This window comes from Streptomyces sp. NBC_01428, from assembly GCF_036231965.1.
GTDB lineage: Bacteria > Actinomycetota > Actinomycetes > Streptomycetales > Streptomycetaceae > Streptomyces.
Window position 1 is genome coordinate 737,033 of record NZ_CP109499.1, and the last position, 227,711, is coordinate 964,743.

General features: G+C 71.3%; 206 protein-coding genes, 4 pseudogenes and 1 riboswitch (1 of these 211 cut by a window edge). Of the genes and pseudogenes, 102 read left to right on the top strand and 108 right to left on the bottom strand.

The features are described 5' to 3' along the window. Positions 1-377, bottom strand: the 5' portion of a protein-coding gene (locus tag OG406_RS03155) for a DUF2470 domain-containing protein (RefSeq protein WP_329183797.1). It extends 328 nt beyond the left edge of the window; only the first 377 of its 705 coding nucleotides appear in the window; it begins with the start codon at positions 375-377; its stop codon lies beyond the left edge, outside the window. A 169-nt stretch (positions 378-546) separates the two neighbouring features. After that, positions 547-1,065 carry a DUF6328 family protein gene (locus OG406_RS03160; protein ID WP_329183798.1) on the bottom strand — a complete coding sequence of 173 codons (519 nt, stop codon included), beginning with the start codon at positions 1,063-1,065 and terminating at the stop codon, positions 547-549. Between the two features lie 283 nt (positions 1,066-1,348). Between OG406_RS03160 and OG406_RS03165 the strand changes: the two genes are divergently transcribed. After that, entirely contained in the window at positions 1,349-2,656 is a 1,308-nt protein-coding gene (locus OG406_RS03165) for an ATP-grasp domain-containing protein (protein WP_267049627.1), read from the top strand. Between the two features lie 71 nt (positions 2,657-2,727). After that, a complete protein-coding gene (locus tag OG406_RS03170) occupies positions 2,728-4,815 on the top strand; it encodes a CocE/NonD family hydrolase (protein WP_267049626.1) in 2,088 nt (695 codons plus the stop codon). Between the two features lie 174 nt (positions 4,816-4,989). Here OG406_RS03170 and OG406_RS03175 read toward each other — a convergent pair whose 3' ends face one another. From OG406_RS03175 to OG406_RS03195, 5 genes are all read right to left on the bottom strand, one after another. Then, entirely contained in the window at positions 4,990-5,484 is a 495-nt protein-coding gene (locus tag OG406_RS03175) for a DUF3618 domain-containing protein (RefSeq protein WP_329183803.1), read from the bottom strand. Then, on the bottom strand, positions 5,481-5,852 hold the full coding sequence (locus tag OG406_RS03180) for a phage holin family protein (RefSeq protein ID WP_266852201.1): 372 nt from the start codon (positions 5,850-5,852) through the stop codon (positions 5,481-5,483). The genes OG406_RS03175 and OG406_RS03180 overlap by 4 nt, the downstream gene beginning before the upstream one ends. 215 nt (positions 5,853-6,067) lie before the next feature. Beyond that, complete coding sequence (locus OG406_RS03185) at positions 6,068-6,739, bottom strand: HAD family hydrolase (RefSeq protein ID WP_329183804.1); 672 nt, start codon at positions 6,737-6,739, stop codon at positions 6,068-6,070. A 48-nt stretch (positions 6,740-6,787) separates the two neighbouring features. Then, positions 6,788-7,753, bottom strand: a complete 966-nt coding sequence (locus OG406_RS03190) for an LLM class F420-dependent oxidoreductase (RefSeq protein ID WP_329183806.1) — start codon at positions 7,751-7,753, stop codon at positions 6,788-6,790. A gap of 124 nt (positions 7,754-7,877) precedes the next feature. Beyond that, complete coding sequence (locus OG406_RS03195; protein WP_266618993.1) at positions 7,878-8,222, bottom strand: hypothetical protein; 345 nt, start codon at positions 8,220-8,222, stop codon at positions 7,878-7,880. A gap of 392 nt (positions 8,223-8,614) precedes the next feature. On the opposite strand from OG406_RS03195, the gene OG406_RS03200 reads away from it, so the two are divergent. The 4 genes from OG406_RS03200 (at position 8,615) to OG406_RS03215 (ending at position 11,928) form a co-directional block, all read left to right on the top strand. Continuing rightward, positions 8,615-9,823: a PP2C family protein-serine/threonine phosphatase gene (locus tag OG406_RS03200; RefSeq protein ID WP_443067045.1), complete on the top strand. Its 1,209-nt coding sequence runs from the start codon at positions 8,615-8,617 to the stop codon at positions 9,821-9,823. Positions 9,824-10,074: 251 nt separating this feature from the next. Then, entirely contained in the window at positions 10,075-10,743 is a 669-nt protein-coding gene (locus OG406_RS03205) for a HemK2/MTQ2 family protein methyltransferase (protein ID WP_267049624.1), read from the top strand. Then, positions 10,727-10,936 carry a CDGSH iron-sulfur domain-containing protein gene (locus OG406_RS03210; protein ID WP_081224545.1) on the top strand — a complete coding sequence of 70 codons (210 nt, stop codon included), beginning with the start codon at positions 10,727-10,729 and terminating at the stop codon, positions 10,934-10,936. The genes OG406_RS03205 and OG406_RS03210 overlap by 17 nt, the downstream gene beginning before the upstream one ends. After that, on the top strand, positions 10,933-11,928 hold the full coding sequence (locus OG406_RS03215; RefSeq protein WP_329183810.1) for an iron-containing redox enzyme family protein: 996 nt from the start codon (positions 10,933-10,935) through the stop codon (positions 11,926-11,928). The genes OG406_RS03210 and OG406_RS03215 overlap by 4 nt, the downstream gene beginning before the upstream one ends. Positions 11,929-11,945: 17 nt before the next feature. Here OG406_RS03215 and OG406_RS03220 read toward each other — a convergent pair whose 3' ends face one another. From OG406_RS03220 to OG406_RS03240, 5 genes are all read right to left on the bottom strand, one after another. Continuing rightward, positions 11,946-13,673, bottom strand: a complete 1,728-nt coding sequence (locus tag OG406_RS03220) for a thiamine pyrophosphate-dependent enzyme (protein WP_329183812.1) — start codon at positions 13,671-13,673, stop codon at positions 11,946-11,948. Positions 13,674-13,721: 48 nt separating this feature from the next. Next, on the bottom strand, positions 13,722-15,305 hold the full coding sequence (locus tag OG406_RS03225; protein WP_404122113.1) for an FMN-binding glutamate synthase family protein: 1,584 nt from the start codon (positions 15,303-15,305) through the stop codon (positions 13,722-13,724). A gap of 72 nt (positions 15,306-15,377) precedes the next feature. Beyond that, complete coding sequence (locus tag OG406_RS03230; protein ID WP_443067046.1) at positions 15,378-15,719, bottom strand: ANTAR domain-containing protein; 342 nt, start codon at positions 15,717-15,719, stop codon at positions 15,378-15,380. A 109-nt stretch (positions 15,720-15,828) separates the two neighbouring features. Next, positions 15,829-16,221: a helix-turn-helix transcriptional regulator gene (locus tag OG406_RS03235; RefSeq protein WP_267049621.1), complete on the bottom strand. Its 393-nt coding sequence runs from the start codon at positions 16,219-16,221 to the stop codon at positions 15,829-15,831. A 182-nt stretch (positions 16,222-16,403) separates the two neighbouring features. Next, positions 16,404-17,294, bottom strand: coding sequence for an NAD(P)H-binding protein (locus OG406_RS03240; RefSeq protein ID WP_329183815.1), 891 nt, complete (start codon positions 17,292-17,294; stop codon positions 16,404-16,406). A 68-nt stretch (positions 17,295-17,362) separates the two neighbouring features. Here OG406_RS03240 and OG406_RS03245 point away from each other — a divergent pair, with 68 nt between their 5' ends. Continuing rightward, the gene (locus OG406_RS03245; protein WP_329183816.1) at positions 17,363-18,205 is read left to right on the top strand and encodes a LysR family transcriptional regulator; all 843 of its coding nucleotides are present in this window, start codon (positions 17,363-17,365) and stop codon (positions 18,203-18,205) included. 13 nt (positions 18,206-18,218) lie between these two features. Here OG406_RS03245 and OG406_RS03250 read toward each other — a convergent pair whose 3' ends face one another. Then, positions 18,219-19,037 carry a siderophore-interacting protein gene (locus OG406_RS03250; RefSeq protein ID WP_329183817.1) on the bottom strand — a complete coding sequence of 273 codons (819 nt, stop codon included), beginning with the start codon at positions 19,035-19,037 and terminating at the stop codon, positions 18,219-18,221. A gap of 343 nt (positions 19,038-19,380) precedes the next feature. On the opposite strand from OG406_RS03250, the gene OG406_RS03255 reads away from it, so the two are divergent. Next, a complete protein-coding gene (locus tag OG406_RS03255) occupies positions 19,381-19,917 on the top strand; it encodes a hypothetical protein (protein ID WP_329183819.1) in 537 nt (178 codons plus the stop codon). A 42-nt stretch (positions 19,918-19,959) separates the two neighbouring features. Here OG406_RS03255 and chvE read toward each other — a convergent pair whose 3' ends face one another. Beyond that, on the bottom strand, positions 19,960-21,048 hold the full coding sequence (gene chvE / locus OG406_RS03260) for a multiple monosaccharide ABC transporter substrate-binding protein (RefSeq protein WP_329183821.1): 1,089 nt from the start codon (positions 21,046-21,048) through the stop codon (positions 19,960-19,962). Between the two features lie 507 nt (positions 21,049-21,555). Here chvE and OG406_RS03265 point away from each other — a divergent pair. Further along, positions 21,556-22,539: an alpha/beta hydrolase family protein gene (locus OG406_RS03265; protein ID WP_329183822.1), complete on the top strand. Its 984-nt coding sequence runs from the start codon at positions 21,556-21,558 to the stop codon at positions 22,537-22,539. 139 nt (positions 22,540-22,678) lie between these two features. Here OG406_RS03265 and OG406_RS03270 read toward each other — a convergent pair whose 3' ends face one another. Both OG406_RS03270 and OG406_RS03275 read right to left on the bottom strand, forming a co-directional pair. Continuing rightward, the gene (locus OG406_RS03270; RefSeq protein ID WP_164375576.1) at positions 22,679-23,026 is read right to left on the bottom strand and encodes a hypothetical protein; all 348 of its coding nucleotides are present in this window, start codon (positions 23,024-23,026) and stop codon (positions 22,679-22,681) included. Positions 23,027-23,114: 88 nt separating this feature from the next. Next, positions 23,115-23,810 carry an SDR family NAD(P)-dependent oxidoreductase gene (locus tag OG406_RS03275; RefSeq protein ID WP_329183824.1) on the bottom strand — a complete coding sequence of 232 codons (696 nt, stop codon included), beginning with the start codon at positions 23,808-23,810 and terminating at the stop codon, positions 23,115-23,117. An 89-nt stretch (positions 23,811-23,899) separates the two neighbouring features. On the opposite strand from OG406_RS03275, the gene OG406_RS03280 reads away from it, so the two are divergent. Then, positions 23,900-24,805 carry a helix-turn-helix transcriptional regulator gene (locus OG406_RS03280; protein ID WP_329183826.1) on the top strand — a complete coding sequence of 302 codons (906 nt, stop codon included), beginning with the start codon at positions 23,900-23,902 and terminating at the stop codon, positions 24,803-24,805. Positions 24,806-24,875: 70 nt separating this feature from the next. On the opposite strand, the gene OG406_RS03285 is transcribed toward OG406_RS03280, so the two are convergent. Further along, positions 24,876-25,247: an ArsR/SmtB family transcription factor gene (locus OG406_RS03285; RefSeq protein ID WP_329183828.1), complete on the bottom strand. Its 372-nt coding sequence runs from the start codon at positions 25,245-25,247 to the stop codon at positions 24,876-24,878. Continuing rightward, a complete protein-coding gene (locus OG406_RS03290; protein WP_164375590.1) occupies positions 25,244-25,690 on the bottom strand; it encodes an SRPBCC domain-containing protein in 447 nt (148 codons plus the stop codon). Before OG406_RS03290 ends, OG406_RS03285 begins: the two co-directional genes overlap by 4 nt. 221 nt (positions 25,691-25,911) lie before the next feature. On the opposite strand from OG406_RS03290, the pseudogene OG406_RS03295 reads away from it, so the two are divergent. From OG406_RS03295 to OG406_RS03320, 6 genes and pseudogenes are all read left to right on the top strand, one after another. Further along, positions 25,912-26,811: pseudogene (locus OG406_RS03295) on the top strand (aminoglycoside phosphotransferase family protein). Between the two features lie 136 nt (positions 26,812-26,947). Beyond that, positions 26,948-29,128, top strand: coding sequence for an FUSC family protein (locus tag OG406_RS03300; RefSeq protein WP_329183830.1), 2,181 nt, complete (start codon positions 26,948-26,950; stop codon positions 29,126-29,128). Positions 29,129-29,132: 4 nt separating this feature from the next. Beyond that, complete coding sequence (locus OG406_RS03305) at positions 29,133-29,561, top strand: DUF6892 domain-containing protein (RefSeq protein WP_327407869.1); 429 nt, start codon at positions 29,133-29,135, stop codon at positions 29,559-29,561. Positions 29,562-29,749: 188 nt separating this feature from the next. After that, positions 29,750-30,409, top strand: a complete 660-nt coding sequence (locus OG406_RS03310; RefSeq protein ID WP_327407870.1) for a CatB-related O-acetyltransferase — start codon at positions 29,750-29,752, stop codon at positions 30,407-30,409. A 106-nt stretch (positions 30,410-30,515) separates the two neighbouring features. Next, positions 30,516-30,722, top strand: a complete 207-nt coding sequence (locus OG406_RS03315) for a hypothetical protein (RefSeq protein ID WP_266618959.1) — start codon at positions 30,516-30,518, stop codon at positions 30,720-30,722. A 458-nt stretch (positions 30,723-31,180) separates the two neighbouring features. Beyond that, on the top strand, positions 31,181-31,753 hold the full coding sequence (locus tag OG406_RS03320) for a dihydrofolate reductase family protein (RefSeq protein WP_329183835.1): 573 nt from the start codon (positions 31,181-31,183) through the stop codon (positions 31,751-31,753). A gap of 138 nt (positions 31,754-31,891) precedes the next feature. Here the strand turns inward: OG406_RS03320 and OG406_RS03325 are convergent, their stop codons facing one another. Beyond that, positions 31,892-32,917 carry a LysR family transcriptional regulator gene (locus OG406_RS03325; RefSeq protein WP_267049608.1) on the bottom strand — a complete coding sequence of 342 codons (1,026 nt, stop codon included), beginning with the start codon at positions 32,915-32,917 and terminating at the stop codon, positions 31,892-31,894. Positions 32,918-33,101: 184 nt separating this feature from the next. On the opposite strand from OG406_RS03325, the gene snpA reads away from it, so the two are divergent. Next, complete coding sequence (snpA, locus tag OG406_RS03330; protein WP_164375383.1) at positions 33,102-33,773, top strand: snapalysin; 672 nt, start codon at positions 33,102-33,104, stop codon at positions 33,771-33,773. 176 nt (positions 33,774-33,949) lie between these two features. Here snpA and OG406_RS03335 read toward each other — a convergent pair whose 3' ends face one another. The 3 genes from OG406_RS03335 to OG406_RS03345 are packed head-to-tail and all read right to left on the bottom strand — an operon-like array spanning position 33,950 to position 35,426. Continuing rightward, positions 33,950-34,504: a TIGR03086 family metal-binding protein gene (locus OG406_RS03335; protein WP_239155862.1), complete on the bottom strand. Its 555-nt coding sequence runs from the start codon at positions 34,502-34,504 to the stop codon at positions 33,950-33,952. After that, a complete protein-coding gene (locus OG406_RS03340; protein WP_329183840.1) occupies positions 34,501-35,067 on the bottom strand; it encodes an SRPBCC family protein in 567 nt (188 codons plus the stop codon). The genes OG406_RS03335 and OG406_RS03340 overlap by 4 nt, the downstream gene beginning before the upstream one ends. Next, complete coding sequence (locus tag OG406_RS03345; RefSeq protein WP_164375382.1) at positions 35,064-35,426, bottom strand: ArsR/SmtB family transcription factor; 363 nt, start codon at positions 35,424-35,426, stop codon at positions 35,064-35,066. Before OG406_RS03345 ends, OG406_RS03340 begins: the two co-directional genes overlap by 4 nt. Positions 35,427-35,703: 277 nt before the next feature. Between OG406_RS03345 and OG406_RS03350 the strand changes: the two genes are divergently transcribed. Then, positions 35,704-36,858, top strand: a complete 1,155-nt coding sequence (locus OG406_RS03350) for a DUF3103 family protein (protein ID WP_329183841.1) — start codon at positions 35,704-35,706, stop codon at positions 36,856-36,858. Positions 36,859-36,866: 8 nt separating this feature from the next. On the opposite strand, the gene OG406_RS03355 is transcribed toward OG406_RS03350, so the two are convergent. Then, entirely contained in the window at positions 36,867-37,376 is a 510-nt protein-coding gene (locus OG406_RS03355) for a molybdenum cofactor biosysynthesis protein (RefSeq protein WP_329183843.1), read from the bottom strand. Positions 37,377-37,518: 142 nt separating this feature from the next. Here OG406_RS03355 and OG406_RS03360 point away from each other — a divergent pair, with 142 nt between their 5' ends. Continuing rightward, positions 37,519-38,094, top strand: coding sequence for a hypothetical protein (locus OG406_RS03360; RefSeq protein ID WP_329183845.1), 576 nt, complete (start codon positions 37,519-37,521; stop codon positions 38,092-38,094). Between the two features lie 160 nt (positions 38,095-38,254). Next, the gene (locus tag OG406_RS03365; protein ID WP_266850306.1) at positions 38,255-38,701 is read left to right on the top strand and encodes an SRPBCC family protein; all 447 of its coding nucleotides are present in this window, start codon (positions 38,255-38,257) and stop codon (positions 38,699-38,701) included. Between the two features lie 124 nt (positions 38,702-38,825). Here OG406_RS03365 and OG406_RS03370 read toward each other — a convergent pair whose 3' ends face one another. After that, on the bottom strand, positions 38,826-39,458 hold the full coding sequence (locus tag OG406_RS03370) for a DUF5994 family protein (RefSeq protein ID WP_329183848.1): 633 nt from the start codon (positions 39,456-39,458) through the stop codon (positions 38,826-38,828). Positions 39,459-39,759: 301 nt separating this feature from the next. Here OG406_RS03370 and OG406_RS03375 point away from each other — a divergent pair, with 301 nt between their 5' ends. After that, on the top strand, positions 39,760-40,761 hold the full coding sequence (locus OG406_RS03375) for an acyl-CoA desaturase (RefSeq protein ID WP_329183849.1): 1,002 nt from the start codon (positions 39,760-39,762) through the stop codon (positions 40,759-40,761). A 42-nt stretch (positions 40,762-40,803) separates the two neighbouring features. Beyond that, positions 40,804-41,199, top strand: coding sequence for a DUF5994 family protein (locus OG406_RS03380; RefSeq protein WP_266850309.1), 396 nt, complete (start codon positions 40,804-40,806; stop codon positions 41,197-41,199). Positions 41,200-41,286: 87 nt separating this feature from the next. Here OG406_RS03380 and OG406_RS03385 read toward each other — a convergent pair whose 3' ends face one another. Both OG406_RS03385 and OG406_RS03390 read right to left on the bottom strand, forming a co-directional pair. Next, positions 41,287-41,817, bottom strand: coding sequence for a DUF5994 family protein (locus tag OG406_RS03385; RefSeq protein WP_329183851.1), 531 nt, complete (start codon positions 41,815-41,817; stop codon positions 41,287-41,289). Between the two features lie 156 nt (positions 41,818-41,973). Next, a complete protein-coding gene (locus OG406_RS03390; protein ID WP_164375374.1) occupies positions 41,974-42,225 on the bottom strand; it encodes a hypothetical protein in 252 nt (83 codons plus the stop codon). 448 nt (positions 42,226-42,673) lie between these two features. Between OG406_RS03390 and OG406_RS03395 the strand changes: the two genes are divergently transcribed. Next, entirely contained in the window at positions 42,674-44,563 is a 1,890-nt protein-coding gene (locus OG406_RS03395) for an ABC transporter ATP-binding protein (RefSeq protein WP_329183854.1), read from the top strand. 52 nt (positions 44,564-44,615) lie between these two features. Further along, the gene (locus OG406_RS03400) at positions 44,616-45,569 is read left to right on the top strand and encodes an NUDIX hydrolase (RefSeq protein ID WP_266850312.1); all 954 of its coding nucleotides are present in this window, start codon (positions 44,616-44,618) and stop codon (positions 45,567-45,569) included. A gap of 43 nt (positions 45,570-45,612) precedes the next feature. Here the strand turns inward: OG406_RS03400 and OG406_RS03405 are convergent, their stop codons facing one another. Continuing rightward, the gene (locus OG406_RS03405; RefSeq protein WP_266850313.1) at positions 45,613-46,863 is read right to left on the bottom strand and encodes an AI-2E family transporter; all 1,251 of its coding nucleotides are present in this window, start codon (positions 46,861-46,863) and stop codon (positions 45,613-45,615) included. A gap of 338 nt (positions 46,864-47,201) precedes the next feature. Then, a complete protein-coding gene (locus OG406_RS03410; protein WP_164375371.1) occupies positions 47,202-47,441 on the bottom strand; it encodes a hypothetical protein in 240 nt (79 codons plus the stop codon). 225 nt (positions 47,442-47,666) lie between these two features. Between OG406_RS03410 and OG406_RS03415 the strand changes: the two genes are divergently transcribed. Continuing rightward, positions 47,667-50,513 (top strand): SpoIIE family protein phosphatase, encoded by a 2,847-nt coding sequence (locus OG406_RS03415; RefSeq protein WP_329183857.1) that lies wholly within the window; start codon positions 47,667-47,669, stop codon positions 50,511-50,513. A gap of 47 nt (positions 50,514-50,560) precedes the next feature. On the opposite strand, the gene OG406_RS03420 is transcribed toward OG406_RS03415, so the two are convergent. Further along, complete coding sequence (locus OG406_RS03420; protein WP_266618923.1) at positions 50,561-51,109, bottom strand: ArsR/SmtB family transcription factor; 549 nt, start codon at positions 51,107-51,109, stop codon at positions 50,561-50,563. A gap of 58 nt (positions 51,110-51,167) precedes the next feature. Here OG406_RS03420 and OG406_RS03425 point away from each other — a divergent pair, with 58 nt between their 5' ends. Both OG406_RS03425 and OG406_RS03435 read left to right on the top strand, forming a co-directional pair. Further along, positions 51,168-52,073, top strand: a complete 906-nt coding sequence (locus tag OG406_RS03425) for a S41 family peptidase (protein WP_326841485.1) — start codon at positions 51,168-51,170, stop codon at positions 52,071-52,073. A 157-nt stretch (positions 52,074-52,230) separates the two neighbouring features. Then, positions 52,231-52,434 (top strand): annotated as a pseudogene (locus OG406_RS03435) (winged helix-turn-helix transcriptional regulator); the annotation flags it as partial. Between the two features lie 63 nt (positions 52,435-52,497). Here OG406_RS03435 and OG406_RS03440 read toward each other — a convergent pair. From OG406_RS03440 to OG406_RS03510, 15 genes are all read right to left on the bottom strand, one after another. Further along, entirely contained in the window at positions 52,498-53,505 is a 1,008-nt protein-coding gene (locus OG406_RS03440; protein ID WP_329190633.1) for a sugar kinase, read from the bottom strand. An 11-nt stretch (positions 53,506-53,516) separates the two neighbouring features. Continuing rightward, positions 53,517-54,428 carry an SMP-30/gluconolactonase/LRE family protein gene (locus OG406_RS03445; protein ID WP_329183861.1) on the bottom strand — a complete coding sequence of 304 codons (912 nt, stop codon included), beginning with the start codon at positions 54,426-54,428 and terminating at the stop codon, positions 53,517-53,519. Further along, on the bottom strand, positions 54,425-55,057 hold the full coding sequence (locus tag OG406_RS03450) for a bifunctional 4-hydroxy-2-oxoglutarate aldolase/2-dehydro-3-deoxy-phosphogluconate aldolase (RefSeq protein WP_329183863.1): 633 nt from the start codon (positions 55,055-55,057) through the stop codon (positions 54,425-54,427). Before OG406_RS03450 ends, OG406_RS03445 begins: the two co-directional genes overlap by 4 nt. 130 nt (positions 55,058-55,187) lie before the next feature. Beyond that, positions 55,188-56,006 (bottom strand): hypothetical protein, encoded by an 819-nt coding sequence (locus OG406_RS03455; RefSeq protein WP_329183865.1) that lies wholly within the window; start codon positions 56,004-56,006, stop codon positions 55,188-55,190. Next, complete coding sequence (gene dgoD, locus OG406_RS03460) at positions 56,003-57,148, bottom strand: galactonate dehydratase (RefSeq protein WP_329183866.1); 1,146 nt, start codon at positions 57,146-57,148, stop codon at positions 56,003-56,005. The genes OG406_RS03455 and dgoD overlap by 4 nt, the downstream gene beginning before the upstream one ends. Then, positions 57,145-57,882 (bottom strand): FadR/GntR family transcriptional regulator, encoded by a 738-nt coding sequence (locus tag OG406_RS03465; protein ID WP_329183868.1) that lies wholly within the window; start codon positions 57,880-57,882, stop codon positions 57,145-57,147. Before OG406_RS03465 ends, dgoD begins: the two co-directional genes overlap by 4 nt. A gap of 43 nt (positions 57,883-57,925) precedes the next feature. Continuing rightward, positions 57,926-58,699, bottom strand: coding sequence for an SDR family NAD(P)-dependent oxidoreductase (locus OG406_RS03470; RefSeq protein ID WP_329183870.1), 774 nt, complete (start codon positions 58,697-58,699; stop codon positions 57,926-57,928). Between the two features lie 71 nt (positions 58,700-58,770). Further along, positions 58,771-60,855: an alpha-galactosidase gene (locus tag OG406_RS03475; protein ID WP_329183873.1), complete on the bottom strand. Its 2,085-nt coding sequence runs from the start codon at positions 60,853-60,855 to the stop codon at positions 58,771-58,773. Continuing rightward, positions 60,852-61,715, bottom strand: a complete 864-nt coding sequence (locus OG406_RS03480; RefSeq protein ID WP_329183874.1) for a carbohydrate ABC transporter permease — start codon at positions 61,713-61,715, stop codon at positions 60,852-60,854. Before OG406_RS03480 ends, OG406_RS03475 begins: the two co-directional genes overlap by 4 nt. Then, on the bottom strand, positions 61,715-62,650 hold the full coding sequence (locus tag OG406_RS03485; RefSeq protein ID WP_329183876.1) for a carbohydrate ABC transporter permease: 936 nt from the start codon (positions 62,648-62,650) through the stop codon (positions 61,715-61,717). The genes OG406_RS03480 and OG406_RS03485 overlap by 1 nt, the downstream gene beginning before the upstream one ends. A 1-nt stretch (position 62,651) precedes the next feature. After that, the gene (locus OG406_RS03490) at positions 62,652-63,938 is read right to left on the bottom strand and encodes an ABC transporter substrate-binding protein (protein WP_329183877.1); all 1,287 of its coding nucleotides are present in this window, start codon (positions 63,936-63,938) and stop codon (positions 62,652-62,654) included. Between the two features lie 115 nt (positions 63,939-64,053). Next, on the bottom strand, positions 64,054-66,216 hold the full coding sequence (locus OG406_RS03495; RefSeq protein WP_329183878.1) for a glycoside hydrolase family 27 protein: 2,163 nt from the start codon (positions 66,214-66,216) through the stop codon (positions 64,054-64,056). A gap of 236 nt (positions 66,217-66,452) precedes the next feature. Continuing rightward, positions 66,453-67,280 (bottom strand): alpha/beta fold hydrolase, encoded by an 828-nt coding sequence (locus OG406_RS03500; RefSeq protein ID WP_266618918.1) that lies wholly within the window; start codon positions 67,278-67,280, stop codon positions 66,453-66,455. Positions 67,281-67,628: 348 nt separating this feature from the next. After that, positions 67,629-68,111: a hypothetical protein gene (locus tag OG406_RS03505; protein ID WP_267049595.1), complete on the bottom strand. Its 483-nt coding sequence runs from the start codon at positions 68,109-68,111 to the stop codon at positions 67,629-67,631. Then, a complete protein-coding gene (locus OG406_RS03510) occupies positions 68,108-68,950 on the bottom strand; it encodes an alpha/beta fold hydrolase (RefSeq protein WP_267049594.1) in 843 nt (280 codons plus the stop codon). The genes OG406_RS03505 and OG406_RS03510 overlap by 4 nt, the downstream gene beginning before the upstream one ends. Before the next feature lie 125 nt (positions 68,951-69,075). Between OG406_RS03510 and OG406_RS03515 the strand changes: the two genes are divergently transcribed. Both OG406_RS03515 and OG406_RS03520 read left to right on the top strand, forming a co-directional pair. Beyond that, the gene (locus OG406_RS03515; RefSeq protein WP_267049593.1) at positions 69,076-69,543 is read left to right on the top strand and encodes a nuclear transport factor 2 family protein; all 468 of its coding nucleotides are present in this window, start codon (positions 69,076-69,078) and stop codon (positions 69,541-69,543) included. A gap of 28 nt (positions 69,544-69,571) precedes the next feature. Further along, positions 69,572-69,988: a carboxymuconolactone decarboxylase family protein gene (locus OG406_RS03520; RefSeq protein ID WP_267049592.1), complete on the top strand. Its 417-nt coding sequence runs from the start codon at positions 69,572-69,574 to the stop codon at positions 69,986-69,988. A 53-nt stretch (positions 69,989-70,041) separates the two neighbouring features. On the opposite strand, the gene OG406_RS03525 is transcribed toward OG406_RS03520, so the two are convergent. Together OG406_RS03525 and OG406_RS03530 are read right to left on the bottom strand one after the other, a co-directional pair. Then, complete coding sequence (locus OG406_RS03525; protein WP_267049591.1) at positions 70,042-70,704, bottom strand: response regulator; 663 nt, start codon at positions 70,702-70,704, stop codon at positions 70,042-70,044. After that, complete coding sequence (locus OG406_RS03530; RefSeq protein WP_267050085.1) at positions 70,701-71,897, bottom strand: sensor histidine kinase; 1,197 nt, start codon at positions 71,895-71,897, stop codon at positions 70,701-70,703. The genes OG406_RS03525 and OG406_RS03530 overlap by 4 nt, the downstream gene beginning before the upstream one ends. A gap of 363 nt (positions 71,898-72,260) precedes the next feature. On the opposite strand from OG406_RS03530, the gene OG406_RS03535 reads away from it, so the two are divergent. After that, positions 72,261-72,815, top strand: a complete 555-nt coding sequence (locus tag OG406_RS03535) for a GlcG/HbpS family heme-binding protein (RefSeq protein ID WP_164375359.1) — start codon at positions 72,261-72,263, stop codon at positions 72,813-72,815. A gap of 264 nt (positions 72,816-73,079) precedes the next feature. After that, a complete protein-coding gene (locus tag OG406_RS03540; RefSeq protein WP_329183883.1) occupies positions 73,080-73,688 on the top strand; it encodes an ankyrin repeat domain-containing protein in 609 nt (202 codons plus the stop codon). A 103-nt stretch (positions 73,689-73,791) separates the two neighbouring features. On the opposite strand, the gene OG406_RS03545 is transcribed toward OG406_RS03540, so the two are convergent. Beyond that, complete coding sequence (locus tag OG406_RS03545; protein ID WP_266850322.1) at positions 73,792-74,679, bottom strand: GntR family transcriptional regulator; 888 nt, start codon at positions 74,677-74,679, stop codon at positions 73,792-73,794. Between the two features lie 317 nt (positions 74,680-74,996). Between OG406_RS03545 and OG406_RS03550 the strand changes: the two genes are divergently transcribed. The 6 genes from OG406_RS03550 to OG406_RS03575 all read left to right on the top strand — a co-directional run bounded on the left by OG406_RS03550 (position 74,997) and on the right by OG406_RS03575 (position 81,159). Next, complete coding sequence (locus tag OG406_RS03550) at positions 74,997-76,436, top strand: cellulose binding domain-containing protein (RefSeq protein WP_329183885.1); 1,440 nt, start codon at positions 74,997-74,999, stop codon at positions 76,434-76,436. A gap of 191 nt (positions 76,437-76,627) precedes the next feature. After that, positions 76,628-77,080: a hypothetical protein gene (locus OG406_RS03555; protein ID WP_143661097.1), complete on the top strand. Its 453-nt coding sequence runs from the start codon at positions 76,628-76,630 to the stop codon at positions 77,078-77,080. A gap of 127 nt (positions 77,081-77,207) precedes the next feature. After that, the gene (locus tag OG406_RS03560) at positions 77,208-77,723 is read left to right on the top strand and encodes a SigE family RNA polymerase sigma factor (protein WP_164375357.1); all 516 of its coding nucleotides are present in this window, start codon (positions 77,208-77,210) and stop codon (positions 77,721-77,723) included. Between the two features lie 8 nt (positions 77,724-77,731). Continuing rightward, entirely contained in the window at positions 77,732-78,250 is a 519-nt protein-coding gene (locus tag OG406_RS03565; protein WP_329183889.1) for a cellulase, read from the top strand. Positions 78,251-78,451: 201 nt separating this feature from the next. Further along, positions 78,452-79,723, top strand: coding sequence for a bifunctional glycosyltransferase family 2/GtrA family protein (locus OG406_RS03570; RefSeq protein WP_329183890.1), 1,272 nt, complete (start codon positions 78,452-78,454; stop codon positions 79,721-79,723). Beyond that, complete coding sequence (locus OG406_RS03575) at positions 79,720-81,159, top strand: hypothetical protein (protein ID WP_329183891.1); 1,440 nt, start codon at positions 79,720-79,722, stop codon at positions 81,157-81,159. The genes OG406_RS03570 and OG406_RS03575 overlap by 4 nt, the downstream gene beginning before the upstream one ends. 74 nt (positions 81,160-81,233) lie before the next feature. On the opposite strand, the gene OG406_RS03580 is transcribed toward OG406_RS03575, so the two are convergent. Continuing rightward, positions 81,234-81,563 (bottom strand): antibiotic biosynthesis monooxygenase family protein, encoded by a 330-nt coding sequence (locus OG406_RS03580; protein WP_081221469.1) that lies wholly within the window; start codon positions 81,561-81,563, stop codon positions 81,234-81,236. A gap of 51 nt (positions 81,564-81,614) precedes the next feature. Continuing rightward, positions 81,615-81,803 (bottom strand): hypothetical protein, encoded by a 189-nt coding sequence (locus tag OG406_RS03585; protein WP_164375353.1) that lies wholly within the window; start codon positions 81,801-81,803, stop codon positions 81,615-81,617. Between the two features lie 293 nt (positions 81,804-82,096). Here OG406_RS03585 and OG406_RS03590 point away from each other — a divergent pair, with 293 nt between their 5' ends. The 3 genes from OG406_RS03590 (at position 82,097) to OG406_RS03600 (ending at position 84,746) form a co-directional block, all read left to right on the top strand. Continuing rightward, positions 82,097-82,573, top strand: coding sequence for an Asp23/Gls24 family envelope stress response protein (locus tag OG406_RS03590; RefSeq protein WP_329183895.1), 477 nt, complete (start codon positions 82,097-82,099; stop codon positions 82,571-82,573). 135 nt (positions 82,574-82,708) lie between these two features. Continuing rightward, on the top strand, positions 82,709-83,032 hold the full coding sequence (locus tag OG406_RS03595) for a DUF3040 domain-containing protein (protein ID WP_267049583.1): 324 nt from the start codon (positions 82,709-82,711) through the stop codon (positions 83,030-83,032). 235 nt (positions 83,033-83,267) lie between these two features. Further along, positions 83,268-84,746 (top strand): glutamate--cysteine ligase, encoded by a 1,479-nt coding sequence (locus OG406_RS03600; RefSeq protein WP_266850330.1) that lies wholly within the window; start codon positions 83,268-83,270, stop codon positions 84,744-84,746. A gap of 118 nt (positions 84,747-84,864) precedes the next feature. Here the strand turns inward: OG406_RS03600 and gap are convergent, their stop codons facing one another. Next, positions 84,865-85,863, bottom strand: a complete 999-nt coding sequence (gene gap, locus OG406_RS03605) for a type I glyceraldehyde-3-phosphate dehydrogenase (RefSeq protein ID WP_164375349.1) — start codon at positions 85,861-85,863, stop codon at positions 84,865-84,867. A 114-nt stretch (positions 85,864-85,977) separates the two neighbouring features. Then, positions 85,978-86,934: a GlxA family transcriptional regulator gene (locus OG406_RS03610; protein ID WP_329183899.1), complete on the bottom strand. Its 957-nt coding sequence runs from the start codon at positions 86,932-86,934 to the stop codon at positions 85,978-85,980. A 223-nt stretch (positions 86,935-87,157) separates the two neighbouring features. On the opposite strand from OG406_RS03610, the gene OG406_RS03615 reads away from it, so the two are divergent. Beyond that, entirely contained in the window at positions 87,158-88,330 is a 1,173-nt protein-coding gene (locus OG406_RS03615) for an amidase domain-containing protein (RefSeq protein ID WP_327407893.1), read from the top strand. Positions 88,331-88,425: 95 nt separating this feature from the next. Here OG406_RS03615 and OG406_RS03620 read toward each other — a convergent pair whose 3' ends face one another. Continuing rightward, positions 88,426-88,791 (bottom strand): DoxX family protein, encoded by a 366-nt coding sequence (locus tag OG406_RS03620; protein WP_329190636.1) that lies wholly within the window; start codon positions 88,789-88,791, stop codon positions 88,426-88,428. Positions 88,792-88,899: 108 nt separating this feature from the next. On the opposite strand from OG406_RS03620, the gene OG406_RS03625 reads away from it, so the two are divergent. From OG406_RS03625 to OG406_RS03635, 3 genes are all read left to right on the top strand, one after another. Next, complete coding sequence (locus OG406_RS03625; protein ID WP_081221460.1) at positions 88,900-89,277, top strand: winged helix-turn-helix transcriptional regulator; 378 nt, start codon at positions 88,900-88,902, stop codon at positions 89,275-89,277. Positions 89,278-89,379: 102 nt separating this feature from the next. Next, the gene (locus OG406_RS03630) at positions 89,380-89,715 is read left to right on the top strand and encodes a DUF6191 domain-containing protein (RefSeq protein WP_329183903.1); all 336 of its coding nucleotides are present in this window, start codon (positions 89,380-89,382) and stop codon (positions 89,713-89,715) included. 142 nt (positions 89,716-89,857) lie between these two features. Next, positions 89,858-91,030, top strand: a complete 1,173-nt coding sequence (locus OG406_RS03635) for an epoxide hydrolase family protein (RefSeq protein WP_329183905.1) — start codon at positions 89,858-89,860, stop codon at positions 91,028-91,030. Positions 91,031-91,076: 46 nt separating this feature from the next. Here the strand turns inward: OG406_RS03635 and OG406_RS03640 are convergent, their stop codons facing one another. From OG406_RS03640 to OG406_RS03660, 5 genes are all read right to left on the bottom strand, one after another. After that, entirely contained in the window at positions 91,077-91,556 is a 480-nt protein-coding gene (locus tag OG406_RS03640) for a nuclear transport factor 2 family protein (RefSeq protein ID WP_329183906.1), read from the bottom strand. Positions 91,557-91,644: 88 nt separating this feature from the next. After that, complete coding sequence (locus OG406_RS03645; RefSeq protein WP_329183908.1) at positions 91,645-92,493, bottom strand: hypothetical protein; 849 nt, start codon at positions 92,491-92,493, stop codon at positions 91,645-91,647. A gap of 46 nt (positions 92,494-92,539) precedes the next feature. Continuing rightward, positions 92,540-93,352: a rod shape-determining protein gene (locus tag OG406_RS03650; protein ID WP_329183909.1), complete on the bottom strand. Its 813-nt coding sequence runs from the start codon at positions 93,350-93,352 to the stop codon at positions 92,540-92,542. Continuing rightward, the gene (locus OG406_RS03655; protein ID WP_443067047.1) at positions 93,349-93,720 is read right to left on the bottom strand and encodes a TraR/DksA family transcriptional regulator; all 372 of its coding nucleotides are present in this window, start codon (positions 93,718-93,720) and stop codon (positions 93,349-93,351) included. Before OG406_RS03655 ends, OG406_RS03650 begins: the two co-directional genes overlap by 4 nt. A gap of 100 nt (positions 93,721-93,820) precedes the next feature. After that, positions 93,821-94,150 (bottom strand): TraR/DksA family transcriptional regulator, encoded by a 330-nt coding sequence (locus tag OG406_RS03660; protein ID WP_326841497.1) that lies wholly within the window; start codon positions 94,148-94,150, stop codon positions 93,821-93,823. 374 nt (positions 94,151-94,524) lie between these two features. On the opposite strand from OG406_RS03660, the gene OG406_RS03665 reads away from it, so the two are divergent. The 5 genes from OG406_RS03665 (at position 94,525) to OG406_RS03685 (ending at position 103,688) form a co-directional block, all read left to right on the top strand. Further along, complete coding sequence (locus tag OG406_RS03665; RefSeq protein WP_267049576.1) at positions 94,525-95,478, top strand: HAMP domain-containing sensor histidine kinase; 954 nt, start codon at positions 94,525-94,527, stop codon at positions 95,476-95,478. Beyond that, positions 95,475-96,140, top strand: coding sequence for a response regulator transcription factor (locus tag OG406_RS03670; RefSeq protein ID WP_326841498.1), 666 nt, complete (start codon positions 95,475-95,477; stop codon positions 96,138-96,140). The genes OG406_RS03665 and OG406_RS03670 overlap by 4 nt, the downstream gene beginning before the upstream one ends. Positions 96,141-96,366: 226 nt before the next feature. Continuing rightward, complete coding sequence (secD, locus tag OG406_RS03675) at positions 96,367-98,685, top strand: protein translocase subunit SecD (RefSeq protein WP_329183915.1); 2,319 nt, start codon at positions 96,367-96,369, stop codon at positions 98,683-98,685. A gap of 110 nt (positions 98,686-98,795) precedes the next feature. Continuing rightward, positions 98,796-100,022, top strand: a complete 1,227-nt coding sequence (locus OG406_RS03680; protein WP_329183917.1) for a cytochrome P450 — start codon at positions 98,796-98,798, stop codon at positions 100,020-100,022. Positions 100,023-100,295: 273 nt separating this feature from the next. Further along, complete coding sequence (locus OG406_RS03685; RefSeq protein WP_329183918.1) at positions 100,296-103,688, top strand: AAA family ATPase; 3,393 nt, start codon at positions 100,296-100,298, stop codon at positions 103,686-103,688. Positions 103,689-103,888: 200 nt separating this feature from the next. Here OG406_RS03685 and OG406_RS03690 read toward each other — a convergent pair whose 3' ends face one another. From OG406_RS03690 to OG406_RS03705, 4 genes are all read right to left on the bottom strand, one after another. Then, positions 103,889-106,276 (bottom strand): excinuclease ABC subunit UvrA, encoded by a 2,388-nt coding sequence (locus tag OG406_RS03690; protein ID WP_266850341.1) that lies wholly within the window; start codon positions 106,274-106,276, stop codon positions 103,889-103,891. 256 nt (positions 106,277-106,532) lie between these two features. Then, on the bottom strand, positions 106,533-106,853 hold the full coding sequence (locus OG406_RS03695) for a DUF6510 family protein (protein ID WP_164375339.1): 321 nt from the start codon (positions 106,851-106,853) through the stop codon (positions 106,533-106,535). Between the two features lies 1 nt (position 106,854). After that, positions 106,855-107,610 (bottom strand): ferredoxin reductase, encoded by a 756-nt coding sequence (locus OG406_RS03700; protein WP_326841502.1) that lies wholly within the window; start codon positions 107,608-107,610, stop codon positions 106,855-106,857. After that, positions 107,580-108,179, bottom strand: coding sequence for a molybdopterin-dependent oxidoreductase (locus tag OG406_RS03705; RefSeq protein ID WP_164375337.1), 600 nt, complete (start codon positions 108,177-108,179; stop codon positions 107,580-107,582). Before OG406_RS03705 ends, OG406_RS03700 begins: the two co-directional genes overlap by 31 nt. A 155-nt stretch (positions 108,180-108,334) precedes the next feature. Between OG406_RS03705 and nhaA the strand changes: the two genes are divergently transcribed. Then, complete coding sequence (gene nhaA / locus OG406_RS03710; protein ID WP_329190638.1) at positions 108,335-110,236, top strand: Na+/H+ antiporter NhaA; 1,902 nt, start codon at positions 108,335-108,337, stop codon at positions 110,234-110,236. A gap of 16 nt (positions 110,237-110,252) precedes the next feature. On the opposite strand, the gene OG406_RS03715 is transcribed toward nhaA, so the two are convergent. Then, positions 110,253-111,164: a GlxA family transcriptional regulator gene (locus tag OG406_RS03715; protein ID WP_267049570.1), complete on the bottom strand. Its 912-nt coding sequence runs from the start codon at positions 111,162-111,164 to the stop codon at positions 110,253-110,255. A gap of 10 nt (positions 111,165-111,174) precedes the next feature. Next, the gene (locus OG406_RS03720; protein ID WP_266618883.1) at positions 111,175-111,774 is read right to left on the bottom strand and encodes a cysteine hydrolase family protein; all 600 of its coding nucleotides are present in this window, start codon (positions 111,772-111,774) and stop codon (positions 111,175-111,177) included. A gap of 306 nt (positions 111,775-112,080) precedes the next feature. On the opposite strand from OG406_RS03720, the gene OG406_RS03725 reads away from it, so the two are divergent. The 3 genes from OG406_RS03725 (at position 112,081) to OG406_RS03735 (ending at position 114,008) form a co-directional block, all read left to right on the top strand. Then, positions 112,081-112,506 carry a contact-dependent growth inhibition system immunity protein gene (locus tag OG406_RS03725; RefSeq protein WP_329183921.1) on the top strand — a complete coding sequence of 142 codons (426 nt, stop codon included), beginning with the start codon at positions 112,081-112,083 and terminating at the stop codon, positions 112,504-112,506. Between the two features lie 153 nt (positions 112,507-112,659). After that, complete coding sequence (locus OG406_RS03730) at positions 112,660-113,112, top strand: phospholipase (RefSeq protein ID WP_164375333.1); 453 nt, start codon at positions 112,660-112,662, stop codon at positions 113,110-113,112. A gap of 392 nt (positions 113,113-113,504) precedes the next feature. Then, complete coding sequence (locus OG406_RS03735; RefSeq protein ID WP_329183922.1) at positions 113,505-114,008, top strand: three-helix bundle dimerization domain-containing protein; 504 nt, start codon at positions 113,505-113,507, stop codon at positions 114,006-114,008. 6 nt (positions 114,009-114,014) lie between these two features. Here the strand turns inward: OG406_RS03735 and OG406_RS03740 are convergent, their stop codons facing one another. After that, positions 114,015-116,480, bottom strand: coding sequence for a SpoIIE family protein phosphatase (locus tag OG406_RS03740; RefSeq protein ID WP_329183924.1), 2,466 nt, complete (start codon positions 116,478-116,480; stop codon positions 114,015-114,017). A 331-nt stretch (positions 116,481-116,811) separates the two neighbouring features. On the opposite strand from OG406_RS03740, the gene OG406_RS03745 reads away from it, so the two are divergent. Next, on the top strand, positions 116,812-118,878 hold the full coding sequence (locus OG406_RS03745; RefSeq protein WP_327407908.1) for a SpoIIE family protein phosphatase: 2,067 nt from the start codon (positions 116,812-116,814) through the stop codon (positions 118,876-118,878). 61 nt (positions 118,879-118,939) lie between these two features. On the opposite strand, the gene OG406_RS03750 is transcribed toward OG406_RS03745, so the two are convergent. Further along, a complete protein-coding gene (locus OG406_RS03750; protein WP_329183926.1) occupies positions 118,940-119,821 on the bottom strand; it encodes a YhjD/YihY/BrkB family envelope integrity protein in 882 nt (293 codons plus the stop codon). 194 nt (positions 119,822-120,015) lie between these two features. After that, complete coding sequence (locus OG406_RS03755; protein WP_329183928.1) at positions 120,016-120,567, bottom strand: dihydrofolate reductase family protein; 552 nt, start codon at positions 120,565-120,567, stop codon at positions 120,016-120,018. Between the two features lie 192 nt (positions 120,568-120,759). Here OG406_RS03755 and OG406_RS03760 point away from each other — a divergent pair, with 192 nt between their 5' ends. Then, a complete protein-coding gene (locus OG406_RS03760; protein ID WP_329183930.1) occupies positions 120,760-121,911 on the top strand; it encodes a hypothetical protein in 1,152 nt (383 codons plus the stop codon). 105 nt (positions 121,912-122,016) lie between these two features. On the opposite strand, the gene OG406_RS03765 is transcribed toward OG406_RS03760, so the two are convergent. After that, positions 122,017-124,116 carry a SpoIIE family protein phosphatase gene (locus tag OG406_RS03765; RefSeq protein ID WP_329183933.1) on the bottom strand — a complete coding sequence of 700 codons (2,100 nt, stop codon included), beginning with the start codon at positions 124,114-124,116 and terminating at the stop codon, positions 122,017-122,019. A 247-nt stretch (positions 124,117-124,363) separates the two neighbouring features. Here OG406_RS03765 and OG406_RS03770 point away from each other — a divergent pair, with 247 nt between their 5' ends. Further along, a complete protein-coding gene (locus tag OG406_RS03770; protein WP_329183935.1) occupies positions 124,364-125,707 on the top strand; it encodes an acyltransferase family protein in 1,344 nt (447 codons plus the stop codon). A 135-nt stretch (positions 125,708-125,842) separates the two neighbouring features. On the opposite strand, the gene OG406_RS03775 is transcribed toward OG406_RS03770, so the two are convergent. The 4 genes from OG406_RS03775 to OG406_RS03790 form a co-directional block, all read right to left on the bottom strand. Continuing rightward, on the bottom strand, positions 125,843-127,042 hold the full coding sequence (locus OG406_RS03775) for a beta-1,3-glucanase family protein (protein WP_329183936.1): 1,200 nt from the start codon (positions 127,040-127,042) through the stop codon (positions 125,843-125,845). 415 nt (positions 127,043-127,457) lie between these two features. Then, the gene (locus OG406_RS03780) at positions 127,458-127,676 is read right to left on the bottom strand and encodes a hypothetical protein (protein WP_266618864.1); all 219 of its coding nucleotides are present in this window, start codon (positions 127,674-127,676) and stop codon (positions 127,458-127,460) included. 226 nt (positions 127,677-127,902) lie between these two features. Then, positions 127,903-128,766, bottom strand: coding sequence for a class I SAM-dependent methyltransferase (locus tag OG406_RS03785; protein WP_329183939.1), 864 nt, complete (start codon positions 128,764-128,766; stop codon positions 127,903-127,905). Further along, positions 128,763-129,911 carry a winged helix DNA-binding domain-containing protein gene (locus tag OG406_RS03790; protein ID WP_329183940.1) on the bottom strand — a complete coding sequence of 383 codons (1,149 nt, stop codon included), beginning with the start codon at positions 129,909-129,911 and terminating at the stop codon, positions 128,763-128,765. The genes OG406_RS03785 and OG406_RS03790 overlap by 4 nt, the downstream gene beginning before the upstream one ends. Before the next feature lie 139 nt (positions 129,912-130,050). Here OG406_RS03790 and OG406_RS03795 point away from each other — a divergent pair, with 139 nt between their 5' ends. Both OG406_RS03795 and OG406_RS03800 read left to right on the top strand, forming a co-directional pair. Further along, complete coding sequence (locus tag OG406_RS03795; RefSeq protein WP_329183941.1) at positions 130,051-130,581, top strand: GNAT family N-acetyltransferase; 531 nt, start codon at positions 130,051-130,053, stop codon at positions 130,579-130,581. 169 nt (positions 130,582-130,750) lie between these two features. Further along, entirely contained in the window at positions 130,751-132,490 is a 1,740-nt protein-coding gene (locus OG406_RS03800) for a RecQ family ATP-dependent DNA helicase (protein WP_164375322.1), read from the top strand. Positions 132,491-132,707: 217 nt separating this feature from the next. On the opposite strand, the gene OG406_RS03805 is transcribed toward OG406_RS03800, so the two are convergent. Next, positions 132,708-133,484, bottom strand: coding sequence for a hypothetical protein (locus OG406_RS03805; protein WP_329183942.1), 777 nt, complete (start codon positions 133,482-133,484; stop codon positions 132,708-132,710). Positions 133,485-133,662: 178 nt separating this feature from the next. Here OG406_RS03805 and OG406_RS03810 point away from each other — a divergent pair, with 178 nt between their 5' ends. Continuing rightward, positions 133,663-133,914 carry a DUF3253 domain-containing protein gene (locus OG406_RS03810; protein ID WP_329190640.1) on the top strand — a complete coding sequence of 84 codons (252 nt, stop codon included), beginning with the start codon at positions 133,663-133,665 and terminating at the stop codon, positions 133,912-133,914. A gap of 79 nt (positions 133,915-133,993) precedes the next feature. On the opposite strand, the gene OG406_RS03815 is transcribed toward OG406_RS03810, so the two are convergent. Continuing rightward, complete coding sequence (locus OG406_RS03815; RefSeq protein ID WP_266850357.1) at positions 133,994-134,302, bottom strand: hypothetical protein; 309 nt, start codon at positions 134,300-134,302, stop codon at positions 133,994-133,996. A 201-nt stretch (positions 134,303-134,503) separates the two neighbouring features. Here OG406_RS03815 and OG406_RS03820 point away from each other — a divergent pair, with 201 nt between their 5' ends. From OG406_RS03820 to OG406_RS03830, 3 genes are all read left to right on the top strand, one after another. Then, positions 134,504-134,674 carry a hydrophobic protein gene (locus OG406_RS03820; protein ID WP_164369086.1) on the top strand — a complete coding sequence of 57 codons (171 nt, stop codon included), beginning with the start codon at positions 134,504-134,506 and terminating at the stop codon, positions 134,672-134,674. 227 nt (positions 134,675-134,901) lie between these two features. After that, a complete protein-coding gene (locus OG406_RS03825; protein ID WP_164375319.1) occupies positions 134,902-135,255 on the top strand; it encodes a PRC-barrel domain-containing protein in 354 nt (117 codons plus the stop codon). A 169-nt stretch (positions 135,256-135,424) separates the two neighbouring features. Further along, a complete protein-coding gene (locus OG406_RS03830) occupies positions 135,425-135,904 on the top strand; it encodes an ANTAR domain-containing protein (protein WP_239155857.1) in 480 nt (159 codons plus the stop codon). 19 nt (positions 135,905-135,923) lie between these two features. On the opposite strand, the gene OG406_RS03835 is transcribed toward OG406_RS03830, so the two are convergent. Further along, complete coding sequence (locus OG406_RS03835; RefSeq protein ID WP_327407916.1) at positions 135,924-137,087, bottom strand: serine/threonine-protein kinase; 1,164 nt, start codon at positions 137,085-137,087, stop codon at positions 135,924-135,926. Between the two features lie 398 nt (positions 137,088-137,485). Here OG406_RS03835 and OG406_RS03840 point away from each other — a divergent pair, with 398 nt between their 5' ends. The 3 genes from OG406_RS03840 (at position 137,486) to OG406_RS03850 (ending at position 140,907) form a co-directional block, all read left to right on the top strand. After that, the gene (locus tag OG406_RS03840; protein ID WP_329183946.1) at positions 137,486-138,643 is read left to right on the top strand and encodes a S1 family peptidase; all 1,158 of its coding nucleotides are present in this window, start codon (positions 137,486-137,488) and stop codon (positions 138,641-138,643) included. Positions 138,644-138,869: 226 nt separating this feature from the next. Next, positions 138,870-139,700, top strand: a complete 831-nt coding sequence (locus tag OG406_RS03845; RefSeq protein WP_327407918.1) for an aldo/keto reductase — start codon at positions 138,870-138,872, stop codon at positions 139,698-139,700. A 100-nt stretch (positions 139,701-139,800) separates the two neighbouring features. After that, on the top strand, positions 139,801-140,907 hold the full coding sequence (locus tag OG406_RS03850; protein ID WP_329183948.1) for an NAD(P)/FAD-dependent oxidoreductase: 1,107 nt from the start codon (positions 139,801-139,803) through the stop codon (positions 140,905-140,907). 100 nt (positions 140,908-141,007) lie between these two features. Here OG406_RS03850 and OG406_RS03855 read toward each other — a convergent pair whose 3' ends face one another. From OG406_RS03855 to OG406_RS03865, 3 genes are all read right to left on the bottom strand, one after another. Next, positions 141,008-143,941 (bottom strand): hypothetical protein, encoded by a 2,934-nt coding sequence (locus tag OG406_RS03855; RefSeq protein ID WP_329183950.1) that lies wholly within the window; start codon positions 143,939-143,941, stop codon positions 141,008-141,010. A gap of 206 nt (positions 143,942-144,147) precedes the next feature. Beyond that, positions 144,148-145,056, bottom strand: coding sequence for a glycoside hydrolase family 16 protein (locus OG406_RS03860; RefSeq protein ID WP_326841514.1), 909 nt, complete (start codon positions 145,054-145,056; stop codon positions 144,148-144,150). A 276-nt stretch (positions 145,057-145,332) separates the two neighbouring features. Beyond that, positions 145,333-146,769, bottom strand: a complete 1,437-nt coding sequence (locus OG406_RS03865) for a lipase family protein (protein WP_329183951.1) — start codon at positions 146,767-146,769, stop codon at positions 145,333-145,335. 766 nt (positions 146,770-147,535) lie between these two features. Here OG406_RS03865 and OG406_RS03870 point away from each other — a divergent pair. After that, complete coding sequence (locus OG406_RS03870) at positions 147,536-148,762, top strand: chitinase (RefSeq protein ID WP_329183953.1); 1,227 nt, start codon at positions 147,536-147,538, stop codon at positions 148,760-148,762. A 234-nt stretch (positions 148,763-148,996) separates the two neighbouring features. On the opposite strand, the gene OG406_RS03875 is transcribed toward OG406_RS03870, so the two are convergent. Both OG406_RS03875 and OG406_RS03880 read right to left on the bottom strand, forming a co-directional pair. Then, entirely contained in the window at positions 148,997-149,344 is a 348-nt protein-coding gene (locus OG406_RS03875; RefSeq protein WP_329183954.1) for a DUF1330 domain-containing protein, read from the bottom strand. Positions 149,345-149,538: 194 nt separating this feature from the next. After that, positions 149,539-149,967: an SgcJ/EcaC family oxidoreductase gene (locus OG406_RS03880; protein WP_326841517.1), complete on the bottom strand. Its 429-nt coding sequence runs from the start codon at positions 149,965-149,967 to the stop codon at positions 149,539-149,541. 418 nt (positions 149,968-150,385) lie between these two features. Here OG406_RS03880 and OG406_RS03885 point away from each other — a divergent pair, with 418 nt between their 5' ends. Beyond that, positions 150,386-154,468 carry a discoidin domain-containing protein gene (locus tag OG406_RS03885; protein ID WP_329183955.1) on the top strand — a complete coding sequence of 1,361 codons (4,083 nt, stop codon included), beginning with the start codon at positions 150,386-150,388 and terminating at the stop codon, positions 154,466-154,468. A gap of 175 nt (positions 154,469-154,643) precedes the next feature. Beyond that, positions 154,644-155,465, top strand: coding sequence for a maleylpyruvate isomerase family mycothiol-dependent enzyme (locus OG406_RS03890; protein WP_266850367.1), 822 nt, complete (start codon positions 154,644-154,646; stop codon positions 155,463-155,465). Between the two features lie 25 nt (positions 155,466-155,490). Here the strand turns inward: OG406_RS03890 and OG406_RS03895 are convergent, their stop codons facing one another. The 3 genes from OG406_RS03895 to OG406_RS03905 form a co-directional block, all read right to left on the bottom strand. After that, positions 155,491-157,371, bottom strand: a complete 1,881-nt coding sequence (locus OG406_RS03895) for a glycoside hydrolase family 15 protein (protein ID WP_329183957.1) — start codon at positions 157,369-157,371, stop codon at positions 155,491-155,493. Between the two features lie 63 nt (positions 157,372-157,434). Next, complete coding sequence (locus tag OG406_RS03900; protein WP_329183958.1) at positions 157,435-157,974, bottom strand: hypothetical protein; 540 nt, start codon at positions 157,972-157,974, stop codon at positions 157,435-157,437. Between the two features lie 125 nt (positions 157,975-158,099). Further along, a complete protein-coding gene (locus OG406_RS03905; protein ID WP_329183960.1) occupies positions 158,100-159,251 on the bottom strand; it encodes a helix-turn-helix transcriptional regulator in 1,152 nt (383 codons plus the stop codon). A gap of 100 nt (positions 159,252-159,351) precedes the next feature. On the opposite strand from OG406_RS03905, the gene OG406_RS03910 reads away from it, so the two are divergent. Beyond that, on the top strand, positions 159,352-159,948 hold the full coding sequence (locus OG406_RS03910; RefSeq protein ID WP_329183962.1) for a DinB family protein: 597 nt from the start codon (positions 159,352-159,354) through the stop codon (positions 159,946-159,948). Positions 159,949-160,149: 201 nt separating this feature from the next. After that, complete coding sequence (locus tag OG406_RS03915; RefSeq protein WP_329183964.1) at positions 160,150-161,247, top strand: winged helix DNA-binding domain-containing protein; 1,098 nt, start codon at positions 160,150-160,152, stop codon at positions 161,245-161,247. 94 nt (positions 161,248-161,341) lie between these two features. Here OG406_RS03915 and OG406_RS03920 read toward each other — a convergent pair whose 3' ends face one another. The 4 genes from OG406_RS03920 to OG406_RS03935 form a co-directional block, all read right to left on the bottom strand. Further along, positions 161,342-162,340 carry an RNA polymerase subunit sigma-70 gene (locus OG406_RS03920; RefSeq protein ID WP_329183966.1) on the bottom strand — a complete coding sequence of 333 codons (999 nt, stop codon included), beginning with the start codon at positions 162,338-162,340 and terminating at the stop codon, positions 161,342-161,344. A 147-nt stretch (positions 162,341-162,487) separates the two neighbouring features. Continuing rightward, positions 162,488-163,453, bottom strand: coding sequence for a GNAT family N-acetyltransferase (locus OG406_RS03925; protein ID WP_329183968.1), 966 nt, complete (start codon positions 163,451-163,453; stop codon positions 162,488-162,490). 234 nt (positions 163,454-163,687) lie between these two features. Next, positions 163,688-164,251: a DinB family protein gene (locus OG406_RS03930; RefSeq protein WP_267049537.1), complete on the bottom strand. Its 564-nt coding sequence runs from the start codon at positions 164,249-164,251 to the stop codon at positions 163,688-163,690. A 131-nt stretch (positions 164,252-164,382) separates the two neighbouring features. After that, on the bottom strand, positions 164,383-165,312 hold the full coding sequence (locus OG406_RS03935) for a CDP-diacylglycerol diphosphatase (RefSeq protein ID WP_164375303.1): 930 nt from the start codon (positions 165,310-165,312) through the stop codon (positions 164,383-164,385). Positions 165,313-165,618: 306 nt separating this feature from the next. Between OG406_RS03935 and OG406_RS03940 the strand changes: the two genes are divergently transcribed. Both OG406_RS03940 and OG406_RS03945 read left to right on the top strand, forming a co-directional pair. Further along, a complete protein-coding gene (locus OG406_RS03940; RefSeq protein WP_267049536.1) occupies positions 165,619-166,086 on the top strand; it encodes an SAM-dependent methyltransferase in 468 nt (155 codons plus the stop codon). Positions 166,087-166,486: 400 nt separating this feature from the next. Then, entirely contained in the window at positions 166,487-168,931 is a 2,445-nt protein-coding gene (locus OG406_RS03945) for an alpha-L-rhamnosidase-related protein (protein WP_329183971.1), read from the top strand. A 129-nt stretch (positions 168,932-169,060) separates the two neighbouring features. Here the strand turns inward: OG406_RS03945 and OG406_RS03950 are convergent, their stop codons facing one another. Beyond that, positions 169,061-169,480, bottom strand: coding sequence for an ATP-binding protein (locus tag OG406_RS03950; RefSeq protein ID WP_081221313.1), 420 nt, complete (start codon positions 169,478-169,480; stop codon positions 169,061-169,063). Between the two features lie 335 nt (positions 169,481-169,815). On the opposite strand from OG406_RS03950, the gene OG406_RS03955 reads away from it, so the two are divergent. Then, positions 169,816-170,580: a hypothetical protein gene (locus OG406_RS03955; protein WP_267049534.1), complete on the top strand. Its 765-nt coding sequence runs from the start codon at positions 169,816-169,818 to the stop codon at positions 170,578-170,580. 147 nt (positions 170,581-170,727) lie between these two features. On the opposite strand, the gene OG406_RS03960 is transcribed toward OG406_RS03955, so the two are convergent. Next, positions 170,728-171,219 carry an FBP domain-containing protein gene (locus OG406_RS03960; protein WP_329183973.1) on the bottom strand — a complete coding sequence of 164 codons (492 nt, stop codon included), beginning with the start codon at positions 171,217-171,219 and terminating at the stop codon, positions 170,728-170,730. A gap of 71 nt (positions 171,220-171,290) precedes the next feature. On the opposite strand from OG406_RS03960, the gene OG406_RS03965 reads away from it, so the two are divergent. From OG406_RS03965 to OG406_RS04000, 8 genes are all read left to right on the top strand, one after another. Then, the gene (locus OG406_RS03965; RefSeq protein ID WP_329183974.1) at positions 171,291-171,860 is read left to right on the top strand and encodes a TetR/AcrR family transcriptional regulator; all 570 of its coding nucleotides are present in this window, start codon (positions 171,291-171,293) and stop codon (positions 171,858-171,860) included. Positions 171,861-171,960: 100 nt separating this feature from the next. Beyond that, the gene (locus OG406_RS03970; RefSeq protein ID WP_329183976.1) at positions 171,961-173,145 is read left to right on the top strand and encodes a GDSL-type esterase/lipase family protein; all 1,185 of its coding nucleotides are present in this window, start codon (positions 171,961-171,963) and stop codon (positions 173,143-173,145) included. Positions 173,146-173,306: 161 nt separating this feature from the next. Continuing rightward, a riboswitch (cobalamin riboswitch) is annotated at positions 173,307-173,525 on the top strand. A 162-nt stretch (positions 173,526-173,687) separates the two neighbouring features. Further along, positions 173,688-176,006, top strand: coding sequence for a 5-methyltetrahydropteroyltriglutamate--homocysteine S-methyltransferase (gene metE / locus OG406_RS03975; RefSeq protein ID WP_329183978.1), 2,319 nt, complete (start codon positions 173,688-173,690; stop codon positions 176,004-176,006). Positions 176,007-176,199: 193 nt separating this feature from the next. After that, positions 176,200-177,066 carry an oxidoreductase gene (locus OG406_RS03980; RefSeq protein WP_329183980.1) on the top strand — a complete coding sequence of 289 codons (867 nt, stop codon included), beginning with the start codon at positions 176,200-176,202 and terminating at the stop codon, positions 177,064-177,066. Between the two features lie 122 nt (positions 177,067-177,188). Next, positions 177,189-177,632: a hypothetical protein gene (locus OG406_RS03985; RefSeq protein WP_329183981.1), complete on the top strand. Its 444-nt coding sequence runs from the start codon at positions 177,189-177,191 to the stop codon at positions 177,630-177,632. Between the two features lie 189 nt (positions 177,633-177,821). Then, a complete protein-coding gene (locus tag OG406_RS03990) occupies positions 177,822-178,151 on the top strand; it encodes a hypothetical protein (RefSeq protein WP_266618810.1) in 330 nt (109 codons plus the stop codon). Between the two features lie 104 nt (positions 178,152-178,255). After that, positions 178,256-179,893: a serine/threonine-protein kinase gene (locus tag OG406_RS03995; protein ID WP_326841533.1), complete on the top strand. Its 1,638-nt coding sequence runs from the start codon at positions 178,256-178,258 to the stop codon at positions 179,891-179,893. After that, complete coding sequence (locus tag OG406_RS04000) at positions 179,890-180,573, top strand: hypothetical protein (RefSeq protein ID WP_329183984.1); 684 nt, start codon at positions 179,890-179,892, stop codon at positions 180,571-180,573. The genes OG406_RS03995 and OG406_RS04000 overlap by 4 nt, the downstream gene beginning before the upstream one ends. A gap of 21 nt (positions 180,574-180,594) precedes the next feature. Here the strand turns inward: OG406_RS04000 and OG406_RS04005 are convergent, their stop codons facing one another. Beyond that, positions 180,595-181,599 carry a LacI family DNA-binding transcriptional regulator gene (locus OG406_RS04005; RefSeq protein ID WP_329183986.1) on the bottom strand — a complete coding sequence of 335 codons (1,005 nt, stop codon included), beginning with the start codon at positions 181,597-181,599 and terminating at the stop codon, positions 180,595-180,597. A 100-nt stretch (positions 181,600-181,699) separates the two neighbouring features. Between OG406_RS04005 and OG406_RS04010 the strand changes: the two genes are divergently transcribed. Then, complete coding sequence (locus OG406_RS04010; protein WP_329183988.1) at positions 181,700-182,641, top strand: amidohydrolase; 942 nt, start codon at positions 181,700-181,702, stop codon at positions 182,639-182,641. Between the two features lie 37 nt (positions 182,642-182,678). Beyond that, entirely contained in the window at positions 182,679-183,179 is a 501-nt protein-coding gene (locus OG406_RS04015; RefSeq protein ID WP_329183990.1) for a cysteine dioxygenase, read from the top strand. A gap of 112 nt (positions 183,180-183,291) precedes the next feature. On the opposite strand, the gene OG406_RS04020 is transcribed toward OG406_RS04015, so the two are convergent. The 3 genes from OG406_RS04020 to OG406_RS04030 form a co-directional block, all read right to left on the bottom strand. Next, positions 183,292-183,786, bottom strand: a complete 495-nt coding sequence (locus OG406_RS04020; RefSeq protein WP_329183992.1) for a hypothetical protein — start codon at positions 183,784-183,786, stop codon at positions 183,292-183,294. A 343-nt stretch (positions 183,787-184,129) separates the two neighbouring features. Then, positions 184,130-184,387, bottom strand: coding sequence for a hypothetical protein (locus tag OG406_RS04025; RefSeq protein WP_266618799.1), 258 nt, complete (start codon positions 184,385-184,387; stop codon positions 184,130-184,132). Continuing rightward, on the bottom strand, positions 184,374-184,679 hold the full coding sequence (locus OG406_RS04030) for a DUF6400 family protein (protein WP_329183996.1): 306 nt from the start codon (positions 184,677-184,679) through the stop codon (positions 184,374-184,376). Before OG406_RS04030 ends, OG406_RS04025 begins: the two co-directional genes overlap by 14 nt. Before the next feature lie 200 nt (positions 184,680-184,879). Between OG406_RS04030 and OG406_RS04035 the strand changes: the two genes are divergently transcribed. From OG406_RS04035 to OG406_RS04050, 4 genes are all read left to right on the top strand, one after another. Next, positions 184,880-185,380 carry a lamin tail domain-containing protein gene (locus tag OG406_RS04035; RefSeq protein WP_329183998.1) on the top strand — a complete coding sequence of 167 codons (501 nt, stop codon included), beginning with the start codon at positions 184,880-184,882 and terminating at the stop codon, positions 185,378-185,380. A gap of 282 nt (positions 185,381-185,662) precedes the next feature. Continuing rightward, positions 185,663-187,414, top strand: coding sequence for a diacylglycerol kinase family protein (locus OG406_RS04040; RefSeq protein WP_329184000.1), 1,752 nt, complete (start codon positions 185,663-185,665; stop codon positions 187,412-187,414). Further along, the gene (locus OG406_RS04045) at positions 187,414-188,367 is read left to right on the top strand and encodes a YihY/virulence factor BrkB family protein (protein WP_266618794.1); all 954 of its coding nucleotides are present in this window, start codon (positions 187,414-187,416) and stop codon (positions 188,365-188,367) included. Before OG406_RS04040 ends, OG406_RS04045 begins: the two co-directional genes overlap by 1 nt. Further along, positions 188,367-189,152, top strand: coding sequence for a phosphatase PAP2 family protein (locus OG406_RS04050; RefSeq protein ID WP_329184003.1), 786 nt, complete (start codon positions 188,367-188,369; stop codon positions 189,150-189,152). The genes OG406_RS04045 and OG406_RS04050 overlap by 1 nt, the downstream gene beginning before the upstream one ends. A 118-nt stretch (positions 189,153-189,270) precedes the next feature. Here OG406_RS04050 and OG406_RS04055 read toward each other — a convergent pair whose 3' ends face one another. Then, positions 189,271-189,525, bottom strand: a complete 255-nt coding sequence (locus tag OG406_RS04055; protein WP_266850391.1) for a DUF6479 family protein — start codon at positions 189,523-189,525, stop codon at positions 189,271-189,273. A 505-nt stretch (positions 189,526-190,030) separates the two neighbouring features. On the opposite strand from OG406_RS04055, the gene OG406_RS04060 reads away from it, so the two are divergent. Beyond that, the gene (locus OG406_RS04060) at positions 190,031-190,441 is read left to right on the top strand and encodes a VOC family protein (RefSeq protein WP_266850392.1); all 411 of its coding nucleotides are present in this window, start codon (positions 190,031-190,033) and stop codon (positions 190,439-190,441) included. A 482-nt stretch (positions 190,442-190,923) separates the two neighbouring features. Here the strand turns inward: OG406_RS04060 and OG406_RS04065 are convergent, their stop codons facing one another. After that, on the bottom strand, positions 190,924-192,042 hold the full coding sequence (locus tag OG406_RS04065) for an inositol polyphosphate kinase family protein (RefSeq protein WP_329184006.1): 1,119 nt from the start codon (positions 192,040-192,042) through the stop codon (positions 190,924-190,926). Positions 192,043-192,287: 245 nt separating this feature from the next. Between OG406_RS04065 and OG406_RS04070 the strand changes: the two genes are divergently transcribed. Together OG406_RS04070 and OG406_RS04075 are read left to right on the top strand one after the other, a co-directional pair. Next, on the top strand, positions 192,288-192,449 hold the full coding sequence (locus tag OG406_RS04070) for an FHA domain-containing protein (protein WP_329184007.1): 162 nt from the start codon (positions 192,288-192,290) through the stop codon (positions 192,447-192,449). 136 nt (positions 192,450-192,585) lie between these two features. Continuing rightward, the gene (locus tag OG406_RS04075; RefSeq protein ID WP_329184009.1) at positions 192,586-193,107 is read left to right on the top strand and encodes a hypothetical protein; all 522 of its coding nucleotides are present in this window, start codon (positions 192,586-192,588) and stop codon (positions 193,105-193,107) included. 257 nt (positions 193,108-193,364) lie between these two features. On the opposite strand, the gene OG406_RS04080 is transcribed toward OG406_RS04075, so the two are convergent. The 3 genes from OG406_RS04080 to OG406_RS04090 all read right to left on the bottom strand — a co-directional run bounded on the left by OG406_RS04080 (position 193,365) and on the right by OG406_RS04090 (position 195,549). Beyond that, positions 193,365-193,907: a dihydrofolate reductase family protein gene (locus OG406_RS04080; RefSeq protein WP_267049517.1), complete on the bottom strand. Its 543-nt coding sequence runs from the start codon at positions 193,905-193,907 to the stop codon at positions 193,365-193,367. Positions 193,908-194,323: 416 nt separating this feature from the next. Further along, a complete protein-coding gene (locus OG406_RS04085) occupies positions 194,324-194,566 on the bottom strand; it encodes a hypothetical protein (RefSeq protein ID WP_329184011.1) in 243 nt (80 codons plus the stop codon). 149 nt (positions 194,567-194,715) lie between these two features. Beyond that, a complete protein-coding gene (locus OG406_RS04090; RefSeq protein WP_329184013.1) occupies positions 194,716-195,549 on the bottom strand; it encodes a hypothetical protein in 834 nt (277 codons plus the stop codon). A 252-nt stretch (positions 195,550-195,801) separates the two neighbouring features. Between OG406_RS04090 and OG406_RS04095 the strand changes: the two genes are divergently transcribed. The 8 genes from OG406_RS04095 to OG406_RS04130 all read left to right on the top strand — a co-directional run bounded on the left by OG406_RS04095 (position 195,802) and on the right by OG406_RS04130 (position 213,729). After that, positions 195,802-202,314 (top strand): non-ribosomal peptide synthetase, encoded by a 6,513-nt coding sequence (locus OG406_RS04095; protein ID WP_329184014.1) that lies wholly within the window; start codon positions 195,802-195,804, stop codon positions 202,312-202,314. Beyond that, entirely contained in the window at positions 202,311-208,493 is a 6,183-nt protein-coding gene (locus tag OG406_RS04100) for a non-ribosomal peptide synthetase (RefSeq protein WP_329184015.1), read from the top strand. Before OG406_RS04095 ends, OG406_RS04100 begins: the two co-directional genes overlap by 4 nt. Before the next feature lie 310 nt (positions 208,494-208,803). After that, on the top strand, positions 208,804-209,031 hold the full coding sequence (locus OG406_RS04105) for an MbtH family protein (protein ID WP_164373024.1): 228 nt from the start codon (positions 208,804-208,806) through the stop codon (positions 209,029-209,031). Next, the gene (locus OG406_RS04110; protein WP_329184018.1) at positions 209,028-210,500 is read left to right on the top strand and encodes an MFS transporter; all 1,473 of its coding nucleotides are present in this window, start codon (positions 209,028-209,030) and stop codon (positions 210,498-210,500) included. Before OG406_RS04105 ends, OG406_RS04110 begins: the two co-directional genes overlap by 4 nt. Further along, positions 210,442-211,476 carry a guanitoxin biosynthesis L-enduracididine beta-hydroxylase GntD gene (gene gntD, locus OG406_RS04115; RefSeq protein ID WP_267049511.1) on the top strand — a complete coding sequence of 345 codons (1,035 nt, stop codon included), beginning with the start codon at positions 210,442-210,444 and terminating at the stop codon, positions 211,474-211,476. Before OG406_RS04110 ends, gntD begins: the two co-directional genes overlap by 59 nt. 53 nt (positions 211,477-211,529) lie before the next feature. Next, positions 211,530-212,285: an SDR family NAD(P)-dependent oxidoreductase gene (locus OG406_RS04120; protein ID WP_267049510.1), complete on the top strand. Its 756-nt coding sequence runs from the start codon at positions 211,530-211,532 to the stop codon at positions 212,283-212,285. A gap of 109 nt (positions 212,286-212,394) precedes the next feature. Next, positions 212,395-212,922 carry a flavin reductase family protein gene (locus OG406_RS04125; protein WP_266850401.1) on the top strand — a complete coding sequence of 176 codons (528 nt, stop codon included), beginning with the start codon at positions 212,395-212,397 and terminating at the stop codon, positions 212,920-212,922. Continuing rightward, positions 212,923-213,729 (top strand): thioesterase II family protein, encoded by an 807-nt coding sequence (locus tag OG406_RS04130; protein ID WP_267049509.1) that lies wholly within the window; start codon positions 212,923-212,925, stop codon positions 213,727-213,729. A gap of 106 nt (positions 213,730-213,835) precedes the next feature. Here the strand turns inward: OG406_RS04130 and OG406_RS04135 are convergent, their stop codons facing one another. The 3 genes from OG406_RS04135 to OG406_RS04145 all read right to left on the bottom strand — a co-directional run bounded on the left by OG406_RS04135 (position 213,836) and on the right by OG406_RS04145 (position 215,513). After that, positions 213,836-214,225, bottom strand: a complete 390-nt coding sequence (locus tag OG406_RS04135) for a hypothetical protein (protein WP_267049508.1) — start codon at positions 214,223-214,225, stop codon at positions 213,836-213,838. A 136-nt stretch (positions 214,226-214,361) separates the two neighbouring features. After that, complete coding sequence (locus OG406_RS04140; RefSeq protein ID WP_329184020.1) at positions 214,362-214,916, bottom strand: hypothetical protein; 555 nt, start codon at positions 214,914-214,916, stop codon at positions 214,362-214,364. Between the two features lie 465 nt (positions 214,917-215,381). Continuing rightward, positions 215,382-215,513, bottom strand: a complete 132-nt coding sequence (locus tag OG406_RS04145) for a hypothetical protein (protein ID WP_329184021.1) — start codon at positions 215,511-215,513, stop codon at positions 215,382-215,384. A 50-nt stretch (positions 215,514-215,563) separates the two neighbouring features. On the opposite strand from OG406_RS04145, the gene OG406_RS04150 reads away from it, so the two are divergent. Further along, positions 215,564-216,355, top strand: a complete 792-nt coding sequence (locus tag OG406_RS04150; RefSeq protein ID WP_267049505.1) for a class I SAM-dependent methyltransferase — start codon at positions 215,564-215,566, stop codon at positions 216,353-216,355. 174 nt (positions 216,356-216,529) lie between these two features. Then, a pseudogene (locus OG406_RS39375) lies at positions 216,530-216,628 on the top strand (IS5/IS1182 family transposase); the annotation flags it as partial. A gap of 93 nt (positions 216,629-216,721) precedes the next feature. On the opposite strand, the gene OG406_RS04160 reads toward OG406_RS39375, so the two are convergent. Further along, positions 216,722-217,312, bottom strand: a complete 591-nt coding sequence (locus tag OG406_RS04160) for an SMI1/KNR4 family protein (RefSeq protein ID WP_329184025.1) — start codon at positions 217,310-217,312, stop codon at positions 216,722-216,724. A 1,046-nt stretch (positions 217,313-218,358) separates the two neighbouring features. On the opposite strand from OG406_RS04160, the gene OG406_RS04165 reads away from it, so the two are divergent. Then, positions 218,359-218,577, top strand: a complete 219-nt coding sequence (locus OG406_RS04165; protein ID WP_329184027.1) for a hypothetical protein — start codon at positions 218,359-218,361, stop codon at positions 218,575-218,577. A gap of 161 nt (positions 218,578-218,738) precedes the next feature. Here OG406_RS04165 and OG406_RS04170 read toward each other — a convergent pair whose 3' ends face one another. The 4 genes from OG406_RS04170 to OG406_RS04185 form a co-directional block, all read right to left on the bottom strand. Then, positions 218,739-220,217 carry a UDP-N-acetylmuramoyl-L-alanyl-D-glutamate--2,6-diaminopimelate ligase gene (locus tag OG406_RS04170; RefSeq protein ID WP_329184028.1) on the bottom strand — a complete coding sequence of 493 codons (1,479 nt, stop codon included), beginning with the start codon at positions 220,215-220,217 and terminating at the stop codon, positions 218,739-218,741. Positions 220,218-220,423: 206 nt separating this feature from the next. Continuing rightward, entirely contained in the window at positions 220,424-220,576 is a 153-nt protein-coding gene (locus OG406_RS04175; RefSeq protein ID WP_267049497.1) for a hypothetical protein, read from the bottom strand. A 616-nt stretch (positions 220,577-221,192) separates the two neighbouring features. Next, entirely contained in the window at positions 221,193-221,726 is a 534-nt protein-coding gene (locus OG406_RS04180) for a MarR family winged helix-turn-helix transcriptional regulator (RefSeq protein WP_329184031.1), read from the bottom strand. Positions 221,727-221,944: 218 nt separating this feature from the next. Next, complete coding sequence (locus OG406_RS04185; protein ID WP_329184033.1) at positions 221,945-222,283, bottom strand: helix-turn-helix domain-containing protein; 339 nt, start codon at positions 222,281-222,283, stop codon at positions 221,945-221,947. Positions 222,284-223,622: 1,339 nt separating this feature from the next. Here OG406_RS04185 and OG406_RS04190 point away from each other — a divergent pair. Then, complete coding sequence (locus tag OG406_RS04190) at positions 223,623-224,486, top strand: nitrilase-related carbon-nitrogen hydrolase (RefSeq protein ID WP_329184035.1); 864 nt, start codon at positions 223,623-223,625, stop codon at positions 224,484-224,486. Positions 224,487-225,052: 566 nt separating this feature from the next. On the opposite strand, the gene OG406_RS04195 is transcribed toward OG406_RS04190, so the two are convergent. The 3 genes and pseudogenes from OG406_RS04195 to OG406_RS04210 form a co-directional block, all read right to left on the bottom strand. Continuing rightward, a complete protein-coding gene (locus tag OG406_RS04195) occupies positions 225,053-225,394 on the bottom strand; it encodes an STAS domain-containing protein (RefSeq protein WP_329184037.1) in 342 nt (113 codons plus the stop codon). Then, the gene (locus OG406_RS04200; RefSeq protein WP_329190641.1) at positions 225,391-226,662 is read right to left on the bottom strand and encodes a PP2C family protein-serine/threonine phosphatase; all 1,272 of its coding nucleotides are present in this window, start codon (positions 226,660-226,662) and stop codon (positions 225,391-225,393) included. Before OG406_RS04200 ends, OG406_RS04195 begins: the two co-directional genes overlap by 4 nt. Positions 226,663-227,114: 452 nt before the next feature. Beyond that, positions 227,115-227,258: pseudogene (locus OG406_RS04210) on the bottom strand (AraC family transcriptional regulator); the annotation flags it as partial. Positions 227,259-227,711 lie beyond the last annotated feature (453 nt).

A 227,711-nucleotide genomic window follows, 5' to 3' on the forward strand; every position in this document is an offset into this window, starting at 1 on the left:
GTCACGTACGAGCGCCCCGAGCCGTCCTCCAGGACTCCCTGCCCGAACTCCATGCAGGTGCTCAGGGTGGAGTCGGGGTCGTACGGCTCGGCCAGCAGGCCGGTCAGGGTGACCCGGGCGCGGAGCCGGTCGCGTACGGGCGTGGGCGCGATGTCGGTGAGTTCCAGCCGGACCGGGACCCGTGCGCCTGCCGGGGCGCCGGCGCCCTCGAAGGGCGCGTGCAGGTGGAAGTGGCCCATGGCACCGGACCCGTCGAGCCGTCGGACCTCCGTGTGCCGCCCGTCGCACACCACCGTCATGGAGTGGGCCGCGGCCAGGATCGAACGGACGCGCTCGACGGCAGTCGGCGCGCTGGCGCGGGCAGGGGTACGACGCATCCGGACCTCCGGGATGAGCGAGTTACTTAGGTATGCCTAACCTAACCCATCGCGAGTACCGATCTGTCGCCGGGGGACGCAGCGATGCGCCGGCTCCAGGCCTCTCCGGTGAGACTCCGCCTGCGCCGCGGCGCAGGACGCCCGCGAGGCGTCCTGCACTGACGGTCCGTCAATCCTTCTGGCGGGCTTCCTTGTCCGCCGACTTGCTCATCCGCAGGGCCAGCGGGATGACGAGCCACCACAGGATGTAGAGCGCGGCGACGCCCGCGACGATCCAGGGGACGTAGCCGTCGTCGTGCGTGGCCGTGCGCAGCACCAGCAGGAGGGAGGACACCATCGTGAGCAGCAGCAAGGACAGGCCGAGGAGCGTCATGCGGGAGGCCCAGACCACTGCCTGCGGCTTGACGAGGCGGCCGGACACGATCCGGTGGAACGCCACGGGGCCGATCATGGCCCCTGTGGCGGTGGCTCCGAGGACGATCGTGACCATGTAGAGCGTCTGGTCCTGGTCCGAGAGCTGCCGGTAGGTCGGCTGGAACACCACGGTCAGCAGGAAGCCGAAGAGGATCTGCACTCCGGTCTGCGCCACGCGGATCTCCTGCAGCAGGTCTCCCCACTTGCGGTCGGCGCGCTCCTGAGCCGATTCGTCCCGCCCGTCGTCCGGTCTGTCGTCCCGCTTCTCGCTCATCGTTCCCCTCTTCTTGTTGCCCCGCCCGTGCGCGTCTTCCGGCGACCCTGCCCGCTCGGGTCATCCCCGGGCGGCCATGCGCACAGATCTTCGAGTACCCCGAGCGTGCCGCCGCTCACCAGGCCGCCGGGATGTCCGTCCCTACGGGCCACGCCCCGGGCCGCGTCCGGCTCAGCGGACGTGATCAGCGCCTCAGAACACCCCCACCCATGGATCCTCCGCATGGGCGAGATCTCCATGGGTACCCCGAGGCCTTCACGAACCGCCTGCTGAGAGGAACCACGTGCCGAAGAAGAACATATTCGTGATCGGTCTGGACGAGGCGAACCTGCCCACCCTGAACGAGGTGCCGAACGCGAGGGAGCTGACGTTCCATCCGCTGCTGACCATCGAGGAGTTGCAGGGCGGTGAGGTCTCGGTGGCCGAACTGCTGGCGAAGGCGGAGAAGCTGCTCGACGCGTTCGACGGGACGATCGACGCGATCGTCGGCTACTGGGACTTCCCCGTCAGCACCCTCGTGCCCATGCTCGCCGAGCGGTACGGCACGCGCAGCACCAGCCTGGAATCGGTGGTCAAGTGTGAGCACAAGTACTGGAGCAGGCTCGAACAGGAGAAGGTGACCGACCGGCACCCGCGCTTCGGCCGGGTCGACCTGAGCGCCGAGAAGCCGTCCCCTCCGGAGGGCATGAACTTCCCGATGTGGCTGAAGCCCGCGCTCTCCTACTCGTCGGAACTCGCCTTCGGCGTGGACGACATGACCGAGTTCGAGGAGGCGGTGGCGGACATCCGCGACGGCATATCGCGGGTCGGCCGCCCCTTCGAGTACGTACTCGATCGCCTCGCGCTTCCGCCGGAGATGGACGGGGTCGGTGGCGAGGTGTGTCTCGCCGAGGAGGAGATGTCGGGCATCCAGGTGGCGGTCGAGGGCTACGTCGACCACGGTGAGGTCACCGTCTACGGCGCGCTGGACTCGATCAACTACCCCGGCTCCTCCTGCTTCCTGCGCCATCAGTACCCCTCGACGCTCCCCGAGCCCGCGATCAAGGAACTGCACGACGTCACGCGGCGCGTGATGGAGCAGATCGGCATGGAGGCGGCGACCTTCAGCGTCGAGTACTTCTACGACCCGCACACCGGCCGGATCAGTCTCCTGGAGATCAACCCGCGTCACTCGCAGTCGCACGCCGAGCTCTTCCAGTACGTGGACGGCGTGCCCAACCACCACTGCATGGTCAGCCTGGCCCTCGGCCGCGACCCCCGGATGCCCCACCGGGCCGGCCACTACGCCATGGCCGCGAAGTGGTACCACCGCTGGTTCGCCGACGGCGTCGTGCACAACGTCCCCACCCCGGACGACCTGCGCCGCATCGAGCGGGAGATACCGGGTACGCGCATCGACATCGTGCCCTCGGAAGGCTCGCGCCTGTCGGACCTGCCGGGTCAGGACAGCTACAGCTACGAGCTGGCCCACATCTTCACGGGTGGCGACACCGAGGAGGAACTCCGGGAGAAGTACGACCGATGCGTGGCCGCTCTCGGGCTGACGTTCGACGAGACGGCACCGGGCGGCCGTGACGAGAAGAACGGCTGACCGTCGGCCGCGGTCACCGCGACCGGCCCGACGAGCCCCGGGCACGGCGAGGAAAGGAGCAACACCAGCACATGCGTTTTGTGACCCAGCTGCCGTATGCGACCAAGGAAGAGGAGCACGTCGCCATCCCCATGTCCGACGGTGTGGAGCTGTCGGCGCGGATCTGGCGCCCCACCTCCTCGGACAGCGAACCGGTGCCGGCGGTGCTCGAGTACATCCCGTACCGCAAGCGCGACCTCAGCGCCGTACGCGACTCGATCCACCACCCGTACATCGCGGGCCACGGCTACGCCTGCGTCCGCGTGGACATCCGCGGCACGGGCGAGTCCGAGGGGGTGCTGAGGGACGAGTACCTGGAGCAGGAGCAGCAGGACGCCGAGGAGGTGCTCGCCTGGCTGGCGGAACAGCCCTGGTGCGACGGCGGCACGGGCATGATGGGCATCTCGTGGGGCGCCTTCGCCGCGCTTCAGGTCGCGGCACGGCAGCCGCCGAGCCTGCGCGGCATCGTCATCGCGTCGTTCACCGACGACCGGCACGCGGACGACATGCACTACATGGGCGGTGCCCTGCTCTCGGACAACCTGGCCGAGGCCGGCACGATGTTCGCGTACGGCACCTGCCCGCCCGACCCGGCGATCGTCGGGGACCGCTGGCGCGCAATGTGGCACGAGCGGATGGAGCACACCCGTCCGTGGGTGCTCGAATGGCTGCGCCACCAGCGCCGTGACGACTACTGGCGGCACGCGTCGGTCTGCGAGGACTACGGGGCGGTCCGCTGCCCGGTCCTCGCCTCCAGCGGTTGGGCCGACGGGTACTCGAACGCGGTGACCCGTCTGCTGGGCAACCTGGACGTGCCGCGCAAGGGTCTGATCGGCCCCTGGTCCCACAAGTTCCCCCACCTGGGCGAGCCGGGACCGGCCATCGGCTACCTCCAGGAGGTCGTCCGCTGGTGGGACCACTGGCTCAAGGGCGTGGACAACGGCGTGATGGACGGCCCGATGCTGCGCACCTGGATGCAGGAGAGCGTGCCGCCGTCCACGTCGTACGAGGAACGGCCCGGCCGCTGGGTCGGCGAGCCCACCTGGCCGTCACCGCACATCCGGGAGGTCACGCACCCGCTCGCGCCCCATCGCATCGGCCGCCCCCTCGAAAGCTACGAGAACGGCGAGAGCCGCGCGACGGGCGAGTCCGGTGCGGTCGGCGAGCCGGGCGGAGGTGTCGAGCCCCCACCGGTGACCGTGCAGTCCCCGCTCTCGGTGGGCCAGTTCGCGGGCAAGTGGGCTTCCTACAACGCGCCGCCCGACCTGCCGTACGACCAGCGTGAGGAGGACGGCGGTTCACTCGTCTTCGACAGCGACCCGCTGACCGAACGGCTGGAGATCCTCGGATCCCCCACCGTCGAACTCGACCTCACGATCAGCGAACCCGTCGGCATGGTGGCGGCGCGACTGTCCGACGTGAGTCCCGACGGAAGCGCCACCCGTGTCTCCTACGGCATCCTGAACCTCACCCGGCTCGGCGGCACGGACACGCCCGAGCCCGTCGAGCCCGGGCGCCGCTACCGGGCGAAGGTCCAGCTCAACGGTGTCGGCCAGGCGTTTCCGCCCGGTCACCGGATCCGGCTGTCGCTGTCGACCTCGTACTGGCCCATGGCCTGGCCGCCGCCGAAGCCGGCCCTGCTCAGCGTGTACGCGCACGCCAGCACCCTGAGTCTGCCGGTGCGGCCGACGGACGAACCCGACGAGATGCCGGTCAGTCCGTTCGGCGAACCCGAGGGGGCGCCGCCGATCACGTCGACCCAGCTGTCACCGCGGGAGGAACGCTGGGAGGTCAAGCGCGATCTCGTCGGCTACAACGCCGAGTTGGAGATCGTGAAGGACCGCGGCCTGGTCCGTATCGATGACATCGGTCTCGACGTCGGTCTGCGTGCCGAGGAGCGGTACCGGTCCGTGGCCGAGGACTTCACCTCGGTCAGCGGCGAGTCCGCGTGGACCATGAGGTTCCGCCGGGACGAGTGGGACATCCGTGTGGAGACCCGCACCCGACTCACCTCGGACGCCGGCGAGTTCTTCGTCGACGCGACCCTCGACGGCTATGAGGGCGACAAGCGCGTGTTCTCCCGGACGTGGAACGAACAGGTGCCGAGGGATCTGCTCTAGCCCGACGGAGCGCCGAGTCCGGCGCCCGGGGCGGCCGTCGAGCCACCCCGGGCGCCGGACCGCGTACGTGCGCGCTCGGCCGTTGGCGTTGGACCCGCGTCCGAGATCTCCCACCGACGAAGAAGTCCCCCTGCCCACGCGGGCAGGGGGACTTCCATACGTCCGAAGGCGTGGTCACGCCTTCTTGCGGCGGATCACCAGCCAGGCGAGGGTCGCCGCACCGGCCACACTGATCAGCAGCTTGCGGTTGTCGCGGGCGACGCGTACGCCCTCGGCGGCCTGCTGGCGGACCGGCTCGGGGGCCTTCTCGTCCCAGACGCGGCCGGCCTTCGCGGCCGTGTCCCGGGCCGTGTCGCGAACCTGTACGGCGGCCTGTGCCGCCTTGTCCTTGACGGGGTCCGGGAGCTTGTCCTGCACCTTGTCCTGGACGGAGTGAGCGGCCAGGACCGCCTTGTCCTTCAGCTCGGCCGCCTTGGCCGCGGCCTGTTCGGCGACCTCCCCGCCCTTCTCCTTGGCCTGGGCGCCCTTCTCCTTGGCCCGGGCCTTCACGTCGGCCTTGTCGGCGAGCGCCTGGACGGTGTCCCCGAGTTCGGCGCGGGTCTGCTCGACCTGTTCGCGCAGTTCCTCGGGAGTGGCGGCGGTCTGCTCGCCGTCGTAGGGCTTGCTCATCGGTGGGCACTCCTCTTGATCTCGGCCACGTCGGCCTTCACGTTCTCGATCGCCTGTTCAGGCTTGGGCGGTGCCGCCCGGTGGACCTGCTTCTTGCCGCTGAGGGCCAGCACCGCGGCGACGACGCCCAGCACCGCCGTGACGATCAGCGCCGCGGCCCACACCGGCAGCGGAACGGCGAGGGCGGCGATCGCCGTGACCACCAGGGCCTCCAGCGTCAGGAAGCCGACCACTCCGGCGCCGCCGAACAGGCCACCGCTCTTGCCGTAGCGCCTGCCCTTCTCCTGCATCTCCGCCTGCGCCAGGCGCAGTTCGCCCCGCACCAGTTCGGTCAGCTGCTGCGAGGCCTGCTGCACCAGCTCACCCACCTGACGCGACCCGGACTCCCGTGTCTGCTCGTCGATTCCCTCGACCTGCGGCCGCGCACTCGACACGGCGATCGCCTCCTGCCCGTTTCCTCGGCCATGACCCGAACACCTCGTGGTGTTCCGGCACTCGGTCTGAAAGCGGGTACCCCGATCCGGGCATTTCAGGAGCCCGATCCCCCGTCATTCACGATCCGCCCCCATTCCCCGCCGCGCGGTCACTCCCGGTCGGCGAAGACGCTGGTGTCGAGGCGGTCGAGGAGGTCGGCCACGTCCCGGTAGACGGCACGGGCACCGGCCTCCTCCAGATCCGCCCGCGGGATTCCGCCGGACAGGACCGCGACAGGGATCGTGCCGTCCTCTGCGGCGGCTTTCATGTCCCAGACGGTGTCGCCGACGAACACGGCCCGGTCGCTCGGCACTCCGGCCAGTTCCCTGGCCTGGGCGACGGGGTCGGGCGCCGGTTTGCCCTCGTCGACGTCGTCCGCGCTGGCCGCCCCGAGGATGACGTCGTCGGCCCCGATCGCCCCCCGCAGCGCCGCGAGTTCCGCGCCGCTCGCCGAGGTCGCGAGGACGATCTCCCAGCCCCGTCCGGCCAGCGCGCGCAGCAGTTCGCGCGCCGAGTCGAGGGCGGGCAGCCGGTCGAAGTACGTGGCGTAGAGGGCGTGGTGGGCGGCGACGAACTGGTCGTCCTGCCCGGTGTCACGGTCCTTTCCGAGCAGGTGCTCGATCAGGTCGCCGCTGCCGAGTCCGACGGCCCGGTGGATCTCGCGCATCGGCACGCGGTGACCGCCCTGCCGGAACGCCTCCCACCACGTCACCACGTGGAGGTGGTTGGTGTCGACGAGCGTCCCGTCGACGTCGAAGATCGCGGCGCGTTTCGTGCTCATCGCAGGTGCCCTCGCCCTCTCACTGGTGTGCCGTTCCCGGTTCGTCGCTCACAGGTGCCGCAGGGCGGGGAGCAGTTTCCGCTCGGCCCATTCCAGGTACGGCTCCTGCTGGTCGCCGCCGATCTGGACGAGCGCGACCTCGGTGAACCCCGCCTCGACGTAGGGCCGTACCGCTTCCACGACCGCCTCGACGTCGTCGCCGCAGGGGATGGACTCGGCCACGTCCTCGGGCCGTACGAACTGGGTGGCGCCCGCGAACGCGGTGGGGCCGGGCAGTTCGGAGTTGACCGGCCAGCCGCTGCCGAACCAGCGGAACTGGTCGTGGGCGCGGGCGACGGCCGCGTCGCGGTCGGTGTCGTAACAGATGGGCAGCTGGCCGACCTTGGGCTTGCCCGCGCCGCCGTGGTTCTCGAATGCGGAGATCAGCTCGGGCTTCGGCTCGGTGGCGATCACCAAGTCCGCGAGGTGACCGGCCAGTTCGCAGGAGCGGTCTCCGGAGACGGCGACCCCGATCGGCGGGGGCGCGTCGGGCAGGTCCCAGAGTTTGGCGTTCTCGACGTCGAAGTGGGCGCCGTGGTGGTTGACGCTCCCGCCGGCGAAGAGCGCGCGGATGATCTCCACCGCCTCCTCCAGCATCTCCAGCCGGACATGGGCGGCGGGCCACCCTCCGCCCACCACATGCTCGTTGAGGTTCTCGCCGGAGCCGAGGCCGAGGCGGAAGCGCCCTTCGGAGAGGAGCTGCACGGTGGCGGCCTTCTGCGCGACGACCGCCGGGTGGTAGCGGGTCGTCGGGCACGTCACGTACGTCATCAGCGGAATGCGCTCGGTGGCCTGCGCCGCGGCGCCGAGAACGCTCCACGCGCACGAGGCGTGTCCCTGGGAGTCCAGCCAGGGGAAGTAGTGGTCGGAGATGACGGAGAAGTCGAAGCCGGCGCGCTCGGCGCCGACCACGTGGCCGACGAGCTCACGCGGCCCCGCCTGTTCCGTCATCATCGTGTACCCGATCTGCACCATGCCGCTCTCCTCCTCGTGGTGGGGCGTGTCTGAGGGCGGGTGCCGCATGCCTGTCGCGGGGCGGACCGGACGCCCGCCCCCGCCCCGTGTCGCCGTCGCGTGGACGGGTCCGCGCGCCGTCCCGCTAGCGCTTGGTCCCGAGCCGCAGGTCGACCTCCTTCTCCTGGTCCCCGGAGGCCGAGCCCTGCTCCTGCACGGCGAACGAGCCGCCCAGTGCTTCACAGAGCCGGTCGACGGCGACGTAACCGCCCTGGAGCGTGGCCGCCACGCTGCCCTCCAGAGGGGTGGGCCCGGTGGGGATGCGCTCCTCGGTCGGATCGAACTCGGCGGTCCACACGGCGTGCTGCTCGCCGGGCCGCTCCTGGAGTGCGTCCTCCGCGGGGCGGTCGGTGGGGAACGCCGTCCGCAGGACGCCGAAGACGGTGGCTGCGTCCTCCTTGGACGCTCCGGTGAGGGACACGGTGACCATGAGGGTCACTCTCCTTTCTGCTCGGGTACGGCTCTGCCGGGGCGGGTGAGGTGTGGCGCGTGGGCAGGCCCGCACGCCTGGTCCGCCGTCACCCGTTCGGCGGCGTCACGGCACGGCTCCAGGCCGGGGCCGCCTCTCCCAGCGTCGCCCGCCCAGGCACGGAATGCGCGTTCACGATGTTCTCGGCGTTCACGGCGTTCTCGCTTCCTCGGAAGGGCAGGGGACGGCTGGGCGCCCGGCGCGAGTACCCCGCAGGGGGACGAGCATGTCGTCGATCACCGGTCGGCCCCGGGCCGCCGGTCGACGAGAGCGCCGCTCACGCCGGACCCCGGGGCCCGGCGTGCCCGGCCCGCCAGGCACACCGGGTCACCTGGTGTTTGACTGCTGATGCCATGACGAGCGCGTCGAGGGGAGATCCGGTGTCGGCCCCGGACGACGACATACTGCTGCTGGAGGACGTCCTGTCCGAGCCGGGTGTCGGGGCCCGGGACTTCGCGGCCGTGGTCAACCGCTGCGCCGCCGCGCTGGGAGTGCACCAGATCGTGGTGTACCTCGCGGACCTCCAGCAGCGCCATTTGATGCCGCTGACGGAGATCTCGACGCCCCTCGACATCGACGCCTGCCTCGCGGGCTGGGCCTACCGCACCCTCTCCCTGCGCGTCGAGGAGTCCCCGACGGGCGAGGTCATGATCTGGCTGCCGCTCGTGGACGGCACGGAGCGGCTGGGCGTGATGTGCGTGCACTCCGACGCGGTGGACGCGGCGACCCTGCGCCGCAGCCGCTCGATCGCGGCCCTGCTGGCGATGATGGTGACCTCGAAGCGCGCCTACAAGGAGACCTTCGTCCAGCGCACGCGGACGGAGACCATGCAGCTGCCCGCCGAGATGCTGCGGGCCTATCTGCCGCCCCGGACCATCGGCAACGCGGACGTCGTCTCGACCGCCGTTCTGGAACCCGCCTACGAGGTGGGGGGCGACGCCTTCGACCACGCGCTGACCGCCACGACCCTGCACGCCGCCATGCTCGACTCGATGGGTCACGACCTCGCTTCGGGGCTGACGAGCGTGGTCACGCTGGCGGCGTGCCGCAACGCCCGCCGCACGGGCGCCGACCTGCCCGAGCTCGTCTCCTGCGTCGACGAGGCCCTCGCCCACTGGCTGCCGGATCAGTTCTGCACGGGCGTGCTCCTCCAGCTGGACCTGACGACCGGCGCACTCCGGTGGATCAACTGCGGGCATCCGCCGCCGCTGCTCATCCGGAACCAGCGCCTGGTGGACGGCGCGTTGGCCGTCGAGGCGGACCCGCCCATGGGTGCGCCCGCGACGTTGCTCGACGCCCCGCGCAGGGTGCACGAGATCTCCCTCGAACCGGGGGACCGGGTGCTGCTGTACACGGACGGGGTGACCGAGGCGCGTATGCAGGACGGTTCGCTCTTCGGCCTCGACCGGTTCGCCGACTCGGTCATCCGGGCGACGGCCGGAGGGGAACTGGCTCCCGAGACGCTGCGCCGCCTCATCCACCGGCTCCTCGACTCGGAGCACAGCAAGCTGCGGGACGACGCGACCATCCTGATGGTGGAGTGGAAGCCCGCCTCGGCCTAGACCGGCACAAAACCAGCCTTCCCGGCGATCCACCGATAAAATGATGAAGCCGACTTCACCCCTGGTGTCGGCGACTCCTGTGTGGCGTGCGATACCGGCGCCACACAGGACTTCCCCCAGAACCAGCCCCCCGCGCCCCACGCCGAGACGGACGGCCACGGAGATCGCGTGTAGGCCTCCCCGGGTGGGGCACTCGCACAAAGAGTCGCATTTATACCCTTTTGCATCATCATGCGATCCGGAGATGGCCCATGGGAACACCCGGACACAGCACGCTTCTGACACCGCCCGGCGTCTACGCCCCGCAGGACGACACGGAACTCCTTCTGCGCGCGCTCGCACGGGAGCGCGTCGACCCCTCCACCCAGGTGCTCGACCTGGGCACCGGCAGCGGCGCCCTCGCCCTGCGGGCCGCCGGACTCGGGGCCCGGGTGACCGCCGTCGACATCGCCTGGCGTGCCGTGCTCACGACGCGCCTCAACGCGCTCATCGCCCGCAGGCGGGTCACCGTCCGCCGGGGCGACCTCACCGCCGCGGTGCGCGGCCGGACGTACGACCTGGTGATCAGCAATCCGCCGTACGTGCCGTCACCCGACGGCCGGCTGCCCCGCCACTCCCCCGCGCGGGCCTGGGACGCCGGACCCGACGGCCGCGCGTTCGTGGACCGCGTCTGCGACGAGGCGCCCACGGCGCTGCGCACCGGAGGCGTGCTCCTGCTCGTCCATTCGGCCCTCTGCGGGACCCCTGCGACCCTGCGGAGGCTCGCCGACGCCGGGTTCGACGCCTCCGTCACCGACCGTGCCGTCATCCCGTTCGGGCCCGTGCTGAGCACCCGCCGGGGGTGGCTGCGCCACCAGGGGCTGCTGACCGGCGACGACAACCGGGAAGAGCTGGTGGTCATCCGTGCCCAGCACGCCTGAGCGGCCGCGCCGCGTCACCGTGGACCGGGAAGGACCAGTCCTCGTCGAGGGGCCGGTCGAGGTGGTCGACGAGGACGGCACGGTCCACACCTCGTGCCGCTTCCGCACGGCGATCTGCACCTGCCGCCGCAGCCGTATCCCTCCGTGGTGCGACACCAGTCACCGCCGCCGGCCGAAGCGGGAGACGCCGTGAAGGGCCCCTGGCTCCCGGCCGCACGCGGCGACCTGTCGGGGCCGCTCCTGTCGACCCTGCGCTACGGCACCCCGCTCCCGGCGCCCGACGGGCTGGAGGAGGCGGACCCCTACGGCGACGACCTGCAGCTCACCCTCTACACGCTGTACGAACTTCACTACCGCGGCTTCGCCGAGGTGCCCGACGAGCGGGAGTGGGACCCCGGACTGCTGGCCCTGCGCCGGTCGTTGGAACTCCGGTTCCTCCAGGCGCTGCGCAGCGCGGTGCCCGTCGACCACAGCGCCGACGGCGCGCTCGACGAGTTGCTGGAGGAACCGGTGGGCCACGACGACACGAGCGTCAGCCACCACCTCCAACGCGACGGCGAACTCTGGCAGTTCCAGGAGTACGCGGCCCTGCGCTCGCTCTACCACCTCAAGGAGGCCGACCCGCACGCATGGGTCATCCCCCGTCTGCAGGGCCGCGCGAAGGCCGCCATGGTGGCGGTGGAGTACGACGAGTTCGGCGCCGGCCGCGAAGAGGACGTCCACGCCCGGCTGTTCGCGGAGCTCATGGCGGACCTCGGTCTGCGCACAGAGTACGGGCACTACCTGGACGCCGCTCCGGCCGAGGCGCTCGCCACCGTGAACCTCATGTCCCTGCTGGGTCTGCACCGGGCCCTGCGGGGCGCCCTGGTCGGCCATTTCGCCGCCGTGGAGACGACCTCCTCCCCCGGATCGAGACGTCTGGCCACCGCCCTGCGCAGGATGGGGGCGGGCCACGCGGCCCAGCGCTTCTACGACGAACACGTCGAGGCCGACGCCGTGCACGAACAGGTCGTACGCCACGACGTCGTCGGCGGTCTCTTGGAGGACGAACCCGAACTCGAACCCGACGTCGCGTTCGGTGTGCGGGTCACCGGTCTCCTCGAAGACCGGCTCGCCGCGCACCTGCTGGCCTCCTGGCGGGACCGGCGCAGCGCGTTGCGCGTCCCGCTCGACGCCGCCGCGTGACGTCGGCCCCGAGGCGGTCAGTTCTCGCGGCTCGACAGGACTTCCTTGACCTTGGCGATGGCGAAGCCCCAGCCCTGCGACACGGTCGGCTTGCCGGGTACCGCCACCTCCTCCGGGTTGGTCAGCACGTCCAGCACGACCGGTCCGGGAGTGTCGAACGCGCGGCGCACGCTGTCGTGGAGGTCGGCCGGGTCGGTGACCCGGATGCCGGTCAGGCCGAGGGCCGTGGCGACGGCGGCGAAGTCGGGGTTGTCCAGTTCGGTGCCGAACTCGGGCAGTCCCGCCTGCTCCTGCTCCAGCTTGACCATGCCGAGCCGCCGGTTGTCGAACACGACCAGCTTCACCGGGAGCCGGTACGTCTTGATCGTCATGAGGTCGCCCAGCAGCATGCTGAGGCCTCCGTCGCCGCAGAAGGCGACGATCTGGCGGTCCGGTGCCCAGAGTTGGGCGCCGAGGGCCTGCGGCATGGCGTTGGCCATGGAGCCGAGGTTGTAGGAGCCGATCAGGCGCCGGGTGCCGGTCATGGTGACGAAGCGGGAGAGCCAGACGGTGGCCATTCCGGTGTCCGAGGTGAACACGGCGTCCTGGTCGGCGTACTGGTCGACCGCGGCGGCGAGTGCCTCGGGGCGGATCTCGTGGTCGCGGTTGTCCAGGGCAGCGCGCAGTTTTCCGGTCCAGCGGCGTTCGTGGTCGGGTTCGGCCAGCCTCTGCTGGCCCTCCTGCCACTGCGTGAACCGGTTCCGGGCGTCGTCGAGATGGGAACGGTCGGACGAGCCCTTCAGCAGGGGGAGCAGGCCGCGCAGTGTCGCGCCGACGTCACCGGCGAGGCCCACGTCCACGGGGACCCGCCGCCCGAGGTGGTCCTCCCGGGCGTCGATCTGTACGACCTTGCAGTCCTTCGGATACCAGTCGCGGTACGGGAAGTCGGTGCCCAGCATGAGGAGCGCGTCGCCGTGGTCGAGGGCGTGCGCGGCGGCGGGGTTGCCGATGAGGCCCGTCTGGCCGACCTGGTAGGCGTTGTCGCCCTCGAAGCCCTCCTTCGCCTTCAGGGTCAGCACCATCGGGGCGGAGAGCAGTTCGGCGGCGCCGAGCACCTCGGCGCGGGCGTCGCGGGCGCCGCGGCCGACGAGCAGGGTGACGCGGGAGGCGCTGTTCAGGAGGTCGGCTGCCTCGGCGAGCGCGGGGTCGTCGGGGCGGGTGACGGCGCGGTCCAGGGCGAAGCGGGTCGGCCGGTCCTCCGCGAGTTCCTGGTCGCCGAGGTCACCGGGGACGGTGAGGACGGCGACGCCGCCCTGGCTGAACGCGGCGCGCACGGCCGATTCGAGCATGCGGGGCATCTGGTCGGGCGAGGTGACGGTGGCGCGGTAGACGGCGACGTCGCGGAAGAGGAGGTCGTTGTCGACCTCCTGGAAGTACTCGCTGCCGATCTCGGCGAGCGGGACCTGACCGCAGATCGCGAGGACGGGGGTCCGGCTCTTGGCCGCGTCGTAGAGTCCGTTGAGGAGATGGACCGAGCCCGGTCCGACGGTTCCCATGCAGACGCCGAGCGTGCCCGAGAGCTGCGACTGGGCCCCCGCGGCGAAGGCCGCGGCCTCTTCGTGCCGGCAGCCGACCCAGTCCACCTCGTCCGTGGTGCGGATGGCGTCGGTCAGGGGGTTCAGGGCGTCCCCGACGACCCCGAAGACGTGCCGGACGCCCAGTTCCTTGAGTGCGTCGACGATCACACGGGCGACGGTACGTGTCACGGGAATGCCCTTCGGTCGGGTACGGCCCCCTGGGTGGCGGGGGAGGTTTCAGTGCGTGAAGCGGTCCGGGTGGGCCGCTTTCCAGTCGAGTGCCCAGCTGTCGGGGACCGATGCGAGGAGTTGTCCGGGTGTGAGCCATTCATGGAGTTCGGCGTAGGAGCGGACGGTGTGCGGATCGACCCGCTGCACCAGCATGTGGGGGCGCAGTCCGTGCGGCTCGTCGACACCCATCGCGGCCATGATCTGCAGGGCGCTCTTCACCGTCGCCTCCTGGTAGCGCTGGACGCGCCGGGACTTGTCCTCGACGTCGACGGCCCGTCCGCGGCGTTCGTCCTGGGTGGCGACGCCGACCGGGCATGTGTTGGTGTGGCAGCGCTGTGCCTGGATGCATCCGATCGCGAACATCATGGCGCGGGCGGCGTTGGTGTAGTCGGCGCCCTGGGCCAGGCGTTTCACGAGGTCGCTGCCGGTGGCGACCTTGCCGCTGGCGCCGACCTTGACGCGGTCGCGCAGTCCGACGCCGACGAGGGCGTTGTGGACGGTCATCAGACCTTCGCCGAGCGGCAGTCCGACGTTGTCCGCGAACTCCAGCGGCGCCGCGCCGGTGCCGCCCTCGGCACCGTCGACGATGATGAAGTCGGGGGTGACACCCTCCTCCAGCATGGCCTTGCAGACGGCGAGGAACTCCCGGCGCGAGCCGACGCACAGCTTGAATCCGACCGGCTTTCCGCCGGCGAGTTCCCGCATGCGGCCCAGGAAGCGCACCAGTTCACGCGGGGTGCTGTAGACGCGGTGGAAGGGCGGCGAGGTCACCGTCTGTCCCCGCGGCACTCCCCGGACCTCGGCGATCTCGGCGTTCACCTTGGCGCCGGGCAGGACACCGCCGATGCCCGGTTTGGCTCCCTGGCTGATCTTCAGTGACACACACTTGACCTGCTCGTGCGCGGCCTTCTCGGCGAACTTCCGCTCGTCGAAGCCTCCGTCGTCCGTGCGGCAGCCGAAGTAGCCCGTGCCGATCTCCCAGACGAGGTCTCCGCCGGGACGCAGGTGGTACGCGGACAGGCCGCCCTCACCGGTGTCGTGGGCGAAACCGCCGAGCCGGGCACCGGTGTTGAGAGCGAGGACCGCGTTGGCCGACAGGGAGCCGAAGCTCATCGCCGAGACGTTGAGGAGCGCCATGTCGTACGGCTGGGTGCAGTCGGGTCCGCCGATCCGGACGCGGGGCACGTCCTCGGGCACCGGGCAGGGGGCCATCGACGGGGTGAGGTACTCGCTGCCGGTCCGGTAGAGGTCGAGTTCGGTGCCGAACGGCTCCTCGGCCGCGGTCCCCTTGGCACGCTCGTAGACGATGCTGCGGGTGTCGCGGTCGAAGGGCCGGCCGTCGAAGTTCCGCTCGATAAAGTACTGCTGGAGTTCCGGGCGGAGCGCCTCCAGCGCGAAGCGGAGATGTCCGAGGACCGGATAGTTCCGCAGCACCGAGTGCCGCCGCTGGACGAGGTCGTGGACGGCCACCGCCGAGACGAGGAGCAGCGGGCCCGCCGCGCACGCGTACCAGGGCGAGACGAGGACGGCGGCGACGAGGGCGCCCGCTGTCAGCAGGGTGAGCAGGACGACGAGACGTATCTTCAGCACGACGTCCGTCTGTCCCCGAGCGCGCTCCCCAAAGCCCGTTCCGGGAACCGGCTGCTTTTCTTACCCTGCGTCTTACCTTTCGTCCCCCGGCATGGCCTCGAGCCGGAGCTGACGCTCGAGCTCGCCCCGGATCTCGGACGGCAGCTCGCCCGTGCGGGCCCAGTCGACGATCAGCTCGGCGACATGGCGCAGCTTGATGTTGGTGTTCTGCGAGATCGCCCGCACCGCGTCCCAGCCCTCGTCGGGGGTCAGTTGCCCGACGGCGAGGACGACGCCGATGGCCTGGTCGACGACGGCATGGGAGCGCACCGCCTGCTTGAGCTGGAGGTTCTCGCCCTCCAAGCGGGTCACCGCGGCCGCCGAGGTTTCGGCGGGCCGCGGGGTCTGCTCGGTCGTGTCCGTGTCGGACGTCAACGTCGCCTCCGAAGTCTTGGGAGTCCGGCGCCAGTTCACTTGGTTCTCTTGTCCACAAATCCCGGCACCGTGCACCCGACTTCGGGAGTCGGACGTGGTGCCGGCTGGTTCAGTCGCCGGCGGGGGGTGCCGGTGTCGTGATCGGTGCGCTGTCGCGGTGCGCGTGGGCTTCCTGCGCGTCCGCGGGGGTACCGCTGTGTCCGTTGTCGTCCTGGGCCATCAGCGCGAGCAGGTCGGCGACGGTCGGACCGGAGTCCGCCGGGTGACGGAGGGAGGTCCCCTCCTCGATCCGGTACTCGTTCGAGCGGCCGTGCCGGGTGTGCGTGAGATAGCCCCCCTCCTCCAGGTCCGCGATGATCTTTCCGACGGCCCGCTCCGTGAGCCGGCAGCGCGCGGCGATGTCACGGATGCGGGTGCCGCTGTCTTCGGCGATGGCGCCCAGCACGCGCGCGTGATTGGTCAGGAACGTCCATCCGGTGTGCGACTCGGGTACTTCACGCATCTCCATATGTTAGACACATGATTCCGGCATGGCAAAGGGTGAATTCCAGTTCCTGTGTCCGAGGCTCGACGCGGGCGGGCGAACGCGCCGGCCGAGCGCCCTGCCCTCCGAAGAACACGAACGCCCCCGCGGATCGCCGGGGCGACGCGGGGGCGTGAGTGTGCCGGACCGGTGGTCCGTGTTCAGGCGAGGACGGCCGGCTTGAGGACCTCCTCGCACCACTGCGTGAACGTGGTGGGGGTCGCGGTGTCCGGAGTGCGGGGGACGCCGGCGTCGAGTCCCTCGTCCTTGGCGCGCATCATGTCCACCATGCCGTGGACGAACGCGTCGCCTAGGCCGTGGCCGGAGAGGGTGCTGCCGAGTTCGTCGAGCGACTGGCGCTCGTAGCGCACCGGCCGCCCGAGCACCTCGGACATGATCCGGGCCATGTCGTTCGCCGACAGGTCCTCGGGGCCCAGGACCGGTACGCTGCCGACCCCGGTCCAGGAGCGGTCTAGGAGCAGTCCCGCGGCGACGGCGGCGATGTCCCGGGTGGCGGCCGACGGCGCCGTGCGGCCGGGATCGACGGTGTCGGTGAACACCCCCTTCTCCCTGATGGCGTCGACCTGGCGCAGCAGGTTGTCCATGAACGACGGGTTCGCCAGGGCCCGGTAGGCCACGCCGGTTCCGGCGACGAGGTCGTCCATGGCCAGGGATGCGGTGACGAGTCCGGCCCGGTCCGCTGCGGGGGTGCCTCGGCCGAGGGCCGAGACCCCGACGACGTGGCCGACTCCGTGGTCGGTGAAGGCCCGCGCGGCGGCTTCGGTGAATCCGGAGAAGGCGGCTTCGAGACTCTTGGCCCGCGGGTCGGGCGGGACGATCCAGAGGACGGCGTCCGCTCCGGTGAAGGCGTGGTCGACCACGGCCGGGTCACCGTGCGAGCCGACGACGACGTCGACCCGTTCGCGGACGGATGCGGAGAGCTTGCCGGGGTCGCGCACGACGACCCGCAGATCCTCCCCGTTCGCGTCGCGGAGGAGGGTGCCGAGGGCCTGACTGCCGATGTCGCCCGTGGGCGTCGTGATGACGATCATGGCTCCAGCCTGCGCGCGGGCCGGGCGGGCGTCCAATACCTCTCGACGGACATTGATACCGTTGAGGTATGGATCTCGACCTGCGCAAGCTCCGGTACTTCGCCGCGGTCGCCGAGCATCGGCACTTCGGGCGGGCCGCCGAGGAGCTCTACATCGCGCAGCCCGTACTCAGCCGGCAGATCCGCGCGCTGGAACAGGAGCTGGGCTGCGCCCTGTTCGTCCGGACGACCCGCAGCGTGCAGCTCACGCCGGCGGGCGAGCAGCTGCGCCAGGAGGCGCCGGGGCTGCTCGCGAGCGTGGACTCGGCGGTCCGGCGCGTCCACGAGATCGGCCGCGGGGTGGAGCGGCTCGTCGTCGCGTTCACCGCCGGACTGCACGTGTCCGAGGCCGTGCGGGCGTTCTCCGCCGGGCACCCCGACGTCGAGATCGAGTTGCTCCAGGTGAAGTGGTGGGAGCAGACCGCGCCGCTGCGCGACGGACGTGCCGACGTCGGGTATCTGCGCCGGCCGTTCGACGACCGGGGACTGCACGCCGTCCCCGTCGGCACCGAGCGGAAGGACGCCTGCCTGCCGGTGACCCATCCGCTGGCGCGTCGATCGTCGCTGCTCATGGCGGACCTGGAGGGCGAGTCGATCCTCGACGCGCGGGAGCGCCGTACGTCGTCGGTCGAGGAGAAGTTCGAGCTCGTCGCCGCCGGGCACGGCATCGCGCTGGTGCCCCGCAGTGTCGCGCGCTCCTATTCGCGGTCCGACCTCGCGCACCTCCCCGTGACGGACGCCGAGCCGGTCGACGTGTGCGTCGTGGTCGCCAAGGACCGGCGCGAGCGTCATGTCCGGGAGTTCGTGGCGATCGCGCGGCAGACGCTGGGCGAGGGGGCCTCGCCGCGGGCGGACGGGGCGCCCACCCCGTAGGACGCGCGGAGGCTCAGGCCGCCACGGATGCCGCGTGCCGCCAGAAGCCGGAGAAGGTGATGCGGTCCTTGGGCAGGCCCAGGCTGACGAGGTGCCTGCGTCCTTCCTGCGCCAGGGTCGACTCACCGACGACGAAGGCGTACCCGGCCGGGTCGGCGGCGGTGAGCCGCCGGAGTTCGCGGAGTGCGGCGGTACCGGCGACGGATCCGTCGCCGTCCGGCACGACCCAGGTGACGCTCATGCCGGGCGGAGCGTCCAGGGTGCGGCGGTCGGCGGCGGTGGGCACCTCCTGGATGAGCCGGCCGACGGTGTCACGGGGCAGTGAGCGCAGGATGCCGGCGGTGGCGGGCAGGCCGGTCTCGTCAGCGACGATCACGACCTCGGACGCGTTCGCCGGGCAGTCGAAGAGGATGCCCTGGTCGAGGACGGCGAGGGAGTCGCCGGCCCGGGCACGGCACGCCCAGATGGCCGCGCCGCCCTCGACCTCACCGTCCGGTCCGCGGTGCACGACGAAGTCGATGTCCATCTCCGCCGCTTCCCGACGGAAGTCGGCCACGGTGTAGTTGGCACAGTGCGGCCGCTCGGCCTCGGGGATGGCCAGGTACGGCTGGTACCAGCGCGTGCCGGTGAACTCCGGGAGCCGCAGGCCCCGTTGATGCGGGAGCTGGAGGAAGAGACGGAACCAGTGGTCGTAGCCCTGCCAGGGAAAGTCCCCGAGCTCCGGTCCGGCGACCGTCACGCGGTGCATGGACGGGGAGACCCGTTCGGTGCGCAGGACGTGGGCACGGAACATCCTGGGCTGCGGCGGCGCGAGCCGGTGGATCTTCGCCATGACGCGTGGGGCTCCTCATCTGACTGGGTCCGGATCGATCAAGAATACTAAGGGTAGGCTCACCTTACCTCCGCGATTCCGGCGGTCATGCCTCGGGCTGCCCGATGCATACGGTCGTGGACTGCCCGCCCAGGACGTGACCGTGGCGCACGACCCCCGCCGACCACCCGTGCGTTCTCCTGTCGACTGGCGCTCCCGGCCCAGGGGCGACACACACCGTGCGGCCTGACCTGACGGGACATCGTGGAGTTCGGGCCCCACCCGCACCGGATACCTCGACTCCGGTCGGCCCACCCGGACAGACCCTGCTGACACGGGGCGCCACGGCACCAACAATGGGTCCATGGCGTCTGAACTGTTGACCGCGGCCGTGGGCCTGCTGGGCGCGGCGTTCGGCGCCGCGGGCGCCGTGTGGGCCGGCTCGGTGACCGCCCGGTCGCAGCGTCGGCAGACTCAGGACCAGCTCGAAGCAGCCCAGCGTCGGTGGAACCTGGACAGCAAGCGCGAGATATACATGCAGCTCCTCAGATGCTGCTCGCTGTGGCAGTCGACCACCTGGGAGCTGTTCCACGCCCTCCGCACCGGCGCCGGTGCGGAGGAGCGGAGCGGGGTGTACCAGCAGAAGGTCCAGCGGTGGCAGGACTTCGCGGCAACGTCGACGACGACCAAGGTGTTCACGGCGGACATCGGTGTACAGCGGGCCGCCGACAGTGCGCGGGACGCCCTGCTCACCGCAGAACGGGTCTGTGACGACTGGCACTTCGGGCGAGGCGACGACGAACACGACCGCCGAGTGGACGCCTTCCGGGCAGCGAGCCGCGACTGCGAGACCGCGGTCACCGCCCTCGCCGCACAGATCGAGATCGCGCTGAGCCGGTGACCGGCTCCGCGTCACCCAGGTGCTTCCGACGCCGGCGCGCCGCTACTTGAGTTCCGCGGCCGTGTAGTAGCCGCTCGCGACGAGGACGCTTCTGTAGTTGGTGCTGTCGACGTTCGTCGGCTGGAGGAGGTAGGCCGGGACGACCTTCGCACCGTTGTCGTAGGTCGCCTTGTCGTTGATGTTCGGCTGCCTGCCGTTGAGCACCTCGTCGGCCATGGTCGCGGCGACCAGGGCGAGTTGACCCAGATCCTTGTAGACGGTCTGTGACTGCTCGCCCGCGATGATCGACTTCACCGAGGCCAGTTCCGCGTCCTGGCCGGTGATGATCGGCAGCGGCTTGGCGCCGGAACCGTAGCCGTCCGACTTGAGGGCGGTCAGCACACCGATGGAGATCCCGTCGTACGGCGACAGGATCGCGTCGACCGTGTCGCTCGCGTACGACTTGGCGAGGATCCCGGCCATGCGCTTGCGCGCGGTCGCGCCGTCCCAGCGCAGGGTGGTGACCTGGTCGAGGCCGGTCTGGCCGGACCGGACGACCAGTTGCCTGCTCTTCAGATACGGCTCGAGGAGTTCCATCGAACCGTTGAAGAAGTACTTGGTGTTGTTGTCGTCCTTCGAGCCGGCGAACAGCTCGACGGTGAACGGGCCTTTGCCGCGCTCGAGTCCGAGCTTGTCGATGATGTACCGGGCCTGGATCCGGCCGACCTGGTCGTTGTCGAAGGAGGCGTAGTAGTCGACGTCCGCGGTCCCGAGGATGAGGCGGTCGTAGGAGATCACCGGAATGCCCGCGGCGGCGGCCTGCTTGAGCACCTTGCCGAGGGATTTGTTGTCGATCGCCGCGATGATCAACGCGTCGACGCCCTGTGTGATCAGGTTCTGGATCTGTGAGACCTGCTGGTCGGGCTTGTCGTCGCCGTAGACCAGCGTCGTCTTGTAGCCCTTGTCCCGCAGGTCCTTGACGACGTTGTTGCCGTCCGTGATCCAGCGCTCGGACGCCTTGGTCGGCATGGCGACGCCCACCACGCCCCCCTTGTCGGAACTGACCTCACGAGACCCTCCGCAGGCGGACAGGGCGAGGGAGATCGAGGCGGCCCCGGCGATGGCGACGAAGGCGGTTCTTCGGTTGCGCATGGTCATCGTTCCTTGTTCTTCTCGTCATTGAGAAAGAGGTGACGGGCCGTCACGCTCCGGGCAGGGAAGCCCGGTCGGGCGACAGGGGCGCTCGCTTCGGGACGACACGTCGTTCCGACGCTCTCGATCCACACGCGCGCGCCCAACTTCCCGGCCCTGAAGGCCAGTTAGTGCACCGTTCGAGATTTCGTCATGCGTTCGAAACGGTGGCGCGACCCTAGGAGGACGAACAGGGAGTGTCAACGGAGAGAGCAGACAACGGGTGGGAAGTGTGAGGACAGCTGATTTCCCGGTGCGCCCCCGATGCCTCGCCGGCGCACCCCCGGCACCCCGCCAGGACGTCGGCCGGTGCGCGATTGACCAAGCGGGACATCGTTCCGTATATTAAACGGAACAGCGTCCCACTTGAGCCGCGACGAACCCGCGGTCGGACGCGTCCCACCATCGCCCCCGGCCACCGGCATCAGTGCGCGGCAGGCAGGAGCGGCCACGAAAGGACCACGGATCATGACTGAACCCACCGCCTCAGCCGGCACCGGCGACTCGCCCCGGCCCGTCCTCTCGGTCAGCCCGGTGGTGCTGCCCGCCCCCGGCCGCGCCGTGGACCTTCAGCTACGCGTCTCCGCACCGTTGACCGGCACCGGGCTGCCCGTCATCCTCCTGTCGCACGGCCAGGGCCCGTCGAACAACCTCTCCTCGCTGAACGGCTACGCGCCGCTCGCCGACCAGTGGGCGGCACAGGGCTTCGTGGTCATCCAGCCGACGCACCTGAGTTCCCGGTCGCTGCACCTCGACCCGGGTCTCCCCGGGGCACCGCTGCACTGGCGATCGCGGGCGGAGGACATGACACACGTCCTCGACCGGCTCGACGCGATCGAGGACGCCGTACCGATGCTCCGCGGCCGGATGGACCGGACCAAGGTCGCCGTGGCCGGGCACTCCATGGGCGGACACACGGCGAGCCTGCTGCTCGGCGCCCGCCTCACCGACCCGCACGACGGGACCGTGGTGAACCTCGCCGAGCCCCGCGTCAAGGCGGGCGTGCTGCTGGCCGCTCCCGGCCGCGGAGGTGACTCGCTCAGCACGTTCGCCGCCGAGAACTACTCGTTCTTCCTGACCACCGACTTCTCCACCATGCGGACGCCCGCACTCGTGGTCGCCGGCGACAAGGACAGTTCCGCCCACCTGACGGTCCGGGGCCCGGAATGGCACACGGACCCGTACGTCCTCTCCCCCGGACGCAAGTCCCTGCTCGTCTTGTTCGACGCGGAGCACGGCCTCGGCGGAATCTCCGGATACGACGTCGCCGAGACCACGGACGAGAACCCGGGGCGCGTCACCGCCGTCGCGCGTCTCACCGCGGCGTATCTCCGCAGCGAACTCAGCCCCGGGGACTCGGCATGGCAGTCGGCGGTCGACACCCTGGCGGCCGCGTCCGACCCGGTGGGACGGATCGAGTCCAAGGAGCCGCGGGGGAGCGCGGGCCAGTAGCCGAGGGGCGGGTGACCGAGGGAACGAGGGCGTGAGCACGGCGTCGATGGCACCGGATGACACCGGGGCGCTGGCACGGCGGGCGAGGGTCGCGCTCCAGAGCGGACCGGAACGACAGCCTCTGGCAGGACCGCTGATCTCAGCCCATGGCCACCAGGGTCAGGGCGGCCAGCACGGTGATCATGGCCACCGGCACCATCACGACACGGGTGCGCTCGATCCATCCGTACACGTGCGTCAGCGCGGGCGCCGCCCCGCTCGTCGGTACGGTCGCCGCCCGCTCGGTCCGGCCGTCGGTCACCGGCTCGACGGCCGGAGCGGCGGCGGGCTCGGCGCAGGAGGGCGCGGTGGAGGTGACGCGCTCGGTCCGCTCGGGGGCGCCCAGGGCACAGCACCACCGGCAGTCGCCCTCCGCACCGTTCAGCCAGTCCGCGCCCGCAGGCCGGACCGAGACCGTGACGGGTCTGTCCTGGTGCCACATCGTCATGACGGGTCCAACGAGACGCGCCACGGTCGGCCACGTCCCCGCCGGTCATCGTGACCCAGCTGACATCAGACGGTGAACGAGCGCCGGTTCACCAGTCGAGCGGGCCGGAGCGGTCGACGAACCGTCCCGTACCCGCACCGGGCCCCTCGGTCGCCAGCCGGACGATCGCGTCGGTGCCCTCCGTAACGGTCTGGGGGCCGCTGTGGGCGTTGAGGTCGGTGGCGGTGTAACCGGGGTCGGCGGCGTTGACCCGGATGTCCTTCAGTGCCTTGGCGTACTGCGTGGTCAGCATCGTGACCGCTGCCTTCGAGGCGGTGTAGAGGGGGAGGATCACCGACGACTCGACCCGCGACGGATCGTGGGTGGCGGCGAACGACCCCATTCCGCTGCTGACGTTGACGATGACGGGGTCCGGTGAGCGGCGCAGCAGCGGGAGGAAGGCCGCGGTCACCCGGACCACCCCGAAGACGTTGACGTCGAAGACACGGAGCGCGTCCGCCCCGGTCAGATCCGCGGGGTCGCTGTGCGGGCCGGACACGCCCGCGTTGTTGATCAGGACGTCGATCGCACCCTCGTTCGCGGCGACGTCGGCGGCCGCTTCGGCGACGGAGGCGTCGTCCGTGACGTCGATCCGGACGAACCGCGCCCCCAGCGCGGCTGCGGCCTCGGCGCCGCGTTCCGGGTCGCGGGCTCCCAAGATCACGGTGTGGCCGACGGCGACGAGGCGGCGGGCGGTCTCGTGGCCGAGACCCTTGTTGGCTCCTGTGATGAACGTGGTGGTCATGGATCGATGGTCGCCATCGCGCGGGACCTTCGCCAGGGACCCTTCGACCGTAGGAGTGCGAGTACCACCCCGGAGGGGGCTGGGGCAGGATGGAGGGCATGGTGACGAAGGACGAGGTGGGCCTCGGCACGACGATCCGTGCCTGGCGGGAACGGCTGGCCCCGTCGGCCCCGGCCTCGTCGACGGGTCGGCCGCGCCGTGCCGCCGGTCTGCGCCGCGAGGAGCTCGCCGAGCGGGCGGGTGTCTCGGTCGACTACGTGGTGCGGCTCGAACAGGGGCGGGCGACGGCCCCGTCGGCGCAGGTGGTGGCTTCGCTGGCACGCGCCCTGGAGCTCAGTCCCACCGAGCGGGACCACCTCCACCGCATGGCGGGGCTGGCCGCTCCGAACGACGCCCCGATCCCCGACGACATCCCCGCGGGGGTGCGCCGGGTACTGAACCGCCTCGGCGAGGTCGCGGTGGCCGTCTTCGCCGCGGACTGGCAGATGATCTGGTGGAACCGGGGCTGGGCCGCCCTGCTCGGCGATCCGGCGGACTCCCCCGCCGAACTGCGCAACTTCGCCCGTGAGCGTTTCCCCGTCGGCTCCGACCGCGTGAGCATCGCCTGGTGGCCGGTGTCCGTGGACAACCAGGACGCCTCGGACCTCACCATCGTGTCCGACCTGCGCCGCGCCACCGCCCGCTTCCCTCACGACGTACGTCTGGCGGAGCTCATCCGGGTCCTCGTGGCCGGGAATCCGACCTTCGCGCGCCTGTGGGCGAGCGGCACGGTGGCCGCGCACCGCGAGGAGCACAAGACCATCGAACATCCCGGAGTCGGACCGGTGGAGGTGGACTGCGACGTGCTGACCGACGGCGAGTCCGAACTCAAGATCGTCATCCTGACCGCCGCGCCGGGCAGCGCGGACGAGGCGCGCTTCAGGCGCGCTCTCGGCATGACGTCGGACGCCACGGCGGCGCCCGACGGACCGGTGTCGGCTCGTACGACGTCCTGACGTCACGGGGTCGGGGCGGGCGCCCGCCCAGATTCCGTGACGTCGGCGCCCCTCCCGATCCCCTCCCCGATCAGCCGCCCCGGGAGTCCGGCGGCCCCGTGTCCGGCGTCTCCGCGACGTGCTTGATGTTCGCCAGCCGTCGGTCCCAGTCCGCCGCGAGTGCCGCCATCCACCGGGACGCCGCGTCCAGCGCGGCGGGCCGGAGCGTGTACCGCACCTCGCGGCCCACCCGACTGCCGGACACCAGCCCCGCGGTGTCCAGCACGACGAGGTGCTTGACCACCGCCTGCCGGGAGACGGGGAGCCGTTCGGCAAGGGTCGTGGCCGTGCCCGTGCCCATCTCGGCCAGCAGGTCGAGGAGTTGGCGCCGTGTCGGGTCGGCCAGCGCACCGAGGACGCCGTCGACGGCTTCGCCGCCGCCCCCCGAACGCGCTTCGCTCACGTCGAGGGCTGTTCGGCGCGCTCCTTGAGCGCGTCGAGCTCCAGGGGCCAGCCCTGGGTGTGGTCCTTCAGGTTCTGGCCGCGGAGTTCCTCGGAGCCGGCCAGCGCCGCGAAGCCGCTCTCGACCACCCGCAGCCGGGTCCGGTCGCCCTCCTCGGTCAGCGTGAACTCGACGAGCGTGCTGTTGTCCTCGCGCAGTTCCTCTCCGGGGAACGCACTCGTCCAGCGGTACGCGAGGTAGGTCGGGGCATCCACCTTCTCCACCCGCACCGGGAAGTCGCCGTGCTCGGAGTTCTTGAGCACGAGCGAGTCGCCCTCCTCGGCCACGGTGCCCGGCAGGCTCGCCTTGTCGGCCACCCAGAACCCGGGCTGGGCCACCAGCGACCAGACCCGCTCCAGGGGGGCCTCGATCAGGGTCTCGCGTTCGATCCGGTCCTCGCTCATGAAGGGCTCCTTGGTCGTCACGATCAGATGCAACTCCAGGGTTGCACGACAACCCATCAGGTGCAACCCCGGGGTTGCACGATGGAAGGTCGGGGCATGCGTGATCGACTCGGTCGCCTCGACTCCTGCCCCTCTCAAATGCGTTGGACAGGCGGGACCGCCGCGCACTGTGATGGCTCCGACCGCCTGCCGTACGACGCGGGCCCACCACAGGAGCGCTCTTGCCCGCGAGGGAGACCCAGGACAGCCGCCCCCGGATCGACGCCGCCCTCGTCAGGCGGCTGATCGACACGCAGTTCCCGCAGTGGGCCGAACTGCCCCTGGAGCGCGTCGACCCGGCCGGTTCGGACCACGTCATCCACCGGCTCGGCGCGTCGATGGCCGTCCGGCTGCCCCGCCATGCCGGTGCCCTCGGTCAGGCCGGGAAGGAGTTCGCGTGGCTGCCACGGCTCGCCCCGCATCTCCCGCTCGCGATCCCCGTGCCGGTCGCGGTCGGGGAACCGGACCTCGGCTACCCGTGGGCCTGGGCGGTGTCCCGCTGACTGGACGGTGACGTGGCGACGGTGGCGGCCCTGGCCGACTCCACCGCGGCCGCCGCCGAACTGGCCGGCTTCCTCGTCGCCCTGCAAAGCTGCGCACCGGACGGCATGCCCGGCGAGGGCACCCGGCCCGACCTCACGGCCGGAGGGCTGGCCGACCGCGACCGCACGACCCGCGCCGCCATCGCCGAGGTCGCCGGCACCTTCGACAGCATGGCCCTGACCTCGCTGTGGGACGCCGCGCTGAGCGCCCCCGGATGGGACCGCCCACCGGTCTGGTTCCACGGCGACCTCCATACCGGCAACCTGCTGACCCTCGACGGCCGGCTCAGCGCGGTCATCGACTTCGGCGGACTCGGCATCGGCGACCCCGCCTGCGACATGACCGTGGCCTTCACCTCGATGTCCGCGGCGAGCCGGGGTGTCTTCCGCTCGGCGCTCGGGGTGGACGACGCGACGTGGACCCGGGGCCGTGGCTGGGCCCTGACGACCGCCCTGAACGCGTACACCTCCTATGCCGCCACCGACCCCCGTGTCGCCGCCCAGACCACGCGTCAGATCACCGAGGCTCTGATCGGCTGAGGGACAGGGCGGACGGGCGCGTCGGTGCGTCGCGTGGCCGGTGAACGGCCCGCGCCGCGCTGCCGCGGCCGGTCTCCCGGCCGACAATGGACCTACGGCGGGGACGGACCCGGGGAGGCGCCGGGAAGGAGCGTCGATGCCGCAGGGGTTCTTCTCCCCCGCCCGCGTTCGGGCCGCACGCCAGGCCGCGCGGGTCACGGCAGCCTCGCTCACCGGCTTCTACACCGCGCTCTACGCACTGGACCAGCCCGTCGTCGCGGTCTACGCCCTCTTCACACCGATCGCGCTCGGCGTCCTCTCCCCCGTCCCCGGCAGCGGCCGGCAGCGCGCGCGTACGGTCCTGCTGGTCCTGCCGGTCGCCGTGGCCCTGACCGCCGTCGGCACCACGCTGGCCGTGACCACGGCCTCGGCCGTGGCGGGGATGCTGTTGTTCGGATTCACCGTCTCCTTCGCCGCCGCCTACGGCCCGGCACCCGCGGGCGTGGTTCCGGGGCTGCTGCTCTTCTACGTGCTCGCGTGCTTCCCGCCCTACGCCCCTCAGACGCTGCCGGAGCGGCTCTACGGTCTGCTCGCCGGTGGCGTGCTGCTGATCGTGTGCGAACGGGTGCTCCTGCCCGCGCCGTCCTCGCCGTCCTACCGTGCGCGGATCGCCTCCGCCCTCGATCTCGCCGCCGAGGCGGCCCTCTCCGTCGCTCAGGGACACGGCGACGATCGCGAACGCGCGCGGCACCTGCGCGACGAAGGGCGGGCCCTGCGCTTCTCGCAGGTGCCACCGGCCTCCCGCCCGACCGGAGCGGGGCGGACCGCCCGAGGGCTGGCGCACGCCGGATCCGCCACGCGGCGGGTTCTGGACCAATTGGCCCGCATGTTCGAGAAACCCGCTCCGCAACCGGGCGACGACCCGCACTGCGCGACCCTGCTGCGTGAGGTCGCCGCGGCCTGTGCCGCGACGGCCGGCGCCCTGCGCGGCACCCGCGCCGTTCCGGGCCAGGAGATGCTCGAAGAGGAGGTCGCGGACTTCGTCGCCGTCCGTGGACGGCCCTCCGAGGACCGGGCCGAGGCGTCACCCCGGCTTCTGCGGCACCGGACCGACGTGCTGACCGTCGCCGCGTCCGCGCTGACCGTGCAGACCGCCGTCACCGTCGCGATCGGGGGCCGCCGCAGTTCACCCGGGATGCCGCACGACCAGTTCTGGTACGCGGGACCCTCCACGCCACGCCTCCTGACCTTACGGCTGACCGGCAACCTCACCCTGCGCTCGGTGCTTTTCCAGAACGCCGTCCGTACGGCCCTGGGGCTCGGAGCCGCCCGCCTCGTGGCCGGAACACTGGACCTCTCGCACGGCTTCTGGGTTCTGCTCGCCGTCCTGACCCTGGGCCGCACGACCGCGGGAGCGACCTGGTCCACGGTCCGGTCGGCGGCCATCGGCACACTGCTGGGCGCGCTGGCCGCCGGAGCCCTGCTGTTCGGGGCGGGGGGCGCGACCGTCGTGTACGCCGTCGTACTCGTACCGGCCACGTTCGTGGCCTTCGCCGTGGGGCCGATCGCCGGACCCGCCTGGGCGCAGGGCCTGTTCACCCTGGTGGTGTCCGCCGCGTTCAGCCAGCTCACGCCGGCCACCTGGCGGCTCGCGGAGGTACGGCTCCTCGACGTTCTGACGGGATGCACGATCGGGCTGCTCTGCGGCGTGCTGGCCTGGCCCGCCGGGGCCCGCGCGGAGCTCCGGCGCAGTGCCGCCGAACTGCTGCGCGCCGTCGCGCGTCTGGTCGCGCTCACCATCGCCGATCTGGTCGACGCGCCCGACGAGACACGCGCTCGGGGCGACACGACCGAGGAGGCGCTGCGACTGGCCCGGCACCGGCTCCGGATCGCCGAGGGCGCCTACGCGCAGTACCGGACGGAGGGCGGCAGAGGCCCCGGCGGTGGCGGTCCCGACTGGCTCGCGGCGCTCAACTGCGGCTCCCACGCGATGGCCGGGGCGCACTGGCTGCCCCGGCTGGACCACGGCCCCGCACCGCCCGACGCCGTCCGATGGGCACGGGAGTCGGTCGCCCGGCTGACCACGGCCCTGGAACGGGCCGCGACCTTCCCGCCGGGCGGCGTACACGTGCGCACGCCACCCCTGCCGAGCGAGGTGATCTCGAACGCCCCACCGCTCGTACGACCCTCGCTGGTCGACATCGACGGATGGCTGCGGAACCTCGCGGCGGATCTGGCGACCGTCGGCGGGGGCGACGCGGACGAGCCGTGGCCGCCCGTGCGGGACGACGGAAGGGACACACGCCGGACGCAGGGCCGGTCCCGTGACCTACGGTGATCGGATGGCCGACTTCCAGGACTTCAACTTCAAGCTGCTCGTCATCGAGAAGCTGATGTACACGGACGGGACGCTGACGCCCGGGTTCCGTCTCGCCGACCTCCTGCGTGCGCGCGGGCTGGGTGACGACCCCTGGACGTACGCCCACGAGCAGGGCCTGTCCCATCAGATGGTCCCCGAGGCCCGCGTCCACTTCGAGTCCTTGGAGATCGGTGACGAACTCCTCGCCACCGTGGACGAGTTGGTCGTCGACGGCGGGCTCCGGGTGTACCAGGAGTGCGCACCCGTCTGGGACGGCGAGGACGATCTCTTCGACGTGGTGTCGCCCGCCGACCTGGACCTGCTTCCCCGGCTCGCCCGCGTGGTCAGCACGGTTGCGCTCGCGGAGGAGCTGCGCGACGCGCTGGCAGGGCGGGGCGTCGTCATCACCTGAGGATCCGGCGACGGCATCGTCCTCGCCGGCGCGGCTCCCTCCGTTCGGGCGAGGCCCGTTGCGGACAGCCGCCGGCAAGAGACCGTCGGCAGCGGCCTGTTGGCGCACGCGCACTCGGCTGTCGTCGCCGGCCCAGTACCGTGATCACGGAGCAGACACCGACTCGTGCCCGGAAGGAACCACCCATCATGCCCGTCCCCGCCGACCCGACGGTTCTCCATCCGATGCCCGACCAGCCGCGTGTGGTACTGCTCAAACCGCTGGTGAAGTCGCCGCTGATCGAGGTCGGGGAGTACTCGTACTACGACGACCCGGACGACGCGACCGCGTTCGAGACACGCAACGTGCTCTACCACTACGGGCCGGAGAAGCTGATCATCGGCAGGTTCTGCGCGCTGGGCACGGGGGTGCGGTTCATCATGAACGGCGCCAACCACCGTATGGACGGGCCGTCGACCTTCCCCTTCCCCACCATGGGTGGTTCCTGGGCCGAACACTTCGACCTGCTCACCGGCCTGCCGAACCGGGGTGACACCGTCGTCGGCCACGACGTCTGGTTCGGGCACGGCACGACGGTCATGCCCGGCGTACGGATCGGCAACGGCGCGATCATCGCCTCCGGGGCCGTCGTCACCGCGGACGTGCCCGACTACGGCGTCGTCGGCGGGAACCCGGCCTGTCTCATCCGCACCCGCTACAGCGAGGAGGAGATCGACCGTCTCCTCGACGTGGCCTGGTGGGACTGGCCGGCGGAACACATCACCGAGCACGTGCGCACGATCATGTCGGGCACGATCACCGACCTGGAGGCCGCCGCGCCCACCTCCGGCGTGGGGCCGACCACTTGACGCGACGAGGGGACGGGACGGCGCCCCACGACCCGTACGACGGAGTGAGCCGACGTCACGGCGATGCACCCGACACCGCCCCGGCACCATCCCCGCGGAACCCGCGGTGAGCGACCCCACGACCGAGGGTGAGGGCGACGGCGGGTCCGGACACGAGGCGAAGGCGGCCCGAGGGCTGCCGGAGAAGGACCTGCGGGCGGCGGTCGACGGCCTCGCGGGCCGGCTGACCGAGGTCAGACCGGGCTGGTTCAACGCCACGGAGTCGCGTCGAGGCGCGGACGAGAACCCCCGGCGGGACGAACGTCGGCCGTGACCTGACCACCCGGGCCCGTTCGCCGACCGGAACCGCCCACTCCCCCACCTCCCGAACTGCACCGGACGACACGGTTACCGGCACCAGCACCTCACCTCCCCGAACCGCGCCCGACAGCCCGCCCACCGGCCTCCACCCAGCCGCCGCCCGGCCCGGCCCGGCACCCACAGCTTCCCGAGGCTCGGCACCGCTCGCAGCACCCCCTGGCCGCCACGCCCCGGCACACCCGGCACCGACACCTTTTCCCTCCTTGACAATATTTTTTGTCGGATGGATCCTGGAGCAGTGCTGGACGTCGCCGTGATCGAGGAACCTCAGGCGTCCGAATGCCGACGGTGTCGTACCGGTCCGTCGCCGGCGCGGCCCGTAAGACTCCTCATCGAGGGGCCGTCGACTCGATCGCGTCGAGACGGCGGCGAACAAGCGAAGACCGCACACCGGACACCTAAGGAACCAGCATGCGCACCCTGATCAGCTCCTCGTTCGTCTCGCTCGACGGCGTCATGGAGGCACCCGGCGGCGAAGCCGGATATCGCAACGCCGGCTGGACCTTCAAAGAGGTCGAGTTCGTCCCCGAGGCCTTCGAGATCAAGGGGCGGGAGCAGGAGGAGGCCGCCGCGATCCTGATGGGCCGGGCCAGCTACGAGGCGTTCAGCCCGGTGTGGCCGGACATGCCGGATTTCGCCCGCTACAAGGACATGCCGAAGTACGTGGTCTCCAGCGGTCTCACCGAGGACGCGCTGGTCTCCAACTGGGGTGAGACCACCATCCTGCGGGACCTCGACGAGGTCGCCGCCCTCAAGGAGACCGACGGCGGCCCGATCATCGTGCACGGCAGCGCCGCCCTGAACCACGGCCTCGCGGACGCCGGTCTCGTCGACCGCTACCACCTGCTCGTCTTCCCGCTGCTGCTCGGCGCGGGCAAGCGGCTGTTCCCGGCGACCGACAAGGACACCCAGAAGCTGAAGCTCGTCGAGCACGCCGTGTACTCCAACGGCCTGCAGATGAACGTCCTCGACGTCGTCCGCTGACGACGACCACCCGCAGGACCGCCCCGCCGCGCGGCGGCCTCCCCGAGGCACCTCGGCCGAGGCCGCCGACAGCCGCCCACGTCGACCAGGTCCTCCCACGTGATCAGTGCCGCCGACACACCTCACCGGCGGCAGCAGTCACCCGCCCTGCCCCGCATCCGCGACGAGCATCCGCCCCGGACCCTCTTGACCCGCTCCCCCGACGCCCGCGCCCAACGCTCGCGCCGTCTCCCGCGCCTCCTTGCGGATCAGCCAGTCCCGGTAGGCCGGCGCCTGGTAAGCCGCCTCCCAGTACGCCTCCTCCAACTCCTTGTAGCCGTTGTCGAGTTCGGCCTCGGTGCGTGCCGCCAGCAGGAGCCGTACGCCGATCGGGTCGCCCTGGAGCGGGCGGATGGCGACGTCGGAGCGAGGGCGAGCGGTGGGCTGACTGACCGTGACGACCTCGCCGGTGGCGGCCAGCGAGTAGGCGGTCAGGTAGTCGCCGTGCAGCATGTCGGGGTCGAGTCCCGCCCCGCGCAGCACGCGACACACTCCGTCCCACTCGCCGTCGACGGTCGAGTCCACCATCCACTGCTCGTCGGCGAGTTCGGCGAGGGGCACTTCGTGTCGCCGGGCCGCGGGGTGTTCGGGGGCGAGCGTCACGAACTGCGGCTCACGCTCGACGAGAACGCGCAGGCAGAGTTCGGGCGGGACGGAGAGGGGGCTGCCCTCCACCTCGTGAACGAAGGCGAGTTCGAGCCAGCCCCCGGCGACCATGTTCAGCAGGGAGTTCGCCGACACGTCCATCCGCAGGGTGGGTTCGGTTCGCGGGACCCGGGTGCGCAGTCGCCGGATCCAGCCGGGCAGGGCGCGGCTGGCCGTGGCGCCGATCCGCAGTCGGCGTTCGTCGGCGGCCCGGGCGACCGCGGCTCTCGTCTCCGTGACCATCGCCGTGAACTCCGCGACAAGGGGCCGCGCCCGGCTCAGTACGGCGTGGCCGAGCGGTGTAGGACGGCAGCCCGTGCCCGCGCGGACGAAGAGCTGCCCGCCGAGGGTCTGCTCGATGCGGCGCAACTGGGTGCTCAACGAAGGCTGTGCCACGCCGAGTTCGCGGGCAGCCTTGTGCAGGCTGCCCGCGTCGGCGATGGCGCACAGGGCACGTAAGTGCCGCACCTCCAGATCCATGCCGGAAGGGTAGGGCGGCACGGGGCGGCGCACCAGATGTTCAAATCGCGACGAACGCTCACGAGTCGACCCCGATAGCCCGGTGCTATCCCCTGTTGCCATCATCCGCCGGACCCTTCGCCTGCCCGACACTCCTGCTGAACCCATCGTTCACACCCCACACGAACGAGTAGGAGCACCCCCCATGCTTTCCTCGAAGACGTCCCGCAGACTCGTGGCCCTCGCCCTCGGTACCGGCCTGGTGTCCGCCGCGCTCGGCACCGCGGTCCCGGCGAGTGCCCAGCCGGCCCCGGTCGCCCCGGCCACCGCGAACGCCCGGTACGTCGGTGGAGCCGAAGGCGCCGCCGGCAACAAGGCGTTCTTCGACGCCGTGCTGAAGTCGGTCGCCAAGCGGCAGACGGCCAACCCGTCGCTCGCGTCGGTGACCGTCTACTACAACGCCTCGCAGGCGCCGAGCTTCCGCTCGCAGATATCGAGTGCCGCCTCGATCTGGAACAGTTCCGTGTCCAACGTCAAGCTCCAGTCGACCACGGGCGGCGCGGACTTCACCTACTACGAGGGCAACGACTCGCGTGGTTCGTACGCTTCGACGAACGGCCACGGCAGCGGCTACATCTTCCTGGACTACGCGCAGAACCGGCAGTACGACTCGATCCGTGTCACCGCCCACGAGACGGGACACGTCCTGGGCCTGCCGGACCACTACAGCGGCCCGTGCAGTGAGTTGATGTCGGGCGGCGGCCCCGGCACGTCCTGCACCAACCGCTACCCGAACACGACCGAGCGCTCCCGCGTGAACCAGCTGTGGGCCAACGGTCTGGCGAAGGCCCTCGCCAAGGTGAACAAGGCCGCCTGACCCCCCACCGGCCGCACAACGGCGTAGGCACCGTACGGGCCGTGGCATCACGCCACGGCCCGTACGGCACTTTCAGACGGAGGGGGAGACGGAGAGACGGGGACCGGGACGCTGACGGGGACGGGTCGTTCGTCCCGGACATCGTGCCGATCGACTCCGTGGTCCGGCCCTGCCGTTCAGGGGGTGCGGCCGATGAAGGCGAGCAGACGTGTCTGCACGTCGGCGCTCGCGGGGACCTCGACCCGCGGTCCGTACTGACCGCTCTTGCGGAGCACGTCGTCGAGGGGCAGCATCCCGTCGAGCAACCGCGCACACCTGACCGGATCGAGCGCCTCCTTCTGACCGGTGGCCCGCGCCAGGTCCCAGGTGTGCATGAAGACGTCGGCGGTGTAGAAGCGGTCGACCGCCTGGTCGAGAGGGACGTCGCCGATGTGCGGGTTCGACAGGACCTTGCCCGCCGTGGCCGGATCGTCGAGGAGCGCCTGCACTCCGTCGCAGTGGACGGTCCAGGCGGCGACCGGATCGTCGTCGACCGAGGGTCCGTGGGGAAGTTCGACGCCGGCGCCGGACTTCAGGAAGGCCGGGAACCATTCGACGAGGTGGCGCACCACGTCCCGGGCGACCCAGTCCTCACAGGGCGCCGGATTGTTCCATGCCTCCGGGTCGACCCCGCGCACGCGTTCCGTGAAGTCCCCCGCGACGGTGCGGTGTTCGTCGGCTGCGCTCGTCATGGATTCAGTCCCTTTCCGTCGGTCCGAAGCTCCCCGCCGGAGTCGGTCGTGTCGTCGGCCTCGCCGATTCCCGGGTCCGCGAGCAACTCGTCGAGCCGCTCGTAGCCCTGGCGGACGCCGTCCTGCATGCCGCTCTTGACGATCGCGTCGCGGGCCTCGACGGACTCCAGGACCGATGTCGCGGTGACCCGGGTGCGGCCACCGAGATCCTCGAAGACGGTCTTCTCCAGACTGACACTGTCCGGGTGACCGTCGTAGGCGAAGGTCTGCACGATGCGCTCGTCCGGGCGCACCTCGTGGAACACGCCCCGGAAGCCGTACTCGGTGCCGTCGTCCTCGCTGTGCACATAGCGGTACGCGCCGCCGCTGCGGGCGTCGTACTCGTCGATCCGCATCTTCAGCCGGCGCGGGCCGAGCCACTGGATGACGAGGTCGGGGTCCGTGTACGCCCTGAACACCCGGTCCGGCGAGGCGTCGAACTCCCGCGTGATGACGATGGTCGGCAGCGCCGGGTCGGCCTCGATCTGCGTCTCGAGCCGGCGGTTGGCCCCTGCGGTGCTCATGATGCTTCCTCCTTGGGCGTGTTGTCCTGCGCGGGCCGTTCCTCCATCTGCTCGAGTACGGCGTCGAGTCGGCGGAAGCGGTCCTCCGCCTCGCGGCGGTACCGCTCGATCCACTTCGTCATCAGGTCGAACACCTCACCTTCGAGGTGGCAGGGCCGCCGCTGGGCGTCCCTGGTGCGACTGACGAGACCGGCGTCCTCCAGAACCTTGATGTGCTTGGACACGGCCTGGACGGTCACGTCGTACGGCTCGGCCAGTTCGTTCACCGTGGCGTCGCCGCCGGCCAGCCTCGCGACGATGTCGCGTCGCGTCGGGTCGGCCAGCGCGGAGAACACCCGGGACAGCCGGTCGTCGACCACGTCCCACCTCCTCTATTCAACCCCTCGGTTGAATAAACCGTACGACCGCGTGCGCTCCCTTGTCAACCAATCGGTTGAATAGCGGCGAGCGCCGCCCCGCCGGCGCGCCCGGGAGTGCGCCCGACAGGAGGTGCCGCACTCTTGCCGGACAGGCATGTACACGCCATGCTTGGCGGCGGCGGTCTACCCGCATAGACCGGGTCCTCGCCGCACCGACAGCCGTACCCGCTCCGCTGCACGCGACCGTCCTTCCCCCACGTCCAGGAGGATCGCCCCAGTGAGACCCCGTCGACTCCGCACGCGCGGCGCCGTTGCCGCGCTCGCCGGAACGCTGCTCGCCCTGTCCGCCGGCCAGACAGCCGTCGCCGCCCGGGCGACCGCCGCGGGCCCCGCGCCCAGGACCGCCGCCACCGTCAGCGCCGCGCAGGACCAGGCGGCCCGCGCGATCGCCCGCTCCCTCACCGACTCCACCTGGCGGGCCCGCCTGCAGCGCGCCGCTCTCACGTCCGACGAGGTGCCCGTCACCGCCCTCGCCGCCCGGGAGGCCGGTCCGCTCAAGGCCACGCTCGCGGCTGCCGACCGTCGGATCACCGCCGCCAAGGGACTGGACGCGACGGCCGGTTCGCTGCTCAGGCTGCGCCTGGGCGCCGACGCCATGCGTGCCGCGCTGCGGTCCGGGACGACACCGTGGGTCGCCGCGGCCACCTCCGACGACGACACGCGAACGCTCGTCGCCTATGACAGCCGGGGACGGTCCCACACGCTCGACGCCCACGACACGCCTGCCCGCCCGGTGTACGTCGTCGACATCGACGGCTCCGCGGCGCTGGCCGCCGGCCTCGACGTCCTCAGCGACCGGCTCAACCGGTACGGACTGCGCTCCACGGCCCCGGACGCGCAGCCACGGGTCGGCCACGCGGCGGGCGCCCGGACGGCCGGAGGGGGCTTCTGGACCAGCCGGATCACGGCGGTGGAACTCTCGGACGACGAAGAGCCCTGGGCGAAGGGCGACGCCGAGATCTACACCCTCGTCACCGGCTTCGGACAGGACGGCGCGGTGCGGGTCGACCCCGTCGACATGCCGTACCTCGACGACGACGGGACCGTCTACCGGCCGAACCAGATCCTGGTCAACTGGTCGAACTACAAGTACGACCTGGCCGACGCGGTGATGATGGAGGAGGACGGCAGCACCAACTACCGCGACCTCGCGAAGGCCATCGCCACCGCCCTGCTCACCATCACGGACCAGGGCACCTACATCCCGCTCGTCAACGCCGTGCTGGACGCGATTCCGGACGACTGGTGGACGGACGACCCCGACTACGTCGACTCCTGGTACACCCTCGCCCGCAGCGACACCGGCACCCGCTACGGAGCGCGCGGCAACGGCTGGATGACCGTGGAGCCGTATTTCGTCCAGGAACTCTGAGACTCCGCTCACCCCTTGTCCGGCGCGGGCTCCACGACGGAGAACACGGCGGGCCCCACGGTGAGCGTCCCGTCGGACAGCGGGCGGCAGCGGACCCCGGCACGGCCGCGCAGTGCCCGCTGGGCACCGGGGCCGAACATCGTGTCCATCCACGCGCAGGGCCGCGCCTCGCCGCGTACGGCCAGGACGACGGGGCCCGTACCGCTGTCCAGGGACACGGTGGCGCCGATGTACGACTCGATGTCGACGCCTCTCAGCAGGACGTTGCGCCGGGTGGCTCGCAGGTCCGCCGTCGCGTCGAGGCGCTCGGGGAAGCGTTCGGCCGCCATGAGCGTGACCGAGGCGTTGCGGTGGGCCGGACGATTGAAGTAGCGGTCACCGACGATGCCCAGGTCCGCGCGTACCCGCGCCGTCGTCACCAGGTCCTCGTCCGGCAGCGCGGGCGCCCCGTCACGGGGACGGCCCTCGAACCGGTGGACGGCGGACACCAGCAATTGAAGGATCTCCACATGCTGCACCTGATCGAGCCTAGGCGACCGACCGTCCGCGGCTCGTCCCACCCCAAGGAGGCACAAGCCGGACATCGCGCTGACACGACGACGCCCGGCGTGGCAGGGTCGGCGGAGATCGAGGACAGCAGCGAGGAGAAGGGGGGCCTTTGTGGACAGCCGAACGTGGGACACGCTGGTCAGCTCGATGAAAGGCACCTACGGCACAGGAGTGGGCGAGGGCGCGGTGCCCAAGCCGGTCATCATGCCGCTGGTGCGCGGCGAACTGGTCGGGCTGATATGGCTCCGCCCGGTCGTGCCCGGAGCCGACGCGCTCACCGGGATCGCCGCGCTGTCGAACATCGCGGCGGCGGCCGGGGCGGACGAGGTCGTCCTCGCGTGGGAGTCCCGCGACGTCAGCACCGTGTGCGGGCTGCCCTGCGCCGGCCCTGTCCCGTGCCTGAACATGGTCCACGCCACCCCTGAGGGCCACGTGCTGCACCAGTTCCCCTACGACGAGAAACTGTCCGCCCCGGAGGGCGAGGGTGAGGCGACGACGGTGGGAATCGAGTGGAAGGCGCCCCCTGCACCCCAGGAGGGCGGCGACCTGGTGGCGCCCGTCCGGGCCGCCGTGGACTACGCCTTCACGCCGATGGACATGGACCACCCCAATCCCTTCGGTGTCACCGTCGTCCTGATGGAGGAGGACGGCTACACCGTGCGCCTGACCGAGTCGCTGGACCGCTGACCCGCCGGTGACCGCGACCGCCCGGGGACCGGCCCACGTGTCGGTCGCGTTGCGAAGGGGCTCTGGTTGACGCGACGGGGGCGCGCAGGGCCCATAGTCTGGAGGTGCGCGGCCCGCCCGCGTACCCAGCGGCGTTCGTGATCGCAGCGCAGGAGGAATCGTGTCCGGTCAGTTCGAGGCGACAACCGAGGTCAACCGTCCCGTCGAGGAGGTGTTCGCCTTTCTCGCCGCCGGCACGAACGACCCCAAGTTCAGCCCCCGGGTGCAGGAGATCACGAAGACGCCCGAGGGCCCGACGGCCGTGGGCACGATCTTCACCAGCGCGGTGAAGGACGCCGGCATGAAGTCGGCGCGCAGGTTCCGGATCACCGAGTTCGAGCCGCCCCACCTGATCCGCTGGACGGAGATCTCGAAGAACTCCGTGACGGCGGACGAGGGCGGCTACGACCTCGAGTCCACCGGCGCCGGCACGACCCGCGTCCGGATCTACAACGTGCTCAACGGCCACGGCATCGGCAAGCTTCTCGTCGGCTTCGCGCTCGGCGCGGCCCGCAAGGACGCTCCGGCGTTCGGGCAGCGCATCAAGGCGGCGGTGGAGGCTTCCTGAACCGCCGTCCTCAGCCGATCCCGTCGGTGTCGGCTGAGGATGCCGCAGGTTCGGCTCGGTCAGGGTCTTGACCGGACCGGTCGGTTGTGGCCGGTCAGCCGGCAGCAGAGGCACGGGGCTCTCGTCAGAGTCCGACGATCAGGCGACCGGGACGAGCGTCCACGCCTGCCGGTTCGGCACCGGTCGGCGCGTGGTCGACGAGGCCGGTCTGCGCGGGAACGGCCGACGGCCTTGCCGACGCTCCGCCGTCCTCGTCCCACGCTTCGGCCGGGCTCGGCATCCCCTCGGTCGTGGCCACACCCGGCCGGTCCCTGCACGCCTCGACGAGAGCACTGGCGGTCAACGGCGGACCGTCACGGTCGGACGCGGCTGCCATCAGCCAGGCCGCCGACTCCGCGTCGGTCTCGGGCGGGATGATCAGGAGATCCCAGCGGCCGGTGCCGTAGGAGAGCAGGAGCAACTTGTGGGCGTCGATCTCCGGCGTGAACCAACCGACCTTGACGACATGGCCGTTCACGGGAACCTTGTGCGGGATGACGGGCCAGTACTGCGGATTGACCGCGACCCGGGTGATGCGGCCCCACCGGGAGTCAAGTACCTGGGTCAGCTCGGGCAGTTCGGTCAGGAGATCCCGGGAACGGGGCCACCAGGCACCGTCCAGGAGTCCGCGGGCGCCGCCTTCGGTCTTGAGAGCGAGCCGCGCGGCCGGAGGCTCGACGGACTCGGCGGAGGGCAGGGTGGACAAGGTCGCCGACATGATGCGGGCCTGTCTCCGGGCCACTTGTCAGTTGCCCGGGATTCGTGTCTCGCCGAAGACGACCCTGCATGGAAGCCGGTGCACGAAGTGCCCTCGGTACAGTTGACAGTACTCCGCGCCCGTCACCGACCACGGTCGTGCGAGGGGCCGCGCCCCGATGTCCACCGCACGGGAGTACGGTGAAGGAGCGAGGACTCCTCACGTGTCGCTGTCCCGCCCGGATCCGTTTCCCACGATTCCCGTCACAGGGGCAGCCCCTGACCCCGGCCGCGCCAGCCGCACCGAGGCCGAGGAGTTCCCCATGGCGCTCACGTCCACCCCCTCACCCCGAGATGGACCGCCGGACGACGCATCACCGCCCGCGGTCTACGACGGCACCTCGCCCTTCCCGGTCGGTGATCCGGGTTCGCCCCGTCACGGCGGGGAGCGGCTCTACGTCACGGTGACCGCGGTGATCGTGGTGCTGCCGTTCGTCGCTCTCGGCCTGGCTGGATGGCTGCTGTGGGGACGGCTCATCCATCCCGCCGACGTCGTTCTCGCCGCCGTCCTCTACGTCGTCACCGGCCTCGGCGTCACCGTCGGCTTCCACCGCGGCCTCACCCACGGCGGTTACCGAGCCGTGCGTCCGGTGCGCGTCGCGCTCGCGGTCGCCGGGTCGATGAGCTTCCAGGGCGACGTCATCGGCTGGGTCGCGACCCACCGCCGGCATCACGCGTTCACGGACCGCCCCGGGGACCCGCACTCCCCGTACCGCTACGGCACCCATCTGCGCGGCCAGCTGCGCGGGTTGTTCCACGCGCACGTCGGCTGGCTGTTCCGCAACGAACGGACACCGGCCGAGCGATACGCCCCCGACCTGCTCGCCGACCGCGACATGCGCGCCGTCTCCCGGGCCTTCCCCGCTCTGTGCGCCCTCACCCTCGCCCTGCCGTTCGGTCTGGGCTGGGCGATCGGCGGCAGCTGGGTGTACGGCGTGACCGCCCTCCTGTGGGCGGGACTCGTCCGGATCACGCTGCTGCACCACGTCACCTGGAGCGTCAACTCGCTGTGCCATCTGATCGGTGAACGCCCGTTCCGGACGCGGCGCCACGACCGGGCCACCAACCTGTGGCCGCTGGCCCTGCTGTCGTTCGGCGAGAGCTGGCACAACATGCACCACGCGGATCCGACGAGCGCCCGCCACGGCGTGGACCGCGGTCAGATCGACCCGTCGGCTGCCGTCATCCGCCTTCTCGAACGGCTCGGCTGGGTGTCCGAGGTGCACTGGCCGACCACGGAGCGTGTCACCGCACGCCGCCTCTGAACACAACTGCCTTTCCGCGCAGGTCCGTCGGCTGGAGCCAGAATGACCACCGCAGTACAGCCCCCGCTTCCCGAGCGCCCGCCCCTCCGCCTGCGGCTCGCGCCGCACGGCGGGCTGCCCCGAGCCATCGACGGGGCATGGTGGCCGCACTCCGACGACCTGCTCACCGAACTCCCTCACCTGCTCGCCGGGTTGCCGAGCGCATGGGGACACATCAGCAGTGTCACGGTCAACGGCGGCGCATGGTCCGCGCTGCCCGGCCGCATCCTCGTCGTCAACCAGGTCGTACGACTGACCACGAACGCGACGACGTCCGACCCCCACACCATCGTCCTCGTCGCTCCCGGAGAGGGGCGCTGGGACCTGCTCGTCGTACCACCGAACGCGACCGAGGACGCGGCCGGACCTCTCATGTCGGCGGCGGGCGCCTTCCGCTGACCGGCCGACGGCGGTCCGTCCCACGAACGGCCGGGAGGCGGACCCACGACGGACCCGCCCACCCCGGCGGATCGGTGGCGGCGGGCGTCATCTCCCCGCCACCAGTGGCGCGGGCCGGTCCTCGTCGTATCCGTGCGACGGGGAAGGCCGGCCTTCCCCGTCCACGGCCATCAGGTCGGATGCGGTCGGCGCCGGCACGGAGACCGCGGTCGCGGCGGTCATCAGCCGGGCCGCCGCGACGGCGTCCGTCTCCGGAGGGATCACGAGGAGGTCCCAGCGGCCCGCCGTGTACGACAGCAGCAGGATCTTGTGCTGCTCGAACGGCGAGGTGAACCAATCGACCTTCACCACATGGCCGTTCACCACGATCCTGCGCGGGATGATCGGCCACTGGAGAGGGTTGACGGCGATGCGTGTGATGCGCCCCCAGAGGGGGTCGAGCACGTCGGCCAGGGCGGTGAGTTCGTGGGCCAGGTCACGCGACCGGGGCCACCAGGCCCCGTCCAGACCCGCGGGTCCGGCCGTCGGGCTCGGGGCGACGGGCTTCAGGGCGAGGCGTGTGGTCGGGGACCTGAAGGGCACGGCGCTCGGCGGGGGCTGGTCTGTGGTCGTGGACATCGTGCGGGACCCGTCCCCGGACCGCCGCTCGTGCGCGGACGCCCGGTGTCGTGACTCACCAGGAACGACACCGGCATCGGGGCCGGTGCGCGAAATGCTCCCGATGCCTCAACGCTACTCCCGGACAGGCCGGAACGGACCTTCGCCGGGGTCCGCTCATCTCCGGTCGGAGCGCCCGGCCGGGGAGCGGCTGGACTCCAGCCAGGAACGTGCCGGTTCCGCCGCGCGGTCGGTGTCCACCGTGAGGAGGAGGCGGGTACCGCCCTCGGCACTCGCGGGGTAGCTGCGCTGTTCGGTGGCGGCGAAGCAGTGCCGCAGCACTTCCGCCACTCGGCGGGCGACCTCCGGGGAGGCCGCGGTGATACGTACCTCGGCGTGTCCGTCCGAGGCGGCTTCCGTTGGCTGCATGGCGACCTCGTGGTTCGGGCGGGCGGCGCCCCGTGACGCGGGGCGGCGATCAGCTGCCGGATCCTCAACTGTACTCCGGCGTGACTTCTGTCGTCCGATGTCACTTCCGTAGTCCTGGGTCACGTCTGCAGCTCCCCGCCTCTTCGGTAGCGCCGTGGCGGCTTCCGCGGCGGGGCGGGCTTCCGCGCCCCGGCCACGCGCCGTCCCGTCCCGCCGTTGGCGCGCCCGCCGCGTCGCAGGTCCCACCCGTCACTCCAGCATCAGCCACGGCGATTCGGCCAGCCGCGGGTGCGGACCGGCCCCGGTATCCCGGCCCGCCCTGTCCGGCCTCCCCGTCCCGCACGGAATCCGATGCGGCCGAAACACGTGTGTTCGATATCGCGGCACGTGTCGTTGAGTCCCCTGAAAGCAGCCCTCACCGCATCAAATCGCCCGAGGAGACGTCCAGTTGACCTCTGCTTCCCGTTCCACCACAGCAGCCTCGCCACCGCCGCCACCGCAGCCCGCCGAGATCACCTACTCCGGGCACTACTCCGTCAATCCGCTCGGTGAGGTCGGTTTCCGGTCCCTCTGCTCGCAACTCCCCCGCGTCCTGCGACGGATCACCGCGATGGCCTGGGGAATCGACCGCCGCGCCGTACTCCTCATCCTCGCCTGCCAGTTGGCCACCGGTGCCAGCGCGGCCGTACTGCTGACGGCGACCGCGAAGGCCATGGTTCCCCTCCTCGGCACGGGTGCGGTCGCCGACCGGCTGGGGACGGCGCTCCCCGCGCTCGCGGTCGTCGCCGGCGCCAGTGCGGTGGCCCGGCTGGCCGTGGCGGTCGCCGCGTACGCGGAACGGCGCGTCACGCCCGGACTGACGACGGCCACCGACACCGCGCTCGTCGAGGCGGTCTGCCGGGTCGAAGCCGCGGCCTACGCGGTGGACGGCTTCTCCGACCGCCAGGAGGCCGCGGAGATGGGGGTGATCCGCACCACCGTGATGGTGACGGACGCCCAGCGCTTCCTGTCCGCCCTGATCAGAATGGTCACCGCGGGCGGGGTGCTGTCCGTGCTCGATCCCCGGATGCTTCCCCTGCTCCTGCTGGCCGTCGCCCCGGCTGGTATCGGCGCGGTCCTCACGGCCCGGGTCGACTACGAGACGCACTACGCGAACGTCGCCGACCGCAACGTACGCGGAATGACGCGCTGGTGGGCGACGACACCGAAGTACGGTGACGAGGTCCGGGCCAACGGCATGACCGACTACCTCGTCCACTGGTACCGGGCGCTCTCCGAGCGGGTCGACGGGCGCACGCTCGCCGCCGCGCCGCGCACCCTGCGAATCTCCTTGCTCTCCTCGCTCGCGGGCGGCACGTTCCTCGCCGCGGCCTGGGGCGTGCTCGCCTGGCTGGCGGTGACCGGGCGGATCGAACCGGCCGTCGCCGCCACAGCGGTCGTCGCCGTCCAGACGACGCTCGCCGCGCTGTCCCAGGTGGTCGTCAACGGTGCCGCCGTGTTCCACACCAGCCTCTACCTCGGCGACATGCAGGCCTTCTTCGACGACGCGGCGGCACGTGCGCCCCGGCGCGGCCGAGCGGTCGTCGGGGCGCCGGTGGAGGAGATCCGTCTGGACGAGGTCGGCTACACGTATCCGGGCAAGTCCGAACCGGCCGTCGACGGGGTCTCCCTGACCCTCCGGCGCGGTGACATCCTCGCCGTCGTGGGCGTCAACGGCTCCGGCAAGAGCACCCTGACCCGGCTGATCACCGGCATCTACCTGGCGGACAAGGGCCGCATCTCCTGGAACGGCACCGACCTGGCGGACGCCGACCCCGCCACCGTCTGGAACCACACCGGGCTCGTACCGCAGATCTTCGCCCAGTGGCCGTTGCGGGCACGCGAGAACGTGACCCTGGGGCAACCCCGGTCGTCCGACGACGAGCACGTGTGGGAGGCGGTCGAGGCGGTCGGCATGCGCGAGGCGATCGAGGATCTTCCCGCCGGACTCGACACGCTCCTCGCCCGGGAGATCTTCGGCGGCGCCGAACTCTCCGGCGGACAGTGGCAACGCCTCGCCTGCTCCCGGGCCCTGTACCGGCGGCCCGCGCTGCTCATCCTCGACGAACCCACCTCCCAGATGGACCCGCGGGGCGAGCACGGCATCTTCGAGAGGATCAAGACCATCGCTGCCGACCGCATCACCATCGTCGTCACGCACCGCCTGGAGAACACCCGGATCGCCGACCACGTCGTCGTCATGGAGAAGGGCCGCCTCACCGAACAGGGCACCTACGACGATCTCGTCCACGCCGGCGGCACCTTCGCCGATCTCCTGCGCCTCTCCCAGGAACGCTGACCGGCCCGGCCCGCACGCCCTCGTCCCCCACTCCCCGCCGAAAGGACCCCGTATGACCGGCCTGGACGCCATGCCGTCCCCGCACCCCCGGCCCGCCACCGAGCACCACGGCACCTCGGCCCTCCTCGTCGACGACTCCGGGCGGTACCTCCTGCACCTCCGTGACGCGCACAAGCCCATCTGGCGGCCCGGTCAATGGGGTCTGCTGGGCGGCGGCACGGAGCCCGGCGAGTCACCCGCCGAGGGGATCGCCCGCGAACTCCTCGAAGAGACCGGTCTCACCGTCCCGGATCTCGCCCCCTTCCTCGTCGTCGACACCTTCGACGTCGACGGCACACTGACCGACCGCTGTCTCGTCCATGTGGGCACGCTGAACAGGCCCGCCCACGAGATCCCCCTCCACGAGGGCATCCAGTTGCGCTGGACGAACATCGCCGAGACAGCGCACATGACGATGGATCCCGGCACGGCGGCCGTGCTCCGCGAACACGTGAGGGACCCGCGCCCCCGCCTCGACGCGGGCGGAGTGCCGCAGACCCTGCGGGTCCGGGAGGGGGGCGCGGTCCGCGCCCGCAGCATCGTCGGCGCCCACCTGGTCCTCGTACGGGACGGTGCGGTGCTGCTCGGCAGACGGCATCCGGACAGCGCGTACGCCCCCTCGACGTGGCACGTGCCGGCCGGGCACCGGGAGCCCGGCGAGTCGGCGCTCGCCTGCATGGTGCGGGAGACGGCGGAGGAGACCGGGATCGCCGTCGAGGCCGACGCGCTCTCCCTGGTCCACACCGTGGACATGTGCAACCCCGGGAGCCCCTTCCCGCGGGTGCAGCTGTTCTTCGCCGCCGCCCGCTGGAGCGGCGAACCGCAGGTCCTGGAACCCGACCGGTGCACCGCATGGCGGTGGTGGCCCCTGGACGCACTCCCGGACGACCTGGTCGCGTACACCCGTACGGCACTCACCGCCATCGCCGCCGGGAGCGTCTACTCGTCGCTCGGCTGGGCGGATTGACGATCAGGGCATGCCGGGCGCGGCCGCTCTGACGCCGCCGGTGTCAGAGCGGCGCGGGCGGGCCGTCCGGTGAGCGGCCCGCCGGCTCGGGCGGTCTGCGGAGTTCACTGATCACGGACCACGCGACCGACACCATCGGCACGGCCACGACGGCGCCGATGACACCGGCGAGGATGCTCCCGCCGATGACGGAGACCGCGACGACCACGGGGTGCAGGCGGACCGCCCAGCTCAGGACGAGCGGGTGGAGTACGTGCCCCTCCAGCTGGCCGATCACGACGATCAGGCAGAGCACCACGATCGCCACGACCGGCCCCTTGGTGGCCAGGGCGACGACGGTGGCCACGCCGAGCGCGACGGGAGAACCCACCAAGGGGATGAAGGCCGCGAAGAACTCCAGCAGGGTGAGCGGCAGCGCGAGGGGGACCCCCAGCGCGTACAGCGCGATCCCGACGAGCACGGCGTTGGTCGCGGCCACGATGATGATGCCGCGCGTGTATCCGGCGAAGGACCGCCAGGCCGCGCGGCCCGCCCGGTCCCAGGGGTCGCGGGCGCTCTGCGGGATCAGGTCCTTGAACCAGCGCCAGAACCTGTCACCGGAGCGGATGAAGAACAGTGAGCAGAACAGGGCGAGCACCAGCCCGGTGATGACCTCGACCGCACGGCCGACGCCGCTGAGCGCGCTGCTGATCAGCACCGACCGGTTCTCGGAGACGAGATGGGCGACCTTGTCCTGGAGGTTGGACAGGACCGCGTGACTCACATGGAAGGGAGAGCCCTCCAGCCACCGCTCGATACGTCCCAGTCCCCCCGCGAACTCGCTCCCCAGGCGCCCCGACTCTCCCGCCACGAGCCTGCCGACCAGTGCCAGCAGGCCGAGGACGAGCAGCACGCTGCCGCCGATGCTGAGCACCACGGCGGGGGTCCGGGGCATGTGACGGGCCAGCAGGTCGGCGAGAGGGCGCAGCACGGCCGTGATGACCAGCGCGAGGAAGAGTGCCACGGCGACGAGTTGCAGCCGGCCCAGGAGGGAGAAGACGGCGTAGGCGACCACACCGACGATCACCAACCGCCAGGCGTACGCCGCGGCCACCCGGAGTCCGTGGCCCACCGCCGTGCCGTCGCCGCCTCCGCCGCCGGAGCCCGCGGTCGCGCCGGCGCTGCGGGCCCGGGCCACGGAGCGCGCTCCGCGCGCGGAACGGTTCCCGAGGACGACGGAGCGCATCCGGCGTCCACCGCGGGCCGTGCCGGGCGCGTCCTGCTGCCGGTGCGAACGGCGCGGTCCGGCGTTCACCTGTGTGCCACCGCCCTCGCTTCGTGGGGACCGACGCCCCCGTGCTCCCGTGGGCGGATCGTCGCGAGGCCCGGGTGAGGCGGGGCCACCGCTGCCGGGCCGGGATCGGTGATCACGTGGGCGTCCAGGTCAGCGTGGGGGCGCCTGCGGGGGCCCGCAACCCGGGAGTCGTACGGTGACGGCTCCTCGGTGAGGGGCTGGAGCCAAGGGTCGGCGCCCCGGGAAGGTGGTCACCGGGACGCCGGCCTTTCCGTCCGGTGCGCCGGACGTGGCGGCTCGGGAGCCGAGCGCCGACGGCAGCGGCTGTCGGCGGCGGGTGACGCTGTCGACCGAACGGACTAGTCGATGCTCGCGAACGTGATGGTGACCGGGTTCTGCTCCAGGCCGGTGTTGCCGACGCTGAAGACGTGTCCGGGGATGCCCAGGCCGCTGAGGGTGTTGTCCGTGATGGTCTGGGTGGCGGTGGTGCCGTCGCCGTTGCCGTTTCCGGCGTCACCGTCGGCGGCGGCGGTTCCGGCCAGGCCGACCAGGGCGACGACGGCTACGGCGGGGAGGGCGAGTGCCGTGCGGATGCGCATGGGTGGGTCCCTTCGAAGGCGGTGATTCTGCGTTGCACCACCAAAAGCGATCATCATGGCGACACGCACGGATTGCGCCGTCCCGTGGCGCGGCGCCGGGCGTCCTCGCCCGGGTTCGAGGCGGTCGACTCCCCGAGGCGCCCTCATCGTGTGGCTGCCGCTCATCGACAGGCAGTCCGATGGACAGACAATGTCATTACCCGCATTGCGCCCTATATTGGGTCTGTGATCAGGCGGCTGGACGTACTCGACACCGCTGACGACGGCATCACGGAAACCGAGGTCTTCCGGCTCGCCCTTCAGCACTCCATGGCGGAGCTGGGGTGCGTCGGCGGGGCCGTCTATCTGCGGGGCCCGATGTCGGCCCTGCGTCTCGTCTCCTCCGCGGGGCTGCCGGCGTCGCTGACGCGGGCCTGGGAGATCGTCGACCAGAACGGACCCACCGCCACCGCGAGTGCCGTGCGGTCCTGCGAACCCGTATGGCGGGGCGCGGTCCCCGCGGACCTCGTGGAGTCGGCGGCGCCGCTGCTGTCACGGTCCGGCTGGTTCTCCGTTCCGCTGGTCGACGGGCCGCGCGCCATCGGCGCGATCACGTGTCTCAGCGGCGACAACCGGGAGCCGACGCCCGAGCAGTGGACGTTCCTCACCACGGTGGCGGACTGGACCATGGGCCGGCTCAAGGGGATGCCGGCGCCGGCCCGGCTCGGCACCGACCTCGACTTCACTGCCGTCGGCTCGTGGGAGTGGGACGTGCGCACGGGTGAGCTGCTGTGGGACGCGGCGGCCATGAGGGTCTATCACACCGATCCGGCGGACTTCGTGCCCCGCGTCGAGAGCTGGATGAAGGCGGTGCACCCCGACGACCTCCCGAGCACACTCGCGGCGGCCGACCGCAGTATCCGGACGCACACCCCGTTCGAGGCCGAGTACCGGGTCCAGGGCGGCGACGGGAGCTACACGTGGACCCGCGCGTCCGGTCACGTCGTCCTCGACGACCAGGGGCAGGTCGCCCGCATCGTCGGCAAGGGCTGGGCGAGCGACGCGTCGCGCTCCACCCGCCACACCCTGAGCCGCGCCCTGCAGTACATGAGCGACGCGTTCCTGTCCGTGGACGACGACTGGCGCATCACGTTCGCCAATCTGGAGGCCGAGCGTGTTCTCGGTGTTCCCGACGAGCAGCTCGTCGGACGGGACCTGTGGGGCCTGCCCGCGCTGCGCAGCATGCCGGACGTGGCGGAGCGGTGCAGGCGCGGGGCCGAGGAGTCCGTCGCTCTCGGCTTCGACGTCACGATGGCCGACACGGGTCTCTGCTACCACCTGCGGCTCGTCCCGGTTCCCGGCGGTGTCACCCTCTACCTCACCGACGTCACCGAATCGCGGCGCCGTGAGACCGAACAGGTGGAGGCCATCCGGAGCGCGGCGGAGCGGGCGAGCCGGACGGTGGAACTGACCAGTCAGCTCGCCGCGGCCACCACCTCGCACGACGTGGTGAGCGCGATCGCGCACCGTGTGCTGCCGCCGTTCGACGCCGGGGGCCTGCTGGTCCTCGTCCGAGAGGGCGACAAGCTCGTGCACATCGGGTCGGTCGCCTACCCGGACACGTTCCTCCGGCAGATGCACGGCACGCAGGGCATGGAGCTGTCCGCCGCCGATCCGGTCGGGCGGGCGGTCCTGACGGGCGAGCCCCTCTTCTACTCGTCCCGCGAGGAATGGGCGTCCGCGTTCCCCGAGGGTGCCGGCCGGCCCCCGACCACCAAGGAGGCATGGGCCTTCCTCCCGTTGACGGCTTCCGGCCATACCTTCGGGGTGTGCGTCATCGCCTTCGACACCCCGCGGCGCCTCAGCTCCGAGGAGCGCACGCTGCTGATCACCATCAGTGCCCTCGTGGCGCACGCCCTGGAGCGGGCACGGCTGTACGACGCCGAGCTCACCCGCTCGCAGGAACTCCAACGGGCCCTGCTGCCACCGAGACTGCCCGTGCTGCCGGAGGTGACGGCTGCGGCCCGGTACCTGCCGGCCGGGCAGACCGCCGATGTGGGCGGCGACTGGTACGACCTCATCCCGCTGTCGGCGGGGCAGGTGGCCCTCGTCATCGGCGATGTGATGGGGCACGGACTGCCCGAGGCGGCGACGATGGGCCGCGTGCGGACCGCGCTGCACACGCTGGCCGCCCTGGAGCTGCCGCCCGACGAGATCATGGGCCACCTCAACGACATCGTCGGCGGCCTCGGTGAACACTCCTACGCCACCTGCCTGTACGCGTTGTACGACTCCACCGACGGCTCGTGCACCGTAGTGCGGGCGGGACATCCACCCCCGCTCGTCGTCCTTCCGGACGGGAGCGCCCACTTCCCCGACGTGGCCTCCAACCCCCCGCTGGGCGCGGCGTTCCCGCCGTTCGAGACGACGGAACTGAAACTGTCGGCGGACAGTCTTCTGGTGCTCTACACCGACGGGCTCGTGGAGTCACGGCACCGCGAGATCGACCAAGGCATGACCCAGCTGGCCGAGTTGCTCCCCCGGGCCGCCCTGCGCACCGATCTGGAGGACGTGTGCGACGCCGTCACCGTGGGACTGCTGCCGGGCGGTCAGCCCACCGCGGACGACGCCGCGCTGCTCATCGCCCGGGTGCACGGCGTGGCGGACCGCCAGATGGCCTCCTGGGCGCTGCCCGAAGGGCCGGAGGCCGCGGGTGAGGCCCGCCGCCACGTCCGGGAGCAGCTCGCGCAGTGGGACCTGGACGACCTGGTCATGACCACGGAGCTGCTGGCCAGCGAACTCGTCGGCAACGTCATCCGGCACGCCAGGGGGCCCATCGGACTCCGGCTGCTGTGCAGCGGAACCCTCGTCTGCGAGGTGTCCGACGCGAGCCTGACCATGCCCCGCATCCGCCGTGCCTCCGACACCGACGAGGGCGGCCGGGGCCTTCAGCTCGTCAACGCCCTCTGCGAACGCTGGGGCAGCCGCTACACCACGGAGGGCAAGGCGATCTGGACGGAGCAGCCGCTTCCCGAGGGAGAGGGGCCGGGGCCCGACACGGAGCCCGGCGGGGGTACCGGCCGCCCTTCCTGACACCGGACAGCGGCACCGGCGCCCCTCCCCCTGGGGCACACATCGTCTCAGCCACCCGAGGTCGCGGTTCCGCCGGCCCCTTCGGCCTGCTGGTACAGCGTCACCAGCACGCCATGCACCGGCTGATCGTCCGTGTCCTCCTCGGCCTCGTCGACCAGTCGGGTGAGGGTCTCCGCCAACTGCCGGGCCCGCGTCGGACTGAGTCGGAGGTGGCGCAGCGTCAGTCCGACTTCCGCGGGCGAGCGTTCGACTTCCTGGGCGACACCGGCGAACATGGCCGCGGTGCCCGCCGGTTGGGGTTCCGTGACCAGCATCCGGCGCGCGGTGCGCTGGTAGTACTGCTCGGTTCCGCCGCGTACCTGGCGGGTCTCGGCGACGTGGACCAGTCCGGCTTCGCGCAGCACCTTGAGGTGATGGCTCACGTTGCCCTTCCTCGCGTCGAGCTGCACCGCCAGCTGGCTGGTGGTCGCGGGCCTGTGCCCGAGGGCGAAGAGCAGCCGCTGGCGCAACGGGTGGGCGAGCGCGGCGAACTGCTCGGGCGCGCTGATCTCCTGGACCTCTTCGGGAGGCCGTATGTGCGAGGGCTCGTCATGCATGGCGAAAAGTGTCTAACCGTCTTGACGCTTTCGCAAGCCCGGTGCTGTACTCGCCGCCATGACGACCCTCACGCACCTCAGCCCTGCCCCTGTCATCGACGAGACCGTCCGGCTCCTGACCGAGCACTACGTCTTCCCCGAGGTCGCCGCGGAGCTGGGGTCCCTGCTGCGGCGGCGGTTCGCCGAGGGCTCGTACGACGTCGACAGCGCCGAGGAGCTGGGCCGGCTCGTCACCGCGGACCTGCAGTCCGTCAACGGCGACCGCCATCTGAGTCTGAAGTACCACGCGGACCGGGTACCCGAAGAACAGGGGGCGGCCGCTCTGGCCGCGATGCGCCGCGACTTCGACAACTCGCTGGGGGGTGCGCCCCGGGTCGAGCTGCTCGACGCGGGGGTGGCCGTGGTGGAGCTGGCCCCCGCGCTGTTTCCGCTGGAGTGGGCGGCGGAGCCGCTGACCGCCGCGCTCAGTCTCGCCGCGAACGCCCGCGCCCTCGTCCTGGACCTGCGTGCCAACCTCGGCGGCGATCCGGACACGGTCGCCTTCGTCTGCAGCCATCTGCTGGACGAGCGCACCCACCTGAACACGATGTTCTGGCGCGCCGGCGAGCGCTTCGAACAGTCCTGGAGTCTGCCGCACGTCCCCGGCAGGCGGTTCGGTGGCACCGGGCCGGTGTACGTCCTGACCAGCGAGCGCACGTTCTCCGCCGCCGAGGAACTGGCGTACGACCTGCAGCAGCTCGGCCGCGCCGTGATCGTGGGTGAGCGCACGCGTGGAGGGGCGCATCCGCGGGAGGGCTGGACGGTGCACCCGCACCTGGAGGCGACCATCCCCGTCGGCCGCTCGGCGAACCCGGTCTCCGGTACCAACTGGGAGGGCACCGGGGTCGTGCCGGACGTCGCCTGCCCGGCCGCCGACGCCCTGGACCGCGCACACGCGCTGGCGTCGGCGCGGCTCTCGGGCTGACGCCGACCGGCGCATCGGGCGCACCAGCGGCCGGGCTCGTGCGTCAGGGTGCGATCACCAGCCGCTCGATGAGCCCGTCCCGGAGAGTGAACCGGAACCGCAGGTCCACCTGGCCGCCGGGGAAGTCGCCTTCGAGGTGGTGGGTCGCGGTGAGCGGCGCAGCATGATCCTTGTCGACGCCGTGAGCGGCGAGGAGGTGGAGCCGGTGGTCGTCGACGCCGGGTCCGGCCGTCGTCTCGACGACAGCGAGGCGTACGTGTTCACCGCGGGGCCCGCCGCGAGCGACGGCATGCGGGCCCGCTACGCCGACACCGTGCCCGCGCGCTCGGCGCTCGCCCCGGAGGGCGCGGACAACGGCTGACGTCCGGAGCGCTTCGGAGTGGCGTCTCCGTTCGGCGGGGTACGGCCCGACACCGAGGCGCGGTCAGGTCGTTCCGTCTCCTCCAGGGCCGGCGGGTGGGAGGCCCTGCGCCGCCAGGACCTCCCACTCCCCCGGTGTCATGGCGAGAAGCCGGCGGATCGTGGCGGCGTCCGGCAGCGGGCCCCGGTCCGCGGTCACCGTGAGCGCCGAGCCCGCCGTGATGTGGCCGAGGCGCAGCGCGCGCGGAACGTCCCCGTCGCGGAGCAGACCGGCCAGGAAGCCCGCGGCGAAGGCATCACCGGCGCCGACGGCCTCCACCACCTCGGTCCGCAGTGCGCGCACGGTCCACGAGCCGCCCTCGGAGAACGCGGTGGCCTCCCGCCCGCCGTCCTTGACGACGAGAAGACCCGGGCGAGGAAGGAGCTTGCGGACGTCGTCCGTGGCGAGGTCGGCGCCCCACAGATCCTGTGCCTCGTCGAGGCCGACGAACGTGATGTCGGCACGGTTCGCGAGGTCGTGCAGCACCTGCGCGGCGGTTCCCGGCGGCCAGAGGGCGGCTCGGTGGTTGACATCGAAACTGACGGTGGGCCGTCGGCCGTCCGGGGGCGGGGTGAGGGCCCTCGTCACCAGGCTCCGGCACGACGGGGACAACGCCGCCGTCACGCCGGTGAGATGGACGACGGCGGCCGACCGCACGGTGTCGCCGTCGAGGACGTCCGGGCCCATGGCCGAGGCGGCCGATCCGCCGCGGTAGTAGTGGACGCGGGTGCCGGAACCGGCCGGTTCCTTGACCATCAGGCCCGTGGGCCGTTCCGGATCCCGGCGTACGTCGCTCACGTCGACGCCGGCAGCACCGACCGCCGCGAGCACGCGCCGCCCCAACGCGTCGTCCCCCACGGCCGATCGCCAGGAGGCGGGGACATCGAGGTCCGCGAGGTACATGGCGACGTTCGACTCCGCTCCGGCCACCGAGAGGCGCAGGCTCTCGGCCGTCTCCAGGGACCCGTCCGGGGCGGGGGCCAGGGCGGCCATGGTCTCTCCGATGCACACCACAGGGCCCGCCGCGGGCATCCGGACCTGGTTCACGACGCCTCCCGGAGGGACGGAACGGGCTCCTGGACGACATACGCCGAGGCGATCCGGCCCGGCACGTCGACGCGGACGGTGAACAACGCGCCGTCGTCGGCGCCCGGATGCGCGAGGCCCACGCGTGCCGTGGTGATGTGCAGCAGGTCCCCCTGGAGGCAGACGCCGGCGGGCTGTCGCGCCGGCAGCCGGACGGTGCGGTCGAGGCGCCCGTCCGGCAGGTACCGGCGTACGGTTCCCGTGCCCCAGACGGCGATCCACACGGCGCCCTCGACATCGACCACCATCCCGTCGGGACTGCCGTCGTCGACGGTGACGAACACCTCGGAGGAACCGACGGCGGCCGTGACCGGATCGACGAAGTGGCGTCGGACGACTCCCCGCGCGCTGTCGGCCAGGTACATGACGTCACCGTCCGCCGTGAACGCGGGACCGTTGGGCACGGTGATGCCGTCCAGGACGCGGACCGCCGTGCCGTCGTGGTCGAGCCGGTAGAGGGATCCGGCGTCCGGGTCGGCGTCGTAGGACATGCTGCCCGCCCAGAACCGGCCGGACGGATCGGCCGTGGCGTCGTTCATGCGCAGGGGCCGGACGGCGTCCTCCTCGGGGCGGGCCAGCGGGCGCGGCGCCTCTCCCGGGGTGAGAAGGCAGAACCCGGTGCCGGCAGCCGCGACCCAGGTGTCGGACGTTCCGGCCACCGGGGCCACCGCGCCGAGCGGATGAGGGAGTCGGGCCAGTTCCCGGAGCGGATCGCCCGGATCACCGTCCGCGGCGAGGAGGCGGCCGGCCAGGATGTCCACCAGCACCACGCCGCGATCGGTCCAGCGGATGCCCTCGCCGAGTTCGAGTCGGTCCGGGCGCAGGCACCGCACGTCCGACGCCCCGGCGATGTCGCCCGGCGGGGTCACGACGTGGCTCCGCGCGTGAGACCGAGATAGGCGCGGGCGCGTTCGCGCAGTGTGTCCAGGCTTCCGCCGTCCGCGGCGTCACCCACCAGGGGCGAGCCGACGCCGACCGCGGTGGCCCCGGCGGCCAGGTAGGCGCGCGCGGCCTCCTCGTCGACACCACCCACCGGGACGAACACCGCGTCCGGGAAGGGGCCGCGCAGGGCCTTGAGATAGGCGGGCCCGCCGGCCTGGGCGGCGGGGAAGAGCTTCAGCGCGCAGGCGCCCAGGGTGTGCGCGGTGTGGATCTCCGTCGGGGTCATCACCCCGGCGAGCACCGGCAGACCCAGGTCACGGGCCGCGCTGACACCGTCGCCGAGAGCGGGGGTGACGGCGAAGTCCGCACCGGCCCGGTGCGCGGCGCGGGCGTCCTCGGCGGTGAGGACCGTACCGGCGCCGAGCGGACGGTCGGGTCCGAGTTCCTCCCGGGCCCGTTCGATGACGGACAGGGCCTCCTTGCCGCTCAGGGACACCTCGATCAGCTCGATCCCCTCGTCGGCGAGCGTCAGTACCGTGCGCAGGGCGGCCTCGGGGTCGCCGCCGCGCACGATCGCGACCAGCCGGTGGGTGGTCAGAGCGGCTCGAAGATCCATGGACAGGCTCCTTGTCGTGCGGTGTGCGGTGTGCGTTGTGCGGCATGCGTTGTGCGTTGTTCAGGTCGACTCAGATCGATTCACGGTGATTCAGATCGTTGCTGCTCGATTCCTGTCGCTTCGGCTCGGTTCACCTGCAACGGCAGTACGGGGCCACCGTCAGTCGCCAGCGCACCGCTCCCGACGCGGGTACCCGGGCCGCGTCACCCGGACCCGCGGAAGCGAGGTCGAAGACACGGCCGAGCATCGGCTCGACGCCGGTGCTGCGGTAGGGACGTCCGTCGGGAAAGCCCCCCAGGTTGCGCCACAGGGCCACCGACAGGGGCTGCCCGTCGGCTTCCAGGGCGAACGACAGGCGGTCCGGGCCGTCGTGGACGCAGGCGTGCGGCGCGTCCACGACCGCTCCGACCGCGGTGCCGTCGTCCGGGCCGAACCGGTCCAGCCGCAGACCTCGGGGAGCGGGCCACTTTCCTTCCACCCAGGGGGCGTCGGGCGGCCACTCCCCCGCGAGGAGCGGCGCGGCCTCCGGGAACAGACGCGTGGGCGCTCCCGCTGTCAGGTGCAGGCTCGCGCGGCCGGAGAGATCGAGCAGGGCGTGTGCGGCCCACACGAAAGGGAAGCCCGGTTCGGCCGTCAGCTCGTAGTCCACCTCGGCTCCGTCCTCCGTCGCCCGGAGGGTGCGGGCAAGGCGGAAGCGGTCACCGTGGACGACGTCCCGGTCCCCGACCCGCGCCCACGCCCTCGACCAGACGTCCCCGTGGTCCGGTGTGCCGCGCACGGTGGGAAGGCACTCCTCCAGTCCGCCCGCGTCGACGAAGGGCGCGCCGGGACGGACACCGTTCCGCTCGGGCGCCTCCCGCCGCCACAGCCACTCACGTCCCGACGCCCGCAGCGAGGTCCAACGGCCGCCGTGAGCAAGGTCGGTGACAATGTCGAGCGGCACGCTCACCACTCCGCGAAGGAGCCGTCGGGGTGCCGCCAGACCGGGTTGCGCCAGGTGTGGCCGGTCCGGTCGGCGGCGCGGACCGCGGCCTCGTCGACGGTGATACCGAGGCCGGGGAGGTCGCCGCGCACGGCGTGGCCCGCGACGAAACGGAACGGCTCCGGGTCGACCAGGTAGGACAGCAGGTCGGCGTCCTTGTTGTAGTGGATGCCGCGGCTCTGCTCCTGGATGAGGAAGTTCGGCGTGGCGAAGGCGACTTGCAGACTGGCCGCCAGCGCGATCGGGCCGAGCGGGCAGTGCGGGGCGAGCTGGGCGCCGTAGGTCTCCGCGAGGGAGGCGATGCGGTGCACCTCCGAGATGCCGCCCGCGTGGGACAGGTCGGGCTGGACGACGGCGACCCCCGCGGCGAGGACGGGCAGGAACTCGGCCCGCCCATAGAGGCGTTCACCGGTGGCGAGCGGGATCGGGGTGGACACGGCGAGCCCGCCCAGCAGATGCCCCTGCTCGGGGACGACGGGTTCCTCCACGAACAGCGGGTGCAGCGGCGCGAGTTCGGCGAGGACGCGGCGGGCGCTCGCGGCGGTGAAGCGGCCGTGGAAGTCGACGGCCACGTCGCGGTCGGGGCCGAGGCTGTCGCGGGCGGCGGCCACCCGGGCGACGACGGCCGCGGTCTCGGCGGGCGTGGTGATCGGTGAAGTCGCTCCGGCGGCGTTCATCTTCACCGCGGTGAAACCGGCCTCGACCTGGGCGGATATCTGCTCGGTCAGTTCGGCGGGTTCGTCGCCGCCGACCCAGGCGTAGACCCGGACGCGGTCACGGACCGGGCCGCCCAGCAGGGCGTGCACCGGTGCCCCGTACGTCTTGCCGGCGATGTCCCACAGGGCCTGGTCCAGGCCCGCGACGGCACTGGAGAGGACGGGCCCGCCGCGGTAGAAGCCGCCCTTGGTGAGCACCTGCCAGTGGTCCTGGATGCGCAGCGGGTCCTGTCCGACGAGGTACTCGGCCAGGACGTCGACGGCGGCGCGGACGGCCTCGGCGCGTCCCTCGACGACGGGTTCGCCCCAGCCGACCACGCCCTCGTCGGTCTCGACACGGCAGAACAGCCAGCGGGGCGGGACCAGGAACGTCTCGATGCGGGTGATCTTCACTGAGAGCGGGCGCCTTCCGTCGGGTCGGATTCGCCGACGCGGTCCAGATCGCGGCCGGCCTGGTCGAGCAGGGCTCTCATGGCGGCCTCGGCGGCCCGCGGGTCCTGGTCGCGCACGGCATCCAGGACGGCGCGGTGGGCCGGGACCGGGTCCTCGCCGTGCGGGGAGTTGTGCACGATGCGGTCGCGGTGGGCGAGGCCGGACTCGATCACCATCTCCATGCGTTCGAGGAGTTCGTTGTGCGTGGCGGCGAGCAGGGCGCGGTGAAACGCGAGGTCGGCCTCGACGGCGTGCGCGGCACCGGCCTCCTCCTCTCCCATCGCCGCCAGCGCGCCGTCCAGTGCGGCGAGGTCGGCGTCGGTGCGGCGCGAGGCGGCGAGGCGTACGGCGGCCGGTTCGATGATGGCGCGTACCTCGCCGAGGTCCCGCAGCAGCGCCTGGTCCGCGCCGCCCGGGCGGCCGCCCTCGAACTGCCAGCGCAGCACGTCGGCGTCGAGCAGGTTCCAGTCGGCGCGGGAGCGGACGAAGGTGCCGCGTTTCTGCCGGGCGTCGACCATCCCCTTGGCCGCGAGCACCTTGAGGGACTCGCGCAGGGCGGTGAGGCTCACGTCCAGCTCGCTCTGCAGCGCCACCAGGTCCAGCGTGGCCCCCTCGGGGATGCCGCCGCCCAGGATGCGGCGGGCGAGGGCTTCCACGGTCTGGCCGTGCACGCCGCGGCGGGCATAGGGCGTCATGTCGAGCAGCCTTTCTGATGAGGGGACGGTGTGCGGGGCCTGGTCATGCGGAGGCCTTGACGACGCTCCAGCCGCCGTCGACGACGAGGCTCGTGCCGGTGATGTAGGCGGACTCGTCGGCGCTGAGGAACGCGATGGCGGCGGCCACCTCCTCGGGGGTGCCGAAGCGGCGGGCGGCCGTCTCGGCGATGCTGCGCTCCCGGTCCTCGGGCGTGACCCGGTCCCAGGCGGCGGTCAGGATCGGTCCCGGCAGGACGGCGTTGACGCGGATGTCGGGCCCGTACTCGACGGCGAGCTGCCCGCACAGCGACAGGAGGGCTCCCTTGGACGCCGCGTAGGCGGGGTGGCCGGGGATTCCCTTGTGGGCGTGGACGGAGGAGGTCAGGACGACCGCGCCGCGTCGCCGGCGCAGGTCCGGCAGCAGGGTGCGGACACCGAGGAAGCCGCCGGTGAGGTTGACGTCGATCTGGCGTCGCCACGAGTCCAGGGAGAGGCTGTGGGCGGGTGTCACCTGGACGGTGTAGGCGTTGCTGACCAGGACGTCGACGGGTCCGAAGTCATGGGCGGCGGCCTCGATCCGCGTCCAGTCGTCCTCGGCGGCGACGTCGGCCCGTACGAACCGGGCGCGGCCGCCCGCCGCGGTGATGCGTGCGGCGACGGCCTCGCCGGTCTCCTCGGCGATGTCGGCCACCACGACGGCGGCCCCCTCCTCGGCGAGTCGCGTGGCGGTGGCGGCTCCGATGCCCGAGGCCGCTCCGGTGACCACCGCTGTGCGGCCGGTGAAGCGGGTTCCGGGCCGTCGTACGGGCTGGTCCATCGTGGGGTTCGGCTCCTTCGTCTGGGGGGTGCGGCCGGTCGGCCGTCCTGGTGGGTTGCTGCCTGTCCTGTTCACTGCCGTTCGAGCACCACCAGTTCGGCGTCGTGGTCGGCGCTCCACCGGAACGGCAGACCGTAGTGGAGCAGGTGTGCCCCGCTGTACGGGACGGCCGACGCGGCGTCGCGATAGTGCACGTCCGGCGCGAGGCCACGCAACCGCAGCCGGGCGGGCCGGCCGGGCACGAGCGGCGCTCCGTCGAGGCGGCCGGTGCTCAGTGCCGCGACGACGGTGACGCCGGTCCGCGGATCGTCGTACTGCACCCCGCAGGTCGGGTCGGCCGGGCTGCCGAGGAGCCGGACGTCCGCGCGGTGGATGATCTCCCGGACGTCCTTGTAGCGGGCGATCCACCGGGCGGCTTCGGCGCGCTGCTCCGGCGTCCAGGCGCGCAGGTCGGCGCCGATGCCGAGGACGCCGCACATCGCGGTGACGAAGCGGAAGGCGAGGCTGCGGGGCCGTGGGTCGAAGATGCCGGGTGCGTCGGTGACCCACGAGCTCATGACGTGCGGGGCGTGGGCGTGCAGGAAGCCGTACTGGACGGACAGCCGGTCCAGGGGCGCGGTGTTGTCGCTGGGCCAGACGACGTCGGTGCGGGCGATCGTCGCATGTTCGATCCGGCCGCCGCCGCCCGCGCATCCCTCGATCGTGACGTCGGGGTGGGCGGAGCGCAGGTGGTCCAGGACGCGCAGGTATCCGTCGACGTGCCGCGCGTCCAGGTCGAGGCGGTCGGGGCGTCCGGCGCCGGGCCGGCCGCGTTCGGTGGGCGGGCGGTTCATGTCCCACTTCAGGTAGCCGACCGCGTGCTCGGTGAGGAGCCGGTCGAGGGTGCCCGTCACGAAGTCCTGGACGTCGGTGCGGCCGAGATCGAGGAGGAGTTGGTTGCGGACCAGGCGGGCGGGGCGGCCGTCGATGCGGTAGATCCAGTCGGGGTGCCGGGCGTGGAGGTCGCTCGCCGGGCTGACCGCTTCGGGCTCGACCCACAGGCCGAAGTCCATGCCGAGGGCCCGCACGTCGTCGACGAACCGGCCGAAGCCGTCCGGGAAGGCCTCGGGGTCCGGGTGCCAGTCGCCCAGTCCGCCGGTGTCGTCGGCGCGACCGGTGAACCAGCCGTCGTCGACGACGAACAGTTCGGCGCCGAGCTCGGCGGCCGCCTCGGCCAGTTCGAGCTGTCCCGCGGCGTCGACATCGAAGCCGGTGGCCTCCCAGGAGTTGTAGAGCACCTTGCGGGGGCGATGCATCCGCTCGCCGGTGAGGTGGCGTTCGTAGCGGTGCCAGACGCGGGAGAGTCCGTCGAGTCCGTCCGGGCTGAACGCGCAGGCCAGACGGGGAGTCGTGAGGGTCTCTCCCGGGGCGAGGACGACCACGCCCTCGTGCGGGACCCGCCCGGCGCGGACCCGCACGCTGCCGCCCGGTTCGGCCTCGGCGGTGATGTGCCAGTTGCCGGGCCACTCCAGGGCGATGCCGTACGTCGCGTCCGCGTCGCCGTCCTGGACGGCGAGCCAGGGGGCGTAGGCGTGTCCGGGTGTGCCCTGGAGGCTGCCCATGGTGAACGTGCCGCGGGCCAGGTCGAGTCGGGTGAGCTGGAACTCCTGCGACCACTGGCCGGTGAGGTAGGTGAGGCGGGCCGTGGTGGCGACGGGCACGGTCACGGCTGCCGAGTCGAGGCGTTCCAGGCGCAGTTCCTCGTCGGCGGTGGAGGTCAGTTCGGTCCAGCGGAGGATGACGTCCGTCGCGGGGACGGTCGCGTAGCACAGGGTGGTGCGCAGTCCGAGCACGTCGTCCGCGAACACGAGCCGCAGGGTGCCGTCCTCCTGCTCCGCCGACGCGAAGTCCCACCACACGCCGCGTTCCGCGCCGGGGCGGGAGGCCACCAGCTCGGCGCCCGTGAACGGCCGCAGTCCGTGGGGCAGATACTCGGCGGGGGCGGCGTCGGCGGGGGTGATGAAGTGGGTGCGCCGGGACCAGTCCAGGGCGGAGGGACCGTGCTCCACGCCGGCCGGGCCCCAGGCGTCGAGTTCCGCCCACGGGCCGTCCGGGGACAGGCGGACGGTGTAACTGGTGTTCTCGGTGCGCAGCGTCCAGCGCCGGTGCGTCGTCACTTGACCGCTCCCAGGTTGAGGCCGGCCACGAAGTGCCGCTGGAACCGCAGGAAGACGGCGACGGTGGGCACGGCCGCGATGACGGAGCCGGCGGCGATCACGTTCCACATCGACACGTACTGTCCCTGAAGTCCGATGAGCGCGGCCGTGATCGGCATCTTGGTGTCGCTGCGCAGCACGGTGATGGCCCAGAGCAGGTCGTTGAAGATCCAGGTGAAAGACAGGGCGCTGAGGGCGGCCAGGGCGGGACGGGTGAGGGGCAGGATGATCCGCCGGAAGATCTGCCAGGGTCCGGCTCCGTCGATGACGGCCGCCTGCTGGATCTCGACGGGGATCGCGCGCATGAAGCCGTGCAGGACGAAGACGTAGAACCCGACCCCGAAGCCGATCTGGACGCCGACGAGCGCGGGCAACGTGTCGTAGACGCCCATCAGTTCGCTGAGTTTGGAGACGGGGATGAGCAGGATCTGCGGGGGCAGCAGGTTGCCGCCCAGCATCAGCAGCAGGACCGAGCGGCGGAAGGGCATCTCGAAGCGGCTCAGGCCGAACGCGGCCATGGCCGCCAGCGCCAGGGTCACCAGGACGCAGGGCACGGTGACGAGCAGGCTGTTGACGAGGGCGCGCTGCTGGCCGCCGTCGACCCAGGCCTGCCGGAAGTTGCCGAGGGTGAAGGAGCGCGGGACGCTGCCGAGCCCGTGGGCGGCGATGTCGTCGAAGGAGCGCAGGCTGGTGACCACGACGAGGGCGATGGGCAGCAGCCACAGCAGGGCGAGTGCTCCGGCGCCGAGGTGGAATCCGGCGGTGGCGGCACGTCGGCGCCTGCGTGCGACGAGCGAGGCGCGGGGGTGTGCGGTCGTCATCAGTCGGCCTCCCGGAAGGCGCGCACGAGGTAGGACGCGATGACGCCGAAGGCCAGCAGGAAGATGACGACGGCCAGGGCGGAGCCGTATCCGAGGCGCAGGGACTGGAAGGCGGTGGAGTACATGTAGGTGCTCAGCAGTTCGGAGGAGTGGTAGGGGCCGCCGCGGGTGAGCGACCAGACCACGTCGAAGGACCTGAGGGAGTCGATGACGATGACGGACAGGACGACGGCGTTGACGCCGCGGAGTTGCGGCAGGGTCACATGGCGGAAGCGTTGCAGGCGGCCGGCCCCGTCGACCTTGGCGGCCTCGTACAGGGCGGGGTCGATGCCCTTGAGTCCGGCGAGGTACAGCACCATCACGTAGCCGATCTGCCGCCAGAGGGCGGGCACGATGACGGCGTACAGGGCGGTGTCCTGGTCGGCGAGCCAGGCGTGCCGGAGGCTGCCGAGTCCGAGGGCGTCGAGCATCTGGTTGAGGACGCCGTCGGGCTGGTAGATCGCCTGCCAGACCAGGGCGGTCGCCACGAGGGAGAACACGACGGGGAGGAACAGGGCCGCGCGGTAGAACCCGACGCCGCGGCGCTCCTGTTGGAGGAGCAGGGCGGCGCCGAGGCCGAGCAGGGCGGAGAGGCCGCCGAAGAGCACCAGCCAGAGCACGGTGTCGAGGGCGGCGGTGCGGAAGACGCTGTCGTGGGCCATCTCGCGGAAGTTGCCGAGACCGACGAAGCGGGGCGGCGAGACCCCGTCCCAGTCGGTCAGGGCGAGGTAGAAGCCCTGGAGCGCCGGCCAGAACACCCAGACCGCCTCGGCGAGCAGCGGGACCAGGACGAACGCGAGCACCAGCGGCGGTGTCCGGCGGGGCCCCCTTTCGCGGGTACGGCGGAGTGTCGCGGAGGTGGGGGCCGCGCGGTCGGGGGCGGTCAGCACGGCCACCTCACGCCCTCCAGATCTTCTCGGCCTCGCGCTGCCAGTCGGTCAGGATGCCGTCGACGGACTTGGGCTTGGCCAGGAACTTGGTGAGTGCCGTGTCGGCGGTGGGCTGGAGGGCGTCGCTGGAGTCGCGGTTGAAGAACTGGGTGATCTCCGTCGCCGCCTCGATGTGTTGGCGCCCTTTGCGGACGAGGGGCGTTCCGGCGTCCTTGGCGTCCGGGTGGCACGGCAGCACGGTGCCGGAGGAGCCCTTGATGTAGATCTCCTGCGCCTCGACGCCGGCGAGGTAGCGCATCAGGTCGGTGACCTGGTCGTGGCGGCCGGTCCTGGCGCTGGCGAAGTAGCCGTCGGTGGGGGCCTCTTCGGCGAGGGGGATCTTGGGGTCGATGACCGGGAAGCGGAAGAAGTCGATGTCGTCGAGGGCGTCCTTGGGGGCGGCGTCGGCGAAGAACGTGCCGATCAGCATCATGCCGCTGCGGCCGTTGAGCAGGGAGGTGGTGGCGTCCTGGAAGGCGACGGCGGTGCCGTCCGGGTCGAAGTAGGGCAGGACCTCACGCCAGCGGTCGAAGACCTTGTGGACCTCGGGATCGTCGAACCGGTGCTGTCCGGCGAGCAGTTGACGGTGGTACTGGGCTCCGTTGATCCTGATGTTCAGGTAGTCGAACCAGGCGGAGGCGACCCAGGCGGTGTTGCCGCCCGCGCCCAGCCCGATCGGGTCGACACCCTTGGACTTGAGCTTGTCGCACAGGTCGAGGAACTCGTCCCAGGTGGTGGGCTCCTGGACGCCCCACTTGGCGAAGTTGGACTTCCGGTAGAACATGCCCCACCAGTAGTAGGTGGTCGGCACGAAGACCTTCTTGCCCTCGCTCCCGGTGCACAGGGAGTGCAGCGCCTTCGAGTAGCGCTTGAGGTCGGGAGACTCCCACACCTCGTCCAGGTCGAGGAGGAGGTGCTTCTTCGCGTAGGCGTCCGCCACCGAGCCGGGGTACCAGGTGTAGACGTCCGGCGGGTTGGCCGAGGTCAGGTACGTCGGCAGCTGGGTGCGGAAGGTCTCCGCCGCCACGGTGTTGAGGCTGAGACGCGCGGACCCCTTCTTGCCGTAGGCGGCGGCCAGGTCCTCCATGGCGGCCTTGGCCTGTGGTGCGGACAGGTTCGACTGGAGGGTGACCGCGCCCTTGGAGGAGGACTGGGCGGTGGAGGTCGCGGTGACACAGCCGCTGAGCAGCGCGGCCGTTCCCACGGAGCCGAGTCCGGCGAGGACACGCCGTCGGCTGGGCTGAAGGTTCGTCATGGAGGGCTCCCTGTGGATCCGCCGGGGCGGGACGTCCGGCCGGAGCCGGGCTGCCCCGCTCACGGCGGATCCAGGTTCGCGTGGCGCTCACGCCACGTCAAGATTAATTACTAATTTATTTGAACTGAGTCCGGTGGACGTACCCGTCGACTCCGCGGTACACCGCGTCGACCGTGCCGTCCGCTTCCGCGACCGCCCCGAGCGAGCCCTCGAACGCGGCACTGGGGAACTCCTGGCGCTTGGTCCATCCCTCCCAGGCACCGGCCGCGTACCGCTGTTGCCACAGGGTGTAGTCCGCGGCCCGCGCGTAGAGCACGACGGCGTCGCCGACGGCGACAAGTGTCGGACTGCCGCCGACCGTTCCGCCGATCGACGCCCACGGCGACCACTCCCCCGCCGCGTCCCGCGTGCGGGTCCACACGTCGTCCGAGCCGGTGCGCACCGCGACATGCGTGCGCCCCGCCGAATCGGTCACGGCCGCGGGCCTCCCCTGGACGACTCGCCCTTCGGGCCCGCCCAGCGAGGACCAGCCCGAGGACGGACCCCGCTGCACCACCGAGCCGTCGGCGCCGCGCGCGAAGAGCGTCCAGTGCGCGGGGTCGTCGAACGCGACGCTCGGCGCGTCGGACACCCGGCCTCCCAGGTTCTCCCAACTCCCCCACCGGCCGTGCGCGTAGACCCGGCGGTGGACGGCGGAGTCGCTCCCGCGGACGAAGACGTCGATCCGGCCGCCGGCCGAGGCGTACGCGGCGGGCTGTCCGAGGACGCCGCCTCGCGTAGGTGCGCCGAGATCGCGGGTACGGGCGCCGCCGTTGCCGTTGGCTGCGGACGTGTGCTGGATCAGTGTGCCGTCGGGGCCGCGCAGGAACGTGTCGAGCGTGTCGCCGGTGCGGGCGACGGCCGGGCTCGCCGAGGCGCGCACTCCCAGCCGGGTGCCGGGCAGGGCGTCCTCGCCGGTGAGTCCGAGGAACGCGGTGCCGTGCGCGGGGACCCGCACGGTGAACGAATCGGAGTGGGTGCCACGGTCGGCGCGGGCCCGCAGGTCACGGACCTTCACGGCGCCGCCGAGCGCCGCGTCGGCGAACCGGACGGTGCGGTCGGCCGGTCGGTCGGACCGGTTGAGCAGGACGACCGCGCGCCGGCCGTGGCCGGAGAGGACCTTGCTGTAGACGTCTCCGGTGCCGTCTCCGGCGATCCGCACGCCCTGGACGGCGAGCGGGTCCTGGTCGACGGCGATGATCTCGGGGTTGCGCAGGGTGTCGGTCATCGACGGGGTGAGCGTGCGCGGGTCGGATCCGATGACCAGGGGTGAGCCCATCTCCGCCCACATCACCAGCTGGGTCGTCGACTCCTCCTCGGTCAGTTCCAGGCTCCCGTCGGCCATGGGGCGCATCGGGATCAGGTAGTCGGGGTCGTTGTAGTGACCGGGCCCCTGCGCCTCGGGGTGCCATGCGTTGGCGTCCATGTTCCGCAGCACGTTGGGCCACTGGCCGGGGCTCGGCGAACCCCAGGCGATGTCCGTGCCGGTGCGCCAGGAGTCGGCGATGGTGGGCGCGTACGCGAAGGTGTTGTGCGCGTCCTGCTCGGGGGTGTGGGGCAGGCCCCAGTCGTCGGTGAGCGGGTTGCACAGGTTGAGCAGCATGCGGCGCCCGGACCTGGCGACGGCGTCGCTGAACTCCTTGAAGGCGGGCCCCGGGTCGAGTTTCTCGCCGATGCCGCACAGGAAGTCGGCCTTGATGGCGTCGACCTTCCATCCGGCGAACTGCCGTGCGTCCTCGGTGTAGTGGCCGCGGCTGCCGAGCCCACAGCTCTTGCCTCCGTCGTAGGTGCCGGCGTCGGTGTAGATGCCGGCCCGCAGGCCACGCTGGTGCAGGTAGGACACCAGGGCCGGGATGCCGGACGGAAAGCGGTCACGGTTGACGGCCAACCGGCCTTGCTCGTCACGGGGGTTGTCGGCCTGCCACCCTCCGTCGAGCCACACGATGTCGTAGCCGCTGTCCCGCAGCCCGGTGCGGACGAGCGTGTCGGCGACGGCGCGCACCTCCTTCTCGGTGGGCGCGCCGAGCCCGTAGTAGGTGTTCCAGCCCATGTACGGGGTGGGGGCGAGGCCGCTGTCGTACGGGGCCGGCGCCCCTTGGTCCACGGCCCCTGCGACGGCGGGGGCCGCACCGGCGGGGGGTGTCGCGGTGGCCGCGAGGGCCACCGCGATCGCCGCCGCCACGGCGGGACGGGTGAGCCGGTGATGTCGGAGTCTGTGCGCGGTCGGGTGTGAAGTCACGTGCCTCTCCCGGGCGTTGGGAAGCGGGAAGACGTGACGCGGACCGCGGGGGACCGGGCCCTCGGCGTCACGGCGACGACTGTGACGCGGGACCGAAAACCCTGTCAATAATTATTACTAATTTAATAGAAGCGCGACGGAAACCTGCCCGACACCTTGACAGTCCCCGCCGCTCCCTGGCATGACGGAGCGGCCCGCACCTCCGGTGCCGGGCCGCTCGTCGGGTCCTGCTCGGCTCAACTGCGCGCGAACTCCAGCAGGTCGGCGTTGAAGATCTCCGCGAACTTGGGCACCATCGCCAGTCCGTGCGGAGCCCCGGGGTAGACCTTGTAGACGCAGTCCTTGACGAGCTTGGAGGACTTGTCGCCCGCGGCCACGATGGGGACGATCTGGTCGTCGTCGCCGTGCACGATCAGCGTGGGGACGTCGACCTTCTTGAGGTCCTCGGTGGTGTCGGTCTCGGAGAACGCCTTGATGCAGTCGTAGGCGCCCTTGATGCCGACCGTCATGCTCCAGAGCCAGAACTCGTCACGGGTGCCCTGGGTGACCGTAGAGTCGTCGCGGTTGGCTCCGTAGAACGGGGCGCTGAGGTCCTTGTAGTACTGCGAACGGTCCGTCTCGACGCCCTTGCGGATCTCGTCGAAGACCTCGATGGGCAGGCCCTCGGGGTTCGCGTCCGTCTTGAGCATCAGCGGCGGGATCGCGCCGAGCAGGACCAGCTTGGCGACCCGTCCGGTGCCGTGCCGGCCGATGTAGCGGGTGACCTCGCCGCCGCCGGTGGAATGGCCGACCAGGATGACGTCGTGGAGGTCCTCGGCCTCGATGACCGCCGCGAGGTCGTCGGCGTACGTGTCGAGGTCGTTGCCCTCCCACGGCTGCCCGGAACGGCCGCCACCGCGCCGGTCGTGGGCGATGGCGCGGAAGCCGTTGTCCGCCATCAGCTTCATCTGGGGATCCCACGCGTCCCCGATCAGCGGCCAGCCGTGGGAGAACACGACCGGCTGGCCCGAACCCCAGTCCTTGTAGAAGATCTGCGTGCCGTCCTTGGCGGTGGCGAAGGGCATGTGAATTTTCCTCTCGAACTGGTCCGGAACTCCACGCGTCGCACGGTGTCCGTGCCCGAGCCGGCCTTTCTGGCGACGCCACGAAAAACCGCTTCGGACGTGCAGGGATGCGACGGAGAGGTCAGCGGCGAAGGGCGACCGGAATGAGCACGTCGTCGCCCTCACTCTAGTCGAGGCACCGCCCTTCAGCGCGTTGGGCGAACAGCCCCGGAATTGCCGTGAACGGCGGATTGCGGGCACCACAAATGGGGTCCACCGCGGGGCATCGCAGGGCACCTCTTTCCCTTCCTCCGCACGCTTCTCTTCCTCGATGTCCGGTTCTGGGACCGGATATCGGACCGGATGCCGCTACACCCCGGCCACTCCGTACATGCGCTCCAGGACACCCACCGTCACCACCGCGTACGCGAGGTGCGGGACCACGTCGGAGATCCAGTCCGTGGCCGACCAGGTCCGGGGATCCGTGACGCCGAGGACGGTCATCGGGCCGTTGGTGCCGATCAGCGCGCCGAGGGTCGCGACCGTGTACTCCGTGGTCAACGACGGGCGCCAGCCGGCGGCGCGGGCCACAGACAGTACGGCGCCCATGCCCAGTCCGGCGGCGAACCCGGTCATGGGCGCGAGGCCCGCGATCCGGTTCTTCAGCGTCTCGCCCTCGCCCGGAATCCGCACGTGCAGCCTCTCCGCGAGCTTGCTGAGGGTGACTTCGGGCGTGGAACTCGCGGGCCTCGCCCGCCATGCCATGTCGGCGTAACTGACGATGTTGAGCGCGGTGGTGCCGGCGGCGCCTGCCGCCGCTCCGTAGAGCAGCGGGCGTGTCAGACAGGTCATGTCCGTCCCTTCTCCTCGTCCCACCAGTCGCTGACGAGCTCCGCGTACAACTCCGGCCGCTCCTCCCAGCAGAAGTGGCCCGCGTCGACGAAGTCCAGCCGGCTGTGGGGCAGTCGGTCGTGCAGGAACTCGGCGTTCACCGACGGCACGACCGCGTCCCGGACACCGGCGATGATCCGCACCGGGGTCCTGATGCCGGGCAACAGGTCGGCCAGGACCGGGAGTTCCGCCGGGTAGGCCCGCGCGTAGCGCATCGACTCGACGAAGCGGTCGCCCGCGTAGGACGCGTGGTAGTCGTCGCGGATCCCGTCGGACGGCGTGAAGCCGTGGATGGTGGACAGTGCCGCGTCGACGATCCGTCGTGGATCGATCCGCCGGTACGGTTCCAGGTCCGGGGCCTCCACCCATTCCCTCAGCGGCCCCGTGAGCTGGAGGGGTACCACGGCTGCGCCGCTGCCCACGACCACGCTGCGGAACCTGTCCGGTCGCGCGGCGGCGGCGAAGAGCGTCGACGCGGTGCCGATGTCGGGGCCCACGAGGTGCGGCCGCTCCAGCCCGAAGGCGTCGGCCAGCCGGACCACGAACTCCCCCATCGCCCGCGGTGACCGCAGTTCGTCACGGGCCTCCGATCCACCGAACCCCGGTGGATCCACGGCGGTCAGGCGCGCGCTCCGGGAGAGCCGGGGCCACACCTGCTCGAACGCGTAGAGGCTCTCGGGCCAGGGGCTCAGCAGCAGGGCGTCCTGTCCGGCACCGCCGGTGTCCCCGCTCCGTGCGAAGCGCACGGAGAGGCCGTCGACGGTGGTGAATTCCGGACTGACCGATACGGGCGCGTTCATGGTGGACACGCTGTCCGGCCCCCGGATGAGCAAGCCATTCATCCACTCTAAAATGGTCGGGTGTCACCGGCCACACGAGGACCGGGCGACGCACCGCAGTCGAATCCCCCATCTCAGGAGCCGCTGTGACGGAACGCCCTCCTCTCCCGCCGTTCACCCGTGAATCCGCCCTGGAGAAAGTCCGGCTGGCCGAGGACGGCTGGAACAGCCGGGATCCGCACAAGGTGTCGCTCGTCTACTCCGAGAACTCGCGCTGGAGAAACCGCGACGAATGGGTCGACGGGCGGGACGAGATCGTCGAGTTCCTGACCCGTAAATGGTCGAGAGAGCTGGACTACCGCCTCATCAAGGAACTCTGGGCATTCGACGGGAACCGCATCGCCGTGCGTTTCGCCTACGAGTCCCACGACGCCGACGGAAACTGGTTCCGTTCGTACGGGAACGAGAACTGGGAGTTCGACGCGGACGGCCTGATGGCGGTGCGGCACGCCTCCATCAACGACGTACCCATCACGGAATCCGGCCGCAAGTACCACTGGCCGCTGGGCCGTCGGCCGGACGACCACCCCGGGCTCACCGAACTCGGGTTCTGAGGCCGGATCCCCACGGAGGTGGGCGCACGTGACAGCCGACGCAGACGACGAGGGGCGCTACGCGACGGCCCTCGACACCGCCGGGCGGCTGCTCGGCATTCCGCTGGCGGGGTTCCTGGAACCCGGCCCCGGTGAGCCGGCGAACGGCGCGGACTTCAAGCGTCTGGCCACCGTCCACACCTTCGGCGACGCGTGGCCACGCACCGAGGTGCTCGACACGCGGACCCGTGCCCTGGTGTCCGTGACGATCGCCGCGACCCTCGGCACGCTCGAACCGCTGCGGGGACAGCTCCGTATCGCGCTCAACAGCGGTGTGACGCCGGAGGAGATCGTCGAGGTGTTCATCCATGTCGAGGCGTACGCCGGGGCCGCCCGCGCCTTCGACAGCTACCAGATCGCCCTCCAGGTGTTCGCGGAGGCCGACCGCGCCCGCGAGGTCGGTTAGCCCGCCCCGGTCGGTGCGGGTGGGACGTCCGCGTCCACCCGGGACCTCGCGTGTCACGGCAGCAGACGCTGTTCCTTCGCGACCGACACCGCGCCGGCCCGGGTGTCGACGCCGAGCTTGTCGTAGATGCGGCCGAGGTGGGTCTTGACCGTCGCCTCGCTGATGAACAGGGCCTTCGCGATCTCGCGGTTGCCGAGGCCCTGGGCGAGCTGGGTCAGGATGTCCCGTTCGCGGTCGGTCAGCGTGGGCCGCGGGCTGCGCAGGTTGGCCATCACCCGGCTCGCGACCGGGGCCGACAGGGCCGTGCGCCCCTGGGCGGCGGCCTGGATCGCGGCGAACAGTTCCTCGGGGCGCTCGGCCTTCAGCAGGTAGCCGGTCGCCCCGGCCTCGATGGCCCGCGTGATGTCGGCGTCGGTGTCGTACGTCGTCAGCACCAGGACGTGCGGCGTGGCGCCGGGAGCCGCGGTGAGCCGGCGGGTGGTCTCCACGCCGTCGATGCCCTCGCCGAGCTGGAGGTCCATGAGGACCACGTCGGGGGCGAGCTTGGCGCTCAGGGCGAGCGCCTCCTCGCCCGTGCCCGCCTCGCCGACGACCTCGATGTCCGGCGCGCTGTCGAGCAGGGCGAGCAGTCCGGCGCGGACGACGGCGTGGTCGTCGCACAGCAGGATGCGGACGGAGGCCGGGGAGACGTCGGGCGCACCGGGGGCGGCTGTCATCGGGGGGACTCCAGGGGGATCGCTGCGGACAGGACCGTGCCCTCTGCGGGCGCGGACTCGACGGTGAGGGTGCCGCCGAGCTGGCTCGCCCGGGCGCGCATGGCGGGCATTCCGTGTCCGCGCACCCCCGGCGAAGCGGCGGGCGGCTCCCCGGGGGTGAAACCGCGTCCGTCGTCGGCGACATCGAGGACGACCTGGTCGTCCAGCAGGGTGAGCGTGAGCGTGGCCGTCCGAGCCCCGGAGTGCTCCCGTACGTTGGCCAGGGCGCCCTGGGCGATCCGCAGCAGGGCCGAGCGGACGCGCTCCGGCACGTGCGGGACGCGTCCGGCGTCGTCGACGTGGACCCGGACCGTGAGGCGTTCACCCGACTCACGCCGGGCGAGCGCGCGCAGGGCCTGGTCGAGGGCCGTGCCGCGGGCCAGGTCGGCGGGACCGAGGTCGTGCACGAAGCGGCGGGCCTCGTCGAGGTTGTGCTCGGTGACGGCCTCGGCGGTGCGGACATGGGCGCGCGCCTTGCCGGGGTCGGACTCCCAGACACGGTCGGCGGCCTGGAGCAGCATCTGCTGACTCGACAGTCCCTGGGCGAGCGTGTCGTGGATCTCCATGGACAGCCGCTGCCGTTCGGCGAGGGTGCCGGCGCGGCGCTCGGCGGCGGCCAGTTCCCGGCGGGTGCGGATCAGGTCGTCGATGAGGGCGCGCTGGCGTGCCGTCTGCCGTTCCATCTGGAGGAAGACGGCGGTGGCGATCGCGGCGACGGCGGGCGGGGCGAGCAGCAGGTTCGGGTCGAAGCCGCCGGCGAGGCGGAGCTGGGCGGCGACGACGAACACCGTCAGGACCACGACCAGCACGAGCGCCGCCCGGGTGGGCAGCATGCGCAGGCCCGTGTAGAAGAGCGGCACGGCGCACCAGGCGAAGCTGGGGGCGAGCAGGACGAGGACCATCCACACGGCGACGACGGCGGCCAGCCAGCCGAGGCCGGGGACGGCGGGCAGCCGGTCACGGGACCGGTCCCGGGCGGGCTCGCGGCCGGAGAGGCCCGCGTGTCCGCGGACGGCTCCCGCGGAGGGGACGGCGTACAGGACGGCCAGGACGACGGAGAGCGCGATGATCCACGGCGTGCGGGTCTCTCCGGGGTGGCGCAGCAGGAAACGCGCGAGGGCGCCGCCCAGCAGCAGGAAGAACGCCACGTGCATCACGACGGCGAGCAGGCGGGTGTCCGCCGCGTACCGGGGGTCCGTCCGCTCGTCGGCGCCGCCGCTCCGGACCGCGTCCGCGCCGTCCGCGCGGTCCGCGCCGGGGGCCGCGTCGGCCGTCCGGTCCGTTTCCGTGTCCATGCCGTCCACCTCCTTCGCCGCTTCCGCTCGCGCCTCTGGCCTGCCCGAACCCTTCCATGGTGACCCGTCCGGACGGGTCCGGGGTCATCCGATCGGTTGACCCCGGTGTCGGCCGGTCGGCAGCGGGCGGCGAGCCGGAACGCCGACGGTGACGGGCCTCCCCCGGCACCAGGCTGGAGAGCGGAAGAAGCGAACCGCCCTCCCAGACCTGGAGTCGACCTCATGAAGAAGCTCTCCCGCCGCGCCCGTATCGCCACCGGTGGTGCCGTGCTCGCCGCCGTCGCCGCCGGCACGTTCGGCACGGTGTCCGCGAACGCCTCGTCGTCCGCCTCCACCGGCGTCGCTCCCGTGGCGAGCGTGAAGGGCGGCAGCACGGTCACGTCCACCCACCTCTCGATCGACGCCGCCACGAAGGGCGCGCAGGCGGCACTCGACGCCGCCGAGAAGGAGAACCAGAAGGTGACGGTCGCCGTCGTCGACCGCAACGGCAACACGCTCGTCACCCTGCGGGGCGACGGCGCGGGCCCGCAGTCCTACGAGTCCGCGGAGCGCAAGGCGTACACGGCCGTCTCCTGGAACGCGCCCACCTCGGAGCTGGCCAAGCGCCTGGCGCAGACGCCGAACCTGAAGGACATCCCCGGGACGCTGTTCCTCGCCGGTGGCGCGCCCGTGGACGTGAAGGGTGCCCCGGTCGCGGCGATCGGTGTCGCCGGGGCCCCCTCCGGTGACCTCGACGAGAAGTTCGCGGCGGCGGGCGTGGCGGCGCTGGGTCGCTGACCCGGAAGCGGTCGCCCTTCTGGTGGGCCGGGGGCGGGGTTCCACCGGGTCGGTGAGACCCCGCTCGGGTGCCGGGGCGGGGTTCCCCCGGGTCCGGAGGGGCCCCGCCCCAAGACCGGCCCGGTGCGGACCCGGCGGAGCCCGGCGCGCACCCCTGAACGCATGATGATCTCGGCGGCCCACCACCTCACCGGGGTTCCGTCGCCGGGGGCCGCGACCCGCGCGTGGCCCGCCCGCGCGTGTACGACGAAGGAGCACAGCCACATGAACCCGCACGACCTCGCCCTGCTCGACGCCGCCCGTGAGGGCGACGCGGACTCCGTACGGTCCGCGCTCGCCGCGGGCGCCGACACCGAGGCACGCGACGCGCACCGCCGCACCCCGCTGCTCCTCGCCTCCCTCGGCGACCACGTGCCGGCGGCGGAGGTGCTGGTCGCCGCGGGTGCGGACGCGGACGCCCAGGACGACCGCGAGGACAGCGCCTGGCTGGCCACGGGGGTCACCGGCAGCGTCGCCATGATGCGGACGCTGCTCCCGGCACGCCCTGACCTCAAGGTGCGCAACCGCTTCGGGGGCATCGCGCTCATCCCCGCCTCGGAACGGGGGCATGTCGACTACGTCCGGGCGCTGCTCGACGAGACGGACATCGACGTCGACCACGTCAACCGCCTCGGCTGGACCGCCCTGTTGGAGGCCGTGATCCTGGGTGACGGTGGACGGGCGCACCAGGAGATCGTGGAACTGCTCCTCGCGGCGGGTGCCACGCCCGGGCTCCCGGACGCCGAGGGTGTGACCGCTCTGGAGCATGCGGAACGGCGCGGGTTCACGCTGATCGCGGGCCTGTTGAGGGCCGCGAACGCGGAACGGTCCTGACGTCCGCGGACAGTGGCACCGCCCGCGGGACACGACGGCGCGGGTGACGGGGGACGGAGCGGCGGGCGACACGCATGTGTGTCGCCCGCCGCTCCGTCCTCCGTCACCCGGTGGGCCGGCCGTCGCCCCGGTCGCCGACGCGTCCGAAGAGGTCGCCGGCCACCACCCCTCGAGTGGAGAACGTGACGGGTTCGCCCGGCAGGAAGTCTCCCGGCGGGATGCCGGGGTGGTGGCCGTCCCCCGGTGACGCGTGCCCGGAGCGCGGGCCGAGCGCGAGCCGGGACACGATGCGGTAGCGGTCGCCCCGGTAGATCGAGTGGACGTACTCCACGGGCCGGCCGGCGGAGTCCGAGGTGAGGCGCTCGAAGAGGAGGGCCGGGGAGAGTTCCGGCACGTCGAGCAGGCCGGCCTCGTCACGGCTCACCACGGTCGGTTCGATCGACTGGACCGCCTCGCTGACCTGGATTCCGTGCCGCTCGCCGAGATGCTCGTACAGGTCGCCGTTCTCCAGTTCGTCACTGGTCAGGTCGGGCACCAGGGCGGCGGGCACGTGCAGGTACTCGATGGCCATCGGCGAGCCGTCGACCAGTCGGAGGCGTGCCACGTAGCGGATTCCGGCCGCGGGCGAGATGCGCAGTCTGCGGCCGACCCGGGCGCCCGCGGGGAGCGTGCTGAACTCCAGGAGTCGGCTGGTCCACGTTCCCGCGGCCTGCGGCAGGCTGAAGGTCTCCCGGCCCGAGACCAGTTCCTGGGTGATCTTCTCGGCGGCCACGAACATGCCCCGGCCGTGCTCGCGTACGAGCAGCCCGGCGACGACGAGTTGGTCGACCGCGGCCCGCAACGTCGGTCGGGAGACGCCGAGTTCGGCGCAGAGCGCGCGCTCGGAGGGGATGGCGTCCCCGGGGCGGCGCTCCTCGATGAGTTCGAGGATCGTGTCGCGCACTCTCTCGCGTTTGAGTACCGCGCGGGAGGCGGCGGGATCGATCTCCATACGGTGCTCTCGTTCGTCGTCGGTACCGGCCAACTGGTATGGCCCCTGACCATAACTGGTCCGCCGACCAAGGGCGGCCTCCGTGATCGAGTCACCCGAACCTCTCCCTCCGCTCGGCGACAACCACACCCTCCTTCACCAAGTCCCCCTTCGTTCCAAGGGGGTTGACGCCTGCAATGGTCTATGCCACCTTCATGCGACGTCAACTGGTAAAGCCCACGGGCCAACTGGTCAAGCGCGTACCGCCGTTCTCCCCACCGTGTTCCTGCGCACCCCCACCCTCCCGCGCCGAACGGGAGCCCCCGAAAGGAACTCACATGAGAAACCGTCCGCCGACCGGCCGCCGCCGTCTGGCACTCGCCCTGTCCGCCCTCCTCGGCGGCAGTGCCCTGATCGCCCTCCCGACGACCGCCGGCGCCGCCGACGGCGGCGTGGCCGTCCAGTACCGCACCAGCGCGAGCGGAGCCACCGCCGACCAGAGCGAACCGTGGCTCAAAGTACGCAACACCAGCTCGACGTCGGTCCAGTTGAGCCAGGTGAAGATCCGCTACTACTTCAAGGCGGACTCGGCGAGCACCAGCTACCGATTCGCGTGTTCCTGGGCGGTCAAGGGCTGCGCGAACATCACGGGCACGTTCGGCACGCTGGCCAACCCCACCGCGACCGCGGACCGCTATCTGGAGATCGGCTTCACCTCCTCGGCGGGCACGCTGGCGTCCGGCGCGGACACCGGCGACATGCAGCTGCGCTTCTACCAGTCCAACTGGCAGACTCTCAACCAGGCGGACGACTACTCCTTCAGCGGGGCGCAGACCTCGTACGCGGACTGGAACAAGGTCACCGCACAGCTCGCGGGCGCCACCGTCTGGGGGACCGCTCCGGCCGGCAACGACCCGACGGATCCGACCGACCCCACCGACCCGACGGATCCCACCGACCCGCCCGGCGGCGGCCAGTCCCTGTTCGACGACTTCAGCTACACGTCGTACACCGACCCGGCCATCTCCGCCCACGGGTGGAACGTCCGCTCCAACTCCGGCGGCCCCGGGGTCCCCGGCGCCAACTGGGACCCCTCGAAGGTCACCTTCCCCACCGTGTCCGGCAACAAGGTGATGAACCTGGAGACGTCGACCGCGGGCACCGCGGAGTCGACCAAGCAGACCGAGGTCGTCTCCAAGAGCACCAAGTTCAAGAACGGCACCTACGCGGCGCGGGTGAAGTTCGCCGACGCCCCCCAGTCGGGCCCCGACGGCGACCACCTGGTGCAGACGTTCTTCACCATCAACGATCTCAAGGCCCCGATGGCCGACGACTACGCCGAGTACGACTTCGAGTACCTGCCCAACGGCGGCTGGGGCGAGTCGGGCAACATCCTGTACACGACGTCCTGGGAGACGTACAACCCGGACCCCTGGCAGGCGGTCAACCAGCACACCGAGTCGCGCCAGAGCTACGCCGGCTGGCACGACCTGGTGCTCACGATCGACAACAGCAGCATCAAGTACTACATCGACGGACAGCTCTTCGGCACCCATGACGCCCAGTACCTGCCGGAGCGGCCCATGTCGATCAACTTCAACCAGTGGCTGATCGACCTCGCCGGACAGACGTCGACGACGGCGCGGGCCTACAACGAGCAGGTCGACTACGTCCTGCACGTCAAGGACCAGGTGCTCACCCCGGCCCAGGTGTCCGCGAAGGTGGCCGCGTACCGTACGGCCGGCACCGCGTTCGTGGACGAGGTCCCGGCCTCCTGACCCGTCCGCTCCACCGCACCGCTGCCGCGCAACCCGAGGCCTCCGACCGCCAACGGGCCCGTCCTGGACACCGGGACGGGCCCGTTCGCTATCGATGCCCCCGACCCAACGCGAGACTCCGGCACGCGAGTTGGGAACGAGATCGCTCCGCACCCGGGTTGGGCGGGTCACCGGCTGAGCACAGTAGGGATGTGGAATGGACCAGCCTTCTCAGCACCACCATGGGTGCCCTCATCGCCCTTGCCGCGTCCGCGCTCGCGGAACGGCGCCGCTGGCTGCGGGAGAGTGAGCAGCGCACCCGGGACGACCGCCGCGCCTCCTACGTCGCCTTCCTGAACGCCACCGCGGAGGCCAGCGAGATCCTGGTCAACATCGCCCGGGGCCACGACAGCGACGAGACCGCGCTCGCCCGGGCCGCGACCGTCCTGCGCGACAGCGACGTCCTGCCCCGCCGACTGGAACTCTCCCTGGTGGCCGACGACCACGTCGTCCGGCAGGCCACCCACACCGTCGCCCTGCTGCGCACCTACCGGGACACCGTCGCCCAGGGGCTCCCTTTCGACTCGGAGGAACTGCAGAGCGCCCGCGTCGCCTTCAACGAACAACGCGACCGCCTCACCCAGCACATGCGCGGCACGCTCTGACCTGCGCGTCGTCACACCGCCGCCCCCGCACGCCGTGACCCAGATCACGCGCCCGAAGTGCATAGCGAAGCGCCCCCCGGCGTCTTTCTCCAGGTGTACGAAGGCGGCAAGTGCGGGGACGGTGCGGATGCGACAGCCACAGAGCGAGGGGACCGACGGGTTCGACGGATTCGTCGCGGCCCGTTGGTCGGCGCTGTTCCACCTCGCGCGCCTGCTCTGCGCGGGTGACCGGCACCGCGCCGAGGACCTGCTCCAGGAGGCACTGGTCAAGCTCTGGTTCGTCTGGCCGAAGGTCGCCGACGAGGCCCCCGAGGCGTACGTGCGCAAGATCCTGGCCCGAGCCGCCGCGCGCTCCGCGCGGCGCCGCTGGTGGGGCGAACGCCCCGTCGAGCAGTTGCCCGACCTGGCACAGACCGCGGACGAGTCCGCCGCCGTCGTGGAGCGCTCGCGACTGGAGGCGGCCCTCGCCCAACTGCCGCCCCGGCAGCGGGCCGCGGTCGTGCTGCGCTACTACCAGGACCTGCCCGAGAAGCAGGTCGCGGAGGTCCTCGGGTGCCCGCTGGGTACCGCCCGTTCCCACGCGTCACGCGGTGTGGCGCGCCTGCGTCAGATCCTGGCGGACGTCATCGAGCCGGTGGGGTGAAGGATTCCATGGACCACTTCGAGCGGGAGTTGGCGCGGATGATGCGCGACGCCCATGAACACACCCCCTTCGGGCCCGCGCAGCGGGACGGCCTCCGCTCCGGCGTCCGCGTCCGCCGCCGGATCCGCGCGGCGCAGAAGGCGGCCGGCTCGGTGCTGGCGGTCGCCGGAATCAGCGTCGGTCTGTTCCTGATGCCGCACGCCCGGGACCAGGAGCGGCCGCAGGCGCCGCTCCCGCGCCCCGCCACCACCCCGACGTCCCCGTCCGTGACGCCGACACCGACCCTCTCCCCCAGCGAGACGCCCACCGGTTCGGCCACCTCCACGGCGGAGGACGGTGCGGGGACCTCCGTCACACCCGACAGCCCCACCGCGCCCGAGAGTTCGACCTCGGTCGCCGCCGATCCGACCGGAGGGCCGACCACCAGTCCGCCGGCCACCACCCCGGTGCCGCCCAGCGGGACGCAGTCCACCGCGACCTCGAACGTCACCTCCTCGTACGTCGCCGGAACGCACGGCACCGAATAGCTCCCGCACACCACTCCCCCTCTCCCGTAGCCACCGCGCTCGGGCCCGGACCTCGCGATCGCCGCCGGGCCGCGAGCCGCTTCCGCCTGTCCGGCGACAGCGCACAGAACAGGACGAAACGTGACGAAGACACCGAGTCCCGCTCCCGTGGACCTCCCCACCCGGGCGATCATGCACCGCCCCCCACAGGAGGGCCCGCCCATGGACCGACACCGCGACGAACGGCCGCACGGCGAGCGGCGGCCCCCGGACCCCCGGACCGTCCGCCTCCCCCTGCCCGCGGACCACACGGAGCCCGTCCTCGACGTGGTCGTTCCCGTCTTCAACGAGGAGACCGACCTGGAGCCCGGCGTGCGGCGGCTCCACGCCCACCTGCGCGAGACCTTCCCGTACCCCTTCCGCATCACCGTCGCCGACAACGCGAGTACCGACGCCACACCGCTGATCGCCGCCCGGCTGGCCGCCGAACTGCCCGAGGCACGGTGGATCCGCCTGGAGGAGAAGGGACGCGGCCGAGCCCTGCGTACCGCGTGGTCGGCCTCGCGGGCGCCGGTGCTCGCGTACCTGGACGTGGATCTGTCCACCGAACTGAACGCGCTTCTCCCCCTGGTCGCCCCCCTGATCTCGGGTCACTCCGACATCGCCATCGGCACCCGTCTCGCCCGAGGCTCGCGCGTCGTCCGCGGCCCCCGGCGCGAGATCATCTCCCGCGGCTACAACGCCCTCCTGCGCTCCACCCTCGCGGTCGGCTTCTCCGACGCCCAGTGCGGGTTCAAGGCCGTGCGCCGCGACGTCGCCGAACGGCTGCTGCCCCTGGTCGAGGACTCCGCCTGGTTCTTCGACACCGAACTGCTGGTGATCGCCGAGCGCGCCGGGCTCCGTATCCACGAGGTGCCGGTCGACTGGGTGGACGACCCCGACAGCCGGGTCGACCTGGTCTCCACCGTCGTGGCCGACCTGCGGGGCATCGCCAGGATCGGCCACGCGCTGGCCCGCGGAACCCTGCCGACGGCCAGGTTGGGGCGGTCGGCAGGCGCCGTGCCCCCGGACTCCCTCACGGCGCAGTTGCTGCGGTTCGCCGGCATCGGCGTGGTCAGCACCGTCGGATACGTGCTCCTCTACGCGGCGCTGCGTCCGGTGACGGGGCCGCAGGCCGCCAACGCCTGGGCGTTGCTGGTGTGCGCCCTCGCCAACACCGCCGCGAACCGGCGGCTCACCTTCGGCGTGCGCGGCGGCGGTGGTGCGCTGCGCCACCAGGTGAAAGGGCTGGCCGTCTTCGGCCTGGGGCTCGCGCTGACCAGTGGCTCACTGGTGGCTCTGCACCGCTGGGCGCAGGCCCCGGGACGGGCCGCCGAGATCGCGGTTCTCGTCGGCGCCAACCTGGCCGCGACGCTGCTGCGGTTCGCGCTCCTGCGGACCTGGGTGTTCCCCGCGTCCGCCCCCGACAACGGCACATCGGGAGGCCCGCGATGAGCAACCACCCCGCTCAAGCCGGGACTTCACCGAACAAGGACGGCATCTCCCGCCCCGGCGGAGGACATCGCCCCCTCGCCGCCCCGCGACCGGACAGGTCAACTCCGTCGAGTGTCGGCACCTTTCACCCAGCACCGAACGCCGACGGACCGCACGAGGGCGACGCCCCGCTCCGGTTCCGCGTCCAGGAAGCCTGGGAGCGGCTGTGCCGGTCGGTACGGCCTCAAGTCCCGGTCCTCGCCCTGTACGGCGCGCTGAAGCTCACCGGCTTCTGCGTCTTCATGTTCCTGCTCGACTCGACCGGTGACTTCCGGCGGAAGCACCCCCGCTTCGGGGGCGGCGCCCACGCCTGGGACGTCCTCGCCACCTGGGACGGCTGGTGGTACCAGCAGATCGCCGCGCACGGCTACCACCCGGCGCTCGTCCCGGTCCCCGGCGCCACCGGCCTGATCACCCTGGAGGGCAACTCCGCCGCGTTCTTCCCGCTGTATCCCGCACTCATGCGCCTGGTCTCCTCCGTCACGGGACTCGGCCTGTTCGGCGCCGGGCTGACGGTCTCGATCGTCGCCTCGTTCGTCGCGGCGCTGGGCATCCACGCCGTGACGTCCCGCGTCAGCGGCACGCGCGCCGGGCTGGCCGCTGCGGGACTCTTCGCCGTGTGGCCGGGATCGGGCACGGAGTGGTCCGGCTACTCGGAATCCCTCTACATCGCCCTCGCCGCATGGGCCTGTCACGCCGTCATGCGCCGCAACTGGCTCACCGCGGGCCTCCTGACCTGCCTGGCCGGCCTCACGCGCCCGACGGCCACCGCACTCATCGCCGCACTGGCACTCGCCGTCCTGCTGGAACTGCGCCGCCACCACCGCGAAGTGCGCCGCTGGGGCTGCCCGCCTGCCCCGGACGGAAGACGACGCCGGAGTCCGGTCCTGCGGCCCCTCGCGGCCGTCGCGATCGCTCCGCTCGGTCTGGCGGGCCATCTCGGCTGGGTGGGTCACCGGATGGGCGACTACGGCGGCTACTTCGCGCTCCAGAAGGGCGCCTGGGCCCACACGTTCGACTACGGGCGGCAGACCTTCGACGTCTTCACGTCACTCCCGGTCGGCCACTTCGACTACCTCTTCGCGTACCCCTACGAGGACCTCGTCGGCGCCGCCACGGTTCTGCTCGCCCTACTCGCCCTGCCCCTGCTCCTGCGATTGCGCCCGCCGCCGGTCCTGATCGCCTACACCGTGCTGACGATGGCGCTCGTCCTGGGAAGCCAGCAGATCTTCGGCAACGTCTCCCGCTATCTGCTCCCCGCCTTCCCGCTGTTGATCCCCTGCGCCACCGCCATGCGCCGCCTCGGCACACCGGTGCTGTGCACGGTCCTCGGCGTCGCGGCACTCGCCTCCGGCTCCTACGCCGGATACGTGCTGTTCGAGCTGGGCGTGCCCTAGGAAGGTCAACCGCTGCGACACGCACGGCGGTTGACCTTCCCGCGGGAGGTCTCACCCCCGAGGGGGCGAAGCTGCTACGGCTTGGCCGGAGCGGCCTGCTGCACGACCTCGAAGGACCACAGCGTGGATCCGCTCGCCGCGGGCCGGGGACGCTCGCCGCCGGAAGCGGCCCCACCCTGGTGGGCGGCCTGCATCGGGCCCTCCATCCAGGCCTGGAAGGACTCCTCGTCACGCCAGCGGGTGTAGACGAGGTAGCTGTCGGTGCCTTCGAGGGGCCGCAGCAGCTCGAACCACTCGAACCCGTCGGAGCCCTCCACCGCGTGGGCCCGCGAGGCGAAGCGCTTCTCCAGCGTCTCCCGCTGCTCGGCGGGGACGGTCAGTACGTTGATCTTGACTACGCTCATGACCCCATCCTGCCGCACGGCGACAGGGCCGCCGCCGAAGGGCCCGCCCGCTCATCGGGTGCGCGGGGCGGGACCTCCCGGAACGCCGCGGCGGGCGGCGAGGTCGAGGCTGTTGCAGACGCGCCTGAGGTGCTTGGCGACGGCGCACGGCGCCCGGTCCGCGGCGCACTGACGGCAGGAGTTCAGGTGCCCCTCGTACGACATGCGCGCCTGATCGAGGGAGTCGTTGGGGGTCTGCATCCTGGGCTCCTGACGCGGGGGGACACGCCGGGCTCACACGGCGCACGAGGGGGGAGGGCGAAGGACGTCCCGCATAGTTGCCCGAGGCGCCCACCGGCATTTTGATCTTGTTACTTCAGGTAGGGCAAGCGGTGGCGGGATCGATCCGCCCGACGCGCCCTTGCAGACCGATCGGCGTTTCGCACCTTTTCCCTCCTATCGCACGAATTACTCCGTTTGTGTGACGATAGCCACTAGGGCGTGCCCGTTGTATGGCCGGGCACTTCGTACGTCTCCGCATGGAGGAGGTCTCGATGACGGACCTGAGCAGCAGCCCCGCGACCAGCAAGAACCAGACGGACAAGTCGACGCGGTCCGGCGCCGGGGGCAGGAGTGATCCGGCCGGCCGGGGGCGGACCACCATCGCCGACAGCGTCGTGGAGAAGATCGCCGCAGCAGCCGCACGGGATTCCGTGGGCGTGCACAGCCTGGGCAGCGGCATGGCACGAACGCTCGGATCCGTCCGCGACCGGGTCCCCGTCGGACGTCCCGGAGCGAGCCGTGGAGTGAGCGTCGAGGTGGGTGAGCGCCAGGCGGCGGTGGACCTCGACCTGGTCGTCGACTACGGGTATCCCATCGCGGACGTGGCCACCGGCGTACGTACCGACGTGATCTCGGCCGTGGAGCGGATGACCGGCCTGGAGGTCGTCGAGGTCAACCTCGCCGTCGGCGACGTCCATCTGCCCGACGAAGAGGACGACACACCGCAGTCGGAGAGCCGCGTGACGTGACCCGGCACCCCTCTGCCGATCGCCACGACGGGCGCGCCGAGGGTCCCTCCCCCGCTCACCGAGCATCCGGCCCAGTCCTTGCCGGGCACCCCGAGAGCCCCGCTTCACACGAAGATCCTCAGGAGGTGTGTCGCCGTGGACGAGAAGGACCACCGGGACACTGTCCGGCTGTCTCCGCTCGAACGCGCCACGCTCGCGGAGATCGAGGAAGGGCTGCGGCACGACCACGTCGAACCGGACCCGCCTCCCACCCCGGCCCGCCGGTCGTGGCTCCCGCTCTCGATCGTGCTGATGCTGCTCTGCTCCGTGTTTCTCGCCGTCGTCGGCTACCGCACGTCCCAGCCCGCCGTCCTCTGGTGCTTCGCGATCCTGTGGCCGCTCACCGTCATCCAGGCCGTCCGGCTGGTACGACGCTGGATGAAGGCCGGCGGTCGCGGCCGCATCACCTCCTGGTTCTGAACGGCCGGACGGCGGGGGCCGGTTGAGGCGCGCGTCACCCGGACCCGGTGTGGTCGGACCGGCGGGAATGTACGGCGCGGCCGCGGGGCCGGGTCCGCCGATGCCGATGTCCGGTCATGCGCCCCAGCGACAGGAATGACGACGGGGGCGCGCCCTCTCCTCGCATGGTCGGACCGGCTCCGCGGTGCGAGGGTGGAGGGGAGACGTGTCCGTGGGGTGAGACCCGGGAGGACCGATGGGGCGAGATGTTCCGGCGCTGGTCTTCACCCGCGAGGACCGACGCCAGTACCGGATCAAGATGCAGGAGTGCCTCGACGCCTTCGCGCAGATGCTGCGCGAGTCACGGTTCGACGCGGAGCGGCCCCAGGTGGGCCTGGAGATAGAGCTGAATCTGACCGACGCCGAGGGCGACCCGGCGATGCGGAACAGCGACGTGCTCGACGCGATCGCGGATCCCGCCTGGGACTCCGAGCTGGGCCGGTTCAACCTGGAGATCAACGTGCCGCCCCGGCGGCTGACCGCGGGCGGTCCCGACGCCTGGGAGGAGGAGATCCGCGCCGCGCTGAACCATGCCGACGAACGCGCCAGGACCGTGGGCGTCCACCTGATCATGGTCGGTATCCTCCCCACCCTGCGCGAGGAGGACGTGGGCCCGAAGGCCCTGTCGGAGAACGCCCGTTACCAGCTGATCAACGAGCAGGTCTTCGCGGCACGCGGCGAGGACCTGCTCATCGAGGTGGACGGCGTCGACCGGTTGCGGACCTACGCGGAGACCATCACGCCGGAAGCCGCCTGCACGAGCACGCAGTTCCATCTCCAGGTTTCGCCCGAGGAGTTCGCCGACTACTGGAACGCGGCGCAGGCGATCGCCGGGGTGCAGGTCGCGCTCGCCGCCAACTCGCCGTTCCTGTTCGGCAAGGAACTGGCGCACGAGACGCGCATCCCGCTCTTCGAGCAGGCGACGGACACCCGTCCGCAGGAGATCAAGGCCCAGGGCGTACGGCCCCGGGTCTGGTTCGGGGAGCGGTGGATCACCAGCGTCTTCGACCTCTTCGAGGAGAACCTCCGCTACTTCCCTGCCCTGCTGCCCCTGTGCGAGGACCAGGACCCCACGCGGATGCTGGACCGCGGCGACATTCCCGACCTCGGCGAACTCACCCTGCACAACGGCACGATCTACCGCTGGAACCGTCCGGTGTACGCCGTCGCCCAGGGCAGGCCGCACCTGCGCGTGGAGAACCGCGTACTCCCCGCGGGCCCGACCGTCGCCGACACCCTCGCCAACGGCGCCTTCTACTACGGCCTCACCCGCGCGCTCGTCGACGAGGACCGGCCGGTCTGGTCACGGATGTCCTTCTCCGCCGCCGAGGACAACCTGCACGCGGCGGCACGGCACGGCATCGACGCCCGCCTGTACTGGCCCGGAACCGGCGAGGTCCCGGTGCCCGAACTCGTCCTGCGCAGACTGCTGCCGCTGGCCCACCAGGGCCTGGAGCGCTCGGGCATGGACGCGGCCTGGCGGGAACCGTTGCTCGGCATCATCGAGCAGCGGTGCGTCACGGCGCGCAACGGCGCCGTCTGGCAGAAGGAGATGCTGCACCGCCTCGAGGCCTCGGGCCACCACGACCGCCACGAGGCCCTGCGGCTCATGACCCGGCAGTACATCGACTACATGCATCTCAACGCCCCGGTCCACACCTGGCCGGTGGACTGAGGAGACCGCGCGGGTCGACCGGGCCGTCGGTGCGCCCCGCGCCATCCCCGAGGGGCACCCCGGCGTCCGCCTGCTCCCCCGTTCCGCCGGGGCCTGCCGGGGTGTCGTTCGTCCTCGGTCAGCTCGCGGCGAGGAGCTGGAGCGTGTCGATCACGCGGTTGGAGAAGCCCCACTCGTTGTCGTACCAGGCGACGACCTTGATGTGGCGGCCGTCGACGCGGGTGAGGGCCGAGTCGAAGATCGACGAGGCCGGGTTGCCCGTGATGTCGGACGACACGAGAGCGTCCTCGGAGTACTCCAGGACGCCGGCGAGCGGGCCCTCCGCCGCCGTGCGGTAGGCGGCCAGGACCTCGTCGCGCGTCACGTCGCGGGCCACGGTCGTGTTCAGCTCGACGATCGAGCCCACCGGGACGGGGACGCGGATCGAGTCGCCGGACAGCTTGCCCTCGAGGTTCGGCAGCACCAGGCCGATCGCCTTGGCGGCGCCGGTCGTCGTCGGCACGATGTTGACGCCGGCGGCACGGGCGCGGCGGGGGTCGCGGTGCGGGCCGTCCTGGAGGTTCTGCTCCTGGGTGTAGGCGTGCACCGTCGTCATGAAGCCGTGCTCGATACCGGCGAGTTCGTCGAGGACGGCGGCCAGCGGGGCGAGCGCGTTGGTGGTGCACGACGCGTTCGAGACGATCGTGTGCGTGGCCGCGTCGTAGGCGTCGTTGTTCACACCGAACGCGAGCGTGACGTCGGCACCGTCGGACGGCGCGCTGACGAGGACCTTCCTGGCGCCGGCGTCGAGGTGCGCGCGGGCCGCCTCGGCGGAGGTGAAGCGGCCGGTCGCCTCCAGGACGACGTCGACGCCGAGTTCCGCCCAGGGCAACTGAGCCGGCTCCCGCTCGGCGAGCACCTTGATGCGGTGGCCGTCGACGACGAGGGTGTCCCCGTCGACGGTCACGGGGCGGCCGAGGCGGCCGGACGTCGAGTCGAAGGCGAGGAGCCGGGCGAGCGCGGCGGGCTCGGTGAGGTCGTTGACGGCGACGACCTCCAGCTTGGTGTCGCGTTCGAGCAGCGCGCGCAGCACGTTGCGTCCGATGCGGCCGAATCCGTTGATGGCGATGCGAGTCATGAGTGGTGTCCTTCCGGTCCCTGCGGGTTCCCTCCCAGCCTCGCTCGCGCGCCGCCGCCGTGACACCGGCGAGATCGCCACGGTCCGCAAGGATCGCGCCATCGGGTGGTGGGGCTATTCGCCCTGGGTGAAGGTGCGCCGATACTCGCTCGGGCTGGTGCCGAGAATGTGCTGGAAGTGGAGCCGCAGATTGGCGCCCGTGCCCAGGCCGACGCCCGCGGCGATCTGCTCGACGCTCCACTGCGAACGCTCCAACAGCTCACGCGCCATGTCGATCCGGGCCCGCATCACCCACTGCATCGGGGTGTAGCCGGTGTCGTCGGCGAACCGCCGCGAGAAGGTCCGCGGTGACACCGCCGCGTGCTCGGCGAGCCTGTCGAGGGAGAGGGATTCACCGAGCCGGTGGAGGGCCCACTCGCGGGTGGCGGCGAACCGTTCGCCCAGCGGCTCGGGCACACTGCGTGGCACGTACTGGGCCTGACCGCCGCTGCGGTAGGGAGCGGCGACCAGGCGCCGGGCCGCGTGGTTCGACGCGGCCACACCGAGGTCGCCGCGCAGGATGTGGAGACAGAGGTCGATGCCCGAGGCGGCGCCCGCCGAGGTGAGCACGCTGCCCTCGTCGATGAAGAGGACGTTCTCGTCGACGTGGACGAGGGGGTGCTTCGCCGCGAGAGCCCGGGTGTAGTGCCAGTGCGTCGTGGCGCGCTTGCCGTCGAGCAGCCCCGTGGCGGCGAGGGCGAAGGCGCCGGTCGAGATGGCGGCCAGCCGTGCCCCTCGCCGGTGGGCGGCGATCAGCGCGTCGACGACGGCCCGCGGCGGGTCCTCGCGGTCGGGGGACCGGTAGCCGGGGACGAAGACGATGTCGGCCCAGGCGAGCGCGTCGAGGCCGTGGGCGACGTGGTACGACAGTCCGTCGCCGCCCGTGACGAGCCCGGGTTCCGCGCCGCACACCCGTACCTCGTACGGCATGCTCGCGCGGGTCGTGAACACCTGCGCGGCAATTCCGACATCGAGCGGTTTGGCCCCTTCGAGCACGAGGACGGCGACGCGATGCAGACGGCTTTCTGACACGGTGAAAGGGTACGTGGCCTGCGCTCGCGGGCGGGTCGGCCGGGCCGCATGGGGAGCCGGTCTGAGGACGGGACGCGCCTGTGCGAGGGGCCGGGGCCCCAACGGCGCCGCGCCGTCCGCAGATTACAGCGATATCACTTCGACAACCCCCTTCACGGGAGCCACACATGCCGTGCGAGGATGCGGCCTCCGGTATCGAATACCGGCGTAGAGGGGAACACCATTGAAATCAAGGAAACTGAGCCGTAAGCGGCAACGCGCGACCATAGTCACGGCGGCGGCCGCATCGGTCGTCGCCGGAGCGGCGCTGCTGCCCAACTGGTCCGCCGGCGCGGCCAGTGTCGCCGCCGACCCCAAGGTGGACGCGTCCACGAAGGCCACCTTCCAGAAGCTGGCCGACGCGGTCTTCACCGACCGTACCGACGCCCTGGTCGACAACGGGACGAGCAAGCGGACCACGTCGCGGTTCTCCGGCGACGTGCGTCTGTCCTCCACCCAGACGCGCACCGAGAAGTCCGCGCTGTCGCAGCTCGAGGGCCGCAAGGACCGTCTGGCGAAGCTCGGCGAGAAGTACCGTGCGGGCAACACGACGGTCTCGCTGGACACCACGAAGGTGAAGGGCCGTCACGCCACCGTCACCGTCACCGAGACGACGACGCTGACGTACGACAAGGCCACGGGCACCGAGCCGAAGACCACCGGCTTCCAGGCCCACCACCAGCTGACGTTCAAGGCCGACCGCAAGGGCGACTGGCAGCTGACCGGTGTCCGGGACACCGACGACGGTGTCGCGGTCAACCAGGTCGCCACCACCCCGCTCGTCGCCGCCCCGAAGACCGCCGACGACGGGCCGCCCACGGCCGCCCGTTCGGCGATCACGAAGAACCCGGCAGCGAACCCGAAGAACCTCACGGCCTCCGGTTACGACTACAAGGCCATGGCGGCGTACGCGGCCAAGTACTGGAAGACGTACAACCCGGCGTACCCGGACTTCAACGGGGAGGGTGCCGGCGGTGACTGCACCAACTTCGTCAGCCAGTCCCTGAAGGCCGGTGGCTGGAAGCACGTTCCCGGTTACACGAACGACTTCCACAACTGGTTCGGTACCGCGGACATCCAGTCGGACTCGTTCATCGGTGTCAACGAGTTCTCGTGGTTCGCGCTGTCCTCGAAGCGTGTCACCAGCCTCGCCAACGTCTACCAGCTGGACATCGGCGACGTGCTGCAGATGGACTTCAACAAGGACGGGTCCAAGGACCACAGCATGATCGTCACGTACCGCAGCCCGCAGGGTGTGCCGTACCTGTCGTACCACTCCACCAACACCTACAACAGGTCGGTGGCGAGCATCATCGCGTCGTACCCGAACGCCGCGTACTACGCCTACCGCACCTGACGGTCGGCGGAACGGGGCGGGAGTCGGCCGAGTGCCGGGCTCCCGCCCTTTTGCGTGGCGCCCGACCGCATCAGCCCCGTGGGCGCGACCGGACGTCAGAGCCAGGTGGTGCCGAGCCAGGCGGACGCCGCCGCGGCGACCAGCAGGGCGATGTTGAGGCCGATCAACCGCGCCTCGCCGCGGGAGACGTGGACGGCGATGCCCCCGACCTGGATGAGGACGAGGCCCACCGCGGCGGCGACGGCGAGGACGGGTGCGATCCCGGTGAGGGGCGGCAGTATCAGCCCCGCCGCGCCGAGGATCTCCAGCGTGCCGATGACTCTGACCAGCGCCATGGGCACCCGGTCGACCCAGCCCATCATGGGCCTGAGCTGATCCTGGCTCCGGAGGACCTTCATGCCCCCGGCGTAGACGTAGAACAGCGCCAGCAGCCCCGCGACGATCCAGTACGCGACGTCCATGGTCATTCCCTCGCACAATAGTTACCCGGCGTAAGTTGCCCCATGATGAGTCACCGTCGAGGGGCTCACAAAAGGCACACGGGTGTGCGTCACGCACAGGGAGCTGTCATGTCGGAGTACGAGCACACATGCATGATCCGCGGGGACGGCGGGCGGACGATCCGCGCCGTGCTCGACCGCATCTGCGACAAGTGGACCCTGCTGATCGTGACGACACTCGACCAGGGCCGGCTGCGCTTCACCGACCTGCAGCGGCAGGTCCCGGGGATCTCGCAGCGGATGCTGACGCTGACCCTGCGGAATCTGGAACGCGACGGTCTGGTGTCGAGGACGGCGTACGCGGAGGTTCCGCCCCGGGTCGAGTACGCGCTGACCCCGAACGGCCGGAGCCTCATCCCGCCGGCGCTCGCGCTGGCCGGCTGGGCGATGGAGCACATCGCGGACATCGAGGCGAGCAGGGCCGCGTACGAGGAACGAACCGGCTGATGCGCCCCGACCGGGAGCGGCGGCCCGGCAGTTCAGCGGGCCGTGCTCACACGACCGGGGGTGGGCCGGACGCCGGACCGGTCCGGGGCGGATACTGGCGGCATGGGATTCGTCGTCTTCATGACGCTGCCGGGGCTGGTCATCCTGCTGACGGCGGTGGCCTTCGCCGACCAGCTCGTCCTGCGTCTGGGCCGGGCGGGACTGCTGCCCTGGCGGAACAGCGTCCGGCACGGGCAGATATCGGCGACCGGTTTCGAGCAACTGCACGCTACCTTCTCGCCGGGCAAGCAGAGCGAGTTGAAGGAACGGCAGTCGGCGCTCATCCTGCGCGACGACGAGGAGGACGGCGCGCCGCCGAACAGGACCATGGTGGATCTGGACGGTGGAACGGCGGTCGTCCGCATGCCCGCCGAGCGGGTCTCTCGGGGACGCCGGTAACCCGATCGAGCGGGCGGTCGCGCGGGCCCCGTCGAGGCGGGAGTGGTGGGACGCGCGGGACGCACCGGCCGGCAGTGCGACGCGAGGTCGCCCGAACGGCAGGTCGACGGTCCGCACCGGCGCGCTCCGTAGGATGCGGCTCATGTCTGACGTCGCGCCTCGTCCCGAGCCGTTCACTCCGCGGACGGCACCCGCCGCCCTCGACGACCTGCGGGCACGGCTGCGCGGAACGCGGTGGCCGGACCTGCCGGAGGACGCCGGTTGGGCGCTCGGCACCGATCTCGACTACCTCCGCGAGCTCGTCGCGTACTGGGCCGACGGCTTCGACTGGCCCGCCCAGGAGGCGGCCCTCGCCCGGCTCCCCCACTTCCGGGTCCCGCTGGGCGGCCTCGGGATCCATTTCGTGCACGCGCGGGCCGTCGCGCCGAGCGGTCCGGTGCTGCCGCTGGTGCTCAGCCACGGCTGGCCGGACTCGTTCTGGCGGTACACGAAGGTGATCCCCCTCCTCACCGACCCCGGTGCCCACGGTGCGGACCCGGCCGACGCGTTCGACGTGATCGTGCCCGACATGCCGGGCTACGGATACTCCGACCGCCCCACCGGCGCCCCCCTCGACTCGATCGCCGTGGCCGGTCTGTGGGCCGAGTTGATGTCCGTACTGGGCTACGACCGCTTCGGCGCGGCCGGTGGTGACATCGGCAGCCATGTGAGCCGGTACCTGGCACTCGACCACCCCGACCGGGTCGTGGCCGTCCACCGCATGGACGGGGGCCTGCCCGTGTTCGGCGGTGACCCCGCCGACCTCACGCCCGAGGAGCGTGCGTGGATGGAGGGCGCGGCGGCGTGGGGAGGGTCCGAGGGTGCGTACGCCGCCTTGCACCGCACGAAGCCGCAGACGGCGGCCGTCGGGCTCACCGACTCGCCGGCCGGGCTCGCCGCCTGGATCGTCGAGAAGCTGCGGGCGTGGAGCGACTGCGACGGTGACGTCGAGCGGTGCTTCACGAAGGACGAGATCCTGACGAACGTCACGCTCTACTGGCTGACGGAGACGATCGGTTCGTCGATGCGCATGTACCGCGCGAACGGCGCGATCCCGCCCGCCCAGCTCGCCCGGCGCGTCGAGGTGCCGTCCGGCTTCTCGATCTTCCCCGGCGACCTGGTCCGCGCACCCCGTGCCTGGCTGGAACGCACGACGAACCTCGCCCGCGCCACGGAACCATCGCGCGGCGGCCACTTCGCCCCCTTCGAGCAGCCGGAACTGTACGCGGAGGAACTCAGGGAGTTCTTCCGCCCGTACCGCCCCGCACGGGCCTGAACGGGGCCTGAACGGGCCCGAAGCGGCCTGCTGTCGACCACCACGGTCAGGATGGCTGAACCGGAGCGTCCAGACGCTCCGTGGGTCCGCCGAACGCCAGATGCAGCCGCCGGTTCGCGATGAGCCACCGGCCGTCGACCCGGCGGAACGTGTCCTCGTAGTGACCCACGTTCGCGGGCGCTCGGGGCGGCACCAGCGTGCCCTCGGTATGGCCGTCGACGCGGTAGGTGGCGAAGTAGGTCGTCGCGGCGGCGGTGTCGGGCGGGTCGACGGTGACCAGGATGTTCGTGCACATCCTCCGTGAGAGGCGGTCCACGGGTCGCGAGCCGAAGTAGGCGCGCAGGGACTCCCGGCCCACGATCCGGCGCCCGTCGTACGGCCACTCCCACACGCCGTCGGCGGTGAAGAGGTCGCACACCGTGCCGGGTTCACCGAGATCGAGCCGCTGCACGAGCTCCAGCACCAGCCGCTCACAGGCCCGCTCGGCGAGCAGCAGCTCCATCGGGTCAAGATCGTGAAGAGTCATGTCCCCTTCCTACCAACAGGGTTGAGCGCTCAGTGTCAGGCCCCTGCCGGACGCGGCGCCAGCGGTCCTCTGCGTGGCCCGTCGCGCCTCAGACGCGCCGGACCAAGCGGGGGTCCAGGTCGAAGGAGACGTCGTCGCCCTCGGTGATACGGCTCTGGAGGACGTCGGCGTGGGTGATGGCGAAGTCGCCGTTGGGCAGGGTGCCTCCGAAGTGATCGCCCATGACCGAGCGGGGGAGGAAGGGACGCAGGTCCTCGGGCACGTCACGGCCGTAGTCGACGGGGCTGCCCCAGTCCTGCGGTGCCTCGTCGGTGCCGAACAGGACCCAGTGGTCCACCGCCACGTCGGCTCCGGGGTCGGGTACGGCACCGGTGTGGCAGTCGAGCGCGGGCAGGGTGAGCAGGTCGGGGTCGATGGGCGGGTACCACATCAGCAGCGGCTTGGCCCGCGCCGCCTGCTTGTTGTCGAAGCAGCACACGGCGATGGCCTGTCCCGGGTAGCGCTCCTCGTAGAACCGCCACAGCTCCCCACCGAGAGCCGGTCTCCTGTGCTCGGGCACCCGGGCCAGGGCGGTGGGAAGGGCTGCGGGGTCGTGCGCCAACAGCACGGTGTACACGTCGTGTTCGAAGACCTGGACCGCGGGCACGGCGTCACCTCCCATCCAGTCCATGGCGTCCGGAAGGGGTCCCGCCCCGACGGGCTTCATGGCGTCCACCATGCTCTGGAGGAGGTCCGAAGCAGTCCCCACGGAGAGGAAGTTCCGCCGGCCCATGCGGTACGTCGGCAGGTGCAGCACCATCGCGTTGGGCCCGTCGGCCAGATTGGCCACGGTGTTCTGATAGCCCAGCACATGGATGAGCCCGTGCTCGGGGTGCCTTAGCCGGCCTCCGTACAACGTGGTGCCGGTGAAATCGGCTTCGCCTGTCGAGACGCACATCCGGACACCTTAGGAGGCACCCCGCGTCGCGTCCCGCGCGAGGTGCTCACCGGGGCCCGTGCGGCGGAGGTGGGTGTGGGGCCGCGGAGGGATGGGTGTGTGCGGCGTTCAGGAGGTGGGAGGCGCCGCGGACGGACGCGGTGTGGGGAGCGGGGGCCGGCGTGACGGGTGCGTGCAGCTGCTGGGTGAGGCGGTGGGTGATGTCGGGGCGCAGGGCTCCTCCGCCGGCGAGGAGGACGCCTCGCCGCAAGGCGTCGAGCGTCAGGGTGGTGCGGTCCTGCTCCAGCATCGTGGTGACCATGGCGACGACGGCGTCGGTGACGCGTGCGGGCGGTTCCGCCGGGTCGAGGTCGCCGAGCCCCAGGTCGGTGCGGTGGGCGTCGATGACGGTGTCCTCCGCGAGGAGGACGACCTCGGTGATGTGGGCGCCGATGTCCACGACGAGCAGCGCGGTGGTCACGTCGGCGCCGGCCGCCGCCGCCACGGCTCGCGCGGAGGGCACGGTGATCACGGTGGAGGGGCGCAGGGATTCCACCGCGATGCGGGCCTCGGTACGGAAGGCGACGCCTCCGAGGACGGGCGTGGTCAGGATGAGCAGCGGCCGGCCGATGCGCGGCAGCCGGTGGGTGAGCAGTCGGTCGAGCATGCGGGCGATGCCGGGGGTGTCGACGATGGCGCCCCGCCGGACCGGGTGCACGGGGCCGTCGCCCGAGAAGGTGACCGTGGGGACGTCGAGGATCATGCCCCGGGCGGACGTCCACGCGCGTGTGCGGGCGCTGCCGAGGTCGAGGGCGATGCCGTGGCACGTACGGCACCGGGGCCAGGCCCGGTGCCGTAGGGGACGAGGGGCCGTGGTCATCGACCGGCCTCCCTGACCTGCTGACAGCGACCGCAGTAGCGGGCCTGCGGCACGACGGCCAGCCGCTCCCGGCCGATGGCCGCGTGACACAGGTGGCAGGTGCCGTAGCCGCCCTCGTCCATGCGGGCGAGCGCCGCCTCGACGTCGGCGAGGACCATGCGCGCCGACGCGGCGAGCTGGACGCGGACCTCGATCTGCGAGGCGGACCGCCCGGCCGGCGGTCCCTCGGTGCGGCTCGGGGCGGCCGACCCCATCTGGTCGAGCTGCTCGCGCCGGAACAGGCGCTGTTCGTGCAGGTTCTCGCGCAGCGCGGCGAGTTCCCTCGCGGACAGGCCGGTGTCGCGGTCGTCGACGGTCTGACGGGTCACCACTTCATCCCCTCGGGCAGGGTGGAAACGGGATAGGGCGGGGGCGAGGGCGGGGAGGCCGGCGCGGGGCGGGAAGAGGTTCCGCCCACGGGCCGGGCTCTCAGCCGGTGCCGTGCAGGCAGGGGACGCAGAACCGTGTGTAGGGAAGGATCTCCAGGCGCTCCACGGGTACGGGCCGTGCGCACGCCACGCAGACGCCGTAGCTGCCGTCCTGGATACGGCTGGAGGCGTCCTCGATCTCGGTGAGGACCCGCTCGGCCACGTCCCGCTGCGCCGCCATCACCTGCTCCTCCGCGTCCGGCCCTGCCGCGTCCATGGCGCGCAACTGGGCGAGCCGGGCGTTGCGTTCGTGTTCGAGACGCTGACGCACCTCGTGCGTCGTCAGGGTCCGGGGACGTCGAGTCGTGTTCCGGGGCGTGTCGAGGGACATGGCGGTTCCTCCCTGGGGGACTGCGGGGCTGAAGGGCTGGGGACGGAGCCGGTGGGCTGCGGCCGATGCGGACGCGGGGATCGCGTCCCCGGCGGGCAGGTCCGTGGCCGCCGGTTTCTTGTTCTGTCCTCAACCCTGACGCTCCGCCCCGGGGATTCCCATCGGGCGCAGTACCCATTTGCGGTCGTCCGGCGGGGCCGGTGGAGGCAGCGGGCGCGGGCCGGAAATGGGCATTGGACCCCATCGACGGCCGCGGGCGCTCCGGGGCAGGCTGGACGCCGGGCCGGTCGCCGAGTCGGCCGCGATTCCCGGTCCGGGTGCGCGGTGACGGACAGTGGAGACAGAACCGTGCTCGTGAGAAAGGCGTCATTCCGTTGTCCCTGTTCTGGCGGCTCTTCGCGCTGAACGCGCTGGTGCTGGGAAGTGCCACCGCGCTGCTGCTGTGGGCCCCGGTCACGGTGTCCGTTCCGGTCGTGCTGACCGAGGCGGTCGTCCTCGTGGCCGGTCTGGCCGTGATGCTGGTCGCCAACGCGGCCCTGCTGCGGATCGGACTGGCTCCGGTGGCGCGGCTCAGGAAGCTGATGACGACCGTCGACCTCCTGCGCCCGGGACAGCGGCTGCCCGAGCGGGGCCGCGGTGAGATCTCCGAGCTGATCCGTACGTTCAACGCCATGCTGGACCGCCTCGAACAGGAGCGTGCCGCCAGCAGTTCCCGCGTGCTCCTCGCCCAGGAGGCGGAGCGGCGCCGTATCGCCCAGGAACTGCACGACGAGGTCGGCCAGACCATGACCGCGATCCTGCTGTCCCTGAAGCGCTCCTCGGACCAGGCGGACGAACCCCTGCGCGGTGAGCTGCGGCAGGCGCAGGAGATCACGCGGGAGAGCCTGGACGAGGTGCGCCGCCTGGTACGACGGCTCCGGCCGGACGTCCTGGAGGATCTGGGCCTGGTCAGCGCCCTGACCTCGCTCACCGGCGAGTTCGCCACCCACACCGGGTTGCGGGTGTCGCGCGCCTTCGCCTCCGGCCTGCCCGACCTGGACCAGCAGACGGAGCTGGTGCTGTACCGCGTGGCCCAGGAGGCGCTGACGAACGCCGCCCGGCACGCGGAGGCCGCGCGGGTCGAGGTGAGCCTCCGGCACACGGACGACGGCACGGTCGTGCTGGCCGTCACGGACGACGGCCACGGGGGTGTCCTCGCCGGCGAGGGCGCCGGAATCCGTGGGATGCGTGAGCGCGCGCTGCTGATCGGGGCCACGCTCGACATCACCTCGGCGGCCTCCGGAACGCAGGTCCGGCTGACCGTGCCCGACGCGAGGAAGCAGTCATGACAACGCCCGACGCATCCGTGATCCGGATCCTCCTCGCCGACGACCACGCGCTGGTGCGGCGCGGCGTGCGGCTCATCCTCGACCAGGAACCGGATCTGACGGTGGTCGCCGAGGCGGGGGACGGGGCCGAGGCGATCGCGCTGGCCCGCGCCAACGACGTCGACCTGGTCGTCCTGGACATCGCCATGCCCCGGATGACCGGCCTCCAGGCCGCCCGGGAACTCGTCGCGCTGAAGCCGGGACTGCGCGTGCTGATGCTGACCATGCACGACAACGAGCAGTACTTCTTCCAGGCTCTGAAGGCCGGTGCCAGTGGCTATGTGCTGAAGTCCGTGGCCGACCGCGATCTCGTGGACGCGTGCCGTGCGGCCCTGCGCGACGAGCCCTTCCTCTACCCGGGCGCGGTCACCGCTCTCGTCCGCACCTACCTGGACCGCCTCCGTGACGGCGAGGAACCCCCGGACCAGGTCCTGACGCCCCGCGAGGAGGAGGTCCTCAAGCTCGTGGCCGAGGGCCACTCCTCCAAGGAGATCGCCGAAATGCTCTTCATCAGCATCAAGACCGTCCACCGGCACCGGGCGAACATGCTGCACAAGCTCGGCCTGCGCGACCGCCTGGAGCTCACCCGCTACGCGATCCGCTCGGGCCTCATCGAGCCCTGATCCTCCCCGGCGACCGCGCCGAACCGACACCCCCCGACCGCCTCAGGGCTCCGGCCGCCCACTCCCCCGTCGGAGCTCTGAGGCCTTCCTCGGCCGAAGCGTCATGCCCCGGGACGCGCCTGGGCGCCGGCCGCGCCGCACTCCGTGCCGATCCGTCCGCCGCCCGAGGCCGCCGCGGGCCCCCGCGTCCGACCACCCACCCCGAGCCACCCACCGGAGGCCTGCCGTGCCCGGCGCCCCGCGCATCCGTGCGCTGATCTCTCTCGCCGTCGTCGCCCTCTCCCTCGCCGTGGCGCTGACCGTGCCCCTCCAGCTCGGTCTGGACCTGCGGGGCGGAACCCAGATCGTGCTGGAGACCCGGCCTCCCTCGCCGGCCGACGCGGAGGCGGACACAGGCGCCGGACCGGACGGTGGAGCCGTCGACCGGTCCAGCGCCACGGACCGCACCGTGGAGGTGCTGCGCGGGCGTGTCGACGCGCTCGGGGTCTCCGAAGCCACCGTCGTCCGCTCCGGCGGCGACCGGATCGTCGTCGAACTGCCCGGTGTGCAGGACCCCCGGCACGCGGCCGACCTGCTCGGCCGCACGGCTCAGCTCACCGTCCACCCCGTTCTCGGCATCGCCGCCGGCCCCGACGACACGCCCCTGCCCCTCCCCAAGCGGCCTCACCAGCAGGTTCTGCCGGACGAGTCCGGCGCGCTGCTGCGCCTGCGGGCTCCGGCCCTGACCGGTGCGGACATAGCCTCGGCGGACGCCCTCTTCGACGGAGAGACCGGAGCCGGGTGGCACGTCGCGGTCGGTTTCAGGGGGGCCGGTCGTGACGGATGGGCCCGGCTGACCGGCGAGGCGGCCTGTCACCCGGCGGGAGATCCCGCGCGCCGCGTGGCCATCGTGCTGGACGGCAAGGTCATCTCCTCCCCCCAGGTCGACCCTTCGGTCTCGTGCGGCTCCGGGATCGGCGGCGGGGCGACGCGCATCAACGGTTCGTTCGACGGCACCGAGGCCCGCGAGCTGGCGCTGCTCATCCAGGGGGGTGCCCTGCCGGTGCCGGTGGAGACCGTCGAGCAGCGGGTCGTCGGGCCGTCCCTCGGGGCCGAGGCGATCCGGGCGGGCGCGTGGGCCGCGGTCGTCGGAACGGCGCTGACCGCGCTGTTCATCTGCGTCGCCTACCGGCTCATGGGTGTTCTGGCGACGATCGCCCTCGCCTGCTACGGCCTGATCTCCTACGCGGCGCTGGCCGCCGTCGGCGCCACGCTCACCCTGCCGGGGCTCGCCGGGTTCGTGCTGGCCATCGGGATGGCGGTCGACGCCAACGTGCTGGTCTTCGAGCGCGCCCGCGAGGAGCACGCCGGCCGGGCCCGTGCCACGCCCCGCTCCTCGCTGAACGCCGGTTTCCGCGGTGCCTTCAGTGCGATAGCGGACTCCAACGTCACCACCCTCATCGCCGCGGGTCTGCTCTTCTTCCTCGCTTCGGGTCCCGTACGCGGCTTCGGGGTCACCTTGGGCATCGGCGTCCTGGCGTCGATGGTCAGCGCCCTGATCGTCACGCGCGCGCTCGCCGAGCACACGGTGGGGCGCCCCTGGGCCCGCCGGCGTCCACGGCTCACCGGCATCGCCCACACGGGCCACGTCCGCGACGGCCTGCGGCGCTGGAATCCCCGTCCGATGCGTACGCCGCGCCGCTGGCTGGCCGGCTCCGCGGTCGCCCTCGTACTGGCCGCGTCCGGGGTGGCGGCGCGGGGCCTGGACCTCGGTGTGGAGTTCACCGGTGGCCGCCTCGTCGAGTACGCCACGACGACTCCCGTCGCCCCCGACCGGCTGCGCGACGCGCTCGCCGAGGCCGGCTTTCCGCACGCTGTCGTCCAGGGCGCCGGGAACGACCGGGTCATCGTCAGGACGGGCCCGCTGACGAACGCGCAGGCGGCCTCCGTCAGCGCGGTGGTGAAGGATCTGGCGCCCCGGGCCGAGACGGTGCGCGACGAGTCGATCGGCCCGAGCCTCGGACGGGAGCTTCGACGCGGCGCGGTGATCGCTCTCGCTGTCGCCCTCGCCGCCCAACTCGTCTACCTTGCCGCCCGTTTCCGCTGGCTGCTGGGCACCTCGGCGGTCGCCGCGCTCGCCCACGACGTCGTGATCCTCCTCGGTGTCTTCGCCTGGTGGGGCAAGCCGGTCGACGGCGTGTTCCTCGCCGCGCTCCTGACCGTCATCGGCTACTCGGTGAACGACTCGGTGGTCGTCTTCGACCGCATCAGGGAGCTGCGCCGCCTCGACAGGACGGCGCCCTTCTCCCGCACGGCCGACCGGGCGCTTCTGCAAACGCTGCCGCGTACGGTCAACACCGGTCTGGGCGCGGCCTTCATCCTGACGGCGCTGGCGGTGTTCGGCGGCGGCACGCTCACCGACTTCGCCCTGGCTCTCCTCATCGGCCTGGCGGTGGGCACGTACTCCTCGATGTTCGTCGCCACTCCGCTGGCCGTCGAGTTCGGCGGCCGGCTCCCCGCGGCGGGCGACGCGCCCTCGCCCACCCGGCCGTCGGCCGAGCGATGAAGCGCGCGGCGGTCTCCTCAACACCGCTGATTCGAGGACACGTTGACTGTTCGACTCGTCGGGTGATCAGTACGCTCGGAGTGACCCCGGCGTCCAGTTCGAGGAGTTCCATGTCCACGGCACGACAGGCCCCCGACATCCTTTCGCCCGAGTTCGCCGCGAACCCGTATCCGGCCTACCGGGTGATGCGTGAGGAGGAGCCGCTGATCTGGCACGAGGCGATGCAGAGTTACATCGTCTCGCGGTACGCGGATGTCGAGCGGGTCTTCAAGGACAAGAAGGCCGAGTTCACGACCGACAACTACAACTGGCAGCTGGAGCCGGTGCACGGCCGGACGATCCTTCAGCTGAGCGGGCGGGAACACGCCGTGCGGCGGGCGCTGGTGGCGCCGGCGTTCCGGGGCAGCGATCTGCAGGAGAAGTTCCTGCCGGTCATCGAGCGCAACTCGCGCGAACTCATCGACGCCTTCCGACACTCCGGTTCCGCGGACCTCGTCAGCGACTACGCCACCCGTCTCCCGGTCGACGTGATCGCCGACATGCTGGGCCTGGACAAGGCCGACCACACCCGTTTCCACGGCTGGTACACGGCCGTCATCGCGTTCCTCGGCAACCTCGCGGGCGATCCCGAGGTGACGGCGGCGGGCGAGCGCACCAGGGTCGAGTTCGCCGAGTACATGATCCCGGTGATCCGCGCGCGGCGGGAGAGCCCGGGCGAGGATCTGCTGTCCGTGCTGTGCGCCGCCGAGGTGGACGGCGTGCGGATGAGCGACGAGGACATCAAGGCGTTCTGCAGTCTGCTGCTGGCGGCCGGGGGCGAGACCACCGACAAGGCGATCGCGAGCGTCTTCGCCAACCTCCTGCGCAATCCGGACCAGTTGGCGGCCGTCCGGGAGGACCGCACCCTGATCGCGGCGGCTTTCGCCGAGACGCTGCGCTACACCCCTCCGGTCCACATGATCATGCGGCAGTCCGCCACGGAGGTGGAGGTCTCCGGTGGTGTCATCCCGGCGGGTGCCACCGTGACGTGCCTGATCGGCTCCGCGAACCGTGACGGGGACCGCTATCGCGAGCCCGACCGCTTCGACATCTTCCGCGACGACCTGAGCACGACGTCCGCGTTCACCGCCGCCGCGGACCATCTCGCCTTCGCCCTCGGGCGGCACTTCTGCGTGGGGGCGCTCCTCGCCAAGGCGGAAGTCGAGACCGGTGTGAACCAGCTCCTCGACGCCCTGCCCGGCCTCCGCCTCGCCGACGGCTTCGACCCCGCGGAGCAGGGCGTCTTCACCCGCGGCCCGCGGTCGCTGCCGGTGGTCTTCGACGCGGCGGCCGGATAGCACGGGCGGCAGGGCTCCGTGCCGGCCCGACCGGAGCCCTGCCCACGCCGCATCCGCGCCGCGCCGGCGGTGACCGGCCGCGACACCCTCGCTCCGGTTCGCCCGGGCGGGGCGGGTGCGCGACAGAGGACCCCGTCCCGGTGGACGCGGGACACCAGGCCGACGAACGTCGACCGCGGCCACGCCGCACGGGGCCCTCCGCACGATCCGCCCCGGGCCGTCACCGGGGTACCTGCGCACCTCTCCTGCCAGGCCGTCTAGAGTGACGCGCTCATGGGTGAGCACTACACGAACCAGCCGCCAGGTCACCCCACCGAGGGGTCGGCCGGCACTCCCCCACTGCTGCGCCTGCACCTTTTCGGCGGTTTTCACGTCACACGTGACGGTGGGCCCGCGCTCGCCGAGCGCTGGCCGCGGCCCAGCGCGCAGGCCCTGGTGAAGCTCCTCGCCGTCGCGCCCGGACACAGCCTGCACCGCGAGCAGGCGACGGAGGTGTGCTGGCCCGACGCCGATCCCCAGCAGGCCCTGGGGAGCCTGCGGGTCGCCCTGCACGCCGCCCGCCGCGCCCTCGAACCCGAACTCGCCCCCCGCAGGGCCTCCTCCTACCTCGTCTCCGACGGCGCTCTCCTGCGCCTGGACGCGGGGACCGTGTGGATCGACACCGACCATGCCGAGCGGCTGGCCGAGGACGCGCTGCGCACGCCGACCGCCCCCGGACTGGCGGCCGCGCTGGACGCGTTCACCGGTGAGCTCCTGCCCGAGGACCGCTACGCGGACTGGGCCCAGGCGCTGCGTGAACGGCTCGCCGGGCTGCGCGACCGGCTGCGCCTCGCGCTCGCCCAGGCGCTCCTCGACGACGGCGCGCCCGAGGAGGCCGCGGCCACGGCGCGGCAGGTCCTCGACGAGCATCCCGCCGAGGAACGTGCCCACCAGCTCCTGATGCGGGCCAGTCTGCGGCAGGGACTGCGCCGTCAGGCGATACGCCAGTTCCACGCCTGCCGGCAGGCGCTGGACGGCGAACTCGGCATCCGCCCGGGCCCCGTGACCGAGCGGCTGCACCTCCAGGCGCTCGACACGGACAGCCCCGCCGGGCCGGCCACCGCGGCCGGGCAGGCCTTCCTGCCGCCCGCCGTCCTGCGTGGCCCCGTGCCCGCGCCGCTGCGCGGACGCGGCCGGGCGCTCGACGACCTGTTGCGGCCGAGCGGTCCGCCCGTGCGGCTGATCGGCGGGGAGGCGGGGCTCGGCAAGACGCGGCTCGCTCTCGAAGCGGCGCGGCAGGCCTTCGCCTCCGGGACGGCCGTGCTGTGGGGTGCGGGTCATGACGCCGAGGGTCACACCCCGTTCGGCGCGTTCGCCGAGGCGCTCGACGGATGGCTGGCGGAACGGCCGCCCGCCGAACGGGCACGGACCGGTACCGAGCATCCCGAACTGGCGTCACTGCTCCCCTCGCTGGGGCAGGTCGGCGCGGCCGCCGAGCGCAGCCCGGAGGAGGAGCGCGAGCGGCTGTTCCGTTCGACGGCCGCGATGCTCCACGATCTCGCCACGACCGCACCGGTGCTCGTCGTCCTCGACGACCTGCACGCCGCCGACGTGGGGTCCTGGCAGCTCCTGAGCCATCTGGCCCGGCGTGCGGCGGCCGCGCACGCCGACTGGCGCTTCCTCGTGACCTACCGTTCCGAGGAACTCGCGGAGTTCGACCCCCGGCTCACCGTCCTGGACACCCTCGTACGGCAGCACCTGGCCGAACGTGTCGGCCTGGAGCGGCTCACTCGGGCCGACTGCCTCGCCCTCGCCGCCGACACCCTCGGCCTGCCGCCCGGACACGAGCCGCCCGAGCGGGTATGGGAACTGTCCCTGGGTAACCCGTTGTTCGCCCTGGAACTCGCCTCGGCTCCCGACGACGCGGGCGGTCAAACACCGGACGGGGTACGACAGTTGGTCGCCGAGCGGCTGGCGCGGCTGGGTCCCGCGGCGCGCCGGGTGGTGGAGGCCGTCGCGGCGGCGGGCGGCGACGCGGCCCTCTCGGACGTCCTCGACGTCGCGGGCGGCGGTCTGCATCCGCCGCTGTCGCCCGCCGAGGCCACGGCGGGAGCGGACGCGGCCATCGCGGCCTCCGTGCTCGCCGAACGCGACGTGGTCACCGACGGCCAGGGCGCGCCCGGGCTCGCCTTCCGGCACCCGCTGATCCGGCTCACCTGCTACGAACGCCTGTCGGCCGCCCGGCGCCGGCTGCTGCACTCCGCGTACGCCGAGACCGTACTGCGGCGCAGGCCCGAGGCGGTGGACACGCTCGCCGTCCATCTGACGCTGGCCGACGACCCGCGTGCGACGGGGTTCCTGCGCCGGGCGGCGGAGCGCGCCGCCGCACTGTGCGCCAACGACGCGGCCGACCACTACTACGTGCAGCTGACGGAGCGCCTCGACTCCGCGGCGGCCGAGGCTGCCTGGATCAGGATCGACCGGGCCGCCGTGCTGCGCCGTATGGCCCGCTACGACGACGCGGCCCTGATCCTGCGGGAGGCCCTGGAGGACATGCGGCGGCGCGGGGACGGCGACGGCCGGGTGCTGGCGGCGGCGCGGCTGGCCGAGGTCCTCGCCAAGTCGCGTTCGGCCACGGAGGGGTTCGCCTTCCTCGACGCGTCACCGCCCGCTCCGGGTACCGCCGCCGACGCGGCGGCGGCCCATCATCTGGGCAGGTCCGTGCTGTGCTTCGTGACGGGGCGCTATCCGGACGCCGTCGAGGCGGCGCGCTCCGCGCACGAGGCCGCCCAGCGGGTGACGGGCCCGGAACGGCGGGGTCTGCTGGCCAGGGCGCTCACCGCGCAGGCCACGGCACTCGCGCTGGCGGGCCGGTTCAGTGACGCGCGGCCGGTGGCCGACGAGGCGCTGCCGCACGCGGAGGCGTACGGCGATCCTCAGGTGCTGGCGTCGGTCCTCTCCGTCCTGCGGGAGCACGCGCGCCGCTCCGGCAGGCTGCGGGAGGCCACCCGGACCGGCCACCGCGCGCTCGAACTCGCCGAGCGCTCGGGCGATCCGACCGCGGCGGCCTTCGAGCGCGCGAACCTCGCCGAACTGCATCTTCTGCTCGAAGAACCGGGGACGGCGGCCGCACTGGCCGAGGCCGCGGTGGACGACGACCGCCAGCAGGGGGCCGTCACCTGGTCGACGGCGTACGCGCTGGCCGCCCTCGCCCGCGTCCGGATGCGGCCGGGCGCCGGCCCTGACGCCGAGACCGCGCCGTCCGCGGAGGAGTTGCTCGCCCGGGCCGCGGACGCGGCGAACGGGCAGGGTGATCAGCAGGCCCTGCACGAGGTACGGCTGGCACGCGCCGAACTGCTGCTGCGCCGACGGCGCCCCGCAGCCGCCCTGGAGCTGCTGACCGAGCCCGACGCGGCCACGACGGGGGCCGCGCCCCTGACCGCCTGGGCACGGCTGGGTACGGGAGACGGCCGGGGAGCCGCCGAGCTGGCGGCCCGTGAGACGGCCCGGGCGTGCGAGGCGGGCGAGCGGCTGGCCGAGGCGGACGCCCGTATCGCCCATGCGGCCGCGCTCGCCGCCCTCGGCCACGTCACCGAGGCCCATCAGGCCTTCGACACCGCGGAGTCGCTGTCGGCGGCACTCCCCTATCCCGCCGGAAGAGAACTGGTGAACCACATTCGCCCGTGAAGTCCCCAATGGCCCACTTCTCAGGCCGCTGTCCAGGTGCTTGAATGCTCAGAAATCTCGGCAACCACCCGATTTCTTCACCTGCTTGCTGTCCCGGGACCCCGGACGGCGAGGGCCTCCTCTTCGTGCTCCGCAAAGTTACGGAGGAGACCTGCCCGGGCCCGGCAGTGAGCTGCCGGGCCCGGGCGCGCCCTTGCCGTTCAGCCGCCGACGTAGGCCGCGAGGTGTTCTCCGGTGAGGGTGGAGCGGGCGGCGACGAGGTCGGCCGGGGTGCCTTCGAACACGAGCCGGCCGCCGTCGTGACCGGCACCGGGGCCGAGGTCGATGATCCAGTCGGCGTGCGCCATCACGGCCTGGTGGTGTTCGACGACGATGACGGACTTGCCGGAGTCGACGAGCCGGTCGAGCAGCGCGAGCAACTGCTCGACGTCGGCGAGGTGCAGCCCCGTGGTCGGCTCGTCGAGCACGTACACGCCGCCCTTGTCGGCCATGTGCGTGGCCAGCTTGAGGCGTTGCCGTTCACCGCCGGAGAGCGTGGTGAGCGGCTGGCCGAGCGTGAGGTAGCCGAGCCCGACGTCGGAGAGCCGGGAGAGGACGCGCTGTGCCGCGGGGGTGGCCGCCTCGCCCGCGCCGAAGAACTCCCCGGCCTCGTCCACGGACATGGCGAGCACCTCGCTGATGTCGCGGCCGCCGAGGTGGTACTCCAGCACCGACGGCTGGTACCGCTTGCCCTCGCAGTCCTCGCAGGGGCTGGCCACCCCGGCCATCATCGCGAGGTCGGTGTAGATGACGCCCGCGCCGTTGCACGTCGGGCAGGCGCCCTCGGAGTTGGCGCTGAACAGGGCCGGCTTCACCCCGTTGGCCTTGGCGAACGCCTTGCGGATCGGGTCGAGCAGGCCGGTGTACGTGGCCGGGTTGCTCCGCCGTGAACCGCGGATCGGGCTCTGGTCGACGGACACGACGCCCTCGCCCGCCGGGATCGACCCGTGGACGAGCGAGCTCTTGCCGGAGCCCGCGACGCCCGTGACGACGACGAGCACGCCGAGCGGGACGTCCACGTCGACGTCACGCAGATTGTTCGCCGAGGCGCCGCGGATCTCCAGCGTGCCGGTCGCCTCCCGCGGGGTCTCCTTGACGGACGACCGGTCGTCGAAGTGGCGGCCGGTGACCGTGCCCCCGGTCCGCAGGCCCTCGACGGTGCCCTCGAAACAGACGGAGCCGCCCGCCGTACCGGCGCCGGGTCCGAGGTCGACGACGTGGTCGGCGATCGCGATGGTCTCGGGCTTGTGCTCGACGACGAGCACCGTGTTGCCCTTGTCGCGCAGGCGCAGCAGCAGTTCGTTCATGCGCTGGATGTCGTGCGGGTGCAGACCCGCGGTGGGCTCGTCGAAGACGTAGGTGACGTCGGTGAGGGACGAGCCGAGGTGGCGGATCATCTTGACGCGCTGCGCCTCGCCGCCGGAGAGCGTGCCCGCCGGCCGGTCGAGGGCGAGGTAGCCGAGGCCGATCTCCACGAACGAGTCGAGGGTCTGCTGGAGCGCGGTGAGCAGCGGCGCCACCGAGGGCTCCTTGAGAGCGCGGACCCAGTCGGCGAGGTCGCTGATCTGCATCGCGCAGGCGTCGGCGATGCTGATGCGCTTGATCTTCGACGCCCGGGCGCCCTCGCTGAGCCGGGTTCCGTCGCACTCGGGGCACGTGGTGAAGGCGACCGCGCGGTCGACGAAGGCCCGGATGTGCGGCTGCATCGCCTCCTTGTCCTTGGAGAGCATCGACTTCTGCACGCGGGGGATCAGCCCCTCGTACGTCATGTTGATGCCGGCGATCTTCATCCGGGTCGGTTCGTGGTGGAGGAAGTCCTGGAGTTCCTTCTTGGTGTACTTGCTGATCGGCTTGTCCGGGTCGACGAAGCCCGACTCCTTGTAGAGGCGCATGTTCCAGCCGTCCGAGCCGTACCCGGGAATGGTGATCGCGCCCTCGTTGAGGGACTTGGAGTCGTCGTAGAGCTGGGTGAGGTCGAGGTCGGAGACGGTGCCGCGGCCCTCGCAGCGCGGGCACATGCCGCCGGTGCGGTTGAAGGTGGCCTTGACGGTCTTCTTGTCTCCGCGTTCGACGGTGATGGCGCCGCTCGCGCGCACCGAGGGGACGTTGAAGGCGTACGCGCTCGGCGGGCCGATGTGCGGCTTGCCGAGCCTGCTGAAGAGGATGCGCAGCATCGCGTTGGCGTCGGTGGCGGTGCCGACGGTGGAGCGGGGGTCGGAGCCCATCCGCTGCTGGTCGACGATGATCGCGGTGGTGAGGCCTTCGAGGACGTCGACCTCGGGCCGGGCGAGCGTCGGCATGAAGCCCTGCACGAAGGAGCTGTAGGTCTCGTTGATGAGGCGCTGCGACTCCGCGGCGATGGTGTTGAACACCAGCGAGCTCTTGCCCGAGCCGGACACGCCGGTGAAGACGGTCAGCCGGCGCTTGGGGATCTCGATGCTGACATCTTTGAGATTGTTCTCCCGCGCGCCCAGCACGCGGATCAGATCGTGACTGTCGGCACCGTGCGGCGCAGACGGCTGCGGGTCCGTCCTCGTGGCCTTGCTCATCGTCTCTCCATCTCTCGGGCGGCCGCCTGCGCGGTCTCCGTCGGCATCGCCGGGCTCGATCCAACCAGCCCCGGCCGCGCTGCCGGGCACTGTCGCGTCGGTTCCGTCCGCGCGGGCGCGGGCGGGAACCTCCGTCCACCACCCTGACGAAGCCGGCGCGCGCGATGTGACGACGCCCGGGGAGCAAGGCTAGGTGAGGCCCGCTGCTGTGCGCTTCTCGAATCCTGACCGGCCGTGGTGGGGGACGGTGGACGCGTTACGCGTCGGGGAGAGCGTCGGGCAGTGCGATGCGCAGGCTGACGGTTCCGCGCAGGTCCAGCCAGGCGGTACCGGGGCCGCGGACGAGCCGGAGGACGACGTGGGCGCAGTCCGGGCAGCGGGCGATCAGTCCGGGCCCGCGGCCGTAGACCCGCAGCCGGGCGACGGGTCCCGCGCTGCCGCAGCCGGTGCAGGTGGCGACCGCCACGGTCAGGTCGACGGCGAACACTTCGGAGAGGGGACCGGCCAGTACGTTGCCGTCCTCGTGGGCGTCGTCGTCGTAGGCGTCGTACGGTGCGTCGATGGGGAGCGTGGTCATCTCAGCCTCCGCTGGGACCGAAGCGTTCGGTACGGACGAGTCCGGGGGCATGCCCGAGTCCGACCAGTTGGTCGGCCGCGTACTCGACGAAGCCGGTGGGCCCGCAGACGTAGACGGTCGGTTCGAAGTCGGAGGGCCACCCGGACGTCACGAGGTCCTCGGCGCGCAGCCGCCCGGGCGGGCGCCGCGAGGCCTCGGGGGCGGTGCGGGTGTAGACGTACGCCACGTCCAGGCCCGGGTCGGTGTGGCGCAGTTCGTCCTGGTAGAGCCGGTCCTGCGGGGTGCGCACGGAGTAGATGAGCCGGAACGGCGACCGGCCGCCGACGGCACGGCGTGCGCGGATCATCGCCATCAGCGGGACGAGTCCGGAGCCGCCGGCGACGAGGAGGACGGGCTCGGTCTGCTCCGGGCGCCACACGAACCAGCCGCCGACCGGCCCGCGCAGTTCCACCGCGTCACCGGCAGCGAACGCGTCGACGAGGTACGGCGACACCTCGCCGTCCTCGACGCGCTGGACGGTGAGCTCGACCTGCTCGGCACCCGGTGCGGAGGCGATCGAGTAGCTGCGCTGGGTGCTGTAGCCGTCGGCGGCCGTCAGCCGCACGTCCACATGCTGGCCGGCAAGATGTCCGGGCCAGCCGGGAACGTCCAGAAACAGGGTGCTCGCGGCCGGTGTCTCCTGCCGTCGCTCCGTCAGCGTGGCCGCCCGCCAGCGCAGCCGGTCGCCTAGTCGCCTTGGTACCGCTGTTCGCGCCATGGGTCTCCGTAGTCGTGGTAGCCGGCGCTCTCCCAGAACCCCGGTTCGTCGTCCAGGAGCAGGTGGATCCCGCGCACCCACTTCGCCGACTTCCACAGGTACAGGTGCGGCACCAGCAGCCGGGCGGGGCCGCCGTGCTCGGGCGGCACGTCCTCGCCGTCGTAGCCGTAGGCGATCCACGCCTGGCCGTCGAGCAGGTCCTCCAGGGGGAGGTTGGTGGTGTAACCGCCGTAGGCGTGGACCAGGGCGAACTCGGCGGCCGTCTCGACGTCCGCGAGCAGGAGGTCCAGCGAGACGCCCTGCCAGTGGGTGTCGAACTTGGACCATTTGGTGACGCAGTGCAGATCCACGGTCGGCCGCTCGGAGGCCAGGCCCATGAGGTCCGTCCAGGACCAGGTGTGCTCGGCGCCGGTCTCGGTGGTCACCGTGAACTGCCAGGTGTCGCGGCTGACCCGGGGCGTGGGTCCGGCGGACAGCACGGGGAAGTCGTAGGCCTCGTACTGTCCGGGCGGCAGCCGCCCGTCGGAGGTTCTCGGCCGTCCCCGGAAGCCGGGTGAGAAGGTGACCACGGTGCCACGCCCTTCCTGTCCGGATGCGCACGTGTCGATTCTCCCGCGCCCGGCCGACGTCCGCACGGTCGGCGGGTACGCGCACATGGGAGCACCGCTTGCCGGGTGGCGGCGTGTGGACCGATCCGGTCCGGGGTGAGAATCAGAAGGTGACCATGCCATCCGAGTCGTCGTCCCTGTCGGGCCAGAGTCTGTGCGGAACGGAGCCGCGCAGTCCGCTGCGCGCTTTTCTGCGGACGGAGACGGGCAGCGCGGCCGTGCTGCTCGCCGCCACCCTGGCGGCGTTGGTCTGGGCCAACATGGGCCCGGGCTCGTACGAGTCCTTGTGGGGCACCGAGCTGTCCGTGCGCATCGGGTCGGGCGGGGTGTCGCTGGATCTGCGCGAGTGGATCAACAGCGGGCTGATGACGCTGTTCTTCTTCGTCGTGGGTCTGGAGGCGCGCCGCGAGTTCGACCTGGGCGAGCTGCGGGAACGCCGCCGGGTCACGCTGCCCCTGCTGGCCGGGGTGAGCGGCATGATCGTGCCGGTGGCCATCTATCTGGCCGTCACGGCGGGCCACGGCTCCGACGCGCACGGCTGGGGTGCGGCCATGTCCACGGACACGGCCTTCGCGCTGGGCATGCTCGCCATCTTCGGGTCGCGGCTGCCGAACAATCTCCGGGTCTTCATGCTCACCGTCGCCGTGGTGGACGACTTCCTGGCCCTCGCCGTCATCGTCGTCGCGTACAGCGACGCGATCGAGCTGCCCGCGCTGTTGACGGCACTCGGCCTGTTCGTGCTCGTCCTGCTGGTGCGCCAGACCGTCGGCAGGCGGGTCCCCGCGCTGTACGGGGTCCTGGGCGTGGCGATCTGGGTGGCGCTGCTCAAGTCCGGGATCGACCCGGTGGTGACGGGTCTCGCGATGGGCCTGCTGACCTACGCGTACGCCGCGGACCGCGGCGACCTGGAGCATGCGAGCAGTCTGTTCCGGCGCTTCCGGGAGCAGCCCACGCCGGAGCTCGAACGGACCGTGCGCCGCGGGCTCGCCTCGACGCTGTCGCCGAACGAGCGGCTCCAGCAGATGTTCCATCCCTGGACGAGCTACGTCATCGTGCCGCTCTTCGCGCTCGCCAACGCGGGCATCACCCTCGGCGGCGGGCAGCTCGCCGACGCCTTCACCTCGCCCGTCACCCTCGGCATCCTCTTCGGCTACGTGGTCGGCAAGCCGGTCGGCATCATCGGCGCGACCTGGCTCACCACGAGGGCCAGCCGGGGACGGCTGCGACCGCCCGTGGGCTGGGGCGCCATCACGGCGGGCGGCACGCTGGCCGGGGTGGGCTTCACCGTGGCCCTGCTGATCGCGTCGCTGGCCTTCGAGGGCGACCGTCTGGAGCAGGCGAAGATCGGCATCCTGGCGGCCGTGGCCTGTTCGTTCCTGCTCACGTGGATCGTCACGCTGCTGATCGGCGCGCTGAACGCGCGTTCCCGTGCGCGGGCCCTGCTCGGCACCGGTGAGGCCATCGTCGACCTCAGCGAACCCGTCGACGTGGAGCGCGATCACGTGCGCGGCCGGCTCGACGCGCCGGTGACGCTCGTCGAGTACGGCGACTTCGAGTGCCCCTACTGCGGTCTCGCCGAGTCCGTGGTGCGCGAACTCCTCGCCGACTTCGGTGACGTCCGCTACGTGTGGCGGCATCTCCCGCTCACCGACGTGCACCCCAACGCGCAGCTCGCCGCGGAGGCCGCCGAGGCCGCGGCCCACCAGGACCGCTACTGGGAGATGCACGACCTCCTCATGGCCCACCAGGGCGACCTGCTCCCGAAGGATCTGCTGCGCTACGCCGCCGACGTCGGCCTGGACGCGGACCGCTTCCGCGACGACCTGCGGGCCCGCGCGGGTGCGCCCCGGGTCGCGATGGACGTCGAGTCGGCGGACCTCAGCGGCGTCTCGGGCACGCCCACGTTCTTCGTCAACGGCCGCCGCCACTACGGCGCCTACGACATCGCCTCGCTGACGGCGGCGGTCCGTGCGGCGCGCCAGCGGGCGTCGCTGACGGGGGCGGGCCGCAAGGACTGAGGGGGCCGACGACGTATCAGGCGGTACGGGCCCGCAGGCGTCGCAGCATGCGGGCGTCCTCGAAGCCGACCGCGTGGGCGGCGGCGTCGACGGTGAGGCCGTGGCTGATGAGGTGCTCGGCGCGTTCGAGGCGCAGGGCCTGCTGGTAGCGCAGCGGGGTGAGGCCGCCGGTCGCCCGGGTGAAGAGGCGGGTGAGGGTGCGTTCGCTCACCCCGACGGCGGCGGCCAGGTCGGGCAGGGGCAGTGCCTGGTCGAACCGGGTGTCGAGCAGGTCCTGGGCTCGGTGCACAGTGTCGTCCAGGTGGGACCGGTGGCGGAGCATCGTGCTGGCCTGCGGTTCGTTGCCGTTGCGCCGTGCGTAGACGACCATGTCCCGCGCCACCTGCGCGGCGACGGCGGGGCCGTGCCGGGTGGCGACCAGGTGCAGGGCGAGGTCGATCCCGCTGGCGATGCCGGCGGAGGTGACCACCCGGTCGTCGGCGGTGTAGAGCACATCACGGACGACGACCGCCCGGGGGTAGCGGCGGGCGAGTTCGTCCTGGACGTCGTGGTGCGTGGTGCAGCGGCGGCCGTCGAGGAGGCCGGCCCGGCCGAGCGCGTCGGCTCCGGCGCAGACGCTGGCTACGGTGCCGCCCCGGGCGTGGTGGTCGCGCAGGACACGGAGCGCCGGCTCGCCGATGGCGGGTGCGTCGGCGAGGTCGAGCGCGCGCCAGCCGGGGACCACGATCAGGTCCTCGGGGCCCAGCTCGGGCCAGTCGACCCGGGTCACCAGGGGCAGGCCCTGGGCCGTCGGGACCTGCGGCTGCTCGGCGACGTAGTGGAGTGTGTAGGGGTGCCCGAAGTCGGCGGCCGTGGAGAAGGCCTGCGCGGGTCCCGCGAGGTCCAGCAGATGGACTCCGGGCACCAGGAAGAAGACGATGTGGCTCACGATCCGGTCATCATGCCCGAGAGCCGGCCGCTGCTTCCAGTTCGTCGACGGTGGCGATGGTGGCGAACCGTCCGGCCAGGGCGTACTCGGTGCGCCGGACGATCTCCTCGGCGCTCAGGGTGCGCGGGTCGGCCAGCAGCTCGGCCACGGACTGTCCGGCGGGGGCGTCGCGGTGTGCGATGGGGTTGGTCGCCGTGGCGTCGGTGACGAAGGTGACCCGGTACCCGAGGTCGCTCGCGACGCGGGTGGTCGTCTCGACGCACTGCTCGGTGCGAATGCCGCAGACGACGAGTTCGCGGATACCGCGTTCGGTGAGGAGTTGCTGCAGGTTGGTGGTGGTGAAGGCGTTGTGCGAGGTCTTGTGGACGAGCGGTTCGCCCTCCTCGCGGTGGAGCTCCTCCAGCAGCCGGACGTGGCCGAGCGCGGGGTCGAACACGCCGCCGCTGCCCGGCTCCGAGTGCAGTACCCACACCACGGTGTCCCCGGCCTGCCGGGCGAGGCGGACGAGGCGGTCCACCTGGTGCGCGATCTTCGGGCGGGAGATGGTCTCCCACAGCGGGCCTGCGCGGAAGGATTCCTGGACGTCGATGACGACGAGTGCTCGGCTCATGGGTCCACTCTGACGGGCGCGGACACAGCGGCGACAGGCCTCATCGGGTCCACCCCCGGACCGATCCGGTCACGAGCCCCACAGACCGCCCTCGACTCCTGCGACCCCGACGAGGAGTCGAGCCGCGCACTCTCCGGCCCGCACGGCGTGCACGGCCGCACTGGAGCGGCAACGCGCCGGGGCGGGGTCGAACCCGACCCGCACCACACCGGCGCGGACAGCCCCGTGACCCCGCCGCCTTCACGACCGCCACCCTCCTGCGTCATGCCCTGATCGATGCCCCTTCGCGACCAGGAGAATGACCCCATGAACCCACTGCTCCACCTCGGCTGCACGCTCGACGAGGTAGATCCTCCTCGATGGCCCGCACCCGGCGCGGATGCCACCCGGCTCGTCCGGACCGTGCACGGGTTGCGGCACAGCAAGCTCGGCGATCTGCGCCCGGGCGACCTGCGCATGCTGGTGGCGCAGCAGGTGGCTCTGCACTGCACCCTCCCGCTGGCGGCGCTTCTGCTGCTCGAAGAGCCGCTGCTCGACGCGACGTTCTATCCGGGTGACCTCCTGCTCACGGCCGTGGGGGCGTCGGAGTCGGCCTGGGCCCTGGTTCCTGATCTGCGTACGCGGCTGAGCAGCGTGATCGCGGCCCTGCCGGACGCCGAGATCGCCGAGCTGCCGCGGGGCTCGGCCGAGGAACTCGCCCGGTTCAGCGGGAGGAGCGCCACACAACCCTGAGCGGGAAAAGGGCAGTTCAGGTTCCGGCGACTCGAAAACTACTTGAGTTCATTGATTGTTGAGCGCCGACGGCTAGGCAAGCGGGATCACTCCACCGATCATCTTGTCATGAACCTGCTGCCCAACCGGGCGGCACCTTCGTGGAGGTGTGGGATGCACCGTAGATTCGCCACCGGCCTTGCCGCCTCGACCATGGCGCTGGCCGCTGTCACCGCGACCGCCGGCACGGCCACCGCCGCTCCTGCCGACAAGCCCCAGATCCTGTCCAGCTGGACGCAGACGAGCGCGTCGAGCTACAACCTCTGGGCCGCGGCACGCTCGAATCAGGCCGCCTGGTCGGCGTACTCGTTCGACTGGTCCACCGACTACTGCTCCTCCTCGCCGGACAACCCCTTCGGTTTCCCCTTCTCCACCTCCTGCGCCCGTCACGACTTCGGCTACCGCAACTACAAGGCCGCCGGATCCTTCGACGCCAACAAGTCCCGTCTCGACAGCGCCCTCTACGAGGACCTCAAGCGGGTCTGCAACGCCTACAGCGGCGCGACGAAGACCGCCTGCACCAGCACCGCGTGGACCTACTACCAGGCGGTCAAGGCCCTCGGCTGACATCGAGGACCAAGTCCAGCCTGACGCAACGGTTGTGGCGTTCCGTCAGTTCCGTCAGACCTCATGGGTGCGCTCCCGCCCGAGGCGTGCCGCTGCCTGACGAGTACCACCCGGTCAGAAGCCTCCGGCCCGACCGCGACCACCCGCATCAGCCCCGCCGTCCTCGCGCCGGCCGATGCGGCGGTCGGGCCGCTGCTCCGACCTCCTCGCCCTCGCCCTCCCCTCCCTGTCCGCCCGGTACCGCCCGTCAGGCACATTCGCGCGGACGGGCCGAGAATGAGGGAGGCGGCTGATCGGCGAGTGAGAGCGCGGGCGGGTGAGCGATGACGGCGGACGACTCGGCACCCCTGCCCGACGAAGTACCTGCGGTTCCCGTCGCACCGACGTCACCCATGGCATCCACTGTTCCGGGGGTATCCGAGGCGTCCGCACCCTCCGCGGCCGGGCACAACGGGCCGCCGCCCCCGCCGACCGGGGTGACGGACGGTCCCGGCCCGTCGAGCGCGCAGGACGTGGCCGCCGACGGCCGTTCGGCGGCAGGCCATGAGGACGGGCGCGGGGACCGCTCGCAGGACGAGAGAGCCACGCTCGTCCAGCTGGCGACACGGCTGAAGGCCGCTCACCCCACGATCGAGGCGTCCGTCGTCGACGACACCGTCACCGCGGCCCACGACGCGTTCCGGGAGGCGAAGATCAGGACGTACGTTCCGATCCTGGTCGAGCGCCGGGCCCGGAACCTGCTCGCCGCCATCGAACGCGAGGGCGCCACCTCCCCGGAACCGCCGTCGCTGTCCGCACCCGCCGCCCCTCCCGGCACCGTGCCCGCCGCCGCGACCGCGTTCCGCGTCGTCAGCGACCAGGGGCCGGCCACCGGGGCCCCCGGCCTCGAGCTCTAGGCCCGCTCACGGGATCTCCTGCTCGGCCCAGATGACCTTCCCCTCGGGTGTGTGGCGGGCCCCCCAGCGCAGGGAGAGCTGCGCCACCAGGAAGAGGCCGCGGCCTCCCTCGTCGGTGCTGCGGGCGTGCCGCAGTCGCGGGGCGGTACTGCTGGCGTCGACGACCTCGCAGGTCAGCCGGGAGTCGAGGAGCAGCCTCAGTCGGATGGGCGGCTCGGCGTAGCGGATCGCGTTGGTGACCAGTTCGCTCACGATGAGTTCCGTCGTCATGGCCAGGTCGCCCAGGCCCCACTCCTCGACGCGGCGGGTGGCCCGGGCCCGTACGTCGGACACGGCCGCGGGGTCCACCGGGACGTCCCACGAGACGACCCGGTCGGCTCCCAGCGTGTGGGTGCGTGCGAGGAGCAGGACGATGTCGTCGGGCTGCGGCACGGGGACGAGTTGGCGGACCGCCGCCGAGCAGAGGGCTTCGAGGTCTTGGTCCGGGCCTGCGAGCAGCTCGCCGAGCCGGGCCATGCCCTGCTCCATGTCGTGGTCGCCCTCGACCAGGCCGTCGGTGTACAGGCCGACCAGGCTGTTCTCCTCCAGCTCGATCTCGTGCGCCTCGAAGGCCATCCCGCCGAGACCGAGCGGCGGGCCGGCGGGAAGCTCGGGGAAGGAGACCTGTCCGTCGGGTCCGACGACCACGGGTGGCGGATGTCCGGCCCGCGCCATCGTGCAGCACCGGGTGACAGGGTCGTAGACGGCGTACAGGCAGGTCGCTCCGAGGAAGGAGGACGCGGATCCGTTCCGTCCGGCCGCCTCGTCATGGGTCTTCTCCTCGCTGAGGCGGAGCACGAGGTCGTCGAGGTGGGCCAGGAGTTCGTCGGGGGGCAGTTCCATGTCGGCGAGGGTCTGTACGGCGGTGCGCAGGCGGCCCATGGTGGCGGCGGCGGTGATGCCGTGGCCGACCACGTCGCCGACCACCAGGCCGACGCGGGCGCCGGACAGCGGGATCACGTCGAACCAGTCGCCGCCGACCCCGCCGGTCGGGTCGGCGGGCAGGTAGGAGGAGGCGATGTCCAGTGCTGTTCCGCCGGTCGGGGGATGGGGCAGCAGGCTGTGCTGGAGGGTGACGGCCGCCGTGTGCTCCCGGGTGTAGCGGCGGGCGTTGTCGACGCACAGGGCCGCCCGTGCCACCACCTCGCGGGCCAGCAGGACGTCGTCGGGCAGGAACGAGACCGGGTTGAGGGAGCGGACGAACGTGGCGAGGCCGAGGGCGGTGTGGCGGGCCCTCATCGGCACGGAGATGAGGGAGTGCAGGCCGAAGCGGCGGATGCTCTTCGCCCGCTCGGGTTCCTCGGCGAGCCACAGCGCGTCGGCCGGGTCGAGAACGGAGAGGAGGACCGGTTCGCCCTCGGTGAGCAGGTGGACGTCGTGCGGCGGCGGGAGGAAGTCGGCACGGTCCCCGATCCGGGCGACGGCCTCCGGGCATCCCTCGCGCACCGAGCTCATCGCGGCGCGCCGCATCTCCGGTGTGACGGAGGCGGGCCCCGCGTCGGACAGCCAGGCACCGTGCCCCTCCGTGCTGAGCACCGACTCCAGGAGGTCGACGACGACGAAGTCAGCGAAGCGGGGCACCGCGAAGTCGGCGAGTTCCTGCGCGGTCCGCAGGACGTCGAGGGTGCCGCCGATGCTGGTGCCCGCCTCGTTCACCAGGGACAGGAGCTCCCGGGCGTTCCACCGCTCGGTGATGTCGAGGACCGTGTAGCACACGCCGGTGAAGGAGTTGTCGGCTCCGAGCAGGGGGAAGAACGAGGTGGAGTAGGCGTGTTGGCGGTACGGGTCGGCCCAACTCCATCCCAGGTACTCGTAGTCGATGACGGGGTCGCCGGTGGCCAGGACCTTGTGCATCAGCCCTTCGATGGTCTCCGACAGGAGGCCGGGCAGCAGTTCGGTGAGGCGGCGCCCGAGGCGCTGGTCGCGGGGGACGCCGCCCAGGTGTTCCAGGGTGTCGTTCATCCACGCGTAGCGCAGGTCCAGGTCGAGCACGGCCATGCCGACCGGCGCGCGGGTCACGAACCGGTCGAGGAAGGCCGGGTCGGCCGTCCATCGCCGGCGCTGGTCCCGCGCCGACACCAGGAAGCACTCACGGCCGTCGATGCCGAACGCCGCGGAGACCCGCAGGTCCACCTCGACGGGCCGCCCGTCCCTGCGGCGCAGGGGGACGGAGCCGCTCCACCCCATGCCGGCGCGGCAGCGGTCGGCGATGCCGGCCACGCGGATCGGGTCCCGGGGCATGGCGAGCAGACGGCCCGCGAAGGTCCCGATCATCTCGGCCGCCGGGTATCCGAGCAGGGCCTCGGCGGCGCGGGTCCAGCCGATCAGCACCCCGTCGCCGGACACCACCACCGCGGCGTCGGTCGACGCGTCGAGAGGTGCGCCCGGTCCCTCGGACACGGACGCGTCGGAACCTTCCTGTGCGGAGTCCATGCAGCTCATCCTCTACAGCCATGTTCCTGCTAGTCCGCGTGTTGTGCACGGCCCGGCGCAGGGCACGGTGCGGGGTGCCGGGTGCGGGAGGACGCCGGGCCGCCCCACGCCGGGGCGTGGCCCCGCGAACACGCGTCGGTGGCCCCCGCGCGGGCCGCTCCCCCGGCCCGGAACACACCGGGCGCTCGGCCCCGTACATGCCAAGAAGGCGCTCTGGAGTGGGCATGACCGGTGTCAGGGCGCAGCATGGAAGAGCCGGGGTAAGGGCCGACGTGCGCTACACCGGCGACAGAGCCGGCACGCCGCGCCGGCCGGTGGAGGAGGGCCAGGGATGACAGCCGATTCCTTGCAGTCCGAGAGCGGGGGCTACGACCCCGACGCGAGCCGGCCGACCGGGCTGCTGGACGTCCTCAGCGTCGCCGCGATGGTTCTCGACGCCGAGGGCCGGATCGTGTTCTGGACCCCGCAGGCCGAGGACCTGATCGGGTACACGGCCGAGGAGGTCCTCGGCAAGTACGCGGCGCGTCTGATCATCCACCCCGAGCACCTCCAGTCCGTGTCGAAGCTGTTCGCCGAGGTGCTGGCGACCGGCCGGAGCTGGGCCGGCGCCTTCCCCATCCGGCACAAGGACGGCAGCACCCGCCTGATGGAGTTCCGCAACATGCGGCTCCTGGACGACCTCGGTGATGTGTACGCCCTCGGTATCGCGGCGGACCACACGCTGCTGCAACGGGTGGAGACCGACCTCGCGCTGTGCGAGCAGCTGATCAACCAGTCCCCCATCGGTCTGGCCCTGATGGACCCCGACCTGCGCTATCTCATGGTCAACCCGGCGCTGGAGCGCATCGACGGCATCCCGGCGGAGGACCACATCGGGCGGCATCTGCGGGAGACGCTGCCGTTCCCCGACGTCGACACCGTCGAGTCCGCGCTGCGTCAGGTGCTGACCACCGGCACTCCGCTGCTCGACCAGTACCACGTGGGGCGCCCGCCGGCGGATCCCGAGCACGAGCACGCCTGGTCCCTTTCGTTCTACCGGCTGGAGGACCCGGGCGGGCGCGTGCTGGGCGCGGCGGCCTCGGTCGTCGACGTCACGGAGCGACATCGCGCGGCCGCCGAGGCCGACCGGGCGCGCCGTCGTCTGGCGCTGATCGCCGACGCCTCGACACGGGTCGGCACCACGCTGGAGGTGGACCAGACCGCCCGCGAGCTGGCGGACATCGCGGTCCCGGAGCTGGCCGACGTGGTCGCCGTCGACGTGCTCGACTCGGCGCTGGCGTGCCGCCGGATGCGCCGTCCGGACAACGGCCCGGAGTTCTTCCGCGCGCTGGCGCTCAAGGCGTCCCATCCCACGGTGGCGTTGCGTGCCGCGGACCCGCCCGGCGACCTGGCCACCTACGAGGGCGACCGCATGGTGACCCTGTGCGTGCACACCGGCAGGCCGGTCCTGGTGCGGCACGTCGGTGAGCAGGATCTGCCGCGGATCGCCCGGGACGCCCAGGCCAGTTCCCTGCTGGCACAGGCCGGCGTCCACTCGTACCTCGCGGTCCCGCTGATCGCCCATGGTGAGGTGCTCGGTGCCCTCGACCTCAAGCGCACCCGTAACCCGGTCCCCTTCGACGACGACGACGTCGTGCTGGCGACGGAGCTGGCGAGCCGTGCCGCGGTCGCCATCGACAACGCCCGCTGGTTCCAGAGCGTCCGCAACACCGCGGTGACCCTCCAGCGCAGCCTGCTGCCCGAGCACCCGCCGAACCTGAACGGCCTGGAGGTCGCGTCCCGCTACCAGCCGGCCCAGGCCACCAGTGAGGTCGGCGGCGACTGGTACGACGTCATCCCGCTGTCGGACGACAGGACCGCCCTGGTCGTCGGTGACGTCATGGGCAACGGGATCGACGCGGCCGCCACCATGGGCCGGCTGCGGACCGCCACCTGCGCGTACGCCGACCTCGACCTCGATCCCGGCGACGTGCTCCAGCACCTGGACAAGATCACCTGCGATCTGGAGCACTACATCGTCACCTGCCTGTACGCCGTCTACGACCCGCACACCCGGCAGTGCCGCGTGGCCAACGCGGGGCACATGCCGCCCGCGCTGGCCCGTCCCGGCACCGCTCCCGTGCTGCTGGACCTGCCGCCGGGCGCCCCGCTCGGCGTCGGCGGCATCCCCTTCGAGACCACGACGGTCGACCTGGCCGCCGACGATGTCCTCGTCCTGTACACGGACGGTCTCGTCGAGACCCGCCTGCACCCCATCGACGACCGCCTGAACGTCCTTCTGAGCTTCCTCGACGAACCGGGTCGGCCACTGGAGGAACTCTGCGACCTCCTGCTGTACGGCCTGCGCAATTCCGACGACCACGACGACGTGGCCCTCCTCGTGGCACGGGCGACCTAGCCGGCCGTGGAGACGCGCGGCGCGCCGGCGAAGGCCGGGGCACGGGCGTGGTGCGCCGGTGCTACGGCTGCCGTTTCTTCTCGTCCTTGGAGCGGCGGTGGGAGACCTGGTCGCGGGTGGAGCGCCAGCGGGAGCGTGCCTGGTCCACGACGCTGTCCCACTGGCGGCGGATCTCGTCGTCGGACGGCCGGTCGCCCGCCCGGATCCGGACCAGTTCGTCGCGCATCTCCCGCCCCAGCGCGGCGGACGCGACGATGACGAACATCGCGGCGAAGAGCGCCGAGATCATCGCGAAGACGGCGCCGACCGCTCCGTAGCGCGCGGCGTAGGAGTTGAACAGACGCGGGAGATAGATGGAGGCGCCCACCGAGTAGACGGCCGTGAGCGCGGCGGCCGTGACGCCGAAGGGCAGGAGGTCGCGCCAGGGGATCCGCTTCGCCGACAGGGCGGTGCCGCTCCACACGAGGAAGGCGATGCTCACCGGCACTTCGCAGACCGAGGCCACCACGCCCAGGGGCTTTCCGCCGAGTGTCGCGTGCATCCAGCCGGTGACGGCCGTGTAGCAGGCGAGCGCGAGGATCCACGCGAGGCCGTTCCGGGTGTTGCGGACGCTGAGCGGGGTCAGTTGCCAGGTCTGTTCGAAGAGGCGCTGGGTGGCCCGCGCGAAACTCAGCACGGAGATGATCAGGAAGATGCCTCCGAAGATGCCCACGCCTGCGCTGGTGCCGTCGGCGGGGGCGAGGAGCGACCTGACCGCCTCGGCGCCCTGCCCGGTGAGGCCGTAGCGCTTGATGATCCGTTCGGCGGCGTCGTAGTCCGAGAAACTGCTGAGGACGGCGCCGCAGAGGATGCTGAGGGGGATCACCGCGGTCAGCGCGCTGGAGGCCAGGGCCATCGAGCGGTCGAAGCCGACGATCTTCTGGAAGCGGTTGAGGACGCGCAACGCGAACGCGGGACGCAGCCAGAACGTCAGCGTCCTGACGAGGCGTTCACGATTGATCCCCGCCGTGCTGTCCTCCGTGATCTCGGGCCCGGTGTGGCGCTGCGAGCGTAACGGACAGGCGCCCGGGCGGCGCGGGACGACACGGGCCCACCGTCCCGCGTACGGCGGGATGGGCGGGCGCGACGACGGCGGGCCTACGTGAGGACGAGGAACCGCAGGGCCGTGACCGCTCCGACCTCCCGTACGCCGATCCTCTTCAGGGCGATTCCCTCCACCTCGGGGTCGTCGAACAGCCGGAGTCCTGAGCCCAGGAGTACGGGCACCACGTCGAGATGGAGTTCGTCGGCGAGTCCGGCCCGCAGCGTCTGACCGATCACGTCGGCGCCGAGGACCTGGACGACCCGGTCCCCCGCGGCGGCCCTCGCCTGCCCGATCGCCGACTCGATCCCGTCGGTCACGAAGGTGAAGGTGAGGTTCTCGTCCTGCTTGGGCATGACCCGCGGTGGTGTGTGGGTCAGGACGAAGAGCGGGACCTGGAACTCGTAGGCGCCGACATAGGAGTCCGGGTCCTCGGCCATCGCGTACGAACGCCTGCCCATGACGACCGCGCCGGTCTGCTCGATCAGTTCGTCCATGTACGCGCTGCCGCGGAGTGTCTCCGGGTCGGAGAGGCGCGCGGCGCTGCCCTTGCGGTCGGCGACGAAGCCGTCCAGCGAGATGGCCATGCCGGCGTGCACGGTTGCCATGGGTGGTCCTTCCTTTCACCGATGCCGAGGAGACGGGTCGAAAACGCTCCGTCGCAGGGGCAGACTCCGGAGCGGAGGACAACTCATCGGTCGTTCCGGACCCGCGCGACGGGTGGGGTGCGATGCCGACCCGGCTGTCGAGGGCGGATACCTCCCCTGCCTATGTCAGTGGTCTCTTCTACGCTCCGGATCATGAGCGGATGGTTGCGGAACACCGAGGTCCTGGTCGAACAGGCCGCCCTGTACCGGGAACTCGCCGAGCGCGGTGAGTTGCTGGAGCTGTCCCGCGCGGTGATGCGGGCCGCCTGCGCCAACGGCTCGATGACGGGAGTCGGTGTCGCGAACATGGACCTTCTCCGCGCGCTTCCCGACGGCGACCGGACGGAGCTGGCCGCGCTGTGGGCCGAGTGGCACGCGCGTGTGGAGGACGACTGGACAGCCGGGGAGTTCCGGCGGGATGTCGACTACCTCCGCACCGAGCTGCTCATGGCGGCCTCCGGCGTGGCCCGCGGCCTGGACGGTGACCCGCTGGCCGCCGAACGCGGCGCACAACTGGCCCTGCTGGGCGACCAGTACGTGGTCTGGTCGCACCACCGGATCTGGGAGCTGGTCGACGCGGAGCTGACGGCCGGACGCGTCCCCGGCCCGGCGGTACTGGCCGCCTTTCGTCGCACCGCCGCGGCAGCGACGCTGCCCGGATTCCGGCGCACCCAGGTGTCGGCGAACGCCGCCGAACCCGGCATGCGCAGCGTCATGGAGCGCTGGCCCGGCCCGGTGCTCAACTCCGGAGAACCGTGGGCCGATCAGGCGCTCAAGGAGACTGCCGTGGGCGGTGAACCGTGGCTTCGGCTGCTGGCCCACGCCGCTCCGGCGACCGCGAGCGCGCCGTCGGCGGCCTGGAGACGGACCGCGGCAGCCCTGATCGAGGAGGTCGGCTGCGACGCGGTGCGGGCGGCTGTGCCACGGTGGTTCGCGGCGGCCACCCTTCCGCGTACGGTCCCGCTGGTCGGCCATCCGCATCTGCCGTTCGACGTGAACACCCGTTTCGACACCTACAACTCCCATGTGCTGCGCGGGCTGGCCTGGACGCTCGCCCTGCTCCCCACCGGGCCGGACATCATCGGCGCCCTCGTCGGTCTCGTCGAGACCTCGCTCGACGAGCGGTCCGGCGACGGCCCCCGTGCCCCGCACGTGGCGGAAGCGGGGATCGTCGCTCTGGCACTGACTGGGGACGGCGTGGCGCGGGCCGAACTGGAGACACTGCGCGGATGGGTCTCGCACAAGGGCACCGTGCTGCGCATCGGCAAGGCCCTCGGAGGGGCGTGGACAGGGGCCAGTCGCTGACACACCTCCGACGACGGCGCCGTTCCGGGGAGGCACGGCAGCGGGGGTCCCGACCGACCGCGTCGGGCCGGCCGGGTGGGTGGCGACATCGTGGACGGGAAGGGCTCAGTCGTCGTCCGACAGGGCGAGTTCGGCCCAGATCGTCTTTCCGCGCGGTTCCGGCCGGGTCCCCCAACGTCGGCTGACCTGCCAGGTGAGGTAGAGGCCCCGGCCGCCCTCGTCGGCGTCCTCGGCGTAGCGGAGGTGCGGCGCCGTGCTGCTGTCGTCGGTCACCTCGCAGACGAGGACGGGCCCGTCGAGGATGAGGCGCAGTCCGATGTCGCCGTCCGCGTACCGGATGGCGTTGGTGACCAGTTCGCTGACGACCAGGCTGGCGGTGAACGCGTGCTGCTCGAGACCCCACGCGGCCAGTGCCTCTTCCACCGCGTCACGTGCCTCGCCCGCGCTCTCTGGACGGTGGGCGAGGGTCCACGAGCGGACCTGGTCGGGCCCGAGGACACGGGTGCGGGCCAGGAGCAGGACGGCGTCGTCGCTCTCCGCCTTGTGCGGCGTCAGGCTGTAGAGCACCTCGTCGCACATCTCCTGCAGGGGCCGGTCGGTGGGCAGCAGGACGTCGGCGACGGACGCCAGCTGCTCCTGCGCGTCGTCCGACACGGACCGGAGCATCGCGGTGTTGGACAGCAGCAGGACCGAGCCCTCCGCGAGCTCGAACTCGGCTGTTCCGTACTTCGGCATGCCACGGCCGAGCGACGGCCCCACCGGCACCGTGGCGTACTCGACGCGGCCGTCGGGGAAGGCGACCACGGGCGGCGGATGCCCGGCACTGGCGACGGCGCAGCGGCGTGTGACGGGGCTGTAGACGAGGTACAGACACGTGGTGTGCTCGTCGGACGGGTCGTGTTCGGTGGGGTCCGTGTGGTCGGGCCGTTCTCCGCGCAGCCGGGTCACCAGGGCGTGCAGGCGGTGCAGGACCTCGTCCGGTGGCAGGTCGAGGACGGCGAGCGCTCCGATCGCGGCCCGGACCTCGCCCATGGTCGCGGCGGCCTGCAGACCCTGGCCGGCCGTGTCGCCGGTGACCAGGGCGACCCGTGCTCCGGACAGCGGGATGACGTCGAACCAGTCGCCGCCCGCGCCGAGCGGGAAGTAGCTGGACGCCGTCTCCACGGCGGTGTGCCCCACCACCTGCGGCGGACGCAGGCTGAGTTGCAGGATGCGGGCGGCCGAGCGTTCCCGTGTGTAGAGACGGGCGTTGTCGAGGCACAGGGCGGCGCGGTCGGCGAGTTCGGAGGCGAGGGCGAGGTCGTCCTCGTCGAAGGCTCCGGGGGTGCGGTCCCGGTAGCAGTGCGCCACGCCCAGTACGGCGCCACGGGCGGCCAACGGCAGGACGAGCAGGGAGTGGGCCCCCGCTTCGAGCATGCGCCGTCCCCGCACCGCCTCGTGGTTCGGCCAGCCGGTGCCCGAGGTCAGCTCGGCGACGAGGCGGGGCTGCAGGTCGGACAGACTCTGCGAGAAAGGGGTACCGAACATCAGGCCGATCGCCTCACCGATGGCGGGAAGCCTCTCGGCGGGTTCGGGAACGGAAGCGCTCACGCCCGTGCACCGCAACGCACCGTGCTCGAACGCGGCACCCGGCGCGGAGACCTCGCCGCGCAGGACCGAGTCCAGGACCTCGACGGCCACCACGTCCGCCAGGGCGGGCACCATCGCGTCGGCGAACTCCTGTGCCGTGCGGAAGATGTCGAGCGTCGTGCCGATGTGTCCGCTCGCCCGCTCCAGCAGCTCCAGCCGTGCCGTCGCCCGGTGCTGGTCGGTGACGTCGACGATCGCCGCCATCACCCCGAGCACGGTGCCGGCGGGGTCCTCCAGCCGGAAGGTGGAGATGGACAGGACGGTCTCGGGCGACCCCGGGGTGAGATGGCCCCGCGCCTCGACGTCGAGCACCGCCACACCGTTGCTCAGGACGTCCCGCAGCATCGTCTCGAAGGCTCCGGAGTAGAAGTCTCCCGCCCAGTCCCGCGGGTGACGGCCCACGGCGTCGTCGAGGGGGAAGGCCCGGATGTGCCGGGCCGCCCTGTTGAACCGCACCAGACACAGGTCCGGGTCCAGGACGTGGAGGCCGATGGGGGACTCGGTGAACAGCGTCCCCAGCACGGCCAGCTCGAGTTGTGTCTTCGGCCCGTCGTGCCCGCCCAGCGATGGATCCATGGGTGTTCCGTAGACCGTTGCCCACGGAAACAATCCGGCCGGCCCGAGATCCATCCCATCCGCTCAACGGCGGCGCGCGACCGGAGTAGTGGCGCGGACCGAGGAGCGCGCGCCGACCGGACCGCGTGTCGGACGACCGATGCCCGGCGGCCCTGGGGACTCCGTGGGATGTCGCAGGAGGCACGAATTGGTTGCGGCCTTCACGTCCGGCCTTGGGTACGGCCTTGGGCGGGCAGCATGACGATCCATGAGCAGAAGCACGGAACGGGACCGGTACGTCGACTTCCTGCGGGCGTGGGCGATCGTCCTGGTGGTGCTCGGGCACTGGGTCATCACCGCGCTCGTCCGGTCGTCCGACGGCGGGATCACCGCTCCGGAGCTGCTCGCCACCCTGCCCTGGACCCAGTGGCTGACGCTGGGGTTCCAGATCATGCCGCTGTTCTTCCTGGCCGGGGGCCACGCGGCGGGCGGCTCCTGGGCGCGGGCGCGCCTGGCGGGCGGGACCGCCGCGGGATGGGTGGGCGGCCGGGCGCTGCGGCTGCTGATTCCGGCAGGGGCGTACAGCGTGCTGGTGCTCTGCTCGGTCGGGATCTGCTCGGCGGTGGGCGTGGACGCCGACACCCTCGCGCTCGTCGGCTGGGCGATGGCCATGCAGTTCTGGTTCCTGCCCGTCTATCTCGTGCTCAGTGCGTCGACCCCCGCCCTGCACTTCCTGCACCGGCGTTGGGGGCTGCGCGTCCCCACCGCCATGGCGGCGGTCGCACTGGCCGCGGACGTGTTCGTGGTCACGGCCCACACCCCGTACGTGGGACTGCTCAACTACGTTCTGGTGTGGGGCGTCGCCTATCAGCTCGGATTCTGCTGGCAGGACGGCCTGTTGACGGGTCGTCGGCTCTTGGCGCCGGCCATGGCCGGGTGTGGCGCGCTGGCCTTCAGTGTGCTGATCGTGTTCGGGCCGTTCCCGGTGAGCCTCATCCTGGTGACGGGCCAGGACCCCAGCAACATCAACCCTCCCTCGGCGGCGATGCTGGCCTGGGTGGTGGCCCAGACCGGCCTGTGCCTGGTCGCCGCCCCGGCGCTGCGGCGACTGCTGGCCCGCGAGCGGGTGTGGCGCGTCGTGGGTCCCGTCGGCGGCGCCAGTATGACCCTGTACTTGTGGCACATGCTGCCGGTGCTGGTGGTGGCCGCCGCCTTCTATCTCACCGGTCTCGCACCCGAGCCCGCTCTCGGCTCGGCGGCCTGGTGGGCGCTGCGGGTGCCGTGGCTGCTGGTGCTCGGCGCGGTGCTTGCCGGTGTGGTGGTGGCGCTGCGTCCGCTGGAGCGCGGGCTGACCCTGCTCCACGAGCGGACCCGCCCGAGCGCCGCGCCCGACCGCCCCTGGCTCCTGTGGCCGGGCCTGGCGGTGACCGTGCTCGCGCTGTCCCGGTTCGCCGTGCGGGGCTTCGCCCCCGACGGCCGCTTCCCGGTCCTGCCCGCGCTGGGTCTTCTCGTGGGCACCGCCCTGGTGATGGCGACCGGGTGGCAGTCACGAGCTACCCCGGCCCCCGAGGACCCCAAGGACTCCAGGGACCGCCTGGAGGAGGCGGCCTGACGCCCGAACGGGCGTGCCTCTACGCCACGTTGCGCCTCCGACTGGACTGCTGACGCCCAACGGGACCCAGGGGAAGGGGAGTCACCGCCGCCGACCGCGGTGACTCCCCGACGTACCGCCCCCGGAGCGCGGTTCCTAGAACGCCGTCAGCGTCAGGCGGATCGCCGTGGGGGCGGTGTCCTGGATGTAGGAGGCGAAGTCGGCCACGTCGTCGAAGGCGAAGCCGTAGGCCTTGCCGTCCTCGGTCGCCGCGTGGACGGCCTTCGCGTAGTGGTTGGTGAGGTCGGTCCGGTAGAAGTCGGCAGCGGAGGTGGTCGGTTGGGCCGGGTTGCTGAGCAGGGTCGAGCGGTTGAAGCCCGCACCGAGCACCGCGGCCACCGGGCCCGTGGTTCCGTCGTTGGGAGCGGCGAGGTTGCCGTCGCAGAACAGGACGTCACGGGTGGAGGGCTTGCTGAAAGAGACGGCGGCGGGCCCGTCGAAGGTGAACTTGTCGGCGCGTACCCGTCCGGTGAACGCGCCCGCGTTGGTGGTGACGGTCAGGTCCTTGCCGGTGTAGGTGCTCCACACCTCGTCGATGTACGGGGCGAAGTAGTCCTTCGCGAACAGACCGGCGTCGAGACCATGGCCGGGGGCGATGATGCGGACGTCATCCACGACCAGCGGGGCGAAGTCCTCGATGCCCTTCACCGCGGCGAAGGCGGCCGCACGTCCGCCGTCGCGGACCGTGCCGGTGGTCTGCTCCTTGTCCCCGTTCAGGCGGATGCTCATGGGCACACTGAACATGTCGACCATGGTCGTGTTGCAGAACATGCCCGCGGAGTTGTAGGTGAACTCGGCGCAGTCGTGCAGCACCGCGTAGTTGGGGTCCGAGGTGACCCAGCCGGCGGGGTACTGGAGCGCCGCGTTGCCGTCGCCGTCCGCGACGGCCTTGAACTTCAGCTTTTCTCCGAGCGACACGTAGATGCGGCCGGACATGTGCGGGAGGCTGAGCTGCGTCTCCCCGGTGCCGGACAGTGTGAGCGCGTAGTCCGTGAACCCGTCGGCGCCGTTGTCCGCGAGGGATATCGGCGCGAGGGTGCCGTCCTGGGTGACGCGGACCTGCCGGCCGTCCTGGTTGCCGACGACGTAGACGTGCACGGACGCGTTGTCGAAGGAGCCGCTGTTGTTGACGATCGTCAGCGGCAGCGATCCCGCGGCGGCCTTGGTGGAGGCGTCCGTCGTGTCGGCCAGGGCGTACGGCGCGACGGCCGCGATCGCGGGGACGGCCACGGCGGCGCCGCCGAGGGCGAAGAGCATCTTGCGGCGGGAGAGATCACGCTGGTGACGAGGCGTCATGTCTGTGGTGCTCCTTGGTGCTTGTGCCTGTGGCGAGGCTGTGGGGGGTGACCCTGCGGAGAGGCGCGCCGACGCGACGCACCCCGTCGGGGGCCCTTTCGGTTGTCCGGCACGGTCGACGTCCGCGCGTGGATGATCCGAGCAAACCCCTGAGAGCGCTCTCACAACGGCGCGGCCGTCACCGATGGGCCCCGATGCTACGCATGACTCACGGAGAGGCCAACCACTTGGAGGGATCACCAAATCCCTCTGCACTGGGCTTACTTGAGGACCAGCTCGTCATCCTCGAACTCTTAAGGCGCGTTTAAGCCGTACTTAAGAAGGGGTGCTCCGCTTTCGGACTGCAATCCCGCCGCGGATGGGGGTGCGCCCGTACGGGCGCGGCGCATCACAGACCGGCTGGCTGCTCGCGGCGCTAGGAAGCGTCCCAGACGTCCGGGCCGCCGCCGCGCCACTCGATCAGGTCGGAGCCGACCACGTCGAGTTCGTCCCAGTTCTGCAGGCCCGCTTCCTGCAGGAACGCCGTCAGGTCGTGCAGTGAGTAGGCGGTACCGAGGACGGCGGTGTCGACCTGTACACGCCGACCTCCGCCCTCGGTGGGCGGGTACACGGTCACGGGCGTCGCGGATGCCATGGGGCCAGCATGGTCCAGGGCCGGTCCGCGCGCATCCGGGCCGTTCGGAGTCCTGCCGGGGCGCGAGACGGGCAGGGCGGAATCGGCCACCGGTCGGCACCCCTCACGAACGCGCCTCGTGACGACCGTCCGCTCAGGGCTGACGCGCGGTCATCGGGACCCCCGTGGACTCTGCGGACACCGTCTGTCGCCGTGCTCCCGCAGGGTCGGTCATCGAGCCGGCACGTCACCGGCTCTCGGCGACGGCGACACGGCCCGACCGCAGGGACGTCCGCCCTTGGGTCGGGATGCCGTGGGTGTGGGCGAGGTCGAGGAGGTTGTCGTCGGACACCACGCTCAGGCCGTACTCGTCGAGCAGCGTGGCCAGTTGCTCCGGTCGCCACAGCGAGCGCCACGGCTCGCCGGAGGTGATGGAACTGCCGAGGAAGCGGGTCAGGAGCCGGCCTGCGGCCGCTCTCGTCGACGGGCTCTGGTAGTTGACGACGAGTGCGCTGCCAGGGGCCGCCCGGGCGGCGAGGGCGGCCACGGTGGCGCGTACCTCGTCGCGTGTGAGGTACGGGACCACGCCCTCCCACAGCCATGTCGTCGGGGCCGACGGGTCGTGGCCGGCGCCGTCGAGGGCCGTCCCGAGGTCATCGAGCGCGAAATCGACCGGCGTGAAGCGCACGGAACGGGCCGCGGCCGCCTGTTCGGCGGGCAGGCGGTCCTGCTTGTCCTGCTGGGAGGCCGGATGGTCGACCTCCCAGACATCGGTCCGTGCGAGCTGGGACAGACGCCAGGCCCGTGTGTCCAGACCGGCGCCGAGGATCACGAGCTGGTCCCCCACGTGTGCGCGCAGCGCCTCGTCGATCGCCACCGTGCGGGGCACGACCACCTCGGCGCAGGCCCGCACACTCTCGTACGCGGTGCGTTCCCGCCAGCCCGTCGGCGGAGTGTCCGCGCGTACCTGCTCCACGGCGGTGCGTTCCTCGGCCCGCAGCAGCCGTACCGCCACCGGATCCGCGAACCGAGCCGTCCCGGCTCTCCCGTCGGCCGCCGCCCGCCCCTGGCAGACGAGCACCGCCGTCCTGCTGGCCGCGCGCTCACTCATGGCGTCACCCTTACCGTCGTTCCGTGGCCCTGGACCGCGGAGAAGCCCTTGTCCCACCAGTGTCCGTACCGTCGGTAGACCGTCGGATCGCGGTCGGCGAGGAAGGCCGTCAGCCGCTCGGCCTCCTCCGTCAGACCGCGCCACGCGGCCTTGCCGATGGTTCGGAAGGCGGTCAGTTCCAGTCCTCCGTCGGTCGCCCGCCACACTCCGGCGACCTCGCCGTCGACGAGCAGGCAGGGCAGTACGTCGCCGTTGCGCCGCACGACCAGGGGGCGGTACTCCAGGGGCATGAGCCGCCCGGGTACGGCGTGGGACAGGAGCGTGCTGTCCCACATCGGCAGCAGGCGCGGCGGGGCCGGCGTGTCCTCGTCCGGCAGGGTGGCGCCGTCCAGGTCGAACAGGGCCGCGCGGCCGGGGCCGGGGAGCCGCACCAACCGGTCGGAGAGCTGCTGCAGAGCCCGGGAGATCACGGGGCGTGTCAGCAGGGTGAAGCGGGCGAAGTCCTGCGCGGAGGCGGGGCCGAAGGCCCGCAGGTAGGAGAGCAGCAACCGCTGGACTCCCTCGTCCGGATCCTGCGGTGCGGCTCTGGCGATCCGGGCGGCGCGGTAGGTGTTCGGCTGCTTGAACGACCAGGGACCGTCCGTCGGTACGTGGTGGACGGGCGCGAACGTGCGCAGTGCCCACCACATGCGGTGCGCGTGTTCGCCGAACCGCTCCTTCAGGTGGCTCTCCACCTCCGCACCGGTGCGGGGCATCCGCAGGTAGTCGGCAAGTTCCGCGAGCAGCGCGTCGGCGTCGTCCGCTGTCAGTCCTGTCGCGGTGAAGCGACGGTCGTACAGCCGGGAGGCACGCAGGGTGCTCAGCATGGCGGCCCGGAAGGCGTCGTAGTCCTCGGCGTGAACGGCGTGCAGGGTGATCCGCAGGAGAGTCGCCTTCACGATCCGGCGATCCGCGAACGCCGCGTCGAGGTCCTCGGGTCTGAAGCCCTCCAGGCGGTTCCACAGCGCCACATAGGGCGATGCCGGAGTCTGCGCCTGCAGTGCGCAGACCCGGCGCACCGCGTCGGCGACGTCGAGGCGCTGCCGTTCGAGCAGGAGCTGACGGTCCAGGGTGGCCAGGGCGAGCTGCCGCGCGGTCGGAGTCACCCCCGGATTATGGCGCCACTGCCCCACGCCACCACGGCGGGGCCCGCGACGGCGCAGCGCAGCGGCGCCCCGCCCTGCTGAGACCGGCCGACCTGGGACTGTGCGACGTCCGGCATCTGCCGCCTCGTACGCTGTGACCATGCCGCTTCATGATCACATTCACCTGCGCCCCGTCACCGAGAAGGACCTCGACCAGCTCGAACGCCTTCACGAAGACCCCGCCGAGGCCGGCGACCACGGCTTCTTCGGGTTCCGCAACCCTGGGCAACTCCGACGCCGGTGGGCCGACGGTTTCCTCTCCGCCGAAGGCGGCCGGCTGGTGATCGCCGGAGACGACGAGCGGTTCGTCGGCGAGGTGCAGTGGCACGAAGTCATGCAGGGGCCGGCGTCGCCCTGCTGGAACATCGGGGTGTCCCTGCTCACGGCCGAACGCGGCCGGGGCTACGGCAAGGAGGCTCAGCGGCAGCTGGCCGTCTACCTGTTCGACCACACCAAGGTGAACAGGGTCGAGGCAAGCACCGAACGTTCGAACATCGCCGAGCAGCGTGCTCTGGAAGGCGCGGGCTTCACCCGTGAGGGAGTCCTCCGCGGAGCGTGCTTCCGGGCCGGCGCATGGCGCGACATGGTCCTGTACGCGGTACTGCGATCGGACATCACGCCGCAGGGGTGACGTGCCGCCGGGGCGGACCGACCCGGCGAGCCCTCGCTGCCGCCGGAGAAGCGTCGCGCCGTGCCCTCCGAGGACACGGAACGGCAACTCTCCGCGCTCGGGCTGTTTTTCGTCGTGGCCGGGGGTACCCGGGCGGCGAGCCCCACTGGAGAGCAGCGTCAGGAGTGCCATGCGGATCAAGGTCGGTTACTTCAGGACCCGGTCACTCACGAAACGTCTGCGCCGGTGCGCCCGTGAGGTCTTCGGCTGGGAGCAGCTGCGGCCGTCCCAAATCGCCGCCATGACCGCCGTGATGGAGGGGCGCGACACCATCGTCGTGATGCCGACCGGTGCGGGGAAGTCGGCCGTGTACCAGGTACCGGGTGTGCTGCTGGAGGGGCCGACCGTCGTCGTCTCCCCCTTGATCGCGCTCCAGCGGGACCAGGTCGCCGCGCTCGCCCGGATCGAGGGGTCCGACGCCTCGGCGGTCAACTCCGCCCAGCGCGCGCGGGACAACGAGGCCGTGTGGGAGCGCGTTCGCGAAGGCAGCCTGGACTTCCTGTTCGTCTCGCCCGAACAGCTCGCCAAGGACGAGGTGGTCGAGCAGATAGCCGCCGCCTCACCCGCGCTGATGGTGGTCGACGAGGCGCACTGCGTGTCGTCCTGGGGGTACGACTTCCGGCCCGACTACCTGTCCCTGTCCCACGTACGCGAGCGGATCGGCCGGCCGCCGCTCCTCGCCCTGACCGCCAGTGCGGCGGCCCCCGTGCGGGCCGACATCGTGGAGCGGCTCGGCATGCGCGACGCGCACGAGGTGGTCGCGGGGTTCGACCGCCGCAACATCACGCTGGAGGTCGTACGCCACCGGGAGAACGCCGGCAAGCGCCGGTGGGTGGTGGAGCGGGCCGCGGCCGAGGCCAAACCCGGCATCGTCTACGCGGGGACGCGGCGCGAGGCCGAGCAGTACGCGGAGGAGCTGTCGGCGCTCGGATTCGACAGTTCCCCGTACCACGCGGGGCTCTCCGCGGCCGAGCGTTCCCGGACGCACGACCGCTTCCAGGAGGGCGAACTCGACGTGGTCGTCGCCACCTCCGCGTTCGGGATGGGCATCGACAAGCCGAACATCCGCTTCGTGCTGCACGCTTCCGTGCCGGGTTCCCTCGACTCCTACTACCAGGAGATCGGCCGGGCGGGCCGCGACGGAAAGCCGTCGACGGCGATCCTCGCGTACCGGCCCGAGGACCTCGGTGTGCAGCGGTTCCGGACGGGCGCCCACCCCGATCCGGAGGTTCTGGGCGGGCTGATCGACGCGGTGCGCGAGCAGCAGGGGCCGGTCACGGCGACGGCCCTGCGGGAACGCACGGGGCTGTCGCAGACACCGCTCACGTCGATGCTGCACCTCCTGGAGGAGGCGGGAGCGGTGACGACGGAGAAGCGCGGTGGTGTCCGGGCCGTTCCCGGGGCGCGGCGGGACGTCTGCGTCCGCGAGGCGGTTCGGATCGCCACCGCCCGTGTCGACCTGGAGCGTTCGCGGGTGGAGATGATGCGGGCGTACGCGGAGACGAACGGCTGTCGCCGGCGCCACATGCTCGGGTACTTCGGCGAGACGCTGGCGGAGGGCGACTGCGCGGGCTGCGACACCTGCGCCCGTACACAGGAGTTGAAGGAAACCCCCGTCCGCACGGGAGACATCCTCTCCGGCACGGGCCCCGACCCGCTGGAACCCGAGGCGGCCGGGACTGCCGACAGCGACTTTCCGCCCGGCATGAAGGTGGGACACAGCACGTGGGGCGAGGGCCAGGTGATGAGCGAGGAGGGCAACAGGATCACGGTCCTGTTCGAGAGCGTGGGCTATCGGACCCTGTCCCTCCCGGCCGTCCAGGCCCGCGGCCTGCTGACACCGGTGTCGTCCGCGACGACTAAGGGCTGACGCCGGCCGGCCCCAAGGGGACACGGGGGTGGACGCCCGCCTCCGGCCTCGCCCCGCCTCACCGCTTGCGGCAGTTGTCATCGCGGGGGGCCGACAGCACTGCCGAGACACATCCTGCGACCAACGCGCCGACGAGCCCGCGTTCGTCGCCCGAACCCGATGTGGCCGGGTTGCGGACAACCCGGCCACATCGCGTCGTCATCGAGTGCCCTGGCCGTCAGGCGAAGGACACGCTGTCCCCGGTGGACGCGACCTGCATGGTCGTCGTCGTGCCGGGGAAGTACCAGCGCCAGGTGCCCGCCGTGGTGGCCGTGACCGTGGTGCTGAGACCTCCGGTGCCGTTCGTCCTCACCGTCTTGACCGTGCCGTACGAGGAGGACCCGGCCTTCTTGAACTGGAGTTTGACCTCCTGGCCGGAGAAGCCGTGGTACTTGCGGTCCTCCCAGTTCGCGCGGCTCAACTGGCCCTTCACCGTGAGCCTGGCGTTCTTGGCGACCGGCTCCGGCGAAGCGTCCGTCGTCAGGGTCGCGGCACGCTTCACCTTGAACTGGGCGATGTTGTCGGAGATCCAGTAGTCACCGTCGTTCGCCTTCACCGTGGCATTGACCTGCCAGACTCCGGCGACCCGGTTGCTGTCGATGTCGTCGCTGTCCGCGATCCACCGCGGGTCGATCGTCATCGTCGCCGTGCACACCGACGTCGTACTGCTCTGCTTCACGCACTTCGAGCCGCTCCACTCGGCGAAGTCGTAGCCGATGGACTGGTTGAAGGTGCTCACATGCGTGAGTCCCTCGACTCCCGAGTTGTCCTTGATGGTGATCGCGATCGGGAACTTGATCACCTTCGAGGTGCCGACGATGACGTTCGTGCCGCCGTCGACCACCGTCTTGACGACCCGGATGTCCCCCCTCCCCTCGGCGTGAGCGGCGGGTGCCACCATCGTGGTCAGTACCACTGCTCCCGCAGCAGCAGACCACAGCGCTTTTTTGCGCATGTCCCTCCCCTGGAACCGTGTGCCGGCAACATGGCTGCGGGCACGACTTGAGCGCGCAAAGGCTACAAGATCTTCTCTTCCCCGCCTCGGCGGACCTGGGCGGAAGCGGACCACAGGACGACCGTGCGCCTATCGCCCCTTTTGCGATACTGGTGGAGTGCCGCACGACGAGCAGCCGATGGACCGGCGCCTGGAGCGAGTCATCCTGGAGTTGCTGGATGGTCGTGCCCCGGGCGCGACCATCTGTCCCTCCGACGCCGCGCGGGCGGTGTACGAAGGCGACGACGACGGGTGGCGTGCGCTCATGGAGCCGGCTCGGCACGCGGCCCGGCGGCTCGTCGCGGCCGGCGAGGTGGAGATCACCCAGGGCGGCCGTCCCATCGAGCCGGCGAAGGCCCGCGGCCCCGTCCGTATCCGCCGCTGCCGCTGACCCACCGGACGCCGCACGACACCCCCGTGAGGTGAAGCGGCGGCGTCTGCGGTCGGCACCGTGCGCCCGCGCTCGTGAGTCAGTCGAGCGCGGCCAGGCCCTCGCGCCATCGCGCCCGGCGCTCCCCGTCGCTCTGCTCCCACCACGGCGTGCCGCGCTCCCCCAGGGCCACCTTGGACAGGTGGACACGCGTGCGTGCCGCCCGTTCGGCTTCGGGGTCTTCCGCACGCCGGGCGGCTGCGACAGCGCGGCGGGCCGCCATGAGATGGGAGCGGAGGCGCGCCGCGACGTCCTCGGGGATCTGCGGGTCCGTCGCCCGCCAGCGCCGACCGCCCACGACGACGTACCGCCCGTCAGGGGTGCGGTCCGGTCCCGTATCGGCTGTCACCGAGAGAACCCTGCCAGAGAGCCGCCGGCGCTTCCATTCGAGGCGTCCACTTGAGCGATCGACGGCCCGCGGGAATCCGGTAAGCCATTACGTTCGCGCCTCCCTAACCCCGAAGAGCGTTTTCAAACCGGAAACTTCCGCCGGTTCTGCGGGAATGGAGATCGATCCGCCGGGCACACGAGGCTCCGGAGGTTGATAACCATGGTTCCCGTTCTTCTTGTTCTTCTGCTCGCCCTGATCCTTTTCGGTGCCGGTTTCGCGCTGAAGGCGCTCTGGTGGATCGCCGTGATCGTCCTGATCGTGTGGGTCCTGGGCTTCGTGATCCGTCCGACGGCGAGCGGCGGCAAGCGTGGCCGCTGGTACCGCTGGTAGACAGCACGCACACACGCACCATGGGTGGGGCCCGACGCCACGGCGTCGGGCCCCACCCATGTCCGGTCCCGGCGGCGATAAATTAAAAGTGACGACGCGTGTGTGAGACCAAAGCGCATGGGCACTCGGCTTTCTGAACGAACGTCACCGAATTCGATGGCGCCTAAAGAGCCACCACAGTCCATCTGTGGACAGGCAACGAATTTCGATGAGGGAGCGGTACTTTCATGAGTGACAACATCTGGGGCTACCAGCCGACCACCGGCTACACCGCGGGCACCGACCTGACCGGATTCAAGGTCGAGGCCACCGACGGCAGCATCGGCAAGGTCGACAAGCACTCGGACGAGGTCGACTCCTCCTACCTCGTCGTCGACACCGGCGTATGGATCTTCGGCAAGCACGTCCTCCTGCCCGCCGGGACCGTGCAGTCCGTCGACCTGGACGAGCACAAGATCTTCGTGGCGCTCACCAAGGCCCAGATCAAGGACTCTCCCGAGTTCGACAAGGACAAGCACGTCGGCGACGCCGGCTACCACGAGCAGGTCGGTGGCTACTACCAGACACAGCGCGGCATCTGACCGCGACGACAGCCCGCAACGGGGGCCCGCCGGAGACACTCCGGCGGGCCCCCGTTCGGCTGTGCCCGGAGGTACGGGCTCGACTCCTCCCCGCCTTCGTACGGCCGGACTGGCCGGAGTACGCCGGTTCGTGGGGATTGCGACGCCGATCCGGGGCACACGATCCGTGATGAATGATCAGCCGACCCCCACCAGAGCGATGGCCTTCTTCGCGATCTCCAGGTCCGATCCCCTGCGCCTGCTGTCCACCACGGACCTGGTGCGGGAGAACGACAAGCTCAACGAGGAGCGCACCCACCTGCACCGTGCCGTGTCCTCGCACGCCACGGTGGATCAGGCCATCGGTGCCCTGCTGGTCCTCGGCCGGATCGGCCCGGAGGACAGCTGGGACGTGCTGCGCGAGACCTCGCAGCACACCAACCGCAAACTGCACGTCATCGCGGACGAGGTCCTCGCCTTCGGCCGGGGCGGCACGCTCCCGGACGACATTCGCGTCGCCCTGGAGGCCGCCCTGGCGAAGCGACAGCCGGGGAAGGCGGACACCCCGCCGACCGGGTCCGGAACGAACCCGGAGGGGGCCGACACGGGCCTGTCGGACCCAGGCGGAGCATCGCAGGACGCGCGCCGACAGGAGCCGTCGTCCACCTGACCGGACCGGGTCCGAACCGCTACGGCGCCGCGACCGTGGGGGACGAGCTGACCGTGCCGTCCGATCCGGGCCCGGGCGTCTCCGCGGAGCTGCTGTCGGGTGAGAACCAGGCCACGCCCACGAGCACCGCGAGGACAAAGACCACCAATCCCGCTGCGGCGCCCACCGCTCGTGGCCGCTGGGTGAGGAGTTCACTCACGCCGGAACGTCTGCGTCTGCGTGAGCGACGGGCCCCCGCCGCCTCCCGCGTGACGGTCGCCCCGTGGGACGGCGCGGCCGACGGCAGGGCGTACGTGGTCGCGGGACCCGCGACTCCGAGGTCGGGCCTGCTCCGGCGTTGCGCCGGCCGTACGGCCGGAAGGGGTTCGGGACGCCCTTGCCAGGCACCGGTGCTGTACCAGGATGCCGCCTGCTGCGCGGTCGGACGGTCGTCGGGCTGCTTCGCCAGGAGACCGAGGAGGTAGTTCTCGAACGCGGGCGGCAGCTCGGCGCCGAGTTCCCGGGGCGGGGTCGGGGCGGTGTCGAGGTGGTGGTGGAGGATCGCGACGGCACTGGCGGCCTGGAAGGGCGGCCGTCCGGTGAGGAGTTGATAGAGGACGCAGCCGAGCGAGTACATGTCGGACGGCGGTCCCGCGGTCTTCCCGAGGGCCCGCTCCGGGGCCAGGTACAGGCTGGTGCCGACGATCTGCCCGGTCGCGGTGAGGCCGCCGGCCGTGTCGTCCATGAACCGTGCGATCCCGAAGTCGCCGATCTTGACGCTCCCGTCGGCGTCCAGCATCAGATTGCCCGGCTTGATGTCCCGGTGCACGATGCCCTGTTGATGCGCGGCGGCGAGCCCGGCGGCGGCCTGCGCGGCGATCCGCGCCACCCGCTCGGCGGGAAGGGTGCCGCTGGTGGCGAGGACGTGGGAGAGGCTGTCGCCCTCGATCAGCTCCATCACCAGGAAGAGCCGGTCCTCGAACGAGCCGAAGTCCAGGACTCCCACCACATGAGGATGGTTCAGCCGTCCCGCGGTCTGCGCCTCCAGGCGGAACCGGGCCGCGGCGGTCGGGTCGGCGTCCTGGGAGAGCAGCAGCTTGACCGCGACGGGCCGTCCGATCATCTCGTCCTGCGCCCGCCACACCTCCCCCATCGCGCCCCGTCCGAGAGTGGTGTGCAGCCGATACCGCCCCGCTATCAGCACGTGTACTTCATCCTCACGCCGTAGAGATCCGTCCGTCGCCGCGAGCCGTTGCAGAGCCGGTCCGTACAGGTGACCGGGGCGTCGCAGCAGGGTGAGCCTACTGCCAACGCGGCGGTGGTCAGGCGGTGTTCGGCCTCGGCCCGGCACCGCCGCCCAAGATCGCGGGGAACCGGTCCGCGAAGCGTCCGAATCCGATCGGGTGTGACGCAGGACGTCCGGCCGGGACGCGCGCCGAAAGATCGTTCTCGTGGCGCCGCGACCTGATCCCAAAGAGTGGTCATGCATTGGCATGGACCTGCCCAACCTCATTGACTATTCTCGACCTCGCAACTCTGAGAGCGCTCTCTCCTGCCCTTCGCCCCACTCACCGACCATCGGATCGACGAAAGGCAACTCCCTTGAGACGCACAACAGTTCTGCGCACCGCCGTGTCCGCGGGCCTGCTCGTCAGCGCCGCCACCGTCGGACTCACCCAGGCCGCCGCCGCCGACGCACCCCTCACCACCCCCACCGCATCCCGGGCCCCCGCCTCCTCGGCGCTGCTCTCGGCGATGCAGCGCGACCTCGGGCTCACCGAGAAGCAGGCGACCACCCGGCTCTCCCAGGAGACCACCGCACGCTCCGTCGAGCGCACCGCCCGGACCAGGGCCGGCAGCTCGTACGGGGGCTCGTGGTTCGACGTGAAGAGCGGCCGACTCGTCGTCGCGCTGACCACGACGGCCGCGCGTGATGCCGTCGAGTCGACCGGCGCGCGGGTCACCCTCGTCAAGCACAGCGAGCGGCAGCTCGACGCCACGATGAAACGCCTCGACTCGCTCGACGCACCGGCCGGCGTGAGCAGTTGGCACGTCGACCCCAGGTCCAGCGCCGTCGTCGTGAACGTGGTCTCCCCTCACAAGGATGACAACGATGTCCGGGCCTTCGTGGCGCAGGCCCGCAAGGCCGGTCCCGTGACGGTCCGGCAGACCGGCTCGGCGCCGAGCACCTTCGCCGCGGGCACGGTGGGCGGCGACCCGTACTACACGGGCAACGTCCGCTGTTCCATAGGCTTCTCCGTGTACGGCGGCTTCGTCACCGCCGGGCACTGCGGCCAGGCGGGCGCCGGTGTCAGCGGCTGGGACCACAGCTACATCGGCAACTTCCAGGGCTCCTCGTTCCCGGACAACGACTACGCCTGGGTCAACGTGGGCAGCGGTTGGTGGACGGTCCCCGTCGTCCTCGGCTGGGGCACCGTCTCCGACCAGCTCGTCCGCGGTTCCGGCGAGGCTCCCATCGGCGCGTCGATCTGCCGCTCCGGCTCCACCTCGCACTGGCACTGCGGCAACGTCCTCGCCAAGAACGAGACGGTCAACTACAGCCAGGGCGCCGTGCACCAGATGACCAAGACGAGCGTCTGCGCCGAACCCGGCGACTCGGGCGGCTCGTTCATCAGCGGCGACCAGGCCCAGGGCGTCACTTCCGGCGGCTGGGGCAACTGCAGCAGCGGCGGCGAGACCTGGTACCAGCCCATCAACGAGATCCTGAACCGCTACGGGCTCACGCTCCACACGGCCTGATCCCCTGCACGCCGGCGTGCTCGCACCGGTCCGCCTTCGACAGGCGGGCCGGTGCGGGTGCCCGGTCGACGGGATCGACGGGATCGGTGGATTCGGGTACGGGTACAGGGACGGGTAAGGCCCGGGAGGCTGACGGGGGCGGCGACCCACCGGTCGCCCTCGTCGCCCCGGCGACGGCACCCGTGCACCATGGGTGGGTACCCGTCATCGATTCGAAAGGCTCCCCGTGACCAGCATCCCGGCCCTCACCGCCCATGACGGAACGACGATCCCGGCCGTCGGTCTGGGTACCTGGCCGATGGACGACGCCCAGGCCGAGCAGGCCGTGAGCGGCGCCCTCGGCGTCGGCTACCGCCTCATCGACACGGCGACGAACTACCGCAACGAGACCGGCACCGGCCGGGGCGTCGCCCTCGGTGGCGTCCCGCGCGAGGAGGTCGTCGTCACCACGAAACTCCCCGGCCGGCATCACGGCTACGACGAGACGCTCGCCTCCTTCGAGGAGTCCCGGAGCCGTCTCGGACTCGACTACGTCGACCTGTACCTCATCCACTGGCCCCTGCCGCGTGTGGACAAGTACGTCGACTCCTGGAAGGCCATGATCACGCTGCGCGAGCAGGGTCTCGTGCGGTCGATCGGCGTCTCGAACTTCACCGCGGAACACCTCACCCGGCTGGAGACCGAGACCGGGGTCCTCCCGGCGGTGAACCAGATCGAGCTTCACCCCTACCTCCGCCAGGACGAACTCCGCGCCTTCCACGCCGACAAGGGCATCATCACCGAGAGCTGGAGCCCCCTGGGCCGCGGCTCCAGCCTGCTGGAGGACCCGGCCCTCGGGAAGATCGCCGAGACGCACGGGGTGACACCCGGGCAGGTCGTACTGCGCTGGCACACCCAGCTCGGGGCCGTTCCCATCCCGAAGTCCGCCGACCCCGGCCGCCAGCGGGCGAACCTGGACATCTTCGGCTTCGAGCTGACCCCCGAGGAACTGGCGACCGTCTCCGACCATCCGCGCCGTCGTCTGGGCGGAGACCCGGAGACGCACGAGGAGTTCTGACCCGGGACACACGCGCCAGCCGGAACGTGTACTCAGGTTCGGGGAGGGGAGGAGGGGCGAGGGGCGGGTTGCTGGGATCCGGGAGGGAAAGGAGGCGTTCGTGAAGCCTGAACGTGTCGCTGTCGTCGGAGTAGGCATCCTCGGAGCCGGCGTGGGATGGAATCTGTCCCGACGCGGCATCGAGGTGGTCTTCCTCGACGCGGGCCGGCCGGGCGAAGGAGTCACCAACTGGTCCTTCTCTTGGGTCAATGCCAGCAACAAGACGGTGCGCAAGTCCTACTTCGACCTGAACGTCGCGGGCATGGAGGAGCACCGCGAGCTCGCCAGGACCATCGGGCCGGACTCCTGGTGGTATCCCGACGGCCACCTACGGTGGGCAGCCGACCCCGCAGCGGAGAGAAAGCTCCTGAACACGGCGGAACTCCTGACGGGCTGGAACTACCGGGTCGAAGTGTGCACAGGAGCAGAGGTCCGTCGCCGCCTCGAACCGGCTCTCGCCCTGCCCGACGGCACTCCCGTCGTGTTCTACCCCGACGAAGCCTGGGTCCACGGACGTCATCTCGTCAGCCGCCTGGTGAGCGCGGCCGTCGCCTCCGGCGCCGAGCTCCGATCGGGCACCACGGTCCGTGACATCGGCACCGGCGCCGACGGGAGCATCCGGTCCGTTGCCCTGTCCGACGGGAGCCGTCTCGATGTCGACGCCGTCGTGAACGCGGCGGGCCCCGACGCCGCCGACGTGGCCGGGCTCGTCTCGCGGCGCCTGCCGATGCGCCGGGAGCCCGGCGTCGTCACACGGATCGCCTGCGCCCAGGTCCCGGTTCGCCGGGCCATGCACGCGCCTCACATCGAGATCCGTCCTGACGGGAACTCTTCGGTACTCCTCCACAGCCGCGAGATCGACGCACTCATCGACTCCGGTGAAGACCCCTCGGAACTCGCCAGGCTGCTCCACGCATCGGCGCGGCAGGTCGTCCCCGCTCTCGGCAGCGGTCACATCGCACAGACGCGTGTGGCCAACCGGCCGATCCCGGCCGACGGATTCCCCTCCGTGGGAGCAGTGCCGTCCGTGCCGGGCTACTACGAAGCCGTCTCCCACAGCGGCATCACGCTCGGGCCGGTCATCGGCCGCCTGCTGGCTTCCGAGATCCTCAGCGGGGAGAGAGACGGGATGCTTGCGGACTTCCGCCCGGAGCGGTTCGCCCCGTGACAGGGCCGGGCCGAGGTGGAGGGGGCAGTCGACGCCGACCGATGCGGCGGTGCTGCTGCCCGGGCTGTTCCGGCGGCCGGCCGACTTCCTGGTCCGGTGGTCAGTCGTCCTCCGGGCAGAGGAACGTCCCGTCGGGGCCCCAGCGCGTGATCACGTCGGCCTTCGCGGTGACCGCTCCGCACGTCAGGTCGGTGCGCTTGCGGCCGTCCGCGGTGATCTCGCGGATGTCCATCTCCTTGTCCGCCGGGTACTTGTGGCCCTTGCCGATCGTCATGATCCCCGACTCCCCCACGAAGTCGGCGACTCCGGTGGACTGGAGGAAGGTGACGACGGCGCTGGGGGTGAACTCGGGGTCGGTGACGGAGATCTCGTTCATCACCTTGAAGTAGACCTTCACGGCGTCGTATCCGGCGGCCGCGTCACTGTCCGAGGAGGCGTTGAAGGACTGCCGGAAGCTGGCGGCGAACGAGCCCCGCGGGTCGGGCACGCTGAACTGGCTGTAGAACAGGCTCAGCGAGCCGTAGTTGCGGGGCATCAGTTCCGGGTGCAGGACGAGGTCCGGTGCCGGACTCTCGGCGAGGACGGCGACCCGGCCCTGGTGCGTGCGGCACTCCTTATCGCCCTGGAGGTAGTAGAAGAGGTCGTGCATGACGCCGGAGCGTCCGGCGTAGAGGACGAATCCGTCCGTCTTGCGGATCAGGGTGCAGATGTTCGCGGCGACGGCCGGTGTCTGGCTGTCGTTGCCCGTCTCGCTGTACGGCACCGGGTACACCGCCCCGTCGTGGCCGTAGGCGTCGGTGAACCTCTTCTTGAAGTCGGCGCTGAAGTAGTGGTCCCGGGGGTCGAAGACCACGACGGCGGCCGGCGCGGTGTGCCCGGGGTCGATCTTCGTCAGGGCGGCCAGTTGGGGCGAGTGCCGGGCGAAGGCGGCCATGACGCGGGCGATCCGTGCGTCGGGGGGCGAGAGCTGGAAGTACGACACCGGGGAGTCGCCCTCCACCATGGGCTGGCCGGAGACGCCGGTCCCGATGACGGTGACGCCCTTGGCATCGAGTTCGGCCGCTGCCTGGAGGGACTCCGGGCGGCTCTGGGTGAGGCCGATGACACCGGCGATGTGGTCACGGTGGATCCGGTCGACGATCATGGCGGCCACGTCGACACCGCTGTGGTTCGTCGTGTTGAGGCCGCCGTGCGAGCCGAAGGCGAAGTACTCCCCCGCGTTGGCCACGAGCAGCCGGACCGGCATCTGCGACTTGAGGGTCAGGTCGTTGACCTGTTTCTGCGCGAGCAGCGCACCGCGCAGCATCTGGAAGCCGGTGGGGACGGTGCGGCGGGACGCGGAGCCGACGCTCAGCGGGGCGAAGAACACCAGGGTGCGGTAGGGCTTGCTCCGGTCGACCTTCGCATTCTGTTCGCCCAACGTGTCCTCCAGCGCCCGCAGTTCGGGTGCGTAGAGGCCGTGGGCGAGGTCGCAGTGGTCGGCCCCGTCGGTGATGCCGACGCGTTCACCGGTGCTGACGTGCCGGCACGAGGGGTTGGGCGTAGGGGGCTGGGCGCGAGGGTGTGTCGGGTCGGGGCGCAGCGCCTGGAACAGTCCGGCGGCGATCAGCGCCGTCACGGCGACGGCGGCCACGACCGGGCGCAGCCAGTCGGCGGCCCGCCGGTCGCGGGAGCGCACGGTCCGTTGGACCGCGAGCCGTTCGGCCGTCGTTCCGTTGTCGGGAACGCGGGACAGCGGTACCAGTCGTACGGCGTCGACGGGCCGCCCGGCGGCACCCGCGGCGAGCAGGGAGGCCACCGCCTGCGCGGTGGAGCCGGTGTCGAGGTGGCGGCTGCCCTGGACGGGGATGGTGTGCCGCGGCAGGGGGACGGCGTACGGCGGGAGGTCCGCCGTGGCGGCGCCCAGGACGAGCAGCGGGCACGTCCCGAGGTCCTCGGCCACCGCGGCGAAGGAGTTGAGGAGTTTGCGGCTCGGGGAGTCGTCGCCGCCGACCGTCGGCAGCAGCAGGACGAAGGGCCAGCGCCGCCTGGGCCTGCGGGCACTCCAGATCGGCGGGCGGGCGGCGCGGGCGAGGTCGTGGACGAGGGCGGTCAGCAGTACCTGTCGGACCACGGCCTCGTCGCGGGCCGAGACGGCTGAGGCCGCGTACAGCGCGGACGCCGCCGCCGGGGTGGCGTCGGCGGGTGCTTCCCGGCCGGCGCGTTCCTGTGCTCTGGACCGCAGGTGGGCGTCGCGCAGGGACATCGCGGAGTTGAGGAAGCTGCGCCCCGGTTCGTCGAGCATCGCGCCCACCCAGCGGAAGCGGGCTCCACGGTCGACGCGCAGGCCGTACGACCACCGCCACAGCCAGGCCAGCGGTGTCGTGACCACCTTCGTGATCGCCGTCCACTGGCGGGGTCCGAGTTCCTCGCCGAGGCGCGTGACCTCGGCGGCGAATCCGAACTTCCAGGCGTACTTGTCGTAGATCCGGTCCCGCAGTGCCCGTCGTTCGTCCGTCACGTCGCCCGGGGCGATGTCGGCGCGCAGGACCGACAGGCAGGCGTCGAACTCGGGGAGCCGGAGGGTGCCGGAGCCGTCGGGCATGGTGGCGCGGAACTGTCGTGCCACCCGGTCGAGCAGGCGTACGTGGGGGCCGTCGCTGCCCGGGTCGTCCTCGCCGGGGCGTTCGCCGGCGAGCAGTTCCTCATTGACGAGCGCGTGCGGGGCGAGGCTGGCGAGGTGGCCTGTCTCGCCCGAGCCGAGGCGCACCAGGCGGTGCTGGTAGGCGTGGACGACGGCCGACAGCGCCGGGTCGGAGGCGGCGCGGCCGGTGTCGTCGGGCGTGGCGGTGGCCGCGGTCGCCCCCATGACGCCCGGGTCGGCGGTCGCTTCGCGGGCGAGCAGCAGGGCGGGTAAGCGGTGTCTCGACGTGCGTCGCCCGGTCGGTGTCCCGGCCTGCCGGTCGGCGACGTGGCGGTCGATCACTCGGACGATGTCGTCGAAACCGCTGGGAAGGACGAGATCGTACTCGTCCGTCCGGTGGGATTGCGGCACGTGGGGCCTCCCCGTTCCTGAGAAACAGGAGGCGAGCCTAGAAATAGTCGGCCGAATTCAAGGCGCTTTTCCCTAAATGGGCAGGCATTGAGCGAATACGTCCGCTTGTCTTTCGGATCGGGCGCACCCGGACGGACGGGCGGGGCCCGGTCGTCGGCGCGGCTGTGGCGGCGTCTCGGGTCCTGCCGCCGTACGCCCGAGGGCGGTCATTTCCATCCGTACGCGTAGGCGGCGACCCAGGTCACGTCGAGTTCCGCGCTGCTGCCGGGGGCCGCGCCGGGGCCTTCGAGGGCACTCTCGTTCTGCAGCACCCAGGAGAGGGGGCCGGAGGGAACTCCTCGGGTGTCCTCGCCGATTCGGCGGCCGTCGACGAAGAAGCGCACGCGCCCGGGCGTCCACTCCGTCGACACGGTGTGCCACTCGGTCCAGTCGGCGCCGCTGGGGAAGTAGCCCTGTTCTCCCCCGCCGCAGGGATGGTGGAAGGCGGTGATGCCGCCCGTCCACTCCCCCTCGGGATGGTCCATTTCGCAGCCGTCGCCGTAATGCAGCCAGGCGGACTTGTATCCGGGGGCCGGCTTCGTCACCTTGATGCGCGCGCTGTACTTGCCGTACGCCATCTGCATCACGGCACGCGGCACGAGCGCCGCAGCGTGTACGGGGCCGCCGTCCTCGGGACGCCACATGCGGATGTGCATCATCCCGTCGCCGTGTTCGCCGGGGCCCACGCTCACGGTGTCCTCCGGGTGGTAGGTGCCGACGACGCTCCTGTCCCGGTCGTTCGCCGTGTCCTGCCAACCGGTGGGGTAGGCCCACCAGTTGTCGCGGTACGTGCCCTTGAGTCCACCGCAGTACGCGGCGGAGGTGTCGGCGTGGTGGTCGCAGTCGCTGAAGGAACCGAGCGGCACCCGGTCGCCGTTGAAGTCCTCCGCGAGGACCTGCCAGAACGGGCCGCAGTCGCCGTGCGGCAGGGCGTTTCCGCTGCTGCGGCAGGCGTCCGTGGGACGGGGTGCGCCGTCGGCGCCGGGGACCCAGAAGAGGGCGCCGGCCAGGAGGACGAGACCGAGCGGCATCAGCAGGGCGCGCCTGCGCCGGCCGGGTGCCGCGTGTGAACCCATCGGACGTCCCCTTCGGTCCTCGTCGTGCGGGCGTCGTCGCGGCGCCTTCCGGGCTGTCGTCCACGGGGGCGACCGCGGGAGCGGACCCCTGCGCGTCCCACGCGCGGGAGCATCCTCGCGTCACGGCAGGGGCGGCACCACCCCGTGGACCGCCCGTGATGCGGATGTCCGCGCTCCGCCACAGGGGAGGGGTGAGGTGGCGCCTGCGGAGCAGACGGCCCGAGGACCCCGGCGGCTCTGACGCTCGCCGGGGTCCGGGGTCCGAGGTCGTACCGGTCAGGGTTGCAGGGGCATCGACCAGCAGTTGGAGGTGGCGCGCTTCCCGGAGAGGCGGTCGGTGAGCCAGGAGATGGCGTCACCCTGGTCGGTGAGGAGGGGGACGAGGTGGTTGGTGAGCAGTCCGTCGCCGAGGTTGGGCAGGATCACGGCGTCGTACGTGACATCGGCACCCTTGCGGCACCAGTCGACGGCGAGTTGGCGCGCCTGGGCGTGGGGCACGATGTCGTCCTGGATGCCGGTGGCCACGCGTACTGGGCTGGTCGGCTTGAGCTTGCCGATGCGCTGGTCGTCGAGGACCTTCTGTAGGGCCGGGGTGTCGGCGACGATGGCGCTGATGGACTTCCCGTCGGTCGTCCACGACGAGCTCTTCTTGAACGCGTATCCGAAGATCGAGTCGCCGACGCACATGGTGGACAGGTCGGAGAGCGCTGCCTTGCCCGCGGCGTTGATGTGGGCGTCGGCGAAGGCCTTCAGTTCGGGGTCGGACTGCAGGAAGCCGTTGAGGGACCAGCCCAGGGCTCCGGCGAGAGCGCTGCCGTCGATGCCCTTGATCACCTCGGTGAGGTTGGCGGGCGGTGCCCCCGAGTAGGTGCCGGCGAGGGTGATGTCCGGCGCGTAGGAGGGCTGGAGTTCGGCGGCGGAGGCGCTGGCGCCGCCGCCCTGGCTGTAGCCGAAGAGGCCGACGGGTGAGGCGGTGGTGACGGACGCGCCGGTGAGGTTGCGTGCGGCACGGACGGCGTCGAGCAGCGCGTGACCGCCGTCGAGGCGGTTGACGTAGGTGTGGAGCCGGTCGGTCGCGCCGAGTCCGACGTAGTCGGTGACGACCACCGCCGTGCCGGCGGCGAGGAGGCGGTAGATCGACAGGTCCTCGTAACCGACCGACACCGTCTCGCCGTTGAGGGTGATCGGGTGCTGGAGGCCCAGGGAGGCGGCGCACTGGTCACCCTGTCCCATGGTGCCGGGTGCGACGGCGACCACCGGTCGTGGGCCACCGCCCTTCCAGGCGGCCGAGGGTTCGATGTAGGCGCCGGTCACCGCGACGGGTTCACCGTTCGAGTCGGTGGACTTGTACATCAGCCGGGTCGCCGTGCCGGGCAAGGGGCCGTTGAGGCCGGGCAGGCTGAGGGCGAGCGGGAGGGGTTCGCTGCGCACGATCGCGCCGTTGGCCGCCGGCAGGGTGGTGGGCGGGTCGTAGAACGCGGGGATCGTCACCCCCCGGGACACGGTGCCGGCCGCTCCGGTGGCGGCCGCGGCGGGGAGCGCCTGGACGGCGAGGCAGGCGCAGACGGCGAGGGCCGTCGCGAGGAGCCGGCCGCCCCGGGGTGCGGCGGATCCGGTGCGGGACTCGGTCGACGGCTTTTCCGGGCCCGGCTGTCGGGCGGACGGGGCATGCGGTGCGTTCTCGGGGCCGTGGGGTCGGTGGGGTCGTTCCATGCGGCTCACTCCCTGCTTCCTCGAAGGGGGTCGGTGGTGCGGGCGTGCGAGGTCAACGGCTCGACGCACGGGCCCGCTTGGGGAGCCGACCGGACCGCCGCCGTGGGGGATACGGCGTGCGGCTCCGGTCGGGGTGGAGCAGGGCAGCCCCCGGTACGGGGACGGCTTGGGATGGTGAAAGGGAACCGCCTCACGCCCTGGCCCGGGCGTGAGACGCGGTCCGCCACAGGACGTGCGCCGCCGCGCACGCGTCGTCGGCCGGGCGACGCGTGCGGGAGCGCCCGTCCGCACACGGTGCGGCGCCGGGCGAGACATGCCATGAGGTGCTGTGCACGGCGGAGCCCCGGTGCTCGTGGCTGCGGCTGCGCCGTCCCGTGCTGTGCCTCTTGGTCGGGTGGTGCGCTGTTCGGATGCGTGTGACCAGGGACGACGGACGTCGAAGTCCCGTGCGAAGCCCGTTAGTTACTCCCGAGTCACATCAGGAGAGTAGGAGCGGATGTCACTCAGTGACAAGATGTCTGCGCACGCGTTTTCCCGGGCGGCCCGCACGGTCGCCGATCGCGCCGAACGTCGGACACCGGCAACTCGGCCCACACGTGCCCTCATTGATCTCATCCGCACCCCAACGAGCGCGACGCACAGGCCCCTTGAGTAAAGAGATTGCATGGTCTAGTCCAAAGACCTATCTGGTCTAGTCCAACTCATTGACGTGATCGCGACAGTGGCCGGAAGCTATGGCCACTCCCCCACCCCCTCTGGAGGCACCGTGAGACGTCTTCGCGCATGTCTGGGCGCGGCAGCAGCCGTCAGCCTGGCCGCAGTCGGCACGACCGCGCTGGTCGCAGGCAACGCCTCGGGCGCGACCACCGCGCTCAGCAACCGCTGGTACGCCGCCGCCCCCTACCTGATGCCGACGGACAACGAGCCGCCGGACGCGGGCGCCATCATGGACGCCACAGGCCTCAAGGCGTTCCAGCTCGCCTTCATCCTCGCCCCCAACGGCGGCGGCTGCTCGCCCACGTGGGGCGGCACGTCGGCGGTCTCCTCGGACACCGCCGTCCAGTCGGTCATCAACGGCATCCGCGCCAAGGGCGGTGACGTCTCCGTCTCCATCGGCGGGTACGGCGGCACCAAGCTCGGCCAGGCCTGCTCGGACGCGGCCTCCACCGCGGCGGCGTACCAGCAGGTCATCACCAAGTACGGCCTGCACGCCATCGACTTCGACCTGGAGGAGCCGGAGTACGAGAACACGGCGGCCATCAAGAACGAGATCGGCGCCGCCAAGATCCTCCAGCAGAACAACCCCGGTCTGTACGTCTCCGTCACCACGGCCGGCACGGCGGACGGCACCGGCTGGTTCGGCAAGCAGATGCTGCTGGAGGCGAAGTCGCAGGGCTTCACGCCGAACAACTTCTCCATCATGCCGTTCGACGGCGGGTTCAACGGCGCCGCGTCGCAGACCAGCGCGCTCGCCAACTTCAACACGATCCTCCAGTCCACCTTCGGCTGGGACCAGCCGACCGCGTACGCCCACGAGGGCTTCTCGGGCATGAACGGCCGCAGTGACACCGGCGAGTACTTCTCGCAGGCCGACTTCCAGACCGTGCTGGACTTCGCCACCAGTCACAACATGGACCGCTTCACCTTCTGGTCCCTCAACCGCGACCGCCAGTGCTCGCCCGCCGACAACGGCGGCCGTACGTCGGGTACCTGCTCCAGCGTGGCCCAGAACTCCTGGGACTTCGCCAAGTACTCGGTGAAGTTCGCGGGAGCGACCCCGCCCACCGGCACGCCCACCCCGACGCCCACTCCGACCCCGACGCCCACGCCTCCGAGCGGCGCGTGCAAGACGGGGTGGAGTTCGTCCGCGGTGTACACCGCCGGCAACGAGGCCTCGTACAACCATCACAACTGGAAAGCCAAGTGGTGGACCCAGAACGAGGCACCGGGTGCCGCCGACTGGGGTCCGTGGCAGGACGAGGGCGCCTGCTGACCCGTCACGTCCGGTCCGGCTCCGGACGGGGTGCCCATCGCCATCGGGCCCCGCGTCCGGAGCCGCCCGTCCCAGGCCTCCCCGCCTGAGCGCGCCGACGCGTACACAACGGAAGGGACGACGTCACCCGTGGTTCGGGGGACGCCGTCCCTTCCCTCGTGTCGGCTCCGCGCCGACCACCGGCCGGGCGACGACGGTGTGTGGCCGCCGTTTCCGCGCCCCGCCCACCACCGCCTACCCGGCCGGCAGCGCCTCCCGCATCGCCTTCGCCGTGACCGCCGGGTCGTACCCCTCGGGGACACCCGGGACGAGGATGATGTCCCCCTCGATGTGCCGCGAGCGCAGCGGAGCGATCTCCCGGTACGCCGGCGACTCCCACCAGGCGCGCGCCTCGGCCATGCCGGGGAAACCGATCACCACGACGTGACCGGGCCAGCCGCCCTCCACCACCTCGTGCTGCGCGCCGTGCACGAGGAAACCGCCGCCGTAGGGCTCGAAGGTGGCGCCGATCCGCTCGATGTAGGCGGCAATCTCAGGGTGCGGGTCGGCTTCGCGCAAGTGGGCTATGGCGTACGCGGTCATGGTTGCGTCCTTCCGGCCGTTCGGGCTCCGTCGGGAACGACGTTGCCAGCCGCGCGACGTGGAGTCGATTACCCGAGAGGTAAGGCCCAGGGGTAAGGGCGGCGGAACCGGCCGGGCAGGACCGCTCGGGGAGCGCCCGCGTTCGGTGGGCCCGGGGACACGGGCCCCTGCCGGACGCCGACGTGGTCCCCAGTTCAGGCCAGTCGTGCCGGGCAGCCGTGGAAGCCCCTCACCCACCAGGCGCCGTCCGACGCGGAGAGCACCCAGCTGTCCAGGGCGTGCGACTCCTCGCGCGGCTCGTCCTCCCCGGCGAGGACGACGGACCTCGTGCAGATCACGAGCGCGGTGTCCTCGCCGGGGAAGCGGACGCTCTGGACCTCGTTGAGTGCGCGGGAGCCCTTGAGCGGGCCCGCGAACGCGGCCGCCATGGCGGTGCGCAGTTCCTCCCGGTCGTGCCGGAACGTGCCGGGAAGCAGGACGGTCGCGTCGGGGGCGTACGGCTCCACGAACGCGTCCGCGTCGTTCGCCTCCCAGGCGGCATAGACACCGTCGATGACGGCACGGACGGCGTGCTCGGCCTCTCGGTCCGCCGTCGGAGCGGTGAGGGCCTCGGTGCTGGTCATGGTCTTCCCTTTCGCCGTGAACGTGTTCGGCTGTACAGACCGGGCAGGGCGGCGAAAGGAATCGGGGGCGCGGACTTCCTGGAGTTGGCCTCGGTCGGGCGAGCGTGCCCGGGATCGTGAGGGCGCCCAGGAGGACGCGGGGCTGAAGCAGGAGTCACGCGCCACTCCGGCGGCTGCCTGGCCGAAACCAGCGCAGAGAACGGTGCCCACTCCGCCTCGTTCCGCTCCCCTCGACCGTCCCCCACGAGGTGCAAGTCCTCCCGCTTCGGGGGCGGTCGACGTCACGACTCTTGACAGGAACCCTCACGCGTCACACTCTTTGGCAACGTTGTCATTCACCTTGACAACGTTGCCATGCCCCAAGCCGCCCCTTTCCTGTGCTCCTCAAGCGCCACCCGTGTGATTGGACAACCCGCTGATGGCTCAGCCGAATCCGCCGCACTCCCCCTCCCGACGATCGATCGTCCTCACCGGCTCGACGCTGCTGGCCGGATTCGGCCTGGGTGGCGCGTTGCCCGGTACCGCCGTGGCCGCCGGGCGCCAGGGCCCCGTCGTCGCGCAGGGGTCCGAGGACGAACTCGCCGTCTACCGGCCGGTGACCGTCTCGTCCACCGACTACGCCCCCACGCCCGGGGAGTTCGTCGTCGACCGGGTCGCCTCCCCCGGCGTGCGGGGCACCGGATGGCGGGCGGGGGGCGGCGACCCGCAGTGGATCTCGGTCGATCTCCAGGCGGACTGCCGCGTCACCTGGATCCGGCTGACCTTCGAAGCGGACGCGAGCGACCCGGTGTTCACGCCTCCGGCGACCGGGAACTGGGCCGACGGCACCACGGGCAAGGAGATCCTCTCCAGCTACGCGGTCGACTTCGTGGTCGAGACGTCCCGTGACCACACGTCGTGGACCAGCGTGTACCGCACGACGGCCGGAACCGGTGGCGTCGTCGACATCCAGTTGCCGAAGCCGACCACGGCGCGCTGGGTGCGGCTGACCTCTCGCAAGCGGTCCAGCCCCAACCCCCTGGGCGTCAACGGCTTCGAGGTGTTCGGCTCCGCTCAGGGGCGCCGCCCGTCGGCCACCGGGTGGACGGACTGGGGCACGCACGCCGGGCACGCCCCGGCGCTGAAGACGGCCGGTGACGGCACGGTGCCGCTGGAGTCCGGCTGGACGCTCACCATGGACGACTGGGCCAAGGGCGACGGCGCGGCGCTGTCGAGGACCGACGTGGACACCCGGACCTGGCTGCCGGCCACGGTGCCAGGGACCGTCCTCGCGTCCCTCGTGGACCAGGGCAAGCTGCCGGACCCGGTCTCCGGCCTGAACAACCTGCACATCCCCGAGGCCCTCTCCCGTCACTCCTGGTGGTACAAGCGGGACTTCGAGCTGCCGCGCGGCCTGCGGACGGGCGCCGGGCGCCGGATCTGGCTGGAGTTCGACGGCATCAACCACCGGGCCGACATCTGGCTCAACGGGAAGCAGGTGGGCGACCTGCTGTACCCGTTCGCCCGCTCGGCCCACGACGTGACGAAGCTCCTGGAGACCCGGGGCGAGAACGCGCTGGCGGTGAAGATCACGCCGATGCCCGTGCCCGGCAGCCCCGGTGACAAGGGACCCGCCGGTGAGGCCTGGGTCGATGCCGGCGCCAACCAGATGAACCTCAACTCCCCCACGTATCTGGCTTCTTCGGGCTGGGACTGGATGCCGGCCGTCCGCGACCGGGTCGCCGGCATCTGGAACCACGTGCGCCTGAGATCCACCGGGCAGGTCGTGATCGGTGACCCCCGGGTGGACACCGTCCTGCCGGATCTCCCCGACACCTCGACGGCCGAACTGACCATCGTCGTGCCGGTCCGCAACGCCGACAGCGCCGACCACAAGGCGACCGTCACCGCGGCGTTCGGCTCCGTACGCGTCTCCCGCACCGTCACGGTCCCGGCGGGCCGGAGCGTCGACGTCGTGTTCGCCCCCGACGCCTTCAGCGGGCTGCGGCTGCGCAACCCCGAGCTGTGGTGGCCCAACGGGCTCGGCAGCGCGCGTCTGCACGACCTGACGCTGGTCGCGGTGGTGGACGGCTCCGAGAGCGACCGGCGCGAAACCCGCTTCGGCATACGTCAGTTCGGCTACGAGTACGACGTGCCGCTCCCCTTCGTCGCCTCCGGTGACGCGTACACCCAGTCCGTGGACGTGGGCGCGCAGCAGGCCCGGCACGTCCGCGTCCGCTGCCTGACCCGGGCGACCGACTGGGGCAGTTCGCTGTGGACGCTGTCCGTCTTCGACAGTGCCCGCCCGGGCACCGACCTCGCGCTGCACGCCGACGCCGCCGCGTCCACGACCGACGAGGACGGCCACGCGGCCGGCAACGTCACGGACGGCGACCCGGCCACCCGGTGGTCCTCGGCCTACCAGGACGACCAGTGGATCCGGGTCGACCTGGGCGCCACGCAGTCCTTCGACCGCGTCGACCTGGTGTGGGAGCAGGCGTACGCGCGCACCTATGTGGTGCAGGTGTCCGCCGACGGCGACCAGTGGCGGGACGTGAAGTCCGTCGACAACACCGCCGTGCCACTGCCGTTCAACAGCGGTGACGCCAGCCTCCAGGTGGAGGAGTTCACCCCGCGCACGGCACGCTACGTGCGTATCAACTGCGGCGTACGCAACACGAGTTGGGGCATCTCTCTGTGGTCCCTCTCGGTGATCGACAGTGCCGAGCCGGGAACCGACCTCGCGCTGCGCAGGACGGCCACCGCCTCGACGCAGGAGTCCGATCACCCGGCCTCCGCCGCGACGGACGGCGACCCCGGCACGCGCTGGTCCTCGGAGTACGCGGACCACCAGTGGCTCCGGGTCGACCTCGGCAGCGCACGGCGCTTCGACCGGGTGGCCATCGTGTGGGAGGCGGCCTACCCGAAGACGTACACGATCCAGGTGTCGGACGACGGGGAGGCGTGGACCGACGTCACGTCGGTGACCAACACTCCCGAACCGCTGAAGATCAGCGTGAACGGCGTCCGGGTTCTGGTGCGCGGCGGCAACTGGGGCTGGGACGAGCTGCTGCGCAGGATGCCCGCCGAGCGGATGGACGCGGCGGTGCGGATGCACCGCGACATGAACTTCACCATGATCCGCAACTGGGTGGGGAGCAGCAACCGCGAGGAGTTCTTCGCCAGTTGTGACGAGCACGGGATCCTGGTGTGGAACGACTTCCCCAACGCCTGGGGTATGGATCCGCCGGACCACGACGCGTTCAACGCGACGGCGCGGGACACCGTACTGCGCTACCGCGTCCACCCGAGTGTGGTGGTCTGGTGCGGGGCCAACGAGGGCAATCCCCCGGCCGCCATCGACAAGGGCATGCGGGAGGCGGTCGAGCAGCAGGCTCCCGGCATCCTCTATCAGAACAACTCGGCCGGCGGCATCATCACGGGCGGTGGCCCCTACGGCTGGGTCGAGCCGGAGAAGTACTACGAGCCGTCGACGTACGGCAGCAGCAGTTTCGGCTTCCACACCGAGATCGGTATGCCGGTCGTCTCCACGTCGGCGAGTCTGCGCAACATGACGGGCGACGAGCCGGAGTGGCCGATCCGCGGTGCGTGGTACTACCACGACTGGAGCGAGCGCGGTAACCAGGCGCCGCAGAACTACAAGGCGGCCATCGAGACCCGGCTCGGTACGGCGACGGACCTCGACGACTTCGCGCGCAAGGCCCAGTTCGTCAACTACGAGAACACGCGGGCGATGTTCGAGGCGTGGAACGCGCATCTGTGGGACGACGCCAGTGGTCTCATGCTGTGGATGTCCCACCCCGCGTGGCACAGCACCGTGTGGCAGACCTACGACTACGACTTCGACGTCAACGGCACCTATTACGGGGCCCGTTCGGGCTGCGAACCCCTGCATGTGCAGGCGGATCCGCGGACCGGGCAGGTGATCGCGGTGAACCACACCAGCCGTGCGCTCAAGGGGGCGAAGGTCACCGCCCGTCTGTACGACCTGTCGGGCAGACAGCTCGGGGCCACCCGTACGGCGGGCGTGGAGGTGGCCGCCGCGACCACGACCCGGGCCCTGACCGTCGGATGGACCGACGACCTGCCGGATCTGCATCTGCTGCGGCTGACCCTGGAGGACTCGGCGGGCCGCCCGCTGTCCGTCAATACGTACTGGCGTCAGCGGACCCCGGCCGCGCTGAAGGCGCTCAACTCGGCGCGGAAGGTCAAGCTGTCGGCTGCGGTCTCCCGTCTGTCGCAGGCGGGGGCGCGCCACGAGCTGACCGCCACGGTGCGCAACCGGGGCACGGCCGTCGCGGCGATGGTCCGGCTCTCGCTGCTGGACCGGACCGGCCGGGAGCGCGTCCTGCCGACGCTGTACAGCGACAACTACCTGTGGCTCCTGCCGGGAGAGTCCCGTCAGGTGACGCTGTCCTGGCCGGCGTCAGCTCTGGCGTCCGGCCGTCCGTCCCTGCAGGTGGAGGCGTACAACAGCGATCCGGTCCTGGCCCGGTCCTGACCCCTGCGTCCGCTTTGCCCGCCCCACGGCTGCCTCGGCGTGCGTCGTCGCCGCTCAGGGGGTTGTCGTCACGGCGGTTGCCTGGTCTTCTGTACGCCCGGTGATCGGCAACGCGTCGCCTTCCCCTCGGCTGTTCCGGTCGGGGGGAAGGCGGCGTCGGCAGGAAGGGCGCGACGTGGACTCGGTGGCGGGGCAGGATGTGCGGAGGCCGCTGCCCGACGGGCTCGGCACGGCGATACGCGGGACCGCCCGGGACATCGCCGCCCTGCTGGGTCCCGGGACCGACATGGGGCGACGGATACCCGGGGCGGAGTGGAACGTCGGCGAGGCGGCCGCGCATCTGGCGCTGGCCAACGCGTTGATGGCCGAGCTCGCGGCAGGGCAGGAGCGCCCCTACGGGGACGGCACGCCGCAGAGCCTCGCCGAGGCCAACGAGCGTTCCCTCGCGGACTTCGGGGAGCGGGAGCCGGTGCCGCTGGCCGCCATGATCGTCGAGCAGGCGGACGCCTGCCTGCGGGCGCTGGAGGAAGGGACCGCCGAGGGGCCCCTGGTCACCCCGCTCGGTCCGATGAGCTCCCAGGAGTTGGGCGCGTACCTGCTCACGCACATGCTCGGGCACGGCTACGACCTCGCCCGCGCCCTGGGCCGGCCGCACATGCTCGACCGCGCCCGGGTGGGCCTGACCATGCCGTTCATGCTCCGGGTGATGCCGCGGGTCGCCGACTCGTCCCGCATCACCGGCATGAACGCCCGCTACGGCGTACGGCTCTGGGGCGGCGGCGGGTTCGGCGTGGCCGTGTCCGACGGCGTGCTGTCCGTCGAGGAACGGCCGTCGGCCCGGCCGGACTGCACGATCCACATCGAGCCGGTCACGTTCCTCCTGATGGCGCTGGGCCGCCAGGGACAGGCCGGCCCCCTCGCGCGTGGCCGCATCCTCGTGAGGGGCCGCAGGCCGTGGCTCGCTCCCCGGTTCCCCGGCCTGTTCACCGCGCCCTGACGACACCAGCCGTCGCTCGCGGCCGTCAGCCGAGCTTGCGGTCCAGGTTGAAGGCGGCGCTGATCAGGGCGAGATGGGTGAAGGCCTGGGGGAAGTTCCCGCTCTGCTCCCCGGTGTGGCCGATCTCCTCCGCGTACAGGCCGAGGTGGTTGGCGTACGTGAGCATCTTCTCGAAGGCGAGCCGGGCCTCGTCGATACGGCCCGCGCGGGTGAGCGCCTCGACGTACCAGAAGGAGCAGATCGAGAAGGTGCCCTCCTCGCCCTGAAGGCCGTCGGGGCTCGCCTGCGGGTCGTAGCGGTAGACGAGCGAGTCGGAGACCAGGTCCTCGCCCAGCGCGTCGAGGGTGGCCAGCCACTTCGGGTCGGTCGGGGAGACGAACTTGGCGAGCGGCATCATCAGAAGGGACGCGTCGAGGATGTCGCTGTCCTCGTACTGGGTGAAGGCCCGGCGCACATCGGACCAGCCCCGGCTCATGATGCGCCGGTAGATGTCGTCGCGGGCGGTGCCCCAGCGGACGGTGTCGGCGGGCAGACCGCGGTGCTGGGCCAGCCGCATGGCCCGTTCGATGGCCACCCAGCACATCAGCCGGGAGTACAGGAACGCCTTGCGGCCGCCGCGGGTCTCCCACACACCCTCGTCCGGCTGGTCCCAGTTGTCGCACACCCAGTCGACGAGCGCGCTGATGCCGTCCCAGTGCGCGCTGGAGAGCGGCTGGCCCCACTTGTCGTACAGGTAGAGCGAGTCGACCAGGGCCCCGTAGATGTCGAGCTGGAGCTGGCCGACGGCGGCGTTGCCGACGCGCACCGGGGCGGATCCCCGGTAGCCCTCCAGGTGCGGCAGTTCACGCTCGGGCAGGTCACGGCGCCCGTCGATGCCGTACATGATCTGGAGCGGACCGCCCGGCGCCGTCGTGTCGGGATCGTCGAGGCGTACGTGTTCGGAGAGGAAGGTCATGAACGCCTCGGCCTCCTCGGTGAAGCCGAGGCGCAGCATGGCGTACACGCAGAAGGCGGCGTCGCGGATCCACACGTAGCGGTAGTCCCAGTTGCGCTCGCCGCCGATCTGCTCGGGCAGGCTGGTGGTGGGCGCGGCGATGATGGCGCCGGTCGGCGCGTACGTGAGCAGTTTCAGGGTGAGCGCCGACCGGTGCACCATCTCGCGCCAGCGCCCCTTGTACCGCGACCGGGAGAGCCAGCGCCGCCAGTAGGCCACGGTCGCGTTGAACTCCCGCTCGGCCTCGGCCACGGCGCAGAAGCGCGGCGGCACGTCGTCGTCGATCCGGTCGATCGCGAAGACCGCCGACTCCCCCTCGCCCAGCTTGAACAGCGACCACACGTCCTGCCCGTCGGCCTCCAGGGGCACGGTCGACGTCAGCGCGAGCTTGAGCGCGGGCGAGTCGAAGATCGCCTGGCCGTCGTCCAGGTGCAAGGTGTGCGGCACCGTGCCGTACTCGAAGCGGGGGGCGATCCGGGCGCGGAAGGGCAGTGTGCCGCGGACGCACACCACGCGGCGGATCAGACGGTGCCGGTCGGCCTCGCGCGAGCCGTCCACGACCGGCATGAAGTCCTGGATCTCGCCCACTCCGCCGTCCGCGAAGAACCGGGTGATCAGGACGTTGGTGTCGGGAAAGTAGAACTGTTTCGCACGCGCGGGGACGTCGGCGGCGAGCTCGAAGCTTCCGCCACGGTCGGCGTCCAGGATCGACGCGAAGACACTGGGCGCGTCGAAGCGGCCGCAGCAGTACCAGTCGATGGTGCCGTCCGTGCCGACCAGGGCGGCGCTGCGCAGGTCGCCGATGAGTCCGTGCTCCGCGATGGGGAGATACCGGGGCGCGTCACCGCGGCGCCCGCCGGGCCCATTCCGCGGCCCCTCTCCCGCCCGGGCTCCAGGAGTCTCGTCCGCCATGCCGGCCTCCATAGAGGGTTGTGAACTGTGTGGGATCGCTGGGTCTTCGCCCAGGCCGCGCCGTCAGTCCTTGAGGACGACCTTGGCGCCCACGATGATCAGGCCGAGTGCCAGGTTGACGAAGCCTTCGGCGAAGACCTGCCCCCGGGAGGCCCCGGCGCGGACGGCTCCCAGGCACGCCCACACGACCTGCTGGGCGACCGCCACGCCGAGGGCGAGCCACAGCCCGGTGTTCACGCTCATCCCGAACCAGCTGATGGCGACGGCCGCGGCGGGAAGGGCCGCGGCCTCGACGATGGCCCACTCGTGCAGGCCGCTGCGGCGGATCTCCCGCCAGGACCAGGGCTGGCCGACGATCCTCTCCCCGGCCAGATGGGCGTAGACGTGCGTGGCCCAGAAGACCAGACCGGTGACGGTCAGCAGGAGAATGATCTCCAGACGCGGATGCGCGCCGCCGGATCCGACCGTGGCCACGACGGAGGCGGCCAGGATCGAGCCGTAGATGGCGCCCGCGTAGTCGGTTCGTCGGCTTGTCGACGTCTTCGGCGACCCTGACGGCTCGGTACGGCCCTCACCGAGGGGCGGGACACTGGAGCGGCTCACCCTCTCAAGATATGGCCGGGTCTCCGGCGCTGCCCGACGAGCGCGAGGGCGCAGGGGCCCCGCCGGGGCCGGGCGGACGGGGATCGCCCCGCGGCCGGCCTCGGGGCCGGGCCACCTGGCCGGACTCAGGGGCTCACCGGCGGCCGGCTCGTGCCCGCGGGATCGTCGCTCCCGGCGAGGGAGGCGGCGCGGGCGCAGCGGCGGGCCAGCCGGGCGAAGGCGTCGGCCAGCTCCGGCGGTCCGACGACCTGGATCTCGGTGTCGAACCTGGCGACGGCCGCGGCCAGACCGGCCCACGACCACGAGCCGAGGACCAGGCGGCAGCGGTCGGGGCCCAGCTCCTCGACGACGCCGTCACTCGCGTACCCGGAGACGACGGCGGCGGGCAGGTCGAGGATCACCTCGCCCCGGCAGGGCCAGTCCGCGAAGGGGACCGACCCGCCGGAACCGTCCGAGCCCTCGGCTTCGGTGGAGATGCGAGACCCGGGCGAACCGCCCACGCCGGCACCAGCCCGAGCCTCCGCTCCCCGGAACCTGCCGGCGACGAACGCGACGACGTCTCCTCCCGGCACCTCGCGCGGGGTGAAGCGGGGGCCCCTGGGCGTTCGAGGGTCGATCCGGTCGACCCGGAAGGTGCGCCAGTCGGCCCGGTCGAGGTCCCAGGCGACGAGATACCAGCGTCCGCACCAGGTCACCAGGTGGTGCGGTTCCGCGCGGCGCGGAGGATCCGGGGCGAGACCGCCCGCCGGGTGCGGCACAGAGGTGTCCGGGACCGGCCGGGGTGTCCAGGCCGGGGTGTAGTCGAAGCGGAGGACCTCGCGGGCGCGGACAGCCGCGCTGAGGGCCAGGAGGACGGCCGGGTCGGCCTGCGGCCTCACTGTCGTCCCCGCCCGGTCCACGGCGGTGACCTCAAGGGCGTCGACGCGATGGCGGAGCCGCGCGGGCATCACCTGCCGGACGGTGCTGAGGGCCCGTACCGCCCCTTCTTCGATGCCCGCACCCGTGACGGCCGCGGTCCGCAGCGCCACGGCGAGGGCCACGGCCTGCTCGTCGTCGAACAGGACCGGCGGAAGCTCGGTACCGGCGCCGAGGCGGTAGCCACCGTCGGGGCCCTTCGCGGTGCGGATCGGATAGCCGAGCTCGCGCAGCCGGTCGATGTCCCGCCGCACCGTGCGCGGGCTGACGTCCAGGCGCTCGGCCAGCAGCTGCCCCGGCCAGTCCCGGCGGGCCTGGAGGAGCGAGAGCAGGGACAGCAGTCGCGCGGATGTCGTCGGCATGTCGCCGATCGTCCCCCAGGTAGCGGACACATCCTGTCCGCTACTCCTGAGACGGTGGTCTCGTTCGCAACCACCGGACCGACCCGAAGGACCTGATCACATGGCAACGCCTCCCTCGTCCCCTTCCTCCGCCTCGTCCGCCGCCGCGCTCGACGGCGAGCGGGCCGACCTCCTCGCGGAGCTGGCGGCCGCCCGGTCCGCTCTGACCGGCACGGTGCTCGGCCTCAGCGACGAGCAGGCCGGAGCGAACCCGACGGTCAGCACTCTGTGTCTGGGCGGTCTGATCAAACACGTCGCCTCCATCGAGGAGGGCTGGCTGCGCTTCGCCGTGGAGGGCCCGTCGGCGCTGCGCTACGACCTGCCCGCCGGAGTCACCTGGGCGGACATGGCGGCCGGCACGGCGAGCGAGTTCCCGCAGTGGGCGATCGACCATCAGAACAACTTCCGCATGCTGCCCGGCGAGACCCTGGCGGACATCGTCAAGCGCTACGAGGAGGTGGCGGCCCGCACCGAAGAGGTCGTCGCCACCGTTCCCGACCTCTCGGCGACCCACCCGCTTCCCGAGGCACCCTGGCACGAGCCCGGCGCCGTGCAGAGTGTGCGCAGGGTCCTGATGCACGTCATCGCCGAGACGGCACAGCACGCCGGGCACGCGGACATCCTCCGCGAGAGCCTCGACGGCCGGAAGGCGACCTGACCGACCGCCGATCGTCGGCCGCCAACTCCTGACCACCGACTGCTGACTGCTGACTGCTGACTGCTGACTGCTGACTGCTGACTGCCGGCATGCCTGACCGGAACGGAAAGGGAACAGCGTGACCACGACCTGGAAGCCCGTCGAGGGTGCCACGGCATCGCACGGTGCAGCGGCGGGAACCCGCAGCCGGATGGTGCGGCGATGACGACCGTTCTCGACGACCGGTCACTCAACCGCGCGACCCTGGCCCGCCAGTTGCTGCTCGACCGCGCCGACCTGTCGGCGCACGAGGCGATCGCGCACCTGTGCGGACTCCAGGCGCAGGAACCCCAGGAGCCGTACACCGGGCTGTGGTCACGACTGCGGGCGTTCCAACCGGATTCCCTGTCCGCCCTGTTGACCGGGCGGAACGTGGTGCGGGCGCATCTCATGCGGCGCACGGTGCACCTGCTGACGGCGGAGGACGTCCTCGCCTGGCGGTCCCGGCACGACGCCATGCTGCGTCAACGGGTGCTCGGGGTCTACCGGCGCGAACTCGACGGGGTCGACCTCGACGAACTCGCCTCGGCCGCGGCGGAGTTGATGGCGGACGGTGAGCCCCGGCCGACGTCCGAGGTGGTGCGCGTGCTGGCGGCCCGCTGGCCGGAGCCCGGGCGGCGGGCCCTGGGTGAGATGGTGATCGCCGCACTCGTCCCGGTGGCACAGGCTCCACCGCGGGGGCTGTGGCGCACGAAGGCGGGCGTGCGGAACGTCGCGCTGGCCTCGTGGCTGGGCAGGGAGGTGGACCCTCCGCCGCAGGATGGCACGGACCCCGTCGGCGAGGCGCTGGTGCGGCGCTACCTGGCCGCGTTCGGCCCGGCCTCCTCGGCGGATCTCCGTGCGTGGTGCGGGCTCGCCGGACTCCCGGCCGCGGTGTCCGCCGTACGGGGGGAGTTGGTCTCCTTCCGCGACGAGCGGGGCCGTGAACTCCTGGACCTGCCCGACGCCCCCCGTCCGGACCCGGACACCCCCGCCCCGGTGCGGTTCCTGCCGGCGTTCGACAACGCGATCCTCGGCTACCAGGATCGCGGCCGGATCATCGACGACGCCCACCGCGGTCTGTCGGTGGCCGGCGAGCGCGTGGTCCTGATCGACGGCCGCGTCGCAGGGACCTGGGGCGTCGCCGAACACACGGTGACGGTCACGCCGCTGCACACCCTGCCCAACGCAACCCGGGACGCCGTGCGGGAGGAGGCACGGGAGCTGGCGGTGTTCCTGTCGGACGGGGACGGCGATCGGGTGCACATCGCCCGGGGCTGAGCCCGCCTCACCGACGGAAGGGATCCGTGGGCTGTGTCCATCGACGACCGCTTCGACGCCGTGTCCCTCAGCGCCGGGTGCGAAAGCTCCACCCCTACTCGGTGCCGTCCGCCGGCAGACGCTCCAGCAGCCCGAGCCGAGTGAACCGGTCGTCGTGGAACGTGACGATCTCGGTGATCGTCCCGCCGGTGACACGCAGGACGTCGATCGTCAGCGGCAGGTACGCGCCTTCCCGCTCTCGCCACAGGTAGAAGGCGACGGCGGGCTGACGATTCACGGACGTGGGGACGGCGCGCAGGCCCTTCATGCTCTCGAAGCCGCTCTCGACCCAGTCGTCGACCACCGCGTCGCGGCCGACGTGCAGCCCTGGCGTCGGCGGCATCGAGCAGCGCACGTCGTCCCGTAGCAGTGCGGCGAGTCGGTCGATGTCCGTCGCCACGCTGGCATCGGCATAGCGGCGCACCAGCTCACGCGTCCCGGCGTCCTGTTCGCCGCCGGTCCAGTCCTGTCGCTCGGCGGGCAGGTGTTCGCGCATACCGGCGCGTGCCCGCTGCAGCGCGCTGTTGACGGAGTTGACGGAGTCTCCGAGGAGGTCCGCGACGTCCTTCGCGGGCCATCCGACCACGTCCCGCAGGATCAGCACGGCCCGCGGGCGCGGCGCGAGGTGCTGGACCGCGACCAGGTAGGCGAGCTCGATCGTCTCCCGCGCGACAGCGAGGGTCTCCGGCTCGTCCGCGTCGCCCGCGGGCAACTCGTCGAGGAGCAGGTCCGGGTAGGGCTGCAGCCACCGGACCTCGCCGCCGGAGGCGGGCTCCGGGCGACATCTGGCGAGCAGGTCCAGGCAGGCGTTGGTGGCGATCCGGTACAGCCAGGCCCGGAACGTCGAGCGCCCCTCGAAGGTCTCCCTCCGACGCCAGGCACGCAGGAACGTCTCCTGCACGGTGTCCTCGGCGTCCTCGAACGACCCGAGCATCCGGTAGCAGTGCACGTGCAGCTCCCGCCGGTGCCGCTCCGCCAGCCCCGAGAACGCCGACTCGTCGACCTCGCCCAGCCCGCTCACACCCAGCTCCTCCAGCCGTGTGTCCGCACTCATCACGTCACCTCTCGCCTCGTCGTGTCCCGTCGTAGGTGTGACGGGTACGAGCGCGAAAACTCATCACCAGGGCCGTTCGACACGGCTGCGGCAACGCGCCTCGTCCTCGGCAGGTCGGCTTCCGCCCGTGCACGCGGCCGACCGGGATCAGGGTGCCGTCGAGGCGGATCCCCCGAGCCCCCGTGGGCTCACACCCCCGGTGAAGGTCTTGCTGTACACCGTCGAACTACGCTGCACGGTCATGCCGATCCGCTCGTAGAGCGACAGCGCGCCCGTCTCCGAGTGCGTCCACAGTGCGCAGGTCTGTTTCCCTCGGCGATGGAAAGCGCGGAACGCCTCCCGCAGAAGCAGGCGCGCGATCCCCCGGTGGCGGTGGTCATGTCGTACGGCGACCCGCTCGACGTGACCCTCACTGGTGCCCGGAACGTCCAACGAGAGAACAGCGCCGACCATCTGGTCGCCGTTGAGGGCCACAGGTGAGGCATCAGGTTCGAACGTCGTTCGCTCCACCGTGTGCCGGGCCCATTCGGCATAGGTCTTCCGCCGCTGCTGCCACTCGTCGAACGCGTCCTCGGTGAGCTGGTGGGCCGCTCGCTCGTCGCCGGCGCGGAATGGTCGGACCGTGACCCCCGTCGGCGGCTCGGACACCTCCGGTGCGACCGGCAACGCGATCTCCAGCAGCCATTCGGTGACGAGCGGCGCGTATCCGCGGGATCGGAGCAGCGCGATCGCGGCGTGGTCGCTGTCGGCGACGGTCTGGGCCAGGCGATCGCCGCCCGACTGCCGTGCCCGCGCCTCGCTCCAGGCGAGCAGGGCACTACCCAGACCCAGCGCACGGTGATCGGGGTGTACATGGACCGTGGCCCGTCGACCCTTCACCCGACTCCAGCCGGTCAGTTCTCCGTCGGAGTCGCACACGAGCAAGGTGTCGGACGCCAGGTCCAGTCCGGGCACGCTGAGATCGGCGGCGATGCGATCAAGGTCTGTCGCGGCGGCACCCTGCAGGTCTCTCTCGCAGGCGGTGACGAGACGGTGGACCGCGCCGACATCGGCGACCGTGGCCGACCGCTTTCGCCATCCGGTCGGCAATGGCTTCGGGAAGGGATGGGGCATGGTGTGAACCCTGCGCCATCCGTACGTTCATGTCGACCTGATGCGACGAAGGCCGGCACTGTACGGCGAGCGGACCGACGCGGCCGGTCGAGCCAACGCATGCACCCGTCGGACGGATCGAGAGAACACGCTCGACTCCTCGACCCCTCGCGCCGGCATCACCTGAAGCTCGCAGCCATGAAGCGTCACGCGTCCACGTAGGTTTCCGAAGCTCGAACGCCGGTTACCGGAAAGTCATCTGCGGGGCGGTACGGTTCCGTCCTGCCAGCGGTAGAGGTCGCGCAGCAGGGACATCTCGGCGCCGTGATGGATCAACTCCCTGTTGACGTGCAGGACGATGCCTTCCATGGGAAACCGCTCGGGTCCCGCCGGGGGCGGATTCTCCAGGGCGGCGTCCGAGAGCTCGCGGACCCCCGCGTTCCATCTCCCATACATCTCATCGAGCTGTCTCAGCGCCTCGTCAGCAGTCCCCGCATAGGCGAACGTCTGGGAGTCGACGTCCTGGCCGCCGAAGTGCCATGCGACCCGATAGCCCAGGCAGGAGACGATGATGTGCGCCAGCCGCCAGGCAATGGTGGTCACCGGCGCCGGCACCGGGTCAGGGGACGCGAAGTCCATCATCCATTCCCCCGAACCGGCCGACATCGGCGCGGCCGACGTGCCCGGTGGGCGGATGCTCCAGCAGCCACCCACCGGCTCCCAGAAGTACTCCTCATCAGCAAGCCCGTTCAGCCGCGGCCGCAGGTTCTTGTGCCAATGCCGGTCCAACTGGTCCGCGATGCGCTCGCTTCTTGTCATTTGCGCACACTACAGACAGACCTGGCCGCGCCCTTCGCGAGCGCCGTCGCCTGCTCTGGTCGCGAGACCGTTCCGCACCGGGAGATGACGCTGGACTGATGTGCCCTTCGGGCCGCGCCGCAGCGAGCCGCTCACCTGTAGACGAGCAGCCGGTCACACGTGTTCGTACCGCTCGGAAGGGAACTGTCGCTGTTGAGGACGTAGAAGGATCCCGCGAATCCGGTGGCCGACATCTTCGGCACCACGATCATCATCTGCCCTGCCATGCTGAGCCCGTTCGGCCTGACCACGTACTGGTCGAGCAGGGCGAAGAGGTTCTGGGTGAGGTTGGGCAGCAGGAGGATGCGGTACGTGCGATCCCCCGCCCCGTCGGCACTCGTGATGAGCTCCTGGTTCGCGGCCCACTGCGCGGGGTGGGTGGCCACGCGGCTCATCGATTGCAGTTCCTGAAGGCGCCGCTGCACGCTGGCGCGGACCCCGGCCATGTGGATGTGCAGTTGGTTGAAGCGCCGGGCGCTCGTCGAATTGATCCCCAGTCCGATGTTGGGGAACTGAACGGGGACACTGCCTCCACTCCTCGCGTTCTCCCAGGCGTCGTTCCAGTAGTTCGCCACTCCGGAGGTGACGAGGAACGGACACTCGATACCCGTGATCCGGCAACTCGGGAGCAGGAGGTAGTTGTGCTGGGTCTCGGGCTTGCCGTGCAGCACGACGTAGTTCGACGTCGTCTTCAGACAGTTGGGCTTGGGTTGGGGCGCCGGTGGGACGATCCCCTGAGTGCAGTACTGGACGTCGTGCCACAGCGCGTCATTGTCCGTGGGCTTGCCACAGAGTCCCTGCAACTGGGTCGGAGGGCAGGGGCTCTGGCCCGCCCCGGGAGGCGACGTGGGAGGAGTGGGACACGTGCAGGAGTCCTCCCCGTAGCCCGGGCCCGGGTCATCCGTCCTGGCAGTACTCCCCTTCACCCCCGCGCCGGTCAGGAGCGTCGCCGCACCGATCGCACCGGAGAGCGCGATGAACTGACGCCGGGGAACCTCGTTCGTCTTCTTGTGCTCTGTCATGCGTGATCTCCGATGGTGACGACCGCAGCGGGATGGGTCGACCCTGAACGCGAGCGGGTGATTTACCCCACTTTCGCCCCTCGCCGATCCGCTCACAGAGTAGGCAGCGGCGGGCCGGATACCCGGCAACCGAACGGGTGAGCGTCATGGATTCCGCCATGGGGAGGCAACCCCGGCCCCACCCCGAGGACGAGGGACGAAGCGGCGGCGCCCGGACCGGCCGGCAGCCGAGCAACAGTCCTCGGCATACGCCCGCACCGATCATCTCCCTGCCGCCCTGGGCGCGTTGGCGCTAGCCTCTGGGCCATGCCGAGCTTCGAGATCACGTCGATAGGTACCGTCCGAAACGATCGGACGGACGTCCAGCACACGGACAACTGGGGTGCGGTCCGCAGCACCATCACCCTTGACGAACGCTTCGGCGAGGCGTGCCTGCAGGGTCTGGAGGACTTCTCCCACGTGGAGGTCCTCTTCGTCTTCGACCAGCTCGCCGAACTCGACGACTACCGCGAGCCCCGCCCCTACCGCGGCCGCTCCGACCTCCCGCCCGTCGGCGTCTTCGCCGGCCGTGGCCCCCGCCGACCGAACCGCATCGGGGTGACGTGCTGCGCCGTCGAGTCCGTCCAGGGCCGCGAACTCACCGTGGTGGGCCTCGACGCCGTGTCGGGGACCCCGGTCATCGACCTGAAGCCGACGATGACGGAGTTCCGCCCACCGGAGGTCCACCAGCCGGAGTGGGTCAGCAGCCTGATGTCGGAGTACTTCAAGCCGTAGGCGGGGACCGAGGGGCGAAGCTCAGCGATCCGCCCACGGCCCGGCGGTGCGCACCGGCTCGGCCCGCTCCTCGGACCCTCGCGCCGCCCACTGACCCGAACCTCCCCCTGCCCAACACCTGTACGCCGCCCACCTCCTGGGATAACGTCACCTCGCCCGTCACGATTGAATCGTTTCAGTCACTGAGGAATGAGGCGCCATGTCGTCGCACAGCACTCCAGACAGCACTCCGGGGACCGGTCCCTCCCGGCGGGCGGTCGTCGTCGCCGGGGCCGGGGCCCTGGCCGTGACGGCCGCCGGGGTCCCGTTCGCGGGGGCCGCGTCCGCCGCCGGGAGGACGGACGGGGCCGGCGCGCCGTCAGCATCGGTACCCCGTGCGGCAAAGGGATGGCAGGGGTACGTGCAGGCCCCGGCCTCCCGGACCGTGCAGCCCGTACGGGTCATCGCCTCCACCGGCGATGTGAGCGGCGCCGAGGGCCTGTTGAAGCCGGGCGGCGCGAGGACCGTGCTGCGGCGGCCCCGGCCCGCCGCCGCCCCGCGCTGGCCCGAGGGCACCGTGGCCGAGGCCTCGTCGGCTCACGCGGGGAACAACGGCAACGACGGGCAGCCGCGGACGTACGACGCCAAGAACGCGATCGACGGCGACCCGGGAACCTTCTGGAACGACGACACGATCGGGGTGTTCCCCGACACCCTCACCATCACGGTGCCGGCGGCCCGGGAGATGTCCGGCATCACGCTGATCTCCAACGGCGACGGCGTGCCGACCGACTTCACGGTGGACGTCTGGAAGGACGACGCCTGGCAGACCGTCGCCACGGTGAAAGACAACGATGTCATCCAGCGGGCGGTGTCGTTCTCCTCCCCGGTGACCACCAACCGGATCCGCATCACCGTCACAAACGTCCAGGACACACCGAAGGGTGCCTTCACCCGGGTCAACGAGGTGTGGCCCGAGCCCGTCGCCCCGGTGGCGGCGCCCAGCGTCACCGTGGACTTCGGCAAGGTCGTGGTGGGGTTCCCGCGGGTCCGGTTCACCTCCGCGTCCGACAACTCACCCGGTGTGCGGCTCGCGTTCTCCGAGACGAAGCAGTTCCTGACCGAACGCTCCGACTTCACCCGCTCCGACCAGGCCGGCGGCGCGGGCCAGGGGACGGACCAGTTCGCCGTGCCGGCCAGGGGCGCCGACTGGACCGACCACAAGGGCTACCAGTCCGACGGCAAGGTCTACGCCGACGGCCTGCACGGCTTCCGGTACCTCAAGATCACCCTCGACGCGCTGGCCGGCGACGCGCCCGTCGCACAGCCGTGGGGAACCGTCGAGATCGACTCCGTCAGCCTCGACTTCACCGCCTACCTCGGCACGCCGAGCACGTACCGCGGCTGGTTCCTGTGCTCCGACGACGACCTCAACCGCTACTGGTACGGCGCCTCGTACACCAACGAGCTGGTGACGGACACCTTCCGCCAGGACGACGTCGACCCGCGCAACGCCTGGAGCCCTTCGCTCGAGGGCAAGCTCGTGCTGCACGACGGGCCGAAGCGTGACCGGGACCCGTACGTCGGTGACCTGGCCGTGTCGGCGCGGACCCTGTACCTGACGCACGACGACGCGGCCGCCGCCGCACGCAACGTGCTGGCCGACCTCGCCGAACACCAGCGGGCCGACGGATGGATCCCGCCGGCCTCCATCTCGGGCTACGGGCTGCCCCTGTTCGACTATCCGCTGTGGTGGGTGACGTGCAGCTGGGACTACGTCCTCTACACGGGAGACCGTTCCTACGCGAGCCGCTACTACCCGAACCTGCTCAAGGTGCTCGACACCTGGTACCCGAGCGTCACCGACAGTGCGGGTCTCCTCAGCAAGGGGCTCAACAACACCGGCGGCTACGGCGACTACGCCTTCCTGGACCGCACCGGTCGCATCACCTACTACAACGCCAACTACGTCCAGGCTCTCAACGACGCGGCGCGGATGGCACGCTGGCTGGGGCACGAGGCCGACGCGCAGCGCTGGGAAGCGCGTGCGGGCGCGGTGAAGGACGCCGTCAACGCCCACCTCTGGGATGCTGACGCCGGCGCCTATCTCGACTCCGCGACCGGCCCGGTACGGCACGCGCAGGACGGCAACTCGATCGCCATCACCGCGGGCATAGCCGACGCCGAGCGCGCCGCCTCGGCGCTGGCCCACCTGGACGCCACCACACGACGGCCGTACGGCAACGCGTTCATGGACAACGACACCATCTTCGGCGATGCCTCGCAGCGGGTGTACGCGTTCACCTCGTACCCCGAGATCGTGGCCCGCTTCGAGAGCGGCAGGGCCGAGTCGGCGGTCGACCAGATCCGGCGCACGTACGGCTGGATGGACAGCCACGACCCCGGTATCACGAACTGGGAGGGCATCGGCCCCGGCGGATCGCTGTACGAGGGCGCCTACACGAGCATGGCGCACGGCTGGTCCACCGGCGTCCTGCCCGCCCTCACCCATCAACTGCTCGGCGCCCGGCCGACCTCCCCCGGCTACGCCACCTGGGAGGTACGCCCCCAGCCCGCGGGCGTCAGCTGGGCGCAGGGCCAACTGCCGACACCGCACGGCCCGTTGCAGGTCAGCTGGGAAACGGCGCGCACCGCGTTCGACGTGACCGTCCACGTGCCCGGTGGCACCCATGGAGCGCTCACCTTCCCGATGGACGCTCGTGAGGTGACGGTGCGCGCGGGCCGACGCGTTCTCTGGGACGGCCGTCGGCAGTCGGACCGTACGGTGCGGGTCACCGACCACCAGGTCACCGTCTCCGGCCTCGGAGCGGGCACCCACACCTTCACGGCCCTACGGCGCAAGTGAGAGCACGCCGGGTGGGGAGCCGATGTCAACTCGGCTCCCCACCCGGCGCGTTCATGTGATCGCATCCCGAAGGTCGGCCTGTCGCACCGACGTCCCGACCGGGCCGACTCCGTGCGAGAGGGTGAGCGCTCAGCCGCCGTCACCCTGCTGGTGCGCGCTCTCCGGGCGGAAACAGGCCGTGACCGTCTTCCCGTGGCGCTGGCACTTCATGCCCCAGTCGTCCGCGAGCATCTGCACGATGCCCACGCCCCGGCCGGAGACGGCGCCCGGTTCCGGGTCGCGCTGGCGGGGCAGGGTGGGATCCTCGTCGTGGACGCTCACATGGAGGCAGTCGCCGTCCCAGGTGAGGACCAGAGCCGCGTCGCTGCGCGCGTGGATGTGTGCGTTGGTGAGGAGTTCGGACACCGTCAGGACGACGGCGTCGACCGTGTCGGGTTCCTGGGCCGTCCAGGGCAGGGACTCCAGGTGTCTGCGGGTCCACTGCCTTCCGGCCCGCACACCGCCGGAGACCGGGAACGAGTGCGCCCAGCCCATCGCCTTGACCGCCATTTTCCTGTCCTCGCTCCGGGTTCATCCATCCGTATCGTGCCGTGGGGCTCGGGTACCCGAAAGGCGCCCACACACTCGGGTGGGGGTGGCGGCGGCCTTCGGATCACCTGTGCGGAAGTCAATCCCGCGCCATAAGTCACCCTCTCCCGGGGGCCAACCTTCGCGCGACGGGAACAACAGGTGTCCCCTGTCCGTACTATCGGTAGGCCGGGGCACGACGCAGCAGGTGCGGCTGCGCGCCCCGTCCTCCAGCGCGGTCGCCAGGACGCGCATCGCCCTCCGGCCGCTCCATGTGTGTTCATGTGGCGGTCGTGCACCGACGAAAGGTCCACACCATGCCCGACACCACTTCCTCCACCGAGCTGACATCGCAGTACACGGCCCAGGTCATCGGCGACCTGGACCGCAACACCAAGGAGCAGGAGCGCATCGGTGCGGAGATCGACGCCCTCCAGGAGCAGTTGAACGCGCTGCGCCACGACCACTCCGTCCTGACGAGCCTCCACCAGGCCCTCGGTGTCACGGAGAAGGCCGCCCCCACCAAGGCGGTCAAGCCCGCGGCGCCGTCCGTGCCCCAGCAGAAGTCCGCCGCGAAGGCGACCAAGGCGACGAGCCCGGCCAAGGCGGCCAAGGCCACGAAGACCACTGACGCCAAGGGCACGCGGTCGCGCGCCAAGACCGCCGGCAGTGCGAAGGATGTCGCGTCGAAGACGGTCGCCGCCAAGGCGTCCGACGCGAAGACCGGGGACGCGAAGACCGGGGACGCGAAGTCCTCCGGCACCAAGGCCGCTCCCGCCAAGAAGCCCGCGGCCAAGGCCGTCTCGGGTCAGCCCACCCTCGTCGAGCTGATCCGCGGCTACCTCACCGCCCAGGGTGAGCCCCGTTCGGCCGCGGAGGTGTCCACGGCGCTGGGCAAGACCCACCCCGACCGCCGTATCCAGACGAACGTCGTGCGCACCACCCTGGAGAACCTCGTGGCGAAGAGCCACGCCCACCGTGCCAAGCAGGGCGCGTCCGTCTTCTACACGGCGACCGACGGCCACAAGCCGGCGGCGACCGCGGCGAGCACCGAGCAGCCCGTGGAGGCCAGCGCCGGCTGACCGTCCGACGTCAGGCACCCGGTCCGCGAGGAACGGGGAACCGTTACGCCTCGCCGCGCCCGGACGGGCACGGCGTCGCGCCTCAGCTCTCCGTCTCCCCGCGCCCGGCACCGTCCCGAGCCGCGGCCCGGGACGGCCGTGTCTCCCTCACGCCGTCACCTTGGCGACGAACGCCGCCAGGTTCGTCACGGTGCGCTGGATCTTCTCCTCCAGGGTCAGCGACTCGTGCATCCGTCCGCCGACGCCCGCGTCGCGCTTGCCGCGCACATACAGCGAGCAGGCGAGGTCGCTGCATATATAGGCGCCCACCGAGTTGCCCTGCTGCCCCAGCTTGCCCGCCTTGGGCGCGACCATGAGGGACACGCCTCCGGTGTGGGTGGTCACGCACAGCGAGCACATACTGCGGCGCATGTGCCCGGAGGTCTGGGCGGGGCAGCGCAGGGCCAGCGCTCGGAGGCCGCCGTCCAACTCGACGACGATGTAGGTGCGTTCGGGTGACTGGGGGTCGCGCCAACCGAGGTAGTCGAGGTCGTCCCAGGGGCGGTCGGCCAGGTCGCGGGGGACGGAGAGGCGCTTCGCCTCGCCCTTCGTGCAGTTCACGAACGCGGCACGGATCTCTTGCTCGGTCAACGGCTTCATGACACCTACGCTAATTTGCCTAAACCTATTAGGCAAATGCATAATCAGTTCTGCCAGAAGAGAGGATCGCTATGGTTCGCGCAGGACTGACCACGGAACGTCTGACAAGGGCGGGAGCCGAGCTGGCCGACGAGGTCGGCTTCGATCAGGTGACCGTCTCCGCGCTGGCCAGGCAGTTCGACGTCAAGGTCGCGAGCCTCTACTCGCATGTGAAGAGCTCGCACGACCTCAAGACGCGGATCGCCCTGCTCGCCCTCGACGAACTCGCCGACCGTGGGGCGACAGCCCTGGCCGGACGGGCCGGGAAGGACGCCCTGACCGCCTTCGCGAACGTCTACCGCGACTACGCACGCGAGCACCCCGGCCGCTACGCCGCGGCGCAGCTCCGGCTGGACCCGGAGGCGGCCGCCGCCAGCGCGGGCGCGCGGCACTCACAGATGACGCGGGCGATCCTGCGGGGCTACGACCTGGTGGAACCCGACCAGACCCATGCGGTCCGCATGCTCGGCAGCGTCTTCCACGGCTACGTCAGCCTGGAGATGTCGGGCGGGTTCAGTCACAGCGCCCCGGACTCGCAGGAGAGCTGGTCACGCGTCCTGGACGCCCTGGACTCCCTGCTGCGGAACTGGCCCGCGCCCTGACCGACGCGGTAGGACCGACGGGGCCAACGGCGGACAGCGCTCGCCGGGTTCCGGAGCGTCCGCACCGTACGAATCCCCCGAACGACAGGCCCAGATCATCATGCAGAGCGAGCACGACCGGATCACCACTCCCGTCACCGCCGACCTGGTGCGGGGCGCCATCGAGCTGGAGCGCACCGCCGTCGGTCTGCTGCCCCACCGGTTGCCCGCCTGGGCGCGCGCCCAGTGCGCCGACGGTCAACTGGCCATGGCGGAGGCCCAGCCCTCGGGCGTGCGGCTGGTCTTCAGCACGCGCGCCACGACCGTCGAGCTGGACACCCTCCCGACCAAGCGGGTCTACGTGGGCGCCCCGCCACGGCCCGACGGGCGGTACGACCTCGTGGTCGACGGGCGCCTTCTGGGTGGGTCGACCGCGTCCGGCGGCAACACCCTCACCCTCGACATGACCACGGGCTCGGCGACGACCACACCCGGCCCGGTCGGCACCGTTCGTTTCACGGACCTGCCCGACGGCCCGAAGGACATCGAGATCTGGCTGCCGCACAACGAGACCGCCGAACTCGTGGCCCTGCGCACCGACGCCCCCGTCGAGCCCGCGCCGGACCACGGCCGCACGGTGTGGCTGCATCACGGCAGTTCGATCAGCCAGGGCTCCGACGCCGCGAGCCCCAGCACGACCTGGCCCGCACTGGCCGCCTCGCTGGCCGGGGTGGAACTCATCAACCTGGGGCTGGCCGGCAGCGCCCTGCTGGACCCGTTCACCGCCCGTACGCTGCGCGACACCCCCGCCGACCTCATCAGCGTCAAGCTGGGCATCAACGTCGTCAACACGGACCTGATGCGACTGCGGGCCTTCACGCCCGCCGTGCACGGCTTCCTGGACACCGTCCGCGAGGGCCACCCCACCGCACCGCTGCTGGTCGTCTCCCCCATCCTGTGCCCGATCCACGAGGACACGCCCGGCCCGAGCATGCCGGACCTCACGGCGCTGAGCAGCGGACGACTGCGGTTCCGCGCCGCCGGCGACCCCGCCGAGCGCGCGAGCGGAAAACTGACGCTCCAGATCATCCGTGCCGAACTCGCCGGGATCGTGGAACAGCGGGCCGCCGAGGACCCGAACCTGTACTACCTCGACGGACGGGAGCTGTACGGAGAGGCCGACGCCGTCGAACTCCCGCTGCCCGACGCGCTCCACCCCGACGCCGCCACCCACCGTCGTATCGGCGAACGGTTCGCGAAACTCGCCTTCGACGGCACCCGGGGCTTCCCCGGGCCCTCCGCCTGAAGTACGGGACCAGGCGCGGACCCGACCACATCACCCGGGCGCGTCACCAGGGCCGTCCGCCGCCCTCCGTACACCGGTTGACGTGCTCCGATCCCCACCCGGGGGTCTCGTACGACCATCCGGGATGTGGGCGTTCTCCCCAGCACGGCGTCCGTCCGCATAGGGTGACGTCCGCAGCTGGTTCGCCCCGTCCGCCAGACGGGATGCGTCGTAAGAGGGAACCCGGTGGGAATCCGGGACTGCCCCGCAGCGGTGAGCGGGAACGACCGCCGTCATACGCACTGGGCCCGGCCGGGTCTGGGAAGCGACGGCCAGTAGGTGACCTCCGTCCGGAGGGCGTGCCCGCGAGTCCGAAGACCTGCCCGCTGCCCGTGCGCGACCCATCGCGCGCGGACATCCCGGTGACCTCGTGGGCGGGTCGGCGTACATACCTGGCGGCACGGCCGCGCTCCGGCGCGCCACGTCCTCCCGCCCGGTGCGTCACCCTTCGCGCTCACGGCTCCCATCGGGATCCAAGGAGACATCTCGCGAAGGAGATTTCCGTGACCACGAAGACCGCAGCCGCGGCAGCACGGGCCACCGTGTACGGCTACCCCCGCCAGGGTCCGAACCGGGAACTGAAGAAGGCGATCGAGGGCTACTGGAAGGGCCGCGTCAGCGCCGACGCCCTCCGTGCCACCGCCGCCGAACTGCGCAGCTCCACCTGGCGGCAGCTCGCCGAAGCCGGCATCGACGAAGTACCGACCGGCGACTTCTCGTACTACGACCACGTCCTGGACACCAGCGTCATGGTCGGCGCCGTCCCCGAGCGTCACCGGGAGGCCGTCGCCGCCGACACCCTCGACGGATTCTTCGCGATGGCCCGCGGCACCCAGGACGTGGCGCCGCTGGAGATGACCAAGTGGTTCGACACGAACTACCACTACCTGGTACCCGAGTTGGGCCCGGACACCGTCTTCACCACCGACTCGTCCAAGCAGGTCGCCGAACTCAAGGAGGCCCTGGCGCTCGGACTGTCGGCCCGTCCGGTCCTGGTCGGCCCCATCACCTATCTGCTCCTCGCCAAGCCCGCCCCGGGTGTGTCCGCGGACTTCGACCCGCTGACCCTCCTGGACCGGCTGCTGCCGGTCTACACCGAGGTGCTCGCCGACCTGCGTGCCGCCGGTGCCCAGTGGGTCCAGCTCGACGAACCCGCTCTCGTCCAGGACCGTACGAACGCCGAACTGAACGCCGCCGAGCGCGCCTACCGGGCTCTCGGGGCTCTCACCGACCGTCCGAAGCTGCTCGTCGCGTCGTACTTCGACCGGCTCGGCGAGGCCCTGCCCGTTCTCGCCAAGGCTCCGGTCGAGGGACTCGCCCTCGACTTCACCGACGCGGCGGCCGCGAACCTGGACGCGCTCGCCGCCGTCGGCGGTCTGCCGGGCAAGCGGCTCGTCGCCGGGGTCGTCAACGGCCGCAACATCTGGGTCAACGACCTGGAGAAGTCACTCGCCACGCTGGGCACCCTGCTGGGTCTGGCCGGGCAGGTCGACGTGGCCGCGTCCTGCTCGCTGCTGCACGTACCGCTGGACTCCGCCGTCGAGCGCGACATCGAACCGCAGGTCCTGCGCTGGCTCGCCTTCGCCCGCCAGAAGACCGCCGAGATCGTCACGCTCGCCCGGGGGCTCTCGCACGGCACGGACGCCATCGCGACCGAGCTCGCCGCCAACCGGGCCGATCTCGCCGCCCGCGCGGGCTCGGCGCTCACCCACGACCCAGCCGTGCGCGCCCGTGCCGCCGCCGTCACGGCCACCGACTCCCGCCGCTCGCAGCCCTACGCCGAACGGACCGTCGCCCAGCGCGCCCACCTCGGCCTCCCGCTGCTGCCGACCACCACCATCGGCTCCTTCCCGCAGACCGCCGAACTCCGTGCGGCCCGGGCCGGCCTGCGCACCGGACGCACCGACGTCGCCGGATACGAGGAGCGCATCAGGAGCGAGATCGGCGAGGTCATCGCCTTCCAGGAGAAGACCGGCCTGGACGTCCTCGTGCACGGCGAGGCCGAACGCAACGACATGGTCCAGTACTTCGCCGAACAGCTCACCGGCTACCTCGCCACGCAGCACGGCTGGGTCCAGTCCTACGGCACCCGGTACGTGCGTCCGCCGGTCCTGGCCGGCGACATCTCCCGCCCGGAACCGATGACGGTGCGCTGGACGACGTACGCCCAGTCGCTCACCGACCGGCCCGTCAAGGGCATGCTCACCGGGCCGGTCACCATGCTCGCCTGGTCGTTCGTCCGCGACGACCAGCCGCTCGGCGACACCGCCCGCCAGGTCGCCCTCGCCCTGCGCGACGAGGTGAACGACCTGGAGGCGGCCGGCACTTCGGTGATCCAGGTCGACGAACCCGCACTGCGCGAGACCCTGCCGCTGCGCGCGACGGACCGCCCCGCCTACCTCGACTGGGCGACCGAGGCGTTCCGCCTCACCACCGCGGGCGTCCGGCCGGGCACCCAGATCCACACCCACATGTGCTACGCCGAGTTCGGGGACATCGTCCAGGCGATCGACGACCTCGACGCCGACGTCATCAGCCTGGAGGCCGCGCGGTCCCACATGCAGGTCGCCGGCGAACTCGCCGAGCACGGCTATCCGCGCGAGGCGGGCCCGGGGGTCTACGACATCCACTCGCCGCGCGTGCCGGGCGCCGACGAGGCGGCCGTCCTGCTGCGCAAGGGACTTGAGGCCATCCCGGCCGAACGGCTGTGGGTCAACCCCGACTGCGGGCTGAAGACCCGCGGCTGGCCCGAGACCCGAGCCTCCCTGGAGAACCTGGTCAGCGCGGCCCGCACGGTCCGCACGGAGCTGTCCGGGTCCTGACCCACGAGGAACGCCGGCCGGGGGACACCACGGGGCGTCCCCCGGCCGGCGACCTTTCGTCCTTGTCTGCCGCCCAGATCTGCTGATCATGGCGGGTTCAACACAACTGGCCCGCCATGGCCTCGCGTTCGACGCCCTCTTCGGTTCCGGTCGACAAGATCGCACCTGAATTCGGCGTACTAGGGTGATGATCGTGACAACAGAGCGATGGGCACTGGGCGGCGACCTGAACGTCGCACGCATCGGTTACGGGACGATGAAGCTGACCGGCTGGCCGCGGGGCGACCGGCCGGACCGGGAGACCGCTCTCGGTGTACTGCGGCGTGCCGTGGAGCGTGGGGTGAACCACCTCGACACCTCGCACTACTACGCACGGGACGGGGTGGCGGCCAACGAGCTGATCCGGGAGGCGCTGCACCCGTACCCGGACGACCTGGTGATCGTGACGAAGGTGGGCGCGCTGGTCGAGGGGGCCGACATCGCGCTGCCCGCCGACCGGAAGACCGGCCTCACCCCCGACAACCTGCGACGTGGTGTCGAGGCGAACCTCCGCTCCCTGGGCCTGGACCGGCTCGACGTGGTGAACCTGCGCATGGGCGACGTCGACCGGCCCGGCGCCTCCCTCGCGGAGCCGCTGGAGGCCCTGCTCGCGTTGCGCGACGAAGGCCTCATCCGGCACCTCGGCGTCTCCAACGTCACGCTGGAGGAGTTCGAGGCGGCGCGCGCGATCGCTCCGATCGCCTGCGTCCAGAACCTCTACAACCTGTCCCGACGGGACGACGACGCCCTCGTCGACGCCTGCGCGGCTGCCGGCATCGCGTACGTGCCCTTCTTCCCGGTGGGCGGCTTCCAGCCCGTCACCGCCGAGCGGCTGGACACCGTCGCCGCCCGTCACGGCGCGACCGTGCCGCAGGTGGCCCTCGCCTGGCTGCTCGCCCGGTCACCGAACATCCTCCTCATCCCCGGCACGGGCTCGGCCGCCCACCTGGAGGAGAACATCGACGCGGGCACGCTGAAGCTGACCGCCGAAGATCTCGCGGACCTGGAGGTCGGCCGATAAGCGGCGGCAGAGCGACCCTCGAAGAGACCGCGGCGCCGACCGCGGGCCGCGAGGGCGCACGGCGCTGGCCGGTCTACACGGGCGTCGCGGTCGTCTTCCTCGCTCTGCTCGCGGGCGGGATCGTGTGGCTGTTCCAGGACGAGCTGTTCAAGCCGTTCGGGGACGCACGGGCCTGTGAGGGCAGCACGACCGAGCTGCCCCAAGTGATCTCGGCCGGCGGCGTCCCGCTCCCCGCGGATGCTTCGGACGTCCACTACGCCACCCGCGAGGGCACCGCCCAGGTCTCCTTCCTGAGCGACCGGATACCTGACTACCTGCACCGCGCGGGACTCCTGCCGCAGGACGCGAAGCCGTTCGCCGAGCAGTACGGCAGCGCCTACGGGCTCGCGACGGACGAGGGGGAACTCCCCAAGGGGCTGTGCGGCCCGGCCTTGAAGGGACCCGCCTGGAGCTACATCACCAGGGGCCCGGGTACTGGAGTGAACGTCCTGATCGAGCGGTCCCCCGTCGACCCCGGCCTGTTCCGCTCCCCCGCCCGGGCCGTCGTCACGTTCGACATCACCTGAGGTCCTCCCCGCCGCTCTCCAGGGTGACCTGCTTCGCCCGAGGGGGCGGCGCGTGTCGGCCGAACGGCTTCGTCCGGGGGCCCGGCGGAGGTAGGGTCCGCGAACTGATCCACTTCTGTTGCCGATTCGGGCCAATCCGCGACCGCTCCGGCTACGAATGGTTTGGGAGGACTCCGAGGGAGGACGGTCATGGCGGGATCGGCTCGTGTCCGGATCATCGCGCTGGCGGGCCGACGCAGCTGGATCGTGGTGGAGGGACGGCTTCCGCGGTCCGCGGCCTCGTATCTCTCCGCCGTGTTGCGGGAGAGGTGCGGGCAGCAGGCCGTGGTCTTCCTCGACCTGCGGCAGGCCCAGCTGTCCGGCGACCAGGAACCGCGCGGCGCGTTCCTGCCCGACGGCCCCCGCGTGTTCCACGTCATGGCCGAAGAACCCTGGCGATCCCTCCTCGCCCGCGACCGCCGTGTGCGCTGGCACGGCTGCGCCGAGGAGGCGTGGCAGGCCTGGTGCTCCGGTCCCTGACGGCTGGAACCGATCCGGCCTGAATCGTGTCTCACAGCACACGGCTGGGAGCGCGTGGGGGCCGGAGCGCCTCACGTGTCCCAGGTCTCGGGGGGGGGTGGGGCATGAGCACGTGGGCGGTACCGGGGTACGCCGAGTCACGGGAACTCGGGTCGGGGGCGAGCGGACGGGTCGCGCTGGCCGTGCACCAGGAGACGGGGCTGCCCGTCGCGGTCAAGTATCTGAGTGAGTCGCTGCGCACCCGCCCGGGTTTCGTGCGGGAGTTCAGGGCGGAGGCCCGGCTGCTCGGTGGCCTGCGCAGCGCCCACGTGGCGGGGTTGTACGAGTACGTGGAGAGCCCGGACGGCGCGGCGATCGTCATGGAACTGGTCGACGGTGTCAGTCTGCGGACCCTGCTCGGTAGGGAGGCGCCCCTCTCCCCCGAGGCCGCGCTCGTCCTGCTCAAGGGCTCGCTGCTCGGGCTCGCGGACGCCCATCGGATCGGCGTGGTGCACCGCGACTACAAGCCGGAGAACGTTCTCGTCCGTTCGGACGGCACCTCGAAGCTGGTGGACTTCGGGATCGCTGCCGCCGACGGCACCACCGCGGGTATCGCGGGCACTCCGTCGTACATGGCTCCGGAACAGTGGACCGGCGCCCCCGCGTCCCCGGCCGCCGACGTGTACGCCGCGACCGCCACGTTCTTCGAGTGCCTCACCGGCCGGAAGCCCTACACGGGCGAGAACCTGGCCGAGCTCGCGCTGCAGCACGTGGACGGGCCCATCCCCGCCGACGAGGCGCCCGAGCCCGTCCGCTCCCTGGTGCGCCGCGGGTTGGCGAAAACGCCCGAGCAACGTCCCACCGACGCCGAGGACTTCGTGGCGGAGCTGGAGGCCACCGCGGGCGGGGCGTACGGACCGGACTGGGAGGAACGCGGACGCGGACGCCTCGCGGCTCTCGCCGCGCTCTCGCTGCTGCTTCTGCCCCATGCCCCCGTCAAGCCGCGCAACAGCGTCACGGACACGGCGCGAACCGTCCTCGGCAGGACCCCCGACGTGCTGCGCGCCTGGCGTCCCGGCGGCCGTTCGCTGCTCGTCTCGGCGGCCGCGATCGTCGCGGCCCTCCTGCTGACGTACGGCATCGACCGGCAGGCGCCCGGGTTCGGCGACCCGGGACAGGCGGCACAGGCCCTCGCCACCACGAGCGCACACCCGGGCGCGACCGGTGGGATCCCTGTGACGGCGGACCCGGATTCCCCGACACCGTCCGCGTCGTCGTCCGACTCGGCCGTCCCCACGGGGACCGCGTCGGCCCCTCCGACGGACGGCAGCGCGACGCCGACGCCTTCGTCGGCCTCCACGACCGCCACCGTCGCGCCGCCGACCACCTCGGCGCCCACGACGGCCGCACCCACGACGACCTCCCCGTCGCCCGAAGTCGGCGTCAAGTCGGTGGTGTTCGGCGGCTTCCGGCAGACCGGCACGGCGACCGCCACGGCGTCGGTCACCGTCACCACGGACGGAACCGGACCCGTCGACATCACGGTCACGTGGTCCACCGGTGACGCCAGTGGACAGGCCGGCGCCCAGGACGGAGGGGCTGACACCTACCGGCGCAGTGGCTCGACCCAGTACACCATCGCCCTCGACCACACCTTCCAGGGTGCGGGCTGCTACTGGGGTGTCCGGGCCGGGACGCAGCCCGTCTCCGCGGACGGCGGCGCCTCGCAGCAGCTCCTGACGAGGCGGTGCACGATCGGATGAACGAACACCCCGGCGCTCCCGCGCCGTCCGACGACGACTACAGCGCGACCGTGCTGGCCAGCCACTGGATCCAGCGGCCCGACACCGACGAGACCGATGAGACCGGCACGCGGGCCTCCGACACCCTTGCCCTCGACGGGAGTTCGACCACACGGGCGCTGTCGGAGCCGACGGTGCTCGACACACCGCCCGACCGGGTCGAGGGGACCCTGCTGCGCTTCGGTCCCGGGGTGAACGCGGACACCGTGCGCCGATCGACGGCGGTGCCCGTCGCGGTCCCGGCTCCCCGCCGGACCTGGCGGCGGCACGTCCTGCCGGCCCTGGCGCTTCTGGCCGTCGTCGCCTTCCTTCTGTGGCACCGCTCCGGGCCCTCCGTGGGGGTCGAGGGCATCGCGGTCTCCGCGACGTCGTCCTCGCCCGGATGCGACACGACCGTGGACATCGTCGCCGCCGTCACCACCGACGGCCGGCCGGGGGAACTCGCCTACCGCTGGGTGCGCAGCGACGGCAGCTCCTCGAAGGTTCTGCACGAGGAGATGACACAGGGTCAGAAACGGGCGCACCTGCACCTGTTGTGGACCTTCCAGGGGGAAGGCCGGTACACGGCGCGTGCCGAGCTGCGCGTGCTGTCCCCGGTGCGCCGCAGCGTCGAGACGCGGCTCACGTACCACTGCCCCTGATCCGTACGGTGCGCCGGATGCTCAGACGGCCACGGCCGAGCCGCGGGCGCACATCATCGGGGCGCACAGAATCCGCTTCTTGCGCACGCGCTTGCCCTCGATCGCGGAGGCGGTCAGCCGGGCGGCCTCCGCGGCGATCTGGGTCAGCCCCCAACCGACGGTGGTCAGCGGTGGGGTGAGGACGCGGGAGACGGGGTGGTCGTCGAAGCCGACCACGGAGACGTCCCGTCCCACGACGAGCGAGGCCTCGGCCGCGGCCGCGTACACGCCGTAGGCGAGGGAGTCGGAGAAGCAGAAGACGGCGGTGGCCCGCCGGTCCCCTTCGAGGACGCCTCGGGCGACGACGGTCGCCGCGCCCAACTCCTGAGGGCAGGGCACGAGTTCGGCCCGCAGTCCTATGCGGTCGGCCGCCTCGCGCACGTACACGTCGGCGGGCCGGTCGGGGGTGCTCGGCCGGGTCGGGGTCAGGACGGTGACCCGGCGGTGGCCGAGGCCGTGGAGGTATTCCAGGACGGCGTCGATGCCGGCCCGGTTGTCGAAGATGACCTGCCCGACGGTGCGGGCCCGGCTCAGTGAGTCTCCGACCGCGACGACGGGCAGGGCGTCGGCGATCGCCGCCCACTCCTCGGCGGCCGGGTTCACGGGGGACACGAGGAGCGCGTCGACGCGCTGGTCGCGCAGTTGCTTGGCGAGGACGAGTTCCCGGTCGGGGTCGCCGCCCGCGTCGAGGATCAGCGCGTAGCGGTCGCCGGCGAGGAGTTCGCGGCCGATGGCGGCCATCAGCTGCTGCTGCCACAGGTCCTGGAGGTCGCCCGCGAGGACGCCGACCATGCTGGTGCGGCCGCTGGCGAGGGCACGGGCGATGGGGTCGGCCTCGTAGCCGAGCTCGGCCGCTGCCTTGCGCACGCGTTCCTCGGTCTCCTTGGAGACGTGTTTGCCGCGCAGGGCGTAGGAGACCGCGGCGGTGGAGAGGCCGGTGGCCTCGGCCACCTCCCTGAGGGTGGTGCGCTTCGGGGGCCTGACCATGCCGGGAAGCCTACCGGGCCGCGTCCGGATCGCGGGCACCTGCTTGACACGCCGGGTTGTTAATCGCTTAAGTTAAGCGCATCACTGAAGCGCTTAACCGATGACCGATCGCTGTTCCCGCCCCACCGCACGGACCTCCGAGGACTTCAGGGTGCCCATCGACGTCCACCAGCACATCTGGCCGCCCGCCTTCGTCGAGCTGCTCAGGGCGCGCGCCGCTCCTCCACGTCTCGACGGCTGGACGCTGCACCTGGAGGGCGAGCCGCCGTTCGCGGTGGGCCCCGGTGACCACGACGTCGAGGCCCGTGTGCGGCTGGCCGTCGCCGACGGTCTCGACCTCGCCCTGGTGTCGCTGTCCAGCCCGCTGGGCATCGAACACCTGCCGCCGGCCGAGTCCCTGCCCCTGCTCGACGCCTTTCACACGGGCGCGCTGGCGCTGCCCGCACCGTTCGGCGTCTGGGCCTCCCCCTGCCTGAGCGCGCCGGACCCCGCCGCGGTGGAGCAGGCACTCCGGCAGGGCTGCGTGGGACTGCAACTCCCGGCCACAGCGCTGCTGGACGCCGTCGGCTGGCGCACGTGCGCTCCGCTGCTCGACGTGCTGACACGCCTCGACAGACCGCTGTTCGTCCATCCGGGCGCGGCCGTCTCCGCTCCCGGGGTCCCGTCCTGGTGGGCGGCTCTGGTCCCCTACCAACAGCAGCTGCACAGCGCGTGGTTCGCGTTCCGGGCCTTCGGCCGGGCCCGTCATCCGGGGCTGCGGGTGTGCTTCGCGGCGCTCGCGGGTCTGGCGCCCCTGCACGGCGAACGGCTCGCGGCGCGGGGCGGCGGGCGCGGCGAGGTCGACTTCGACGTCTTCTACGACACCTCCTCCTACGGCACCCGCGCCGTGGACGCCTTGGTCCGGGCCGCCGGCATCGACGTCGTCGTGAGCGGGAGCGACCGGCCCTACGCCCCTCCCGTCATCCCCGATCTGGGCGCGGACGCCGCCGTCCACGCCCTGCGCACCGTCAACCCCGCCCGCCTGCTGCACGGCCGCGTCTGATCCGCGCGACGGGCCCATCCTGGAAGGGAACACCGCCGTGACGTACTCGTCCCTGCCGGACCGCACGCTCGACAAGCACGAACTCCAGCGGCTCGTCGACGGCCTGGCAGCCCGGCCCGAACTCTGGCGTGACCAGGTCGCCTTCTCGCACGAGGAGCGGCACTACGCGTCGCTGCACCGCGACGAGTACGTCGACGTCTGGCTGCTGTGCTGGACCCGGCAGAACGACACCGGCTGGCACGACCACGACATCTCGGCGGGCGCGGTCCGGGTCGTCCAGGGGGTGCTGAACGAGTCCAACCCCCGGATAGGCGGCCGTCATCTGTCGGTGGCGGTCGGCGCGGGCGAGTCGTTCTGCTTCGGTCCCGAGCACATCCACCGGCTCACCGGTGCCACCGACGACGCGGTCTCGCTGCACGCCTACTCGCCGCCGCTGTGGCGCCTGGGGCAGTACGACATCACCGGGGACGGACTCATGCGCCGCATCTCCGTCTCGTACGCCGACGAACTGCGCCCGCTGGACAGCCCGGCCGCGTGAAGGAATTCCGCCGGCGGACGCCGGCGGTGGATGCGCGTATTCCCCGCCCTTCACACCGGGATCCCACGCGTTGAGAACCGGTGGCGCCCCGCGTGACCGCGGCGCGCCATGGTCAGCCGCGGGAGGATCTGCCCTGGTCCCGGCGGCCCTGCCGGGGCTGGGGGCGGCCGCGGCCGCCGGAGCGGGACCGTGACGGTGCCGCGGGTGCGTCACCGCTGTTGAAGCCGGGGCCGCTCGGCGCGCTGAAGCCACCGGGGACCGCGGGCACGGCCGCCGGGGCTCCGGCCGCAGGGGTCACCGGTGCCGGCGCGACGGGGGTCCTGGTGCGAGGGAGGGCCCGGCCGAGAACGCGGGTGTGGGTCATCAAGGGGGCGCAGGCGGCGCAGACTTCCATCAGGGTCCACACCTGACCGACGGCCGGGTCGTGCCGCAGGACGAGCAGCACGCTGCCCGCGCAGTGGACCTGGCTGTCCTCGTGGGAGGCGCACTGTGTCTGCCGGCAGGCACAGGCGGCGTCGGGGTGCACGGTGGCGGCCCGGGCGTGGGCGCCGACATGGGCCTCGGCGAAGCGGCGCAGGGAGGCGAGGTCGCGGGAGCGCGGCGGCATCGCGCAGGGAGAGGAGCAGGAGACGGACGCCGTGCGGTCACTGTGGCCGGAGATGCGGACGGTCCATGTCCGTCCCGGACGTCGTGCGGCAGGGCTTTCGGAGTGTGGGAGGTCCAAGACCGGCAGTCCTTCGGCAGTGGGGTCTTCGCGCAGGTGCGCACAGGTTCTTTACCCGCGCGGGCCGGTCCGTCATCCACCGGTGGGCCACGAGCGTCATCGAATCTGTGAACGACGACGTGCGCGGGCCCGGACTTCTGTCGTGCGGGGCTGCGATCTTCCCACAGCGGCGCATCGGAGATCTTCGACCCGCCTGGGGCCTTCGGAGGATATCTCCCGGCGCGCGTCAGCGCTTCGGGCGGCCGCCCGTGATCCGGTCCCACCAGGAACGGGTGGCGCCGAAACCGGTCTCGTGGGTCCAGACGTGAGTACAGGACGGACACTGCAGATGGAGCAGGCTTCCAGTGGTGGAGAGCAGGTAGCGCCAGTGTTCCGAGCACGACCGACGCTGCTCGCACGACGCGCACCCTCGGTTGTCCGCGCAGTTCGGGCAGGTCACCCAGGCACGACGCCCGACGTCCGCCTGGGGATCAAGCGGCAGCACGGCCGTCTCCGCGCCGCGGCAGCACTCCGGCCGCGACGAGATCGTCGTACACGCGCTGCTGTTCCTCGTCGAGGCCGGAGTAGAGGAGGGCGCGGGCGGCCTCCTCGCCCCGCAGCGCCTCGATCGGATCCCAGTCGGGACCGAGCGCGGTCAGGACCTGGGCCTGCCGCAGGACCTCGTGCGCGGTGAGGTCGACAGTGAAGTCCACCAGTTCGAGGGGTGCCGACCTGTCGGCGCCGCCCGTGGGTGATCCGTCGCGGTCCTGGGGCGTGGGGGACGTATGGGGATCCATGGGACACAACTTAGGTATGCCTTCTTTGCGGGGACAAGGGGAGGTGGGCGAAGTCACAGCAGGTCAGGCGGCAGGACACCGTCCGCCGCACCTCCGCGACCTGTGCGCTCTTTACGTAGCCCACACATTCCTGTCACCTCGCGGTCACACGCTCGATATGCTCCTGGAGCTTCATCCGCACCACTGAGGGGGGAATCCTCATGCGTATTCGTGCTGCCCTGGCAGTCACCGCCGCCGCTGCCGGGACGTTCGCGGCCGTCGCCGCCGCTCCGGCGCAGGCCGTCACCGAGTACTCGTCCGCGCTGAAGGTCAAGGGCGTGCAGTACGACGCTCCGGGCCGGGACTCCAACAGCTGCTCCACGGGCAACACCCGGAGTGAGTACCTAACGATCAAGAACTACTCGTCCAGCGCGACGGTGAACCTGAAGGGCTACGTCGTCAAGGACGCCGTGGGCACCACCTTCACGTTCCCGTCGAACCACTACCTCCAGCCCGGGGACTACATCAAGCTCCGCGGCGGACACGGCACCGACTCGGACGCGAACAACGTCGTCTACCGCCAGAACTGCAACTTCCTCTGGAACAACGACAAGGACACCATCTACCTGTACAAGCCGTCCGGCGCCCGCGCCGACGTGCACACGTACAGCGCGTCGTCCAACGACCGCGACGGCAACGGGTACATCACGTACCACGGCTGATACGCCTGTGGGAACGCTGTCCCGCACGCGGGACAGCGTTCCCAGGGTTCGTGAAAGGGACGGCCTCGGGCGTGCCGCGACACAGCGGCGCGGCCGGGCCGTCCCTGTCACATGTCCGCGATCGGACCAGGACTCGTATCCGCGGTCGAAATCAGGGGTTTGGCGTATTTCCACGAGCTGACAGGCCTGTTCCAGGGGTTCGGGGGCAAACGGCGGTGGACCCGGGAGGAGCGCCCGACCGGGTCGAAGCCAGCCGCACTGCGCTGACCCTGGGAGTCCCTGATGCCTACGACCGTGCCGGACAGATCCGCCGGAACCACCGGCGCCCGAGCGGAGGACGCGCGACCCACCCGCTCGTTCACCATGCCCCGGGGCACCGGCAAGACCGCCGCACGCATCGGTGTGCTGACCGTCTGCCAGGCGGCCCTGATGGTGGGGATCGGTCTTCTCATCACCGGTCCCGCCAAGGGCCTGTGGCCGCTGACGGTCGAGGACAACGTCAACGAGGGCTTCGAGAACGTCCGTACGGGCACTTTCAACACTCTGTCCTTCATCGCCTCGGAGGCCGGCAACACCCTCACGGTCGTCATCGGCACACTGCTGGCCTGCCTGGGCCTGATCCTGATACCTCGACTGCCGATGTGGCGTCAGGCCGTCTTCCTGGCCGTCGGGGTCTCCCTCCAGTCCCTGGTGTTCCTGGTGATCACCATGTCGGTGGACCGCCACCGGCCCGAGGTGGACCGCCTCGACGCCTCGCCGCCCACCTCCAGCTACACCTCCGGTCACACCGGTGCGGCGACCGCCCTGTACGCGGGTCTCTCGGTGATCGTGCTGTCCCGCATGCGGGGGCCCTGGCGCAAGGTTGTGGGCGGACTTCTACTGCTCCTGCCCCTGATCGTGGCCTTCGCCCGTCTCTACCGGGGCATGCACCACCCCACGGACGTCCTGGGCGGTATGGCCAACGGTGGGCTGTCCCTGCTGATCGTCGGCCGGGCCCTGTTCGTCGACAAGTCCGTGGCGGCGCCGCCCGCCAAGGCCACCGTCCCGGCCGCCCGTGCCGCCGACGAGGGGCATGAGGAGCGCCAGGCCGGCACCACCGCCGTGATCGTCAATCCCACCGTCACCGATGCCGCCGCACGCGAGGAACTCCGGGAGACCCTGGAGCGGCACGGCCACCGCGACCCGGTGTTCATCGAGACCACCGCCGATGACCCGGGCGCAGGACAGGCCACCCGCGCGATCCGCGAGGGCGCGACTGTCGTCGTCGTGTGCGGCGGTGACGGAACCGTCCGCGCGGTCGCCGACGCGATGGCCGGCAGCGACGTCCCGCTGGCCATCGTCCCCAGCGGCACGGGCAACCTGCTGGCCCGCAACCTGGGGCTGCCGCTCGCCTCCACAGCGGCGCTCGAGGCAGCACTGAGCGGCCGGCCGCACCGACTCGACCTGGGCCACATCGAGGGCGACGATCTCCAGGGCACCCACTTCACCGCCATGGCCGGTGCCGGCCTCGACGCGGCGATGATGGAACACACCGACCCGCGCGCCAAGGCCCACCTGGGCTGGCCGGCCTACGTCCTGGCCGGTGTCGGCACCCTGCGGACCCCCCGGATGCGCCTGACGGTCCGACTGGACGACGCGCCCGCCTTCAGCCGTACGGCCCGCATGGTGCTCGTCGGCAACGTGGGTACGGTGCAGGCAGGGGTGACCCTGCTCCCGGACGCCCAGCCCGACGACGGCCTGCTCGACCTGCTCGTCCTGGACCCCCGTGGCCCCGGCGGCTGGATTCGCGCCGTGAGCACCCTGATGCGGCGCCCCGGTACATCCGCCGGGACCGCCCCGCGGACCCTTGCGACCGGTGACGACTCCGGGAAGGGCGTGCCGGTGGAGTTCTTCACGTTCAAGCGCGCCGACATCACCTTCGACACACCGCAGTCGCGGGAACTCGACGGCGATCCGGTCGGCCCTGGCCGCCGTATCACCGCCGAGGTCCGCCCGGGCGCGCTGACCGTTCTGCTGCCGCCGCGGGAGAAGTGATGGGTACGGCCACCAAGGTCCCGGTGACACGGGACATGAGCGGCGAGGAACTGTCCGCCGACGAGGCGCTGGCGTCTTTGCGCCGCTACGGCGGCTGGCCGCTGCTGCGCGATTCCTTCATCCGGTTCCGCTACGCCGACGGGTTCAGCCACTCGCGGGCGCTCGCACTCCAGACCGTGCTGGCGGTGATCCCGCTCGCCATCGCGTTCGTCGGGCTCTCCACCACCCTGCACACCGAGAACATCGGCCGGGTGGCCGAACTGACCATCCACCGGCTCGCCGCCGGACCCAGCGCGGAGGTCGTCGACGACGCACTGCAACGCAGCCGGCACAAGGCGGGCGACGGCGCGGCGGTCGCCCTCTGGTTCGGCGCGGTGTTCTCGGTGGTCAACGTGACCACGGCAATGTGCCAGATAGAGCGCGGCGCCAACCGGATCTACGGCAACGAGCGTGACCGGGTCTTCCATCAGAAGTACCTGCGTGGCCTTGCCATGTCGCTGAGTGCCGGGATCCCGCTCGGCCTCGGATTCATCATCATGGTGGCCGGCGGTGATCTGGCGTCCTCCGTCGTGGCGGTCTACCACCTCGACGGGGGTGCCAAGACGGCCTGGGAGATCATCCGCTGGCCGCTCGGGCTGCTCCTCGCCCTCATCTCGGCGAGCGCGATCTTCCGCCGCTCGCCGCGCCGTCAGCAGCCCGGGTACACCTGGCTGGCCTTCGGAGCCGCCGTGTATCTGGTGCTGTGGACCGCGCTGACCTGGGTACTCAGCCTGTACCTGGACATCAGCGGTTCCTTCGACACCGTCTACGGCCCGCTCAGTGCCTTCATGTCGCTGGTGCTGTGGGCCTACCTGACGTCCATTGCCCTGTTCCTCGGACTGTCCTTCGCCGCACAGCTGGAGGCCTCGCGGGCCCGGCGCCCCGGTCCGATCCAATCCGACCCGGGAGTCTGATGCCCGTGCGTGTCGCCGTCCGCACCCTCCGAGAACGCCGCCGCCGTGAGGCAGACCGCAGGTTCGGCGCCCGGCTTCTCGGCGCCACCGCCGTCGCCGCCGTCGCCGCCGTACCCTTCGGTCTGCTCCTGGTTCTGGTGGAGGGGCGGTGGCAGCCCCTGCGCCGACTGGACTCCGGCGCGGCGCACTCGCTGCACACCACCGCCCTGGACCACCCGGCGTGGACGAGCACCCTGCGGTTCCTGTCCGACTGGGTGTGGGACCCCACGACGTTGCGCGTGGCCGTCTTCGTCCTGACCGTGTGGCTGCTGTACCGCCGGGCGTGGCGGCTCGCCGCCTGGTCCGCCGTCACGGCGGTGGCCGGCGGGGTCATCGGGCTGCTGGTGAAGACCATCGTGGAGCGGGCGCGCCCGTCCCTGGAGGATCCGGTGGCGCAGGCCCCGGGGTTCTCCTTCCCCTCCGGCCACGCCATGACCGCCACCACCTCGTTCGCCATCGGGCTGCTGGTCCTGCTGCCGATGGTGCCGCGGGCGTGGAGGGCGGTCTGCTGGTGGGTGGCGGGACTGTCCGTGATCGGCGTCGGTTTCACCCGGGTCGCGCTGGGCGTGCACTGGTTCAGTGACGTGGTGGGCGGCTGGCTCCTCGGACTCGCCGTGGTCGCGCTCACCGCCTGGGCCTTCGAGGCCTGGCGCGCCGACGCGGGCCGCGGTCATGCCGACGTGAGCGGGGGCCTGGAGCCCGAACTGACCCAGAAGCACCCGGAACCGGAGCCGGGGCGGCGCTGAAGGCCATGACTGAGGGGCGGCGGGCGCAGCATGCGCCCGCCGCCCCTCGCATGTCCCGACAGCCACGTGTCCCGACGGCCCGCCCCTCGCGTGCCCAGCGGTCGGCCCGATCTCGGGATCAGCGACGCGGGTGCCCCTGCTCCGGATCACCTTCGGGGGTCTGCCATCCGTCGCCGCGCTGGGCGGGGTCGGCCGTACCGTGCGGCATCTGCGCCGGGTCTTGCACCGGCGTGGAGATCTGCCGCCGGGCGGAGCGTCGGCTGCCGACGAAGAACGCGACCAGGAGCCCCACGACGATCACGACTCCCGCCACGATCAGCCACAGGGCGCCGGTGGAGGACGCGGCCAGAGTGGTTTCTGCTGCATTGATCATGCGGTCCGGGTACCCCTACCGGAGGGGAATCATCACGTACGGCGGTCACGGCACCCGTCTGGCCGACCTGGGCCCGTCCGAGGAAGGAGCGGCGCCGTCCCGGCCGCTGCGGGGGGGGTTCCGCGAAGGAATGGCACCTGCCGGGCCGGACTCAGCTCAGCGCGAGTCTGCCCAAGGCACACCGGTGCCGGGCCTGTCAGGCGATACGCGCTACAGGCACTCGCTCCGACAGGTCGAGGCCAACTCGACCGCGCGACGGCATCGTTTCGCCAGTTCACTCTCCGAGAGCTGCGGCGGCGGTGCGTCTTGCCCATCATCGGGCGCCGGATCGTGGCATCGCCGGTGGCGAGCGAGTTCTGCAATCCCGCGCCAGGCAGCGGGAGTTCGGCAAACACACGCAGACTCTCGCTCCGCCAGGCCCGACCGGAAGACCCTATGCGCCCCACGCTTCGGGGCAGGGCCTGCCTCAAGGTCCGGCTCATGAGGCTTGTGGCAAGATCGCGGCATGCTTCGACTCACAGACTTCATCATCGACTGCCCGGACACGATGAAGCTGGCGGCCTTCTACTCCGAGGTGACGGGAATCCCCGTCAAGGAGGACAGTAACGAGAACTGGGCCGGTATCCAGCTCGGCCAGATCGAACTGGCCTTCATCCAGGTGGATGACTACCGCGCCCCGCGGTGGCCGGACAGCGAACACCCCAAGCAGTTCCACCTCGACTTCGAGGTCGATGCCATGGAGGCCGAACACAGCCGCGTCCTGGCCCTCGGCGCGACCCTGCAGCGGGACTGCACCGACCCCGACGGCTACGGCTTCCGGGTCTACACCGACCCCATCGGCCACCCCTTCTGCCTCTGCCGCAACAAGGGAGTCATCTGGACCGATCAGGGGCCTGTCTGGACGAAGCGCGACTAATGGTGCTTTGTTAGGTTCTGGGTCTGATTCTGCTGGTTTCCGCGGGGGGCGGCCGCAGGTGGTGCAGGTGCCGGTCCAGCACCTCAGCGGGTCCTGGATTGCGTCGAGGGTCGGGTAGAGGCTCGGGCCGGTGCCGTGACTTTTGGGTCGAGCCAGGGGGTCTGCGCGGGCAGGACAACCGTTCCACCGGTTGCGGCCGCCGGCTGCTTCCTGAGCGGCGGCCAGGGGCTGCTTGCCCGCGGGCCTCGCCGTCAGGACGGTGCATCGTGAGGTCATCGGGCCTCCCGCCGTGCAGCAATCGACGCCGGCGGGGCGGCCCTCACAGCAGTCGTCGAGGGACGTCGACACCCCTGGCCCCGCTTCACCTGCCCGGAGTGCGGCAGCACCTGGTACTCCGCGGACACCCCGTTCGGGAAGGCGCAGTCATCCTCCGCGACGCCGATGGAAGGTGGTGGCTGCGCGACCTCCTGGGTCCCGGGCCGTCAGCGGCCGGGGGCGGAGCCCTGGGTGTTCTTCGGGGGGACGTACGGCTTGCCCTGGGGCGCCGTGCTGGTCGACTGCTGGGCGACACCCGGTGCGGGGTTCATCGACGCGAATTGCGCCACTTGGGCCCGGCCCTTCTCCCCGCGGACCCGTGTGGCGTCCCCGATCAGGGCATCCATACCCTCGATGAACTGTGCCCGGTACTTGTTCTTGAGATCGGTCAGATCGGTGCGGTTGGCCGGCCGGGCGCCCGGTTCGAGCTCTGCGGGGCCGAGCCGCGGGCTACCGTCGGGGCTGACGCTGGGTGACTGCTTGAACGGCTGCGCCGCGTCGATGACATGGGCGAAGTCGATGAGCTTGGCGTCCACCACCTGCTCACCCTCCCTCGTGCCGGTGACCGAGAACACGCTGGAGGCGATGAAGCCGATGTCGGAGTTGTGCGCCGCGGTCCTGATGTCCTGCATCTTGGTGATCAGCTGGTCCCAGACCGCTGGATCCTCCGAGAACTTGCTCAGGATCTTCTGTGACTGTATGCCGGTGATCAGTCGGCTGTCGCCCGCGTCGGTGCCGCCGACCGCACGCCAGCCGCGGAACGTCGAGCCGGTGGCCGGGTCTACGCCGATGGCGAACTTCAGGGCCTTGGTCCCGGCCGCCCACTTGCCCTTGTCGTGCTGTTCGAGGTTCTCGCGGTAGCTCGTGGTCGACTTCCCGATCTTGGTGTCGAGGGTCTTCGAGTTGTCCAGGCCCGAGGTGATGTTCTCGATGTAGATGTTCTGGCGGTCGTCCAGGCCGTCGAGCTGCGCCGGGGACAGACTGTCACCCAGCTTGGCGCGAACCTCGTCCGCCGTGTACGACGCTGGGACGACCGGCGTGAAGTGCGGGTAGGCGGCCGCGCGTACCCGTTCGTAGAACTCGTTCTCCACGGAGCCCTGCGGGGCTCCCTTCTGCAGAATCTCGCCGTTCGGCCCGAGCGGTGTGATGCCGCCGTGCCCGCCCTGGTTGACGTTCCGCTCCGGCGACGGTGACGTGGACCGCCGGCCTTCTCGAAGGGCGCTGCGCTCCGCCTCGTCGTCGGAGGCATACGAGATCTCGTTCGTGGTGTCAACGGGTGTTGCCATGCGTGTCTCCTGCTCTCATCGAGTGCGCCCGACGAGCGCCTTCGAAGAGGGACAACGGCCATGGGGAGGAACACGGTTCAATGCCCGGCGATTCGGGGACGGGCCGGGATGCGCCGAATCGGGGTGGGCCGAACCGGGAGGACCGTTCTGCATGGGGTGCGTTTATGGTTGCACTGGATCTGTGATTTCGCTTGGCAGTGCGCTTAGTTGAGGGCTGAACGCACGCTCGGCGCACTGGGGAGGGAATGGCCAAGGCACCGGTGCTCGTCGGACGTGATGGTCTGCTGGCGGGAGAGCCCATCCTGACCGTCGACACCCGGGTCACGTTCGGGCGCAACGCGGGGAACACGGTCGTCATCGCCAGCCTGAGCGTCTCCCGGTTCCACGCGGAGATCGTCCTCGTCTAGGCAGCGGGGTAATTCTGCTGCCAGACAGCTCCACCACATCGGAGGTCTTCGTCATGTTCAAGGCGCACCGAGTGTCAACAACGCTCGTGCTCAATACACCTACGGCGTGTGTCGCAAAGGCTCTGGATTCGCTGACGTGACTGGGCGCGGGCGGAGTTATCGATATGTCGGACCGATCGAGCTGAAGGGTGCGGTCCGGCCTGGTGCCGGCGGGCGTTGCATCGGTTCCGCGGGTGACTTCCGTAGCTGGATCGTGGAACAGTCAGCGGCGGAACTGGCCGAACCCTTCACCTTCGTGGTCGATATGGATGGTGTGCTTCGGCTGGCGCCGCGGCGAAGCGAGCACGTGGCCTGTGCCGGCGGAGACCTGGTGCTGAGTGCCGGTGAGATCAGCTTCATGCGCGAGGCAGATCGGTGGACCGTGAGCGAGGTCAGCAACCAGTCCACCGGCTACTGCCCGGACGTCACCTCTTGGGCGGAGGTGGCCCGCGCTCTGGACGCGGTCGAGCTCCGGCGGCCCTCCCGTTTCACCCACGCGGTGGTGTTCCGGCGATGCCCGGACTGCCAGGAGCACAACATCGTCCGCGAGGACGACTTCGTCTGCGTCTTCTGCGGCAGCGATCTGCCGGCGGTACGGAACGTGGATCCCACTGAGTGATAACCAAGGGGCAGATCCGTAGGCCGTGCATTAGATGTCGGTGACCTTGCGGGGCGGCTGCCCGGGAAAACTGGGTCCGGCTATCCAGGGCATGAGAACGCGGCTGCTCAACCAGGTCACAACCACTCGGCGATCGCGGCGATCACGACGCCGGCTTCGAAGCGGAGCGCGAGGCTGCCCAACCGAGTGGCCGATCGGTGTACTTGACCGGTCTGCGAGCGTTCGTGGTCACCGCACTGACCGTCGGAGAGCCGCGCCTACTTTCGCACCCGGAAGCGGAGCATCGTGATGGCGCCCGACTGGGTGTTGTCGAAGGGCTCCAGGTCGATCCTGTCGAGGCTCGGGGGTGAGAAGCGGACGCCGTCGCCCAGGAGCACCGGTACGACATACACGAGGATCTCGTCGACGAGCCCGCTCTGCAGGCACTGAGCCGCCACGTCGGCACCGAGGATCTCCAGGTTCTTGCCGCCGGCGGCGCCGCGTGCCGTGGCAACGGCTTCCTCAAGTCCACAGGTGAGGAATGTGACGGTGGGGTCCGGCTCGTCGGGAGGCCGGTGCGTGAGGACGAACTGTGCTCCCCCGTCGTAAGCGGCGCCCTCGTGGGTCATTCGCTTGGCGACTTCGTACGTGCCCCGCCCGACGAGCATGGCACCCGTGGCCGCCATGACCTCCGGGAACGCGTCCGCAGGCAGGTACTCGGCAACCCAGTCCATCGCGTTGCCACGACCGGCGATGAAGCCGTCCAGCGACATCGCCCTGTTCACGACCACTTTGCCGGTGCCGGCACTCACATCGCTCATGCGTCTGCTCCATGGATCTTGGAGGCCCGAGACCGAATCGGAGGCCGGCCGGTGGGAAGGTGCCAGCGTATCCGCGGTGGCGCAGCACGAACAGCCGACGCTCGGATGAGCCGGCCGCGCATCGACGGCACCATGCGGATTCGCCACCCACCACCTGCCGCTGGAAGACGCGCCCGAGGCTTACGCCACCTTCCAGGCGAAGCAGGATGGCATGATCAAGACACTCTTGCGTCCCTGAGCCGTCGGCAGGCACTGAAGCCGGGGCCGCCGCAGCACCGGCCTGTCGGGCGCGCACGGCCCATCCCTTCTCCATCAAGGAAGGGATGGGCGAACAGCGAGGGGTACCCGGCACGGTGCGCAGCGCGAGGGGCAGTGGTGCCGGCTCCCGCGCGCTTTCCCGCGGCGGCGAAGACTCCTCAGACGCCCCGTGCACGCTTGTACTCGTCGCGGGCTTCACGCCAGTTCCGTCCGGCTCGTCGGGCACGGTCCGTGTACCAGTCGCGGAACTTCCATGCGGCCACGACGACGGGTGCCGTGATGAGACCGAGGAGCGGAGAGTCGCTCCAGTCCTGGTCTTTGCCGAAGTGCAGATACAGCGTGCCTCCCACGAATGCGAGAAGGAACAGCAGCAGGAACTTCACCGGCCTCGAAAGACTCATACCGTTCCGGATACCGCGATCCGGCGCCGCGTCAGCTTCCACCGAGGACCCGCGGCACCGTGCCACCCGATCAGACCGCTTCAACGCCGCGTGACGGGTACACAGGCGCTGCATAGGAGTTGGGGTCGTGCGCCGCGTTCCGACCCACCCTATTTCCGCAGCACCTCGGCGATCGTTGCCCGGTACGTTCGCAGCGCTTCGAGACTGGCGGCATAGCGATCACGGTGCCTGGCGATGTCCGCGCTCTGCCCCCGCGCCCGGGCGTCGTGCCAGACCTCGGCCGTATGGTGGTGCCGTTTGCAGGTGACGTCCGCCGCGGCGGTCGCTCGCTCCTGCGGTGCGTGTCGGGTGTTGCCGTCACTGCCACGTCGCCAGGCGGTGTCCGAGTACGCGGCCACAGGGTCGGGATAGCGCGTGAATCCTTGTTCTGCCACGCACCGGGACCACAGCCTCCACGCAGCGCGCAGGCGTGGATCACGCTTGACCACTTTGTCTACCTCGACCGCCCGCCTACTGGCGAAGAGCCAGTCCCGCTTGACGTCGATGCCGCGCATCAGCCGCTCGTCCGCCTCGGCGTTACATGCGGGGAAGTCCGCATACTCGGCGTTCGTCATCCTGCGGCCCTTCGGCTGCGGCGACACAGCGGTTGCCGGATCCCAGCCGTAGCCCCAGCGACGAGCCGCATCGAGATCCAGAACTCCGTAGTCGGTGGCGACCGCGGTGGCGACCAGGGGATCACTGGGGTAGCGAGGATCGAGCGGGAAGTCCGGGTGGCCGCGTTGCACCATGCATTGGCGGACCAGCAAAGCCGTTGCGCGCTTTGATTGCCGGTAATCCTGCGGCGTGTAGTCGTAGCGGTCGCCCGGGAGGGGGCCGAGGTCCGACGCCGTACGGATGACGCCAGGACCTCCTGCACCGGAGACGCAGATCGCCGTAAGCATCAACGCGGCACCCAGCCGCCACCCCCGCATGGTCATGATCATGGATGCTAGCGACGGGCACGTAACTGCCCATCATCGGCCCCCACTTCAGCGAGCCGACGGTAGGGCTCACGCGCGTCACCCGACCTTCGGATCCCTCAGCACCGCGTAACGCCATCCCGTGACTTGAGCGGAATACGCCGAGCGGAAATCATCGAGTACGCGTCCGCTCCCTGCGGAACGCCTCTTGCGACACGGCACGTTCACGGTTTTCCGCGTTCTCCCGACCGCCGTAGCACCGACCGAGGTGGAGTCATGTCTGCTGTCCAGCACACTTCGCTGCCATTGACGGCGGCCCAGAGTGGGGTCTGGTTCGCCCATCAGCTGAACCCGAATTCCCCCGTCTACAACGTCGGGGAATTCGTGGAGATCCACGGCCCGGTCGATGCGGGGCTCTTCGAGACGGCCCTGGACCAAGTGGTGCGCGAGGCCGGGACGTTGCACATCCGGCCGACCGAGGACGCGGACGGACCGCGCCAGGTGCTCGGCGACCCGGCCGCGCCCCGACTGCGTACGATCGACGTCACCGGCGAACCCGATCCGGAGGCCGCGGCGCACGCGTACATCTCCGGGCAGATGGCCCGGCCGGTCGACCTGGCGGACGGCGAGCTGTACTCGTACGCACTGATTCGGCTGGGCGACGACCGGTACTTCTGGCACCAGCGCTACCACCACGTGGTCGTCGACGCGTTCGGGGCCGCCGCCCTGACAGCGCGGGTCGCGCGGGTCTACACCGCTCTGGCCGCCGGGGAGAGCACGAGCGAGGGGGCCTTCCTCCCGCTGGAGACGCTGCTGGAGGACGAGGCCGCGTACCGCGCCTCGGAGCAGTACGCGAAGGACCGCGCCCACTGGGGCGAGCGGTTCGCCCGCCGGCCCGAGGAGACCGCGACGTTCGCGGGGTCGGGCCGGGCCGCCCCGCCGTCGGACACCTTCCTGCGACGCACCGCGACCCTCTCCCCCGACGTGCTCGACGGCCTCCGGTCCACCGCCCGGGCATCCCGCACCACCTGGTCGGCGATGATCGTCGCGGCGGTCGCCGCCCATCTCCACCGTGTCACCGGAATACGTGACATCACGCTCGGAATTCCGGTCAGCGCGCGGCACGGAGCGAACGCCCGGAAGATACCGGGAATGGTGTCGAACGAACTCCCGTTGCGCGTCCATGTTTCCCCGGACACGACGGTCGGGGAACTCGTACGGAATGTCGCCGTGGAACTCAGGAATCTGCTGCGGCATCAACGCTATCCGTATGGAGACCTGCGCCGGGATCTGCGACTGCTGGACGAGGGGCGCCATCTTTTCGGCCCGATGGTCAACATCATGCCGTTCGATTTCGACGTCACGTTCGCCGGACATCCGATCACCGTTCACAACGTGTCGAACGGTCCGGTCGGCGACCTGTCGCTCGCCGTCTACGAACGCTCCGACGGCAGCGGTCTGCAGTTCTCCTTCGACGCGAACCCCGCGCTCTACGAGTCCGGCGAACTGGCCCTGATCCAGGAGCGGTTCATCGCTCTCCTGACGGCGATGGCCTCGGCCGACGCCGGTCTGCCGCTGGGCCGGCTGGACACCCTCACCCCGCCCGAGATCGACGCCGCCCTGGCCGTGGCAGGTGCGCCGGCCCGTCCGGTCGGCCCGGCCACCGTCACCGACGTGTTCGCCGCCCAGGCGGCCCGTACCCCCGACGCCACCGCCTTGGTCGATCCGGGCCGCTCCATGACGTTCCGTCAACTCAACGCACAGGCCAATCAGTTGGCGCATCTGCTGACCGGACTCGGCGCGGGGCCGGAACGGTGCGTCGCGCTCGCCCTGCCCCGCTCCGCCGACACGGTCGTCGCCATGCTCGGTGTGCTGAAGGCCGGCGCGGCCTACGTGCCGATCGACCCCGATCATCCGGCCGAACGTACCGCACAGGTCCTCGCGGAGGCGGACCCGGTCCTCGTCCTGACCACGGCAGCCCTCGCCGACAGTCTGCCCCCGGCGCACGCCACCCGGGTGCTGCTCCTGGAGGATGCCGGGCTCGGTCTCCCGGGGCTGCCCGACAGCGACCCGGCCGACGCCGACCGCACCGGACCGCTGCTGCCCGCCCATCTCGCGTACGTCATCTACACCTCCGGCTCCACCGGTCGCCCCAAGGGTGTCGCCGTCGAGCACCACAGCCTGAGCAACCTCTACGAGCATCACCGGCGCGTCTTCATCGAGCCGGCCGTGGCCGAGGGGGGCGGGGAACAGTTCCGGGTGGCGCTGACCAACGCGTTCGTCTTCGACGCCTCCTGGACGGCCCTGCTCTGGCTGGTCGCCGGGCACGAACTGCACGTCATCGACGACGCGACGCGCAGGGACGCCGGAGCGCTCGCCGCCTATGCCGACCGGCACGCCGTCGACCTCCTCGACACCACCCCCACGCACGCCCGCCAGCTGCTCTCCGCCGGGCTGCTCGACGGAGGGCACCGGCCCCGGGTCCTGGTCCTCGGCGGCGAGGCCGTCCCCGACGACCTGTGGGCCGAACTGCGGGCCACCCCGGGTCTGACCGCCCGCAACGTGTACGGGCCGACCGAGTGCACCGTCGACTCGATGTACTGCGATCTGCGGGTCGCGGACGCCCCGGTGATCGGCCGCACCGTCGACAACCTGCGCGCCTACGTCCTCGACAGCGCGCTGCGCCCGGTCGCGGAGGGAGCGACCGGCGAACTCTTCCTGGCGGGTGCCGGGGTGGCCCGGGGCTATCTCGGCCGGGCCGCGCTCACCGCGGAACGGTTCGTCGCCGACCCCTTCGGCGCACCGGGCGAGCGCATGTACCGCACCGGCGACCTGGCCCGTCGCGGACCGGACGGGCTCCTGCGCTATGCGGGACGTGCCGACACGCAGGTCAAGCTGCGCGGGTTCCGGATCGAGACGGGTGAGATCGAGTCGGTGCTCGCCACGCATCCGGCCGTCGCCCAGTGCGGTGTCGTGGTGCGCGAGGACGGCTCGGCGGTCCGCCGGCTGATCGCCTACGTCGTCACGGCACCGGGCCACCTCGCTCCGGAGGCGGGCGAGTTGAGGGAACACCTCGGTGCGGCCCTGCCGGAGTACATGGTCCCGGCGGCCTTCGTCGCGCTGGACGCGCTGCCCCTGACCCACAACGGCAAGCTCGACCGGAACGCCCTGCCCGCGCCGGAGATCACGGCGGCCGCCGACAGTCGGGCCCCGCGCACCTCCGTCGAGAAGACCCTGTGCGCTCTGTACGCCGAGCTTCTCGGCGCGGAGAGCGTCGGCATCGACGACAGCTTCTTCGCCCTGGGCGGCGACTCCCCGCTGGCGGTGCGTCTCGCGGCACGGGCTCGGGAGGCCTCCGTGATCGTGCGGCCCCGGGACGTGTTCCAGCTCAAGACCGTCGCCGCCCTCGCCGAGGTCGCTCGCATCGCGGAGCCCACCGAGCAGCGCCCCCTCCGCGCCGAGCACCCTCTGCCGGACCTGGACCTCGCCGACACCGCGGCCCTCATCGCCGCCCATCCCGGCCACAGCGACGTGCTGCCACTCACCCCGCTCCAGGAGGGCATGCTCTTCCACGCCCAGTACGACAGCGACGGCGACAGCAACTCCGACGGCGACGGCGGCACGCGGGGCTCGTCCGTCGACCCGTACGTCGCGCAGTCCACGCACGAGCTGTCGGGTCCCCTGCGGACGGAGCTGCTGCGGGCCGCCTGTGACACCGTTCTGAGTCATCACTCCTGTCTGCGGGCCGCCTTCACCCGCACCGCGTCCGGCCGGGCCGTGCAGGTGATCACCGACGCGTCCGCCGCGCCCTGGGACGAGCGCGATCTGACCGGCCTACCCGAGGACGTCCAACAGCAGCGCATTGAGGCCGAGTTGGCGTCCGACCGTGCCCGCCCCTTCGCCATGGCGGACGCTCCCCTCGTCAGGTTCCTGCTGGTGCGGCTGTCCGCCGAGCGGCACGTCCTCGTCTTCACCGGTCACCACATCGTCCTGGACGGCGCGTCGCTCGCCCTGGTGATGGACGACCTCCTCGGCGTCTACGAGGCGTTGTGCGGCGGATCGCTCGCCGCCGGGCTCGCGGTGGCCGACACGACGTCGGGTGTCACGCTCAGGGACTACGCGGCCTGGCTCGCCGCACAGGACACGCCGGCGGCGACGGAGGCGTGGACCACAGCCCTGGCGGGTGTCGACGAACCGACGCTTCTGGTGCCGGACGCCGGGCCCGACCGGCCCCCGGTCCTCCCCGAGGAAGTCCGGGTGACGCTCGACCCGGCCCGCACCGCGGCCGTGGCCACGGCCGCCCGGTCCCGCTCCCTGACGCTGAACAGCGTCGTCCAGACAGCCTGGGCGGTGACGCTGGCCCAGCTCACCGGCCGTGACGACGTGCTCTTCGGGACGACCGTCTCGGTGCGCCCCGCCGACCTGCCGGGCGCGGACGAGCTGGCAGGTCTGTTCATCAACACCGTGCCGGTACGGGTGCGGCTGGATCCGGCGGAACCGCTGGAGAGCCTGTCGGCGCGCGTCCAGGACGAGCAGGCGGCCCTGTCGGCGCATCATCACCTGGGCCTCGCCGACATCCGCAGGTCAACGGGTCTCGACCGGCTCTTCGACACGTCCACGGTCTTCGAGAACCACTCCGGCACCACCGGAGCCCTCGCCGGCACCACGGCCTCGGGCCTGACCGTCACGCCGACCGGCGGCTACGGCGCCACCCACTACGCGCTGACCTTGATCGCCGAACCCGGTGCGGAGCTGACCCTGCGGCTCGCCCACCGGCCCGACCTCGTGGACCGCAGCCAGGCCCTGGCCGTCGCCGAGCGGGTCGCCCGCTTCCTCGACGCTTTCGCGTCGGCACCCGACGCCTCCCTCGCCACCGTGCACCTGCTCTCGGCGCCGGAACGGGCGCGTGTCCTCGTGGAGTTCAACGCCGCCGACGCCCCTTCCTCCGACTCCTCACTCCCCCGGCGGATCGCCGAGCAGGTGGCGCGCACTCCGGGCGCCGTGGCCCTCACGGGCTGCGGCGGCACACTGGCCTACGCCGAACTCGAGGACCGTAGCGCCCGGTTGGCGCATCGGCTGCTGGCACTGGGTGTGCGGCCCGAGGAGCCGGTGGCCGTTCTCCAGGAACGCTCGCCCGAGTTGATCGTCACCCTGCTGGCCGTGCTCAAGGCGGGCGGCGCCTACATGCCGCTCGACCCGCGCTCCCCCGCCGACCGGCTGCGCGCCATGACGAAGGGTTCGGAGGCCCGGATCCTGCTGACCGACCGTGCCTCCCACGAGGCCGCGCAGGCCCTGGACCCCGAGCAGCTTCTCGTCGTGGACGAACCGCTCCCCGACCTCACCTCCCCGGTCGGCCCGCTGCCCGACGTCCGGCCCGACCAGCTCGCGTACGTCCTGTTCACGTCCGGATCGACGGGCGAGCCGAAGGGTGTCGGAGTCACCCACCGCGCGGTTCTCGACCTGGGCGGCGACAGCGCGTTCGCCTCAGCGGCGCACCGGTCGGTGCTCCAGCACTCCACCCAGGCCTTCGACGCGGCGACGTACGAGATGTGGGTGCCGCTGCTGAGCGGCGGGCAGGTCGTCCTCGCGCCGCCTGCCGAGTTGGACGGTCCCGCGCTGGAGAAGCTGGTGGCCGAGCACGGTGTGACCGCCGTGTGGCTGACGGCCGGCTTGTTCCACCTCCTCGCCGAGGAGTCGCCGCAGTCGTTCTCCGGGTTGCGGGAGGTGTGGGCGGGCGGCGACGTCGTCCCCGGCCAGGCTGTCCGCAGGGTCATGGCCGCCTGCCCGGGACTGACCGTCGTGGACGGCTACGGCCCGACCGAGACCACCGTCTTCGCGGCCCGGCACCGCATGCGCCCCGGGGACGAGATCCCGGGCACCGTCCCGGTCGGGCGCCCCCTGGACGGCATGCGCGCGTACGTCCTCGACAGCGCGCTGCGTCCGGTGCCCGTCGGTGTCGCGGGTGAACTGCACCTGTCCGGAGCGGGACTTGCGCGCGGGTATCTGAACCGGGCGCGGGCCACGGCCGAGCGTTTCGTCGCCGACCCGTACGGCGCGCCCGGCGAGCGCATGTACCGCACCGGCGACCTGGTCCGCTGGACCGGCGAGGGCGAGTTGGTGTTCCTCGGCCGAGCCGACGACCAGATCAAGATCCGCGGGTTCCGCGTCGAGCCCGGTGAGATCGAGGCCGCGCTGGTCCGGCATCCGGCGGTGGCCCAGTGCTGCGTCCTCGCCCGGGAGGACAGTCCCGGCCTCAAACGGCTTGCCGCCTACGTCGTACCGCCCGCCGGGAGCGAGTCGCCCACCGCCGCCGAACTCCGTGCCCATCTGGCTCCGTTGCTGGCCGACTACCAGGTGCCGGCCGCGTTCGTGCCGCTGGCCGCGCTCCCGCTGACCCGTAACGGCAAGATCGACCGACGGGCTCTGCCCGTACCGGAGTTCACCGCGGCCGGTGACGGACGTCTGCCCGCCACTCCTCGGGAGGAACTGCTGTGCGCCCTTTTCGGAGAGGTCCTCGGCATCGAGGGGGTCGGCCCCGACGACAGCTTCTTCGCCCTCGGGGGCGACTCGATCGTGTCCGTCCGGCTGGTCGCCCGGGCCCGCCGGGCGGGACTCGCCCTGACCGCCCGTGACGTCTTCACCCTCCACACCCCGGCCGCCCTCGCTGAGACGGCGTCCGACCTGGGACCGGAGTCCACCGAGGGGGCCGGGGAGCCGGACCTGCCCTTGATGACCCTGCCCGACCTCGAACTCGACGAGCTGGTGGCCGAATGGGAGTCCGCCCAGTGAACGCGACACCGACCACGACCCGGCCGCCCGCCGCCGGCAAGCGACCCGACCTCGACATCCTGCCGCTGACGCCCCTCCAGGAGGGCATGCTCTTCCACGCGCTCTACGACAGCGAGGGCAGCGACGTGTACACCGTCCAGACCTCGCTGGAGCTGTCCGGGCCGCTCGACACCACCGCGCTGCGGACGGCGTGCGGCGCCCTGCTGGACCGGCATCCCGCGCTGCGGGCCGGATTCCTCCAGCGCGGCAGCGGCCAGGCGGTCCAGATCGTGCCGCGTACCGTCGACGCACCGTGGGCCGAGGACGATCTGAGCGGCCTCCCGGAGGCGGAACAGGGGCCGGCGCTCGACCGGATCACGGCCGAGGACCGGGAGCAACGCTTCAACCTGGCGGCCCCGCCCCTCGTACGGTTCCGCCTGCTGCGCATGACCTCCGAGCGCCATGTTCTGCTGCTGACGAATCATCACATTCTTTTGGACGGGTGGTCGTTGCCGCTGGTCCTGCGTGATCTGTTCGAGCTGTACGAGCGGTTCGCGCGAGGGGACGACGCTGCGGGTCTGGCTCCGGCGCCCTCCTTCCGCCGCCACCTCGCCTGGCTGGCCGGCCAGGACGTGACGGCCGCGGAGGGCGCCTGGCGGGCCGCGCTGGACGACCTGGACGAGCCCACGCTGGTGACGCCGGGCGGGACGCCGCACCGGGCGGTCTTCCCGGCCCGGATGGTGACCCACCTGCCGGAGGAACTGACCGCGCAGTTGGGCCGGTTCTCTCGGGCCCGGGGACTCACGGTCAACACGCTCGTCCAGGTGGCCTGGGCCCTGCTGCTGGCCCGCGTCACCGGCCGGCAGGACGTCGTGTTCGGGGCGACCGTCGCGGGACGGCCCCCGGAGGTGCCCGGCGTCGAGGAGACGGTGGGCCTGTTCATCAACACCGTTCCGGTGCGGGTGCGTCTCGACGCGGCCGAACCGCTGGAACGGCTTCTGGCCCGCGTCCAGGAGGAGCAGTCCGCGCTGCTCGCCCACCACCACCTCGGCCTCGCCGCCGTCCAGCGGCTGGCCGGACTCGGGGATCTCTTCGACACCGCCGTGGTGTTCGAGAACGCGCCGTTCGACGACGCGTCCGTGAACCGGACCTTCGGCGGACTGCGCGTGTCGATCCTGGAGGACACGGCCACCACGGGCACGATGCACTACCCGCTCAGCCTGGTCGCCGTTCCCGGACACCGGCTACGCCTGGATCTGAGCCACCGTGACGACGTCTTCGACCGTCCGACGGTCGAGGGACTGGCCCGGGGTCTCGAACGCCTCCTCGGAGCGCTGGTGGCCACCCCCGAACTGCCCTGCGGCCGGGTCGACGCACTGGACGCGAGCGAACACGCGGGGCTCGTGGCATCCGGGACGGGGCCCACCGTCTCCCTTCCCGCCACCACGCTGCCGGAGCTGTTCGCCGAGCAGGCCGCTCGCACGCCGGAGGCGACCGCCGTGGTCTTCGAGGGCGAGACGCTCACGTACGCCGAACTCGACACCAGGGCAACCCGGTTGGCCCACGCGCTGCGGGCCCGTGGCGCGGGCCCCGGGCGGGTCGTCGCGGTCACCCTGCCGCGCTCTCTGGACCTGATCGTCACGCTGTACGCCGTGCACAAGGCGGGCGCGGCCTACCTGCCGGTCGACCCGGACTATCCCGAGGACCGGGTGCGGTACATGCTCGACGACGCGGCCCCGGCACTCGTCGTCACCCCCGACGTCCACGACGCCCTGATCGAGGAAGCAGAGAAGGCCGAGGCCACGGGAGCCGAAAGGCAACTGCCGCGGGTGACACCCGGCTCCCCCGCCTACATGATCTACACGTCGGGTTCCACCGGCCGGCCGAAGGGTGTGCTCGTCCCGCACGAGGGGATCGTCAACCGCCTGCTGTGGATGCAGTCCGCGTACGGCCTGACGGCAACCGACCGGGTCCTCCAGAAGACCCCGTCCAGCTTCGACGTGTCGGTGTGGGAGTTCTTCTGGCCGCTGATCACCGGGGCCACGCTGGTCGTGGCCCGGCCCGAGGGCCACAAGGACCCGGCGTATCTCGCCGACCTGATACAGCATCAAGATGTCACCACCCTGCACTTCGTGCCGTCCATGCTGGAGTCGTTCCTGCACACACCCGGGGCGGCCCGCTGCACGAGCCTGCGCCGGGTGATCTGCAGCGGTGAGGCACTGCCCGCCGCGCTCGCCGACCGCTTCCACACCCTCTTCACCGGCTCGGGCACCGAACTGCACAACCTGTACGGGCCCACCGAGGCCTCCGTCGACGTCACCCACCGGCGCAGCGCGCCCGGGGTACGGACGGCGTCGGTGCCCATCGGCCGGCCCGTCGACAACACCCGTGTGTACGTCCTCGACGCGGGGCTGCGGCCCGCACACCCGGGCGCCCCCGGCGAGTTGTACCTGGCGGGCATCCAGCTCGCCCACGGCTACCACGGGCGCCCCGAGTTGACGGCCGAACGCTTCGTCGCCGACCCGTTCGGGCCGCCAGGGTCACGGATGTACCGCACGGGCGACATCGTGCGCTGGACCGAGGACGGTGAACTGCTCTATCTGCGGCGCGCCGACGACCAGGTCAAGATCCGCGGCTTCCGCATCGAGCTCGGCGAGATCGAGTCCGTGCTGGCCGGCCACCCGGCCGTGCAGTCCCCGGCGGTCGTGGTCCGGGAGGACCAGCCGGGCGTGAAGCGCCTGGTGGCGTACGTCGTGCCCGCGGACTCGGGACGCTCGGAGCACCCCGCGGACTGCGACGATGCCGAGCTGCGGGCCCACTGCGCCGCACGGCTCCCCGAGCACATGGTGCCGCAGGCGTTCGTCCCGCTGGAGCGGCTGCCCCTGTCGCTCAGCGGGAAGCTGGACCGTAAGGGGCTGCCCGCGCCCGCGTTCACCGCCGCCGGCGGGCGTGAGCCCGAGGGCCCGGTGGAGGACCTGCTCTGTGGGCTCTTCGCCGAGGTGCTCGGTGTGCCGGGGGTCGGTCCGGACGACGGCTTCTTCGAGCTGGGCGGCGACTCGATCCTGTCCATCCAACTCGTCGCCCGGGCCCGCAAGGCAGGCGTGGTGATCACCCCGAGAGACGTGTTCACGCATCGGACGGTGGCCGCCCTCGCACTCGTCGCCGCCCCGGCGGAGACCGCACCGGCCGCCGAGGGCGACGACGCGGGCACCGGTCCGGTGCTCCCTGCTCCGATCACGCACTGGCTGCGCGAACAGGGCGGCCCCGTCTCGGGCTTCCACCAGTCGATGGTCGTACAGGTGCCGGCCGCGCTGCGCGAGGAGGACCTGGTCGCCGCGCTCCAGGCGGTCATCGACCGGCACGACGCACTGCGCCTGCGGCTGGGCAGCGACAACGACCGCTGGACGTTGGAGGTTTCGGCCCGTGGGGACGTGCGAGCCGCCGACTGCCTCACGCGCCACCCCGTCGGCAGAGCCGACGACCTTCGGGACGCCGTGACCGAGCAGTCGGAGGTGGCCCGGGGCACTCTGGACCCCTGGCAGGGCCGTGTGCTGCGGGCTGTCTGGTTCGACCGCGGTGAAACGGAACCGGGCCGACTGCTCCTGATGGTGCATCACCTCGCCGTGGACGGCGTCTCCTGGCGCATCCTGCTGCCCGACCTCACGGCGGCCTGGCAGGCCGCGGCCGACGGCACCTCCCCTGACGCCGCACTCGACCCGGTGCCGACCTCGCTGCGCACGTGGTCTCAGCGGCTGTCCGAAGCGGCCCACGACCCGGCGCGCATCGCCGAACTCCCCCTGTGGAAAGCCGTGTCGGAACCCGACGACCCGCCCGTCTCCGACCGCCCCCTCGACTCGACCCGCGACATCTATGCCACCCGCCAGGATCTGACGCTGACGCTCCCCGCCGAACAGACGGGCGCCCTGCTGACAGCCGTGCCCGAGGCCTTTCACGCCGGCGTCGACGACATCCTGCTCACGGCGCTCGCGTTGGCCGTGGCGCACTGGCGCGATCCGGCGGCGAGCACGTCAGTCCTTGTCGACCTGGAGGGCCACGGCCGTGAGGAACTCACCCCCGGCGTCGACCTCTCCCGCACGGTGGGCTGGTTCACCAGCCTGTATCCCGTGCGCCTGGACGCCGGGCCCACGGACTGGGCGGACGTGTGGGCAGGCGGTCCGCAGCTCGGGCGCGCGGTGAAGAGCGTCAAGGAACAGCTGCGTGCCCTGCCGGACCACGGGATCGGATACGGCCTCCTGCGCCACCTCAACGCCGATACAGGCCCACTCCTCGCGGCGCTCCGCACTCCCCAGATCGGCTTCAACTATCTGGGCCGGTTCGGGGCCGGGCAGTCGGCCGACTGGGAGACGGCCGGCGAGACCGACGCCGTGACGGCACCGGCCGACCCGGCGATGCCGCTGCCGCACGCGGTGGACCTCAACGCCGCGACCGAGGACCGCCCCGACGGACCCCGTCTGGTCGCCAACTGGTCATGGCCATCCGGCCTGTTCGACCAGGACCGAATACGCGAACTCGCCGACACCTGGTTCCGGGCCCTGCACGCGCTCGTCACCCATGCGAGCACCGACAGCTCGGGCGGGCACACGCCCTCCGACCTCGGAGTCGTGGCCATCACCGGTGAGCGACTGGGCCAGGACGAACTCGACGCGCTCGAAGCACGGTGGTCGCGTCAGACCCTGACCGACGTCCTGCCTCTGTCCCCGCTCCAGGAAGGGCTGTTGTTCCACGCCCTGTACGACGAGGACATGGTCGACGTCTACAACGTCCAGCTCTCCCTCGGATTCGACGGACCGCTCTCCCCGTCCGCCCTGCGCGCAGCCTGCCAGGACCTGGTCGACCGGCACGCCCCGCTGCGCACGACCTTCGGCACCCTGTCCTCCGGCACCCCGGTCCAGACCGTGTTGAGGGACGTCGAGGCGTCCTGGACCGAGCACGACCTGAGCTGGCTGGACGAGGAGGCGCGGCGGATCCGCCGTACGGAGATCCTGTCCGCGGACAGGCTGCGCCGGCTTCGCGTGGACGCACCCTCCCTCGCCCGGTTCACGCTCATCCGGGAGACGGACGATCACCACACGCTCTTGCTGACGGTGCATCACATCCTGTTGGACGGCTGGTCGATGCCGATCCTGCTGCGCGACCTCTTCGCCCTCTACGCGGCACGCGAGAGCCGCGCCGACCGTCTGCCGAGGCCCCTGCCCGGGCCCCCCGTCCGGGACCACCTCGCGTGGCACGCCCGCCAGGACCAGGACACCGCCGAGAAGGCGTGGCGGGAGGCGCTCGGCGGGCTCGACGGACCCACGCTCCTGGCGCCGGAAGCCGCGCGGGCGGGCACACCACTGTTGCCCGAACGGATCACCGCGGAGCTGACCGAGCCGGAGACGGCAGCACTGACCGAGCTGGCCCGGGCCGGCGGCCTCACCCTCAACACCGTCATGCAGGGGGCCTGGGCGCAGGTCCTTGCCGAGGCGACCGGGCGGCACGACGTCGTCTTCGGCGCCACGGTCGCCCTCCGTCCCGCCGAGCTGCCCGGTGTGGAGAACGGCGTCGGACTCCTCATCACGACCGTGCCGGTGCGCGTACGGGTGGGCAAGGAGGACGGGGAGTCACCGGCCGCGTTCCTGACCCGCCTCCAGGACGAGCAGTCCGCTCTCGCGCCCCATCATCATCTCGGCCTGCCCCGCCTCCAGGAACTGGCGGGCCACGGAACGCTCTTCGACACCTCGACCGTCTTCGAGAACTACCCCGTCGACTCCGGCGAGATCAGGGCGGGACGCACCCGCGTCTCCGGTCTCGAAGGCCGCGACGCCTACCACTTCCCGATGAGCCTCATGGGCGTGCCCGGCGAGCGTCTCTACCTCCAACTGAGCTACCGGCCCGACCTGTTCGACCGTGGCACCGCCGAGCGCACCATGGCCCGGCTGCGTGAGGTACTCGCCACGTTCACGGGCCGGCCCGATCCCGGTCAGGAGGGTCCCGTGGAAGCCGTACAGACCCTGTTCGCCGAGATCCTCGACGTCGAACGCGTGGGTCCCGACGACGACTTCTTCGCGCTCGGCGGCAACTCCCTGCGGGCACTGCGCCTCGCGGCACGTCTGCGCGCCCTCGCTCGCTCACCACGCCTCGCGGTACGAGCGGTGTTCGATCGACCCACACCACGGGCTCTGGCACGTCACCTGCGCTGACCGGGCGGACCGGCGCTGTTCATCGTGGCCACCGGCCTGTGGCTGCTCCGGGAGGCTCACGGGCGGCCCGCCCGCCCCCGCCTCCCGACCTGACCGGCCTACCGCCGACGGCCACCCCCTCCCATACACCTCCCACCCGACCACGGCCTCACCCTCGTACGCCAACTCCGCCTCAGGCGTGCCCTGGCGACCCCGTGAGCCCGTGCGGCCTCTGCCACCACCTCACCTGACCACCCCACTTCCCCACATCACCGGAACCGGCGAACACCCTTCCGGCAGACACACGACGACAGCCAAGGAGACACCCAGCATGAACAGCCCCTTCGACAACCAGGACGGCACCTTCCTCGTCCTCGTCAACGACGAGAACCAGCACTCCCTGTGGCCCGCGTTCGCGGAGGTTCCGGCCGGCTGGACGGTCGCCCACACCGAGGGCACGCGCCAGGACTGCCTCGACTACATCGGCGAGCACTGGACCGACCTGCGTCCCCGGAGCCTGGTCGAGGCCATGGCAGCCGACGCCGCCACCGCGCGGTGAGCGCCCCGCTCACGGTTCTGGCCACGGCCTTCCTCGCCCGGACAAGTCAGCTCGGCCTCTTCTCGGCGGAGACGCTCATCCTCCTCGACCGGAACGTCGCCACCGACCGCATCGGGCTGGTGATGACGGCCGCCGCGGCGGGCGGAGCCCTGGCACAACTCGCCGTGAGCCGCTGGGGCCACAGTTGCCGCACGACTCGGATCACCCTCCTGGGCACGCTCCTCCAGAGCGTCGGCTGTCTGGCGTTCGCCCTCCTCACGCCGTGGTGGAGCCTGGCCGCGGCCGATTTCCTGGTCATGGCGGGCGGCGCGCTGACCGGCACCGGCCTGCGCGCCGCCCTCGCCACCGACCGGTCCGACCTTCCCACCCCCTCCGCGGGACGCTCCGAAGCGCGTTCCGCAGAGGGGGAGGCGGAGCGGACGAGTCGCCTGGAACGCGCCTACGGTCGCTTGACGGCGGCCCAGATGCTCGGCGCGCTGACCGGCCCGCTCGGCGCGGGCGCCGCGCTGCTGCACGGCAGCGGCGGCGCGGCCTGGTACGCCACGGCCGTAGGCGTCGCGGCCATGGCGGTGGCGGGATCGGCGGTGCGACGGGAGAGGGCTTCAGCGTCCACCCGCCCGGGGCCCACCCGCCCGGACTCGCCGCCTCTCCTCCGTACCGGGCTCGGCCGGGCACGGCTGTCCGCCCGGTCGAGCCAGGGGGCACGCGTGCGGACCGGGCCGAACTCAGCGCCCGATGCTCCCGGTGCATTGTTCGGGCTGGTCTGGCCGGCGCTGGTGCTGCTGTTCGGGATCACCGCCCTGTACGGCGGCTACTCCGTCGTCTGGGCCGTATACCTGCGCGGACTCGGCGCGGCGGACTCCGTCGTGGCCTGGTCGATGGCGTGCCTGGCGCTCCCGGCACTCCTGCTGTCACCCCGGGCGGGCTCCCTGCTGCGCCGGGTCCCCCGGACGACGCTGATCCGCTGCGCCGCGCTTCTCCTCGGTGCGTCGGCATGTCTCTACCCGCTCGTCGACGTGACCGGCGTGGCGGTCGCCCTGTCGCTCGCGGAGGGTTTCCTGCTCGCCGTCGCGCTGCCGCTGATCTCCGCGAAGGTGGCGCGCGACGCGGGTCCGGAGCATACGGCCAGAGCCTTCGGCGCCCTCGGTGCGGCGGATGCGCTCGGCAGCGGTCTGGGGACGGCGGTCGCCGGTGTGCTGCTCGCCCAGGGCGGTGCCGGCCTCGCCTTCCGCTTCAGCGGTGCCCTCTGCCTGGTGTGCACCGCGCTCTCCCTGGTCCCGATGCCGGCCGCGCCCACCGGCTCCTCATCGCCCTCCCCTTCACTCCCCACCTCGCCCTCGACCTCCTCCTCACCCCCGGTTTCCACCCTCCTCACATCGATCTCGCCTCTCCCCAACTCCCCTTCAGAAAGTGGCAGGTCCAGACATGTACCACGGCATACCCCTCGAATACGGGCTCTCCGCCGCTGAGACGGAACAGATCCAGGAAGCGCTGGCCCGCTTCCGCGAGGGGGCACTGTCCCCCGCACACCCCGCCTTCTACGACGAGCACTGGGACGCCGCACTCCACCTCCCGACCGGACTGCGCACCTTCCTGGAACAGTTCCGCCGCACCGAGCCGGCCGCGGCCCTGGTCATCCACGGGTTCCCGGTCGACGACGAGGCCGTCGGCCCCACGCCGGCCCACTGGGAGGACGTACCCGTCCAGGGAGCCGTCCTCGACCAGGAGCTCTTCCTCGCCATGGTCGGCACCGCCCTCGGTGACCCGTTCACCTTCTCGACCCTCCAGTTGGGCCGCGTGACGCAGAACCTGCTGCCGATCCGCGGTGACGAGCTGCGCCAGAGCGGGCACGGCAGCGAGTGCCTGCTGGAGTTCCACACCGAGGACGGCTTCCACCCCGGCCGTTGCGACTACCTCCTGCTGTTCGGCATGCGCAACCACGAACGGGTGCCGACCATCGTCTCCTCGGTACGCGACGTCAAGATCAGCGACGAGACAGCGGACCTGCTCCGCTCACCCCGCTTCCTGATCCGCCCCGACGACGAACACGTACGCCAGCTCCAGGCGCGCCACCCCGACCATCCCGCTCTCGCCCGCATGCTGCGGATGCAGAGCGACCCCGAACCCGTGGCGGTGCTCTCGGGCGAGCACGACCGCCCGTATCTGCGCATCGACTACCCCTTCATGACCTGCGCCGGCGAGGACTCCACCGCCCAGGAGGCCCTGGACGAGCTGATGGAGGAGCTGGAGCGGGTGCAGCTCGACGTCGTCGTGGAGCAGGGCAGCCTCGCGGTCGTGGACAACTACGTCGCCGTGCACGGACGCAGGGCGTTCCGCGCGACGCACGACGGTACGGACCGCTGGCTCAAGCGCATGATCGTCAGCCGTGACCTGCGCAAGACGACCCCGCACGCCTCGCCCGGAAGCGCGCGCATCCTCTTCTGAAACGCGCCCGGTACGCCTCCCCCACCATCCCCTCAGGAAAGGGACATCCAGAGATGCGCACCATTGTCGTCACCGGCGGCTCCAGCGGTATCGGCCGGGCCACCGTCGAACGCTTCGCCCACGCGGGCGACCGCGTCGTCAACCTCGACATCGTTGAACCGGAGCGTGATCAGGACGAGTTGGTCACATGGGTCCGCTGCGACGTGGCGGACTGGCAGGCGGTGGACAACACCCTCACCCAGATCCACCGGGATCACGGATCGCTGGACGTGGTCATCGCCAACGCGGGCATCAGCGTCCGTCACGGTGTCCTCGACATCAGCGAGAAGGACGCCCGGCGGATCGTCGACGTCAACCTGCTGGGCACGCTCGGCCTGTGGCGCACCGCGGCCCGCCTCATGGCGGAGCAGGACACCGGGGTGCTTCTCGCGACCGCGTCGGTCAACGGTCGGCGCGGATACCCCAACTACGCGGACTACAACGCGACCAAGGCGGGGGTCATCGCCCTCACCCAGACGTTCGCCCTGGAACTCAGCCCCCGTGTACGGGTCGCCTGCGTGAGTCCGGGCGCCGTGCTCACGCCGATGCAACTCGCCGAGTACACGGGCGAGATGCTGGCCGACGTCAACGCCCGTATCCCGGCCGGGAGGCACGCCGACCCCGCCGAGATCGCGTCGGCCTTCTTCTACCTCGCCTCACCGGACGCCGCGTTCCTGACGGGCCAGGAGCTGGTCATCGACGGCGGCGAGACGGCCGGCGCGACGACCGCCGAATGGGGCACCGCTGAACGGCGTATCGCTGAGGCCTGACCGCCGACGCACCACCGGTCGCCGCCCGGCTCCGGAGCCGGGCGGCGACCGCCCCCGCACCCCCGTCCACCCGCTGCACTGACCCTCACCAGGAGAAGAAGAGGCCACCATGACCGCGATCACCGACGGGCCCCTGGCTGGGCCCTCACCCGGCGGCACCGACACGGTCGCGCCCGACACGTTCCGCGAGGCGATGACCCGATTCGCCGCCAGTGTCACGGTGGTGACGGCCTACGACGCCGACCGGCCGGTCGGCTGCACAGCGACCGCCGTGTTCTCCCTGACCGACCGCCCGCCCACCATGGTGGTGTCCCTGGCGTCGACGAGCGGCACACTCCGCCACATCACCGCGGCGGGCCTCTTCGCCGTGAACGTCCTGCCGTGGCGGCTGCGCGCTCTGGCCGACCGGTTCGCGCGGCTTCCCTCCGGGCAACGGTTCGAAGGAGTCGAGCACACAGCCCAGTTCGGGGCACCGCTGCTCACCGGCGCAGTGGCCGGCCTGGTGTGCCGCGTCACCCGGCTCCTACCATTGGCGGACCACACGCTGGTCGTGGGTGAGGTGCTGCACGCGCAAACCGAGAACGATGAGGACCCGTTGGTGCACTACGCCCGCCGCCAGACCCGCCCGGAGGCCTGAATGCACTCGACGTCCCGGCACCCCACTCCCCCGAACGGCACGCCCACGCCTGCGCCGGGCCCCGGTCGCTGGCTGCGCCGCTACGGCCCACCGCCGACCACGGGCGAGGCTGAGGCCACCCTCGTCTGCCTGCCCCACGCGGGTGGCGCACCGACGTTCTTTCGCGACTGGCCGGCGCTCCTCACCCCTGCCCTCGACGTAGTTGCGGTCTGCTACCCGGGACGGCAGGACCGCTTCGACGAACCGTGCATCACCGATATGACGGTGATGGCCGGTGAGGTCGCCGCCGCAGTGGCCCCGCTGGCCCACCGCGGGCCTCTTGCACTGTTCGGGCACAGCATGGGTGCCGCCGTGGCGTACGAGGCGGCGCGGCTGCTGCAGTCCCGCCACGGGGTCCGGCCAGCGCACCTGTTCGTCTCGGGCCTGGTGCCCCCGCACCGGATACTTCCCGGCACTCGGCACCTCAAGAGCGACGCTGCCCTCGCGGCCGACCTCCTCGAACAGGGCGGTACTGACGCCCAGGTGCTGGCCGACGAGGAACTGAGGGCCCTGGTGATGCCCGCGGTCCGTGCGGACTACCAACTGATCGAGACCTACCGACACACCCCGGCGGACGGGCCACTGGATATCCCGATCACCGCGTACTACGGGCAGGACGATGCCCGAACTCCAGCGGCCACCATGCCGGACTGGCAACTCCACACGCACGCCTCGACCGAGTCCCGCTCCTTCCCGGGCGGCCATTTCTACCTCCAGCACCACCGCAGCGACCTGACGACCGACATCCGGGAGCGCCTACTGGCATAACGGTCACGCGCACGGGTGACGACGCCACGCGTCACGAGCGCTGGACGGCTCCCGCGCAGCTGGGTGCTCGGCTTTCAACGCCGTTTGTCGATGTGCCAGCAGGCGGTCAGGCGTCAGGGTCGACTTCGGGGTGCGTGAACCGGATGGGCTTGCCCAGCGACCGGGCATAGGCGATTTCGGCTCGGGTGCTGTCTCCGATGTAGTCGCCGACCACGAGCACCTCATCAGCGAGCCGGATCTTCGCCCGGTGCAGATCGCCCAGTCGAACCTTCAGCGTCTCGGCCTCCAGAGGATCGGAGCTGAGTTCGTGCGACGGCTTCGTATCGCCGGCCGGTTTGACAACAATCTTTCCGGCCTTGGTCTCCCGCAGATCGGCCTCGGTCATCTCGGTCGTGAAGCGGATGGAGCCGCAGATCACGACGACAGACGGGAGGCTCAACAGCGTCTTCGCGTCGGCGAGCTTCTCCTCAGGGGTGAGCGGGTGCGGGTATGACACTGGTTCCTCCTGGTGGTGGGGCCCAAGGGGGGGTGCCTGCTGGGACGAGAACCAAGGTGTCCAGGATGCCGAAGACGCGGCACCTGAACCCCAGAAGCATGCTCTGACCTGCGAACCGACGAGCGGTACGTCTCTCCTACCCCTGGAAGGTCGCCAGGAGCCAGGTCACGGGAAGGGTGAGGATGCCGAGAGCGATGGCGCCCAGCAGGGAGGCGAGCCAGAAGAAGACGTAATTCTCGCCGTTGAGGAGGCGCCCTCGACGGGCCGAGGTGAGGAGCCAGTGGCCGGGCAGGCCGAGGGTGACGGCCGTCCAGCCGGCGAAGGTGACGTATTCGGCGGCGGCGAGCGGAGAGGGCTCAAAAGCCACGGCTCCGACGAGTCGGACGTCGCGCCGGGCGCCTGGCCGGTGGTCACCGGAGGCAGAGCGGAGCAGCATCGTCCGCGCCGCAGTCGCATCGGCGGACGAGGACTTGGAGGACGGCGTGTACTTGCCCCGGCATTGGGTGCCGGTGTCCTCCAGCCCCTCGAAGCAGCTGGCGACCACGAAGGTGCCGGTCGGCCCCGCGATGCCGGTCAGCGCGGCCAGCCGGGCGCCGAACAGTAACCAGAGCACGGCCAGGCACCCCACGAGCCACAGCACGGCAAGCCCGCCGAGCACCCGCCAGGACCACGTCCGGCCCGTCCGTTCCATACGACGCCCCCCCGCCACTGGTCATCCGTCCGAGGACGCCCTACCCGGCGGCGGCGCCACGGAACCGCACAGGTTTACGAAGAAGGGACGGCCGGACCCAGTGCCGGTCGACCCGCTTCCGGTCGGGCATAGGTAAGTCCGCCGCAGCGAAGTCTGCTCCTCGTCAGACCGACGTTTGTCGGCGTTGGTCGTCGAAGCAACCTCGGACAGCGCGCAGTCGGCCCGGCTCGGGGTGCTGGTCACAGTCACCACGTGCCTGGGTGTCGTATCGATCGGCTTCGCCGTTGGCGGCGGCGAGGAAGGGGAAGCCGTCCTGCTCCGTGGCTGACCGGGGGCTCGGCCTGAGCCGTCCCGGGCACGATCGGCGGCCGTCGAAGGGGCGTGACCTGTTCGGTGCCGGGATGGTCCCCGTCCGGGGATCGTGAGTGTCCTGGCAACATCGGCGTGGGCGGCGGCGGATTCCTCTCACGCCATGCCGTCGTTGGGGCTGCCTGGCAACGGCCGGCCGACCACGGCGAACAGCCGCGCATCGGCATCGAACTCGATGCCCGCCAATTTCGTTGAGCCCACACCTGCGATCGTGTTGGCTAGCGGCACCGAACTGTCAGTACCGCAGGTGCCCGCTGGGCTGGAGCAGGGAGTTGAAGGTGCAGGACAATGTTGTCGACCCGGTTGCCCACAATCGGGCAGCGTGGGACAGGTATGTCCAAGAGGGCAACGAGTGGTCGAGGCCGGTGAGTTCTGAGGATGTCGAGCGCGCCGGCATGGGCGACTGGTCGATCGTGCTCATCGGGCATGAGCCAGTCGACCGCTCCTGGCTGCCGACGGACCTGACCGGCAAGGACGTGTTGTGCCTGGCCTCCGGTGGCGGCCAGCAGGGTCCGATCCTCGCCGCCGCGGGGGCGAGGGTCACCGTATTCGACAACTCACCCGGCCAGCTCGGCCAGGACCAGATGGTGGCGGCGCGCGACGGACTCGAACTGCTCACCGTCCTGGGCGACATGCGTGACCTCAGCGCCTTCGGCGACGCGACATTCGATGTCGTATTCCATCCGGTCTCGAACCTGTTCGTACCGGACTTGGCAGCGGTGTGGCGTGAGTGCTTCCGCACGCTCCGACCGGGCGGAACACTGCTCGCGGGCTTCCTCAACCCTGATGCGTACTTGTTCGACCACGAGGCGCTCGACGAGCGCGGCGAGCTGATCGTCGTACACAAGCTGCCTTACAGCGATGTCACGCAGTACTCCGCCGAGGAACGGGCCACCAAGTTCGGCGCGGATGCCGCTCTTGAATACAGCCACACCCTCACCGACCAGATCGGCGGGCAGCTCGCCGCGGGGTTCGTCGTTACCGGCTTCACGGAAGCGCCGCACCAGTCCAACGCATCCGCACCCTACATGTCGCACTATTTTGCAACGCGGGCGGTCAAGCCGGGCTGACCCAGCCGCGGGACTGGATGAGACAGACGTGTCCCGGAATGGCCCAGTAGAGGGTTGCGCCGGCCTGATCCCCCCACTGACTTCGCTGAGCCGTGGTCCGGTCTCACCAACACGCTGCCGGAGCGCTCAAAAACGAGGGAGCGGCACACTCCGGACGAGGCCGCTGATCACGCGCTCGGACGCTCCCGTGGCGGGCTGAGCACCAAGGTCCACCTGGCCGCAGACGGCCACGCACGGCCCCTCGCCTTCACCGTCCCCGCAGGCCAGGCAGGCCACACGATCCGACAGGCCCTCGATCGCCTACCAGGCCGCGCCCCGCCTCGCGGGCATCTTGATCTGGGCTCGACGCTGACCAAGAAACAGAACCTAGCGGTGAACAACAGGGTCTGGTGGAAAGGGTGGTCCCCAGTCCGGCGGCAACAATGCCCACGAACCGTGTTCCAACCACTCTCTGAATTCGATAGGCCGGGCGCCAGTGACGTGGTCCAGGGAGAGCGGGACGATCCGGTCACAGGTAGCCCGTCCGTCCCACCACACTGTGCCAGCGAGCGGGCCGGTCAGTGCCAACAGGGTGGAGAAGCCGCACCCGTGCTCCTGGATGACGACCGCACCGGCCGTCTTCAGGTCCTCGAACCCGTCGGCCTCGTCGACCCAGGCACGCCAAGCTGTCCGATACGCGGCGTGATCCTCGAACGCCTCAGCCTGCGGCTCACGCACCATCAGTTCTTCGTCGGCCTCCGCATAGGAGTCAGGGTGCGGAAAGGGAATGGACAGCAGCCCGCGCCGCCGCTCATCGTTCCCGGCCCACCACCAACCACGCCCGGCCCGCTCAAGCCGGGAAAGCGCCCCGCCCGCGCTCACCTCGCGCAGATAGGCCCGATATTCCTCGGGAAAGGACACACCGAGTTCCCGTTCGGCCTCGACGATCTCGACTTCAGTGAGGGGGGACTCGGTCATGGGGCGAGCCTAAGCCGTGTCGTTCAGACCATCAGTCGGCTCACGAGACGCCAGCCCATGACCCGAGTCAGACTGATCCACGAAGGACACGGCCCAGTGCTCACAAGCATCCGCGGCCGTCACTGCGAGGACGGCGGACACAGTCATGACTCTGCTGCCGGCCGCTGGCCGACAACTCTTGCTGCTTCGACAGCTTCCTTGTTGAGATCCTCGATGGAGCATTCTCCCCAGCTTCCCTCCTAGTCATCCAGGCTGACTGCACAGGAGACGAGGGAAGCCGGCTCGTCGGGATGGCCAAGGCCGTAGGCAATGTCAGCCCAGATGAGACGGGTACCGGTGCCAGGGTTCGGAGATCCATCAGCGACCGGGCAACGACGCCCGAGGGCCCCGATCTCGGGGTCGGGACTGTGGTCGGACTCAGGACCTGGGTCATGACGTAGTCGCGGCCGTGGTGGGCTTAGGGCCGGCATCGTGGTCGGGGGCCTGGTGGTGGTCATGGTCGGGTTCCTGGTCGGGCCAACCGCGGATGCGCAGGGGTGCACAACGCCTGACTGCGCAGCCTCATTGCGCATTCGGCGGCTCTGCGCAACGGTTGCGCACTGAGTCGGTGCCTGCGGAGGACGGCACGAGTGTGCAGGCGCGGCTTGCGCAGTCGATGGCGCCGGACGTCGAGCTGCCCGACCGGGTGGAGGGGTGCGCGGCCGGGTCCGGAGTCGGTGACGGCGGTGCGCAGTGTGCACCGCTTGGGGGACGTGTGGTCGGTGACGGTGGATGCGCAGTCTGCGGATGGCCGATTGATCACCTTCGCCGTGCCCGTTGTCGTCGGCCGGGCTGGGGGTTCTTTCACGGTGACCGGCGCTCCTGGTGTGGTGCGGGCCCGGTGCGGGCAAAGGCGCCGCAGTCGCCGTATCGGGTGCCCGTTGCTCAGGGCGCTCTGTCGTCGTCGGTGGGCGAGTTTTTGTCCGCGTACCTGGTGGGTGCGGGTGAGGTGGAGCGCTACCTCGCCCCTGGGGTGGAGCTGTCGACGGTGTCGCCTGCCCCGTTCCATGGGTGACGGTGCAGCGGGTCGGGCCATCGAGGAGGCCGCGGGCGCCGACAGGGCCATAGACGGTGCGGCGGTGCACGTTCTGGTCCAGGTCGAGGCCCGGGGCGGGGACGGGCGGTGGCCGCTCGCGTACGAGCTGGCGCTCACCGCCCGGTCGGGCCGGCGGGAGGTCACCGGGCCGGAGTCCGGGACGCCTCTTCAGAGCGGGGGCCGGTCATGACAGGACCAGCCGACTGTCCGCGTCGACGGTGACCTGCACGTTCGCCGAGAACCGGAGTTGCGGGAGGAGGCCGCGACGGACCGGTCGCGGACGCATGGGAACTCTTGCCAAGTGCTGCCCCGCCGCCAGACAGTTTGTGTCATGAAGCGGGACAGACTCCGCTATGCCCGGGCGAGTTCGCGCACCGTTGCCATGTCGCTGAAGGGAAGTAGTTCTTCACCGACGATCTGGTGTGGCTCGCTGCCTTTTCCGGCGATCAGGACGATGTCGTCCCGGCCTGCTGCGGTCAGGGCGAAGGCGATCGCGTGACGGCGGTCGGCACACCGTTCGAACGGTGTGCCGGTTGCCATGAGACCTGGGGTGATCTGGTCGAGGATCGCCTCGGCGTCTTCGTTGCGGGGGTTGTCGGAGGTGAGGACGCACAGGTCGGAGTGGGTCCCGGCGATCTTGCCCATCTCGGCGCGCTTGGTGGTGTCACGGTCCCCGCCACAGCCGAAGACGGTGATGACACGGCCGGGAGCGAAGCCCCGGATGGTGGTCAGAACCTTGTCCAGGGAGTCCGGTGAGTGGGCGTAGTCCACGATCACCGATGTCCCGCGCGGGGTCTGAAAGCGTTCGAACCTGCCCGGGACCGGGGGCATCCGGTCGAGCGCGGCGACCAGACCGCCCAGGTCGTGCCCCAGTGCGTGGCAGGCCGCCACGGTGGCCAGCGCGTTGGCCACCGAGTACCGGCCCGGTACGGGAATCGCCGCCGGATACTTGCGGCCGTCGTGGTGCAGGGTGAACCGCGTGCCGGAAGCATCCACGGCGAGGTCGGTGGCCCGGTAGTCCGCCTCCTCGGCGTCGAGGCCGTAGGTGGTGACCGCGCCGGGCATCATCGCCTGGATCCGGGCGCCCACCGGGTCGTCGGCGTTGACCACCGCGCGCCGGCACAAACCCTGGAACAGGCGGAGCTTGGCGTCCCGGTAGTTCTCCATCGTTCCATGATCGTCCAGGTGATCCTGCGTCAGATTGGTGAAGACCCCGACATCGATGAACGCGCAGTCCACCCGGTGCGTCAGCAGGGCCATCGACGTGGCCTCCAGCACCACGCCGCCGGCCCCGCGGTCGCGCATGCAGCCAAGCAGGTACTGCAAGTCCGGCGACTCAGGCGTGGTCAGTACCGACCGCGGCATCAAGATCGGCTCGTCGCCGATCCGACTGCCGGCCGTCCCGATGACCCCCACCGTCGCGCCCTCGGAGAGCCGCAACACCGACTCGACCATGTACGACACCGAGGTCTTCCCGTTGGTGCCGGTGATCGCCACCATGTCCATCTGCCGCCCCGGCTCGCCAAAATAGCGGGAGGCGACGACCGCGGCTGCCATCCGGGTGTCCGGCACCCGCACGGCGCACACACCCGCCGCCAACATCGGCAGACGGGGTGCCGCCCCGTCGACGAGTACCGCCGCCGCGCCACGTGCGAGGGCCGGTCCGACAGAGCCGGGACCACCTTCGCGGTGCCCGGGCACCGCGATGAACAGCGAGCCCGGCGTCACCCGGTCGGCGTCGAAGGTCGTTCCCGCGGTGATCCATGTCGTCTCCGGATCCCCCTGGAGAATGTGGTGGTCCTGCCCGGCCAGCAGCTCGCTCAGCTTCACGATGATTCCTTCGAAGGTGGCTCGGCCCGGTCGCGCGGCCGTCGCCAGGCGGCAGCACCGGCAGAGCGCCGGAGCTGCGGTGGTGACGTGGAGCAATAGGCGGGAACATGCCCGACGAGAGCCGGATGCGACAGCTCAGCCCTGCAGGCGACGTCCTACGGTGTTCTTGGAAGTGCAGCGAGCCAGGTCAGCGGCTGTGAGGATCGCTAGCCGTGGCCGTGCAACGCGCCGCGGCCGGTCTGCGGCGCCTGGACGTCGGCTGCGGTCGCCAAGCCGACGGCCGCCGGACCCGAAGTGGCCGGACACAGCGCACCGGTGGCCTGCTGCAGGCACTCCCTCACGGCACGTGTACGACCCATAGGCCGAGTGTACGTTCACTTGGGCGGCTTGAAACCCGCCTCCGAGGCACCGTCGGCTCAGTGACCCACTCACCACCACCTGCCAGCCGTAGCCGCACGTCGGCACCTGCACCAAATCGATGGAGGAGTCCTACACACGGGTGCGCTCAGAAACGCACCAGACACCGGAGGTCGAAAAGCGGCTTCGCAAAGAGGTGGTCCGCCTGAAGGACGCTCTCAAGGACTCCTGGGCTGTCGAGGCCAAGTCCCGCCATCCGTTCCGCCCCCTTCCAGGCCATGGACCGGCTGCTGGTCGGCACTCCGCAGCGCAGCGACGGCAGCCTCACGGTCGCCGCCCCGGCCCGCGAGGCAGGCGTCTCCCGGGCCAGCGCCTACCGGGCGGGCGAGGTCTTGGAGCTCTTCCGGCAACGCGTCGACGAACGCTCCAGCAGCCCCGACGTCCCGGCGAACCTGCGCGAACGCATCCGCGAACTACAAGGCGAACTCCGCGAAGCTCACCGAGCCAGCCACGAGGAGAGCATCGACCTTCGCCGGTCCGTCGACACACTCGCCCAACGGGTCCCGGCCCTCGCCCTGGACAACGAACGGCAAACTGCAGTGCAGGATGCCCTGCTTGTCACGGCGCGTCGTGTCCCAGCGTCGGGAGCCCCCATGGCGGGGTGTCCTCGGCGACGAGGTGGAGCATGGGGTGGCTGGTGAGGGCTTGCTGGAGTCCGGCCAGGCCTTCGGCGAGTGCGGCGCGTTGGTGGTCGGGCATGGTGTTGAGGGCGTGGAGGAGGACCTGGTCGCGTCGCTCACGGATATGGGTCAGATGTTCGCGGCCTGTACTGGTTACGCGGAGCATGACTTCGCGGCGGCTGTCGTGGCAGGGCTGGCGTTCGACGAAGCCGAGGGTGTGGAGGCGGTCGACCAGGCGGGAGACCGAGGGCGGGGATGCGGTCAGGAGCCGGGCGAGGGCTCGCATGCGGATTCCGTCCTCGCGGTCGACGAGGTACAGCACGCGCAGCTGAGAGACCGAGATGTATGGAGGCGGGGCGGCGTTGCGGTCCTGTTCCCACAACAGGTCGAGGAGTTCGGCCGTGCGGCCGGCCTGGCGGGCGACGGCCACGTGCGGGCCGGGGCCGGGGCCGGGGTCTATCCACTCGGTCATGCGTTTCCCATCCACGGGGCCCGGCTCCTGAACGGGGTCACCACACGCGGTGGCACGTGGCAGCGGTCGATCCGGCGCGGCGAAGTTCCGGGCATGTGGTCAGCAAAGGTTCTGCCTTCTCTTACGACTGTTCATCCGACTCGGTCCCAAACCCCTGCTCGTCCGCCCGTCCCGGGCTGGGACATGAACGGCCCCGGGAGCCAAGTGCGGTCGAGGCCTTATGCCGCGGCCGTCGGGTCTGCCGTTCCGGCCTCTCGGCGGTGGGCGGCGTTCAGCTGCTGCGCTTCTTCGAGCTGGTCCTCCAGGACGACGATGCGGCACGCGGCCTCGATCGGCGTGCCCCCGTCGACGAGCTCTCGGGCGCGGGCGGCGATGCGAAGCTGGTAGCGGGAGTAGCGGCGGTGGCCGCCCGGTGAGCGCAGCGGGGTGATCAGTCGGGCTTCGCCAATTGCGCGGAGGAAGCCCTGGGTGGTGCCGAGGAGTTCGGCGGCCCGGCCCATCGTGTAAGCGGGGTAGTCATCGTCATCAAGCCGGCCATACGAGTCGTCCGCTGTCATTGCACCTCTCTCATGAAAACGCGTGGAGGGGCCCTGGCGCTCGTCGCGCCAGGGCCCCGAAGGAACTGCTACACCATCTGCCGGCCCTGATACTGCGCCGGCCTTCTGTTTCCGTGAACCCGACCGGACTGGCTCAGAGTTCGCGGGGATCGCGGTTGCTCGACCGGAGACCACCTCACTATCGATGTCCTGCGGTACCCGGGCTCAGCCAGTCCACCCGGGCGATCCTGACGGCGTCGTGCTCCTTCGTTCATTCCCTCTTGGTTCCAGCGCCTTCGAGCAGCGCTGCCTCTTGCTGGTACCGCGTACTGCACTGCCTTGCCAGTGATGCGAACTGCTCGGCGACCTGAACAAGCGTCACCCCTTCGACAACCAGCCCCGTCGCCCGTCCTGCACCTGCTCTGGCTTGGAACCCCACTGCCGAACCTCCCGGTGCGCGCGCCCGCAGCCGACGCCTTCACCGAGGCACCACTCACACACCTGCACTGCGAGATACCACGAACTGCACCTACAGGTACTGCAACTCACCTTCGGTCCTGCACACGGCGGCCCCTGATCACTGCGGGCCACCCGGTCCGGCCGTCAGCCCCGTCGCCGACCTGCGACAACCCTGGCTTCGGAACTCCACCACCGCACCGTCCTGGCAACTGCAACCACGTCTTACTGCCCGGCAGTTCGTGTCTGCCAGGCCCTGCTGTCTTTCTGGCTACGAGAGAAACCATAGCCAGCAGATCAAGCAATGTCTACTCCAGCCACCACAGATTTGTGTGTCACCTCCGAGGAGGTAATCGGGCTCGAACAGAACGGCCCTGCCGCCCTCCGGAAGCAGCGCGGAGAGCACCATGGGAGTTGAAGCCGGCAGCAACCACCGCGCACTTCACCGGTACGGGCCAGCACTGGCTGCCGCGGGCTCTGCGTCGCCAGAAGGGTGGGGCCCCTTGACCGTCACTGCTCGGGCCCCCACCGTTCGCGCATCGACCGGTGCGCGCCGCCCGCTCACGGAGGCAGGCCGCGCAGCAGCGTACGACGCCTCCCGGGATGGGTCTCTGCCTCCAGGGGGCGCCGGATGGGCGGCCCGCGCATGGCGAGGTACGGAGTCGTGCGGTCAGCGGACACGGGCGAGGTTGACCCCCGCCTGGTGTCGGTGACTGTGACGATCAGGAGCCGAGTCCGGGTCAGATGAGGATCATGGTGTCCGGGGGTCAGGTGAGTCGTTCTTGCTGGTGGCAGTCGTCCGGACCGCCCCTTACCGGAGGATCTCCTGTTGATGAATCAGCCTGTCCGTATCGTGTTCCGCTCTGCCGCTCGCGACGCTCCCGCTGCCGGCGAAGGGCTTCGGGTGGCGCTGTACCAGGGCCAGGGCCCGGTCGGCAGTCGGCAGGCGGTGGAGCAGAACCTGGAGCGTCTGGTCGAGGTGACCGCGCTGGCGGCGGACTACGGCTGTCAGGTGGTGGTCTTCCCGGAGAAGTACACCACCGGCTACGCGATCGGCCCCAAGCAATGCCGTGAGCTGGCCGAACACCGCGAGGGCCCTTCCATCGAGCGTGCGCGGCTGGCGGCCAAGGAGAACGCCCTGGCCGTGGTCCTGCCCTACCCCGAACGCGACGGGGCCGCCTTCTACGACTCGATCAGCGTCATCGCCCCGGACGGGCTGGTGGCGGCGAACTACCGCAAGACCCACCTGTACGGGGCCGCCGAGCGGCGCAACTACTCCTTCGGCCAGGACCTGCCGCCCGTGGTCAGCCTGAACGGCATCGGGGTGGGCGTCCTCAACTGCTACGAGTGCGAGTTCCCGCCGCTGTACCAGTACCTCGCTGAACACGGCGCCCAGGTCGTGCTCGGACCCACCGCGGCTGACGGGCACTTCCGCCTGGCCGACGGCACCATGAGCCAGGTCCCCTACCAGGACGCCACCCGCCACATCATCCCGGCCATGGCGAGCATCTGGCGCCTGTTCATCGCCTACGCCAACCGCCGCGGCTGGGAACAGGTCCCCGCCGGCGCCTGGCAGTACCAGGGCAACTCCGGCATCTGGGCCCCTGACGGCGAAGCACTGATCGCCGCCACGGCCGAGGACCGCCACCACGACTGCCTGCTCATCGCCGACTGCCTCCCCGTCACCATCCCGCCCTTCAGCCCCGAAGGCCACCACCCCACCGACAACCGCCTGGCCCTCAACCCCACCCTGCAACCCGCCCGCTGAGATCCCCACCGCAGGGCCGGGGTCATCTCCTCCCGGTGGAGCGCGGTTCGATCTCAACATCGGCCGTGCGATTCGCGGCCGGCTCCTCAAACGCCCAGGCCATCCGGCAACGCCTCTTCAAGGGGTGGGGGAGCAGCGTTCGTGGCCTGCGGCCCACTTCGCTCACCACGAACGGCGGCCCAACGCGGACCGCACCCTTCCCTCTTTCGGGGAGGTGACCTGTGCGCACTGGAGTCGTTCAATGTGGGGATGTCTTCTGAGCGGACGTATCCAGAGGTGCTGGACGGCCGAGACGACCATGGTTGGGCCTCGTCTCGGCCACCAGCCGTTCCGCAGGACAGCGATTCCCTCATCGACCAGATAGTCGCGGCGGTCAGGACCGGCGACGATCCCGCGATCCGACGCCTGCTCGCCGAGCTCGCCCCACGTGCCGACGTCGCGGTCCTTCTTTCGCTGCGCGAGCGGCTTTATGCCGATATCCCCGCGAACGCCCCGAGCCCTGGTACGCCTCAGAACGCGGCGCATGAGAGGCCGCCGTCGCTCTAGTTACATCCGCGAGCAGCAGCTCAGGCTGTGGCGCGGAAGGACGATGCGTCCGGGTGCATGGGGAAGACCTGGTCCAGGCCGGTGAGCGACAGGATCCTGGCGGTGTCGGCGGGGACTGCGGCCAGGGCGATGCGTGCGCCGTGCTCGGTGGCCAGGTTCCGGGCTGCCAGCAGAGCCGAGAGGCCGCTGGAGTCGCAGTACTCCAGGCCGGTCAGATCCAGGACCAGCAGGTACCCGTCGGTCAGGGTGAGGGTGTCGAGGGCTTGTCCGAGGTCGGGGGCGCTCGCGTAGTCGAGGTCGCCGACGATCTCCAGTACGGGACCGGTTGCGGCGTCTCGGCGGGTGATCGTCAACTGGCTCATGGCAGGTCTGCGTCTCCATGTACGGGGGCGGGCACGCCGAGGGCGAGCAGGGCGGTGTCGTCGTCGAGGCCGTCACCGAAACCGGCGAGGAGCCCCGTCAGGGCAGTGACCAGCGCCTGGGGACCCGCTGGCGGCTGGGCCGAGGCGAACGTACACAGGGCATCTTCACCATAGAGCTCGCGCTGCGGGCCGATTCGGGCCTCGGTCAGGCCGTCGGTGTAGAGCAGCAAGGTGTCACCTTGGGCCAACTCGGTGCGGGCGCAGGCGATGCGCGGGTTGGGCAGGACGCCGATGAGCATCCCGCCGGGGGTGGGGAGGTAGTCGGCGGTGCCGTTCGCGCGCTGGATGAGCGCCGGGGGGTGGCCACCGGAGGCCAGATGCAGGCTGACGCGGTCGCCGTCGGGCTGCAGGACACCGAATATCGCGGTGCAGTAGCGGGTGTCGCCCCGGGTGTACCGCTCGTGGAGCACCGTGTTGAGGGTGCGCAGAACGGTTTGGGGGTCGGGGTTGTGCAGGGCGGCGGCCCGCAGCGTGGAGCGGGTCAGGGAGGTCAGCGCGGCCGCCTGGGGGCCCTTGCCGCAGACGTCGCCGAGGAAGAAAGCCCACCGGTTGGTGTCCAGGGGGAACAGATCGTAGAAGTCTCCGCCGAGCAGGTCCGGGGAGGCCGTGTGGTAGTACGAGGCGGCCTCCAGGCCGGGGACCTCGGGCAGTGCCGTGGGCAGCAGGTTCTGCTGGAGCACGGCGAGGGCCTCCTGGAGCCGGGCGCGGTCTGCTTCCGCATGCCGGCGCGCGGCCTCCGCCTCCTGGCGGCCGCGCAGCAGCTCCTGTTCATAGGCCCGGCGGTCGCGGGCGTCGAACAGGGTGGTGCGGATCAGCAGGGGTTCGCCGTCCTCGCTGGTCTTCACCTTCGAGGTGACCAGCACTGGCATCCGCTTCTTCCCGCCGGCCTTGAGGTCCAGCGCGATACCGCTGACCTCGCCCTTCATCTGCAGCATCGGGGCGAAGTGCGTCTCGTGGTAGAGCTTGCCGCCCACCGTGAGCAGGTCGGCGAACCGCATCCGGCCCACCACCCGGTCCCGGGACAGGCCCAGCCAGTGCAACAAGGTGGTGTTGATCTTCGCGATGGTGCCGTCCATCAGCGTCGACAGATAGCCGCACGGAGCCTGCTCATACAGCTCCTCGACGCTGTCCTCCAGCAGCGAGGTGAACGCCGCGTCCGTGGCGCCGACCTCGTGCTCGGTATCCAGGTCCTGCTCTCTGTCACACATCATCGGGCGGCCCCCATGAACTCGGTGGCCGCCGCAGTGGCCTGCGGCGCGCTCACCGCCCGGAAGCCTCTGCCCAGCGTGGGTACCCCAAGCCGCCACGGGCTCTTGTCACAGCCGGACCCGTGCGCCAGAAGCACCACCGGTCCAACGGCTCGACCAGTGACGGAGATGTTGTTGCTGCGACGGAAATCCATACTGTCGGTTTCCCGTTGTCCTCGACATCAACCAGATTGATCGCCGCCGGGGAGGAGCGCGGGCGTGTGAGCTGCGGGAACGAGGTTTACCCCCGTTCGTGCGGCTCTTGGTGCGCCGTCGAATAGGGAACCGTTTACCCGAACGTCTGCACCCGACCGGCGCTCACCCATGGGCCGCCTCTGCCTGGCAACACCCTTGTACGCCCGCGCCGCCAGCGCCTCCACGTCGAACTGCTCATGGAGGCGCCCCAGCGCTCATGCAACGACCTCGGCGAGCGGGTCGGCGCCGATCTCCTCCGGCTCCTGACCGCCCGAGCGGCGCGGCGGGACCACCAATCGACGAGCCAGGGCCCCTGCCGCCTCGTTGCCGTGGTCCGTCCGCACGATGTGGAGAAGATCGTCTCAAGCACCCGGCACGTCAGCCACGTTGTACAACGCCCACTGAACCGCTCCGGATCGATGGAGGCCCGGGTGAGGCTTCGCACTGACAGCGGTGGGTACATCGGCAAGCATGGACGCCGGCGCATGGATATCGCTGATAGCTACGGGGATCGTCTTGCTCGTCGGAGCGGGGCTCATCTGCTACGAGCATTGGGGATCCGGAGCGAACCAGAGCCAGGAGTATGACCTCGGTCCGGACAACACCAGCGGCGGAGGCGGAGGCGGCTGACGCCCACGGTTGGGCCGAACCGCCTCAGCCCGTCGACCGGACGCTTCAACCCCTCCACGCCGCCTCCACCCCTCCCGCGCCCGGCGGCAGACAGCGCGGCGGGTCGGCCCGGCTCGTGGCCGTGCCGCCCCGCGACGTGCGTGACGTGGTGGGATGCCTCCGGATCCGTGGCGGAGGCACCCAGC

What these genes read in the sequence shown, in the direction of transcription:
- OG406_RS03385 (WP_329183851.1), bottom strand. Translation starts at nt 41,817, where the DNA reads ATGTCCACGACCACAGACCAGCCCCCGCCGAGCGCCGTGCCCTTCAGG.
- OG406_RS03905 (WP_329183960.1), bottom strand. Translation starts at nt 159,251, where the DNA reads ATGCCGACGACATCCGCGCGACTGCTGTCCCTGCTCTCGCTCCTCCAG.
- OG406_RS04010 (WP_329183988.1), top strand. Translation starts at nt 181,700, where the DNA reads ATGACCGATCGCTGTTCCCGCCCCACCGCACGGACCTCCGAGGACTTC.
- OG406_RS03540 (WP_329183883.1), top strand. Translation starts at nt 73,080, where the DNA reads ATGAACCCGCACGACCTCGCCCTGCTCGACGCCGCCCGTGAGGGCGAC.
- OG406_RS03780 (WP_266618864.1), bottom strand. Translation starts at nt 127,676, where the DNA reads ATGGCATCCGCGACGCCCGTGACCGTGTACCCGCCCACCGAGGGCGGA.
- OG406_RS03930 (WP_267049537.1), bottom strand. Translation starts at nt 164,251, where the DNA reads ATGACAAGAAGCGAGCGCATCGCGGACCAGTTGGACCGGCATTGGCAC.
- OG406_RS04090 (WP_329184013.1), bottom strand. Translation starts at nt 195,549, where the DNA reads ATGATCATGACCATGCGGGGGTGGCGGCTGGGTGCCGCGTTGATGCTT.
- OG406_RS03195 (WP_266618993.1), bottom strand. Translation starts at nt 8,222, where the DNA reads ATGGTCACCGTGTCCCTCACCGGAGCGTCCAAGGAGGACGCAGCCACC.
- OG406_RS03470 (WP_329183870.1), bottom strand. Translation starts at nt 58,699, where the DNA reads ATGGACCAGCCCGTACGACGGCCCGGAACCCGCTTCACCGGCCGCACA.
- OG406_RS03500 (WP_266618918.1), bottom strand. Translation starts at nt 67,280, where the DNA reads ATGCCCTTCGCCACCGCCAAGGACGGCACGCAGATCTTCTACAAGGAC.
- OG406_RS03885 (WP_329183955.1), top strand. Translation starts at nt 150,386, where the DNA reads ATGGCTCAGCCGAATCCGCCGCACTCCCCCTCCCGACGATCGATCGTC.
- OG406_RS03270 (WP_164375576.1), bottom strand. Translation starts at nt 23,026, where the DNA reads ATGACGATGTGGCACCAGGACAGACCCGTCACGGTCTCGGTCCGGCCT.
- chvE (WP_329183821.1), bottom strand. Translation starts at nt 21,048, where the DNA reads ATGCGCAACCGAAGAACCGCCTTCGTCGCCATCGCCGGGGCCGCCTCG.
- OG406_RS03700 (WP_326841502.1), bottom strand. Translation starts at nt 107,610, where the DNA reads ATGGCGCGAACAGCGGTACCAAGGCGACTAGGCGACCGGCTGCGCTGG.
- snpA (WP_164375383.1), top strand. Translation starts at nt 33,102, where the DNA reads ATGCTTTCCTCGAAGACGTCCCGCAGACTCGTGGCCCTCGCCCTCGGT.
- OG406_RS03410 (WP_164375371.1), bottom strand. Translation starts at nt 47,441, where the DNA reads ATGCGCATCCGCACGGCACTCGCCCTCCCCGCCGTAGCCGTCGTCGCC.
- OG406_RS04085 (WP_329184011.1), bottom strand. Translation starts at nt 194,566, where the DNA reads ATGAGTCTTTCGAGGCCGGTGAAGTTCCTGCTGCTGTTCCTTCTCGCA.
- OG406_RS03370 (WP_329183848.1), bottom strand. Translation starts at nt 39,458, where the DNA reads ATGTCGGCGACCTTGTCCACCCTGCCCTCCGCCGAGTCCGTCGAGCCT.
- OG406_RS03765 (WP_329183933.1), bottom strand. Translation starts at nt 124,116, where the DNA reads ATGGATCCATCGCTGGGCGGGCACGACGGGCCGAAGACACAACTCGAG.
- OG406_RS04185 (WP_329184033.1), bottom strand. Translation starts at nt 222,283, where the DNA reads ATGACAGCGGACGACTCGTATGGCCGGCTTGATGACGATGACTACCCC.
- OG406_RS03695 (WP_164375339.1), bottom strand. Translation starts at nt 106,853, where the DNA reads ATGACCACGCTCCCCATCGACGCACCGTACGACGCCTACGACGACGAC.
- OG406_RS03760 (WP_329183930.1), top strand. Translation starts at nt 120,760, where the DNA reads ATGAGCGGATGGTTGCGGAACACCGAGGTCCTGGTCGAACAGGCCGCC.
- OG406_RS04120 (WP_267049510.1), top strand. Translation starts at nt 211,530, where the DNA reads ATGCGCACCATTGTCGTCACCGGCGGCTCCAGCGGTATCGGCCGGGCC.
- nhaA (WP_329190638.1), top strand. Translation starts at nt 108,335, where the DNA reads ATGCCATCCGAGTCGTCGTCCCTGTCGGGCCAGAGTCTGTGCGGAACG.
- OG406_RS03530 (WP_267050085.1), bottom strand. Translation starts at nt 71,897, where the DNA reads ATGCACGTGGCGTTCTTCCTGCTGCTGGGCGGCGCCCTCGCGCGTTTC.
- OG406_RS03550 (WP_329183885.1), top strand. Translation starts at nt 74,997, where the DNA reads ATGAGAAACCGTCCGCCGACCGGCCGCCGCCGTCTGGCACTCGCCCTG.
- OG406_RS03640 (WP_329183906.1), bottom strand. Translation starts at nt 91,556, where the DNA reads ATGACTCTTCACGATCTTGACCCGATGGAGCTGCTGCTCGCCGAGCGG.
- OG406_RS03465 (WP_329183868.1), bottom strand. Translation starts at nt 57,882, where the DNA reads ATGACGCCCTATGCCCGCCGCGGCGTGCACGGCCAGACCGTGGAAGCC.
- OG406_RS03895 (WP_329183957.1), bottom strand. Translation starts at nt 157,371, where the DNA reads ATGGCGGACGAGACTCCTGGAGCCCGGGCGGGAGAGGGGCCGCGGAAT.
- OG406_RS04105 (WP_164373024.1), top strand. Translation starts at nt 208,804, where the DNA reads ATGAACAGCCCCTTCGACAACCAGGACGGCACCTTCCTCGTCCTCGTC.
- OG406_RS04040 (WP_329184000.1), top strand. Translation starts at nt 185,663, where the DNA reads ATGCCTACGACCGTGCCGGACAGATCCGCCGGAACCACCGGCGCCCGA.
- OG406_RS03795 (WP_329183941.1), top strand. Translation starts at nt 130,051, where the DNA reads ATGCCGCTTCATGATCACATTCACCTGCGCCCCGTCACCGAGAAGGAC.
- OG406_RS03585 (WP_164375353.1), bottom strand. Translation starts at nt 81,803, where the DNA reads ATGCAGACCCCCAACGACTCCCTCGATCAGGCGCGCATGTCGTACGAG.
- OG406_RS03420 (WP_266618923.1), bottom strand. Translation starts at nt 51,109, where the DNA reads ATGCATGACGAGCCCTCGCACATACGGCCTCCCGAAGAGGTCCAGGAG.
- OG406_RS03755 (WP_329183928.1), bottom strand. Translation starts at nt 120,567, where the DNA reads ATGGCAACCGTGCACGCCGGCATGGCCATCTCGCTGGACGGCTTCGTC.
- OG406_RS03275 (WP_329183824.1), bottom strand. Translation starts at nt 23,810, where the DNA reads ATGACCACCACGTTCATCACAGGAGCCAACAAGGGTCTCGGCCACGAG.
- OG406_RS03205 (WP_267049624.1), top strand. Translation starts at nt 10,075, where the DNA reads ATGGGAACACCCGGACACAGCACGCTTCTGACACCGCCCGGCGTCTAC.
- OG406_RS03770 (WP_329183935.1), top strand. Translation starts at nt 124,364, where the DNA reads ATGAGCAGAAGCACGGAACGGGACCGGTACGTCGACTTCCTGCGGGCG.
- OG406_RS03995 (WP_326841533.1), top strand. Translation starts at nt 178,256, where the DNA reads ATGAGCACGTGGGCGGTACCGGGGTACGCCGAGTCACGGGAACTCGGG.
- OG406_RS03720 (WP_266618883.1), bottom strand. Translation starts at nt 111,774, where the DNA reads ATGAGCCGAGCACTCGTCGTCATCGACGTCCAGGAATCCTTCCGCGCA.
- OG406_RS03375 (WP_329183849.1), top strand. Translation starts at nt 39,760, where the DNA reads ATGGCGCTCACGTCCACCCCCTCACCCCGAGATGGACCGCCGGACGAC.
- OG406_RS03380 (WP_266850309.1), top strand. Translation starts at nt 40,804, where the DNA reads ATGACCACCGCAGTACAGCCCCCGCTTCCCGAGCGCCCGCCCCTCCGC.
- OG406_RS03940 (WP_267049536.1), top strand. Translation starts at nt 165,619, where the DNA reads ATGCCGAGCTTCGAGATCACGTCGATAGGTACCGTCCGAAACGATCGG.
- OG406_RS03680 (WP_329183917.1), top strand. Translation starts at nt 98,796, where the DNA reads ATGTCCACGGCACGACAGGCCCCCGACATCCTTTCGCCCGAGTTCGCC.
- OG406_RS03960 (WP_329183973.1), bottom strand. Translation starts at nt 171,219, where the DNA reads ATGAAGCCGTTGACCGAGCAAGAGATCCGTGCCGCGTTCGTGAACTGC.
- OG406_RS03825 (WP_164375319.1), top strand. Translation starts at nt 134,902, where the DNA reads ATGAGTGACAACATCTGGGGCTACCAGCCGACCACCGGCTACACCGCG.
- OG406_RS03970 (WP_329183976.1), top strand. Translation starts at nt 171,961, where the DNA reads ATGCAGAGCGAGCACGACCGGATCACCACTCCCGTCACCGCCGACCTG.
- OG406_RS03785 (WP_329183939.1), bottom strand. Translation starts at nt 128,766, where the DNA reads ATGAGTGAGCGCGCGGCCAGCAGGACGGCGGTGCTCGTCTGCCAGGGG.
- OG406_RS03860 (WP_326841514.1), bottom strand. Translation starts at nt 145,056, where the DNA reads ATGGGTTCACACGCGGCACCCGGCCGGCGCAGGCGCGCCCTGCTGATG.
- OG406_RS03800 (WP_164375322.1), top strand. Translation starts at nt 130,751, where the DNA reads ATGCGGATCAAGGTCGGTTACTTCAGGACCCGGTCACTCACGAAACGT.
- OG406_RS03990 (WP_266618810.1), top strand. Translation starts at nt 177,822, where the DNA reads ATGGCGGGATCGGCTCGTGTCCGGATCATCGCGCTGGCGGGCCGACGC.
- OG406_RS03250 (WP_329183817.1), bottom strand. Translation starts at nt 19,037, where the DNA reads ATGGCGAAGATCCACCGGCTCGCGCCGCCGCAGCCCAGGATGTTCCGT.
- OG406_RS03730 (WP_164375333.1), top strand. Translation starts at nt 112,660, where the DNA reads ATGCACCGTAGATTCGCCACCGGCCTTGCCGCCTCGACCATGGCGCTG.
- OG406_RS03865 (WP_329183951.1), bottom strand. Translation starts at nt 146,769, where the DNA reads ATGGAACGACCCCACCGACCCCACGGCCCCGAGAACGCACCGCATGCC.
- OG406_RS03450 (WP_329183863.1), bottom strand. Translation starts at nt 55,057, where the DNA reads ATGGATCTTCGAGCCGCTCTGACCACCCACCGGCTGGTCGCGATCGTG.
- OG406_RS03235 (WP_267049621.1), bottom strand. Translation starts at nt 16,221, where the DNA reads ATGCGTGAAGTACCCGAGTCGCACACCGGATGGACGTTCCTGACCAAT.
- OG406_RS03265 (WP_329183822.1), top strand. Translation starts at nt 21,556, where the DNA reads ATGACTGAACCCACCGCCTCAGCCGGCACCGGCGACTCGCCCCGGCCC.
- OG406_RS04175 (WP_267049497.1), bottom strand. Translation starts at nt 220,576, where the DNA reads ATGGGTCGTACACGTGCCGTGAGGGAGTGCCTGCAGCAGGCCACCGGT.
- OG406_RS03240 (WP_329183815.1), bottom strand. Translation starts at nt 17,294, where the DNA reads ATGATCGTCATCACGACGCCCACGGGCGACATCGGCAGTCAGGCCCTC.
- OG406_RS03590 (WP_329183895.1), top strand. Translation starts at nt 82,097, where the DNA reads ATGACGGACCTGAGCAGCAGCCCCGCGACCAGCAAGAACCAGACGGAC.
- OG406_RS03965 (WP_329183974.1), top strand. Translation starts at nt 171,291, where the DNA reads ATGGTTCGCGCAGGACTGACCACGGAACGTCTGACAAGGGCGGGAGCC.
- OG406_RS03535 (WP_164375359.1), top strand. Translation starts at nt 72,261, where the DNA reads ATGAAGAAGCTCTCCCGCCGCGCCCGTATCGCCACCGGTGGTGCCGTG.
- OG406_RS03505 (WP_267049595.1), bottom strand. Translation starts at nt 68,111, where the DNA reads ATGACCTGTCTGACACGCCCGCTGCTCTACGGAGCGGCGGCAGGCGCC.
- OG406_RS04045 (WP_266618794.1), top strand. Translation starts at nt 187,414, where the DNA reads ATGGGTACGGCCACCAAGGTCCCGGTGACACGGGACATGAGCGGCGAG.
- OG406_RS03290 (WP_164375590.1), bottom strand. Translation starts at nt 25,690, where the DNA reads ATGAGCGAGGACCGGATCGAACGCGAGACCCTGATCGAGGCCCCCCTG.
- OG406_RS03690 (WP_266850341.1), bottom strand. Translation starts at nt 106,276, where the DNA reads ATGAGCAAGGCCACGAGGACGGACCCGCAGCCGTCTGCGCCGCACGGT.
- OG406_RS03200 (WP_443067045.1), top strand. Translation starts at nt 8,615, where the DNA reads ATGACGAGCGCGTCGAGGGGAGATCCGGTGTCGGCCCCGGACGACGAC.
- OG406_RS04055 (WP_266850391.1), bottom strand. Translation starts at nt 189,525, where the DNA reads ATGATCAATGCAGCAGAAACCACTCTGGCCGCGTCCTCCACCGGCGCC.
- OG406_RS03440 (WP_329190633.1), bottom strand. Translation starts at nt 53,505, where the DNA reads ATGCCCGCGGCGGGCCCTGTGGTGTGCATCGGAGAGACCATGGCCGCC.
- OG406_RS03650 (WP_329183909.1), bottom strand. Translation starts at nt 93,352, where the DNA reads ATGACCACGGCCCCTCGTCCCCTACGGCACCGGGCCTGGCCCCGGTGC.
- OG406_RS03880 (WP_326841517.1), bottom strand. Translation starts at nt 149,967, where the DNA reads ATGACCAGCACCGAGGCCCTCACCGCTCCGACGGCGGACCGAGAGGCC.
- OG406_RS03830 (WP_239155857.1), top strand. Translation starts at nt 135,425, where the DNA reads ATGAATGATCAGCCGACCCCCACCAGAGCGATGGCCTTCTTCGCGATC.
- OG406_RS04060 (WP_266850392.1), top strand. Translation starts at nt 190,031, where the DNA reads ATGCTTCGACTCACAGACTTCATCATCGACTGCCCGGACACGATGAAG.
- OG406_RS03510 (WP_267049594.1), bottom strand. Translation starts at nt 68,950, where the DNA reads ATGAACGCGCCCGTATCGGTCAGTCCGGAATTCACCACCGTCGACGGC.
- OG406_RS03300 (WP_329183830.1), top strand. Translation starts at nt 26,948, where the DNA reads ATGCCGCAGGGGTTCTTCTCCCCCGCCCGCGTTCGGGCCGCACGCCAG.
- OG406_RS03175 (WP_329183803.1), bottom strand. Translation starts at nt 5,484, where the DNA reads ATGAGCAAGCCCTACGACGGCGAGCAGACCGCCGCCACTCCCGAGGAA.
- OG406_RS03170 (WP_267049626.1), top strand. Translation starts at nt 2,728, where the DNA reads ATGCGTTTTGTGACCCAGCTGCCGTATGCGACCAAGGAAGAGGAGCAC.
- OG406_RS04195 (WP_329184037.1), bottom strand. Translation starts at nt 225,394, where the DNA reads ATGAGCCAGTTGACGATCACCCGCCGAGACGCCGCAACCGGTCCCGTA.
- OG406_RS03425 (WP_326841485.1), top strand. Translation starts at nt 51,168, where the DNA reads ATGACGACCCTCACGCACCTCAGCCCTGCCCCTGTCATCGACGAGACC.
- OG406_RS03340 (WP_329183840.1), bottom strand. Translation starts at nt 35,067, where the DNA reads ATGAGCACCGCAGGGGCCAACCGCCGGCTCGAGACGCAGATCGAGGCC.
- OG406_RS03670 (WP_326841498.1), top strand. Translation starts at nt 95,475, where the DNA reads ATGACAACGCCCGACGCATCCGTGATCCGGATCCTCCTCGCCGACGAC.
- OG406_RS03325 (WP_267049608.1), bottom strand. Translation starts at nt 32,917, where the DNA reads ATGGATCTGGAGGTGCGGCACTTACGTGCCCTGTGCGCCATCGCCGAC.
- OG406_RS04165 (WP_329184027.1), top strand. Translation starts at nt 218,359, where the DNA reads ATGGGTGACGGTGCAGCGGGTCGGGCCATCGAGGAGGCCGCGGGCGCC.
- OG406_RS03735 (WP_329183922.1), top strand. Translation starts at nt 113,505, where the DNA reads ATGGCATCCACTGTTCCGGGGGTATCCGAGGCGTCCGCACCCTCCGCG.
- OG406_RS03190 (WP_329183806.1), bottom strand. Translation starts at nt 7,753, where the DNA reads ATGGTGCAGATCGGGTACACGATGATGACGGAACAGGCGGGGCCGCGT.
- OG406_RS03575 (WP_329183891.1), top strand. Translation starts at nt 79,720, where the DNA reads ATGAGCAACCACCCCGCTCAAGCCGGGACTTCACCGAACAAGGACGGC.
- OG406_RS04020 (WP_329183992.1), bottom strand. Translation starts at nt 183,786, where the DNA reads ATGCCGCCGCGCTCCCGCGACCTCGCCTCCCTGCGCCGCTTCGCCGAG.
- OG406_RS03740 (WP_329183924.1), bottom strand. Translation starts at nt 116,480, where the DNA reads ATGGACTCCGCACAGGAAGGTTCCGACGCGTCCGTGTCCGAGGGACCG.
- OG406_RS03645 (WP_329183908.1), bottom strand. Translation starts at nt 92,493, where the DNA reads ATGTGCGTCTCGACAGGCGAAGCCGATTTCACCGGCACCACGTTGTAC.
- OG406_RS04050 (WP_329184003.1), top strand. Translation starts at nt 188,367, where the DNA reads ATGCCCGTGCGTGTCGCCGTCCGCACCCTCCGAGAACGCCGCCGCCGT.
- OG406_RS03305 (WP_327407869.1), top strand. Translation starts at nt 29,133, where the DNA reads ATGGCCGACTTCCAGGACTTCAACTTCAAGCTGCTCGTCATCGAGAAG.
- OG406_RS03620 (WP_329190636.1), bottom strand. Translation starts at nt 88,791, where the DNA reads ATGGACGTCGCGTACTGGATCGTCGCGGGGCTGCTGGCGCTGTTCTAC.
- OG406_RS04160 (WP_329184025.1), bottom strand. Translation starts at nt 217,312, where the DNA reads ATGACCGAGTCCCCCCTCACTGAAGTCGAGATCGTCGAGGCCGAACGG.
- OG406_RS03805 (WP_329183942.1), bottom strand. Translation starts at nt 133,484, where the DNA reads ATGCGCAAAAAAGCGCTGTGGTCTGCTGCTGCGGGAGCAGTGGTACTG.
- OG406_RS03255 (WP_329183819.1), top strand. Translation starts at nt 19,381, where the DNA reads ATGGCGTCTGAACTGTTGACCGCGGCCGTGGGCCTGCTGGGCGCGGCG.
- OG406_RS03560 (WP_164375357.1), top strand. Translation starts at nt 77,208, where the DNA reads ATGCGACAGCCACAGAGCGAGGGGACCGACGGGTTCGACGGATTCGTC.
- OG406_RS03915 (WP_329183964.1), top strand. Translation starts at nt 160,150, where the DNA reads ATGACGACCGTTCTCGACGACCGGTCACTCAACCGCGCGACCCTGGCC.
- OG406_RS03875 (WP_329183954.1), bottom strand. Translation starts at nt 149,344, where the DNA reads ATGACCGCGTACGCCATAGCCCACTTGCGCGAAGCCGACCCGCACCCT.
- OG406_RS03580 (WP_081221469.1), bottom strand. Translation starts at nt 81,563, where the DNA reads ATGAGCGTAGTCAAGATCAACGTACTGACCGTCCCCGCCGAGCAGCGG.
- OG406_RS03775 (WP_329183936.1), bottom strand. Translation starts at nt 127,042, where the DNA reads ATGACGCCTCGTCACCAGCGTGATCTCTCCCGCCGCAAGATGCTCTTC.
- OG406_RS04065 (WP_329184006.1), bottom strand. Translation starts at nt 192,042, where the DNA reads ATGGCAACACCCGTTGACACCACGAACGAGATCTCGTATGCCTCCGAC.
- OG406_RS03725 (WP_329183921.1), top strand. Translation starts at nt 112,081, where the DNA reads ATGAACCCACTGCTCCACCTCGGCTGCACGCTCGACGAGGTAGATCCT.
- OG406_RS03545 (WP_266850322.1), bottom strand. Translation starts at nt 74,679, where the DNA reads ATGGAGATCGATCCCGCCGCCTCCCGCGCGGTACTCAAACGCGAGAGA.
- OG406_RS03185 (WP_329183804.1), bottom strand. Translation starts at nt 6,739, where the DNA reads ATGAGCACGAAACGCGCCGCGATCTTCGACGTCGACGGGACGCTCGTC.
- OG406_RS03335 (WP_239155862.1), bottom strand. Translation starts at nt 34,504, where the DNA reads ATGACGAGCGCAGCCGACGAACACCGCACCGTCGCGGGGGACTTCACG.
- OG406_RS03660 (WP_326841497.1), bottom strand. Translation starts at nt 94,150, where the DNA reads ATGTCCCTCGACACGCCCCGGAACACGACTCGACGTCCCCGGACCCTG.
- OG406_RS03390 (WP_164375374.1), bottom strand. Translation starts at nt 42,225, where the DNA reads ATGCAGCCAACGGAAGCCGCCTCGGACGGACACGCCGAGGTACGTATC.
- OG406_RS03400 (WP_266850312.1), top strand. Translation starts at nt 44,616, where the DNA reads ATGACCGGCCTGGACGCCATGCCGTCCCCGCACCCCCGGCCCGCCACC.
- OG406_RS03630 (WP_329183903.1), top strand. Translation starts at nt 89,380, where the DNA reads ATGGGATTCGTCGTCTTCATGACGCTGCCGGGGCTGGTCATCCTGCTG.
- OG406_RS03245 (WP_329183816.1), top strand. Translation starts at nt 17,363, where the DNA reads ATGGATCTCGACCTGCGCAAGCTCCGGTACTTCGCCGCGGTCGCCGAG.
- OG406_RS04180 (WP_329184031.1), bottom strand. Translation starts at nt 221,726, where the DNA reads ATGACCGAGTGGATAGACCCCGGCCCCGGCCCCGGCCCGCACGTGGCC.
- OG406_RS04070 (WP_329184007.1), top strand. Translation starts at nt 192,288, where the DNA reads ATGGCCAAGGCACCGGTGCTCGTCGGACGTGATGGTCTGCTGGCGGGA.
- OG406_RS04095 (WP_329184014.1), top strand. Translation starts at nt 195,802, where the DNA reads ATGTCTGCTGTCCAGCACACTTCGCTGCCATTGACGGCGGCCCAGAGT.
- OG406_RS04130 (WP_267049509.1), top strand. Translation starts at nt 212,923, where the DNA reads ATGCACTCGACGTCCCGGCACCCCACTCCCCCGAACGGCACGCCCACG.
- OG406_RS03525 (WP_267049591.1), bottom strand. Translation starts at nt 70,704, where the DNA reads ATGACAGCCGCCCCCGGTGCGCCCGACGTCTCCCCGGCCTCCGTCCGC.
- OG406_RS03685 (WP_329183918.1), top strand. Translation starts at nt 100,296, where the DNA reads ATGGGTGAGCACTACACGAACCAGCCGCCAGGTCACCCCACCGAGGGG.
- OG406_RS04000 (WP_329183984.1), top strand. Translation starts at nt 179,890, where the DNA reads ATGAACGAACACCCCGGCGCTCCCGCGCCGTCCGACGACGACTACAGC.
- OG406_RS03490 (WP_329183877.1), bottom strand. Translation starts at nt 63,938, where the DNA reads ATGACGAACCTTCAGCCCAGCCGACGGCGTGTCCTCGCCGGACTCGGC.
- OG406_RS03955 (WP_267049534.1), top strand. Translation starts at nt 169,816, where the DNA reads ATGCCCGACACCACTTCCTCCACCGAGCTGACATCGCAGTACACGGCC.
- OG406_RS03320 (WP_329183835.1), top strand. Translation starts at nt 31,181, where the DNA reads ATGCGCACCCTGATCAGCTCCTCGTTCGTCTCGCTCGACGGCGTCATG.
- OG406_RS04200 (WP_329190641.1), bottom strand. Translation starts at nt 226,662, where the DNA reads ATGTGTGACAGAGAGCAGGACCTGGATACCGAGCACGAGGTCGGCGCC.
- OG406_RS03160 (WP_329183798.1), bottom strand. Translation starts at nt 1,065, where the DNA reads ATGAGCGAGAAGCGGGACGACAGACCGGACGACGGGCGGGACGAATCG.
- gap (WP_164375349.1), bottom strand. Translation starts at nt 85,863, where the DNA reads ATGACTCGCATCGCCATCAACGGATTCGGCCGCATCGGACGCAACGTG.
- OG406_RS03280 (WP_329183826.1), top strand. Translation starts at nt 23,900, where the DNA reads ATGGAGGGCATGGTGACGAAGGACGAGGTGGGCCTCGGCACGACGATC.
- OG406_RS03810 (WP_329190640.1), top strand. Translation starts at nt 133,663, where the DNA reads ATGGACCGGCGCCTGGAGCGAGTCATCCTGGAGTTGCTGGATGGTCGT.
- OG406_RS03745 (WP_327407908.1), top strand. Translation starts at nt 116,812, where the DNA reads ATGACAGCCGATTCCTTGCAGTCCGAGAGCGGGGGCTACGACCCCGAC.
- OG406_RS03565 (WP_329183889.1), top strand. Translation starts at nt 77,732, where the DNA reads ATGGACCACTTCGAGCGGGAGTTGGCGCGGATGATGCGCGACGCCCAT.
- OG406_RS04140 (WP_329184020.1), bottom strand. Translation starts at nt 214,916, where the DNA reads ATGGAACGGACGGGCCGGACGTGGTCCTGGCGGGTGCTCGGCGGGCTT.
- OG406_RS03920 (WP_329183966.1), bottom strand. Translation starts at nt 162,340, where the DNA reads ATGAGTGCGGACACACGGCTGGAGGAGCTGGGTGTGAGCGGGCTGGGC.
- OG406_RS04035 (WP_329183998.1), top strand. Translation starts at nt 184,880, where the DNA reads ATGCGTATTCGTGCTGCCCTGGCAGTCACCGCCGCCGCTGCCGGGACG.
- OG406_RS03925 (WP_329183968.1), bottom strand. Translation starts at nt 163,453, where the DNA reads ATGCCCCATCCCTTCCCGAAGCCATTGCCGACCGGATGGCGAAAGCGG.
- OG406_RS03635 (WP_329183905.1), top strand. Translation starts at nt 89,858, where the DNA reads ATGTCTGACGTCGCGCCTCGTCCCGAGCCGTTCACTCCGCGGACGGCA.
- OG406_RS04030 (WP_329183996.1), bottom strand. Translation starts at nt 184,679, where the DNA reads ATGGATCCCCATACGTCCCCCACGCCCCAGGACCGCGACGGATCACCC.
- OG406_RS03570 (WP_329183890.1), top strand. Translation starts at nt 78,452, where the DNA reads ATGGACCGACACCGCGACGAACGGCCGCACGGCGAGCGGCGGCCCCCG.
- OG406_RS03480 (WP_329183874.1), bottom strand. Translation starts at nt 61,715, where the DNA reads ATGACGACCGCACACCCCCGCGCCTCGCTCGTCGCACGCAGGCGCCGA.
- OG406_RS04125 (WP_266850401.1), top strand. Translation starts at nt 212,395, where the DNA reads ATGACCGCGATCACCGACGGGCCCCTGGCTGGGCCCTCACCCGGCGGC.
- OG406_RS03910 (WP_329183962.1), top strand. Translation starts at nt 159,352, where the DNA reads ATGGCAACGCCTCCCTCGTCCCCTTCCTCCGCCTCGTCCGCCGCCGCG.
- OG406_RS03310 (WP_327407870.1), top strand. Translation starts at nt 29,750, where the DNA reads ATGCCCGTCCCCGCCGACCCGACGGTTCTCCATCCGATGCCCGACCAG.
- OG406_RS04080 (WP_267049517.1), bottom strand. Translation starts at nt 193,907, where the DNA reads ATGAGCGATGTGAGTGCCGGCACCGGCAAAGTGGTCGTGAACAGGGCG.
- OG406_RS03950 (WP_081221313.1), bottom strand. Translation starts at nt 169,480, where the DNA reads ATGGCGGTCAAGGCGATGGGCTGGGCGCACTCGTTCCCGGTCTCCGGC.
- OG406_RS04005 (WP_329183986.1), bottom strand. Translation starts at nt 181,599, where the DNA reads ATGGTCAGGCCCCCGAAGCGCACCACCCTCAGGGAGGTGGCCGAGGCC.
- OG406_RS03820 (WP_164369086.1), top strand. Translation starts at nt 134,504, where the DNA reads ATGGTTCCCGTTCTTCTTGTTCTTCTGCTCGCCCTGATCCTTTTCGGT.
- OG406_RS03625 (WP_081221460.1), top strand. Translation starts at nt 88,900, where the DNA reads ATGTCGGAGTACGAGCACACATGCATGATCCGCGGGGACGGCGGGCGG.
- OG406_RS03600 (WP_266850330.1), top strand. Translation starts at nt 83,268, where the DNA reads ATGGGGCGAGATGTTCCGGCGCTGGTCTTCACCCGCGAGGACCGACGC.
- OG406_RS03935 (WP_164375303.1), bottom strand. Translation starts at nt 165,312, where the DNA reads ATGACAGAGCACAAGAAGACGAACGAGGTTCCCCGGCGTCAGTTCATC.